This window comes from Candidatus Nanosynbacter sp. HMT-352, from assembly GCF_022819365.1.
GTDB lineage: Bacteria > Patescibacteriota > Saccharimonadia > Saccharimonadales > Saccharimonadaceae > Nanosynbacter.
Map to the genome: position 1 here is coordinate 172,433 of NZ_CP089289.1, position 227,588 is coordinate 400,020.

General features: G+C 44.4%; 239 protein-coding genes, 14 tRNA genes, 1 pseudogene and 1 other annotated feature (2 of these 255 running past the window's edge). Of the genes and pseudogenes, 202 read left to right on the forward strand and 52 right to left on the reverse strand.

Annotation, left to right across the window (positions count from 1 at the left end; translation table 11 throughout):
* Positions 1 to 359, reverse strand: the beginning of a protein-coding gene (locus LRM49_RS00925) for an N-acetylmuramoyl-L-alanine amidase family protein (protein WP_243778004.1). Its footprint begins 1,102 nt before the window's first position; the window shows 359 of its 1,461 coding nt (coding positions 1-359); its start codon is at positions 357 to 359; its stop codon lies beyond the left edge, outside the window.
* 99 nt (positions 360 to 458) lie between these two features.
* Between LRM49_RS00925 and metG the strand changes: the two genes are divergently transcribed.
* From metG to LRM49_RS01020, 19 genes are all read left to right on the forward strand, one after another.
* A complete protein-coding gene (metG, locus tag LRM49_RS00930; protein ID WP_243778005.1) occupies positions 459 to 1,970 on the forward strand; it encodes a methionine--tRNA ligase in 1,512 nt (503 codons plus the stop codon).
* Between the two features lie 15 nt (positions 1,971 to 1,985).
* Entirely contained in the window at positions 1,986 to 2,792 is an 807-nt protein-coding gene (locus tag LRM49_RS00935) for a TatD family hydrolase (protein ID WP_243778006.1), read from the forward strand.
* An 11-nt stretch (positions 2,793 to 2,803) separates the two neighbouring features.
* Positions 2,804 to 3,109: a hypothetical protein gene (locus tag LRM49_RS00940; protein WP_243778007.1), complete on the forward strand. Its 306-nt coding sequence runs from the start codon at positions 2,804 to 2,806 to the stop codon at positions 3,107 to 3,109.
* Positions 3,110 to 3,547: a hypothetical protein gene (locus tag LRM49_RS00945; RefSeq protein WP_129631416.1), complete on the forward strand. Its 438-nt coding sequence runs from the start codon at positions 3,110 to 3,112 to the stop codon at positions 3,545 to 3,547.
* Positions 3,548 to 3,559: 12 nt separating this feature from the next.
* Positions 3,560 to 4,717 (forward strand): cysteine desulfurase family protein, encoded by a 1,158-nt coding sequence (locus tag LRM49_RS00950; RefSeq protein WP_243778008.1) that lies wholly within the window; start codon positions 3,560 to 3,562, stop codon positions 4,715 to 4,717.
* Positions 4,714 to 5,310: a YdcF family protein gene (locus LRM49_RS00955; protein ID WP_243778009.1), complete on the forward strand. Its 597-nt coding sequence runs from the start codon at positions 4,714 to 4,716 to the stop codon at positions 5,308 to 5,310. The genes LRM49_RS00950 and LRM49_RS00955 overlap by 4 nt, the downstream gene beginning before the upstream one ends.
* Entirely contained in the window at positions 5,307 to 6,359 is a 1,053-nt protein-coding gene (gene mnmA, locus LRM49_RS00960) for a tRNA 2-thiouridine(34) synthase MnmA (protein ID WP_243778010.1), read from the forward strand. Before LRM49_RS00955 ends, mnmA begins: the two co-directional genes overlap by 4 nt.
* Before the next feature lie 76 nt (positions 6,360 to 6,435).
* On the forward strand, positions 6,436 to 6,783 hold the full coding sequence (gene rpsP, locus LRM49_RS00965; RefSeq protein WP_129634821.1) for a 30S ribosomal protein S16: 348 nt from the start codon (positions 6,436 to 6,438) through the stop codon (positions 6,781 to 6,783).
* A gap of 73 nt (positions 6,784 to 6,856) precedes the next feature.
* A complete protein-coding gene (locus LRM49_RS00970) occupies positions 6,857 to 8,740 on the forward strand; it encodes an alanine--tRNA ligase (RefSeq protein ID WP_243778011.1) in 1,884 nt (627 codons plus the stop codon).
* Positions 8,741 to 8,789: 49 nt separating this feature from the next.
* Positions 8,790 to 10,052 carry a cell division FtsA domain-containing protein gene (locus LRM49_RS00975; protein WP_129636425.1) on the forward strand — a complete coding sequence of 421 codons (1,263 nt, stop codon included), beginning with the start codon at positions 8,790 to 8,792 and terminating at the stop codon, positions 10,050 to 10,052.
* 1 nt (position 10,053) lies between these two features.
* Complete coding sequence (locus LRM49_RS00980) at positions 10,054 to 11,685, forward strand: hypothetical protein (RefSeq protein ID WP_243778012.1); 1,632 nt, start codon at positions 10,054 to 10,056, stop codon at positions 11,683 to 11,685.
* Positions 11,675 to 12,088: a Holliday junction resolvase RuvX gene (gene ruvX / locus LRM49_RS00985; RefSeq protein ID WP_129631399.1), complete on the forward strand. Its 414-nt coding sequence runs from the start codon at positions 11,675 to 11,677 to the stop codon at positions 12,086 to 12,088. Before LRM49_RS00980 ends, ruvX begins: the two co-directional genes overlap by 11 nt.
* Entirely contained in the window at positions 12,075 to 13,151 is a 1,077-nt protein-coding gene (gene mltG, locus LRM49_RS00990; RefSeq protein WP_243778013.1) for an endolytic transglycosylase MltG, read from the forward strand. Before ruvX ends, mltG begins: the two co-directional genes overlap by 14 nt.
* A 191-nt stretch (positions 13,152 to 13,342) precedes the next feature.
* A complete protein-coding gene (locus LRM49_RS00995) occupies positions 13,343 to 14,539 on the forward strand; it encodes a LysM peptidoglycan-binding domain-containing protein (protein WP_243778014.1) in 1,197 nt (398 codons plus the stop codon).
* A gap of 65 nt (positions 14,540 to 14,604) precedes the next feature.
* Entirely contained in the window at positions 14,605 to 15,927 is a 1,323-nt protein-coding gene (gene obgE / locus LRM49_RS01000; protein WP_243778015.1) for a GTPase ObgE, read from the forward strand.
* A 46-nt stretch (positions 15,928 to 15,973) separates the two neighbouring features.
* Positions 15,974 to 17,392 (forward strand): exodeoxyribonuclease I, encoded by a 1,419-nt coding sequence (gene sbcB / locus LRM49_RS01005; protein WP_243778016.1) that lies wholly within the window; start codon positions 15,974 to 15,976, stop codon positions 17,390 to 17,392.
* A gap of 82 nt (positions 17,393 to 17,474) precedes the next feature.
* Entirely contained in the window at positions 17,475 to 18,740 is a 1,266-nt protein-coding gene (locus LRM49_RS01010) for a WD40/YVTN/BNR-like repeat-containing protein (protein WP_243778017.1), read from the forward strand.
* Between the two features lie 154 nt (positions 18,741 to 18,894).
* The gene (locus LRM49_RS01015; protein WP_243778018.1) at positions 18,895 to 20,541 is read left to right on the forward strand and encodes a WD40/YVTN/BNR-like repeat-containing protein; all 1,647 of its coding nucleotides are present in this window, start codon (positions 18,895 to 18,897) and stop codon (positions 20,539 to 20,541) included.
* 313 nt (positions 20,542 to 20,854) lie between these two features.
* Positions 20,855 to 21,931: a WD40/YVTN/BNR-like repeat-containing protein gene (locus tag LRM49_RS01020; RefSeq protein ID WP_243778019.1), complete on the forward strand. Its 1,077-nt coding sequence runs from the start codon at positions 20,855 to 20,857 to the stop codon at positions 21,929 to 21,931.
* Between the two features lie 2 nt (positions 21,932 to 21,933).
* Here LRM49_RS01020 and LRM49_RS01025 read toward each other — a convergent pair whose 3' ends face one another.
* Positions 21,934 to 22,320, reverse strand: a complete 387-nt coding sequence (locus LRM49_RS01025; protein ID WP_243778020.1) for a hypothetical protein — start codon at positions 22,318 to 22,320, stop codon at positions 21,934 to 21,936.
* Between the two features lie 121 nt (positions 22,321 to 22,441).
* On the opposite strand from LRM49_RS01025, the gene uvrA reads away from it, so the two are divergent.
* Positions 22,442 to 25,255, forward strand: a complete 2,814-nt coding sequence (gene uvrA, locus LRM49_RS01030; protein WP_243778021.1) for an excinuclease ABC subunit UvrA — start codon at positions 22,442 to 22,444, stop codon at positions 25,253 to 25,255.
* Between the two features lie 2 nt (positions 25,256 to 25,257).
* Here uvrA and LRM49_RS01035 read toward each other — a convergent pair whose 3' ends face one another.
* Both LRM49_RS01035 and LRM49_RS01040 read right to left on the reverse strand, forming a co-directional pair.
* The gene (locus tag LRM49_RS01035) at positions 25,258 to 25,908 is read right to left on the reverse strand and encodes a DedA family protein (RefSeq protein WP_243778022.1); all 651 of its coding nucleotides are present in this window, start codon (positions 25,906 to 25,908) and stop codon (positions 25,258 to 25,260) included.
* A 37-nt stretch (positions 25,909 to 25,945) separates the two neighbouring features.
* A complete protein-coding gene (locus tag LRM49_RS01040; RefSeq protein ID WP_243778023.1) occupies positions 25,946 to 27,718 on the reverse strand; it encodes an ABC transporter ATP-binding protein in 1,773 nt (590 codons plus the stop codon).
* A gap of 199 nt (positions 27,719 to 27,917) precedes the next feature.
* Between LRM49_RS01040 and LRM49_RS01045 the strand changes: the two genes are divergently transcribed.
* The 21 genes from LRM49_RS01045 (at position 27,918) to leuS (ending at position 45,788) form a co-directional block, all read left to right on the forward strand.
* A complete protein-coding gene (locus tag LRM49_RS01045; RefSeq protein ID WP_243778024.1) occupies positions 27,918 to 28,310 on the forward strand; it encodes a transcriptional repressor in 393 nt (130 codons plus the stop codon).
* Positions 28,310 to 28,639 (forward strand): thioredoxin family protein, encoded by a 330-nt coding sequence (locus LRM49_RS01050; protein WP_129637096.1) that lies wholly within the window; start codon positions 28,310 to 28,312, stop codon positions 28,637 to 28,639. Before LRM49_RS01045 ends, LRM49_RS01050 begins: the two co-directional genes overlap by 1 nt.
* A 19-nt stretch (positions 28,640 to 28,658) precedes the next feature.
* The gene (locus tag LRM49_RS01055) at positions 28,659 to 29,054 is read left to right on the forward strand and encodes a cupin domain-containing protein (protein WP_243778025.1); all 396 of its coding nucleotides are present in this window, start codon (positions 28,659 to 28,661) and stop codon (positions 29,052 to 29,054) included.
* Between the two features lie 128 nt (positions 29,055 to 29,182).
* Positions 29,183 to 29,551, forward strand: a complete 369-nt coding sequence (locus tag LRM49_RS01060) for an NUDIX hydrolase (protein WP_338140685.1) — start codon at positions 29,183 to 29,185, stop codon at positions 29,549 to 29,551.
* A gap of 28 nt (positions 29,552 to 29,579) precedes the next feature.
* Positions 29,580 to 30,299: an HD domain-containing protein gene (locus LRM49_RS01065; protein WP_243778027.1), complete on the forward strand. Its 720-nt coding sequence runs from the start codon at positions 29,580 to 29,582 to the stop codon at positions 30,297 to 30,299.
* Positions 30,300 to 30,365: 66 nt separating this feature from the next.
* The gene (locus tag LRM49_RS01070; protein ID WP_243778028.1) at positions 30,366 to 30,713 is read left to right on the forward strand and encodes a DUF488 domain-containing protein; all 348 of its coding nucleotides are present in this window, start codon (positions 30,366 to 30,368) and stop codon (positions 30,711 to 30,713) included.
* Positions 30,714 to 30,769: 56 nt separating this feature from the next.
* Positions 30,770 to 32,347, forward strand: a complete 1,578-nt coding sequence (locus tag LRM49_RS01075) for a helix-hairpin-helix domain-containing protein (RefSeq protein ID WP_243778029.1) — start codon at positions 30,770 to 30,772, stop codon at positions 32,345 to 32,347.
* 51 nt (positions 32,348 to 32,398) lie between these two features.
* Positions 32,399 to 32,773 carry a phage holin family protein gene (locus LRM49_RS01080; protein ID WP_129634579.1) on the forward strand — a complete coding sequence of 125 codons (375 nt, stop codon included), beginning with the start codon at positions 32,399 to 32,401 and terminating at the stop codon, positions 32,771 to 32,773.
* 1 nt (position 32,774) lies between these two features.
* Positions 32,775 to 33,011, forward strand: a complete 237-nt coding sequence (secG, locus tag LRM49_RS01085; protein ID WP_129631344.1) for a preprotein translocase subunit SecG — start codon at positions 32,775 to 32,777, stop codon at positions 33,009 to 33,011.
* 10 nt (positions 33,012 to 33,021) lie between these two features.
* A complete protein-coding gene (locus LRM49_RS01090; RefSeq protein ID WP_243778030.1) occupies positions 33,022 to 34,812 on the forward strand; it encodes a peptide ABC transporter substrate-binding protein in 1,791 nt (596 codons plus the stop codon).
* A gap of 24 nt (positions 34,813 to 34,836) precedes the next feature.
* Positions 34,837 to 34,924, forward strand: a tRNA-Leu gene (locus tag LRM49_RS01095).
* 68 nt (positions 34,925 to 34,992) lie between these two features.
* Positions 34,993 to 35,066 (forward strand) — tRNA-Cys (locus LRM49_RS01100).
* A gap of 125 nt (positions 35,067 to 35,191) precedes the next feature.
* Positions 35,192 to 35,277, forward strand: a tRNA-Leu gene (locus tag LRM49_RS01105).
* Positions 35,278 to 35,324: 47 nt separating this feature from the next.
* Entirely contained in the window at positions 35,325 to 35,894 is a 570-nt protein-coding gene (locus tag LRM49_RS01110) for a LemA family protein (RefSeq protein ID WP_129634583.1), read from the forward strand.
* Between the two features lie 63 nt (positions 35,895 to 35,957).
* Positions 35,958 to 36,833 carry a M48 family metallopeptidase gene (locus LRM49_RS01115; protein ID WP_243778031.1) on the forward strand — a complete coding sequence of 292 codons (876 nt, stop codon included), beginning with the start codon at positions 35,958 to 35,960 and terminating at the stop codon, positions 36,831 to 36,833.
* Positions 36,834 to 36,835: 2 nt separating this feature from the next.
* Positions 36,836 to 37,933: a hypothetical protein gene (locus LRM49_RS01120; protein WP_243778032.1), complete on the forward strand. Its 1,098-nt coding sequence runs from the start codon at positions 36,836 to 36,838 to the stop codon at positions 37,931 to 37,933.
* Positions 37,908 to 39,926 (forward strand): NAD-dependent DNA ligase LigA, encoded by a 2,019-nt coding sequence (gene ligA, locus LRM49_RS01125; protein ID WP_243778033.1) that lies wholly within the window; start codon positions 37,908 to 37,910, stop codon positions 39,924 to 39,926. The genes LRM49_RS01120 and ligA overlap by 26 nt, the downstream gene beginning before the upstream one ends.
* A 19-nt stretch (positions 39,927 to 39,945) precedes the next feature.
* Entirely contained in the window at positions 39,946 to 40,644 is a 699-nt protein-coding gene (locus tag LRM49_RS01130) for a histidine kinase N-terminal 7TM domain-containing protein (RefSeq protein WP_243778034.1), read from the forward strand.
* 159 nt (positions 40,645 to 40,803) lie between these two features.
* The gene (locus LRM49_RS01135) at positions 40,804 to 42,093 is read left to right on the forward strand and encodes a Mur ligase family protein (protein WP_243778035.1); all 1,290 of its coding nucleotides are present in this window, start codon (positions 40,804 to 40,806) and stop codon (positions 42,091 to 42,093) included.
* 42 nt (positions 42,094 to 42,135) lie between these two features.
* Positions 42,136 to 43,221 carry a hypothetical protein gene (locus LRM49_RS01140; protein WP_243778036.1) on the forward strand — a complete coding sequence of 362 codons (1,086 nt, stop codon included), beginning with the start codon at positions 42,136 to 42,138 and terminating at the stop codon, positions 43,219 to 43,221.
* Between the two features lie 65 nt (positions 43,222 to 43,286).
* Positions 43,287 to 45,788, forward strand: coding sequence for a leucine--tRNA ligase (gene leuS, locus LRM49_RS01145; RefSeq protein ID WP_243778037.1), 2,502 nt, complete (start codon positions 43,287 to 43,289; stop codon positions 45,786 to 45,788).
* Positions 45,789 to 45,796: 8 nt separating this feature from the next.
* On the opposite strand, the gene LRM49_RS01150 is transcribed toward leuS, so the two are convergent.
* On the reverse strand, positions 45,797 to 46,330 hold the full coding sequence (locus LRM49_RS01150) for a hypothetical protein (RefSeq protein WP_243778038.1): 534 nt from the start codon (positions 46,328 to 46,330) through the stop codon (positions 45,797 to 45,799).
* Between the two features lie 135 nt (positions 46,331 to 46,465).
* Between LRM49_RS01150 and LRM49_RS01155 the strand changes: the two genes are divergently transcribed.
* The 5 genes from LRM49_RS01155 to LRM49_RS01175 all read left to right on the forward strand — a co-directional run bounded on the left by LRM49_RS01155 (position 46,466) and on the right by LRM49_RS01175 (position 48,750).
* A complete protein-coding gene (locus LRM49_RS01155) occupies positions 46,466 to 46,612 on the forward strand; it encodes a hypothetical protein (protein ID WP_164999843.1) in 147 nt (48 codons plus the stop codon).
* 24 nt (positions 46,613 to 46,636) lie between these two features.
* Positions 46,637 to 47,095 (forward strand): transcription antitermination factor NusB, encoded by a 459-nt coding sequence (gene nusB, locus LRM49_RS01160; RefSeq protein ID WP_243778039.1) that lies wholly within the window; start codon positions 46,637 to 46,639, stop codon positions 47,093 to 47,095.
* Positions 47,076 to 47,573, forward strand: coding sequence for an NUDIX hydrolase (locus tag LRM49_RS01165; RefSeq protein ID WP_164999994.1), 498 nt, complete (start codon positions 47,076 to 47,078; stop codon positions 47,571 to 47,573). Before nusB ends, LRM49_RS01165 begins: the two co-directional genes overlap by 20 nt.
* Entirely contained in the window at positions 47,574 to 48,290 is a 717-nt protein-coding gene (gene rnc / locus LRM49_RS01170; protein ID WP_243778040.1) for a ribonuclease III, read from the forward strand. It abuts the gene before it with no gap.
* Between the two features lie 70 nt (positions 48,291 to 48,360).
* Positions 48,361 to 48,750, forward strand: coding sequence for a KH domain-containing protein (locus tag LRM49_RS01175; protein WP_243778041.1), 390 nt, complete (start codon positions 48,361 to 48,363; stop codon positions 48,748 to 48,750).
* Between the two features lie 212 nt (positions 48,751 to 48,962).
* On the opposite strand, the gene LRM49_RS01180 is transcribed toward LRM49_RS01175, so the two are convergent.
* Positions 48,963 to 49,577 carry a hypothetical protein gene (locus LRM49_RS01180; protein ID WP_243778042.1) on the reverse strand — a complete coding sequence of 205 codons (615 nt, stop codon included), beginning with the start codon at positions 49,575 to 49,577 and terminating at the stop codon, positions 48,963 to 48,965.
* A gap of 104 nt (positions 49,578 to 49,681) precedes the next feature.
* On the opposite strand from LRM49_RS01180, the gene trmD reads away from it, so the two are divergent.
* Positions 49,682 to 50,350 carry a tRNA (guanosine(37)-N1)-methyltransferase TrmD gene (gene trmD / locus LRM49_RS01185; RefSeq protein ID WP_243778043.1) on the forward strand — a complete coding sequence of 223 codons (669 nt, stop codon included), beginning with the start codon at positions 49,682 to 49,684 and terminating at the stop codon, positions 50,348 to 50,350.
* Between the two features lie 178 nt (positions 50,351 to 50,528).
* Positions 50,529 to 50,948 carry a hypothetical protein gene (locus LRM49_RS01190; RefSeq protein WP_243778044.1) on the forward strand — a complete coding sequence of 140 codons (420 nt, stop codon included), beginning with the start codon at positions 50,529 to 50,531 and terminating at the stop codon, positions 50,946 to 50,948.
* A gap of 21 nt (positions 50,949 to 50,969) precedes the next feature.
* Here the strand turns inward: LRM49_RS01190 and LRM49_RS01195 are convergent.
* Positions 50,970 to 51,044: transfer RNA gene (locus tag LRM49_RS01195), tRNA-Gln, on the reverse strand.
* Positions 51,045 to 51,123: 79 nt separating this feature from the next.
* On the opposite strand from LRM49_RS01195, the gene LRM49_RS01200 reads away from it, so the two are divergent.
* Genes LRM49_RS01200 through LRM49_RS01210 form a run of 3 tightly spaced genes read left to right on the forward strand, consistent with a single transcriptional unit; the run spans position 51,124 to position 53,235 of the window.
* Positions 51,124 to 51,606, forward strand: a complete 483-nt coding sequence (locus tag LRM49_RS01200) for a phosphatase PAP2 family protein (RefSeq protein WP_243778045.1) — start codon at positions 51,124 to 51,126, stop codon at positions 51,604 to 51,606.
* A gap of 45 nt (positions 51,607 to 51,651) precedes the next feature.
* Positions 51,652 to 52,146: a hypothetical protein gene (locus tag LRM49_RS01205; RefSeq protein ID WP_129637143.1), complete on the forward strand. Its 495-nt coding sequence runs from the start codon at positions 51,652 to 51,654 to the stop codon at positions 52,144 to 52,146.
* Between the two features lie 18 nt (positions 52,147 to 52,164).
* The gene (locus LRM49_RS01210; protein ID WP_243778046.1) at positions 52,165 to 53,235 is read left to right on the forward strand and encodes a DNA recombination protein RmuC; all 1,071 of its coding nucleotides are present in this window, start codon (positions 52,165 to 52,167) and stop codon (positions 53,233 to 53,235) included.
* A 52-nt stretch (positions 53,236 to 53,287) separates the two neighbouring features.
* On the opposite strand, the gene LRM49_RS01215 is transcribed toward LRM49_RS01210, so the two are convergent.
* Positions 53,288 to 54,223 carry an MIP/aquaporin family protein gene (locus LRM49_RS01215; RefSeq protein WP_243778047.1) on the reverse strand — a complete coding sequence of 312 codons (936 nt, stop codon included), beginning with the start codon at positions 54,221 to 54,223 and terminating at the stop codon, positions 53,288 to 53,290.
* A gap of 57 nt (positions 54,224 to 54,280) precedes the next feature.
* Between LRM49_RS01215 and LRM49_RS01220 the strand changes: the two genes are divergently transcribed.
* Genes LRM49_RS01220 through LRM49_RS01245 form a run of 6 tightly spaced genes read left to right on the forward strand, consistent with a single transcriptional unit; the run spans position 54,281 to position 58,400 of the window.
* Positions 54,281 to 54,517 (forward strand): hypothetical protein, encoded by a 237-nt coding sequence (locus LRM49_RS01220; protein WP_232272729.1) that lies wholly within the window; start codon positions 54,281 to 54,283, stop codon positions 54,515 to 54,517.
* A 1-nt stretch (position 54,518) separates the two neighbouring features.
* Positions 54,519 to 55,562: a phenylalanine--tRNA ligase subunit alpha gene (pheS, locus tag LRM49_RS01225; protein WP_243778048.1), complete on the forward strand. Its 1,044-nt coding sequence runs from the start codon at positions 54,519 to 54,521 to the stop codon at positions 55,560 to 55,562.
* Positions 55,501 to 56,199 carry a DUF998 domain-containing protein gene (locus LRM49_RS01230; protein WP_243778049.1) on the forward strand — a complete coding sequence of 233 codons (699 nt, stop codon included), beginning with the start codon at positions 55,501 to 55,503 and terminating at the stop codon, positions 56,197 to 56,199. The genes pheS and LRM49_RS01230 overlap by 62 nt, the downstream gene beginning before the upstream one ends.
* Positions 56,200 to 56,229: 30 nt before the next feature.
* Positions 56,230 to 56,604 carry an HIT family protein gene (locus tag LRM49_RS01235; RefSeq protein ID WP_243778050.1) on the forward strand — a complete coding sequence of 125 codons (375 nt, stop codon included), beginning with the start codon at positions 56,230 to 56,232 and terminating at the stop codon, positions 56,602 to 56,604.
* A gap of 1 nt (position 56,605) precedes the next feature.
* A complete protein-coding gene (locus LRM49_RS01240) occupies positions 56,606 to 57,928 on the forward strand; it encodes an FAD-dependent oxidoreductase (RefSeq protein WP_243778051.1) in 1,323 nt (440 codons plus the stop codon).
* Between the two features lie 10 nt (positions 57,929 to 57,938).
* Positions 57,939 to 58,400, forward strand: coding sequence for an HIT family protein (locus LRM49_RS01245; protein ID WP_243778052.1), 462 nt, complete (start codon positions 57,939 to 57,941; stop codon positions 58,398 to 58,400).
* Between the two features lie 5 nt (positions 58,401 to 58,405).
* Here LRM49_RS01245 and LRM49_RS01250 read toward each other — a convergent pair whose 3' ends face one another.
* The gene (locus LRM49_RS01250) at positions 58,406 to 59,401 is read right to left on the reverse strand and encodes a serine aminopeptidase domain-containing protein (protein ID WP_243778053.1); all 996 of its coding nucleotides are present in this window, start codon (positions 59,399 to 59,401) and stop codon (positions 58,406 to 58,408) included.
* 52 nt (positions 59,402 to 59,453) lie between these two features.
* Positions 59,454 to 60,020, reverse strand: a complete 567-nt coding sequence (gene cyaB, locus LRM49_RS01255) for a class IV adenylate cyclase (RefSeq protein WP_243778054.1) — start codon at positions 60,018 to 60,020, stop codon at positions 59,454 to 59,456.
* 85 nt (positions 60,021 to 60,105) lie between these two features.
* Here cyaB (LRM49_RS01255) and LRM49_RS01260 point away from each other — a divergent pair, with 85 nt between their 5' ends.
* The 3 genes from LRM49_RS01260 to LRM49_RS01270 all read left to right on the forward strand — a co-directional run bounded on the left by LRM49_RS01260 (position 60,106) and on the right by LRM49_RS01270 (position 62,698).
* Complete coding sequence (locus LRM49_RS01260) at positions 60,106 to 60,444, forward strand: ASCH domain-containing protein (protein ID WP_243778055.1); 339 nt, start codon at positions 60,106 to 60,108, stop codon at positions 60,442 to 60,444.
* Positions 60,445 to 60,514: 70 nt separating this feature from the next.
* Complete coding sequence (locus tag LRM49_RS01265; protein ID WP_243778056.1) at positions 60,515 to 61,852, forward strand: GNAT family N-acetyltransferase; 1,338 nt, start codon at positions 60,515 to 60,517, stop codon at positions 61,850 to 61,852.
* Between the two features lie 345 nt (positions 61,853 to 62,197).
* Positions 62,198 to 62,698, forward strand: a complete 501-nt coding sequence (locus LRM49_RS01270) for an NUDIX domain-containing protein (RefSeq protein WP_243778057.1) — start codon at positions 62,198 to 62,200, stop codon at positions 62,696 to 62,698.
* Between the two features lie 181 nt (positions 62,699 to 62,879).
* On the opposite strand, the gene LRM49_RS01275 is transcribed toward LRM49_RS01270, so the two are convergent.
* The 4 genes from LRM49_RS01275 to LRM49_RS01290 all read right to left on the reverse strand — a co-directional run bounded on the left by LRM49_RS01275 (position 62,880) and on the right by LRM49_RS01290 (position 65,386).
* Positions 62,880 to 63,299: an NUDIX domain-containing protein gene (locus LRM49_RS01275; RefSeq protein WP_243778058.1), complete on the reverse strand. Its 420-nt coding sequence runs from the start codon at positions 63,297 to 63,299 to the stop codon at positions 62,880 to 62,882.
* Positions 63,300 to 63,557: 258 nt separating this feature from the next.
* Positions 63,558 to 64,457 carry a hypothetical protein gene (locus LRM49_RS01280; protein WP_243778059.1) on the reverse strand — a complete coding sequence of 300 codons (900 nt, stop codon included), beginning with the start codon at positions 64,455 to 64,457 and terminating at the stop codon, positions 63,558 to 63,560.
* A gap of 94 nt (positions 64,458 to 64,551) precedes the next feature.
* Positions 64,552 to 64,935, reverse strand: coding sequence for a hypothetical protein (locus LRM49_RS01285; protein WP_243778060.1), 384 nt, complete (start codon positions 64,933 to 64,935; stop codon positions 64,552 to 64,554).
* Between the two features lie 175 nt (positions 64,936 to 65,110).
* Positions 65,111 to 65,386: a hypothetical protein gene (locus tag LRM49_RS01290; RefSeq protein ID WP_243778061.1), complete on the reverse strand. Its 276-nt coding sequence runs from the start codon at positions 65,384 to 65,386 to the stop codon at positions 65,111 to 65,113.
* 178 nt (positions 65,387 to 65,564) lie between these two features.
* Here LRM49_RS01290 and pheT point away from each other — a divergent pair, with 178 nt between their 5' ends.
* The 4 genes from pheT to LRM49_RS01310 are packed head-to-tail and all read left to right on the forward strand — an operon-like array spanning position 65,565 to position 70,272.
* Positions 65,565 to 68,078 (forward strand): phenylalanine--tRNA ligase subunit beta, encoded by a 2,514-nt coding sequence (gene pheT, locus LRM49_RS01295; protein ID WP_243778062.1) that lies wholly within the window; start codon positions 65,565 to 65,567, stop codon positions 68,076 to 68,078.
* 57 nt (positions 68,079 to 68,135) lie between these two features.
* Positions 68,136 to 68,813: an FKBP-type peptidyl-prolyl cis-trans isomerase gene (locus LRM49_RS01300; protein ID WP_243778063.1), complete on the forward strand. Its 678-nt coding sequence runs from the start codon at positions 68,136 to 68,138 to the stop codon at positions 68,811 to 68,813.
* On the forward strand, positions 68,806 to 69,738 hold the full coding sequence (locus LRM49_RS01305) for an NAD(P)/FAD-dependent oxidoreductase (protein WP_243778064.1): 933 nt from the start codon (positions 68,806 to 68,808) through the stop codon (positions 69,736 to 69,738). The genes LRM49_RS01300 and LRM49_RS01305 overlap by 8 nt, the downstream gene beginning before the upstream one ends.
* Before the next feature lie 3 nt (positions 69,739 to 69,741).
* Entirely contained in the window at positions 69,742 to 70,272 is a 531-nt protein-coding gene (locus LRM49_RS01310) for an inorganic diphosphatase (protein WP_129744642.1), read from the forward strand.
* Between the two features lie 42 nt (positions 70,273 to 70,314).
* On the opposite strand, the gene LRM49_RS01315 is transcribed toward LRM49_RS01310, so the two are convergent.
* Positions 70,315 to 71,832, reverse strand: coding sequence for a RelA/SpoT family protein (locus tag LRM49_RS01315; RefSeq protein WP_243778065.1), 1,518 nt, complete (start codon positions 71,830 to 71,832; stop codon positions 70,315 to 70,317).
* A 70-nt stretch (positions 71,833 to 71,902) separates the two neighbouring features.
* Between LRM49_RS01315 and gap the strand changes: the two genes are divergently transcribed.
* Positions 71,903 to 72,925 (forward strand): type I glyceraldehyde-3-phosphate dehydrogenase, encoded by a 1,023-nt coding sequence (gap, locus tag LRM49_RS01320; RefSeq protein WP_243778066.1) that lies wholly within the window; start codon positions 71,903 to 71,905, stop codon positions 72,923 to 72,925.
* A 120-nt stretch (positions 72,926 to 73,045) separates the two neighbouring features.
* On the opposite strand, the gene LRM49_RS01325 is transcribed toward gap, so the two are convergent.
* The gene (locus LRM49_RS01325; RefSeq protein ID WP_243778067.1) at positions 73,046 to 73,468 is read right to left on the reverse strand and encodes a hypothetical protein; all 423 of its coding nucleotides are present in this window, start codon (positions 73,466 to 73,468) and stop codon (positions 73,046 to 73,048) included.
* A 228-nt stretch (positions 73,469 to 73,696) separates the two neighbouring features.
* Here LRM49_RS01325 and LRM49_RS01330 point away from each other — a divergent pair, with 228 nt between their 5' ends.
* From LRM49_RS01330 to LRM49_RS01345, 4 genes are read left to right on the forward strand one after another with little or no spacing between them, the layout of a single operon-like run.
* Entirely contained in the window at positions 73,697 to 74,149 is a 453-nt protein-coding gene (locus tag LRM49_RS01330; RefSeq protein ID WP_243778068.1) for an RpiB/LacA/LacB family sugar-phosphate isomerase, read from the forward strand.
* Positions 74,146 to 74,796 carry a ribulose-phosphate 3-epimerase gene (locus tag LRM49_RS01335; protein ID WP_243778069.1) on the forward strand — a complete coding sequence of 217 codons (651 nt, stop codon included), beginning with the start codon at positions 74,146 to 74,148 and terminating at the stop codon, positions 74,794 to 74,796. The genes LRM49_RS01330 and LRM49_RS01335 overlap by 4 nt, the downstream gene beginning before the upstream one ends.
* Positions 74,796 to 75,632 (forward strand): transketolase, encoded by an 837-nt coding sequence (locus tag LRM49_RS01340; protein ID WP_243778070.1) that lies wholly within the window; start codon positions 74,796 to 74,798, stop codon positions 75,630 to 75,632. The genes LRM49_RS01335 and LRM49_RS01340 overlap by 1 nt, the downstream gene beginning before the upstream one ends.
* Positions 75,629 to 76,591, forward strand: a complete 963-nt coding sequence (locus tag LRM49_RS01345) for a transketolase family protein (protein WP_243778071.1) — start codon at positions 75,629 to 75,631, stop codon at positions 76,589 to 76,591. The genes LRM49_RS01340 and LRM49_RS01345 overlap by 4 nt, the downstream gene beginning before the upstream one ends.
* A gap of 72 nt (positions 76,592 to 76,663) precedes the next feature.
* On the opposite strand, the gene LRM49_RS01350 is transcribed toward LRM49_RS01345, so the two are convergent.
* Entirely contained in the window at positions 76,664 to 76,909 is a 246-nt protein-coding gene (locus LRM49_RS01350) for a hypothetical protein (protein ID WP_243778072.1), read from the reverse strand.
* A 162-nt stretch (positions 76,910 to 77,071) separates the two neighbouring features.
* Here LRM49_RS01350 and LRM49_RS01355 point away from each other — a divergent pair, with 162 nt between their 5' ends.
* From LRM49_RS01355 to LRM49_RS01365, 3 genes are read left to right on the forward strand one after another with little or no spacing between them, the layout of a single operon-like run.
* Positions 77,072 to 77,983: a class II fructose-bisphosphate aldolase gene (locus LRM49_RS01355; RefSeq protein WP_243778073.1), complete on the forward strand. Its 912-nt coding sequence runs from the start codon at positions 77,072 to 77,074 to the stop codon at positions 77,981 to 77,983.
* Positions 77,983 to 78,945 (forward strand): carbohydrate kinase family protein, encoded by a 963-nt coding sequence (locus LRM49_RS01360; protein WP_243778074.1) that lies wholly within the window; start codon positions 77,983 to 77,985, stop codon positions 78,943 to 78,945. The genes LRM49_RS01355 and LRM49_RS01360 overlap by 1 nt, the downstream gene beginning before the upstream one ends.
* Entirely contained in the window at positions 78,945 to 79,424 is a 480-nt protein-coding gene (locus LRM49_RS01365) for a hypothetical protein (protein ID WP_243778075.1), read from the forward strand. Before LRM49_RS01360 ends, LRM49_RS01365 begins: the two co-directional genes overlap by 1 nt.
* On the opposite strand, the gene LRM49_RS01370 is transcribed toward LRM49_RS01365, so the two are convergent.
* Positions 79,425 to 80,096 (reverse strand): LOG family protein, encoded by a 672-nt coding sequence (locus LRM49_RS01370; RefSeq protein ID WP_243778076.1) that lies wholly within the window; start codon positions 80,094 to 80,096, stop codon positions 79,425 to 79,427.
* Positions 80,097 to 80,216: 120 nt separating this feature from the next.
* On the opposite strand from LRM49_RS01370, the gene LRM49_RS01375 reads away from it, so the two are divergent.
* The 11 genes from LRM49_RS01375 (at position 80,217) to dnaE (ending at position 92,483) form a co-directional block, all read left to right on the forward strand.
* Positions 80,217 to 80,816, forward strand: a complete 600-nt coding sequence (locus LRM49_RS01375; protein ID WP_243778077.1) for a hypothetical protein — start codon at positions 80,217 to 80,219, stop codon at positions 80,814 to 80,816.
* Positions 80,817 to 80,843: 27 nt separating this feature from the next.
* Positions 80,844 to 82,814 (forward strand): excinuclease ABC subunit UvrB, encoded by a 1,971-nt coding sequence (gene uvrB / locus LRM49_RS01380; protein WP_243778078.1) that lies wholly within the window; start codon positions 80,844 to 80,846, stop codon positions 82,812 to 82,814.
* Between the two features lie 30 nt (positions 82,815 to 82,844).
* Positions 82,845 to 83,636, forward strand: coding sequence for a hypothetical protein (locus tag LRM49_RS01385; RefSeq protein WP_243778079.1), 792 nt, complete (start codon positions 82,845 to 82,847; stop codon positions 83,634 to 83,636).
* A gap of 65 nt (positions 83,637 to 83,701) precedes the next feature.
* Positions 83,702 to 83,989, forward strand: a complete 288-nt coding sequence (gene gatC, locus LRM49_RS01390) for an Asp-tRNA(Asn)/Glu-tRNA(Gln) amidotransferase subunit GatC (RefSeq protein WP_243778080.1) — start codon at positions 83,702 to 83,704, stop codon at positions 83,987 to 83,989.
* Complete coding sequence (gatA, locus tag LRM49_RS01395; RefSeq protein WP_243778081.1) at positions 83,989 to 85,359, forward strand: Asp-tRNA(Asn)/Glu-tRNA(Gln) amidotransferase subunit GatA; 1,371 nt, start codon at positions 83,989 to 83,991, stop codon at positions 85,357 to 85,359. The genes gatC and gatA overlap by 1 nt, the downstream gene beginning before the upstream one ends.
* Positions 85,359 to 85,778 (forward strand): hypothetical protein, encoded by a 420-nt coding sequence (locus tag LRM49_RS01400; RefSeq protein WP_129637596.1) that lies wholly within the window; start codon positions 85,359 to 85,361, stop codon positions 85,776 to 85,778. The genes gatA and LRM49_RS01400 overlap by 1 nt, the downstream gene beginning before the upstream one ends.
* Positions 85,778 to 87,226: an Asp-tRNA(Asn)/Glu-tRNA(Gln) amidotransferase subunit GatB gene (gene gatB, locus LRM49_RS01405; RefSeq protein ID WP_243778082.1), complete on the forward strand. Its 1,449-nt coding sequence runs from the start codon at positions 85,778 to 85,780 to the stop codon at positions 87,224 to 87,226. Before LRM49_RS01400 ends, gatB begins: the two co-directional genes overlap by 1 nt.
* A gap of 35 nt (positions 87,227 to 87,261) precedes the next feature.
* Positions 87,262 to 88,155, forward strand: coding sequence for a UTP--glucose-1-phosphate uridylyltransferase (locus tag LRM49_RS01410; protein WP_243778083.1), 894 nt, complete (start codon positions 87,262 to 87,264; stop codon positions 88,153 to 88,155).
* A 15-nt stretch (positions 88,156 to 88,170) separates the two neighbouring features.
* Positions 88,171 to 88,458, forward strand: coding sequence for a hypothetical protein (locus tag LRM49_RS01415; RefSeq protein ID WP_243778084.1), 288 nt, complete (start codon positions 88,171 to 88,173; stop codon positions 88,456 to 88,458).
* On the forward strand, positions 88,427 to 88,723 hold the full coding sequence (locus tag LRM49_RS01420; RefSeq protein ID WP_129631163.1) for a DUF5665 domain-containing protein: 297 nt from the start codon (positions 88,427 to 88,429) through the stop codon (positions 88,721 to 88,723). Before LRM49_RS01415 ends, LRM49_RS01420 begins: the two co-directional genes overlap by 32 nt.
* A gap of 19 nt (positions 88,724 to 88,742) precedes the next feature.
* Positions 88,743 to 92,483 (forward strand): DNA polymerase III subunit alpha, encoded by a 3,741-nt coding sequence (gene dnaE, locus LRM49_RS01425; protein ID WP_243778085.1) that lies wholly within the window; start codon positions 88,743 to 88,745, stop codon positions 92,481 to 92,483.
* 486 nt (positions 92,484 to 92,969) lie between these two features.
* Here dnaE and LRM49_RS01430 read toward each other — a convergent pair whose 3' ends face one another.
* Complete coding sequence (locus LRM49_RS01430; protein WP_243778086.1) at positions 92,970 to 93,530, reverse strand: TrmH family RNA methyltransferase; 561 nt, start codon at positions 93,528 to 93,530, stop codon at positions 92,970 to 92,972.
* A gap of 51 nt (positions 93,531 to 93,581) precedes the next feature.
* Here LRM49_RS01430 and LRM49_RS01435 point away from each other — a divergent pair, with 51 nt between their 5' ends.
* Both LRM49_RS01435 and LRM49_RS01440 read left to right on the forward strand, forming a co-directional pair.
* A complete protein-coding gene (locus LRM49_RS01435; RefSeq protein WP_243778087.1) occupies positions 93,582 to 95,204 on the forward strand; it encodes a GspE/PulE family protein in 1,623 nt (540 codons plus the stop codon).
* A 37-nt stretch (positions 95,205 to 95,241) separates the two neighbouring features.
* A complete protein-coding gene (locus LRM49_RS01440) occupies positions 95,242 to 96,810 on the forward strand; it encodes a hypothetical protein (protein ID WP_243778088.1) in 1,569 nt (522 codons plus the stop codon).
* 2 nt (positions 96,811 to 96,812) lie between these two features.
* On the opposite strand, the gene LRM49_RS01445 is transcribed toward LRM49_RS01440, so the two are convergent.
* The gene (locus LRM49_RS01445) at positions 96,813 to 97,946 is read right to left on the reverse strand and encodes an NAD(P)-dependent malic enzyme (protein WP_243778089.1); all 1,134 of its coding nucleotides are present in this window, start codon (positions 97,944 to 97,946) and stop codon (positions 96,813 to 96,815) included.
* Positions 97,947 to 98,109: 163 nt separating this feature from the next.
* Here LRM49_RS01445 and rplS point away from each other — a divergent pair, with 163 nt between their 5' ends.
* The 3 genes from rplS (at position 98,110) to rnhB (ending at position 100,170) form a co-directional block, all read left to right on the forward strand.
* Positions 98,110 to 98,631, forward strand: coding sequence for a 50S ribosomal protein L19 (gene rplS, locus LRM49_RS03905; protein WP_445082939.1), 522 nt, complete (start codon positions 98,110 to 98,112; stop codon positions 98,629 to 98,631).
* A gap of 68 nt (positions 98,632 to 98,699) precedes the next feature.
* Positions 98,700 to 99,197, forward strand: a complete 498-nt coding sequence (locus tag LRM49_RS01455; RefSeq protein WP_243778090.1) for a hypothetical protein — start codon at positions 98,700 to 98,702, stop codon at positions 99,195 to 99,197.
* Positions 99,181 to 100,170, forward strand: a complete 990-nt coding sequence (gene rnhB, locus LRM49_RS01460) for a ribonuclease HII (protein WP_243778091.1) — start codon at positions 99,181 to 99,183, stop codon at positions 100,168 to 100,170. Before LRM49_RS01455 ends, rnhB begins: the two co-directional genes overlap by 17 nt.
* Before the next feature lie 125 nt (positions 100,171 to 100,295).
* On the opposite strand, the gene LRM49_RS01465 is transcribed toward rnhB, so the two are convergent.
* Positions 100,296 to 100,709, reverse strand: a complete 414-nt coding sequence (locus tag LRM49_RS01465; protein ID WP_243778092.1) for a hypothetical protein — start codon at positions 100,707 to 100,709, stop codon at positions 100,296 to 100,298.
* Between the two features lie 484 nt (positions 100,710 to 101,193).
* Here LRM49_RS01465 and LRM49_RS01470 point away from each other — a divergent pair, with 484 nt between their 5' ends.
* The gene (locus LRM49_RS01470; protein ID WP_243778093.1) at positions 101,194 to 101,889 is read left to right on the forward strand and encodes a hypothetical protein; all 696 of its coding nucleotides are present in this window, start codon (positions 101,194 to 101,196) and stop codon (positions 101,887 to 101,889) included.
* Between the two features lie 17 nt (positions 101,890 to 101,906).
* Here the strand turns inward: LRM49_RS01470 and LRM49_RS01475 are convergent, their stop codons facing one another.
* Positions 101,907 to 104,408: a M1 family metallopeptidase gene (locus LRM49_RS01475; protein ID WP_243778094.1), complete on the reverse strand. Its 2,502-nt coding sequence runs from the start codon at positions 104,406 to 104,408 to the stop codon at positions 101,907 to 101,909.
* Between the two features lie 20 nt (positions 104,409 to 104,428).
* Between LRM49_RS01475 and LRM49_RS01480 the strand changes: the two genes are divergently transcribed.
* The 7 genes from LRM49_RS01480 to LRM49_RS01510 all read left to right on the forward strand — a co-directional run bounded on the left by LRM49_RS01480 (position 104,429) and on the right by LRM49_RS01510 (position 112,479).
* Entirely contained in the window at positions 104,429 to 105,118 is a 690-nt protein-coding gene (locus LRM49_RS01480) for an HNH endonuclease family protein (RefSeq protein ID WP_243778095.1), read from the forward strand.
* Between the two features lie 36 nt (positions 105,119 to 105,154).
* Complete coding sequence (locus LRM49_RS01485; protein ID WP_243778096.1) at positions 105,155 to 105,613, forward strand: GNAT family N-acetyltransferase; 459 nt, start codon at positions 105,155 to 105,157, stop codon at positions 105,611 to 105,613.
* Between the two features lie 116 nt (positions 105,614 to 105,729).
* Positions 105,730 to 106,851 carry a transcription termination factor NusA gene (gene nusA, locus LRM49_RS01490; protein WP_243778097.1) on the forward strand — a complete coding sequence of 374 codons (1,122 nt, stop codon included), beginning with the start codon at positions 105,730 to 105,732 and terminating at the stop codon, positions 106,849 to 106,851.
* A gap of 40 nt (positions 106,852 to 106,891) precedes the next feature.
* Positions 106,892 to 109,348 carry an ATP-dependent Clp protease ATP-binding subunit gene (locus tag LRM49_RS01495; protein WP_243778098.1) on the forward strand — a complete coding sequence of 819 codons (2,457 nt, stop codon included), beginning with the start codon at positions 106,892 to 106,894 and terminating at the stop codon, positions 109,346 to 109,348.
* Complete coding sequence (locus LRM49_RS01500; protein WP_243778099.1) at positions 109,332 to 110,312, forward strand: hypothetical protein; 981 nt, start codon at positions 109,332 to 109,334, stop codon at positions 110,310 to 110,312. The genes LRM49_RS01495 and LRM49_RS01500 overlap by 17 nt, the downstream gene beginning before the upstream one ends.
* The gene (gene radA, locus LRM49_RS01505) at positions 110,312 to 111,661 is read left to right on the forward strand and encodes a DNA repair protein RadA (protein ID WP_243778100.1); all 1,350 of its coding nucleotides are present in this window, start codon (positions 110,312 to 110,314) and stop codon (positions 111,659 to 111,661) included. Before LRM49_RS01500 ends, radA begins: the two co-directional genes overlap by 1 nt.
* A gap of 11 nt (positions 111,662 to 111,672) precedes the next feature.
* Positions 111,673 to 112,479 carry a PIN/TRAM domain-containing protein gene (locus tag LRM49_RS01510; RefSeq protein ID WP_243778101.1) on the forward strand — a complete coding sequence of 269 codons (807 nt, stop codon included), beginning with the start codon at positions 111,673 to 111,675 and terminating at the stop codon, positions 112,477 to 112,479.
* Between the two features lie 5 nt (positions 112,480 to 112,484).
* Here LRM49_RS01510 and LRM49_RS01515 read toward each other — a convergent pair whose 3' ends face one another.
* Positions 112,485 to 115,145, reverse strand: coding sequence for a transglycosylase domain-containing protein (locus LRM49_RS01515; protein WP_243778102.1), 2,661 nt, complete (start codon positions 115,143 to 115,145; stop codon positions 112,485 to 112,487).
* Positions 115,146 to 115,218: 73 nt separating this feature from the next.
* Here LRM49_RS01515 and tyrS point away from each other — a divergent pair, with 73 nt between their 5' ends.
* From tyrS to LRM49_RS01550, 7 genes are all read left to right on the forward strand, one after another.
* Complete coding sequence (gene tyrS / locus LRM49_RS01520) at positions 115,219 to 116,439, forward strand: tyrosine--tRNA ligase (RefSeq protein ID WP_243778103.1); 1,221 nt, start codon at positions 115,219 to 115,221, stop codon at positions 116,437 to 116,439.
* Positions 116,439 to 117,194 carry an HAD-IIB family hydrolase gene (locus LRM49_RS01525; protein WP_146424137.1) on the forward strand — a complete coding sequence of 252 codons (756 nt, stop codon included), beginning with the start codon at positions 116,439 to 116,441 and terminating at the stop codon, positions 117,192 to 117,194. The genes tyrS and LRM49_RS01525 overlap by 1 nt, the downstream gene beginning before the upstream one ends.
* Positions 117,195 to 119,237, forward strand: coding sequence for an ATP-dependent DNA helicase RecG (gene recG, locus LRM49_RS01530; RefSeq protein ID WP_243778104.1), 2,043 nt, complete (start codon positions 117,195 to 117,197; stop codon positions 119,235 to 119,237).
* 1 nt (position 119,238) lies between these two features.
* Complete coding sequence (locus LRM49_RS01535) at positions 119,239 to 120,063, forward strand: phospholipase C/P1 nuclease family protein (protein ID WP_243778105.1); 825 nt, start codon at positions 119,239 to 119,241, stop codon at positions 120,061 to 120,063.
* The gene (rsmD, locus tag LRM49_RS01540; RefSeq protein WP_243778106.1) at positions 120,053 to 120,598 is read left to right on the forward strand and encodes a 16S rRNA (guanine(966)-N(2))-methyltransferase RsmD; all 546 of its coding nucleotides are present in this window, start codon (positions 120,053 to 120,055) and stop codon (positions 120,596 to 120,598) included. The genes LRM49_RS01535 and rsmD overlap by 11 nt, the downstream gene beginning before the upstream one ends.
* 59 nt (positions 120,599 to 120,657) lie before the next feature.
* The gene (locus LRM49_RS01545; protein ID WP_129637248.1) at positions 120,658 to 121,290 is read left to right on the forward strand and encodes a DUF421 domain-containing protein; all 633 of its coding nucleotides are present in this window, start codon (positions 120,658 to 120,660) and stop codon (positions 121,288 to 121,290) included.
* Between the two features lie 128 nt (positions 121,291 to 121,418).
* Positions 121,419 to 121,748, forward strand: a complete 330-nt coding sequence (locus LRM49_RS01550; RefSeq protein WP_243778107.1) for a hypothetical protein — start codon at positions 121,419 to 121,421, stop codon at positions 121,746 to 121,748.
* 16 nt (positions 121,749 to 121,764) lie between these two features.
* On the opposite strand, the gene LRM49_RS01555 is transcribed toward LRM49_RS01550, so the two are convergent.
* The 5 genes from LRM49_RS01555 to LRM49_RS01575 all read right to left on the reverse strand — a co-directional run bounded on the left by LRM49_RS01555 (position 121,765) and on the right by LRM49_RS01575 (position 124,460).
* Positions 121,765 to 123,348 (reverse strand): alpha-amylase family glycosyl hydrolase, encoded by a 1,584-nt coding sequence (locus LRM49_RS01555; RefSeq protein WP_243778108.1) that lies wholly within the window; start codon positions 123,346 to 123,348, stop codon positions 121,765 to 121,767.
* Between the two features lie 45 nt (positions 123,349 to 123,393).
* Positions 123,394 to 123,819: a DUF4396 domain-containing protein gene (locus tag LRM49_RS01560; protein ID WP_243778109.1), complete on the reverse strand. Its 426-nt coding sequence runs from the start codon at positions 123,817 to 123,819 to the stop codon at positions 123,394 to 123,396.
* Positions 123,820 to 123,869: 50 nt separating this feature from the next.
* On the reverse strand, positions 123,870 to 124,157 hold the full coding sequence (locus LRM49_RS01565; RefSeq protein ID WP_243778110.1) for a metal-sensitive transcriptional regulator: 288 nt from the start codon (positions 124,155 to 124,157) through the stop codon (positions 123,870 to 123,872).
* 102 nt (positions 124,158 to 124,259) lie between these two features.
* A tRNA-Gly gene (locus LRM49_RS01570) sits at positions 124,260 to 124,335 on the reverse strand.
* 49 nt (positions 124,336 to 124,384) lie between these two features.
* Positions 124,385 to 124,460 (reverse strand) — tRNA-Phe (locus tag LRM49_RS01575).
* A gap of 67 nt (positions 124,461 to 124,527) precedes the next feature.
* Between LRM49_RS01575 and LRM49_RS01580 the strand changes: the two genes are divergently transcribed.
* Positions 124,528 to 124,602, forward strand: a tRNA-Gly gene (locus LRM49_RS01580).
* 55 nt (positions 124,603 to 124,657) lie between these two features.
* Here LRM49_RS01580 and LRM49_RS01585 read toward each other — a convergent pair.
* Positions 124,658 to 125,404, reverse strand: coding sequence for a slipin family protein (locus LRM49_RS01585; RefSeq protein WP_243778111.1), 747 nt, complete (start codon positions 125,402 to 125,404; stop codon positions 124,658 to 124,660).
* Positions 125,405 to 125,506: 102 nt separating this feature from the next.
* Here LRM49_RS01585 and LRM49_RS01590 point away from each other — a divergent pair, with 102 nt between their 5' ends.
* The gene (locus LRM49_RS01590) at positions 125,507 to 126,679 is read left to right on the forward strand and encodes a replication-associated recombination protein A (protein ID WP_243778112.1); all 1,173 of its coding nucleotides are present in this window, start codon (positions 125,507 to 125,509) and stop codon (positions 126,677 to 126,679) included.
* 35 nt (positions 126,680 to 126,714) lie between these two features.
* Complete coding sequence (locus LRM49_RS01595) at positions 126,715 to 127,284, forward strand: hypothetical protein (RefSeq protein WP_243778113.1); 570 nt, start codon at positions 126,715 to 126,717, stop codon at positions 127,282 to 127,284.
* A gap of 62 nt (positions 127,285 to 127,346) precedes the next feature.
* On the opposite strand, the gene typA is transcribed toward LRM49_RS01595, so the two are convergent.
* A complete protein-coding gene (typA, locus tag LRM49_RS01600; RefSeq protein ID WP_445082943.1) occupies positions 127,347 to 129,170 on the reverse strand; it encodes a translational GTPase TypA in 1,824 nt (607 codons plus the stop codon).
* A gap of 375 nt (positions 129,171 to 129,545) precedes the next feature.
* Here typA and LRM49_RS01605 point away from each other — a divergent pair, with 375 nt between their 5' ends.
* Positions 129,546 to 129,722, forward strand: a complete 177-nt coding sequence (locus LRM49_RS01605; protein WP_243778115.1) for a hypothetical protein — start codon at positions 129,546 to 129,548, stop codon at positions 129,720 to 129,722.
* Between the two features lie 99 nt (positions 129,723 to 129,821).
* Here LRM49_RS01605 and LRM49_RS01610 read toward each other — a convergent pair.
* A tRNA-Val gene (locus LRM49_RS01610) sits at positions 129,822 to 129,898 on the reverse strand.
* 318 nt (positions 129,899 to 130,216) lie between these two features.
* Between LRM49_RS01610 and LRM49_RS01615 the strand changes: the two genes are divergently transcribed.
* On the forward strand, positions 130,217 to 130,678 hold the full coding sequence (locus LRM49_RS01615) for a hypothetical protein (protein ID WP_243778116.1): 462 nt from the start codon (positions 130,217 to 130,219) through the stop codon (positions 130,676 to 130,678).
* Between the two features lie 128 nt (positions 130,679 to 130,806).
* Here the strand turns inward: LRM49_RS01615 and LRM49_RS01620 are convergent.
* Positions 130,807 to 130,891, reverse strand: a tRNA-Leu gene (locus tag LRM49_RS01620).
* Between the two features lie 84 nt (positions 130,892 to 130,975).
* Here LRM49_RS01620 and LRM49_RS01625 point away from each other — a divergent pair.
* Both LRM49_RS01625 and LRM49_RS01630 read left to right on the forward strand, forming a co-directional pair.
* Positions 130,976 to 132,586, forward strand: coding sequence for an FAD-binding oxidoreductase (locus LRM49_RS01625; protein WP_243778117.1), 1,611 nt, complete (start codon positions 130,976 to 130,978; stop codon positions 132,584 to 132,586).
* 40 nt (positions 132,587 to 132,626) lie between these two features.
* Positions 132,627 to 132,713, forward strand: a tRNA-Leu gene (locus LRM49_RS01630).
* Between the two features lie 154 nt (positions 132,714 to 132,867).
* On the opposite strand, the gene LRM49_RS01635 is transcribed toward LRM49_RS01630, so the two are convergent.
* The gene (locus tag LRM49_RS01635; protein WP_243778118.1) at positions 132,868 to 133,074 is read right to left on the reverse strand and encodes a hypothetical protein; all 207 of its coding nucleotides are present in this window, start codon (positions 133,072 to 133,074) and stop codon (positions 132,868 to 132,870) included.
* Positions 133,075 to 133,348: 274 nt separating this feature from the next.
* Between LRM49_RS01635 and LRM49_RS01640 the strand changes: the two genes are divergently transcribed.
* On the forward strand, positions 133,349 to 133,885 hold the full coding sequence (locus tag LRM49_RS01640; protein WP_243778119.1) for a TrmH family RNA methyltransferase: 537 nt from the start codon (positions 133,349 to 133,351) through the stop codon (positions 133,883 to 133,885).
* Here the strand turns inward: LRM49_RS01640 and LRM49_RS01645 are convergent.
* Positions 133,882 to 134,313, reverse strand: a complete 432-nt coding sequence (locus tag LRM49_RS01645; protein ID WP_243778120.1) for a hypothetical protein — start codon at positions 134,311 to 134,313, stop codon at positions 133,882 to 133,884. The two genes, LRM49_RS01640 and LRM49_RS01645, sit on opposite strands and share 4 nt — an antisense overlap.
* A gap of 216 nt (positions 134,314 to 134,529) precedes the next feature.
* Here LRM49_RS01645 and hisS point away from each other — a divergent pair, with 216 nt between their 5' ends.
* The 4 genes from hisS to LRM49_RS01665 all read left to right on the forward strand — a co-directional run bounded on the left by hisS (position 134,530) and on the right by LRM49_RS01665 (position 138,811).
* The gene (hisS, locus tag LRM49_RS01650) at positions 134,530 to 135,864 is read left to right on the forward strand and encodes a histidine--tRNA ligase (protein WP_243778121.1); all 1,335 of its coding nucleotides are present in this window, start codon (positions 134,530 to 134,532) and stop codon (positions 135,862 to 135,864) included.
* A gap of 26 nt (positions 135,865 to 135,890) precedes the next feature.
* Complete coding sequence (gene tig / locus LRM49_RS01655) at positions 135,891 to 137,180, forward strand: trigger factor (RefSeq protein WP_243778122.1); 1,290 nt, start codon at positions 135,891 to 135,893, stop codon at positions 137,178 to 137,180.
* 7 nt (positions 137,181 to 137,187) lie between these two features.
* On the forward strand, positions 137,188 to 137,781 hold the full coding sequence (locus LRM49_RS01660) for an ATP-dependent Clp protease proteolytic subunit (RefSeq protein ID WP_243778123.1): 594 nt from the start codon (positions 137,188 to 137,190) through the stop codon (positions 137,779 to 137,781).
* 91 nt (positions 137,782 to 137,872) lie between these two features.
* Positions 137,873 to 138,811 carry a thymidylate synthase gene (locus tag LRM49_RS01665; protein ID WP_243778124.1) on the forward strand — a complete coding sequence of 313 codons (939 nt, stop codon included), beginning with the start codon at positions 137,873 to 137,875 and terminating at the stop codon, positions 138,809 to 138,811.
* 51 nt (positions 138,812 to 138,862) lie between these two features.
* Here LRM49_RS01665 and LRM49_RS01670 read toward each other — a convergent pair whose 3' ends face one another.
* Together LRM49_RS01670 and LRM49_RS01675 are read right to left on the reverse strand one after the other, a co-directional pair.
* Positions 138,863 to 139,207: a hypothetical protein gene (locus tag LRM49_RS01670; protein ID WP_243778125.1), complete on the reverse strand. Its 345-nt coding sequence runs from the start codon at positions 139,205 to 139,207 to the stop codon at positions 138,863 to 138,865.
* Positions 139,208 to 139,253: 46 nt separating this feature from the next.
* Positions 139,254 to 139,748, reverse strand: coding sequence for a dihydrofolate reductase (locus LRM49_RS01675; RefSeq protein ID WP_243778126.1), 495 nt, complete (start codon positions 139,746 to 139,748; stop codon positions 139,254 to 139,256).
* Between the two features lie 110 nt (positions 139,749 to 139,858).
* Between LRM49_RS01675 and LRM49_RS01680 the strand changes: the two genes are divergently transcribed.
* The 12 genes from LRM49_RS01680 to fusA all read left to right on the forward strand — a co-directional run bounded on the left by LRM49_RS01680 (position 139,859) and on the right by fusA (position 157,049).
* Positions 139,859 to 140,572 (forward strand): dCTP deaminase, encoded by a 714-nt coding sequence (locus tag LRM49_RS01680; protein WP_243778127.1) that lies wholly within the window; start codon positions 139,859 to 139,861, stop codon positions 140,570 to 140,572.
* A complete protein-coding gene (locus LRM49_RS01685) occupies positions 140,572 to 141,015 on the forward strand; it encodes an HIT family protein (protein ID WP_243778128.1) in 444 nt (147 codons plus the stop codon). Before LRM49_RS01680 ends, LRM49_RS01685 begins: the two co-directional genes overlap by 1 nt.
* A gap of 2 nt (positions 141,016 to 141,017) precedes the next feature.
* Positions 141,018 to 141,662 (forward strand): dTMP kinase, encoded by a 645-nt coding sequence (gene tmk / locus LRM49_RS01690; protein WP_243778129.1) that lies wholly within the window; start codon positions 141,018 to 141,020, stop codon positions 141,660 to 141,662.
* A gap of 169 nt (positions 141,663 to 141,831) precedes the next feature.
* Complete coding sequence (gene rpoB, locus LRM49_RS01695; protein WP_243778130.1) at positions 141,832 to 145,173, forward strand: DNA-directed RNA polymerase subunit beta; 3,342 nt, start codon at positions 141,832 to 141,834, stop codon at positions 145,171 to 145,173.
* 1 nt (position 145,174) lies between these two features.
* Positions 145,175 to 149,008, forward strand: coding sequence for a DNA-directed RNA polymerase subunit beta' (gene rpoC, locus LRM49_RS01700; protein ID WP_243778131.1), 3,834 nt, complete (start codon positions 145,175 to 145,177; stop codon positions 149,006 to 149,008).
* A 142-nt stretch (positions 149,009 to 149,150) separates the two neighbouring features.
* Entirely contained in the window at positions 149,151 to 150,113 is a 963-nt protein-coding gene (locus tag LRM49_RS01705) for a hypothetical protein (RefSeq protein ID WP_243778132.1), read from the forward strand.
* Between the two features lie 179 nt (positions 150,114 to 150,292).
* Positions 150,293 to 150,604, forward strand: a complete 312-nt coding sequence (locus LRM49_RS01710) for a nucleoside triphosphate pyrophosphohydrolase (protein ID WP_243778133.1) — start codon at positions 150,293 to 150,295, stop codon at positions 150,602 to 150,604.
* Between the two features lie 290 nt (positions 150,605 to 150,894).
* The gene (gene rpsL / locus LRM49_RS01715; RefSeq protein ID WP_129631024.1) at positions 150,895 to 151,308 is read left to right on the forward strand and encodes a 30S ribosomal protein S12; all 414 of its coding nucleotides are present in this window, start codon (positions 150,895 to 150,897) and stop codon (positions 151,306 to 151,308) included.
* 2 nt (positions 151,309 to 151,310) lie between these two features.
* Positions 151,311 to 151,790, forward strand: coding sequence for a 30S ribosomal protein S7 (gene rpsG, locus LRM49_RS01720; protein ID WP_129631022.1), 480 nt, complete (start codon positions 151,311 to 151,313; stop codon positions 151,788 to 151,790).
* Positions 151,791 to 151,869: 79 nt separating this feature from the next.
* On the forward strand, positions 151,870 to 152,364 hold the full coding sequence (locus LRM49_RS01725) for a YajQ family cyclic di-GMP-binding protein (protein ID WP_243778134.1): 495 nt from the start codon (positions 151,870 to 151,872) through the stop codon (positions 152,362 to 152,364).
* A 12-nt stretch (positions 152,365 to 152,376) separates the two neighbouring features.
* The gene (locus LRM49_RS01730) at positions 152,377 to 154,854 is read left to right on the forward strand and encodes a S1 family peptidase (protein WP_243778135.1); all 2,478 of its coding nucleotides are present in this window, start codon (positions 152,377 to 152,379) and stop codon (positions 154,852 to 154,854) included.
* Between the two features lie 104 nt (positions 154,855 to 154,958).
* Positions 154,959 to 157,049 (forward strand): elongation factor G, encoded by a 2,091-nt coding sequence (gene fusA, locus LRM49_RS01735; protein WP_243778136.1) that lies wholly within the window; start codon positions 154,959 to 154,961, stop codon positions 157,047 to 157,049.
* A 63-nt stretch (positions 157,050 to 157,112) separates the two neighbouring features.
* Here fusA and LRM49_RS01740 read toward each other — a convergent pair whose 3' ends face one another.
* The 4 genes from LRM49_RS01740 to LRM49_RS01755 all read right to left on the reverse strand — a co-directional run bounded on the left by LRM49_RS01740 (position 157,113) and on the right by LRM49_RS01755 (position 161,559).
* Positions 157,113 to 157,589: a hypothetical protein gene (locus LRM49_RS01740; RefSeq protein WP_243778137.1), complete on the reverse strand. Its 477-nt coding sequence runs from the start codon at positions 157,587 to 157,589 to the stop codon at positions 157,113 to 157,115.
* Positions 157,586 to 158,977 carry a threonine/serine exporter family protein gene (locus LRM49_RS01745; protein WP_243778138.1) on the reverse strand — a complete coding sequence of 464 codons (1,392 nt, stop codon included), beginning with the start codon at positions 158,975 to 158,977 and terminating at the stop codon, positions 157,586 to 157,588. The genes LRM49_RS01740 and LRM49_RS01745 overlap by 4 nt, the downstream gene beginning before the upstream one ends.
* Before the next feature lie 100 nt (positions 158,978 to 159,077).
* Positions 159,078 to 159,401: a hypothetical protein gene (locus tag LRM49_RS01750; RefSeq protein WP_243778139.1), complete on the reverse strand. Its 324-nt coding sequence runs from the start codon at positions 159,399 to 159,401 to the stop codon at positions 159,078 to 159,080.
* 190 nt (positions 159,402 to 159,591) lie between these two features.
* Complete coding sequence (locus LRM49_RS01755) at positions 159,592 to 161,559, reverse strand: alpha amylase C-terminal domain-containing protein (protein WP_243778140.1); 1,968 nt, start codon at positions 161,557 to 161,559, stop codon at positions 159,592 to 159,594.
* A 72-nt stretch (positions 161,560 to 161,631) separates the two neighbouring features.
* On the opposite strand from LRM49_RS01755, the gene LRM49_RS01760 reads away from it, so the two are divergent.
* The 6 genes from LRM49_RS01760 (at position 161,632) to LRM49_RS01785 (ending at position 167,738) form a co-directional block, all read left to right on the forward strand.
* Positions 161,632 to 163,314 carry a hypothetical protein gene (locus LRM49_RS01760; protein WP_243778141.1) on the forward strand — a complete coding sequence of 561 codons (1,683 nt, stop codon included), beginning with the start codon at positions 161,632 to 161,634 and terminating at the stop codon, positions 163,312 to 163,314.
* A 16-nt stretch (positions 163,315 to 163,330) separates the two neighbouring features.
* Positions 163,331 to 164,542, forward strand: coding sequence for a tRNA guanosine(34) transglycosylase Tgt (gene tgt, locus LRM49_RS01765; RefSeq protein WP_243778142.1), 1,212 nt, complete (start codon positions 163,331 to 163,333; stop codon positions 164,540 to 164,542).
* A 114-nt stretch (positions 164,543 to 164,656) separates the two neighbouring features.
* Positions 164,657 to 165,841, forward strand: coding sequence for an elongation factor Tu (gene tuf, locus LRM49_RS01770; protein ID WP_129630995.1), 1,185 nt, complete (start codon positions 164,657 to 164,659; stop codon positions 165,839 to 165,841).
* A 139-nt stretch (positions 165,842 to 165,980) separates the two neighbouring features.
* Entirely contained in the window at positions 165,981 to 166,922 is a 942-nt protein-coding gene (locus tag LRM49_RS01775) for an L-lactate dehydrogenase (protein ID WP_146423284.1), read from the forward strand.
* Positions 166,923 to 167,018: 96 nt separating this feature from the next.
* Positions 167,019 to 167,336: a 30S ribosomal protein S10 gene (rpsJ, locus tag LRM49_RS01780; RefSeq protein WP_243778143.1), complete on the forward strand. Its 318-nt coding sequence runs from the start codon at positions 167,019 to 167,021 to the stop codon at positions 167,334 to 167,336.
* 69 nt (positions 167,337 to 167,405) lie between these two features.
* A complete protein-coding gene (locus tag LRM49_RS01785; protein WP_129744310.1) occupies positions 167,406 to 167,738 on the forward strand; it encodes a hypothetical protein in 333 nt (110 codons plus the stop codon).
* Between the two features lie 78 nt (positions 167,739 to 167,816).
* Here the strand turns inward: LRM49_RS01785 and LRM49_RS01790 are convergent, their stop codons facing one another.
* Complete coding sequence (locus LRM49_RS01790; protein ID WP_243778144.1) at positions 167,817 to 168,116, reverse strand: hypothetical protein; 300 nt, start codon at positions 168,114 to 168,116, stop codon at positions 167,817 to 167,819.
* Between the two features lie 264 nt (positions 168,117 to 168,380).
* Between LRM49_RS01790 and rplC the strand changes: the two genes are divergently transcribed.
* From rplC to LRM49_RS03915, 18 genes and pseudogenes are all read left to right on the forward strand, one after another.
* Positions 168,381 to 168,995, forward strand: coding sequence for a 50S ribosomal protein L3 (rplC, locus tag LRM49_RS01795; RefSeq protein ID WP_129630980.1), 615 nt, complete (start codon positions 168,381 to 168,383; stop codon positions 168,993 to 168,995).
* Positions 168,995 to 169,594, forward strand: coding sequence for a 50S ribosomal protein L4 (gene rplD, locus LRM49_RS01800; RefSeq protein ID WP_243778145.1), 600 nt, complete (start codon positions 168,995 to 168,997; stop codon positions 169,592 to 169,594). Before rplC ends, rplD begins: the two co-directional genes overlap by 1 nt.
* A gap of 1 nt (position 169,595) precedes the next feature.
* Complete coding sequence (locus LRM49_RS01805) at positions 169,596 to 169,916, forward strand: 50S ribosomal protein L23 (RefSeq protein ID WP_129630974.1); 321 nt, start codon at positions 169,596 to 169,598, stop codon at positions 169,914 to 169,916.
* Positions 169,916 to 170,755: a 50S ribosomal protein L2 gene (gene rplB, locus LRM49_RS01810; protein WP_129630971.1), complete on the forward strand. Its 840-nt coding sequence runs from the start codon at positions 169,916 to 169,918 to the stop codon at positions 170,753 to 170,755. The genes LRM49_RS01805 and rplB overlap by 1 nt, the downstream gene beginning before the upstream one ends.
* A 6-nt stretch (positions 170,756 to 170,761) precedes the next feature.
* Positions 170,762 to 171,028: a 30S ribosomal protein S19 gene (gene rpsS, locus LRM49_RS01815; RefSeq protein WP_129630968.1), complete on the forward strand. Its 267-nt coding sequence runs from the start codon at positions 170,762 to 170,764 to the stop codon at positions 171,026 to 171,028.
* Positions 171,029 to 171,030: 2 nt separating this feature from the next.
* The gene (gene rplV, locus LRM49_RS01820) at positions 171,031 to 171,489 is read left to right on the forward strand and encodes a 50S ribosomal protein L22 (RefSeq protein ID WP_243778146.1); all 459 of its coding nucleotides are present in this window, start codon (positions 171,031 to 171,033) and stop codon (positions 171,487 to 171,489) included.
* A complete protein-coding gene (rpsC, locus tag LRM49_RS01825) occupies positions 171,490 to 172,125 on the forward strand; it encodes a 30S ribosomal protein S3 (RefSeq protein ID WP_129630962.1) in 636 nt (211 codons plus the stop codon).
* The gene (gene rplP, locus LRM49_RS01830; RefSeq protein ID WP_243778147.1) at positions 172,126 to 172,539 is read left to right on the forward strand and encodes a 50S ribosomal protein L16; all 414 of its coding nucleotides are present in this window, start codon (positions 172,126 to 172,128) and stop codon (positions 172,537 to 172,539) included.
* Positions 172,539 to 172,748, forward strand: a complete 210-nt coding sequence (gene rpmC / locus LRM49_RS01835) for a 50S ribosomal protein L29 (protein ID WP_129635100.1) — start codon at positions 172,539 to 172,541, stop codon at positions 172,746 to 172,748. The genes rplP and rpmC overlap by 1 nt, the downstream gene beginning before the upstream one ends.
* Positions 172,748 to 173,059: a 30S ribosomal protein S17 gene (gene rpsQ, locus LRM49_RS01840; RefSeq protein ID WP_129630953.1), complete on the forward strand. Its 312-nt coding sequence runs from the start codon at positions 172,748 to 172,750 to the stop codon at positions 173,057 to 173,059. Before rpmC ends, rpsQ begins: the two co-directional genes overlap by 1 nt.
* Complete coding sequence (gene rplN, locus LRM49_RS01845; RefSeq protein WP_129630950.1) at positions 173,056 to 173,424, forward strand: 50S ribosomal protein L14; 369 nt, start codon at positions 173,056 to 173,058, stop codon at positions 173,422 to 173,424. Before rpsQ ends, rplN begins: the two co-directional genes overlap by 4 nt.
* Positions 173,424 to 173,744 carry a 50S ribosomal protein L24 gene (gene rplX, locus LRM49_RS01850; protein ID WP_243778148.1) on the forward strand — a complete coding sequence of 107 codons (321 nt, stop codon included), beginning with the start codon at positions 173,424 to 173,426 and terminating at the stop codon, positions 173,742 to 173,744. Before rplN ends, rplX begins: the two co-directional genes overlap by 1 nt.
* A complete protein-coding gene (gene rplE / locus LRM49_RS01855) occupies positions 173,744 to 174,328 on the forward strand; it encodes a 50S ribosomal protein L5 (RefSeq protein WP_129743752.1) in 585 nt (194 codons plus the stop codon). The genes rplX and rplE overlap by 1 nt, the downstream gene beginning before the upstream one ends.
* Positions 174,328 to 174,597: a 30S ribosomal protein S14 gene (gene rpsN / locus LRM49_RS01860; RefSeq protein ID WP_129630942.1), complete on the forward strand. Its 270-nt coding sequence runs from the start codon at positions 174,328 to 174,330 to the stop codon at positions 174,595 to 174,597. The genes rplE and rpsN overlap by 1 nt, the downstream gene beginning before the upstream one ends.
* 20 nt (positions 174,598 to 174,617) lie before the next feature.
* Entirely contained in the window at positions 174,618 to 175,019 is a 402-nt protein-coding gene (rpsH, locus tag LRM49_RS01865) for a 30S ribosomal protein S8 (RefSeq protein ID WP_129744304.1), read from the forward strand.
* Positions 175,020 to 175,102: 83 nt separating this feature from the next.
* Positions 175,103 to 176,713 carry a ribosomal protection-like ABC-F family protein gene (abc-f, locus tag LRM49_RS01870; protein ID WP_243778149.1) on the forward strand — a complete coding sequence of 537 codons (1,611 nt, stop codon included), beginning with the start codon at positions 175,103 to 175,105 and terminating at the stop codon, positions 176,711 to 176,713.
* Positions 176,714 to 176,825: 112 nt separating this feature from the next.
* A pseudogene (locus tag LRM49_RS03910) lies at positions 176,826 to 177,527 on the forward strand (uracil-DNA glycosylase family protein); the annotation flags it as partial.
* Between the two features lie 21 nt (positions 177,528 to 177,548).
* Complete coding sequence (locus LRM49_RS03915) at positions 177,549 to 178,088, forward strand: NUDIX hydrolase (protein ID WP_445082944.1); 540 nt, start codon at positions 177,549 to 177,551, stop codon at positions 178,086 to 178,088.
* Here LRM49_RS03915 and LRM49_RS01880 read toward each other — a convergent pair.
* Positions 178,051 to 178,698, reverse strand: a complete 648-nt coding sequence (locus tag LRM49_RS01880) for a non-canonical purine NTP pyrophosphatase (RefSeq protein WP_243778151.1) — start codon at positions 178,696 to 178,698, stop codon at positions 178,051 to 178,053. The two genes, LRM49_RS03915 and LRM49_RS01880, sit on opposite strands and share 38 nt — an antisense overlap.
* A 78-nt stretch (positions 178,699 to 178,776) precedes the next feature.
* Between LRM49_RS01880 and LRM49_RS01885 the strand changes: the two genes are divergently transcribed.
* The 5 genes from LRM49_RS01885 to rplO all read left to right on the forward strand — a co-directional run bounded on the left by LRM49_RS01885 (position 178,777) and on the right by rplO (position 181,755).
* Positions 178,777 to 179,721, forward strand: coding sequence for a hypothetical protein (locus tag LRM49_RS01885; RefSeq protein ID WP_243778152.1), 945 nt, complete (start codon positions 178,777 to 178,779; stop codon positions 179,719 to 179,721).
* A gap of 82 nt (positions 179,722 to 179,803) precedes the next feature.
* The gene (gene rplF / locus LRM49_RS01890) at positions 179,804 to 180,337 is read left to right on the forward strand and encodes a 50S ribosomal protein L6 (RefSeq protein ID WP_445082945.1); all 534 of its coding nucleotides are present in this window, start codon (positions 179,804 to 179,806) and stop codon (positions 180,335 to 180,337) included.
* Positions 180,338 to 180,339: 2 nt separating this feature from the next.
* Positions 180,340 to 180,690: a 50S ribosomal protein L18 gene (gene rplR / locus LRM49_RS01895; protein ID WP_232273222.1), complete on the forward strand. Its 351-nt coding sequence runs from the start codon at positions 180,340 to 180,342 to the stop codon at positions 180,688 to 180,690.
* Between the two features lies 1 nt (position 180,691).
* Positions 180,692 to 181,282, forward strand: a complete 591-nt coding sequence (gene rpsE / locus LRM49_RS01900; protein WP_129632920.1) for a 30S ribosomal protein S5 — start codon at positions 180,692 to 180,694, stop codon at positions 181,280 to 181,282.
* On the forward strand, positions 181,282 to 181,755 hold the full coding sequence (rplO, locus tag LRM49_RS01905; RefSeq protein ID WP_129632917.1) for a 50S ribosomal protein L15: 474 nt from the start codon (positions 181,282 to 181,284) through the stop codon (positions 181,753 to 181,755). Before rpsE ends, rplO begins: the two co-directional genes overlap by 1 nt.
* 67 nt (positions 181,756 to 181,822) lie before the next feature.
* Here the strand turns inward: rplO and LRM49_RS01910 are convergent, their stop codons facing one another.
* Positions 181,823 to 182,536 carry an OmpA family protein gene (locus LRM49_RS01910; RefSeq protein ID WP_243778154.1) on the reverse strand — a complete coding sequence of 238 codons (714 nt, stop codon included), beginning with the start codon at positions 182,534 to 182,536 and terminating at the stop codon, positions 181,823 to 181,825.
* Between the two features lie 136 nt (positions 182,537 to 182,672).
* On the opposite strand from LRM49_RS01910, the gene secY reads away from it, so the two are divergent.
* Positions 182,673 to 184,148 (forward strand): preprotein translocase subunit SecY, encoded by a 1,476-nt coding sequence (secY, locus tag LRM49_RS01915; protein ID WP_232736553.1) that lies wholly within the window; start codon positions 182,673 to 182,675, stop codon positions 184,146 to 184,148.
* Positions 184,149 to 184,199: 51 nt separating this feature from the next.
* On the opposite strand, the gene LRM49_RS01920 is transcribed toward secY, so the two are convergent.
* A complete protein-coding gene (locus LRM49_RS01920; RefSeq protein WP_243778155.1) occupies positions 184,200 to 184,775 on the reverse strand; it encodes a hypothetical protein in 576 nt (191 codons plus the stop codon).
* Positions 184,776 to 184,880: 105 nt separating this feature from the next.
* On the opposite strand from LRM49_RS01920, the gene infA reads away from it, so the two are divergent.
* The 21 genes from infA to LRM49_RS02025 all read left to right on the forward strand — a co-directional run bounded on the left by infA (position 184,881) and on the right by LRM49_RS02025 (position 195,756).
* The gene (gene infA / locus LRM49_RS01925) at positions 184,881 to 185,123 is read left to right on the forward strand and encodes a translation initiation factor IF-1 (protein WP_129635133.1); all 243 of its coding nucleotides are present in this window, start codon (positions 184,881 to 184,883) and stop codon (positions 185,121 to 185,123) included.
* Positions 185,124 to 185,178: 55 nt separating this feature from the next.
* A complete protein-coding gene (gene rpmJ / locus LRM49_RS01930) occupies positions 185,179 to 185,307 on the forward strand; it encodes a 50S ribosomal protein L36 (RefSeq protein ID WP_129632905.1) in 129 nt (42 codons plus the stop codon).
* A 2-nt stretch (positions 185,308 to 185,309) separates the two neighbouring features.
* Complete coding sequence (gene rpsM, locus LRM49_RS01935) at positions 185,310 to 185,696, forward strand: 30S ribosomal protein S13 (protein ID WP_129632902.1); 387 nt, start codon at positions 185,310 to 185,312, stop codon at positions 185,694 to 185,696.
* A 15-nt stretch (positions 185,697 to 185,711) separates the two neighbouring features.
* Complete coding sequence (rpsK, locus tag LRM49_RS01940) at positions 185,712 to 186,101, forward strand: 30S ribosomal protein S11 (RefSeq protein WP_129632899.1); 390 nt, start codon at positions 185,712 to 185,714, stop codon at positions 186,099 to 186,101.
* A gap of 2 nt (positions 186,102 to 186,103) precedes the next feature.
* Complete coding sequence (gene rpsD, locus LRM49_RS01945; RefSeq protein ID WP_243778156.1) at positions 186,104 to 186,724, forward strand: 30S ribosomal protein S4; 621 nt, start codon at positions 186,104 to 186,106, stop codon at positions 186,722 to 186,724.
* 21 nt (positions 186,725 to 186,745) lie between these two features.
* Complete coding sequence (locus LRM49_RS01950; RefSeq protein ID WP_146423081.1) at positions 186,746 to 187,669, forward strand: DNA-directed RNA polymerase subunit alpha; 924 nt, start codon at positions 186,746 to 186,748, stop codon at positions 187,667 to 187,669.
* 2 nt (positions 187,670 to 187,671) lie between these two features.
* Entirely contained in the window at positions 187,672 to 188,058 is a 387-nt protein-coding gene (rplQ, locus tag LRM49_RS01955) for a 50S ribosomal protein L17 (RefSeq protein ID WP_129636875.1), read from the forward strand.
* 1 nt (position 188,059) lies between these two features.
* Positions 188,060 to 188,491, forward strand: a complete 432-nt coding sequence (gene rplM / locus LRM49_RS01960; RefSeq protein ID WP_129632888.1) for a 50S ribosomal protein L13 — start codon at positions 188,060 to 188,062, stop codon at positions 188,489 to 188,491.
* 1 nt (position 188,492) lies between these two features.
* On the forward strand, positions 188,493 to 188,888 hold the full coding sequence (gene rpsI, locus LRM49_RS01965) for a 30S ribosomal protein S9 (protein ID WP_129636874.1): 396 nt from the start codon (positions 188,493 to 188,495) through the stop codon (positions 188,886 to 188,888).
* Positions 188,889 to 188,958: 70 nt separating this feature from the next.
* Positions 188,959 to 189,822 carry an alpha/beta fold hydrolase gene (locus LRM49_RS01970; RefSeq protein WP_243778157.1) on the forward strand — a complete coding sequence of 288 codons (864 nt, stop codon included), beginning with the start codon at positions 188,959 to 188,961 and terminating at the stop codon, positions 189,820 to 189,822.
* Positions 189,819 to 190,394 carry a class IV adenylate cyclase gene (cyaB, locus tag LRM49_RS01975; protein ID WP_243778158.1) on the forward strand — a complete coding sequence of 192 codons (576 nt, stop codon included), beginning with the start codon at positions 189,819 to 189,821 and terminating at the stop codon, positions 190,392 to 190,394. The genes LRM49_RS01970 and cyaB (LRM49_RS01975) overlap by 4 nt, the downstream gene beginning before the upstream one ends.
* A gap of 15 nt (positions 190,395 to 190,409) precedes the next feature.
* Entirely contained in the window at positions 190,410 to 191,000 is a 591-nt protein-coding gene (locus LRM49_RS01980) for a non-canonical purine NTP pyrophosphatase (protein WP_243778159.1), read from the forward strand.
* Positions 190,997 to 191,320, forward strand: coding sequence for a hypothetical protein (locus LRM49_RS01985; protein WP_243778160.1), 324 nt, complete (start codon positions 190,997 to 190,999; stop codon positions 191,318 to 191,320). Before LRM49_RS01980 ends, LRM49_RS01985 begins: the two co-directional genes overlap by 4 nt.
* A gap of 16 nt (positions 191,321 to 191,336) precedes the next feature.
* Positions 191,337 to 192,380 (forward strand): tryptophan--tRNA ligase, encoded by a 1,044-nt coding sequence (gene trpS, locus LRM49_RS01990; protein WP_243778161.1) that lies wholly within the window; start codon positions 191,337 to 191,339, stop codon positions 192,378 to 192,380.
* 12 nt (positions 192,381 to 192,392) lie between these two features.
* Positions 192,393 to 193,538, forward strand: coding sequence for an RluA family pseudouridine synthase (locus tag LRM49_RS01995; RefSeq protein WP_243778162.1), 1,146 nt, complete (start codon positions 192,393 to 192,395; stop codon positions 193,536 to 193,538).
* Positions 193,539 to 194,348, forward strand: a complete 810-nt coding sequence (locus LRM49_RS02000) for an AAA family ATPase (protein ID WP_243778163.1) — start codon at positions 193,539 to 193,541, stop codon at positions 194,346 to 194,348.
* Between the two features lie 10 nt (positions 194,349 to 194,358).
* Complete coding sequence (locus LRM49_RS02005; protein WP_243777578.1) at positions 194,359 to 195,042, forward strand: tetratricopeptide repeat protein; 684 nt, start codon at positions 194,359 to 194,361, stop codon at positions 195,040 to 195,042.
* A gap of 43 nt (positions 195,043 to 195,085) precedes the next feature.
* Positions 195,086 to 195,162: transfer RNA gene (locus LRM49_RS02010), tRNA-Thr, on the forward strand.
* A gap of 6 nt (positions 195,163 to 195,168) precedes the next feature.
* Positions 195,169 to 195,253 (forward strand) — tRNA-Tyr (locus LRM49_RS02015).
* 92 nt (positions 195,254 to 195,345) lie between these two features.
* Complete coding sequence (locus tag LRM49_RS02020; protein ID WP_243777579.1) at positions 195,346 to 195,633, forward strand: hypothetical protein; 288 nt, start codon at positions 195,346 to 195,348, stop codon at positions 195,631 to 195,633.
* 47 nt (positions 195,634 to 195,680) lie between these two features.
* A tRNA-Thr gene (locus LRM49_RS02025) sits at positions 195,681 to 195,756 on the forward strand.
* A 35-nt stretch (positions 195,757 to 195,791) separates the two neighbouring features.
* Here LRM49_RS02025 and LRM49_RS02030 read toward each other — a convergent pair.
* Together LRM49_RS02030 and LRM49_RS02035 are read right to left on the reverse strand one after the other, a co-directional pair.
* Complete coding sequence (locus LRM49_RS02030; RefSeq protein WP_243777580.1) at positions 195,792 to 196,757, reverse strand: hypothetical protein; 966 nt, start codon at positions 196,755 to 196,757, stop codon at positions 195,792 to 195,794.
* A gap of 6 nt (positions 196,758 to 196,763) precedes the next feature.
* Entirely contained in the window at positions 196,764 to 200,996 is a 4,233-nt protein-coding gene (locus tag LRM49_RS02035; RefSeq protein ID WP_243777581.1) for an Eco57I restriction-modification methylase domain-containing protein, read from the reverse strand.
* Between the two features lie 178 nt (positions 200,997 to 201,174).
* On the opposite strand from LRM49_RS02035, the gene rpmG reads away from it, so the two are divergent.
* On the forward strand, positions 201,175 to 201,393 hold the full coding sequence (rpmG, locus tag LRM49_RS02040; RefSeq protein WP_129632843.1) for a 50S ribosomal protein L33: 219 nt from the start codon (positions 201,175 to 201,177) through the stop codon (positions 201,391 to 201,393).
* A gap of 66 nt (positions 201,394 to 201,459) precedes the next feature.
* On the opposite strand, the gene LRM49_RS02045 is transcribed toward rpmG, so the two are convergent.
* Together LRM49_RS02045 and LRM49_RS02050 are read right to left on the reverse strand one after the other, a co-directional pair.
* Positions 201,460 to 202,662 (reverse strand): glycoside hydrolase family 57 protein, encoded by a 1,203-nt coding sequence (locus LRM49_RS02045; RefSeq protein WP_243777582.1) that lies wholly within the window; start codon positions 202,660 to 202,662, stop codon positions 201,460 to 201,462.
* A complete protein-coding gene (locus LRM49_RS02050; protein ID WP_243777583.1) occupies positions 202,659 to 203,861 on the reverse strand; it encodes a glycosyltransferase family 4 protein in 1,203 nt (400 codons plus the stop codon). Before LRM49_RS02050 ends, LRM49_RS02045 begins: the two co-directional genes overlap by 4 nt.
* Before the next feature lie 126 nt (positions 203,862 to 203,987).
* Here LRM49_RS02050 and LRM49_RS02055 point away from each other — a divergent pair.
* From LRM49_RS02055 to LRM49_RS02090, 8 genes are all read left to right on the forward strand, one after another.
* Positions 203,988 to 204,064 (forward strand) — tRNA-Trp (locus LRM49_RS02055).
* A gap of 60 nt (positions 204,065 to 204,124) precedes the next feature.
* The gene (locus tag LRM49_RS02060) at positions 204,125 to 204,667 is read left to right on the forward strand and encodes a P-loop nucleotide/nucleoside kinase family protein (protein ID WP_243777584.1); all 543 of its coding nucleotides are present in this window, start codon (positions 204,125 to 204,127) and stop codon (positions 204,665 to 204,667) included.
* A 2-nt stretch (positions 204,668 to 204,669) separates the two neighbouring features.
* Complete coding sequence (locus LRM49_RS02065) at positions 204,670 to 205,362, forward strand: YgjP family zinc-dependent metalloprotease (RefSeq protein WP_243777585.1); 693 nt, start codon at positions 204,670 to 204,672, stop codon at positions 205,360 to 205,362.
* Between the two features lie 30 nt (positions 205,363 to 205,392).
* A complete protein-coding gene (locus LRM49_RS02070; protein WP_243777586.1) occupies positions 205,393 to 206,586 on the forward strand; it encodes a sensor histidine kinase in 1,194 nt (397 codons plus the stop codon).
* Between the two features lie 89 nt (positions 206,587 to 206,675).
* Positions 206,676 to 207,005: a preprotein translocase subunit SecE gene (secE, locus tag LRM49_RS02075; protein ID WP_243777587.1), complete on the forward strand. Its 330-nt coding sequence runs from the start codon at positions 206,676 to 206,678 to the stop codon at positions 207,003 to 207,005.
* 10 nt (positions 207,006 to 207,015) lie between these two features.
* Entirely contained in the window at positions 207,016 to 207,561 is a 546-nt protein-coding gene (nusG, locus tag LRM49_RS02080; protein ID WP_129632621.1) for a transcription termination/antitermination protein NusG, read from the forward strand.
* Between the two features lie 66 nt (positions 207,562 to 207,627).
* Positions 207,628 to 208,053, forward strand: coding sequence for a 50S ribosomal protein L11 (rplK, locus tag LRM49_RS02085; RefSeq protein WP_129632624.1), 426 nt, complete (start codon positions 207,628 to 207,630; stop codon positions 208,051 to 208,053).
* Positions 208,054 to 208,118: 65 nt separating this feature from the next.
* Positions 208,119 to 208,670 (forward strand): L-threonylcarbamoyladenylate synthase, encoded by a 552-nt coding sequence (locus LRM49_RS02090; protein WP_243777588.1) that lies wholly within the window; start codon positions 208,119 to 208,121, stop codon positions 208,668 to 208,670.
* A gap of 65 nt (positions 208,671 to 208,735) precedes the next feature.
* Here the strand turns inward: LRM49_RS02090 and eno are convergent, their stop codons facing one another.
* Positions 208,736 to 210,016 (reverse strand): phosphopyruvate hydratase, encoded by a 1,281-nt coding sequence (gene eno / locus LRM49_RS02095; protein ID WP_243777589.1) that lies wholly within the window; start codon positions 210,014 to 210,016, stop codon positions 208,736 to 208,738.
* Between the two features lie 33 nt (positions 210,017 to 210,049).
* Positions 210,050 to 210,553, reverse strand: a complete 504-nt coding sequence (locus tag LRM49_RS02100) for a hypothetical protein (RefSeq protein ID WP_243777590.1) — start codon at positions 210,551 to 210,553, stop codon at positions 210,050 to 210,052.
* A 470-nt stretch (positions 210,554 to 211,023) separates the two neighbouring features.
* Between LRM49_RS02100 and rplA the strand changes: the two genes are divergently transcribed.
* From rplA to recR, 12 genes are all read left to right on the forward strand, one after another.
* Positions 211,024 to 211,710, forward strand: coding sequence for a 50S ribosomal protein L1 (gene rplA / locus LRM49_RS02105; protein WP_129632827.1), 687 nt, complete (start codon positions 211,024 to 211,026; stop codon positions 211,708 to 211,710).
* 233 nt (positions 211,711 to 211,943) lie between these two features.
* On the forward strand, positions 211,944 to 213,332 hold the full coding sequence (locus tag LRM49_RS02110; RefSeq protein WP_243777591.1) for a hypothetical protein: 1,389 nt from the start codon (positions 211,944 to 211,946) through the stop codon (positions 213,330 to 213,332).
* Between the two features lie 223 nt (positions 213,333 to 213,555).
* Positions 213,556 to 213,692, forward strand: a sequence feature (ribosomal protein L10 leader region).
* A gap of 59 nt (positions 213,693 to 213,751) precedes the next feature.
* Positions 213,752 to 214,276, forward strand: a complete 525-nt coding sequence (rplJ, locus tag LRM49_RS02115; RefSeq protein WP_243777592.1) for a 50S ribosomal protein L10 — start codon at positions 213,752 to 213,754, stop codon at positions 214,274 to 214,276.
* Between the two features lie 65 nt (positions 214,277 to 214,341).
* Positions 214,342 to 214,719 carry a 50S ribosomal protein L7/L12 gene (gene rplL, locus LRM49_RS02120; protein WP_129632638.1) on the forward strand — a complete coding sequence of 126 codons (378 nt, stop codon included), beginning with the start codon at positions 214,342 to 214,344 and terminating at the stop codon, positions 214,717 to 214,719.
* 250 nt (positions 214,720 to 214,969) lie between these two features.
* Positions 214,970 to 215,485, forward strand: a complete 516-nt coding sequence (locus tag LRM49_RS02125; protein WP_243777593.1) for a hypothetical protein — start codon at positions 214,970 to 214,972, stop codon at positions 215,483 to 215,485.
* A gap of 5 nt (positions 215,486 to 215,490) precedes the next feature.
* Positions 215,491 to 216,366: a DUF2797 domain-containing protein gene (locus tag LRM49_RS02130; RefSeq protein ID WP_243777594.1), complete on the forward strand. Its 876-nt coding sequence runs from the start codon at positions 215,491 to 215,493 to the stop codon at positions 216,364 to 216,366.
* Positions 216,367 to 216,943: 577 nt separating this feature from the next.
* Positions 216,944 to 217,336, forward strand: a complete 393-nt coding sequence (locus tag LRM49_RS02135) for a hypothetical protein (RefSeq protein WP_243777595.1) — start codon at positions 216,944 to 216,946, stop codon at positions 217,334 to 217,336.
* Between the two features lie 46 nt (positions 217,337 to 217,382).
* Entirely contained in the window at positions 217,383 to 218,831 is a 1,449-nt protein-coding gene (gene dnaX / locus LRM49_RS02140) for a DNA polymerase III subunit gamma/tau (protein ID WP_243777596.1), read from the forward strand.
* Positions 218,831 to 220,183, forward strand: a complete 1,353-nt coding sequence (gene dnaB, locus LRM49_RS02145) for a replicative DNA helicase (RefSeq protein WP_243777597.1) — start codon at positions 218,831 to 218,833, stop codon at positions 220,181 to 220,183. The genes dnaX and dnaB overlap by 1 nt, the downstream gene beginning before the upstream one ends.
* Positions 220,184 to 220,204: 21 nt before the next feature.
* Positions 220,205 to 221,665, forward strand: a complete 1,461-nt coding sequence (locus tag LRM49_RS02150; protein ID WP_243777598.1) for a glycosyltransferase family 39 protein — start codon at positions 220,205 to 220,207, stop codon at positions 221,663 to 221,665.
* A gap of 32 nt (positions 221,666 to 221,697) precedes the next feature.
* The gene (locus LRM49_RS02155; RefSeq protein WP_129635271.1) at positions 221,698 to 221,988 is read left to right on the forward strand and encodes a YbaB/EbfC family nucleoid-associated protein; all 291 of its coding nucleotides are present in this window, start codon (positions 221,698 to 221,700) and stop codon (positions 221,986 to 221,988) included.
* 4 nt (positions 221,989 to 221,992) lie between these two features.
* The gene (gene recR, locus LRM49_RS02160; protein WP_232736512.1) at positions 221,993 to 222,610 is read left to right on the forward strand and encodes a recombination mediator RecR; all 618 of its coding nucleotides are present in this window, start codon (positions 221,993 to 221,995) and stop codon (positions 222,608 to 222,610) included.
* A gap of 69 nt (positions 222,611 to 222,679) precedes the next feature.
* Here the strand turns inward: recR and LRM49_RS02165 are convergent, their stop codons facing one another.
* Complete coding sequence (locus LRM49_RS02165; protein WP_243777599.1) at positions 222,680 to 223,855, reverse strand: PKD domain-containing protein; 1,176 nt, start codon at positions 223,853 to 223,855, stop codon at positions 222,680 to 222,682.
* A gap of 207 nt (positions 223,856 to 224,062) precedes the next feature.
* Here LRM49_RS02165 and LRM49_RS02170 point away from each other — a divergent pair, with 207 nt between their 5' ends.
* From LRM49_RS02170 to cysS, 3 genes are all read left to right on the forward strand, one after another.
* Positions 224,063 to 225,043 (forward strand): DHH family phosphoesterase, encoded by a 981-nt coding sequence (locus LRM49_RS02170; RefSeq protein ID WP_243777600.1) that lies wholly within the window; start codon positions 224,063 to 224,065, stop codon positions 225,041 to 225,043.
* A 215-nt stretch (positions 225,044 to 225,258) separates the two neighbouring features.
* Positions 225,259 to 225,810, forward strand: a complete 552-nt coding sequence (locus tag LRM49_RS02175) for a hypothetical protein (protein WP_243777601.1) — start codon at positions 225,259 to 225,261, stop codon at positions 225,808 to 225,810.
* 144 nt (positions 225,811 to 225,954) lie between these two features.
* Positions 225,955 to 227,388: a cysteine--tRNA ligase gene (gene cysS, locus LRM49_RS02180; protein ID WP_243777602.1), complete on the forward strand. Its 1,434-nt coding sequence runs from the start codon at positions 225,955 to 225,957 to the stop codon at positions 227,386 to 227,388.
* A 40-nt stretch (positions 227,389 to 227,428) separates the two neighbouring features.
* On the opposite strand, the gene LRM49_RS02185 is transcribed toward cysS, so the two are convergent.
* Positions 227,429 to 227,588 carry the 3' portion of an AI-2E family transporter gene (locus tag LRM49_RS02185; protein WP_243777603.1) on the reverse strand. Its footprint extends 974 nt past the window's final position, so 160 of the gene's 1,134 nt are visible here — the last part of the coding sequence; the start codon falls outside the window, past its right edge — the gene reads right to left on this strand; it ends in the stop codon at positions 227,429 to 227,431.

Here is a 227,588-nt window from a genome sequence, read left to right on the forward strand (position 1 = left end):
CCAACCCACTGGTCGTGCAGCATGTGACCTTTAGTGTCGAAGTAGTACCATTTGTCGCCAATCATTTTCCAGGTGTTTTCGGTCATGTGTCCGCTGGTATTAAAGTAGTACCAATGTCCGTTTATATATTCCCATTTACTGTGAATGATATATCCGCGCCCATCAAAGTAGTACCATTTATCGCCAATCCTCTCCCATTTGCTCTTTGGGTAACTGCCATCCGAATTTCTATACCACCATCCGATTGAGTCTTTGCGCCAATCTCCGCTTGCCGCATAGGTTGTTGTAGGTGTGCTTGCTGTGACTATGGTGACACTTACGATCATTGCTGCCACTAAGCTTTTTAAAATTTTCTTCACAATCTCCTCCTATTATATAGTGTACCTTAGTTATTATATCATATCGATTAGCGTTCTTCATCATTGGTCATGATCTGTTGAATTTGCTATAATTTACCTATGACTAAGAAACACGCTTACATAACCACTGCCATTCCTTACGTAAACGGCTTGCCGCATATTGGGCATGCCATGGACTATATGTTGGCGGATGTGTGGGCGCGTTATTCCAGGCAAAACGGTCGTGAAGTTCGTTTTCAGGCGGGTGTAGATGAACATGGTAATAAGATTGCCGCCAAAGCCGCCAGTCAAAATCAAACCCCTCAAGAATACGTCGATCAAACGCACGTCAATTTTAAGAAGATGATTGCTGAGCTGAATATTTCAGTGACTGATTTTATTCGAACAACTGACGCGCATCACGTTGCTGCGGTGCAATATATTTGGCAAAAACTCGTTGAGACTGGTTACATTTACAAAGGCTCGTATGAAGGCTGGTATTGTCAGGGGTGCGAAGCTTTCGTTACGGATAAAGAAGCTGCCGATAATAATGGGGTTTGTCCAGATCACCAAACTCCGTATCAGCGCTTGAGTGAGGAAAATTATTATTTTAAAACCAGTGCTTTTTCGGACAATATTCGTCAGGCGATTGAGTCAAATAAAATGAGAATCGTGCCTGAATTCCGTAAAAAAGAGTTTTTGGAATTGATGAAAGATGGCTTGAAAGATGTGTCGGTTTCCCGTCCACGTAAAAATCTTAGCTGGGGCGTGCCAGTTCCCGGTGATGATAATCAAGTCATGTACGTTTGGTTAGATGCTCTGAGCAATTACATTACGGTTATTGGCTATCCTGATCGTCCAGAAGAGTGGCAATCCTTTTGGCCGGCTGACGTGCAGGTTATCGGCAAGGACATTCTCCGTTTCCACGCTGGTATTTGGCCAGCAATGCTCATGGCGTTAGATTTGCCGCTTCCGAAGGTTCTGCTTGTTCATGGGTTTATTAATTCTGGCGGAATGAAAATGTCAAAGAGTCTCGGAAATGGTGTTGGTCCAGTCGATATTATTCCAGATTACGGTGCCGAGGCGTTTCGATATTATTTCTTGCGCCACGTACCGACGCAAGATGACGGCGACTTTACTTGGGAAAAGTTTGAGGCTGCGTATAATGGTGAGCTTGGCAATGATTTGGGCAATTTGGTTCAGCGAGTCGCTAAAATGGTGCAGAGTTATCAAGCTGGCGTTATTGGTGACGCTCCACAATCAGAGCATGACATGGGACCATATCGTCAGGCAATGGAAAGCTATATGTTCGATCAAGCTATGGATGAAATTTGGCTAATTGTTCGCTCTTTGAATCAATATATTGAGCGAGTTCAACCATGGCAAGTTGCTAAAAATCGCGATAAAGATCCAGAGGCGGAGTCGCATTTGAGCGAGATCTTGGCGCATGCTTGCGGTACGTTGTTGCAAGTGTCCGACATGTTGCGCCCATTTATGCCGCAAACCGCCGAGAAAATTCACAATATGTTCGCTAGTGGTGTCGTGCCGTCAGAATTGACGCCTTTGTTCCCGCGCAAATATATTCACACGCCAGATCCACGTGCTCCGAAAACAGAATCTCAGGTTAAATAGCTATGGGTGAAGTCGATGAGTAATAGTGCGACTGAAAATTTACGCTTGATAGATTCACATTGTCATTTGCATGATACGGAATTTTTTACGGACAATCGCGAGCAATTTTACAAAGAGACGGTCGAGGCGAATATTGGCATGATTTGTGTCGGTACTGACCAGCGAAGTAGCCGCCAAGCCGTAGAATTTGCCGTGAATCATGAGTTTACTTGGGCGGCAATTGGTGTTCATCCACACGATACGAAAGATGGCTGGGAAGATGTCAAAACTTTGCTGGAGAATAAGACGGAAAATTCTTCGATTGTGGCAATTGGTGAGATTGGACTTGATTATTATTACAATAACAGTCCGCGGGAAACGCAAATTGAGGGCTTAGAAGCGCAACTTCAAATGGCGGTTGATTACAATTTGCCAGTAAGTTTTCATGTTCGCGATGGTGCCGCAGGTCAACCGTCGGTTTGGGATGATTTTTGGCCAATCTTCGATAATTTTCCTGGGCTTCGCGGCGTGTTGCATAGTTTTACCGATACGCGTGATAATTTGGAAAAGGGTTTTTCGCGAAATTTGTACGTTGGACTTAATGGAATTAGCACATTCACAAAGGATCAATTGCAGAAAGAATTGTTCGCTTCAATCCCGCTGGAGCGATTATTGCTAGAAACTGACGCGCCGTTCTTGACACCAGCGCCGTTTCGTGGTAATATAAACAAGCCAGAATATGTGAGATTGGTGGCTGAATATTGGGCGAAGCAGCGAAATATTGATTTTGATGTTTTAAGCCAAGCTACTCTTCACAACACAAAAGAACTTTTTGGCATTTGAAAGTGGAGAAAATGAATAGTATGTCGGAATGTGTTACAAATACAAAAACACCTGAAATTGAAGCTCGCAAAAAAGAAGCTCGCAAAAAACTTGACACTATTTTTTCTGATGCCGAGCGACGCGATAACTCTAAGGTGAATCCTGAATTGGGAAAGACTGCGTTTGACGTAGCGAATATCCCTAATAACGAGGCGGTTGATTTTTGTAAACAGGTGCTTGGTGAAAAAAAGAAGCCTACTGATCCTGTTGGGTCTGTGAAAGAAATTGGCAATATATTAGCAGATCTTCGAAAAACTAAAGCTAACGAGGTACAATAAGTGACTAAGTTTTTGAAAAAAGTACGAAGTTTGGTTTTTGCTGATGATAGCGACGCGGTGTCTTTATTGAAATTCCGTAAAAAAGATCGTCCATTAAAGAAATTTACCGAGCGCGAGCTAATCCAATTGGAAAGTGAAATTGGCGCAACAATTTTTGGCGAGAAGCCGGCGTATGTTGCGCGACGAGAATTTTTTAATTTAGATAAAGATACCTGGATTTGGTATGAAGAAGTTGCTGATGGTAAGGGTGGTCGGCAAGAATTGACGACGCGTTATGAAGTGCAACCAAAGGGAATTTTGAAGATTCAGCCGAATTATCGCTACAGTTACTTGGAGGGCGACGAGCTTCAGAATTTTGTCTTGGCAACTAAGGAATATTACGAGCGAGTTTCTCGGCAATTATATAAGAAAGATCCGCAAACCGGTCGGCCGCTTTGATATAATAAAAAAGTGAATAAAGACTATATCTATCTTGATCATGCCGCCGCCACGCCAATGGACCCGTTGGTGGTCGAGGTGATGTTGCCATATTTTTCTGAAAAGTTTTTCAATCCGTCTAGTCCGTACGCTCCAGCGATATTTACAAAGCGTGAATATCAAGACGCGAAGGCTCGGCTGGCGCGCTGCTTGGGTGTGATGGCTGATGAATTGATAATGACAGCTGGAGCAACTGAGTCTGTCAATTTGGCGTTTAATGCGGCAAATGGCGTAAGTTTAATTTCGGCAATTGAACATGACTCGGTTATTAATTCCGCAAAAGCGCGTTCGGAAGTGAAGCTAATTCCGCCAATGAAAAATGGACGAATAGACCCGAACACGGTTAAAAAAATGTTAACGCCAGACGTTGGATTTGTTAGTGTTGCGTTGGTGAATCATGAACTGGGCTACATCCAGCCAATTGAAGAAATTGCGGAAATTGTAAAGGCTGAGCGACTCAGGCGCCAAGAAAATGGTGAATCTTTACCGTTGATTTTTCATACAGACGCTTCGCAGGCGGCGGCTTTAATTGATGTGAAAATTAAAAGGCTGGGCGTTGATTTATTGACATTGTCTGCGGCGAAAGTTTACGGCCCAAAGCAGGTTGGTTTGCTGTGGGTGCGACCTGGCGTTACACTGAAAGCTAATATTTTTGGTGGCGGTCAAGAGTTGGGGTTGCGCAGCGGAACTGAAAATGTTGCTGGCGTAGTTGGGTTTGCGACGGCTTTGGAATTGGCACAAAAACGACGCTCTGCCGAAGTGAAGCGACTGCGAAAACTACGAGAAAATTTGGTAAAAGATTTGAGGCAGGCTTTTCCTGATATGTTGACATCATCAGATATGAAAAAAAGTTTGGTGAGTTTTTTGAATATATCATTTCCTGGAGTTGATGCTGAAAGATTGGTGTTTTTATTAGAATCTCGTGGGGTTTTAGTGGCTACGGGGAGTGCTTGCGCGGCTAATTCTGGAACACGTTCTCATGTACTAGCGAGTGTTGGTCTGAGCGAATCAGAGATTGACGGAAGTCTAAGGCTTACCTTAGGCAAGTTGAACAATGATGAGAATATAAAGCGAGCTGGCAAATTTATCATCGAAGCTGTGCGAGCGGAAATGGAGAGGACTCGTCGATGATTCATAAACTAGTTGGCTTGATGATTTTTGCTGCTTTGGTGATTTTTGGGCTTAGCGCGTATTTATCGCCGAATGATTTGGGAAAATGCCAAAGCGTGGGCGGGGGCGATTGCCGTAAGGCTGATGCAATAGTTGTTGTCAGCGGTGGCGATACGAATGCGCGAACTGACGAGGCTATTAAATTGTACAAAGAAGGCTGGGCGCCGTTGATTGTTGTGTCGGGCGCGGCGGCCGATAAAACCGGCCCGTCCAACGCTAAGGCTATGTACCAGCGAGCGATTAACAGCGGCGTTCCTGAGAAGGCCATTGTTATGGATGAATCTTCCGAGACGACCAGACAAAACGCCACCGAGGTGAAGAAAATTGTCGATTCGCGAAAAATTGAAGATGTGATTTTGGTGACAAGCGGATATCATATGCGTCGGGCGCAACTCGAATTTTCAGCACAATTTAACGACGTGAAGATTCGAAGCCATCCTGTCGCTTCTGATAAAAACTGGAGCTCGTGGTGGTGGTTAACGCCGTGGGGTTGGTGGCTGGCAATGGGTGAATTAATGAGAATTGGGCTATTTGCTCTGGGGTTGTCCAGATGAGTAAGAAAGTTTTTGTTGGAATGTCGGGCGGTGTGGATTCCTCCGTGGCCGCGGCACTTTTGGTTGAGCAGGGTTACGATGTAACGGGTGTTTATATGAAAAACTGGTCGGAAGATCTGCCTGGAATGCATTGTCCGTGGGCGGAAGATGTTGCTGACGCCAAGCGTGTGGCGGTTGGCTTGGGCATTGATTTTCGAGTTTTTGATTTCCAGAAAGAATATAAGCAAAACGTTGTCGATTACATGATCCGCGAATATCAAGCGGGTCGCACGCCAAACCCAGATATTATGTGTAATCAAGAAGTGAAGTTTAAGATATTTTTGGAGGCCTCGTTGGCGGCTGGAGCGGATTATATCGCGACAGGGCATTATGCGCGTGTTGCTCATGAATCGTCTTCGTCGGCTAAATTGTTACGCGCTCGTGATGACAATAAAGACCAAACCTACTTCTTATATCGAGTGACTTCGGAAGCTTTGTCAAAAACCATATTTCCGCTGGGCGATTTCACTAAGGCGGAAGTTCGCGAAATGGCGAAAGAGCGTGGTTTGTGGACGGCTAGTAAAAAGGAATCGATGGGAATTTGTTTTGTCGGGCAAGTTGGAATTCGCGAGTTTTTGTCGGAATATGTTAAAACTGCGCCAGGAAATATTATTGATCAGCAGACGGGATCTGTTGTCGGTAAACATGACGGCGCAATTTTCTATACGCTTGGTCAGCGTCATGGTTTGAATGTAGGTGGCGGACTGCCTTATTATGTTGTGGGCAAGGATATGGAGAAAAATGAGGTTTACGTGTCACGCTCGATTGACAATGAAAGTTTGTGGCGAAAAGAACTTAGGCTGGCGGATATTCGTTGGATTAATCAAGCGCCGTATAAAGATAAGAATGTGCAAGTCCGGTTGCGTCATCGAGGCGCTTTATTCGACGCAAAAATTGACGGAGATATTGTGCATCTTTCTGCTTCGGAGCGTGCCGTAGCTGCGGGTCAATCTGCGGTAATATATGACGGCGATGAATGTTTGGGTGGCGGAATCGTGAAAACAGATTGACGTTATAGGAAAAATAGTGTAAACTGTTCTAAAGTAAGGAATAATAAAACGTAGAGTTAAAGGAAGAATTAATTTTATGCTAGCAATTCGTTTGCAACGTTTGGGTCGCAAAGGTTATCCAGTATATCGCTTGGCGGTACAAGAAGCACATCGTCATCCATCAAGCGGTCGTGTAGTCGCTTATGTCGGTAGCTACAACCCGCACACTAAAGAATCAAATATCCAAGTTGAATTGGCTCAGAAATATTTGGACAATGGCGCACAGCCAACACCACGCGTAGTTAAGTTATTGAAAGAAGCTGGCGTTAAGTTGCCAAAGTGGGTTAAGGAAGTCTCAGCTGACAAGCACAAAGCCATCCGCAATCCAGAAAAACTTCGCAAGAATCAACCGAAAGAAGAACCAGCTGAAGAAGTAGCTGAATAATCTGTTGAGATTGGCGATTTGACCTATAAACCCCATCTGTAAGGTGGGGTTATTTTATGGTATAATTACACTCATGAATGCCCAAAAAATACGTAGCAAATATCTTGAATTTTATAAAAAACAAGGTCACGCCGTCGTTGAGCGTGCGCCGTTGATTTTAACTAATGACCCGACGACTTTATTTACGGGCGCCGGAATGCAGCCGATGATTCCGTACTTGCTTGGTGAGACGCATCCTGAAGGTAAGAGAATTGCTGATTCTCAAACGTGTTTGCGAGCGCAGGACATCGACGACATTGGCGACAATCGTCATACGACATTTTTTGAGATGCTTGGAAACTGGAGTTTGGGCGACTATTTTAAGGAAGAGCAAATTGGCTGGATGTGGACGTTTTTGACTGAGGAAATTGGTCTTGACCCGCAGAGATTGTACGTAACGTGTTTTATTGGCGCACCGGAATATAATATCGAGAAAGATGTTGAAGCGGCTAAACTGTGGCAGAAAAAGTTTGCAGAAAAGGGCATCGATGCGAAGATGGCAGACATCGGCAGTGAAGAGCAGGGCGCAGCGCGTGGTGTAAATCCAGGTGAAAGAATTTTCTTTTATGACGGCAGTAAAAACTGGTGGAGTCGCAATGGCGGTCCAGAAACTACTCCGGTGGGCGACCCGTGTGGTCCGGATAGTGAGATGTTTTATGAGTTTGATTTCATTGAGCATGATCCAAAATTTGGTGAAAATTGTCATCCGAACTGTGATTGTGGTCGATTTATGGAGATTGGCAATAACGTATTTATGGCATATAAAAAAGTTGCTGAGGGGCAATTTGAGCCGCTCGATAAGCCAAATATTGACCATGGATCTGGACTTGAGCGAATCGCGGCTGCAGTAAATAATGATCCTGACGTCTTTAAGATTAGCTTGCTTTGGCCGATTATTGAAAAGCTACAAGATCTGAGCGGCAAAGATTATGCTTCACATACCGAAAGTATGCGAGTGATTGCCGATCATTTGAGGGCTGCGACGTTTATGGCGGTTGATGGGTGCGTGCCAAGTAATAAAGAGCAGGGCTATGTGATGCGTCGTTTGCTCCGTCGAGCAATTCGCTATAGTTTTGATTTGGGAATCGAGCAGAATTTCCTGCAAGAAGTTGTGCCGACGATTGCTGATTTGTACGAAGCTGATTTTCCAGAGGTGAAGAATAATCGCGACAATATCATCGCCGTGCTAGTCAAGGAAGAAAAAGCTTTTCGCCAGACTCTAAGAAAAGGCTTGCGACAAATGCAGCGCTACATTGACGATGGCTTGACTGGTGAAGAATTGTTCACTTTGTACGACACTTTCGGCTTCCCAGTGGAACTCAGTACGGAAGAGGCATATAAACAAGGAATTAAGCTTTCGGACAATTGGCGCGAGGAATTTACCGCGAAAATGAATGAGCAGCGACAGCGCTCTAAGACGGCTCGCAAGGGGCAGTTTAGTGGCGGCCTGGAGGGCCGCGATCCGATCCATCTCAAATATCACACAGCAACACATTTATTGGGCGCGGCGTTACGTAAGGTTTTGAATGCCCCAGATTTACAGCAGCACGGAAGCAATATTACTGCTGATCGATTGCGTTTTGATTTTAATCACGATAAATTGACGCCAGAAGAAAAGCAGGCGGTCGAAGATCAGGTTAATGCTTGGATTGATGAAGATTTGCCAGTTAGTTTTGCTGTATATCCGACCGATGAGGCATTGAGTATGGGCGCAATTGGCGCGTTCGGCGAGCGTTACGGCGACGAAGTTAAGGTTTATTCCATTGGCAAGGATGGTAACATTGTTAGCTTTGAAGTTTGCGGTGGCCCACACGTCGAACACACTGGAGTTTTGTCTGAAGATGGCAAGCGATTCAAAATCACCAAAGAAGAATCTAGTTCGGCTGGAATTCGTCGAATCAAGGCTGTTTTAAGATAGATAATTAACTGTTGCTCTAAAATCACAAGCGTTATATAATATTTCTTATATGGCATTGAAAGACATGTTGAAGAAGTCTGATAAAGATAGTCGCGAACTATTGGTTAGCTTAGATATTGGTACGGAGGTGGTTAAGGCTTTAATCGCTGAAGTTAAAGATGACGAACTGAAGATTATTGGTGTTGGTCGAAAACAGCAGGAAATGGGCGATATGCACAGCGGTGCAATTGCTGATATTGCTGGGGTTGTGGCGAATTGCGAAGAGGCTCTGTCTGAGGCTGAGGATCAAGCTGGCGTTCAGGGTAAGCGGGTTGTTATTGGCATCGCGGGCGAATTAGTTAAGGGTGTTACGAACACTATTCGCTATCGCAGGCCGCAGCCAAATAAGCCATTAGACATTGCTGAGATGGAATTTATTATTGAGAAAGTCCAGGAGCGAGCCCAGGGAAAAGCTCAGGCTCAAATTGCGCTGGAAACTGGCAATGAGGATGTTGAAGTTAAGCTAGTTAACTCGGCGCTGGTGAGTATTCATATTGATGGCTATAAAGTTTCGAATCCGATTAGTTTTCAGGGGCGAGATGTAGCGGTGCAGATTTACACGGCGTTTGCTCCGATGGTTCATATCGGCGCGTTAGAGAAGGTTGCGGACGAGCTCGCGCTGGATTTAGTGGCTGTGGCTGCTGAGCCATTTGCGGTGAGTAGGAGCGTTTTGGGATCGGATACGGATAGCAATTTCACGGCGATTCTAGCAGACATTGGTGGTGGCACGACGGATATTGCAGTTGTTAATGACGGCGGAGTCGAAGGTACGAAGATGTTTGGCATTGGTGGACGAAGTTTCACTAGGACTATTGCGGCTGACCTGGATTTAAGCTTCAAAGATGCAGAAAAGTTGAAGCTGAATATTGATAATGAGAATTTGAAGCCTAGTGTAAAGAAAAAAGTTGACGCGGCGATCGACAAGACTTTGGAAGTTTGGCTATCAGGTGTTGAATTGGCGCTGAGCGATTTTGATAATGTCGATTATTTGCCGAATAGGATTTTACTGTGTGGCGGCGGATCGAGCTTGCAAAAAATTACCGAAGCTCTAAAAACTCGACGCTGGCCAGAAGACCTACCTTTTACTAAGAAACCAGTAGTTCAATATATCAATCCAAGTGATATTACAGGAATAGTTGACGAAACTGGAGATATTAGCGATCACACATTTGTAACTGCAATGGGCTTGTTGCGAGTTGGATATGATACAATTATCGGTAGTCAAGACGGTAATAGTTTAGTTGAAAAAGTAAATAGGTTATTAAAGATTTAAAATGAATAAAGACGTTATTTATATCGATGTAGAAGACGACATTACGACGATAATTAGTAAGATTAAGGCGTCGAAAGAGAGAATTATTGCGTTAGTGCCGCCTCGAAGAATTGGCGTTTTACAGAGTGCGGTCAATATTCGATTACTAGCTCGGGCGGCAACTTCGGCGGATAAGAGAATTGTATTAATCACGAATGATTCGGTTTTGGCTGGATTGGCGGCAACCGCGAAAATTCCTATTGCAAAAACGCTTCAGAGCAAGCCAGAAATTGCGGAGATTCCAGTTCTGAAAGTTGATGACGACAATGATGTGATTGATGGCGGCAAACTGGCAGTTGGAGATATGGCGGATTCCGCGAAAAGATCAAAGAAATCCGATGAAGACTCTGCCGTAGATAATGTTATAGCTGACGAAAACAAGAAGGAGTCTAAGGGGTTGGACTCTCTGAAAAAGATGGTTAAAAAACCGAAAGTCCCTGATTTTAATACATTTCGTAAGAAGTTCTTATTGATAGGCGGTGGTACCTTACTTTTGATTGTATTTTTGGTTTGGGCAATTTGGTTTGCTCCACATGCCACGGTTGTTATTTCAGCAAAGACTACTAGCATGACAGTCAGTGATACCGTCAGCTTGAATGAAACAGCCACTACAAGCGCAAGATCTAATGTCATTAAGTCTGTAAAGAAAGAATTAGCAAAGGAAGTTAGTGTTGAATTTTCTGCTACGGGCAAGAAGAATGTCGGAGAAAAAGCTACTGGAGTAGTTGTCTTCAGTAACTCGTCGTCAAGTAGTGTGACTATTTCAGCTGGCACAATCTTGAAAAATAGTGGACTATCTTATACTTTGAATTCTTCTGTGGCTGTCCCAGGAGCTACGTTGGGTTGGAGTTGTCCAGGATATAAATGTCCGGGATCTGCTTCTGGGTCTATTACCGCAAGTGAGGGCGGAGCTCAGTATAATGCGGCAACTGGTAGTATGAGTATTTCGGTTGATGACATTTCTGCGTCGCTACGGTCTGCTACTAGTGGCGGTACCGATAAAACTGCAACGGTTGTGACGGCTAGTGATATAGAATCGGCAAAAAGCAAGCTGAGCGAAAAGAAGATTGATGGATTAAAGGAGCAATTGTTGTCATCATTCGGCGATTCGGCAACGGTTATAACGGAAAGCTACGTTGAAAATCGATCAGATCCTAACTCAAGTGTAGCGGTAGACGGCGAAGCGACTGGAGCTGTAACTCTGAAATCGACAATTACCGCCAGCGCATTAGCTATTGATAAGAGTGAGCTAAAAAACTTTGTGGAAGCAAAGCTTAAAGAGGAGATTTCTGGTAAGAAGTCGCAGAGAATTTATGACAATGGAGTAAACAAGGTTGCGTTCTCGCAATTTTCTAAGGCGCATAATGTACAGACTGTGCGTTTAACTACGAATGGCAAGGTTGGCCCAGATATTAAAGAAGCGAACGTAAAGGATCAAGCCAAAGGTAAGAGTTACGGAGAGGTTCAGTCTGCTATTGAATCTATCGAAGGTGTTGAAGACGTCGATGTTAAATTCTCGCCATTCTGGGTTAAATCTGTTCCAAAAGATGTCAATAAGATTAATGTCGAGTTTAAGATAAAAGATGTCAAGTAAAAACTTCTTAGCGCTGGATGTTGGATCTCGGCGAATTGGTTTGGCTATGGCGGATTCGCAAGTGAAGATCGCTGTGCCGTTTGGTTGGTTGGAGAATAATGAAAATATCGTCCAGGAAATAACAGAGCTAGTATTGAGGCACGATATTGATACGATCGTAGTGGGCTATCCACGAAATCAATCTGGCGAACCAACAAAGCAGACGGAATTTGTAGAAGAATTTGTTAAGCAATTTGAAGACATTGAGCTTGATACGGAGATTGTTTTTCAAGATGAATCTTTAACGAGCGTGCAGGCTGAGCAGAGATTGGGGAATAAAATTAAAGATAAGGGCGAGATTGATGCGGAGGCTGCTAGCATAATTTTGCAGGACTTTTTGGAGGAGAATTATGAAAATTCGTAAACAACGTATTTGGCTATTAGTGTTGTCAATAGTTGTGGCTATCGCTGGAATCGGCACTCTTGGGGCAACAGTGTGGTACAAGCAGATGCTTTCTCCTGTTGATGTAAATAGTCGGCAAGCTTTCAGGATTAATATTAAAGAAGGTATGGGGTCTAGTGATATTGCCAAAACTTTAGAGGATAATAAAATTATCAAAAACTCTTTAGCATTTTCTATTTACACAAGGCTTCATAACTCAGCGAGTAAGTTCAAGGCTGGCGTTTATTCTGTAAAATCTTCGCAATCTGTCGATGAGATAATTAATCATTTGACCAGCGGTAAAACTGATGAGATTGCTATAACATTTTATCCTGGATCGACTTTGAATAAAAAAATGAAGAATTCTGACGGCAGAGAAGTTGAATCCGTGTTGCTTAAGGCGGGATTCTCGGACGATCAGATAAAAAAGGCATTTGCCGCTAAGTATGACAGTCCAGTTTTTGCGGGTAGACCGGAAAATGCTGGGCTTGAGGGGTATATTTATGGTGAAACATTCTATATTTCCCCGGATGAAACCGCAGAACAGGTTTTACAACGCTCAATTGATCATTTGGAGAAAATTGTTAAGAAATATAATTTAGAGGGTAAATTTAAGGCTCGAGGACTAACTTTGTATCAAGGGATAACTCTAGCATCGATTATCCAGCGCGAGTCGATCGGCTGTGGGTCTGGTGTGGAAACTTGCGAGGATCAGCGTAAGATTGCTAGCGTATTTTACAATCGCCTGAAAGCCAATATGCCGCTTGGCTCTGATGTAACATATCAATATATTGCTGACAAAACAGGGGTAGAGCGCTCGCCAAACCTTAAATCGCCATATAATACACGCATTCAAAAAGGCTTAACTCCTGGACCAATTGCTTCGCCCAGTTTGAGCGCGTTGAATGCCGCTGCTGACCCGATAAACTCTGATTATCTATATTTCCTGAGCGGCGACGATGATACTACGTATTTTGCGAAAACCAACGAAGAGCATGAGTCTAATATCAAGACTCATTGTCAAAAGAAGTGTCAGATTTCTTGACAAAAACGCATTTTATAAAATTTATTGACTTTATTGTCAATGTTGTGTAAAATAGATGTTAGATCATTTGTCTAATTTATCAATAGGGGGGTGAATTACGATAAATGACCTGCCAAAATTGTCGCTACGGATATAGCAAAACTAATGTAGAATAATAATAATCAATTAGGTCGACAACATATCCTGTTCTATTGCGAGAAGAAAGACAATTTGGTAGAGGTGCTAGTGGTAACATTGGCGCAAGGAGAACGATTATTCGTAACCATTTTACATCTCTTCGGAGTAAAAAACGTAAACTGCAATCATTTGCAATCTACGGTGGAATATTTTTATTGACTATATCATTTTTGGTCTACGGCAATAGCGGTAGTAATGTATCTGCTGAAAGATCAAAAACTTTAGCATCATCTGAAACTACTGGTGTCTCGTCGGTGTCTAAGTCTGCTAAGTCTAAAACAACTTCAGTAGATGAATTAACGGCAGCTAATGCTGTGACTAACTTGGCAGAAACGGCAGAATTGCCTTCGGCTGGTGACTTGCGCGAGTCCGAAACTTCACTAACAATTAAGAAGAATCTTTCTCAGAATGATGCAGAAGTTATAACAAAACCTGACATTGTTAAGCCAGACACTTCGGCGGCTCGTGGTATTTCATCTTACATAACCAAAGAGGGTGACACGATGGAGTCTATTGCTAAGAAGTTTAAGATTTCATCTCAGACGCTTCGTTGGGCTAATAATACAACTTCGGACGCTGTAGAGCCGAATAAGACTCTAGTTGTGCCTCTTGTTGACGGTGTTGTTTATACTGTTAAAGACGGCGATACTGCCCAATCTCTAGCAGAAAAGTATAAGACGAGTGCTGAGCGCGTCGTTCTATACAATGACATCGATGACGGCGTTAAGTTGTCTGCTGGCTCTAGGATTGTGTTGCCTGGAGGTGAGCTTCCAGAAAATGAGCGACCTGGTTATGTCGCTCCGCGAAGTAGGTCATATGGCAATCGATATTCTTCGTCGTCGACTACTACGAGCGCGAGTCGAAGCTGGTTGACTGCTTCTGTCGGCAACCGCTATGCAGCGGGTAACTGTACATGGTATGCATACGAGCGTCGTTTGCAGCTTGGTCGTCCAATTGGTAGTTTTTGGGGTCATGCTAAGGCTTGGAGTGCTAGTGCTCGTGCTGCTGGGCTCGTGGTTAACAATGTTCCAGCGCCGGGTGCTATTATACAGAATACTTGGGGCGGCTATGGCTATGGGCACGTCGGTATCGTGGAGCGAGTAGATGGTCAGAATATCTATGTTTCAGATATGAATTATGCGGGCTATAATATTATCTCTTCTCGTACCGTACCGCTTGCTGAGGCTGGTCGCTATAACTTCATTCACTAAAATTTAAAATGACACCAGTGTAACACCCCGTCGACCGATGGGGTGCTTTTTGGTATACTAAAGATATGTTTGTAGATATTGCAAAAGTTTTAGTGCGCGCCGGTAGAGGCGGTAATGGTGTAGTCAGTTTTCGTCATGAGAAATACGTCGATAAGGGTGGTCCCGATGGCGGTGATGGCGGTCGTGGTGGTGATATTGTTTTTTTGGCGACGAAAGATCTTAACACGCTTTTGAATTTTAGATATAAACCGGAACTTAAGGCTGAAAAAGGCGGCGATGGCGGAAAACGTAATAAACGAGGAAAAAGTGGTGCGCCGCTAATTGTTAAGGTACCAATGGGTACTCTAGTGAAGCGCGACGGCATGGTAATTGCGGATTTGACCGAAGATCAGCAGCAGGCAGTGGTGGCTCGTGGTGGAGACGGTGGATTTGGAAATGCACACTTTACGTCTAGTACACGCCAAACGCCTAAAATTGCTGAACTTGGTGAGGCTGGCGAGGAATTTGAAGCAGAGTTGGAATTGAAATTATTGGCTGATGTTGGTTTAGTTGGTTTTCCGAACGCTGGTAAGTCGACGTTCCTGAGCGTGGTTTCTAATGCGCGTCCAGAGATTGCTAATTACGAATTTACTACTTTGACGCCGAATTTGGGGGTTGCCGATGTTGACGATGGGTCGATTTTGATCGCTGATATTCCGGGGTTGATTGAAGGTGCATCAGAAGGTAAAGGCTTGGGCGATCAATTTTTGCGTCATGTCGAGCGAACGGCCGTGCTGCTTCATATGATTGATGTGTATAGTGATGATCCGGCAGAGAAATATCAGGCAATTCGTCGCGAGCTGGAAAAATATTCTGAATCATTGGCAGAGCGTCCAGAAATAATAGCACTGACCAAATGCGAAGGCTTGGATGATGAGATTATTGCTATGCAGTCGACTGCCCTTCAAAAAGTAGCTAATGGCGCGCCGGTTGTGGCGATTTCTTCCCAGACGCACGACGGAGTGACTGAGATTTTACGAATGTTGCGTGATGAAGTTACTAAATATCGAGAGCGTGAAGCTGAGATTGTTGATGAAAAAGAGGAAGATTTGCCGACAATTTCGTTGGATGATCAGGTTGTTTCTGACGCTTGGTCTGTAAGGCGAGTTTCTGATGCTGAATCTAATGAGATTGACGATGAAGATGAGAAGATTGAGTTTATTGTTACGGGCGCTAAGATTGAAAAATTTGCTCGTCGCACTAACTTTGACCAATTCGAATCCGTTAATCGCTTGCGAGATATTATGCGAAAAATGGGAATTACTCACGAATTGTTGCGTCAAGGGGCGATTGGTGAAAGCTTGATTCAGATTGGCGAATCTATGCCGTTTACATTGGTCGAGCAATAGATTCTGTTGGTGTAAATTAGCGTGAGCTTGATGGTATAATGTAAATATGGCGCAAACATTTTTCTTCTACGATCTTGAAACTAGCGGTCTTAATCCCAGGCAAGATCGAATTATGCAATTTGCCGGTCAGCGAACCGATATGGATTTGCAGCCGATTGGTGAACCATACAATATTCTCGTGACACTAAATGACGATACGCTGCCGAGTCCTGATGCGTTGATAGTGACGGGTATAACGCCGCAAAAAACTGTCGAAGAAGGCTATACTGAGGCTCAATTTGCGCGTATGTTAAGCGAGGAAATATTTACGCCTGATACGATTGCTGTTGGATTTAATAATATCCGTTTTGACGACGAGTTTATTCGTCATTTGTTTTGGCGGAATTTTTACGATCCATATGAGTGGACTTGGAAAGACGGTCGATCCAGGTGGGATTTGTTGGACGTGGTGCGCTTAACCAGGGCGCTTCGACCTGAGGGAATTGAGTGGCCAATTGACGATAAAGGCGAGCCGAGCAACCGCTTGGAGCTCATTACGAAAGCTAACGGAATAGAGCATGAAAACGCCCATGACGCGCTGGCGGATGTGACGGCGTTGATTGCTGTGACTAAATTGATTAAGCAGAATCAGCCGCAAATGTACGACTATTTGTTGAAGATGCGCGATAAGAAATTGGTGCAGAAATTGGTGAACGTCGATGATAAGAAACCTTTTGTTTATGCGAGCGGTCGATATGACAAGGAATTCGCCAAAACGACCGTGGCTTTTCCGCTAACCACGAGTCGAAATGGTGGCGTGATTGTTTATGATTTGCGATATGATCCGACGCCATTTGTTGATCTGGGCGTTGAGGAATTGTCGGCGAAGATATTTGCAACGTGGGAAGAAAGGCAAGCTGAGGATTTCGTTAAATTGCCAGTTAAGGAATTGCAATATAATCGTTGCCCGACAGTTTCGCCGCTTGGTGTGTTGACTCAGGGCGATGGCTGGAAGAAGATTTCTCTGGATGCGGAAACTGTACAGAAGCACCAAGATATTTTACTTTCTCATCCAGATTTTGCCGAAAGGTTGCGTAGTATATTTGAGAATAGGCCAGAGTTTAAGAAAATGACCGATCCAGAAGCGCAACTGTATGACGGGTTTTTGGACAATAGTGATCGAGTTCGCGTTGAAGCCGTACGTAATGCTGGCGAGCGCGAATTGGCTGATTTTCATCCGGATTTTCAGGATGAACGATTGTCGCCACTATTGCTGCATTATAAAGCGCGAAGTTTTCCTAATTTGCTGAGCGAAGATGAGTTGCGACAATGGGAAGAATGGCGCGCTGAGCATTTACAGGCGCAACTGCCGCAATTTATGAAATCTCTGCAACGATTAGCGCCTAGCGCGACTGATGAACAGCAGTTTATTTTGCAAGAATTGCAGCTATGGTTGGAATCGGTCTTACCTTCTGTTGACGCCTGAAATGCGGTTATGCTAAAATTGAAGCAATTAGATAAAAAGTGGAATATTAATTAGGCAATTTAATTTAAGGAGGGTGGCTCTGATGTCATTTAAGAGTAGGGGTCATAAATTATATGTAAGTGTGATGGTATTTATTTCCATGTTCGCACTTTCTTTGTCCGTAGTATTAGCACCGTTCGCCAAGGCGGAAAATGCGCCGCTGTATACTTGGAGGGATATAACTATACCTGGACAGGGGGATATTTCGGAATCGCGTGTTAGTCCGGACGGATCAAAGCTTTTTGTCTTGCGTAGTGATTTAGTTAGCGGTAGTGTTAATCTTCTGGTCTCTGCGAATGATGGTGCAAGCTGGAGCACTTTCGCTGCACCAGAGGGTGCAAATGGACTACTAGTTAGCTCCGATGGCTCTAAATTGGTCGTAAAGGGGAAGTATGGTGAAAATGCCATCTATGTTTCTACCGATGGTGGTCGAACTTGGGTTAAGCGTAATTCGTTTGTTCCTGATACTGCGCGTGTATTGATGAGTCCAGACGGCTCCACGCTGGTCACATACTGGGAACATAGTCTCTATAATGATCCTATGGCAGTATCTACTGATGACGGCAATACTTGGGTCCCAAAGGGAGATGAATATCCCGACTATGTCTTTAACGGTGGAAAGATGGCTCGCCGGAGTAATGACGGTACATTACGACAATCTACCGACTATGGCATGACTTGGTCTGCAATTGGGGGTTCTGCTGGTCGTACTAGCTTCAGTTCTGACGGCAAAAGTGTGTTCGACGGCTTTCATACGTCTATAGATGGCGGCGCTAACTGGGTTCAGTTGCCCGAGTATCCTATAGACGACATACGTAATGTCGTGTTGAGCGGCATTAGTAACGACGGTAAAAAACTATTTGCTACATTTGATGGCACCCCAACTGTACCGGTTTTTGTATCTTCAGATGGAGGTAAAACTTGGCAGAAATGGGGTGACGAGAGGGTTTCTTTCTCATCAGTTTCTATGTCTGCTGATGGCTCTAGAGTATTCGCAACATCACAATTTACGGATCCAGATTATAAGTCCGTCTATCGCCTAGCAATTCTACCGACACCTACACCTGCAACTCCCGGCGGCACCGGTACAGGTGCAGGTGGAACTATCACTCCAACAGCTCCATCCACAGGCTCTTCCTCGACTTCAGAATCCTCATCTACTACATCCACTATCTCTATCTCCTCAGGTAAGAAGTCAGAAAAATCATCATCCAACCTTGCGGAAACAGGATCCTCTGTTTGGCTAGTTGGCGGATTAGCTATTGTGGTTATCGCAGCTGGTGGATTAGTCCTAAGAAAACGGCCGTAGAAAAACGACATCATTTCGCCCAGAGTGTGGCTAGCGGATTGTCGTTGACCGGTAGGTGTTCATATGGTAATATCTAGAAAAGCTATTTCAATACACCAAAGAAAGGCACCCCATGTTATCTGCGAGAAAAAAACATAGGGTATATAGAAATGCGTTGGCTTTCGTCCTTATTTCTGTATTCTCTCTGTCTACAATATTCTCACCCTTAGTCAAGGCTGAGACGTTACTTAGCTATGCCTGGAAAGATATAGTGATACCGAATGGATATTTTAGTGAGTCTAAAATCAGTCCGGACGGTTCGAAATTGTTTATCCTACAGGCGGTTCCGGGGTCATCTAGTAAAAGGCAGCTTATTGTCTCTGAAGATGATGGTGTAAGCTGGAGTACTTTTATAGCTCCAGATAGAGCTTATGGTCTAATGGTTAGTGCGGACGGCTCTAAGTTGATAATAAGGGGGAAATATGGAGAAAATTCTATTTATGTATCAACTGATGGTGGTCGCAACTGGATTAAGGCCGCCTCTCCGGTGTCTAATAGTGACAATTTGTTCATGAGTCCTGACGGAGCTATTTTGGCTAAATATGTATATGCAACCGAGGATCTTTTTGTTTCTAATGATGATGGGCAAACTTGGATTCAAAAGGGTAAAGAAGAACCTAGCGCTATATTCAATGGCGGAAAGATGATTCGCATGGATCAAGATGTCAATTTGGTGAAAAAATCTGTTGATTATGGCGCAACCTGGATTACTGTTAGTTCTGGTGTCGCCGACGAGGCATCATTTAGTACTAATGGAAGCAGTATATTTAATGGCAATAAGGTATCGCTGGACGGTGGGTCTAGCTGGACTTCGACGTCGGTAATTCCGGGTAAGCAATCTGATAATATTGTTTCGGAATTAGGTATTAGTAATGATGGTAAAAAACTATTTGCTGTCTTTGAGCCGAACAGCTACTCTCCTTCGTGGTCTCCAGTGGCTCATTCTGTGGATGGCGGCAAGACATGGCAGCAATGGGGCGGTGAATCTTTTGAAGGGCGCAATATCTCAATGTCGTCTGACGGCTCTAAGATTTTTGCAATGTCAACAACAGGGGTTTATCGATTAGCAACGGTGCCCGTTCCTCAATCTAGGTCGTTTGATGTAAGTGTAAAGCCTACTCCTGCGAATACTGACGACTCTGTCGCTAAGTCCATCATATCAACTAACTCGCTATATTGTTACAATATAGACTCTTCATCTGTAGATCCTCTGTCGTCTGACGGCATTACAGTGGCTGATTCGCAGGTTAAAATTTTGGGAGGGCTGCGTTTTAAGGTTAATTGTCAGAACATTACTACTGGGCTAGGGTCTTCGAATATCACGATAACCCTTGCTAATAAGTATGATCCATTAAAGTTGAAGGTATATAGAAGGAGTCCTGTTGGGGATTTGCAGGACGCTACTGGTGAGTTCACGATTAAGAGTGGGGTTGTCGCAGGCAAGGCGCTGACCACAGTTTTGTATAATGCAGTCGATGCAGATGATAATGATAGTGACAGCTCTATAAACGATGCTATTAACGGAGTATTTTATTTTGGCGTTGTTGACGAACCTATCTCTGTCGCCCCAAATACTCCCGCCACCCCATCCGCAGACTCTTCGTCTTCAGGTACTTCAGTCACCACATCATCATCCACTTCCAATAAGAAACCAGAAAAAACATCATCAAACCTTGCCGAAACAGGAGTCTCTGTTTGGCTAATCGGCGGACTTGCAGTTGCTGTAGTTGCTGGCGGATTAGTATTGAGAAAGCAACTGTAGATATTATCAAGCTCGCTCTTTTTGGTGTTATTTAAGCATGGTCGCAATAGTTTTATTATTGAATGAAGAAAATGACTCTAAATACTGGTTATGCTAAAATACTGGTAATAGCTTTGTGTAGTGAAAAAAACAAATTGGAGGGGTAATGTTAACTAAGAGTAAAAAATACATAATGCACAGGGGGATGTTATCCTTAATATTTGCATTTGCACTATCAGTGTCGGCGATCCTGTCGCCTTTGGTTAGGGCGGAGGAGCCTCCTAAGTATACGTGGAAGGATATAGTTATACCGGGAGATGATCGTCTGCGAGACGTGAGTATTAGTAGGGATGGGTCAAAAATATTTGCCCTACGTGTAAATTACGGAACTAATAAAGCCAAGCTTTTTGTGTCTTCGGATGATGGGGCGAGTTGGGGCAACTTCAACGCCCCGGATGGTTCATATTACCTTACGGCAGTGAACGTAAACGGCTCTAAGATAATTGTAAGTGATGGCTCTACAAATAACATATCAATTGACGGTGGACGTAATTGGACGGTCCTGAGTAATAATTCAGATACTGTATATATGAGTCCTGATGGTTCTATTTTGGCTAGGTGTGGTCGGTGGGGTGCTCCACCTCTTTATATTTCTACTGATAACGGGCAGACGTGGGTCCAGAAGGGTAATAAGTGTCCTAGTAGAATATTTAATGGCGGGAAAATGGTATACAGAGATTATACCAGATCTTTTTTGGAATGGTCGACTGATTATGGCGTGACCTGGTCGGTCATAAAAGAGGAGGCGGTTCGAGATGTGGTGTTTAGTGATGACGCTAAGAGCATGACTGATGGCTGGAATATGTCTTTGGATGGGGGTGTTAGCTGGTCTTTAATCCCAGAGTACCCTCAGGTGGGTAGTGACTATGCTAATGAGATAGAGTATATCAGTAATGATGGTAAAAAAATAATAGCTACACTACAGCCTGCTTCTCCGGACGATTGGCCTGGACCAATGCTTACGTCGACTGACGGCGGTAAAACTTGGCAGAAATGGGGCAATGAAGCTTTTCAGACTCGTACTGGCGATAAGGTTGCTATGTCAGCTGACGGTCGCAAACTGTTGGCCGTGTCGCCAGATCATAATATCTATCGCCTAGCAACCCTACCAACACCCCCGCCTGTAACTCCTGGTGGTGCCGGCTCAGGTACGAGCGGAGCTGTCGCTCCATCCGTAGGCTCTTCATCTTCGGGTACTTCAACTACTGCGGCATCGTCATCCACTTCCAGTAAAAAACCAGGAAAATCTTCAAGCACTCTTGCGGAAACAGGAAACTCTATTTGGCTAGTTAGTGGGTTAGCTGTTATCGCCGTTGTAGCTAGCGGATTAGCGCTAAGAAAACGACTGTAAAATTAACTCATAGATGGAGCGAGCTTTTGTGCTTCGACTTCATGATCAGGCTTGCTCTTTTTCGTACTGGAAAGTAGATAAATTGACAATAAAATAAGTTCGCTTTTTTGGTTTGGTGTAAAATAGCGGATTTTTCTGTTGATTCGTCGTTGCGCGATTTCGCTGGCAATATCAATGAACTTCCAAAACAGGACAGAAAGTGATTCTCTGAGGATGATTGCCAACGGTACGATAATTGCCCAGAAAATAACCATTAAAATTGCGGGCAGGCTGATGTTCGTGAAGGGGATTTTTCCTAGGAAAAAGAAGAAAAAAAGTTGGTCGATCACAAAAGGCGCGAGTAGTATCGCTCCGAGTGTTATAACTAAGTAAATGCCCAGCTTTCTCATAGATCTAACTGTAGCAAATAAGATATTGACTTGCAATCATAAGCGTAATGTGTTTTAACTCTGATTTGCGTCGACGGTTGGACTGGAAAAAATAGTTAAAAACCTGTATAATATAGCGGTTATGACAGAGGTAATTCGTGTTAAAGGTGCTCGTGAGCACAATCTGAAAAATGTAGATATTGAGATTCCGCGAGATCAGCTGGTGGTGATTACGGGGCTTAGTGGGTCTGGGAAATCTAGTTTGGCATTTGACACGATTTATGCCGAGGGTCAGCGCCGTTATATGGAGAGTCTTAATTCTTATGCGCGTCAGTTTTTGGGGACGATGGATAAGCCTGATGTTGATTCGATTGAAGGGCTTAGTCCAGCGATTTCAATTGACCAGAAGTCGACCAGCCGCAATCCGCGATCTACCGTGGCTACAGTTACCGAAATATATGATTATCTGAGACTTTTGTTTGCGCGAATTGGCGTGCCCCATTGTCCGATTTGTGGCAATGAAGTGACGCGTCGCACGACCGAGGTGATTATTGACGAGATTCTGCGGCAATTTGTTGATAAGCGAATTCTGCTATTGGCGCCAATTGTTAAGAATAAAAAAGGTGAGTTTGCGCATATTCCGGAGCAATATCAGCGGCTTGGTTATGCCAGGGTTCGCGTGGACGGCGTGGTGTACGCGCTGGATGAATTTCCGGAGTTGCAAAAAAGTTACAAGCATAACATCGAGTTGGTGGTTGATAGGTTGGCGTTGACGGCGGAAATGCGATCTCGACTAAGCCAGAGCGTTGAGCAAGCGCTGGACTTAGGTCAGGGGGTTATCGAGGTTTTGGATGCGGATAGTGATGAAGTGAAGACGTTTTCGCAGAGATACGCTTGTGTTGATCATCCTGATGTCGATATTCCAGAGCTGGAGCCGCGATTGTTTAGTTTTAACGCGCCGCAGGGAGCTTGTCCTGTGTGTACGGGTTTGGGATCGAGGTTGGAGGTCGATCCAGAATTGGTCTTTAATAACAATTTGACGATTTCCGAAGGCGCGATTCGACCGTATAATCGAATGAATTCTGACGCTTGGAATATGAAACGATTGGCGTCTGTTGCTGAAGCTCACGGATTTAGCTTGAAAGTTCCCGTAGGCAAGCTTTCTGATGATATTAAACATAAAATATTATACGGAACTGGCGACCAAAAATATCGCGTTGATTTGGGTGGCGGTCGACATTATGATACGACTTACGAGGGCGTTATTCCTAATCTGGAGCGACGCTGGAAAGAAACTGATAGCGATTTTATGCGACGAGATATTGAGCGATTTATGCGCGAGAGGGATTGTTATGCCTGTAAAGGTGCGCGCCTGAAACCTGTAGTTTTGGCGGTGACGGTTCATGAATTGAATATTGTTGACGTGTGCGATTTAAGTGTCGATGATGCATTGGATTTGTTTGACAATAAGCTTCAATTGACTGAGCAAGAAATAACGATTGCTCGCTTGATTGTGAAGGAAATTAAATCTCGTTTGGCGTTTATGAGTAATGTTGGGCTGAACTATTTGGAACTAAGTCGAGCGGCTAACACGCTTAGTGGTGGCGAGGCGCAGCGAATTCGCTTGGCGACGCAAATTGGCGCTGGACTTCAGGGCGTACTTTATGTGCTAGACGAGCCGTCAATTGGGCTTCATCAACGTGACAACGATAAGCTGATTGATATGTTGAAGCGTCTTCGAGATTTGGGAAATTCTGTGCTGGTGGTCGAGCATGACGAGGACACGATTCGCCAGAGTGATTTTCTGGTTGATATGGGGCCAGGTGCTGGTGTGAATGGCGGTCAAGTAGTGGCAATGGGGACGCCTGAAATTGTTGCGAAAAATGAGAACAGCATAACGGGGCGCTATTTATCTGGGGCGGAAAAAATTGTCGTTCCGAAAAAGCGTCGCAAAGTTGTGAAAGATAGAAAGCTGATTGTTCGTGGCGCTCGCGAAAATAATCTTAAGAACATTGATGTGGAATTTCCTTTGGGGTTGATGACTGTAGTGTCTGGTGTTTCTGGTAGCGGAAAGTCGACTCTTGTGAATGACATTGTGGCGCGGGAATTAGCGGCGGAACTTAATCGCGCAACGACAGCGCCAGGATTGCACGATGCCATAGAAGGTGTTAATTTGCTTGATAAGACGATTGTCATAGATCAGTCGCCAATTGGTCGAACGCCGCGCTCTAATCCAGCAACTTACACTGGGATTTTTACGCCGATTCGCGAACTTTTTGCCAGCACACCCGAGGCTAATGTTCGAGGTTATAAATCTGGACGATTTAGTTTTAACGTTAAAGGCGGTCGCTGCGAAAATTGTCAGGGCGATGGTGTGATAAAAATTGAAATGCACTTTTTGCCGGACGTTTACGTTCAATGTGATGAATGTCACGGCAAGCGTTACAATCGCGAGGCGTTGGAAATTAAGTATAAAGACAAGACGATTGCTGATGTTTTGGATATGACAATTGATCAAGCGGCGGAGTTTTTTGACAGCGTGCCGAATATTGCACGTAAACTTCAGACGTTGGTTGAGGTTGGGCTTGGCTATATTAAACTTGGTCAGCCAGCAACTACTTTTTCAGGCGGTGAGGCGCAGCGAATTAAATTGGCAACGGAACTCTCCAAGCGTTCTACTGGAAAAACTATGTACATTCTGGACGAGCCTACCACTGGGCTTCATTCTGCTGACGTAAAACGACTGTTGGGGATTTTACAGCAATTGGTTGAAGGCGGCAATAGCATGATTATTATTGAGCATAATTTGGACGTCATAAAGTCAGCCGACTGGATAATTGATATGGGTCCAGAGGGCGGAATTGGTGGCGGTACGGTTGTGGCTTGCGGTACGCCTGAAGATATCGCCAAAGTGCCAAATTCGTTCACTGGCAAATATCTGAAAAAGATGCTTTAAGACTACTTTTTACGCTTGGTTTTTGAGAGGAGAACTGACAATTGTTTTCTTAGCAAAGCGCGAGTATTTGGCTGTTTCAAAGCGTGAATAGCCATTGGTGAGACAGACAGGAAAATAATGAGGATTGCTGCAACTTCAATATTTACGCCTGCTTTGGTCAAAAACTCGCCAGCGTAGAAACCCAGATAAACGAATGCTGACGACCAAAGAAATCCACCGATAAGATTGAAAGTTAAGAATGTTTTATAGTGCATTTTACTAGCGCCGGCAACGATTGGGGCGAAGGTTCTTACAATTGGTACAAATCGAGCCAGGACGATTGTCGCCGAGCCGTGTTTGTCATAAAACTTTTCTGTTTGCTCCAAATATTTTTTCTTGAAGAATCGGGAATTTTCTTTTTCAAACAGCTTGCGTCCAACTTTGTGGCCAAAACTATAACCAACACTGTCGCCCAGCACTGCCGCTGCAAAAACCAAAAGTGCAAAAATGTGGATGTCAATGTGTAGAATGTTTTGCTGAACCATATATCCAGCGGTGAAAAGCAGGCTGTCGCCGGGTAAGACGAAGCCGATTAGTAGACCGGATTCTGCGAAAATTACTGATAAAATTGCCAATACACCAAAGCTAGTTATCAAGTGAATAAAGGATTCCATATCCTAATTATATCACAATTAGCATGTGCGATTTTAATTATTCTTCGATGAATCCGCCAGATTGTCGCGCCCATAATTTTGCGTAAACACCGCGTTTTTTATTGATGAGCTCATCATGCGATCCGTCCTCGACAATTTTCCCATTTTTCAGGACAATTATACGGTCCAACTTAGCAATTGTAGATAAGCGATGGGCAATGACAATTGAGGTTCGATTCTCCATCAACGTTTCCAAGGATTTTTGGATCAACGCTTCTGACTCAGAATCTAGCGCTGAAGTCGCCTCGTCGAGGACTAGAATTGGCGCATCTTTCAAGATTGCCCTAGCAATTGCAACTCGTTGTCGCTGTCCGCCGGATAATTTGGTTCCGCGTTCGCCAACCATTGTGTCAAAACCGTCTTTAAGTCCAATGATAAAATCGTAAGCGCCAGCTTTTTTGGCGGCTTCTTCAATTTCTGCGTCCGTTGCATCAGGTCGACCGTAAGCGATGTTTTCGCGCACGGAGCGGTGGAATAGCAATGGCTCTTGCGGTACGTAAGCGATTTTGGCGCGCAAACTTGCTTGGGTGACTTCGGAAATATCTTGTCCGTCGATGGTAATTTTTCCCGAGTCAATATCAGCGAAGCGTAATAGCAATTTAGTGAGCGTCGTTTTTCCAGAACCGCTCGCTCCGACCAAACCTATTTTTTCGCCCGGTTTAATATCCAGAGAGAAGTCGCGGAATAGAGTGTCGCCTTGACCCTCGTCGTGTGTGAAAATTATTTTATCCATGGAAATTTCGCCGTTTGTAACTTTTAGCTTCAAATCGCTTTTATCAATCAATGTCGTTGGCGTTTGTAAGACTTCTACCATGTCATTTGCGTTACCGATAATTCGGTTGTAATTGCGCATAATTCCGTTCATGTTCCACAACTCATGTGCGACGCTTCCAGTGTAGGTGATAATAAGATAAACGGACGCCACGGACACCAAATTATTCTGAGCTGCATACACTGCGAAGGCGATTGCTCCAATTTTAATAACCATGTTGATTGACGAATACACGGTGCTGACTTTTAAGAATCCGCGCATTACGTCGAGGCTTGAGTTTCGCCAAGAGTTGACGGTTTTTGTGAAAAATTTCTGTTCCGTAGCTTCGGCGCCGGACGACTTGACTGCTAGAACGTTTGAGATTACGTCGGCTAATTGTCCGTTCAATTTATTGCTGGATTTGGCTTCTTTTTTTGTCAATTTCGCCATTGGCTTGGACCCGTAATAAACGACGATACTGAAAACAATTGAGAAGATTAGTAAGAATAACGCGTATTGCCAAAGAAGGGTCGATAAGACGATTATTGAACCGACTAGCGAAACAACTAGCGGCAAAACTGACCAAATTATCGTGTCCCAAAAACTTTCTACCGCGCCGACTAATTTATTTGTTTGGCTAACGAGCGATCCGCCGAATTTATTTGAATGGAAGAATAATGTTTGATTGGTCAGTTTGCTAAAGCATCGAGCGTACAAATCTCGTTGCATGGCGGTTTCAAATGTCCAGGCGAGATATAAGACTAATCGCCAGCCGATGACGCTCGACCATAATCCATTGACGCCATATAAAGCAATTAGTGTCCATAGATTTTTTGCGTTGTGCAGTTGATTGTGTTGGATAATGCTAAGGAGCTGAGCAATTATGAGCGGACCGACAAAAATAGTAACCACAAGAGTCAGCATCGCAAAAAATATTGCCAAGTTTCGACGGTGTTTGTACGGCGCTGACGTTTTCCAAAATAGACGAAATATTTCTTTGCTGTTTGGTTTGTTTTTCAAATCAATTCCTTTCGATAATAAATTAATATTTATAAGCTGCACAGAAAACTGAGCGTTCTTAATTATTCAAAATTATGCATTAGAGGAACTCGCCGTCGGGAGTTCATAGACTTTGACTATTATATGGAATATATAGATATAAGTCAATTTGTGGAGTAAAGCCCTTGTTTATTTATTGTAAATACTTTACAATAGGAATATGACGCAAATTGTTAGGCGATCAACGAAATACACGAATGATGTGATGGCGATTTTAAAGAGCAAGCATCACGCGACGAATGCGGAAATTGCTCAGGAATTGCGGAACATTCATCCTGAAGTTAGTGACACGACGGTGCATCGAATAACTCAGCGCCTGTGTGGCGATGGGGTGATTGGTTTGGCGCCATCGACCAAAAAGGGCTGCTTGCGATATGATATTCGTAAGGACGATCACGATCATTTTGTGTGTAGCGATTGCGATGGTTTGATGGATATTAAAATTGCCGATGAAATGAGAAAACAGATTGCACATGAAATTAGCGATTGTTATATTGACGGCCCGTTGGTTGTGGCGGGAGTTTGTAAAAAATGCCAGAAAAGGAGGAAATAATGGCTTTATATGAAATTACAACGAAGCAAGAATTCGAAGATAAGGTGCTAAAAAGCGACGGTCCTGTACTAGTTGATTTTTGGGCGCCGTGGTGTCCACCATGTCGCGCAATGGCGCCGCTTTTGCATCAAATTGCTGAAGAAACAGAGTTTGACATTGTTAAAGTTGACACTGAAGCGAGTCAGGAAAATGCGCAATTAGCTATGGAATATCGCGTGCAGGGAATTCCAAACATGAAGATTTTTGTTGGCGGCGAGGAAGTTGCTGAAATGATTGGCATGAAGCCGAAGCAGACGTTGATTGACGCTTTGGAAAAAGCTGCTAAATAAAAAAATAGAAGGGGGATTTATGAAGGGTTTTAGTGGAAATATCGAAGAGCTCACATTGGCAAATGATAATTTTCGTCAGGTTTTATATACTGCGAAGCATTGCCAATTGGTGTTGATGAGTCTGCCTGTTGGCGGGGAAATTGGTTCGGAGATTCACGAGGAAAATGATCAGTTTTTCAGATTTGAGTCTGGCGAAGGTAAGGTTTTGATTGACGGCAATGAATATGCTGTTTCTGACGGTAGTGCTATTATTGTGCCGGCGGGAGCTGAGCATAATGTGATAAATATCGGCGAAGAGCCGCTTAAGCTCTATACGATATATAGTCCAGCACATCATAAAGATGGAATTGTTCGGGCAACGCGTGAAGAAGCGGAGGCTAACGAAGAAAATTTTGACGGCGTAACTACCGAATAAGCTGTCGCCAAAGGAGAAAGTTTTTACTAATTATGTCTCACAAAGGATCAATAGTTGGCGAGATGTTCAGCTCATTCTAGCGGGCAATTTTTCGTGGAATTGCATGTGTCATATCGCTAATTTTTAGGATTGTACCGCAGAAGGACCGCGTACGGGTGATTGTTTATCGTGATGATGGTGATATTTTGCTGGTCAAAAATCGTTTTAGCCGCCAAAAGTGGGCTCTACCGGGAGGCGGGGTGAAACATAATGAGAGTTATGAACAGGCTGCCGCTAGAGAAACCTTGGAAGAAATTGGATTAAAGATACATAATCTGCGATATCTCGGAAAAGTTAATTCTCATGAATCATATGCCAAATTTTCAGTTCGAGTTTTTGCGGCGCACGCGTCTGATTATGACATAAAATGCAACTTTGAAATAATGGAAGCCCGGTGGCTTAATATGGACTATCTTCCGAAAGAATATTACGCTTTGTATGCCAACAAGCGTCAGTAGGCGATGCTGTTTTATGTATAATATGAGTATGAATGATCGACAAATTTCCCAGCTTGAAATAGTAAAGACTAAAGTTCGGCAGTTACTGGGCGGCGACACTTCGGGACATGCTGATGATCATGTCGAGCGAGTGGCGTTGCTGGCAGAGCGTTTTGCTAATGAATGCAGTGAATCGGTTAATCTACAAGAGGTGCTATTGACGGCTTGGCTGCATGATGTTGATGATTATAAATTAGTCGGTAAAACGCAGGCGGAAAAATTGACGAATGCAGTAAATATTATGGCGCAGGCAGAGATAGCTGATGATTTAAGTCAGGTTGTGCTGGAAAATATTGCGGCGATTGGTTATAGCAAACGACTGAATGGTAAGCAGCCGCAGCGGCTGGCGGGGAAATTGGCGTCTGACGCTGATATGTGTGACGCTATTGGTGCAGTTGGCATTGAGCGGGCGTTGGTCTATGCTTGTCATCATGGCGGGCGGATTTTTGATCCTAAAGTTTGGCCGAATGTCAATCTGGCGGCGCACGAATATAACGCTGACGGCAATACGCATGACACTGACGGATTTATCAATCACTTCTTTGAGAAGCTGCTGAAATTGAAGGGTTTGATGTTGACCGAGCCAGGACGAGTAGAAGCAGAAGATCGTCATCAAATTATGGTTGATTTTCTTCGCGCCTATTTCCGCGAGAAGAATGCGTCCGACTGGAGCGAGTTTTTGGAAGAATATTTACGTAGCGTCGAATAAGTATTGAAGAATGGTTAGCTTTCGCTTTTTATTGATCTGATCAATGCTTTGTAGTTATATGAAATTATGACAAAGTATAAAATTGAACGGATTTATGAGTCGACCGCGTCAGACGATAGTTATCGCGTGTTGGTCGATCGATTGTGGCCGCGCGGAATTAGCAAAGAACGAGCTGTATTGGACGAGTGGAATAAAGAAATTGCCCCAACTGATGAATTGCGTAAATGGTTTAATCACGATCCAGAAAAATTCCCGGAATTTTCTCGCCGTTATATGAAGGAGCTAGATAACAATCCTGCGGCTGCCGAAGCAAAGAATAATTGGAACGAACAATCTGCTGTTACGCTGTTATACGGCGCCAAAGATGCGGAACATAATCAGGCGATAGTTCTCAAAAAGTGGCTGGAAGATTAGGTCAATCGCTAGAAGAACGCTTGCATAATTGTCGTATTTAGATTGTAATATATTTAATGAATCAAGCATTGCAAGCCAAGCTAAAAACTTTGCCGCGAACGCCCGGCGTTTATTTTCATAAGTCGGCGAGTGGCGAGGTAATTTATGTTGGCAAGGCGGCGGTTCTTAAAAATCGCGTACGTCAGTATTTTCAAGATTCGCGCGGGCGAGATAATAAAACTATGGCACTGGTGGCGGAGATTTTTGATACTGATTGGATTGAAACTGAAAGTGAGGTTGATGCGCTGTTTTTGGAAAGCGAGATGATCAAGCGATATATGCCGCGATACAACGTTCTGCTGCGCGACGACAAATCTCAGATGTACGTTCGGATTGATATGAAAAGCGATTGGCCGACGGTCAGTTTTACGCGGAATCCTGCCGATGATGGTGCGGATTATTTTGGTCCATTTTACAATGGTTTTGCGTTGAAAAAAGCGTTGCGTTATTTGAGGCGAATTTTTCCGTATCTCACTCACCAAAGACGCCCCGGTCAATCAAAGTTGGATGAGGATTTGGGTTTAAGTCCGAAAATAAGTGATGGTTCGGACGCGTATAAAGCTAGTCTGCGTAAATTGATAAGTTATATCAAGGGAAATCGCAAGGCTATTGCTGTGGAGTTGGAGCGTGATATGAAAACGGCTGCGGGACTTCACGATTTTGAGCGGGCGGCAAGTCTGAGGAATAAGTTGCGCGCCATGCAAGAACTTCAGCGACGCGTTATGTTTGGCGACAAGGAATTTTTGGATATTTCAAAAGACAAGGCGCTGGCTGATTTAGCAAAACTACTTGGCCTTAAAAATATTCCAGTGCGAATTGAGGGCTATGATATATCGCACATGAGCGGACGTCAAGTCGTGGCGAGTATGGTAGTTTTTACGAATGGTGCGAGCGATCGTGCGGAATATCGCAAATTTAAGGTGAGCGAAAAAAACGACGACACTGGAAATATATATGAGGTGATTTTTAGGCGGCTTGGCGAGCGAAATATCAAAAGCTGGGGTTGTCCGGATTTGTTGTTGATTGACGGCGGAAAGGGTCAACTTTTGGCGGCGATTAAGGCAAGGGATGAGCGCGGAATAAAATTGCCGATTATTAGCATCGCTAAGCGCGAGGAAGAAATTATTATTCATAAAACTGGCTCGCAAATTGACGTAACGCGCATTGAAGAATTGCAAAAATCTATTCATCAGGACATCGCTATTCACGAAGACAATGATGTGTATGTGGTAAATCTGCATCCTGCTCAGCGCAACGCCGGCTCGCATTCAAAGAATCTACGAGGCTCTGTTATTGATGACGATTCCAGTCGGGATAATTTTACAAAAAGTTCTATTGCGACGACAGATATTGTCAAGCTTTTCCAGCGGATTCGTGACGAATCACACCGATTTGCTGTGAGCTATCATACGGCGCTGAAGCGTCAAAATCAGACGAAAAACCAACTGGAAGAAATTCCGGGAATTGGCCCAAAGACACGCGCGAAATTGTTGAGGAAGTTTGGTAGTGTGAAAAAAATTATCGAGGCGGATTATACGGAATTGCAGGCAGAAATTGGTGCGAAAAAGGCAGATTTGATTAAGCGCTTGTCTTAAGTTTTGGGCGACCAATCGACAATAAAGCATAAATTATATATAATAAGACTAATGAAAAGACAATTTGCAACGTTTTTGATTCGGCTAATTCTTAACTCGGTAGGCATTTGGGTTGCGGTGCGGCTGCTTGGAAATGAAACTCCGGGCGCAACTTCTGCGTGGACGTTTATGATGGCTGGGCTGATATTTTCGGTAGTGAATAGCGTATTGAAGCCAATTGTTACAATTTTAGCTCTGCCAGCAATTCTATTGACATTAGGACTGTTTACTTTAATTGTGAACGGCTTTATGGTTTACATTTCGTTAGCTTTGGCGCCAGGAATTTCTATGACTTTTGCGCATTCAATTATTGCCGGGATTATATTGAGTTTGGTAAACTATATTATAAGTAGCGCGCTGGTTTTGCAGCGGGAAGAAAAGGAGTAATATGTCAATTGATACAATTTTACCGTACGTGACGCTTGGATCTGCCGTACTGATGATTATCGCAATTTTGTTGCAGCAAAGAGGCGCAAGTTTGGGTGCGGGATTCGGTTCGTCTGGGGAATTATTCACTACTCGTCGCGGATTTGATAAAAACTTGTTTGACGTAACTATTGTTTTTGCGGTGATTTTTGTGCTATCGATTTTGGCAAGTATGATTTTGCCGGGATTGCAAAAATAGGAGAATAGATTTGAGCTCGGATAATTCGTCATGGAATCGTTTTGCGCGGCTAAAAGTTTCCAGTAAAGATGTCAATAAGCGTCTGCGCAAGATTGAAAAGGGAAGCTTGCGCCATGCGCATAAATTCGTGACATCCAGATTGGATCGTTTGTCTAATGTGCGACGTCGAGTTTCTGTTTGGATTATCTTAGTATTGGTGATGATTGGCGCCAGTGCGGTGCAGTGGCATATTTCTCGCAATTCTTTCACGACAATGGCGTATACTTCTGGCGGATCATATTCTGAGGGCGTGCTGGGTCCTTTGGAAAACCTAAATCCGATTTTCGCAAAAACCAATGCTGAAAAATCCGCCGCGAAATTGCTATTTTCAAGTTTGTATCGATATGACTCAACGGGCAATATAAAGGCCGACATGGCGGATAGTGTCAGCGTGAACGATAAAGAAACTGAATATACAGTTAAGCTGAAAAAGGGCTTGAAGTGGTCGGACGGGCAAGATCTAACGGCGGACGACGTAATCTTTACGTTAAAGTTATTGGCGAATCCAGAAGTTGGAGCTGAAATATCAGGCTGGAAATCCATAAAATTCGAGAAAGTGTCTGACGATTCGGTGAAGTTCATCTTGCCGTCGTCATATTCACCGTTTGTCCACGCTTTGACATTCCCGATTATCCCTAAGCATATATTAAAAGACGTTAAGCCGTCGAATTTACGTGAACATGATTTTAATAAGTCGCCTATATCCAGCGGTCCGTTCGCCTTTAGGTTGCTGCAGAACGTAACGAGCGATGGCAGCAAAAAAGTGCTATATTTGCAATCGAATAGCAATTATTATGGCGGCACGCCTAAGTTAGAGCGATTCCAGTTGTACGCATATCCGACGCAGGATGATATCGCGAAAAGTTTGCGTACGCGAGAAATTACAGGAACTCCAGAATTGATTTATAACGATCAATCCGCCGAGGTAAAATCTATGTATGTCGCAGAAGCGCATTCTTTGAATAACGGAGTTTACGCGCTGTTTAATAACAACAGTCAGTTCTTGCGATCAAAAGCTGTTCGTCAAGCTTTGTCGCTCAGTGTCGACACATCCAAGCTGCGCCAATCTTTGTCATTGTCTACAGAGGAATTATCTGGTCCAACGCTTAACAAATTCCTGGGAAAGAGCTCGAACTCGTCTAGTTATGACGTCAAGAAAGCGAAATCTCTACTTGACGCTGAGGGCTGGAAGAATGTAAATAATGTTCGCCAGAAGGGAAATGATAAATTAAAGCTCAACGTGGTCGTTCTGAAGAATAGCAATTACGAAAAGGTCGCTAGGTACTTGGCTCAAGTTTGGTATGACGAACTGAACATAGAATCGGATATTAAAGTTGTCGATCCAAACGACGCCACTCAAAATATTCTTCAGACAGTTTTGCAGCCGCGCAATTTTGATGTGTTGGTTTATGAGCTCTCCTTGGGCGGCGACCCCGATGTTTACGCCTATTGGCATTCTTCGCAGGCAACCAACAATGGTTTGAATTTCTCCAATTACAATAATGCAATAGCGGACGATGCTTTGGAGAGCGGTAGATCTAAAATATCGGCGAAGCAGCGCGCTGATCGTTACGCGAAGTTCACTGCTATTTGGCAAGCGGACGCCCCAGCAATTGCCTTGTATCAGCCGAAGTTTGACTATATTCATATTCGGAACGTTAAAGCTCTCGACGCAAGCACCGAAGTTATCAATCCCGTCGATCGCTATGTCGATGTTCAATATTGGGCGACAGAGAAAAAGTCCGTTTACAAAACCCCGTAATCGGGTATAATGGTAAGTGGTTATGCGGGCGTGGCGGAATTGGTAGACGCGCTAGCTTGAGGGGCTAGTGAGCATTGCGCTCGTGGAAGTTCAAGTCTTCTCGCTCGCACCAAACATATTGCAATTATTAGACTAATTGTTTGTGATATGTTTTATAAAATCTGATATAATAAAGGCGGTGGCGCGTTGGCGGAGCGGTTACGCAGAGGTCTGCAAAACCTTTTAGACGAGTTCGACTCTCGTACGTGCCTCCAATTTTTTGATAAATAGTCCTGAGTACTGGGCTATTTTTTATTTTGCGAAATTGTACAATTTACTTAGCGAATATAGTATAATATAAGTAGTCTGGCGCGCGGGCGTCTGGATTGTATATAAATAAGCGCGAGTGGCGGAATTGGTAGACGCGAGGGACTTAAAATCCCTTGACCAAAAGTCGTGCGGGTTCGATTCCCGCCTTGCGCACCAAAGTTATAAAGAAAGTAATATTGAATAGGAAAGAGACAAGGTAAGAAATGAGTCCATTGGTAATTGTACTTATTGTTACAGTGGTAGTTTTATTAGTACTCGTAGGAGTTGTAATCGGTGCGTATAATGGTTTAGTTGTGTTGCGCAACCGCGTAGAAGAAGCATGGAGCGACATTACTGTTCAGCTAAAGCGCCGAACTGATTTAATTCCAAATTTGGTCAATTCAGTAAAAGGCTACGCTACACATGAAAAAGAAGTGTTTGAGAAGGTCGCAGAAGCTCGTTCAGCAATTATGAATGCTGGCAGCGTGGCTGAGACCGCTAAGGCTGAAAACGCTTTGGAGGGCGCTTTGAAGAGCTTGTTTGCTGTATCTGAGGCTTACCCAGAATTGAAAGCAAATCAAAACTTCTTGCAATTACAACAAGAATTGGTTGATACTGAGGACAAAATCCAAGCAGCTCGCCGATTCTACAACGGTGGTGTTCGTGACCTGAATACGAAGATTCAGACTTTCCCAACAAACATCATCGCGGGAATGTTTGGCTTCCAGGCTAAGGAATTCTTCGACGTCGAGGACCGTGCAAGCGTCGAAAATCCAGTTGAAGTAAAGTTCTAATCGAACCCTGAAATGAAAATCGCTCGTCTATTTTTGGCGGGCGATTTTTGATATAATTAACATATGTACAATGCAGTTTCTCAAAACAAACGCAACACAATATTAATTATGTCTGTGTTTGTGATAATTATTGGAATTATTGGTCTGTTTATTGGAGCGGCAACTGATAGCTATTCACTAGCGCTCATCATTTTTATATGTGCGATATTATATGCTTGGTTGCAATATTTTATAGCTGGTAAGTTGGCTATGATGATGACTGGCGCTCAGGAAATTAGTAAAAATGACGCTCCTGAACTTTGGCGAGTGGTGGAAAATTTGTCTATCACTTCTGGTATGCCGATGCCGAAAGTTTATATCATCGACGATCCAGCTCCAAATGCTTTTGCGACTGGTCGCGACCCAAATCACGCTATTGTTGGTGCGACTACTGGACTTTTGGATATTATGGACAAGCGTGAGCTGGAGGCGGTTATGGCGCATGAAATGAGTCACGTGCGAAATTACGACATCCGTGTGAGTATGATTGCTTTTGGTTTGGTTAGCGCAATTGGGTTGTTTGCGGATTTGGCACTTAGAATGATGTTTTATAGCGACGACCGCGACAGAGATGTTAATCCTATCATCTACGCTTTCGGGTTGATTGTGGGTATATTGGCGCCGCTTTTGGCAACGATAACTCAATTGGCAGTCAGTAGACAGCGTGAATATCTGGCGGATGCTTCGGGAGTATTATTGACACGAGACACTGAAGGGCTAGCAAGCGCGCTGGAAAAATTGCGCCAATACGGCAGACCAATGCAAAAACAAAGTTCTTCCACTGCCAATTTGTTCATGAATAATCCTTTGAAACCCGGATTTTTCTCGAAACTATTTAGTACTCATCCACCTCTAGAAGATAGAATTGCAAGGTTGAGGAATAACGCAACAAAGATGTAATTATGGCAACGAAAACCTCCAAAAAACGAGTAGTCAAGAACCCTAAGAAGTCAAATATTGATCATAAAAAAGGTGTATGGCCTGGTATTAAGCGTGACTTTAGTAAATTAAATCAGCAGCGGCGTAATTTTCTGCAGCGTCGCCCTCATCGTAGTTTTCGGTTAACTAAGCGGCGAGATTACCAACGAGATCTTAAAATTCCAGGATATTGGTCGCTGACCAGTGAGGCTTGTCGTCTGGTATGGCGAAATAAGAAGACTTTTCTGGCGTTAATCATCATTATGTCGATATTGACGTTTGCCTTAGCCAGCGTTATGTCGCAAGACACATATCAACAACTTAAGGATGTGATGAATCAGGCTGAGTCAAATGGATTCGGCGGAATTTATACAACAATTAGCCTATTCTCTGGCGTTGCGGTTAGTTATATTTCTGGTAGCGGAACGGCTGGTGGAAATATGCAGCAAGCGGCGGGAATTTTTCTGGGACTATTAACTTGGTTGTCGTCCGTTTGGCTGACGCGAGCTATTTTAATTGGTAAAAAACCGAAAATGCGCGATGGCTTATATAGTTCTGGATCGCCTATAATTGCGCTGATAATTGTCGTCGGAGTTTTCCTAATTCAAATGGTGCCGGCGGCAGTGGCGGTGATTATTTATAGCGCGCTTAATGCTTCGGGAGTGTTAAATCAAACGCCGATTCTGATGGCGGCTGGCGGTGCGGCGATTCTAATAGTGGCGATGTCCGTCTATTGGGCGACTTCTACGGTTTTTGCGATGATCATCGTAACATTGCCGGGAATGTATCCGTTTCACGCGTTGCGTTTGTCGGGTGATATTGTGACGGGTCGAAGACTAAGGATTTTGCTGAGATTTGCGTGGGCTGTTGTTATGTCCGTGCTTTTGTGGGCGGTTGTTCTGATTCCGGTAATTCTGCTTGACGGCGCGCTGAAGGGATGGATTAGTGGTATCGACTGGCTGCCAATTGTCCCAACAACTGGCTTGATTTTACTTTACGTAACGATAATTATGATTTCTGTGTATGTCTATTTGTTCTACAGAAAGGTGGTTGAAAGTGACACCAAAAAAACCAAGAATTGACGAAATTAAAGACCTATTAAATCGTTATAGCTACGAATATTACACCTTAGATAAGCCGAGTGTGAGCGATGCGGTTTATGACAGTCTGATGGATGAGCTGAAGAAAATTGAATCGGATCATCCGGAACTGATTACTATTGATAGCCCTACGCAGCGAGTTGGAAATAAGCTGCTCGACGGTTTTCAAAAAGTAGGGCACGCGCGCCGAATGGTCAGTTTGAATGATGTTTTTGATAAGAGTGAAGTTAGGGCGTGGATTGAGCGAACTGATAAATTGATACCGGGTCAGCGACATGAATTTTTTACGGATATAAAAATGGACGGCTTGGCGTGCGCGTTGATTTATGTCGACGGTGTGCTATTCCAAGCTGTGACACGCGGCGATAGTTTTGTTGGCGAAGATGTAACGAATAATGTTCGGACTATTAAAAACGTACCGCTTCGTTTGCGTAAAGCGGCAGGTTTTGAAAATTTTTTGCGTGGTCGGACAGAGATTCGCGGCGAAATTGTTATGCTGAAACGGGATTTTGAAGAGCTTAATGAAAAGCAGAAATCTTTAGGATTGCCTACATTTGCTAATCCGCGCAATTTGGCTGCGGGGACAATTCGTCAATTAGATCCTGCGCTGGTAGCGGCGCGTCCGTTGCATTTTCGTGGATATGATGTAATTCGCGATGATGGTTCGGAAGTTCCGACGAATAGTTTTGCTTACGAGGCTTTGACGGCACTGGGGATTTCTCGCAATCAGCAAGCCAGTGTTTTTGATAATTTGTCTGACGTGATGAAATTTGTTGACGAATGGAGTGACAAGCGTCATGATTTGCCGTTTAATACGGACGGGCTGGTTATTAAGATTAATGATCGAGAGATATATGATAATCTCGGGATGGTGGGCAAAAATCCGCGTGGGGCGGTGGCTTATAAGTATGCGGCTGAAGAGGCTACGACGATTGTTAGAGATATAGTAATCTCTATCGGGCGAACTGGCGCGGCGACTCCGGTGGCTGTGTTTGATCCAGTAGTAGTGGCGGGAACTACGGTGCAGCACGCCAGTTTGCATAACGCCGATGAAATTGAGCGTTTGGATATTCGGCGAGGCGACACTGTGGTGATTTTTAAGGCTGGCGATATTATTCCGCAAGTTGAGAGTGTTTTGAAGGAGTTGCGACCCGCAGACTCTGAGCCAATTGATTATGAAGCAGAGCTAAAACGGCAATATCCGGAGTTGGAATTTGTGCGACCGAAAGGTGAAGCTGTTTATCGAGTTAAGGGCTCTAACGGTCCGCTGATTTTGAAGCGAGCTCTGGCACACTTCGCGTCTAAGGGCGCGCTTGACATTGATACGCTTGGCGAAAAGAACGTGGAAGTTTTGATTGACAATGGTTTGGTCGGCGATTTGGCGGATATTTTTACGCTTACTAAAGACGATTTGTTGGAACTGGATCGGTTTGCTGATATTTCTGCACAAAAGTTAATCTCGGCAATTGCTGATAAAAAAAGTCCAGAATTAGAGCGATTTTTGTACGGTTTGGGAATCCGTCATATTGGCGCGCAAACGGCGATTGATTTGACGAATCATTTTGAGAGCATGGAAAATTTGGCGAAAGCGACGATTGATGATTTGCGACAAGTTGATGGCGTGGGTGAAATTGTTGCCGAATCTGTGGTGGCGTGGTTTGCTGATGAGGATAACGTAAAATTGCTCAATAAATTCACCGAACTAGGTGTTGTTCCTCAGTTTAATAAAAAATCTGGCGGTTTGAGTGGAAAAAGTTTTGTCATCACGGGCACCCTGAAATCTATGGGGCGCGACGCTGCTGCGGATAAAATTCGTAATCTCGGTGGAGTTTTTCAAACCGCAGTTTCTAAAGACACGACATATTTGGTGGCTGGTGGTAAGGTTGGTGCTAGCAAATTGAAAAAGGCTGAGCAATACGGCACGAAAATCATTGACGAAGAAGAGTTGTTGAGAATGATAGAAAACGCGGGATGAATTAATGTATAATTTACGCATGGATAAGATTAAAAAACCGAGACTCTATTGTTTTTCTCCAGCGGTAATGTTGGCGACGTTGACAATTGAAATTATTCTGGCGATATATACTTTTTGGAAATATAAATTGAATGCCGTGACAAAGATTGTGATCATGCTGTTGATTTGTTTGGCGCTGTTTCAATGGGCTGAATATAACGTTTGTGAAGGTGCGATTTTTCTGGATAATCTCGGCTGGGCTAAACTTGGCTATATTGCAATCACTATGCTTCCGCCTCTGGGTATTCATTTGATATATGAAATTTCTGGCGATAAGAGGCGATGGATTCCTGTACTTGGCTACACTTTTGCCGCAATGTTTATTAGTTATTTTCTATTGGAGGCTAACGGAATTAAGTCTGGGGCTTGCCTGGGTAATTATGTGATTTTTGAGAACCAGCCGGGCGTCGGAATGTGGTATGGTCTGTATTATTACGGCCTATTATTTGCGGCAATTGCTTATGCGTATGTTAGGAGTAAAACCTCCAGCAAACATATTCGGCGTTCTCTAGGTTCGTTGATTGTGGGATATGTTCTATTTATGGCGCCTACGACGTTTGTCAATATCATCGATCCATCGACTATTATCGGAATTCCGTCAATTATGTGTGGATTTGCAGTTTTGATGGCGGTAGTTTTAGCTGGGAAAGTTTTGCCAGAATACGTAAATGAGAAATGATGCTTGTGTTTTTTTGGGCGATAATGCATAATTAAGCATGAGCTGGTACGCATAGGGGCATTCTCCTATGCTTGCCAATTGAAAGACAAACACATATTCAAATATGCCCCGGGTGGGCGCGTAGCAGCTCTTCTATAATGCTTATGGTATGATATAGTTATGGTTACTGTTTCAAAAAAGAGGGAAGAAAAACTAGCAAAATTAGTGCGAGAATTTTTTGCTGTTCATCCAGATGTGAAGCTTGTGGCGATAACTGGTAGTGCCGGAAAGGCTAGTGCGAAAATAGCTATCGGTACGGTTTTGGCGCAACAATTTGATATTCAACTTCGCAATGAAGAGCCGAAGACGAAAGCAGATGTTTTTCTTCAGATGATGGGCGTGAAAATGCCTGAAAAAGGCTTGTTCAAATGGTGGAAAGTGATGCGCGCCGTAAAGAAGAGAGTTAAGGCTGAAAAACCGGAAGTCCAAGTGATTGTTCAGGAATTTAATCCAAAGGAGCTTGGCTATAACGACTGGTTTAAGGCTTACGTCGTGCCAGATATTACGGTTGTAACTTCTGTGACGAATGGTCGAATGCAGGTTGAATATTCCTTGGAGGAGGTGGCGAACGAGATGATTTCGCTGGCGAATTTCTCGCGAATGGCGATGATAAATCGTGATGACATTGATGGGCGTTTTGCTAGCTTTTTGACGAATCCTAATATCACTACTTACGGAAGTGATCCGGTGGCAGAGTATAATTTTGACGATCGTAATTTTTCTCTGAAAGACGGGCATCACGGCTTTATTGTGTCGCCAGAAAATCCTAACGGATTAGAGGTCAATGTTAAGCTAATTGGCGAGCATAATATTCGTCCAGCAATTGTGGCGGCGGCTATTGGGTATGCGTTTGGTGAAACTGAGGAGAATATAAAAAAAGGTATAGAGAATTTGCGTCCACTACCTGGCAGGATGAATTTGCTGAAGGGTGCGGACAATACTTGGTTGATTGATGATAGTTATAGTTCGACGCCGTTGACTGCCTTGGCGGCTTTACAGTCTTTGTATCGAATTGAGACTCCGCAGCGAATTGCTGTACTTGGCAATATGAATGGCTTAAAGGGGATTTTCGAGCAAGCTCACGCTGAACTTGGTTCTCATTGTAGCCCGGATTTGTTGGATTGGGTTGTGACGGTTGGTGAGAAAGCTAATCAATATTTGGCGCCGACCGCTCGTCAAAAAGGTTGCCAGGTGAAGGAATGTAAGAATGCTATCGAGGCTGGGTCTTTCGTGCGCGACAAATTGAAATCTGAAGGCGTTGCTCTGTTTAAGGGCTCAAGTGGCGGCGTATGGCTAGAGGAATCTATAAAAATCAACCTTCATAGCACTGAGGACGATAAATACTTAGTCAGGCAAACACCGGAGTGGATTGCTAGGAAAAACCAATTTTTCTCACAATTTAAAGATTAATGTGATATATTAAATTCAAGGCATATAAAACAAGGGGGAATGATGGATCAAGGTAATCAACCTGCACCGCAGCCGCAATATAATGGCGTGCCGATGCAACCAAAAAAGAAGAAAACGGGATTGATAATTGGCATAGTGCTGGGAGTTATAGCTCTTATTGCTATTATCTCTGCTGTGCTAGTTTATTTCTTGTGGTGGCAGAATCCAGAAAAGATGGTTACAGACGCTGTGTCTAATGCTATCATGGCAAAGAAGATGACTGCCGACGGTAAGGTAGTTGTTGACATGCGCGACCAAGGAAAAATAGAGCTAAACGTAAAGACTGCTACTGATTCGGGAAAATCAAAGGCGAATATTGACGCTAAGCTTAATATTAAGGGAGTTGAGAAAAATATCCCTCTTAAGGGTGATGCGGTTCTTGATAGTGACGGAACGATATATGTGAAGATAAATAACTTTAAGGATTTGTATGGTACTTTGATTGAGATAGTTATGGAGTCTTCCTCTGGCGGAAACCTATCAAGATCTCAAATAGAAACTTACCGTGATCAGACATTGGAGAAGATGGGTTCTGAGATAGATAAAATGAGCGACACGTGGATGAAGATTTCTCCAGATGAAATCGGTAGCGAATACAAGTGTGGAATTAACGCTCTGAAGAAAATCCAAAGTGACGAAAGTGCGCGTAAGGAATTGGCTCAGATTTATCAAAAGAATAGCTTCTTCACTATAAAAGACTCAAAGATCAGCGATCGTAATGGTGGACGTGGTTTTGAATTACAGGGCGATAACGGTAAATTGTCGAAATTTAATGATGAGTTTAAAAATTCATCAGCAGGCAAGGCACTCGGTAAGTGCGGAAAATCGAATGGCTACGATAGTAATGACGAATCGACATCTATTGACGAATCTTCATTGAAGGTGTGGGTTGATAGGTCATCTCATGAACTGAAGGCTGTAGAGCTTAAGGGTAATGATAAGAAGGCTTCTGTAGAAATTTCATTTGACATTAATATGAACAAGTCTGAGGAAATCAAGGTTCCTTCGAGTGCTGAGAGCTTGAAAGAGTTTGTAGAAGGTTTTATGGAAGGGTATTCGAGCGGATTATCATCAACCTCGACTAGGTAAATAGCTTAATTGTCTAATAATAATCCCGTTCGTAATGAGCGGGATTATTTGCTATAATTACAGATATGAGACGCTATAATCCGACAGAAATTGAACAAAAATGGCAAAACAAATGGGAAGCTGACGGTACTTACGCGGTTGATTTTAATGACACGACCCGACCGAAATATTACAGTTTGAGTATGCTTCCGGGGATTACAGGAGCTGGAATTCACATTGGCCACGGTCGCACTTTTCAATTTGCCGATATCAAGGCGCGATTCAAGCGTCAGCAGGGCTATAATGTCTATCATCCAATAGGCTGGGACAGCTTTGGTTTGCCGGTTGAAAATTACGCTATTAAAGTCGGAAAAACGCCACGTGTAGCGCACGATGAGGCGAAAGTTCACTTTAAGGAGCAATTGAAGCGACTTGGGTTTAGTTATGATTGGACAAAAGAAATTTCTACAGCCGATCCAGAATATTACAAATGGACTCAGTGGATTTTTACGCAATTATACAAGCACGATTTGGCATATCAAAAAGAGCAGCCACAATGGTGGTGTGAAACTGATAACACGGTGCTTGCTAACGAACAGGTTGAAGGTGGCAAATGTTGGCGCTGCGGTAATCCTGTAACCAAGCGAAATCTCAAGCAGTGGTTTTTCCGAATTACGGCGTATGCAGATGAAATTTTAGAGGCAACCGATGCGCTTGATTGGACGGAAATGGTTAAAACCATGCAGAAGAATTGGATTGGTCGATCAGTTGGTGCGGAAGTTGAGTTTGCGGTTAGTGGTCAAGATTCCAAGATTATAGTTTTTACAACTCGTCCTGACACGTTATTTGGCGCGACGTATGTAGCTTTGGCGCCGGAGCATCCTCTGATTTCTCAGTTGGTCAATTCTGATACGCGCGAAAAGGTTGAAGCGTATATCCAAGCTTCGCAACAAAAATCTGATGTTGAACGTCAAGAGAATAAAGAGAAAACAGGCGTATTTACTGGCAGCTATGTCATAAACCCAGTCAATGGTCAAAAATTGCCGATTTGGGTGGCGGATTATGTTTTGGGCGGCTATGGAACCGGCGCAGTCATGGCTGTACCAGCACACGACGAGCGCGATTTTGCGTTTGCCGAGAAGTTTGACTTGCCGATTGTCCAAGTTATTGATAAGCCTGAGCATTCAGCCGATGTTGGCTGTTATTCTGGTGAAGGTGAGTTGATAAATTCCGGACAATTTAATGGAACTAGGAGTGAGGATGCTCGCGAGCAAATTGTTGCGTGGCTGGAGCAACAGAATTCTGGGCGAAGTAAAACCACGTATAAAATGCGCGATTGGCTAATTTCTCGTCAGCGCTATTGGGGTGCTCCGATTCCAATTGTCCATGTTGATGGTCGTGCGCCAATTGCCGTGGCTGACGAATGCCTGCCGGTGATTTTGCCAGAGGTGGAGAACTTTAAGCCAACGGGCGGTAATACTTCCGTTTTGGCCCAGGTTGATGATTGGGTACGAGTCTGGGTGGATGTTGAAACTGGAAAAACTGTGCCAATTACAGAAAATAAACCTGACGGCGATAATTGGGTAGAAGGTCGACGTGAGACTGACACTTTGGATGGCTATGCCTGTTCTAGTTGGTATTTCTTACGATATCTCGACCCGCACAATGATAATGAAGCGTGGAATCCTGAGAGAATTAACCATTGGATGCCGGTTGATTATTACAATGGCGCCGATCACGCCGTGGCTCACTTGCTATACAGTCGTTTTTGGATGCGATTTTTCTATAAGCTCGGTCTCGTTCCAACTCCCGAACCTTTCAAGAGAATGATGTACAATGCATACATTATGGCCCCAGACGGTCAGAAAATGTCCAAGTCTAAGGGAAATGTCATTGATCCAATGGAGATTATGGACAGCGGATACGGCGCTGATGCGTTGCGAGTTTACGAAATGTTCATCGCGCCTTATGATATGGACGCACCATGGGATCCTCGTGGCGTTCCGGGAACTTATCGATTCTTAAATCGAGCATGGAACTTGGTTCAGGAGTTTGTTGATAAGAATCCAAACGACTCTCTTGACGCGAATGAAAAAACAGCTCAAGAATTATTGCGATTAACTCATTTGACGATTAAAAAAGTTACTCGCGATATTGAAGATGAGAAGTTTAATACAGCCGTGGCTTCGATGATGGAAATGGTCAATGGCTTGTATAAGATAAAAGAATCGCACGGAATTGACATGTCATATGAATGGCGATTTGCATTAGAAAGTTTGACTCAGATTTTGGCGCCTTTTGCTCCGCATATCACAGAGGAATTGTGGCGTGAAATGGGTCATGACGATACGGTTCACGTTGGTCACTGGCCGAAGTGGGATGAAAAATATCTAAATAGTAGCGTGATGATTATTATAGTTCAAGTGAACGGTAAGCTTCGTGCGAAACTTGAACTGCCGAGTGATATGGACAAGCAGAGTGTTGAAGAAGCGGCTCTGGCTGATGAGAATGTCAGGAAATTCACAAACAATAAACCACCTAAAAAGATGGTTTATGTTCCGGGTAAACTGGTGAATATTGTGGTTTAGAAAACGGTCTATTTAGATTTGTCTTCTATTTTCGTTATAGCTATGCTTGGCTTTCCGTCACCGTCTATGTCACCTATGACAATGTCGACGGTGGTAGTTCCTGGTTGGGTCTCTGAGTTGCCAGTCTCGCTTTTGTAGCGATCTTTCATGTAGACAGCAGTTTCATATATGGAGCTTCTTGCCTCATTAGGGTCTATTTTATTTTCAGGATTTTCTTCGTTGTATTCTTTCATGGCTGTTTCGGCTACCGAAGTCGGATTTTCTCCTTCTTCAAGCGTGACAGTGCGAATTTCTGTATCTTCTGGTAGCTCCGTGATGATTCCATTGCTATAATCCTCTACAACTTGAGCTACTCGGTGGGCAGGGCTTGGTCCTTTTTCTGGTGATTTAGGGCTATAGAATAAGCCCAGGACACTCGCAGCTCCAGCTAATCCTAACGCGGCTAATGTTACTGCACCGATTTTAACTGCAGATTTCGGTATTTCTATTACAGGTCTGTCGTCTTCATTGTTACTCTGTAGTGTAAATTGTTCTTTACTCATGTTTCATATATTAACATAACCAATACAAAAAGTCAATACTATCGTCTAATTTTCAGATAAGCTATTGAGATTATCTGATAAAAAAGGTATAATGGTACGTAAGTTTTATGACAACCTAAAAGAGGAGAATAAATTATGGCACAACCTAAGAAACAGAGTAGCCCACGTAAAACTGGTCTTCGTCGCAGTCACTTGGTATTAAAATTGGCACGTCGTGTTAACGCAACTTCACCAGTTAAGGTGAAAACAACCAAGCGTGAAACTGGTAAAACAACAAAATAATAATTACGAACAGGACGCTTAATAATGGCATCAAACCGTCATTTGGGACGAATTGTCGCACTGCAAACACTTTATGAACATGAATTTCGCAAAGAGGTTGGTGATAGCGGTGTTGATTATAAGACTATTTTAAAGCGTAATTTGGCTGAATATAAATCATCGGTTGACGATATTGAATTTATCGATAATTTGATCAGCGGCGTACTTTCGACGCAGAGTCAATTGGATGAGAAATTGCAGCCATTGGCGCCAGAATGGCCTATCAGTCAGTTGCCGCGAATTGATCGGGCGGTACTTAGAATTGGTTTATATGAATTGCTATATTGTGCAGATACCGTTCCGCCAAAAGTGGTGATTAACGAAGCGGTAGAGCTAGCAAAAGCGTTCGGTTCGGATAACTCGGGTAAGTTTGTGAATGGCGTGCTTGGCACGGCACTCCGTACTCTCGTGGAGGAGTCCGACAGTGAGAACAAGCAACTTTGATAAGATAAAAAAATATTTTGGTGGCAGCAAGAAGCCATTGATTCAGGAAATTGTACGCGAACCAACTGCTGGTGGCGTGATTTTTCGTCGTAATAAAAAGGGCGAGGCGGAGTTTTTGCTATATCAGGACGCTCGCGATCGCTGGACAATTCCCAAAGGACACATTGAACCAGGTGAAACAGCTCAAGTGACGGCTCGTAGGGAAATCGGCGAGGAAACTGGATTGAAGAAAATTGAACTGCACGGCTGGCTGGGCAAGGTGAATTTTCGTTATCGTCGAATTGATAAATTGGTATTGATGACAACGCAAGTTTATCTAGTTAAGGCGCTGGATCCTAACGAGAAACTCCAAAAGGAAGAGTGGATGAATGGACTTAAATGGTTTAGTTTTCATGAGGCGCTGGATGAAGTTGAATATGAAGATATTGGCAAGCTGATTCTTCTAGCGATGAAACGAATTAGACAGGAGAACTTATAAATGAACGGAATGAACACTGCGCCATATCAAGATTTTGCGCGCGAAAAATTAGGTTTTGAATTTACGAATTTGGATTTGCTGATTACAGCTTTGACTCACCGTAGCTATGTGAATGAGCATCGAAAATCTGTTCATCATCACAATGAGCGCTTGGAATTTTTAGGTGATGCGGTTTTGGAATTGGCGGTAACGGAATATTTGTTTACGCATTTTTCCGAGCCAGAGGGAATTTTGACTGCTTGGCGGGCAGCTTTGGTGCGAACGGAAAGTATTGGTGATGCTGGCGATAAGTTGGGTTATGGTCCGCTGATTCGTATGTCAAAGGGCGAGAAGAACGGCTCGGAGCGAGCGCATTTACAGATTTTAGCTAATGCATTTGAGGCGGTAATCGGCGCGATTTATTTGGAGCGTGGCTTTGACGATGCTCGCGATTTTATTCACAAGCATATAATTGCTAAGTTGGATGGAATTTTGGAGTCGGGCAGTTGGCGTGATCCGAAGTCATATTTGCAGGAAATTTCTCAACGAGTTGACAATCAAACGCCGGTATATAAAGTCCTGAGTGAAGAAGGCCCAGATCATGATAAGGTCTTTACTCTTGGGGTTTTTGTTGGCGATAATATGATGGGACGAGGCATTGGTCCGTCTAAGCAAGTTGCCCAACAGCAAGCTGCTCGTGCTGCAATTGCTAAATATAAAGAATCTGGCGGGAAATAATTAAAGTTTGCACGGCGTAAACTGCTCGTGTATAATGAAAATACAGTTTAATTCCAGGAGGAGGGGCAGAATGTCAACAATAGATCAGCAGTTTGTAGAATATACTGTAAAGGCGTTGGTTGGACATCCAGAAGACGTCGTAGTAGACCGAACAATTGACGAAAAAGGCGTTTTACTAACATTGACAGTTAATCCAGCAGATTTGGGTCGAGTTATTGGTAAGCGTGGTAGTACGGCACAGAGCTTGCGCACACTTCTGCGAGCTTTGGGTGCAAAGAATGACGCTCGATATAACTTGAAGATTGTTAACAATGACGGTTTTTCTGGCGCGCGTGAAGAAAATGATTATAACGGTAGTGCTTCTGTGGATAACTCAACAGATGAAGCTGTGGAAAATGAATCATCTTACGCAGAAAACACCAGAAAAGAGCTTGCAGAACTCGACGATCTTGATATATAATTAAAACCAGTTCAAGCACAGACATTATGCGAGAACAGCTCTATGCGAGACAATGGGTAACCATTGAGAGCCTTATTTGTGCTAAAAAACCGTCCTTATTGGGACGGTTTTTTGGTGGGGAATAATTTCTATAAAAAGACATGAAAATAGCCCGCCAAGAGCTTCGGCCGAGGCTTAAGCCTCAAGGCGAGCTATTCTCATTGGCGGGCGGGTTAGCCCTCACGTCCGGTATGGCGCGCCATCAGCGCCCACGCCGGATTCGCGTTATCCCAGAGCTCGTAATCGCTGTTCTCCCTCCGCTGTGGGAGGAGTTTGCGACATTCCTCGGGCTCGTAGATACGCTGCAAGTACACTTCCGAGGTGCCCGACAGGAGCAGGGTGTTAGCCAGGCTACTACCGGCAGTATCGGCAGCCTCCTTGATGAGGCTGAAGAGGTGGATTAGGGGCTCGCCCCAACCCCAATCAATTTCCCCGAACTCGCCATCAAGTCGGGCGGACTCCTTGTTCGGCTCGAAGGCGTCATACAATTCAGGGTCTTGGAACTGGATGACGCACTTGTCGTACAAAGACACAAATGTAGCACCTGTTCCAATGTACTCACCCCCTCCATCGAAGTGATGGTCGATATAGACCTCACTCACTTCGACTCCAGAGAAGATCTCCATAGCGAGATCTTCTGAACTCTCGTCGGAGTCGTCCGGAGTTGTAGAGGTTGAGGCGATGATAGTGACGTAAACGTAACCATTGTCACTTTCCTCTACGGTAGAACGTTGGAGAATCCCGCATTCCGCGAGCGTCATTTCCCATGATTCAGCGTCCTTGTGCATGGCTTTCCTTCCTATGTAAGGGCTACTTCTGTTCGGTTGAACAAAAGCTGATACATATATATCATACCTGGACAAAAAAGTCAACACTTGCTACACTGTAACAGATGAGAAAGTTTCAAGTAATTACGCTTTTCCCAGAAATGACGACGGGAGTTTTTAATAATTCCATGATGTGGAAGGCTCAGAAAGACGGTATTGTAGAGCTTACGACAGTGAATTTGCGGGAGTTTGGTTTGGGTCCTCGTCGTCAAGTTGATGATACTCCTTATGGCGGCGGCGACGGGATGCTTCTTATGATCGAGCCGTTATGGAAAGCGGTGGAATTTGCGAAATATCAGGATGAAACAGCGAAGGTGGTACTAATGAGTCCGCGAGGGCAACGTTGGAGGCAGGCTAAAGCTCAGGAAGAAGCCGATGATGATAGGGGTGTGATATTTATTTGCGGGCGATACGAGGGTGTTGATGAGCGAATTTTGGAGTTGGTTGACGAACAGTGGAGTATCGGCGATTTTGTGCTGACAGGCGGAGAGTTGGCGGCAATGATGATGATTGATTCTATTGTTAGGTTGATTCCTGGAGTTTTGGGCGGCGAAAAGTCTGCGGAAATTGAAAGTTTTTCAGATGGAGAAACGTTGGAATTCCCACAATATACACGACCTGAGGAGTTTAAAGGTTTACGTGTGCCAGATGTTTTACTGAGTGGACATCACGGAAAAATTGCCGAGTGGCGCGCCGAACAATCGCGAATATTGACCAATAAAAATACCCCATAGAGACGGGGTATTTTAAGTTGTGGTGGATTTGTCGTAGAGCGAAAGATACTGTTTTATGGTGTTTATTTTTGTAACGTTCGCTGGTTTAACTTTATGACGTTTTTATAAAAAGTGCAAGTGCTTTCGTAAAAAATACAACAAGCTTGAGCTTTTTTGACGTGCAAGCTATACTGAAATTATGTCTATAAAAGTGAATAAAATTGTTAAATTGATTACAGGACTATTAATAATGGTGCCATTATTATGTCAATTATTTACGTTTGAGAAGTTTTCTGCAGTCCTTACTTCTACAGGGATTATGCCATATTTGAGTCTTCCGATTGCGATAATATTGGTGGTTGTTGAGCTGGTGTCGTTGCCGTTTTTAATTGATATGGATATGCCAAAAAGAATTACTCTGACGAGCAGAATGGCTGGTTTTTTGAGTTTGGGGATTATGACGGCAATTGGTTTTTTGGCGTTTGCGAATGGTCATGCGGCGGTGATATTTGGTGCAACGATAAAGAATGTGAATAATGTGGCTGCGATTTTTCTGGTATTCGTGATGTGGGCTTTGCTGATCTGTGCAAATTTACCAACGAAAAAAACAGCCAAATAACTGGCTGCTAAATTTCAAACTTGGCTGGGATGGAGGGATTCGAACCCCCGAATGGCGGGACCAGAACCCGCTGCCTTACCACTTGGCGACATCCCAACGGCAAACATAATTGTACTATAGAAAAATGATTTCCGCAAGCGTTTACTGGCCAGCCTCGACGCGATATACTTATAGTATGGATTTGCAATGGATTGTGAAGCTAATTGCTGATGGACTAGTGGTGCCGGTTGTGCTAATTGGTGCGTACGCGCTGATAAAATTGGTTCCAAATAAAGAGAAGTATCAAGTTTATAGCCAGGTGCTGATGGCTGGCTTGACTGCTTACGTGGCGGCAAAAATTATCGGGTCAATTTATCAACCAGATCAGATGCGCCCGTTCGAGATTCTGGGTGTATCTGCCGGCGCGTCATTCCTTAATAATCCGGGTTTTCCGTCTGACCATGCGCTATTTACAATGGCGATTACTTTGGCGGTATTTTTCGGAGCAAAGAGTTGGCGGCTGGCTGTTATTTGTCTGGTTATGACGATCTTAATATGTGTAGGTCGGGTTATTGCTCTGGTGCATACGCCGCTTGACGTTATTGGCGGATTATTGATTGCTTGTGTAGGGATTATTTGGTATAAACCGATGAATCTCTTGAAAAAACATAATATTTAAGCATATACATTTGCAATATTGACAAGTTTACGTTACAATTTACGTATGAAATTATTGTCAGCTATTTTCCGTGAAGAAATATCAGATTACACATATCCATTTTCAAGGCGAGTTTTCTTGAGGATTTTGGCGATTTTAGTTGCTAGCGGCGTGGCTATCTGGTTGCTGGCGCTTGCGTTTGATAAATTTATGATTACACCCGTATTTTGTGCGAACGCTGAGCATATTTCTATTTGCGCAAACAGCACAAGTATTGCATCTTACGTTGCGTTAGTTTTGGCGGGGATTATGCTAGTTCCAGTGTTGGCGGTATTCGGCATTAAGCGACCTCTATTAGTGGTAATCGCGGCAACTGTGTCATTGTGGGGAGCTACACTATGGGCTGGCGGATCTTGGATTTTGTCATTGCTATGGGTAGTTTTGGCGACAGTTTTGGTATACTTGTCGTTAATTTGGCTGAATAGAATTCGTGGCAATGGTGCAGCAATTTTATTTATGACTTTATTCGCAATCTTAGCACGAGTTGTCTTAGCGTTATAATCACTGTACACTAAGTGTATGGAAATCATTATCATTATTCTCTTAATTGTTATTACTATTGGTTTGGGTGCGACTTTATTTGTCTTACAATCAAAAATCAGCGAGCTAAAAAATCAATCATCCGTCGAGCTAATTAAAACCGATGTCGTGGAATTGGGGCGAACTATTGCGAAACTGAATGAATCCGTTAGCGATAAATTGGAGCGAAGCAATGCGCAAGTTCAAACTTCCGTGCAGAAACAATTGTCAGAAAGCGCGAAGTTGGTGACTGATGTGACGCAGAGATTGGCGAAATTGGATGAGACCAATAAGCGCGTGGTTGATGTGGCGACCGATCTGAAAACCTTGCAAAACGTGTTGCAAAACCCAAAGCAGCGTGGCGTTTTTGGGGAGTTTTATCTGGAGAGTGTGTTGGATAACGTTTTGCCAGCCAAGCAATATCAAATGCAATATCGCTTCAAGGACGGTGAAATTGTTGACGCGGTTATTTTTCTGGACAAGGGGCAGGTATTGCCGGTGGACAGTAAGTTTTCTTTGGAGAATTACAATCGCATGATTAACGCTGAGACAAAATCTGAGCGTGAAATGTGGCTAAATAAGGTGAAGGCTGACCTTAAGGGGCGAATTGACGAGACTAGCAAATACATTCGTCCGCGCGAAAACACCATGGACTTTGCCTTTATGTTTATCCCTAGCGAATCTTTGTATTACGATCTTCTGATTAATAATGTAGGTCAGGGCGGTTCGAGTCGCGATCTGATTGAATATGCGTTTCGGGACAAGCGGGTTATTATTGTTAGTCCGACTAGTTTTTTGGCGTACCTTCAGACCGTTCTTCAGGGGCTTCGTAGTCTGCAGATTGAAGAGCAGGCCAAAGACATTCAAGTTCGAGTTGGTCAATTGGGCGTTCATATTAAAAAGTTTGATGAGTTGATGACGAAAATGGGCAAGAGTTTAAGTACAACCGTTGGTCATTATAACAATACTTATAAGGAGCTAGGGAAGATTGATAAGGATGTCGTGCGAATTTCTGGTGGCAATAACCAAGCGCAGCCGGAGCTGATTGATCGGCCGACTCAAGAAGATTGACATAAAAAATACCCCGCCGATTAAGCGGGATATTTTATTATGAAGTTATAATCTATTCTTCATCTTTGTTTCGGTAATTGACGAGTAGAAATAGGTTGCCGCCTAATGCTGCACCGATTAGGGTAGCGGCAATTACTTCCAGGCTAAAACGTGAATAGCTTTTTTCGCCTTCAGCTGGCAATACTCCATTGCTGCGTAGTTGAGAGTCGGTTTTCTCTGTAACAGCCAAAGAAACTGCTGGGTTCAAAGTTGCGCCTGAGATGTAGATTTCGCGTGGGTAAGTGCGGCCGTTTTTCTCAGTTTGAGCAGTACTTTGCTCTTTTTGGATTTTTGCAATAGCAGTACTTTTAATGTACGAAGAGATTGAGCCAGATACGACAAGACCAATCATCAACGCTAAGCCAATTCCAAAAGCTTGACCAGCTGCTTTGATTTCTTTGCGCTGCAAAACTGCGGCGATGCCAAATACAAATACAGCGGTACCGACTAATTCCATCGCGAAGATGTTCCAAGAGAACGCAGTGAATTGGTCGAAGCTTAGGGCAAATCCGCCGTTTGTTAATGAGCCAACAAGCACGATAGCTGCCATTGCACCGAGGAATTGAGCTCCCCAGTAAAATGGAACAAGTACGGTCTTTAGCTTACGCATTGTCCATAGACCAAACGTGACAGCTGGGTTTACGTGTGCGCCAGAAATGTTGCCAATGATTGCAACGATGAACATCAATGCAAAACCGACATACATCGATGACAAAATGTCTGATGCGAATAATGCGGCAAGTGTCAAAATGAACGTGCCGATAACTTCCGCAATGACGATGTTAATTAAGTTGTTTGGTAATTTAGAATCTAGTTCGACACGCTTGCTTTTAGCGGTAGATTCAGTAACGACGTACTTGACGGTCGTTTTGGTTTCAGTTTTAGCGGCAGCGGTTTTCTTTTCTGCGGCTTTAACTGGGGCTTTCTTTGAAGTTTTCTTCGTAGCCATATTCCCTCCTTAAAGTAATATCACGACTATTATAACATAATTTGCTATACTGTAGTTATGGGATTATTTGTAAATCAGCAGGATCAGCGCAGTGAATTGCAAGAGCGAATTGCGGCGGAATTAAGAGAGAAAGCGAAGGCTTCGAGTTTGCAAGAAAAGGCAACTATGGACGGCGTCGACGACATAAGATATTTGGAAGGCACGAAACAGACGACGACTTTGGCGTGGGCGTGGATTTTAATTGCCATTATGGCTGGTGTAGTGATTGTAATGTTTTTAATGCAAGGACGATAAAATGGTTGACTTAGACGAATTGAGAAGAGAAATAGTTTTGGCGGTTTCGCAATCCAAGTCTCCGCGTGAGTTTTTGCGCGATCGACGACTTAGGGAATTGTACGAGCAAATCAAGTCATTGCCGCCAGTTGAGCGTGGTCCGTTTGGTAAGCGAATTAACGAGTTGAAGCAGGCGATTGAACAGGCTATTGATGTGCGACTGGAAGAGCTGGAAAAAGTTGACTTGAAACCGATTGACGTTACGGCGCCGATGGATGTGAATTCACCAAAGCCCGAACTTTTGCCGAGCGAACAAGGCACGATTCATCCGCTGAGCACTGAAATTGAGCGCATTTCTGAGATTTTTAATCGCATGGGATTTGTCACGGAAGAGTCCAGAGAGATTGACGATCAATTCCATATGTTCGAGAGTCTGAATTTTCCAAAAGGTCATCCAGCGCGTGACGATTACGATACGTTTATGACCGAGGAAACTGATTCTAATGGCGATCGTTTGATTGCGCCGGCGCATACGTCGACTATGCAAAATCGCGTGTTGATGAAATATCGCGACAATTTGGAAAAAGGTGAGGCTATTGCCGCTATCGTTCCTGATCGCGTTTTTCGCAACGAAGATTTGGACGCGCGCCACGAGCATACGTTTTATCAAGTCGAAGGCGTGTACGTTTCACGCCGAGTTAATGTTGGCAATTTGATTGCTACGCTGCAAGAATTTTTGCAGGAATATTATGGCAAGAAACTTGACGTTCGCGTTAATCCATTTTACTTTCCGTTCACCGAGCCGAGCTTCGAGTTTGCGCTAAGTTGTCCGTTTTGTGAAGGAAAAAATCCTGAATGTAAAATTTGCTCTGGTGAAGGTTGGATTGAGCTATTGGGCTGCGGAATGATTCATCCGAATGTTCTTCGCGCGGCACAAATTGACCCGAATGAATATACAGGATTTGCTTTTGGTTGCGGAATCGACCGCTTGGTTATGATGAAATATGGAATCGAAGATGTCCGTCATTTTGAAAGCGGCAAGTTGGACTTTTTGGAACAATTTTAGCAATATGAAACTTCGACAGATTAAGGATTTTTTATGCAAGAATCGCCTTCAGGCACTCTGTATTCTTAATGGTGTCGTTTTGGCTGTGGGCTTGGTTGTGGCGATATTGCTTTCTGATGATACTCGGTGGACGAACTGGAGTTTGAGTAGATTGGGCGAAACCACCTCGAATCGTTTGTCTGCATTTTCGTTCAATTCGGGAGTGTTTTTATCTGGTCTGATTATGGCGACGATTGGGTTTTTTATGAATCGTGGTTATCTTAAGCTTGGTCAAATTCGCTCTGCTCGAATATCTGGCTGGATACTTTCACTGTTTGCGATTTGTATGATAGGGGTGGCGCTTTGTCCGAATGATACAATGCACGCGGCGCATTTTGTTTTCTCGCGTGGCATCGTGATATTGATGGTGCTTTTGATGTTTCTTTTGCCATCGAGTTTGAGCTATTTAACTCATCGCGAGCGAATCTCATCTTTCAGTTTTCCGATTTTTGCGGCAATTATAGCGGCGCAAGGTTATGCAATGGGCAAGTTTTGGTTTGTGATAGTAGAAGTTTTATTGGGGATTTTTGCGACGATGTGGCTGGCTCTGGTTTGTCGTCGAATGGAACTTAAATTGTCCGACCTGAAAACTTCATAAAATGCTATAATTACTTCAAAAGGAGTAATTATGAATCACACAATTTTTGACGACATCGTATCTGGAAAAATGAAATCTTGGAAGATTTGGGAAGATGAGAAATTCCTAGCATTTTTAACACCGTTTCCGAACACGCCAGGTTTTACCGTGGTGATTCCGAAGCAGAATCCGGGCGATTACGTATTTTCTTTGGACGATAATTTATATTCCGAAATGATGCTGACAGTGAAAAAGGTTGCTGGTATTTTGGAAGCGGTAAGTTGGACTTTTTGGAACAGTTTTAAGGAGCTATTACACACGATAATAGTAGTAGCTCAAAAACTTGTAATAAAAGAGGCAGTTCTGTGTGCCGATAGAGAATTTGTTGCAGCGAGAGAGATCGCTAAAAAAGATAGGAGGAGGTAAAATGGATACACAACAATTTGACGCACTCATCATTGGTTTTGGCAAAGCTGGCAAAACATTGGCGGTAGCGCTGGCAAATGCGGAAAAAAAGGTAGCGCTAGTGGAGCGGTCGCCAAAGATGTATGGCGGCACCTGTATTAATATTGCTTGTATTCCTACTAAGGTGCTAGTCAATGCAGCCGAACATCATCAAAGTTTTGATGAGGCGATGGCACATAAGACAACAGTGGTAGCGCGGTTGAATGAGAAGAACTATCATATGCTTGCGGATCGTGAAACAGTGAGCGTCATTGAGGGTGAGGCATCGTTCGTAGATGATCGTACTGTGAAGGTTGTGGCGGGTAGCGACGAGCTAGTAGTTAGTGCACCGCAGATTTTTATTAACACCGGTGCGGAATCAATCATCCCAGATATTCCAGGTGTTGATAAGCCGTTTGTGTATACCAGTACTGAATTGCTGGATAGAATGACGCAGCCAAAACAGCTAGCTATCATTGGTGGCGGTTATATTGGGTTAGAATTTGCCTCAACTTATGCCAAACTTGGTACAAAAGTAACAGTATTTGAGAGGGGCGATGCTCTGCTTGCACGTGAAGATCCAGCAATTGCTCGGGCTGCTACTGAAGCATTGCAGGCACAGGGTATTGAGATTGTGTTTAGTGTGGATGTGACAGCGATTGAGGGTGAGTCTACTGCGACGATTCGCACAGTAAATCATGATGATTACGCTGGTTATGATGCGGTTTTGATGGCTACGGGCCGTCGCCCGGCAACGATGAGCTTGAATTTACCAGCTGCTGGTGTAGCGACGGATGAGCGCGGGGCAATTGTGGTTGATGAAACACTTCGTACTAGTCGGTCGCATATTTGGGCAATGGGCGATGTAACGGGCGGGCCACAATTTACCTATGCGTCGCTGGACGATTTTCGGATTGTGAGAAGCCAGTTGCTGGGCGATGGTCTGTATACTCGCGCCAAACAAAAAACTTTGCCGTACGCGGTCTTTATGCAAACGCCGCTAGGTCGGGTGGGTATGACAGAGGCTGAGGCGCGTGCGACGGGGCGCGAAATTATCGTAAAAGAGCTGCCTGCTATGGCGATTCCACGCCTGCATGTTGATAATGCTACAACAGGCTTGCTGCGTGCGGTGATTGATGCAAACACTGAACAAATTTTGGGTGCTAGTTTATTGTGTCGTAACTCACCAGAAGTCATTAATATTATCAAAACTGTAATGGATAATGGCCTGCCATATACTGTGCTGCGTGACCAAATATTCACTCATCCAACGGTGAGTGAGGCATTAAACGATTTATTTGCATAAAGGAGTAATTATGAATCACACATTTTTCGATGATGTCGTAACAGGTAAAATGAAATCATGGAAGGTTTGGGAGGATGAGAAGTTTTTGGCGTTTTTGACGCCGTTTCCAAATACACCGGGCTTTACCGTGGTGATACCAAAGCATAATCCGGGCGATTACGTATTTTCTTTGGACGATAATTTATATTCCGAAATGATGCTGGCAGTGAAAAAAGTTGCTGGTATTTTGGAAAAAGCATTTGACACTCCACGAGTAGCGCTAATTTTTGAAGGCACGGGCGTAGCACATGTACACGCCAAGTTGATGCCGCTTCATGGTGATTTGGCAAAGGGAATTGGCTCGCCAGTGTCACACGAGCAAGCGTTTTATGAGGAATATCCTGGCTGGTTAACCACGGCTGACGGTCCGAAAATGGACGACGCTCAATTGGATGAAATTCAGGCGCGAATCTTAGCTGTGCAAGGTAAATAGGATAGCTAGTTCGCTTCTAATTTTACGTCTTTTCCCTCGTACATATCCAAATAGAACGGATATAGTTTGTCGGCGTGCTTTTTAACCTCGTCTTGGTTTAAAGCTGCAATATCGTGACCGATGCCAAATGAGGCCGGAATTGAATAATATTGGAATTTGGCGCCAGAATCTGCAGCCATTTGCTTGGGTATGTTGACTGCGAGATTTTTATCAATTGCGGTGTCGTTTTCGCTTGTTACGACCCCGACATATTTTAGCCCTGGAGCTTTTAGGTCGGATTTATAGTTCTTGGCGATTATTATATATTTCCCAAGAGCACGATATGACAAATTGCTACCCGTGAACGAATCTGGAAGAATATTGCGTCCGTAAAGATTTCGTAAAAGCGGAATTTTCCAGGAGGGAGTTTCCGACGCTGAAGGCTGATAAAAAGGCGATAGAAGTAGCGCTCGTGATATGGTTTGGCTGTTGTACTGAGTAATCCAGGTCGCCATATTTGCGCCGCCAGAAAGTCCGACAATTCCCGTTTCATCACCCAAACCGCTAATTATGCTGGTGCTGGAATTCATAAATTGTGCCATTGCTGGAATGGTGATTTCTCCGTGTCGTTTATTGTCCGTCAGACCGTGGCTGGGAACGCGGGGAATATAGACGTTATAGCCGGCGTTGAAAAAGGTGTCGCCTAAGTCTGCAAATTGCTGTGGGCATGCGCTTACGCCGTGAATCATCATGACGGCTTTGGCAGTTTTTTTGCCGTGGGTTTTAATGATTGATCGGCACTCTGGTCTAATGTCGGCATTTGAGGCGTCTTCACTAACAGTACGATTTGCAGCGGCGATGGCGTCGTTGTAACTCAATTTTTCAGAGCTTGAAGATTGCAATTGCTTGGATATTGCTGGCCAAAAGAAAGCTGCGGCGACCAGTAAGGCGGCTGTAACGACAATTGAGCAGACTACCCAAATAGTAATTTTTACGATGCGATTTTTCCGTGAAGTATTCATGGATGTATTATATTGGTTGCGAGTGGAGTTGTGAAGTTTTGTGGCGATCTTCTTAATAGTCCATACAAATATCCCTATAAGGTTGCGTCACAATTTTCATTGAATCCAGACCGAGTTTGGCCTCAATTTCACTAATCGTCATCAGCGCACTAGTCTCATCATCTGACAAAACCTCAACTTCCACGAAAGTTCCGGCGCCTTTGATTTCGTCGATGGCTACCGTTGCTTGCGGAAAATCAGAGGACTGAAACGAGCGACGATATTTGTTGACCTCGACCAGTTGCATCATACCGAGGTTTGCCAGTAGCTGCTTGGCGGTTGCCGCGTCTTTGGGCTGAATTGGCAGGTTCGTTTCGGGCTTAATGATTACATTATTTTCCGTATGCGTTGCAGTGGTCGTTGCTGGCTTATATGTTACCTCAGCAAAACTATCGCGCTGGCGAATCCGCAAACATTCAACCGTCTGCATAAAATCGACATCAGGACGGGAATAATACGTATCAATTTCACGTAGATTACTCTTTAACTCAAAACCGATGTTTTGCAACCGTCCGATTAGCTCTTCAAGATTGCCCGTTAGCTGGCGCTTGCGTTCGATTTCTAGTAGTTTTTTGGTCATTTGATAGCCTTTCTTATGGAAGTGTAGATATTTGAATATTTATTTATATGATGGTTTAATTATAGCAAGAAAGGCAAATAATTTTATGACCACACACCAATTAAGATTGGCGACTGAGCCGTTTAACGCTATTATTTCTGGCAATAAGACTATCGAGTCGCGATTATATGACGCCAAACGACAGAAAATCCAAATCGGGGATCGGATTATTTTTACAAATAGAGATAATTCTGAGCAAACTGTTACCGCTGAGGTTGTTGGTTTGCTGAGATACGCGACATTTCGTGACTTATTTTCTCACAATAATCCTGCAAAATTTGGCGGTGAGAGCGTCGAGTGGCTCGAAAAGCAGATTGGTGAATTCTATTCTCTCAGCGACCAGCTGGAAAATGGCGTGATAGGTATTAAATTTGAAATATTTTAATGGATATAATAAACGACCGTCCTATCCAAGTTACGTCAAAAATCGTAGCTATCGCAGGAAGGTGTACATCATGACTGAGTCGTCAGTCGACAACATCATCGTGCGCCCCGCAAGGGCGGACGATTTCGATTTCGTCGCGGATCTTATGATACGGGCTCTCACACCGTTTTATGACGGTGACCACTATGCACACGCACGGCGTATCTTTGATGCGCACATGGCAGGCGGTGTTGACTACGTCGGCCAGTTCTCGGCCGGACAGCACATGTTCATCGCCGAGAGTGATGGACAACCCGCGGGTGTCATTCATGTTGTCAACAAGAAACAGGGGACTGTCAAGATCAGCCCTCTCATTGTTGACACGGCGTACCGAGGAAAGATGGGCGTCGGAAGCATGCTGCTTGAGTATGCCGAAGATTTCGCCCGAAGCCATGGTGCTCGGCAGATCTACTGCACTGTGGCAGAACCGAACAAAAAGGCGCTGGAATTCTTCATCCGGAAGGGCTTCCGCGTCACTGGCACAGCGAAGGACCACTACAAGATTGGCGTCGATGAGCACATGCTGTACAAACAGCTCGTTGACGAGGCGGGGTTCGACTCGCCGAACATCTCTGTGGTTCCGTTTAACGAGAGCCAGCACGCTGACGGTGCGCGAGCTCTCATCCTGTCGCAGACGAGTGACGACTTCGAAGGAGTGGACGACAGTTGGGTTGACGCCCTCTTCGCTGGCTACCGTCGTATGGAATCTGGCGACGTGAACGTCAAGTTCAAGATCATCTTTGTCGCTGAGTGCAACGGTCAGGTTGTCGGTGTCGCTGGTGCGACCCCGAAGAAGGGTCAGCCTATCAAGCTGATGCCTTTGGTGGCCTCATCGGAGGCTGCGTTCGAGGCGCTTGTCACTGATTTGCAGGGACTGCTGGAGGACTATGGTCGCAAGCTGTACGTCCACCTGGTCCCTGAGCCGTGGCAGGTCGTCTGTCTCCAGCGTCACGGCTGGAGTCTGGAGGGCGTGTTCCCGGGAGGGTATGCGCCTACCAGCGTCGTTCAGCAGTGGGGAATCAGTCTCAACAAGGAAGGAGTGCCTATGCGTAAGATGCGCATCAAGCGTCCATACTACGACGCAATCATGTCCGGCAAGAAGACTCTCGAGGTGAGGGTCGGATATAACAGTATCAAGCGGCTGAAGGCTGGCGAGCTGCTACAGCTCGAGACCGGTCACACATCGGGCGTGGTACGGATCAAGTCGATCCGTATTTACCGTAGCTTCGCCGACATGCTGGCGGCTGAGCCGTGGCAGCAGATCGTGCCGCAGGCAGAGAGCGAGAGGGAGGCTCTGCGCCTCCTTCGTAAGATCTACCCTGACCACAAGGAGAACCTTGGTGTTCACGTCATCGAGGTTCAAAAGTAGGACGACGAGAGAGGTGTGCATCCTCTAGGTTGGAGAAATCCATCTGAACAAATGCGAGTGACTTGGGCTAGTGTAACTGGTATCTGACTTAAGATACCGAACAGACTATACTGTCTTTAATGAAAACACTAAAGATGAATTATTTGAAGAAATCGGTCGAGTTTGGGTTGATATTGTTGAGAATAATACACAGGATATCGCGTAATAAATCAAATAACACAATCGTCCTAGTGTTATCGGCATATCACATGCCTAGACCCGCATCTATTGTGTATGCTAAAATAAAACTACAAACAACATCCGCGCGCCGTTTCGCAGCAAGAGGATGTTTATAATCTGAAAGAGGTGACTTTTATTAAATCCATCATCTGCAAAGACGTCTTCGGTAATCAATACACCGTTCCTGTTGATGAACTAAATATTCGCGTCGGCGTGTATGCAGTTATTATTGAGGATAATAAGATTCTTTTAACTAGGCAATGGGATGGTTATAGTCTAATTGGCGGCGGCGTCGAGAAGGGCGAAACGATTGAGGAATCAATTGTCCGTGAAGTTAAGGAGGAAACTGGACTGACTATCACACCAGATAGAATCATTCACCAAGCAACTACTTTCTTCAAGCGTAACGCTGAGTCGCAAGCTAACCAGTCAATTCAACTGTACTTCACCCACAGCCAGCTGCACGGGCAAATCAATAATGACAACATAACCGACAGTGAGAAGACTTATACTAACGGCACGCCAGAATGGGTCGATCTGGGTGAGATTGATAACATAAATTTCCGTCACAGCGTGGATCTAAAAACAATTATACAGGCGTATATTTCGCAATCTCGCACCCGCTAATAGACGAATAATAATGAAACTATCCAAACCCGTCATCCTCACTGGCGGATAATTATATTCAAGGAGTCTACTATGGCGAGGGTAATTATGCTATAGCCCAGATATATCCAGAAATTAGAGGAGATCAAGAGGATGTCATAAGGCTTGTTATAGGGGTAGTAAGAATGTTGGGAAGGACAGATCAAGTCTCGGATAAATGCTTTAAATAATCAATAACATCTATATAATAAGGATCTGCGTTCTCTGGAATATTAGCATCTAATAATTCCGATAACGTCATCCAACGGTATTTTTTATGTTCCCAGCTCAATTTAACAGAAATGTCAGACTCAGTCTTATCTATGACTATCTCAAAAAGTACATGTTTTGTGTTTTTGTACTGCTTAACAAATAGCTTTTTTAAGTCATTTGGATATATACATATGCCAGTTTCTTCCTGTACTTCTCGTGCAGTCGCCGTCTTAGAAGTCTCTTTCGATTCTACTTCTCCTCCAGGAAGGTCAAGATGCTCAGGGAAATTAGGGTGAGTATCTCCCCTATAAAGCAGTAGATATTTACCATTTTTATTCTTAATAAGCGCTTTTGATACTGCTTTAATCACATTTCAATTGTAATGGAGAGGTAATATTTGGTCAATGTGACATACTGTGAATAATGAAAAGCGCCAAAAAATTCAACTTGGAGACGAAGTCACTTTTACGAATCGAGAAAACACCAGTCAGACAGTCGCTGTAAAAGTGGTTGGTTTATTGCGTTACTAAACCCTTCATGACCTTTTCATTCATAATAATCCTGCAAAATTTGGCAGCGTTAATATTTCCTTTTCAGAATCTTTTCTCTGCTAGAAAATCAGCTAGAGCTAATAATCCAGGATTATCGTCGCCTTTATTTGTTTTAGGATTGCGTTCATATTTGCGACGTTTATAGTTTTCGCTAGGTCATTTCTGGATAGTGGCGTAGCGGTTTGTTGATAAAAATATATGGGCACTGAAATATAAAATGGGTCAGACGTGAAAGCTTCGGCAAGATTTCTTAGGTCGGTTGCGTGCGAGGATATGTTAAAGCTTTGTAAATATGTCTGTATAGTTTCACTTGAGCTCAGTCGAGCAAGGTCTGTATTTTTTACGGTGTAGGTTTGGCTGGTGTAATTGCCGTCATAGTACGCTATAAACTGTCCGGGGCTGGATGGGTAGGATGAGATTTTATCTAAACAAATGTCGCGTACCAGGTCCAAAAGTATTGGATATGTGCAGAAAAATGCGGCAGTCAATTCATCGCTGGCGTCAGCAATTTCTACAGCAATCTTAACGTCTGTAAAATCCTTCGGACTATGGCTGATTTTAAGAGGAGAAATCTTAGATTTTGGGTGTGAATTGCTGGGAGCGGTTTTTTGACTATCGATAAAATATTTTTGACAAAGAGCGAGCTGTTCTTGTAGCAGCGTCATGTCTGCTATATCAATGTTGGATTGCATCTCGGCTTCTATGTGCGAGATGGACTGTTGAATAAGAGACGCCTCAAAAGGCGTAATATCGTTGATGATTTTTTCAAATAATGTATTAGACTCGCTTGTGAATAGTGCGGACGTAAAAAATACGCTTGATTCGCTAGTCGTGCCATCTAACTCTCCAGTAAAAGCTCGGTTGCCGCCAACTTTTTCCGTTTCCTTTAAGAATCGCCTAATGATCAGATGCTCAAACAGGTGGCACGTGTCGTGACTAGCTGGTAAATCGTAGGCAGAGTATAGCTTATGAATCATAGGTTTATTATAACAAGGTAGTAACCCACCCAGGCAGCTTTATGATATCAGGACAGGGTCCTCCCGAATTTAGAAGTGTTCAGCCAACATAAACCTACCAACTCCGCTTTTGTTTGATTGCTGCCAGATAATAGTGACAACGACCATTTGGGTCTGAGACGAAAAATAATTCTTCTACTTCATCATTTGGACAGATTCTGAGGTGTTGGTCATTGGCATATGGCTTGATAAGATATGTGAATTCAAACTCAAAACCGCCAGATATTTTCTTTACTTGTTGGCTCTCGTCTGTTGGGTCGGGATAGTCAATTGCTACAAGTATGAGCGACTGGCCAGCTGTTGTTTGAAATAGATAATAGACCGCATCTGGATATAGTGTGATGAAAGAAGCAAATTCACGAACATATGTTGCTTCATTAAGTAAGGGAAAGGCTTGAGTGATAAAATCTGGTGTTGTGATGCCGATGCTATTTTTCATGTCTTTATAATTGTACTATTTTGAGTGTGAAAAATTGACAGTTTTATGACGTGTATCGTGGTCTGCTGGTAAAGAATATGCTGAATGCAAGTTGTGGATCATGAGTTTATTATATCAGTATGGAAGTTAGCCTAAATCTTATAAGCTTGGTGGCGTGTTCGTACGAAGAGAAGCTTTATTTATTATAATCAAACAAGCTTCCAGCCCCCGCCACTTTATATAAAGCATCTACCGCTAAGAGCATATCGTTCTGAAGTGTTGGCTGATTGTCGATATTCTTATCATAAAAATCCCGCAATGGCGCCGGATAGCTTTCGTCGGGCATATCGTACAGGAATGTATTCTGTAGTAGTTCCTTCTGTTCGGGCGAAATATCATTAAAAAACTCTGGATGAAAATCATAAAACCATTCTAGGCGAGTCTGTAATTCTAGATATTTATCATAGTCCATAACTATATTATAATTCAGGGAATGACCCCTCTCCAAGTCTGAAGAGAGGGGAGTCCTTGAGGATTATCTCCTGCCTGCTCAAGGATGGCTGTATTTTACTCTAGAGTAATTTTGCCTTTGTTATTTGTAGTTTTCTAAGGTCGATTACTTGCCGGTAAGATGGTATAATTATATCAGTATGAAAGTTAGCTTAAATCTTATAAAACAATTGATTAATTTTGAGTTGCCGCCAGTTGATGAGCTGGTGTCGCGTGTCAATCAGCAACTTGGTGGTGTTGAGGAAGTGATTGACCTGAAAGCCAAATATGGTGGCGCGCGCATTGTGCGGGTTGTTGAGTGTGAAAAGCATCCGAATGCGGATCGTCTGAGCGTGACTAAAATTGACGATGGCGGCGTAGAAGACGTTCCAAGGGATGACAATGGTTACGTGCAAGTGGTTTGCGGTGCGCCGAATGTTCATGCTGATATGTGGGCAATTTGGTTGCCGCCAAAAAGTACCGTCCCAGCAAGTTTTGATGACGCCGAGCCGTTCGTGCTGGATGCGCGACCGCTGCGTGGAATCTTAAGCCAGGGTATGCTGGCGGCGGCTGACGAGCTGGCAATTGGTACAGATCACGAGGGAATTATTGAGATTAATGAGCGTGATATTCCGGCGGGCGTCACGCTTCAGGCTGGCGCGAGTTTTGCGGAAGTGTTTGGGCTGGATGATTACGTGCTGGAAATTGAGAATAAGATGTTTACGCACAGGCCGGATTGTTTTGGGCAGCTCGGTGTGGCACGCGAAATTGCTGGCATTTTTCATCAGCAGTTTAATAGTCCTGATTGGTATAATGCTATTCAAGAATTCGCAGATAGCGATGGCTTAGAGCTTGAAGTGTTTAATGAAGCCAATGAGCTTGCGCCCGCATTCTCTGTGATTGCTATAAAAAATGTAGATATTCATCCAAGCCCGTTGTGGTTGCAATGTCAATTAGTCGCAATGGGCGGCAAACCTATCAATAACATCGTTGACGCGACAAACTACGTGATGTTTATGACGGCGCAGCCGACTCACGCTTATGATTACGACAAGTTGCGTGGACATAAACTTGGCGTGCGAATGGCGCGCAGTGGCGAGAAGGTTGGTTTGCTTAACGGCAAGGAATATGAATTGACGTCTGGCGATATTGTTATCGCTGATGGCGAAGGTGTGATTGGGCTAGCGGGAATTATGGGCGGAGTTGATACTGAGGTTTCGGCTGAAACGAAGAATATTGTCCTTGAATGTGCCAATTTTGATATGTACGCACTACGTCGCACGGCTATGCGTCACGGAATTTTCACCGATGCTCTGACCAGGTTTAATAAGGGGCAATCGCCAGCACAAATTGACCCTGTCTTAAAATGGTTAATTGGTATGGTTGGTGGTGAGCAAGCTAGTCCTATGCTATTTAAGAATCATTCTTCATTGCGACAAGTGTTGGTCGATGGTAAGCACTGGCACGGTGGATTGTTGATTCCTAAAAGGTTTGTCGAAGAACGTCTGGGTGTTGACTTTGCCGAGAATGAGATTGAGACACTACTAAAGAATGTTGAATTTATCGTTGACGATGGTAATAAATATGGCGAAGCTGGCGTGATGGTTTACAGTCCATTTTGGCGAACAGATATTGAGCTTCCTGAGGATGTCGTTGAGGAGGTTGGGCGATTATATGGCTTTGATAAATTACCGCGTCATTTGCCAGAGCGAAGCATTAAGCCTGCGCCGAAGAATGAGCGTCGTGAATTGAAGCAGAGAATTCGTCAAAGTTTGTCGCGAGCTGGAGCGAACGAAGTTTTGACGTATAGTTTCGTTCATGAGCGCGTTTTGAAAAATTCCGAGCAAGATCCGAGCCGTGCGTATCGCTTGAGTAATGCGCTTAGTCCAGACTTGCAATATTACCGAATTAGCATTTTGCCGAGTTTGCTGGATAAAGTTCACGCCAATATAAAATCTGGACATGACGAATTTGTGCTGTTTGAAATTGGCAAAATTCACGATAAGAAATTAGGGTTTAACGATGAAAATTTGCCGATTGAAAAGACTTTCATTGACGGAGTTTATGCGAATAAAAAACCTCAAGTTGGCGCGCCGTTTTACAAGGTGAGAAAAATTACTGAAAGGCTGATGAAAGATTTGAGTGTTGAGGTTGGTTTTGTGAAGATTGCGGAATCTGACAGCGACGTTCCAGCGCCATTTGATGCGAAACGCAGCGCTTGGATTGTGGCGAAGAACGGCGACAATTTGGGGATTGTTGGCGAGCTGGTTCCGTCTGCTCGACGTAATTTCAAATTGCCAGATTATACGGCAGCGTTTTCTATTGACATTAAAAAATTGCAGGAAAATCTGAGTAAAAATCAGGGCTACAATTACCAACCATTAAGTCGTTTTCCATCGACTGCCAGAGATATTTCATTGAAAATGGATTCAGATGTTGATTACGCGAAGGTTTATGCTTGCGCCGAAGAAGTTGCGAAAAAACACGGTGAGCTACAAATTGACATAACGCCAATTGCGATATATCAGCCAAAAAATGACGATTCGACAAAAACTGTAACTTTGAATGTAAAGTTTACGAGCGCTGAGCGGACGCTGGAAGATAGAGATATTGCGCCGATTATTGAGGAGATTGCCGCGATGGCTGCGGAAGAATTCGACGCCGCTCAGGTTTAATGTGATTGTTGCGCTTGATAAAAATTGCTATAATTGGAAGGTAAATAAAGGAGGAATATGGCAACTACAAAAGGCCAGAGAATAGGTATTTGGGTTATTGCCGGCATGATGTTTTTGGGGACCGTTGGCGGATTTGTCGCTATGATGGTGGCGCCTGGAAATGAAGCCAAAGACCAAGCCGCGTTTAAGAAGGCTCAGGATGAATACACCAAGGCTACTGACGAACGGAAAAAGAAAGTAGAGGCTCAGGCTAATGAATTGAGTCAAAAATACTATGGCAAGTTTTCTGAGTTTAGCTCGCGAGTTGGCGCGTTTGAAGCCGGTGATGTGAAAGAGCTTATTAAGGAAGATTTGGTTGAGGGCGAAGGCGCTGAAGTTAAGGACGATACTAAATTGGCTGTTTATTACATTGGCTGGAACGCTAAGGGTGAGATTTTCGATCAATCAATCGCTGACGGCAAACTGAAAGCTCCGCTCAATATGGACGGCCCGGCAAATACTGCGGTTATTCAGGGCTGGAAAGAGGGTTTGATTGGTATGAAAATTGGCGGCGTGCGTGAACTAACAATTCCAGCCAATAAGGCCTATGGCGACAAGGCTCAGGGTGATAAAATTCCTGCAAATTCTCCACTTAAGTTCGTAGTGATGGCTATTGAAAAGCCAGCCGATATTCCAGAGCCGGAAATGCCAGAAGTGATGAAGCAATATTATCGATCGCGAGGTTTTAATGTCTAAAGATGTTGTTATTGTTGGCGCTGGTCCAAGCGCGTTAACGGCGGCAATTTACTTGTCGCGCGAAGATGTCGACACGACGCTATATGAGCGTGGCGTGGTCGGCGGAATGGCGGCGATTACTGATCAAATTGACAATTATCCTGGATTTGCTGAAGGTGTTACTGGAATGAAATTGGCGTCTGAATTGCAACAACAGGCGGAGCGATTTGGTGCGAAGATTGAGTATGGCGACGTGACGGAATTGAAGCAAGTTGATGGCGAGTTGGAGCTGACAATTGACGGTCAATCTGTCCGCGCGAAGTCGGTTTTGCTAGCGACTGGTTCGAATCACCGCAAATTAGGCGTTCCGGGCGAAGACGAATTATATGGTCGAGGCGTGCATTACTGTGCGACTTGCGACGGCGCGTTTTATCGCGATAAGAATCTAATCGTTGTCGGTGGCGGAAACTCAGCGGTGCAAGAAGCGATATTTTTGACGCGATATGCTAGCCATATTGACCTGTTAGTTCGCAGTAAATTGCGCGCCAGTGACATTTTGCAAAAAGATTTGCAGAAGTATGTCGATGATGGAAAAATTACCGTTCACGTCGGTGCAACGACTGATGAAATTATTGTCAAGGACGATAAGTTTTACGGCGTTAAATCGACCCAAAACGGCGAGCAGAAAGAGTGTACTGCCGATGGGTTATTCGTATTTATCGGGCTAATTCCGAACACGCAATTCCTGGCAAACTCGGACGTTGAGTTGGACTTAGGCGGACACATCATTACTGACGAGCATCTGCATACTAATATTCCTGGCGTTTTTGCTTCTGGCGATGTGCGCTCGGGAGCAACTATGCAAATCGCTTCGGCGGTTGGTGAAGGTGCGGTGGCAGCGCTGCAGATTCGTGAATATTTACAAGAAAAAGCCAGAGAGGAGTAGAAAATGGCAGATTTTAATCAAATTTTAACACCTGGTGATGTCGAAAACGGCATCGTAAATGTAGTTGTTGAGATTCCACAGGGATCAAGTCATAAAATTGAGTGGAACCGCGAGCTTGCAGTGATGCAGTTGGATCGTGTTGAGCCAGCTATTTTTGCAAAGCCAACAAACTACGGTTTCATTCCGCAGACTTTGGATGAAGACGGCGACGAATTGGACGCGCTAATTATCACTGACGAACCGTTGACGACCGGTATTTTTATGGAAGCAAAGGTTATCGGCGTGCTGGAATTTGTTGACGATAATGAAGTTGACGACAAGGTTATTGTTGTACCAGCCGACGACCGAAACACTGGCAACGCAATCAATTCACTAGAAGACCTACCTCCACAATTGTTGAAGCAAATTGAGCACCATTTCAATCACTACAAGGATTTGAAGAAGCCTGGCTCAACAGTAGTCAAGGGATTCGGCGACGTAGAAAGAGCAAAGCAAATCATCCGCGAGTCAATTACTCGTTGGAATGAAAAATAAATCGCGTTTGATTATTGATTAAAACCGAGAGACTGGCGAGCGTTACTTGTGTCGGAAGAACGAGGAAACGCCGCCAGTTAATTGTTGTAAGATGCCGTTTGAGTGGGATAATTGTAAGCGTAATTTATCTTTGGCGTGTGGCGTAATTATGACGTCTCGCCAATCTGGTTTTGGACGAGCGGATTTGCTTGTTAAGACTTCAATTGTGTCGCCGTGTTGCAATTTGTAATTGAACGGTTTCATCACTCCATTGATCTTAAATCCACTTGCGCGCGCCGCGATGTCGGAGTGAATTCGATAGGCATAATCCAAGGGAAACGCTCCGCGAGGCAAATCATAAATGTCGCCCTTTGGTGAGTACACGAAAATCCTATCAGAAAACAGCTTCATTCGGAATTTGTTGGAGTCGAACCGCTTTCCTTCGCTAATTAAAGCGGCGGCTTCTTGAAGCTCGCGAATCCACGATAAATCGGCTGGCATAGTTCCGATTTTTCCTTTTTTATAGGCGTCGGTCAATTTTTGCTCATTATAATGGAAACTAGCCGCTAATCCACGCTCGGCGTATTCGTGCATTTCTTTGGTTCGAATCTGGAACTCGACAATTTGTCCGCTCGGAGTTTGTACGGTTGTGTGCAGGCTTTGATAGCCATTTGGCTTTGGATTGGCAACGTAATCTTTTATCCTTTCATACATGGGCTGGTACATATCATGTAAAATTCCCAAGACCAGATAGCCGGTCGATAAATCATCAACAATTATTCTTAGGGCAATCAAATCATAAATCTTATCAATATCGCCAACTTTGTCCAATTTCTTAAACAGACTATAAACGCTCTTAACGCGCCCGTCCATCTGAAAAACTAGCTTTTCCGCCTTCAGTCGCGCTTCAACTTCGCGGCGAACGTGATCCAATTTTCGTTGCGATTTTTTCAGTCGACTGTCCATCAAATTTTTGGTTTCTTGAAAAGCTTTCGGCATCAAATATCTAAAACTCAACTCCTCCAATTGAACACGAACTCGTCCCATATTTAAGCGGTCAGCCAGCGGCGCAAAAACTTCAATTGTTTCTCTGGCAATTTTTTTCTGCTTTTCTGGTGTCATAAATTGTAGCGTTCGCATATTGTGCAGGCGGTCGGCTAGCTTGATAATTATCACGCGCACATCTTCGCCCACGGCAATCATCAACTTGGTCAAATTGTCCTTCGTGTGTGGCAAATAACTATCCAGGTTTCGCATCCCGGCGCGAGCTTGTGAAACTTTAGTCACGCCATCCACCAGAAACGCCACATCGCGTCCAAACAAACTTTCCAAATCGTCTAAAGTCGCGTCGGTATCTTCAACGGTGTCGTGCAGAACTCCTGCCACAACCGTATCGATGTCCATGCCCCATTCAATTAGAATTCCCGCCACCGCCAATGGGTGATTTATGTAGGGTTCGCCACTTTTGCGCTTTTGCCCAGCGTGCTTTTCCGTGGCGTAATCGATTGCGCTCGCTAAAACTAATACTGGCACTTCGTCGTATTTTTGTTCAGCAATTGACAATAACTCTTCGCGCGTCATATTTATATTATACAACTTTGTAGTATAATTAAAAAAAGCTAAAGCGAAAATATCTAACAGGGAGGGCGATATGGCTGTAACGAGAATAGCAATTAACGGCTTCGGGCGAATCGGACGCAATGCGTTTAAGATTGCTAACGAGCGAAGCGACTTGGAAATTGTTGCGATCAATGATTTGACTGACACGAAAACTTTGGCGTATTTGTTGAAGCATGATAGCAATTACGGCGAGTACGGACGTCAAGTTGATTTTACGGAAAAAGAGCTGATTATTGAGGGTAAGCCGGTTAAGGTGCTGGCTGAGAAAGATCCAGAAAATCTGCCGTGGCGAGATTTGAATATTGATGTGGTGATTGAATCGACGGGATTTTTTACCGATAAAGATGGTGCGGGCAAGCACTTAACGGCTGGCGCAAAGCGTGTGGTTATCAGTGGTCCAACGAAGTCTGAGGGAGTCGATACGATTGTTTTGGGAACTAACGACGACAAGGTAAAAAACGCGACGCCAATCGTGTCTAACGCTAGCTGTACGACCAATTCTTTGGGTGCGGTTATGGCGATTTTGGACGCGGAGTTTGGCGTTGAAAAGTCAATGCTAACGACGGTGCATAGTTATACTGCTAGTCAAAAGCTTCAGGATGCGCCATCCAAGGATCTTAGGGAAGGTCGTAACGCCGCCGAAAACATTGTCCCGACTACGACTGGTGCCGCAATTGCTGTAACTAAAACCTTGCCGCAGTTAACCGGAAAATTTGACGGACTTAGCGTGCGCGTACCGACTCCAGTGGTGTCGCTTAGTGATGTGACGGCGCTTCTCAGGAAAGATGTGACTGTCGAGCAGGTAAATGACGCGTTCAAAAAAGCCGCCCAGAGTAATTTCTATCAAGGCATTTTGGGTGTTTCCGAGGAACCTTTAGTCAGCCGCGACTTCATTGGCAATTCATATTCTGGAATTGTCGATCTTCCGTTGACGAAGGTAGTTGGTGGTAATTTGATTAAGGTTATGGTCTGGTACGATAATGAATGGGGCTATTCGAACCGGCTGGTTGAACTGGTGGCGGATGTGGCGTATTATCTGAAAAAGAGTGAATAAGGACATCTTCCAAAAAGGAAATAACCCCGCACTATGACAGTGCGGGGACGCCGGGATTTCCGGCGGTTTCACAGAATACTTATTGTCTCGCGCCTTCTGCTGGCGCGGAGCATCTCAATCTCAGTCCTCCTCGGACTTCTCAGGCTTAGTGTCCTCATTGCCCCCAAAGAGGTACTTCAAGAAGGCCGCCATCTCCCTTTCGGCGGCTCTCCTACGCTTCCATTCAATGGCTCCGAGCACGACGCTCATCATGAAAGAAATGATGGCCGCCCAGGCAGGAGCGTCGTATATCATCGTCGACAAAGACGAGATTGGCGGCCACGCCACCTCCCACCGTTGCACCGTCAGAGGTGCGTCCAGGTACGCGATCGCCAGCTCCGACCAAGCCAGGGCGACGAACGTGATATGGATCGTTGCGAACAGCCCCGCCGCCGACAGGGCCGCCGTCGACAGTCGGTGTCTGTACAGTGACACGATGGTGAAAGCAAGCAGTCCAGCAATGAGCGTGACGCTAATGGCCACGGTCAGAACGGCAGTGGACATAACTTTCTCCTTCCAGAGAAATTTTTGAGGTGCGGCCTTTCAGAACCGCGACCTCAACCGGGGTGAACTCCCCGGTTAGTTGCTTTTCACGGTTTGAAAAGCTGATATATATATATATCATACCAGCCACAAAATGTCAATACTTTTTGTCAAATATCTACACCCTACCTCTGATAAAATACCTAACTTTTCCTTGCAAAAATCACCGAAAACGCTTATACTAAAATTATGAAAATCTACCTCGGATCTGATCATCGCGGCTTTATGTTGAAAGAAAAAGTTTTTGCCTATTTGGTTAAAAATGGCTACGACGTGCAAGATGTCGGTGGTATAGAATTAAATCCTGACGATGATTTTCCGCAATTCGCACAGGCGGCGGCGTTGAAGGTTATTGGTGATGATAGCAAAGATCCGCGTGCGATATTAATTTGCGGCGGCGGTCAAGGAATGTGTATGGCGGCGAACCGCTTTAAGGGAATTCGTGCCAGCGTGATTTGGGATGCGTTTGAGGCAAAGATGACACGCCAAGATAACGACTCAAATGTTTTATGTTTGCCGGCGCGAGTTCTGGAAGATAATGAATCGGCGTGGAAAGGAATTGTGGAAACGTGGCTGAACACCCCTTATGCAAATGCCCCACGATTTAATAGGCGTAATGCGCAATTGGATGAATTGTCATGAGTAATTCTGTAATCGCACCAGCAATTTTGGCAGAAAATGCCGAACAATACAAAGAGCAAGTTAATAAAATAACTGGGCTTGTTGAGCGTGTACATATTGACATTTCTGACGGTGAATTTGCTCCGACGTTGACTGTCGGAATTCCAGAATTATGGGCGCCAGAGGGTTGGATGATTGATATTCACGCAATGGTTAATGATGTTGCTGAGTATGTTCCGAAGTTGATTGCCTTAAGACCTCATATGATTATTATTCACGCAGAGGCGACGGGGGATGTGAAGACCGCGCTTATGCAGATTCGCCAGGCTGGAATTATGGCGGGACTAGCACTACTTAAGCCGACGGTTCCGCGAACGGTTGAGGAATTGATAAAAATAGCAGATCATGTGATGATTTTTAGCGGTGAGCTGGGACGATTTGGTGGAACTGCTAGTTTGATGCAACTAGAAAAAATACGACTTATTAAGGCTATTAATCCAAATGTTGAAATTGGCTGGGACGGTGGAGTGGCGGTAGATAATGCGTATAGTTTGGTTCAGGGCGGCGTTAACGTTTTGAACGTTGGCGGCGTTATTCAGAAATCGTCAGATCCGCGCACCATTTTCTCCAGATTGCAACAGGAGATTAATAAAACGAGCGTGCTTTAATGGATATCGACCAAATAGTGAAATTGAAGAGAATATCACAACAATTGCGAAAGTCTGTTATTAGCGAATTATCGGCGGCTGGCTCGGGTCATTCGGCTGGCTGTTTGGGGTTTGCTGATGTTATGGCGGTTTTGTATTTTCATGCCATGCAACTAGACCCTGAGAATCCTGATTGGGAAGACCGGGATATTTTCGTGATGAGCAATGGTCATTATGCGCCACTTTTGTATGCCACGCTGGCGGAGCGGGGATTTTTTGACAAAAAAGAGTTGGCTAATTTGCGAAAATTTGGCTCCAAGCTTCAAGGTCATCCAGAACGTGGCAGTTTACCGGGAATTGAAACAACTAGCGGTCCTCTGGGGTGCGGTCTAAGTCAGGCGGCCGGCATGGCGTATTCATTGCAATATTTGGGTGGCAATTCTGAGCGATTCGTTTACTGCAGTTTGGGTGATGGCGAGCTTGACGAAGGGAATATTTGGGAAGCGGCGATGTTTGCGAAAAAATATAATCTGGCAAATTTAATTGCGATTGTTGATAGAAATAATATTCAGATTGGTGGCGATACGGAAAAGGTGATGCCGCTAGGGGATTTGGCGGACAAATGGCGAAGTTTTGGCTGGGATGCGCAGGAAATTGACGGATATAATCATTTGGCGATAATTCAGGCGATTGATAAGGCAAAGAATTCTCGGCAGCCTAGCGTGATAATTGCGCATACAATTCCTGGCTGTGGCGTTGATTTTATGGAATACGATTACCGTTGGCATGGAAAATCTCCAAACGCCGAGGAGGCGGAGCGGGCGCTTGCTCAATTGAGTGAAGGAGGCGGCGAATGAGTTTCTTAATGGAGAATTGGCAGAATTTGGAACTTGCGGCAATTCGCGTTGGCTTTGGCGAAGGCTTGGTAGATATTGCGAAGAAAAATAATTTGGTGGTGGCGTTGAGCGCGGATTTGATGGAGAGCGTTGGCTTTGGCAAGTTTTATGAGGAAATCGGGAAGCCGCGGGCAATTGAAGTTGGCGTGGCGGAACAGAATTTGGTTACCGTGGCGTCTGGATTGGCGGCTATGGGAAATATTCCGTTTGCGGCCAGTTATGCGGCGTTTAGTCCGGGTCGTAACTGGGAGCAGATTCGCACGACTATTTGCCTTAATAATCAACCGGTCAAGTTGGTAGGTTCTCATGCTGGGCTAAATGTTGGTCCGGACGGCGCAACGCATCAAATGTTGGAAGATATTGCGCTGATGCGAAGTTTGCCAAATATGGTGGTGTTGGTGCCCGGTGATGCCAATGAGGCTAAGCTAATGGCGGCGGCAATGGCTGGAGATAAACGCCCGAATTACGTAAGATTGCCAAGAGAAAAAACACCGCTATTCCTGAATCAATCTACTTTTGAGATTGGAAAAAGTTATACGTTAAGGCGTGGCAAAGATGTTGCCTTGTTTGGAACTGGCGTGATGACTTATCAATTACTGTTGGCGGCGGAAAAGCTCGCGAATGAATATGACATTCAGGCGGAAGTGATTCATTTTCCGACGATTAAGCCATTGGACGAGGATGCTGTACTTGATGCGGCTCAAAAATGCCAAGCTGTCATTACGGCGGAAGAGGGGCAGATTGTTGGTGGATTTGGCTCAAGCGTGGCAGAAGTTCTTAGTGAGAATTTGCCGGTGAAGATGAAGCGAATTGGCGTCAATGATACATTTGGCGAGTCGGGTAAAATGTCTGAATTGTGGAAAAAGCACGGTTTGGATGTCGATTCAATTGTTCGTAGTGTTGTCAATTTTCTCCAATGAAAAGCCCGCCAGGAGCTACTGCCAAGATCTAATTAAAGACCTCAAAGCGGTAGTCCTGGCGGGTTGTGTGTGTCACCTACGGCCACACCTGGAGTTGCACCCCTCGTGGTGGTCGTACCCGTCGTGGTGGTCGTGATGTTTCATGCCGATGGCCGCGGCGGGGAGTATGGTGCTCCCCATCGCGAACGCCAGCGCCGCCGGTAGTCCGTAGGCTACGTAGAGATGGGCGACAATCACCCACCACACTGCGGATAGCAGTGCAACAATAATCAAAAACGAGTTCCCCATGAAATAAACTGCTCGTACTACGGGGTTCATGTCCTCTCCTCTCCTGACGCTCAAGACCAAAGGGCTCTTTTGCCCCTAGGAAAGCCCCGAGCAAAAGTTATTTTATGTTATCACCAAAACAACATAATGTCAATTCTCTTGGCATAGCGGGCGGTAATTGATATAATTACCATAAGTATTTTAGGGGGCAGTATGGGATTATCGATTTCAGAGATTCGGAAAAACACGACGCGGGCGCGTCATTTAATGCAGCGGACACGGGCGCAGCGTTTTGCGGTTGGGGCGTTTAATATTGACAATCAAGAGACGTTGATTGCAGTGGCGCGGGCGGCACAAAAGCTTCAATCACCAGTGTTGGTTGAGGTTTCTGACGCCGAAGTGAAGGCTATGGGTCTAGAGAACGTTCGCGATTTGGTGGACAATTATAAGGCTGAGTACGGGATTGAAATGTACTTGAATTTGGACCACGGTCCGACGGTTGAGGGCTGTAAGCGAGCGATTGACGCTGGATATGAGTTTATCCATATTGATATTTCTCAGGCAAATCATAATGCTTCCGACGAGGAAATTATTGCGAAGACTCGTGAAGTTGTTGAATATGCCAAGTTTACTGGTGCGCTAGTGGAGTCTGAGCCGCATTATTTTGGCGGAAGTTCAAATGTTCATACGGAAGATATAAATTATGAGGAGATAAAAAAGACCTTCTCTACGCCAGAAGGTGCGCGTGCGTTTGTTGAGGCGACTGGAATTGATACTTTTGCGGCGGCGATTGGCAATTTGCATGGCAAATATCCAGTTCCGAAAGTGTTGGATTTGGATTTGTTGGTTGACATTCGCGAGGCGATTCATTGTCAGATTTCGTTGCACGGTGGGTCTGGCACGCCACTGCATTATTTTGAGGATGCTGCGAAAATTGGCGTTTCTAAAATCAATATCAATTCTGATATGCGTTACGCCTTCCGAACAACCCTGGAGAAAACCTTGCGAGAAAATCCAAATGAGTACGCTATCGTTAAATTGATGCCGCCAGTTTATGCTGCCGTACAGGAAGTGGTGGAGTCGAAGATTAAGGCGTTTAATTCCGCGCGAAAGGCAGTGGTTTAATGGCGAAAATCATTACGGTTGGCGCGGCGATTCAAGACGTATTTTTAAGTCAATCAGACGCACTGACGCCAGTTTGCGAAAGTCCGGAACATTGTTTTGCGCGACTAGATTTGGGTGCGAAAGCCGACGTAAACCAGATTCATTTTTCAACTGGTGGTGGCGCTACAAACGCCGCGGTAACGTTTTCCAGGCAAGGTCATTATGCTAGTTTTATGGGAGCAATCGGTCATGATCCAGCGGGGCAAGCGGTAATTGCAGATTTAGATAAGGAAAATATTGATACGCATTTGGTGCGATATTCGCCAAAATACAGTACGGGATATTCGGTGTTACTATTAGCTTCAAATGGCGAGCGAACGATTTTAACGTATCGCGGAGCTTCGACGCATTATCATGAGGCGGATTTTGATTTGTCTGAAGAGGACGCGGATTGGCTATACGTTTCAACTTTGGCGGGAAATATGCCGATGCTTCATAAATTATTCCAGCAAGCCAAACGTCGCGATATGAAAATCTGTTTTAATCCTGGAAAGAAAGAATTGGCACAAAAGGATAAATTGCTGGGATTATTGTCTGATGTCGATGTTTTAACTTTGAACAAAGAAGAAATGCAACAGTTGGTGTCTGGCGAGGATTTAGAAGCCTTGGTTAGAAGAGGCTTGAGATTAGTTCCGGTCGTTTTGGTGACGGATGGCGTAAATGGCTCAATTGCAAGCGACGGAAAAACCATCGTGCGAGCGCTGATGTACGATGACAGGCCGTCAATTGACAGAACTGGCGCTGGAGATGCGTTTGCGTCGGGATTTTTGAGTGAATGGGCGCGAAGTGGCAATTTGAAAAACTCTGTGATTATGGGCAGCGCGAACGCTAGTTCGGTGGTTATGAAAATTGGAGCAAAGGCTGGAATTTTATATGCTGGCACAGTGCTTCATGTTATGCCAATTCAAGAAAGGGAAATATAATGGCGCAAAATTTGGGAAAATTGTTGGGCGGTGACGTGAAAAAGCGTCGAGCATTAACCGAGCTCAGGCAGATGACTAGAGATGATAGCGATGTGCGATTGATTGCGGAAATATTGGCTAGAGCGCACTCGATTATTCGATCTCTAGGTCTGGATCCGTCAAACGCTACGGCGGAAGAAATTTATCAATCGCTAATGGCTATTGCGCCGAAAGTGGACAAATGGGCGCCGTTCAAGGCCTCTGAATGGGTGCTTTTGGACGTTGATGGGCAAGTGATTTCTTTTAATCCAATGGATGTTATAAATAACTATCACTGCCAGTTACCTCTGGGAAAGCAGCAAACAACGTATGGCAAGCGAGGTCTGGGATTTGAGATTACGCGCCGATATAAAAACCACCCGCGCACGTACAATCCAGCCGTAGAGCGAGTGGTTTGCCAGGGTGGAATTTGTTGGATTGAGCCGAAACCTAAGAAATAACTATCGGTCGCAACAAGTTCGCTGATTTTTAATTAATTTAACCACCTCTGGAATATCTTCGGTAATTGTGTAGATTTTTTCATCGCCGTCAGAGATTAGCTTATTTGGAAGCATATTTTCGCGCACAAAATCATCCCATTTGCCCCAGAATTTTTTATCAAACAGAACAATTGGCACGGGCGCCATTTTCTTGGTTTGCGTCAATGTGATAATCTCACAAATTTCATCCATTGTACCGAATCCGCCAGGGAAACAAACGTACGCATCAGCTAGAAGCGTCATAACGATTTTTCGTGGCGCGAAGTGGGTGAATGCGAACGAATCTGTCGTGTAGTTGTTTAATGATTGCTCGTGTGGCAAGCGAATGTTGAATCCGACTGATTCTCCGCCAGCTTCCATAGCGCCGCGGTTTGCCGCTTCCATAATTCCGCCGCCGCCGCCGGTGATAATTGTATAGCCTTCTTTGGCTAGCTGAAACGCTAAATCTTTGGCTTTTTGATAATATTCATTATCTTCAGTTATCCTGGCTGATCCAAAAAAAGTTACGGTTTTATGATATTTTTGGAGAATTTCATAGCCAGCATGAATTTCGTCATCGACTTTTCCTAATCTGAACATTGCAGCCTGAAGTTGCAATTCGCGCGGAATACAAACATTTTTCGGTGTCATCATTATCCTTTTTATTTTATGATTTTAACTTTATTACTATATCATAAAATGTCTATGGTTACAATACATTGACGGCAAATAATCCATCATATACAATCAAAACACAATCTAAATGGAGGTTTTATGGAAAATAAATCAACGGCTAATAAATGGCTGATCGCGGCGGTGGTTATTATGGGTATAATCATTGTTGCTATGGCTACTTGGATAATTGCTGGTGCTGTGTATAAAGATAAGGATTCTAGCGCTTCGGTAAAAAGTAGCCAGACAAAGAAGGATTCATCTGATTCACTGGAAAAAACTCGCGGTGAAGGCGAGGAGCCGTCAAATGAGGCAAAGAAAGAGTATAAAGATTTCCGAACCAAAGGCGACGGTACGGGCATTCGTTTAACTTCAGCAAGTGATGTTGATAAATTGGATATTGATAGCTCTTTGAAGAAGTTTTTGAAGTCTAAAGTTGGTCAGCCAATTCCAGAGCGTGAAGGTTCTGTGTATGAGCCAATCATCGACCGTGCATATGGAAAATATGCGGCAGTATATGGCTTGACGAATGCTTATACTATTATCGGACCAAAGAACGGCACTGGTGAAATTGCAATTGTTGCGGGCACGCAGCAAGGCGGTATGTCATGTTCAGACTTGAAGTCGGCGTCGGTTCCAAGTCGTTTGGTTGACGGCAAATGTGAAGTTTCTGGCTCGTCTCAAACTTATAGTCAAGACTAGTTTTCATAAATATAGTAAAATAGAGAGGTGAATAAATTTCGCCTCTCTTCTTCATATCAGCCCACGGGCGATCAGCCGCGAGCAATTGCTCAGTTAGTCGATGATTTGGAAAAAGGTCAGCGCGAGCAAACTTTGCTGGGTGTGACTGGTTCAGGGAAGACGTTTACGATGGCGAATATTATTGCCGAGCGCAATGTGCCGACGCTGGTTTTGGCTCACAATAAGACTTTGGCGGCGCAGCTTTTTTCTGAGTTTAAGGAATTTTTTCCGGACAATGAAGTCCACTATTTTGTTAGCTATTTTGATTACTACCAGCCAGAGGCGTACATCGCTTCGAGCGACACTTATATAGAGAAAGATTCGAAAATCAACGACGAGATTGACCGGCTTAGGCACGCGGCAACTTCTGCGCTGCTTACGCGCCGCGATGTGATTATCGTAGCAAGTGTGAGTTGTATTTACGGCATTGGTTCGCCAGAAACTTACGCTGATATGGCTATTAAATTGACCGTTGGTGAGCGCCGAGTTCAGGACAAGTTTATTCGCCTATTGACCGACATTCAGTATAAGCGCAATGACGTCGATTTTGCGCGCGGAACTTTTCGGGTGCGCGGCGATGTCGTGGATATTTTTCCAGCGGGTCAAGATACTGCGGTTCGCGTGGAATTCTTTGGCGATGAAATTGAGCGGCTGACGAAGATTGACCCTTTGACTGGCGAGATTTTAGATCGGCCGGACCAATTGACAATTTTCCCGTCCAGCCACTATTCGACGCCACGTGAACGAATTGAAAAGGCGATTGTTGGGATTGAAAATGAGTTTAATCAACGGCTGAAATGGTTTGAGGATAATGGCAAGTTTTTAGAGGCGCAAAGGCTGAGTCAGCGCACCAAATATGATTTGGAAATGCTGAAGGAAACTGGTTTTGTGAAAGGGATTGAGAATTATTCGCGCTATTTGACCGACCGAGAACCTGGCGAGCAGCCTGCGACTTTGATTGATTATTTTCCGGACGATTGGTTGCTTTTGGTTGACGAATCGCACATGACGTTGCCGCAAGTTCGGGGAATGTACAACGGTGATCGCGCCCGTAAGGAAGTTTTGGTTGAGCATGGTTTTCGCCTTCCGAGCGCATTGGACAATCGCCCACTTCGATTTGACGAGTTCAATCAGCATATTCATCAGGCAATTTACGTTTCTGCCACGCCGGGAGATTATGAGCTTTCTCATTCGCCAAAGCCAGCTGAGCAGCTTATTCGACCGACTGGACTGCTTGATCCGCCGATTGAAGTTCGACCAACTGATGGGCAAGTCGATGATTTGATGGAGGAAATTCGCCAGACGATTGCGAAAGGTCATCGCGTGTTGGTGACGACGCTAACCAAGCGAATGGCGGAGGACTTGAGCGCTTATTTGACGGAAAACGGCGTGAAGACGGCATATTTGCATAGCGAAATTGATACGCTGGAACGTGGTGATATTCTGAAAGATTTGCGGCTTGGAACGTATGACGTGCTGGTTGGAATTAATCTATTGCGTGAAGGTCTGGATCTTCCGGAAGTCAGTTTGGTGGCAATTATGGACGCCGATAAGGAAGGTTTCTTGCGTAGTGAACAGGCGCTAATTCAGACGATTGGGCGGGCGGCGCGGCACGTTGATGGGCGAGTTATTATGTATGGCGACAATGTTACGGATAGTATGCGTCGAGCAATTGACGAAACGAATCGACGTCGAGCGATCCAGCAGAAATATAACGAAGAGCATAATATTACGCCACAAACTATTCAGAAGAAAATTGACGATGGTTTGCGCTCGATTATTCCGCAAAAAGAATCTGATAAAAAGCCAAAACTTAACCTGAAGAAAATTCCAAAAGACGAATATCCGGCTTTGATTAAAGATCTGACGGCTCAAATGGAATTGCATAGCGCTAATTTGGAATTTGAAAAAGCGGCAGAACTGCGTGATTTAATTGCAGAAATTCGTCATACGATGTAGAATAAAAATATTATTAGATTAGGAGGGATTATGGCAACAAAAGAACAACCACAGCCAACAAACGTCGCGCAACCAGAAATGCCGATGCAACCAAATGCTTACCAAGCATATCCACAATACGCATATGAAGACCCAAATAAGGGTAAGGCAAAGATGCTGACCTTGGAATACGCTTTAGCAATGGGTTCGGCAATTGTTTCAATCATGTTGCTGATTGATATCATCACTAAGGTGTTTGGTTTGTGGACGAATTCAACGTCAATGTTATTAAGAAGTGTTGGCGGATTTTTCGCCCCATCAATGGTAACTCAGGGAACGGGAATTATTGCGGCGTCAGTGTTTGCTGTGCTTTTGGCTGTATTGTCACTAGTTCTATTCTCGCGCGTATCAAAAGCCGTTCCAGAGCGTGAAGGTTACACAAAGCGAACAGCTTACAAATTAGTGACTTACGGCGGTTTGGCTGTTTTGATCATTCCGGCTGTCGACTTGGTTGCTCGATTAGTGAGTATTTTGATCAACTCATTGCTATTCATCGGCGTTGGTGACGGCGGCGAATTCTATAAGAGTTTGTACTTGGGTGAATTCTTGCCATACGCATTAGCTCTTGCAATTGTTGCTACTAGCGCTTACTTCATTTGCCAAATTGTCAAAGGACGCAACATGTCAAAGGCTTTGTCTTTGATGCTGATTGTGGCTTCTTCTGTCGTATTATTGACTGGCGCTATCACAATTGCTGTTAAGGCGCATGACACGGGCAGCTCAGCAAAGACTATTCCGTCAGACTACAGTCGCTACAAGAACTACCAAGATTACTCAATGTAATAAAACTTGGAAAAATAAAGTCGCTCACTTTGATGGGCGGCTTTTTTTAGTGGTATAATATTGATATGATAACTATTTCTACCAGCGATATTCAGTACTTGGCGAGTTTGAGTAGTCTGGCATTGACTGATGACGAAACCGACGGACTGCGCCAAGATTTGGAAAATATAATTGGCTATATTGAGCAGTTGGGCGAGCTTGACGTGTCGGGTGTTGAGCCGACTTATCAAGTTACGGGATTGAGCAATGTCTGGCGTGAGGATGAAGTTCAGGCGGGGATTCCTGTTGAGAAGTTGCTTGATTTGGCGCCAGAAAAACAGAATAACCAAGTGAAAGTTCCGCAGGTATTGTAATGAGTAAGATTAGTGATTTTATCGGCAAGAGCGCGGTCGAGAACGTAAAAGAAGCGTTGCGACGAGCGCGTGAAATTGAGGAATATAATGCGCTGCTTAGCTTAACGGAAGAGCGTGCGCTGGAGCGAGCAGAAAAAGTTGACGCTGGCGAGATTTCTGGACGATTGGTGGGCGTGCCATTTGTTGTGAAGGACAATTTTTTGGCGTTTGGTGCGCCAACAACTGCCGCTTCAAAAATGCTAGAAAACTTTAATGCGCCACTACAGGCGACGGCTGTTGAGAAATTGGAAGCGGAAGGTGCGATTTGCATTGGTAAGGCGAATTTGGATGCTTTTGCGCACGGCGGTTCGACGGAAAACTCGGCATTTGGCCCAACTAAGAACGCTGCAGATGAAACGCGAGTTGCTGGTGGATCATCTGGCGGATCGGCGGTAGTTACGGCGCTTGACGTGGTTCCGTTTGCACTTGGTACGGACACTGGTGGTTCGATTCGTCAGCCAGCCAGCTTTAACGGGGTTGTTGGAATTAAGCCGACTTATGGAGCTGTTAGTCGTTATGGCGTGGTTGCTATGGCGTCAAGTACGGACACGATCGGTTGTTTTGCTACGAACGCAGAAGACACTGATTTGGTGATGGAAATTATGGCTGGTCGCGATGATAAGGATATGACGACTTTGCCTGATTTTTGGAATAATCAGCCAGGATTTGCAAAGAAAAAGATAGGTCTGGTCAAGCAATGTATGACCGATGACGTGGACGCGGAAGTTCGCCAAAAAACGCTTGATTATGCGGAGAAATTGAAGCAGCTTGGCTACGAAATTGAAGAAGTGGATTTGAGCATGATGCAACATTCTCTGGCGATGTATTACATAATTGTGCCAGCGGAATTATCCTCGAATTTGGCGCGATATGACGGCGTGCGATATGGTCATCGAGCGGCGGAAGTAAAAACTTTGGCGGAACTTTACGGTCGCAGTCGAAATGAAGGATTTATGACTGAGAATAAGCGACGAATCATGATAGGGAGCTTTGTGTTGTCAAGTGGATTCTTTGACGCTTACTACATGCAGGCTCAAAAAGCCAGGACGTTGTTGATTGACGAATTTAAGAAGTTATTTACCGAATATGACGCGCTATTGATGCCGGTTGCACCGACTCCTGCGTTTAAGATTGGGGAGAATGCTAGTGATCCGATAAAGATGTATTTGGCGGACATTATGACTGTGCCGGCAAGTTTGGCTGGACTTCCTGCGGTTGCCGCGCCAGCTGGAAATAGTGACGAAGGTTTGCCAATTGGCGTGCAGCTTATCGGCGATTACAAGTCGGACAAGAACTTGCTGAAGCTAGTTTCGGAAGTGGAGAAGATTTGATGGACGGATTAATAGTCGCGATAGTTGTTGCGGCGTTGATTATCGGCGCCTTGCTGATGATTTTCATTCAATTGACTTCTCGTGGTCGCGGTCAAATTGACAAGGAAATGTACCAGAGGGTTTGGCGGCAAATTTTGCGCAATGTCGAAACCAGAAAATCGGAAAGTATGCAGATGGCGATAATGAAGGCGGATAAGTTGCTGGACAAAGCTATGCGCGACTGCGGCGTGGCTGGCGAAACGATGGGCGAGCGTATGAAATCTCGCAAGGGATATTGGAGCGATGAAAATGGGCTTTGGGCGGCACATAAATTGCGTAATCAAATTGCCCACGAGACTAACGTAACGGTAACGGCGCAGAGTTTTCGTCGAGCTATGGCAAGTTTTGAACAGGCATTAAAAGATTTGGGAGCATTATAATGAGTGTATATGACGATTATGAAATGACAATTGGTATCGAATGTCACGTTCAGCTAGCGACGAAAACCAAGCTATTTAGTCCGGCTGATAATGACGCTCGTGACGCTGAGCCGAATACTAAGACGCATCAGATTGACTTTGGTTTGCCGGGGATGTTGCCAGTTTTGAACAAGCGCGCCGTTGAGTTGGCAGTTCGTGCTGGAAAAGCCTTGAATTCGCCGATTGCGCACGTTAGCCGATTTGATCGAAAGCATTATTTTTATCCAGATTTACCAAAGGGCTATCAGACTTCACAGATGTATAATCCGATTATTTTGGCTGGATATGTCGACGCGCCGCTGGAAGATGGTTCTTTGAAACGCGTGCGAATTGATCATGCTCACATGGAGGAAGATGCTGGTAAATTGACGCATCATGACGGCTATTCGTTGGTCGACCTTAACCGCGCTGGCACGCCGCTGATTGAGATTGTTTCTGAGCCAGATATGCATTCGGCCGAGGAAGCTAAAGCTTACGTTTCGGAACTTCATAAATTGATGGTTTACGCGGGTGTGACTTACGGCAATTTGTATCACGGAAATATGCGATTTGACGTCAATATTTCAGTAGCAAAGAAGGGTGCGGCAGAGCTTGGAAAGCGCGCAGAAATTAAAAATCTCAATTCCTTCCGCAGTGTTGAAAGGGCTGCTGAGTACGAGTTCAAGCGTCAAGTCGATATTTTGGAACGTGGCGAAGAAGTTGTTCAGGAGACCAGGGGTTGGAATGATGACAAGCAGATAACTATTTCTCAGAGGTCAAAGGAGGACGCACAGGATTATCGTTATATGCCAGACCCAGATATTCCGCCAGTTGTGTTGACTGACGAGGTGATTGCTGAAATTCAGTCCAAGGTGCCGATGCTTCCGGGCGAATATAGGGAAAAATGGAGTGTACTGAACTTGGATAAATCTGTTATCAATTCGCTTTTGTCTAATCAGGATTACGCCCAGATTACATTGGAAGTTCAGGAAAAGTCGGGCGAGGCGTCCGCTAAGCGAGTCGCGCATTGGTTTGCGAGTGCATTGACAGCTTCTGACGAAAGTGACGCGCAAACAGACAATGAATCTACACGCGTGGCGGTTGACGATTTGATAGAATTGGCTGAAATGACAGAGAAGTCTGAAGTTTCCAGCACGAATGCGAAGGAGTTATTCAATGAGCTTCTGGTTGGCGCGAAAAATCCGCGTAAGCTTGCCGAAGAGAAGAATTTGTTGCAAGTTTCTGATGAATCGGCGATTGCTGCAATCGTTGACGAAGTTCTGAGTGATCCAGCTTCGGCGGCGTCAATTGCAGACATCAAGGCTGGAAAAGATAAGGCTATTGGTTATTTAGTTGGGCAAGTCATGAAGAAGTCTAAGGGTCAAGCCAACCCAAGCCTTGCGCAAAAACTGATTCGCGAAAGACTTTAGAATTGCTGAAGATAATAGAGAATAGGAGCTGAAACATGAGAAAACCAACTAAAGCTATCATCGCCGCTGCCGGTTTTGGTACGCGATTTTTGCCGCAAACCAAAGCCATGCCAAAGGAGATGTTGCCGCTGATTGATAAGCCAATTATTCAATACGTCGTTGAGGAATTGGTTGAGGCCGGCATTAAAGATATCATTATTATCGGTAGCGCGAATAAGCGAGCAATCGAGGATCATTTTGACGAGCCGAATGAAGAACTTTTGGCCAATTTGCGCGCTGGCGGTCCTAAAAAACAGCCGTTCATTGACGCGGTGCAGAATTTGGCTGATATGGCGAACTTTATTTATATTCGCCAGAAAGGTCCGTACGGCAACGCAACGCCTTTGGCGTGTGCTTCGCATTTGATTCATCATGACGAGCCTGTGATTTACACATTTGCAGACGACTTTATTGCGGCTAGTCCAAGTCGTTTCAAGCAGATGATTGAGGCGTCAGAAAACCTAGACGGAGCGGTTTTGTCGTGTAAGAAAATCACCGATGATGCGGAGTTTGATCGCTATGGAGTCGTCAACGGTCAAGTAGTGAAAGACGGCGTTATAAAAATGACGAATATCGTTGAAAAGCCGGGCAAGGAGAATGCGCCTTCTGATTTGGCTAGCGTCAGTAGCTATTTACTTCCAGGCGAAATTTTCGGCTATCTAGACAAAGCCAAGGAAGAGTTTGATGACAACGGCGAGTTTACGATTCAGCCAATTATGCAGCAAATGATTGACGACGGATTTGATTTCTATGGCGTAGAGATTACGAACGGCACTTATTATGACACTGGTGACAAATTGGAATATCTAAAAACGGTGATCGATTTTGGGCTGCGTGACCCTAACTTTGGCGATAAATTACGCGCTCATCTGACGGATCGCCTAAAATAATGTATAATAAATAGCATGAACGGATTGCTTATTATTCTAGTGGTTTTGATGGCGATTTTTGTCATCATGATGATCGCTATGACAATTTCTATCATCAAATTAACGCGCCAAATTCACCAAACTCAGCAAAACGTGGAGGCGATAAGCCAGCGAATTGCTAACTTAAACGGAATCGTAAGTACGGTTTCAATTGGTGTGGAACTAGCCAAAAGCTTCGCTTCAAAGAGTGGATTTTTCTCGAAATTTTTCTCAAAGAAGAAGGTAAAAAAGAGTGAAAAAGTCAGCCAAAGAACAGCCAAATAAGTTGGCGAAGAAAATTGTTCGTGATAATGAAAACGACGCTCGTCGGGCGATTCTGGAGGATTTGTTCTTTGATTTTCATAAATCTCGCCACCAGGTTTACTGGGTGAATTTTGTTCGCGGAATTTTCTTTGGTCTGGGAAGTGCTTTGGGTGCGACGTTATTGATTGCGATATTGATTTGGATTTTGGGGCAATTTGCCGACATCTTCCCGCCGTTGGCTGATTTTATCAACCACTTAATTGAGACAATGCAACGCCGTCAATAGCGTGCTATAATTGTTATTAATGACTGAGGGGAAAAGCGAACAATCATCGTCGGCGGCTTTGAAGCCGTCAGATTTCGTGCATCTTCATAATCACACTTTTCATTCGGTGCTGGACGGATTGACTAAGATTCATGACTTGGTCGATAAGGTTAAGGAGCTCGGAATGGAGGCTGCTGCCGTAACTGATCACGGCACGATGAGCGGCATTCTGGACTATTACAAGACCGCCAAAAAAGCGGGAATTAAGCCGATTATCGGAATTGAAACTTACGTGGCGACTCGTTCACGATTTGACCGCGATCCAGGCAAGGACAAGCAGCGTTTTCACTTGACCGTGCTGGCGATGAACAATACGGGTTTTCACAATCTGATGAAGTTGTCGACGCGCGCTAATCTGGAGGGAATGTATTATAAGCCGCGAATTGATCATGATTTGCTGGAGGAGTTGAATGAGGGGCTGATTGTTCTGAGTGGCTGTGCGAGTGGTGAAATTGGTGTGGCGCTGAAAGAAGATGATTATGATCGCGCTCGTGATATTGCCAAGTGGTACAAGTCGATTTTTGACGATCGTTATTATCTGGAGCTACAGGATCATGGACATCCGAAGTCGAATACTCACTGGGACGTGCAGGAAAAAATTAATGAAGGCTTGATTAAGCTTTCAAAAGAGCTTGGTATTGAAATGGTAGTAACTTGTGATGGTCACTATTTGACGCACGAATATCAAGACGCACACGAGATTCTGCTTTGTGTTGGGACGGGCTCGTATCTCAGTGATGAAAAGCGAATGAGCTTGAAGGATTTTGAGCTTCATTTGACAGATCCGCGCGATATTATCGATCACTGGGGTGAGGAATTTCCTGAAGTTATTCGCAACACGAAAAAAATAGCTGATCGCTGCGACGTTGAGATTGAGCTTGGGCGAATTCTTATTCCAAAATATCCATTGCCAGATGGCGAGAATGAACATTCATATCTGCTTAGATTGACATATCAAGGTTTATTGCAGCGTTACAATGGAGCTTCGAAGGAGGAGGCTGAGAAATTAGACCCTGACGAAATTATTCCGAAGTTGTCTGATGAGGTTCGTGAGCGCGCTAAGATGGAGCTTGGCGTGATGGGAAATATGGGCTATGAAGGTTATTTCTTGATCGTCCAGGATTTTATCAACTGGGGAAAATCGCAGGGAATTGTTTTTGGGCCTGGGCGCGGTAGTGCGGCTGGTTCAATTATTGCGTATGCACTGAACATTACAGATCTTGATCCTCTAAAATACGGTTTGCTGTTTGAGCGATTCCTGAATCCTGATCGTATTTCTATGCCCGACATCGACGTCGATATTCAGGATACGCGTCGCGATGAAGTGATTGAATATTGTGCGAAAAAATATGGCGAAGATCATGTCAGTAATATCGCAACGTTCGGTAAGATGTTTGGTCGTATGGCAGTGCGTGACGTAGCTAGGGTTTTGGAAGTTCCGTACGCTGAGAGCGACCGCTTGGCGAAGTTAGTTCCGCCGCCAAACCAGGGGCGTCATATTCCGCTATCTGTGAGTATTAAAGAGGATGCGGATCTTCGGAATGAATATGAAAATAATCCGACCGCAAAGGAAGTTTTGGACTATGCAATTCAGCTGGAAGGGACGATTCGTAGCCACGGCGTTCATGCTTGTGGCGTGGTGATTGCGCCAGATACGTTGGTCAATTATATCCCACTTGAAATGGCGCAAAAGGGCGTGGTGGCAACTCAGTTCCCGATGGGTGAGGTTGAAGAGTTGGGTCTATTGAAGATGGACTTCTTGGGGCTTTCGAACCTTACGATTATTAATAACGCCATGAGGATTATCCGAAAAGCTTACAAGAAAGAGATTAATCTTTCGGAGCTGCCTCTTGATGATAAAAAGACCTATGAGCTGTTTCAGCGCGGCGACACGACTGGTGTATTCCAGTTGGAATCGGCGGGAATGAAACGGTATTTGCGCGGGCTAAAGCCGACTACGTTTGAAGACATTATTGCTATGGTGGCTCTTTATCGTCCGGGCCCAATGCAGTTTATTGACAGTTTTATTAGGCGTAAACACGGCGAGGAAGAGATAACTTATTTGCATGCTGGAATGAAAAACTCGCTGAAAAATACTTACGGAATTTTGGTCTATCAGGAGCAGTTTATGCAGATTTCTAAGGAATGGTGCGGATTTACTGGTGGTCAGGCTGACACGTTGCGAAAGGCTGTTGGTAAGAAAAAAATTGACTTGATGAAAAAGGTCAAGCCTGAATTCGTCGAGGGTGCGGTTAAAGTTGGTGGTGCAACTAAGGAAATTGCGGAAACTTTCTGGACTCAGCTGGAAGAGTTCGCTAATTATTGTTTCAATAAGTCGCACGCCGCTTGTTATGGTTTGATTGCTTATTGGACGGCTTATTTGAAAGCGCATTATCCTGACGCGTTTATGGCGGCGCTTATGACTAGCGACCACGACGACACTGATCGTCTGGCAATTGAAATCACTGAGTGTAAGCACATGGGAATTAGTGTACTGAGTCCTGATGTAAATGAATCATTCGTTGAGTTTGCTGTGGTGCCGAATGAGAATAAAATTCGTTTCGGAATGTCGGCGGTGAAGGGCGTTGGTGTTGGTGCGGTCGAGGAAGTTCTGCGAGCGCGCGAGGAGGGTGTGTTCTTGTCGGTGGAAGATTTTGCCAAGCGTGTTTCGACCAGTAAATTTAATCGCAAGGCTTGGGAGTCGCTTATTAAATCTGGTGCATTTGATGATATGGGCGATCGATCTGATTTGCTTTTCAATCTGGATTCTATTACGTCATTTGCGTCCAAGCTCCAAAAAGAAGCCGCCAGTGGGCAGACAAATTTGTTTGGAATGCTGGGTGGCGATGATGCGGCGAGCGTCCAATCAACTCTCCATCTCCAGAAGGCTCCTGTGAAACACGACGATAAAGAGCGCTTGATGTGGGAGCGAGAATTGTTGGGGTTGTATATCTCGGCGCATCCGCTTGATAGATATGAAACGTATTTGAGCGAACAAACTCAACCATTAACGCAGTTGGTTCCTGAGTACGACAGTCGAATGATGACGGTTGGGGGAATTATTAGTACCGTTCGTACAATTGTCACAAAAAGCGGTTCAAAAATGGCGTTCGTGGGAATTGAGGACAAGTTTGGTGAGGGCGAGATAATTGTCTTTCCAAATCTGTATGAGAAAGTTGGAGCCAAGTTGGTTCAGGACGCGGTGATTCGAGTTTCTGGTAAAAATTCAGCGCGAGATCGTGACGGAAATTTGGGCAATGAAAGTAAGCTAATTGCCGATGATATTATTGCGATTACGGACAACGATATCAATGGCTATGAGTCGACTGGACGTAAAATGGAAGCGCCAAAAATTAGCTCTGCCGTAAAAAAAGAGCGCCGTGAAGCTTATCGTAATCAGAAAAATGGAGTTTCTCCGAAGTCTGCCGTAAAGAATGACGCCGCCAAACCACAACCAAAAACTCATTCGGCGCCTGTTAATGTTGCGCCAGAAATTCCCGCCTCAAAGTTATTTGTGTATATTAAAGATCCGAATGACCATTCGCGGTTAGTGAAAATGAAGTCTGTGTGCGGCGAGAATGCTGGCACGACTGACGTGGTTTTGGTGCTGGGCGAGAAAGAAAAATCAGCCATGCGCCTGCCGTTTAAGGTGGATGCTAATGACAATCTATTAAGCCAATTAAAAAACACTCTGGGTGAAGAGTGTGTAGTTCTAAAGTGATAGTTAGCCCGCTGACAGAGGTCTCAGCCGAGACCAAAAGTCTCAAGGCGAGCTAACTATCTGTCAGCGGGACTTGTCCCGCAGTTTGTTGTGCTCTTCGGCGCAGCCTCTATAGTAAAGGGCTGCGTAGGTCAAGGCTACCGCACAGTACCACACGAGTATCAGTACCGTGTGGTATGTTGGGCGATGAGGCGATTCCTCCACCATGTAATAGGTGAAGAAAAGTAACAGCCATGCTGCCGACGCAGCGGCGAGTGTATGCACCTTCCGGCCAACGCCCGAAGGGGATGTATAGGCATACCACACGGTATACATAGCAGCGAAGATCGTGGAGATGAAGAAGGTGTCAAAGGTCATCTTCCTATTCCTTTCATGTAGGGGACTACTTTCTCTGGGGGATTCCAGAGAAAGTTCATATAAATATAACACATATGCTTAATAAAGTCAATAAGTAGACTTGAGGGATTTATTTATTCGTTGTTGAGATTATTTTATCCTCGGGAAAATCAGTCCGAACAGCGCAATTCCTGTTGCGACCGACACGTTGAATGATTCTTTTTGGCCGAACATCGGGATTTCTACGGTGAAGTCGCAACTACCCAAAAGCTCCGGCGTGATTCCGTGGACTTCTTCTCCAAGTAGCAGCGCAAATTTTTCAGGCGGCTGAAATTCTGGTAGCATCACACTGTCTTTTGATTGCTCCAGCGCGATGATTGGCAAGTTTTCTGTTCGCTGATTTTCTTTAATCCAATCATTGATATCCTCGTAAAACTCAAATGACACCAAACTTTCCGCGCCTAAGGCTGTTTTATGAATTTGGCTGGTGATTTTCTCGCGAATGTGTGGCAGGCGGGGATCCTCAGAGCGAATTTCTCCATCGACAAGCGCACAAGCAGGCGCTCTGCTGCATAAACTCAATTCTGGATACGGCGTGTAACCACTGAGAATAATCTTTTTTACGCCAAATCCTTCGGCTGTGCGAAAAATCGCCCCAACATTATGCGTTGAGCGAATATTGTGAACTAACAGAGTAATTTCTGGATTCATATCACTATTATATCACTCGTCAAACCGTAAGCTTTTTGGTATAATTTTCATATGGACGAAGATAAAATTCAGGCGCGACGCCGCGAGCAAGATGAGGAAGCGACTCGTCGTCGAGCGTCAATTTTAGGACTTCAATATCTTGATGGGCGGGAATTTGAAGAAACTTTACCTTTGCTTAAGGGTGTTTTGACGATAGAAGAAATGTATAAGGGTCGGCTGGTTCCGCTAGCCTTTAATGAGGAAGACCAATCTTATCGATTTGGTGTTACGTCACAAACTTCTGAATCGTTGATGAAGCGGATGCGAGATCAGTATGTTGAAAATGGCAAGCGAATCTTCTTCTTCTTAATTTCTGGTTCGGCGTTTCGGTCAATTATGCTTAGGTTTGATCCGCCGAAAAAAGTGATTTACGATAACATCGAAATTGCTAAGGAAGGTGATAGTGATACTCTGGCGCAGGTTACTCAGACTTTGGCTTCTGTGGGTACAAATGACGTGTTTAATTATTTGATTGACCAAGCGGATTTGTTGGGTGCGTCGGATATTCACATCGAAAATCAGCGTGAATCGATTCGAATTCGTATGCGTGTTGACGGAGCTTTGCACACAGTGGCAGAACTTAGCAGAGATAGATATCGAGTGATTATGGCGACTTTGGCGTCGCGCGCGAATATTTCTACTGCTTCCAGAGAGCCTCAGTCTGGACATATGCAGCAGGAAATTCATAGAGATGGTGTGTCGCATGTACTGAATTTGCGCGTGGAAGCCGTGATGACGGTGTACGGCTTGGACTTGGTGCTTCGATTGTTCAATTTCGATGAGTCAATGTTGAACTTGGATCTCTTGAGTATTTCAAATAAAGAGCGCGAGCAAATTGATGAAGTTATTTCTCATCCGCGCGGGATGTTGTTGATGGTTGGTCCGACTGGCTCGGGAAAATCTACGACGTTATATAGCATTTTGAACGCTCTTAATACTCAGGATCGAAAGATTATCACACTGGAAGATCCTGTAGAAAATACGATTCCTGGGATTGCTCAGATTCCAATTGATACGACAAATGGACAGAGGTTTGCTGACGGTTTGCGTAGTGTTTTGCGCCTTGACCCAGACGTGGTGATGGTTGGTGAGATTCGCGATAATGAAACTGCAAAGACTGCGATTCAGGCGTCAATTACGGGACATTTGGTGTTGTCTAGCTTCCACGCCAATTCGACTGCGGCGGCGTTTAGTCGGATGATTGACATGATTGGGCAAAACCCGATTTTTAGCTCGGCGGTTCGGCTGGTGATTGCTCAGAGACTAGTGAGGCGATTATGGGATGATAGCAAGGAAGAGTATGAGCCAGATGAGGCGACTCGCAAATGGGTGAAAGAAGTCTTGAAGGATTTGCCGGAGAATGTTGATTGCCCAGATCTTGATACGTTTAAGCTTTGGCGTGCGGTGCCGACGGATGACGTTCCGTTTGGCTACAAGGGGCGAATTCCGGTAATGGAACAGTTGGCTGTAAGCGAGAATATTCAGAAATTCTTGCGTGGCGATGTTGAGGATGTTCATACGGAAGCGATTGAAAAGGCTGCAAAAGAAGATGGCATGGTGACGTTACTTCAGGCTGGCGTGTTGGCAGCTCTTCGTGGCGAAACAACATTAGAAGAAGTCAATAGAGTAATATAATTGACTTTATATCCATAAACTGATAAAATATTAGTTTATGAGCGAAGTTTCGGAACACTCTTATCACGATAGCGAATCCTCAGAGTCTGAGAAAGACTCTGTCTGTGAAATTTTTGATACTGTTATCAATTTCCTTGAATATATATATGAAGATGTGCCCAAAGATTCATCCATATTTAAGGACTTGGTTGAGAAATATAAGCCTGTAATTGATAGTCTTAAGCAGGCTAAGGATACATACGACCAGTCTCCTGAGTATTTGGAGGTCTGCTATGATTTTGACGAAGTGAGTTCTCGGTTGAAAGAGGAATTTAATAAGGAATATGAAGCCTCGCTAAATGCTTTTATGTCGTCATTGGATAAGATTTTTCCTGATAATATAGCGGAAGTTAATATTCCGAAATACTGCAATCTTGAGGGGTGTAAAATTCCTAAAGTAAAGAAATTTCAGAGGAATAATAATCTTAACCCAGATATTGCTGACTCTGAATATATGCAACTAGCGCTAGAGACTAAGGAGGCTGTGATTGATGGCATTCGTAAGGAAGACGACACTTCTTCATTTATAGAATTTGAAGTAAGTCAGCCTGAATATGATCCAGTTTGTAAAAATACGGACAGATTGGTTAAGCTGTTGGCGGATTTTTCGGGAATTAAATATGACGAATTTAATGCAATGCTCGAGAGCAATGTTGATGTGCGTATGGAACGCATTGAAGCCTTCTTTAATTATGAAAGAGACCTGAATTGGGCGAAAGTCATACTTGACTGTGTAAACGAGATGAAATGTCTGGATGAGGGGTTATTGGCTCGTGAATATACAGGGATTGTATTCGAGGAAAATTGTCCGAATGTGCGAACTCTTGCTAGATCTATAGTGAAAGAAAAAGCGAAGTTAATTTTAGAGGGAGAGCTGAGGGTTCTTTCTGAAAAATTCACAACTTACAAGGTGGCGCCTGAAATTGCGGGTGAATCTTTGAGAAAAGCCACCAAGAAGAAAAGGTCAAATAAACCGAAGTCGAGAGCTGAAGAAGATTCTCGGCCGGTAGAGATTGGATTGAAAGCGGGAGATGCTGTGATACTTGATAGCGAGACGTTTCCGTGGCTTAAAGAAGATTCTGCTGTGAATGTACTGCATGTTGAGTGTGGTGGTGACGGTACTGCGGTTGCAGTAGTTGACACGCGCACTGAAGAGGCTAAAAAGGTCGAGCATAAAATGACTGGATACGAAAACGACGAGAAGAAGCGGGACATTCTACCTATTATTAAGGATAAATTAGCTATGGCTGCTAAATGCGTGGCAACTTCAGAAGATAAGTCTGTCGGTTTGCCAGTTGGCTTAAATAATAGATTAAAAGAGCTTTATCCGTTTATAATTTACGCCTGGAAAGAACAGACACATAACGCTAAGAGGGTTTATGTATCAAAAGTCAGCGTTGAAGACATGTCTGATGAAAGTGAGACTAAAAAATCTCTTCAGGAAGCTGGAGTGACTGAAATGGTGCTATTTTTGGGGGCTTGTGACAAACAGAACCAGGAGTCGTTAGTGGCTCTGTTTATAGATGGAGACTCTCGTGATGCGGCTAAGCACGGTGCTGGCGCTTAGGCTTATCTAATGACATTCGCGACAGCTTCAACAACGCCTTCATCAAATGCGGTTGGAACGACTTTATCGACGGTTGGATTTTCGACCAGGTTAGCTAGCGCTTCAGCAGCCGCCAATTTGTGCTGATCGGTGATTTTCTTAACTCCGTGGTCTAATGCACCGCGGAAAATTCCAGGGAAGGCCAGGGAGTTGTTGACTTGGTTTGGAAAGTCGCTACGACCCGTGCCGATGATTGCGACGCCGGCTTGCTTGGCGACATCTGGCATAATTTCTGGAACCGGATTTGCTAGCGCAAATACGATTGGATCTTTCGCCATTTTCTTAACTAATTCTGGAGTGAGAAGTCCTGCGCGCGATACGCCGATGAATACGTCTGCGTCGGTGATGGCGTCTTCAATTGAGCCAGATTGCGATGTGTCAACATATTCTAATAGCGCGGTTTTTTCAGCGTTCAAATCTGTGCGTGATTTTCCGACAATTCCTCGGCTATCCACCGCTACGATGTTTTTTGCTCCGTAAAGATTTAACAATTTGATGATTGCCGTACCGGCTGCGCCTGCGCCGACAACTACGAATTTGCAATCCGCCAGGTTTCGTCCTGTCAATTTAGCGGCGTTAATTAAGCCCGCTAATACAACGACAGCCGTGCCATGTTGATCGTCGTGGAAGACTGGAATATCTAATTCTGCCTTCAATCGCTCTTCAATTTCAAAGCATTTTGGTGCGGCAATGTCTTCGAGGTTGATGGCGCCGAAGCTTGGCGCGATGGCTTTAACTGTGGCAATAATTTCTTCTGGCTCGTGAACGTCTAACACAATTGGCACGGCGTCGACATCGGCAAAATGCTTAAATAGCAAAGCTTTTCCTTCCATGACTGGCATGGCGGCTTTTGGTCCCAAATTGCCCAGACCCAAAATTGCTGAGCCGTCTGAGATTACGGCAACTAGATTATTTGTCCAAGTGTACTTTGGCAAATCGGCTGGATTTTCGGCAATTGCTTGGCTGACTGCGCCGACGCCAGGGCTGTAATAGGCGCTAAGTTTGTCGCGATTAAGCTCCTCTTTATCTCTGAGGCTAGTCGTAATTTTACCTTTGTATTTTTCGTGTAGTTCGAGTGCTAATTTATTGTAATCCATAACTATATTATACTCCAATTTTATCTAATTGATATTTCTTTAGATTTGTGTTATTATCTTATGTAATTGTACGAGAGTTAAATATTCGAGCCTTGTTTGACGTGGAGCCGCAGAGGTACAACTGCGTGGCCAGTCGGAGCGAGTTCGGAAGATAGGAAAAATTATGAGTTTTCAATTGATTGACAAAATCAACCAAGCACAAAAAAAGCAAGCAGTTGTCGATGCTCGCAGTGGTGACACAGTTCGCGTTTACCAGAAAATTAAGGAAGGCAACAAAGAGCGTATTCAGATGTTCGAGGGTGTTGTTATCCGTACCGACAATAAAAAATCGCACACATCACGCATTACGGTTCGAAAGATTGCTTCAGGCGTTGGCGTTGAAAAGTCATTCTTGATACACAGTCCGCTAATTGAGAAGATTGAAATTGTTCGTCGTGCTAAGGTTCGCCGCAAGTTCTTAAGCTTCCTTCGCCAGCGTAGCGGTAAATCAGCTCGCTTGACGGCTAAGAATTTCGATCGCGCTGCTGTTAATGACATTCATGACGCTAAGGCAGAAGCGGAAGCTGAACGCTTGAAGGAAGAGGCTGCTCAGGCTGCTGCTGCAAAACAAGCTGAAAAAGATGCCGCTCAGGCTGAACTTGACGCTAAGGCTGCTGAAGTTGCAGCTCGCCATAAAGACGCGTAATTGTCAATTGGTCTATTGTTAAAACCGTCTCTTAATCTGAGGCGGTTTTCTCATGTTATAATCTCAATATGGCAATATTTCATTATATATCCGTCCTTGTTCCGACGACTTTAGCCGTGGCGACACCTTACGTTTTGAGAAGAAACGGCTTTGATAATGAGCAAAAATATCGCTGGCTACTTTACGTAGCGTGCTTGTTGTTTTTCATATCTTGGTATTTGCCGTCGCCGTTAATTGACGGGCAGGACACTAGTTTTACGACGCACTTTGTGGGCGGTGGGCTATTCACGGGGCTATTTTGGGCGTATTTGGTTTCGTCGATGAAATGGCGGGCGCATTGGCTGGTGACGGCGTTTTCAGTATTTGCTTTAGTTTCGACGTTGGGCTGCATTAACGAATTGGCGGAATTATTTATGGTCAAGGCAGGTTTGGCGAGCATAAAATTGGACGACACGAATTGGGATATTTTGGCGAATACATTAGGCGCGGCAACAGTTTGGATTAGCTGGATTATTGCGGATTTTATGATGAAAAAGGGAAGATTGTCGGGTGATTCTGGGGATTGATGAAGTCGGGCGCGGCGCGTGGGCTGGACCGTTGGTGATTGGCGCGGTGGTTTTGGGTGGCGCTGAAATTGAAGGGCTTGATGATAGTAAAAAATTGACCAAAAAACGGCGTGAATTGCTCGATGAGGAAATTCGCGAGCAAGCGTCGGCTTGGGCGTTGGGTTGGGTTTCTGCTGAGGAACTGGATGAAATAGGGATGAGTGATGTGCTTAAACTGGCTACGCGGCGCGCAGTCAAAGAAATTCAAGCGAAATGTCAGAAAAGCGGCTCGAAGTTTGATGAGATTATTATCGATGGGACGGTCAATTTTTTGGCGGGTACACCGCTAGAAAAGTACGTAACAATTATAGCGAAAGCCGACGGTCTGATTCCGAGCGTTTCGGCGGCGTCGATTATTGCCAAAGTGGCTCGCGATAAATTTATGGCAGAGCAGGATAATGTTTATCCGGGATATGATTTTTCTTCGCATGTTGGTTATGGCGTAGCGAAGCACCGAGCGGCTATTGATAATCTGGGTGTGACTCCGCTACATCGGCTGAGTTTTGCGCCGTTGGCTAAATATGCTAATACTGGGGCGAATTCGCAAAATGCGTCTGACGATAGAAAATCTAAAAACCAGCAAAAAGACACAACGCGTCAAATTGGTGATAAAGGTGAGCAAGCGGCAGCGGATTGGTTGATGGCTGATGGTCATGAGATTATAGAGCGGAATTGGCGAACGCGATATTGTGAAATTGATATTGTTAGTAAAAAAGATAATGTTTTATATTTTACAGAGGTCAAATATCGGAAAAATGACAATTTCGGCGATGGCTTGGCGGCAATTACAAATAAAAAACAGCAACAAATGCGTTTTGCTGCTGAAATATTCATTGCCAAAAATGCGCAGTATGAAAGCTGTGATATGCAAATGCTGGCAATTTCTGTTGATGGAAATCCGCCCGTAGTTAAAGAGTGTGTGGTGTTGGAATAAATTGTTCGCTTTCGTCGTTTCCGACTCATCAGCATAGATACGCATCTATGGAGCGAACTGACAAGCAGGAGAATATGTACGACGGAGAGAGACCGCCAAATTCGGCGGCTGTCAGTTCGGTGGCATTAGCCGCAGGTGCCGATGGGCTCCTGATCTGTGGGCGTAACGCTTTCGATGTTCCAGAAAGCTGAGATCAACGGAATGCGATAACCGTAAGACTTGATTGTGTAAGTCCTACCTGTCTCAATGCGGCCGTAGACGTCCGCGCTATTGAGGCGGATTCCGCCAAAACCGTAGTAGTCTTCTACTACGTAAGTGGATCCCGATGTGTAAACCCGATACTCATGAGAGCGGTTGTCGCCGCTCCCCGTCTGGACGGACTCTTTGCTACACACGGTAGCGATTTCCGTGTGAGTGTTTAGCTGCGCCACCGAAGTGGCGCAGCCGTCGAAACCGAAGACGACAACGATAGCCAGAATGAACAGGACGATGAGTCCCATGGTGCTGCTCTTGTTACGACGCATGGATGAACGACGCATGACGGACCTCTCTCCTCACCCGGACGGAATGTCCGTGTTTTACAAAAAACACTGCCCTGGCGCCCGGATGGCGTGTGAGCAAGGCGAGGTTTCACGACACTATTTTGCTTCCGCTAAAATAACGCCATAAAATCTCACCTTGCTTTATTCTCAACTGCTTGTCAAAGTGCGCTTTCGGACGAGGATTTGCTCGTCAACAAAAGCTGTATCTATTTATATCACAAATAAAATAAAATGTCAATAGATTTTGTCAAAAATGCGCAGTATGAAAGCTGTGATATGCAAATGCTGGCAATTTCTGTTGATGGAAATCCGCCCGTAGTTGAAGAGTGCGTGGTGTTGGAATAGGCTGTTTGCTGTCAACCTATACTTTCTGTATCACTAATTTTATGACGGCAAGTCTTATTTTGTAATATTAAACTTGACAAATAATCAATTTAGGTGTACTATAGTAAACATAGTTATAAAAAGGAGTTTTGATATTATGAATAGTGAATCGAATCATTCAGATAAGTTAGTGTCGCTGGTCGGCCCTAATTGTGAGAGGTGTCCTTTGTTTGACAGATGTCGCGCAATGTTAGCTGCTCGGGTAGTTGCTGATATGGTTGTAATTGTCGATGACGAAAATCATCCTTATAAACCCTGGGCTAAAAAAGAGTCAGAAAAACTCGGCATTATCTCTGATGGAACAAAGCTAGAAGAAGGGTCTGTTGCTGATGTGGCAAAGAAGATTATAGAAGACTGTGATGGGCCGATAAAGAAGGAAATTCCAGAGAGTTCAGTCCCGCTATGTTCCTTTAATCGTGTTTATCCTGGCGATGATATTCGTCGTCGACCTATAGGTGGTCCTAAAGATGCTGATTTTACGGTAAGAATTAAAGTTGATAAAACTGCTCAAATTAAAGAACTTGACAAGTCTAGGGGTGCCGAGAGGCTTACTGAGTTTGGTGATTATAGGAGATTTTTTCCGCCACGCACAGTAGAAGTCGCTCCGTTCGGCTATTATGATAATGGTATAATGAGCATCCCTAGCTCTAGTCTAGACCAGAGTTCTATTGATGAAATTATCAAGACAGAGTGCCCTACTAATGCGCGCTCTTTAAGGGATCGTGCTAAAAGGTTAATTGATATTGCGGAGTATATGGAAAAAAAGCAAAACGAACAAAGCACTTGGCATTAGTTTGAATCGGTCATTGTCTACAAAGAGAGAATAACCGCCTCTTTGTCTCGTTTAATCAGCTCAGCGCGCGCGGATATCTCGGTAATTCCTAATTTTATCGTTCTGGCGAGGGCTGGAATATTTTCCATCGGTTCAAAGAATTGTCGGAAATCGTCAAGTTCATTAGGCGTTAGTAGCGCTGTGGCGGCATAGCGAATGAAATCGTCGTAACTTTTATCCTCACCAAACGTATCTTCGACCCACGCCCAGTTTTCTTTCAGCCAATTCCACGCAATTTGGCGGCTTTCTCTGGTGCGAATCAAATACACAAACCAACGGCTGGCGTCTTGCGGGCGGATGATGTTGGAATTTTTAATGTTGGCAAGAATTTTTTCTGCTGTTTCAGGATTTTTGGTGGAAGTTAGTCCAATTGCAATATCATTCTGCAGGTCATTTGACGGCGTGTTTTTATATGCGGCAAAGAGATTTTCAATCATCTCTGGCGTCTCGAAATGTCTTACGTTTGCGCTGATAATTAAAGCTCGAATTTCTGTCGGTAAGTCTTCCAATTTATTATTGTCAAAACGCGTTTTTGCCTCGTTCAAAACTTCTTTATCTTCGCTATACATCATCAAACTCAAAGCCGTGGTGCGCCGCTCGCGGTCGTCGTCCGATTCTCCGTCTTTTTCATCCCAGCCAAGCTCTTCGAATGTGGCGCGCGCAAATTCTCCAGAAATTCGCTTTAATGAATCTCTGGCGGCGTCATTATCATCGACGAATTTTCGCAGTTCTGTCAAAGAACCAGCCGCCATACCGAATACTTTTTCGTTGGTTTCGGTTTTTAAGGATAACGCCAATGGAAGTAGTGACGCCGAATTTTCAAATCCAGCGCGGGCGAGTATTGTCGCGTCCTGTAAGATACAAATCTTATCCAAAGTTGGCAACTCTGTAATGTTCTTCAATAAATATTCGCGAGTGGATTCGTCATATTTGGTGATGAAGTGGGCGCTTAAGCCGCAGTTTAATTGTAATGGCTTTTCAATGGAAGCGGTGGTTTCTTTTTGATTCAAGATTTTTACGTCAAGCGGTTGATTTGCGAATAATGGAATCGGCCATAATGCGTCAGATGGTTGGTGTTCGCCGATGAAGAATCGTTCCTGACTTAAAATCGCCGCGTCGTGACTGTTTGAAACTGATACGACAGGAAGGCCAGGTTGGGAAATCCAAGCATTCATTAGATTGACAATTGGCTGACCGCTCGCCGACTCTAATTCTTGCCATAGGTCATTTCCGACAGTGTTTTTATACGCGAATTTTTCAAAATATGATTTAAGTCCAGCGCGAAATGCCTCTTCGCCGATAAGCTTTCTGACCATAACTAGCAGCCGTCCGCCCTTGGCATAAACAATTGCTGGGTCGAACAAAGTGCTGATTTCGTCTGGGTGATTAACGTCGGCTTGAACTGATTGAACGCCGTCCAAGCTGTCACGCCTTAGTGCGGCCGTTACTTCATTCGTGGCAAAATCTTCCCACATACGCCATTCGGGGTGTAATGCATCAATCGCCACGTATTCCATCATATTGGCAAAGCTTTCGTTGAGCCATAAATCATTCCACCAGTTCATGGTAACCAAATTGCCAAACCATTGATGACTAAGTTCGTGCGCGATAACCGTGGCAATGAAGCGTCTGGATGATTCCGGCGTCAACTCAGGGTCCGTCAGTAAGCAACTTTCGCGGTAAGTAATCAATCCCCAGTTTTCCATAGCGCCAGAGGAAAAGTCGGGAAGAGCGACGTGGTCGGATTTTGGCAATGGATATTTGACGCCGAAATATTCATCATAAAAATCAATTGAACGAGTGGCGATGTCTAGTGCGAAATCTAATGTATTTTCATTCTGAGCTGGCGTTGCCCAGACGTTAACCTCGACGCCAGATTTGGTGCGGGCGGATTTTTTGTGTAATTCACCGATGACAAAAGCCAGAAGATAGCTGCTCATTCGTGGTGTTTTCTCGAAAGTTGTTGTGAGTGAATCGCCATTTTCTTCTTCGCTTTTTACGGGCATATTTCCCAGAACTGTTATTCCTGTTCGGGTGATCAGCGTCAAATCGTATTCAGTTTTGGCGGCTGGTTCATCAACGCAAGGGAAAACTTCGCGGGCGTGATGTGATTCAAATTGAGTTGCGAAAAGTTGTTTTTTAACGCCGTCGTGAGTGAAGTAGCAAGGATATAATCCGTGCATTGCGTCGGTAATATTTCCAGAAAAATTGATGCAAATCGTGTGGTTTCCGTTTTTAAGGTTCGGCTGGAATAATCTCAATTCGTCAAACTCGCCGAATGAGACACCGGCGGGCTGATTGTCGATTGTGGCTGATTGAATTGTTAAACCCTTGGAATGTAGCGAAATTGATTCGCTGGTGGACTCGCCAAAAATGATAACTGTGCCAGAAAATTCTTTTTCCTCGGCGCGCGTTAGATCGAGAGTTAGGTTGTAATGATTTGGTGTGAATGTGTCAAGTAAGCGTGGAACTTTAGTCATAGTTTAATTATAATACAGTCATGAGGGTGAATAAAATACGACGTCGGCAAGTGGTGATTGCGCTGGTAATTTTGATAGTCGGCGTGGCGGTTTGGGCTTCGCGAATTTCACAACCCGAACCTCAGACAATTCAAACTTCAACGCAACGAGAATTATTTGGTAATTCGAACGCCAAAGCAGAATTGGAAAAGATAGAAGTTAAAGGACGTGCGCCAAAGACTGGTTATTCCAGAAAGCAATTCGGCAATGGCTGGGGTAAAATTAACGGCTGCTCTGTGCGGGAAGTGATTCTGGCGCGAGATTTGACGGATGAGAAAATTGACGAAAAATGTCGAGTTTTGTCGGGTTTACTGAATGATCCGTACACCGGTCAAGTAATCCAATTTCAGCGCGGCGAAAAAACTAGCTCTAAGGTTCAGATTGATCATGTTGTGGCTTTGAGCGATGCTTGGCAAAAGGGTGCACAACAAATATCTCCAGAAGAGCGAGAGAAATTGGCGAACGATCCGTTAAATCTGTTGGCGGTTGATGGTCCAGCAAACCAGGCCAAAGGTGACGGCGATGCGGCAACTTGGCTACCGAGCAATAAATCTTTTAGGTGCCAATATATCGCGCGACAAGTGGCTGTGAAACGAAAATATCGCTTGTGGGTGACGGAAGCTGAAAAAAGCGCGATGTCGGGAATTCTGGAAAAGTGTGTAGAAGTGTAATATTGACAAAATACATTTTTATGATAAAATGTTAGAATGAATCCTGAGATATATCTTACCAAATTGTCGGTGAATGATGATGAGGCTTTGGAACGGGCGGCTGTAGCTCACTCGGAGTCTGTTTTGGGCTGCGAGTTCACGGATGGCGCGAAAAAGGATTTAATAGAATACATAGAAGGTATGAATAATTACTACGGTAGCGATGTTTTTGCTATCGATACTTCTGGTGAAGAATTGTCATCTGGGCTTATGACTGTATGCTCTAATGGCGACGGCGAGATTACTATAGAAGATCTTTTTGTTAGGGAAATTGCACGCAAGCGAGGAATTGGGCGGGCGGCTATTGAAGCTTTAGCTAGTGAATATCCAGATGCGCGTGCTGTCAAATTGTATTCCTTGAAATCCGCTGAAGAATTTTACCAAAGAATTGGATTTGACCAAATATCGCCGGCTGATAATAAATGTTTATCTCTTTGGCGAAAAGAATTGGATTGACAGAATAAAATCTTTCCGCTACAATAAAAGAGTACTAATCCGGCCGGCAGGTCGGAGTTTTTCGTTTATGGAAGTTTGAGACGGAAAAAGATATAATTAATAAGAAGGAGAATGTAATGGAAGATTTGAATATCAAGCAGTTGACGTTGGCAGTGCGTACGATTGCTGAGGAAAAAAACTTGCCAGAAGAAACAGTTTTGAGCGTGATTGAGCAGGCGATTGCGGCGGCTTGGCGTCGTGATAACGGTACGCGTGACCAATTGGTTCGCGCAAGCTTGAATATCAACAACGGTACGGCTGTCGTGTCGGTTGTTAAAACTGTTGTTGAAGAAGTTGAGAATGATGCCAATCAAATCGATCTAGAGGAAGCTAAGGAGATAGATCCTGCGGCTGAACTTGGCGGTGAAGTTGTGATGGAAACTCATAACGTGACGACTTTTGGTCGAGTTGCCGCTCAGACTGCTAAGCAAGTTATCTTGCAGCGTTTGCGTGAAGCTGAGCGTGAAGTTGTTTTGGCGGAATTTGAGGATAAAATCGGTACGGTTGTTATCGGTACAGTTCAGCGAGTTGAGCCGCGCGTTGTGCGAATTGAGCTGGGCAAGGCTATTGGAATTATGCCTCAGAGCGAGCAAATTCCTGGTGAATATTATGGCGTTGGCCGTCGAATTAAGGTTTATATTAAGGATATTGAGCGCGAAGGTCGCGGTCCGCAATTGATTCTTAGTCGCGGCAATGAAGAGTTTGTGCGATTCTTGTTCAATCAAGAAGTTCCAGAGATGGAAACTGGTGCAGTTGAGATTAAGGCAATCGCTCGCGAAGCTGGTCGCCGAACTAAATTGGCGGTTTCTTCAGCGCTACCTGGTGTTGATCCAGTTGGTACGTTTGTTGGTGGTCACGGCGCCCGCGTTCAGGCTGTGATGAATGAAATTGGCGAGCAGGAAAAAATTGACATTATTCCATACGAGGAAGACGCGGCTGGATTTATTGCTAATGCGATGAGCCCGGCAGAGGTTTTGAGTGTGACTGTCAATGAAGACGAGAAGCGTGCGACGGTTTATGTTAGCGAAGATCAGCAGTCGATAGCAATTGGTCGTGCTGGACAGAATGTTCGCTTGGCAAGTCGATTGACTGGCTATGAATTAGACATCGAAGCAAAAGCTCCTGTTAAGACAGAGTCAAAACCTCGAAAGAATATTGAGGATAGCTTGATGAGCGTAGTTGAGGAGGTGGCGGAATAAGCTGCCTTCTGCGAATCGCCGAAAACGAAAGGAGGGCGATATGTCAGAAGATTTTTCTGAATTAGAACCTCGGCTGACGGAAACGGCTCGGGCCAGTTTGGGGCGAGCTGGTTTTCTGGCGCATAATGAGGGGAGTGAATATGTTGGCACGGAGCATATTTTGCTTGGTGTGTTGGCACAAAATTCGTCGCTAGGCGCGAAGATTTTGGCTGAAAACGGCGTAACTTTGGATCGTGCGGAAATGGCGTTGAACCTGACCGCAAAGCCGCTGGTGATTACAATTGTAAGTAAGGGTCTGAGCGCTGAAGTTGTTGAATTGATAAGGATTGCTTGGCAATTAGCGGTTGAATTTGGGCAGGAAAAAATTGGCACGGAACACATCGTTTATGGAATGTTGCAGCAGCACGAGGCGCGAGCGACTAAATTGCTGCGGGATATGAACGTTGATATTGACAATCTGCGTGGAAGTTTGGAAGATGTGTTTGATAAACAGCAGTTTGAATCTCTGCAGAGTGAACGCGGTGTAGCGAGTAAAAATTCTGGCGATTTGCGAGTTCTGGAGAAATTCGGTGTCGATTTGACGCGGCGTGCCAGCGAAGGATTTTTGGATCCGGTGATTGGTCGAGCGTCGGAAATTCAGCGAATGATCACGATTTTGGGTCGGCGGAGTAAGAACAATCCAGCGCTGATTGGCGAACCTGGCGTCGGTAAAACTGCGGTAGTTGAGGGCTTGGCGCAAAGGATTGCTGATAATAAAGTCCCTGAATTTTTGAAGGGCAAGCGACTTTTTCAACTGGATTTGACGGCGATGATTGCGGGGACGAAATATCGCGGGCAATTCGAGGAGCGATTGCAAAAAGTTCTGGCGGTCGCTAAAAAACATCAAGAAGTTATTTTGTTTATTGACGAGTTGCATCTGTTGGTCGGCGCTGGTTCGGCCGAAGGCTCGATGGATGCGGCGAATGTATTGAAGCCGGCATTGTCGCGAGGCGAGGTGCGACTAATTGGTGCGACGACGTTTGATGAATATCGAAAACATATCGAAAAAGATGCTGCGTTGTCACGGCGCTTCCAATCTGTGACGGTCAATGAACCATCGCCAGAAGAGGCGGTGGAGATGATGCGAGGATTGAGAGGAAAATTAGCTAAGCATCATCAAGTTCAAATTCCTGACGAAATGCTGACTGAGGCGGTGGATTTGAGTCAGCGTTACGTGACGGAGCGATTTTTGCCAGATAAAGCGATCGACGTGATTGACGAGGCGGCGAGTTTATTAAAGTCTAGTTCGCCAATAAAATTGTCGCGCAAGGACAAGTTGGCTCGCCAAATTAAGCGATTGGCTGGGAAAATTGACGCCGCGGTCGAGGCCGAAAATTACGAAAAAGCCGCAGAATTTAAGATGCAAATGAGGCAATTGGAATTGCAAGCCGGAGCACTGAAAGATGAAGCCAGTGATGAACCGGTATTGACCGATGAATATTTGCGTCGAGCGGTTTCGGCAATGACGAATATTCCGATTGACAGATTATCGTTAAATCAGATGAAGGATTTGATTCGCCTGGAAAAACGGCTGAGTCAGAGCGTTCTTGGTCAGAATGAAGCGATTGAGCAGCTGGCGCGCGCGATTCGTCGCAATAAAGCTGGGCTAAATCGTCAGAACGGGCCGCTTGGGTCGTTTATCTTTCTGGGTCCGACTGGAGTTGGTAAGACGGAATTGGCACGAGTTCTGGCGCGGGAAGTTTTTGGCGGCGAGGATAGCTTGATTAAAATTGACATGAGCGAATTTTCCGAGCGTCACACGGCTAGTCAGCTGGTTGGTGCGCCGGCTGGTTATGTTGGCTATGAGGACGGCGGGAAATTAACGGATAAAGTTCGTCGTCGACCATATAGCGTGGTGTTGTTTGATGAAATTGAAAAGGCGCATCCTGACGTTCTGAATTTGCTTTTGCAGATTTTGGAGGACGGCAAGTTGAGCGATTCTCACGGACGAACGGTGAGTTTTCGGCAGACGATTATTATCTTGACGAGCAACGTCGGTGCCGAGCAAATGATTCAGGATTCGGAGCTGGGATTTGGTGCGTCTGGGCAGAAAAAGTCGGCTAGCGAAAATCGTCACGAGAAAAATTCGCGTGCCGCTCTGCGTGAGCTTGAGGAGTTTTTGCGTCCAGAATTGATTGGAAGATTTGATAACGTGATTACATTTAAGCCGCTGTCTCGTTCGGTCGTGCGAAAGATTTTTGACAATCTCACGTCTGATTTGGTCAAGGCTGTTGGTCAACATGGAATGAAGCTTGATATTACTTCTTCGGCGAAGCGTTGGTTGATTGATCGAGGATTTGACGAGCAGCGCGGCGTGCGAGTTTTAAGACGAACAATTCAGTCAGAGCTGGCGGATCCGCTGAGCGATGTTTTATTGTCCAATAAAGCAAAACCTGGCGACACGCTGGAGGCTAAAATTGATAATGATAAGGTGGTGATTAATGTCAATCGTGCGTAAAATATTCAGCGTCCTCACGCCGATAATTGTACTTTCTGCCGCGGTTTTTGTGATGATGAATCGTCAGCAAATTATTGATGAAATTGCGCTGTGGCAATATAAGCCGAGTGCGGAAATTGTCGCTATCGCTGACCGCGTGAAAATGTCAGACACTGGCAGAAAAATGTTCTATGTTTCTAATCCGCAAATCAAATCGGCGAACGAATTTAACGAAGATTGTCGTCGCGTGGAAAAGGGAAACGCAATTTTGGGTTGTTACAATCCGTCGTCTAGGGATATTTATATTTATAACGTGACCAATTCTGAGCTTGATGGCGTGAAAGAAGTGACGGCGGCGCATGAGATGTTGCACGCTGCTTGGGAAAGGTTGAGTACGTCGGAAAAATCTCATTTGAGTGAGCTTTTGGAGCAGATTTATAATAATGTGAAAAATAAGAAATTATCCGAGCGAATGGAGTATTACGATCGTGCGCAACCTGGAACGAGAGCTAACGAGCTACACTCAATTTTAGGGACGGAATTTGCCGATTTGGGCGATGAGTTGGAAGAATATTATCGACGATATTTTACTGATAGATCCGAAGTCGTGAAATTGCACGCGCAATATCAAGAAAAATTTGAATCCAGAGAAAATGAAGCGCAGAAGCTGAGCGAGTCGTTGAAGGTTCGAAAGGAAAAATTGAACAGAGAATTATCGCAATATTCAACTGATTTGGCGGATTATAATAGTCGCGTGGCGGACTTTAATCGGCGAGCGGGCGTTAGTGGCGGATTTTTGTCGCAGAGTGATTTTTATAGTCAACGCCAAGCCTTGAAGGCGGAACTCTCGGAGTTGAACGAAAGGCGTGCCAATTTGAATTCTGATATCAATTCTTATAATTCTGATGTTTTGCGGCTTAGAGAACTAGGCGTGCAGATTGATGAATTGAATAAAAGTTTGGATAGTTTGGAGGGGGCGAAATAATGGCGAAAGCTCGAAGTCAATTTATTTGTCAGCAGTGTGGGGCTAGCTTTTCAAAGTGGGCTGGCAGGTGTGAAAATTGCGGGGAATGGAATTCGCTAGTCGAGCAGGTCGTTTCTTCTGGCGGGTCGTCCGTTGTTGATAAATCGGCTGGGCGCGGCAAAGCCTTGAAAACGTCTAGTATTCGTGAAGCTGCTTCTGAGTCTGGACTAGAAAGATTAAGCACTGGAATTGACGATTTGGACGCTGTTTTGGGCGGCGGTTTTCTGGTTGGCGGCGTGGTGCTGGTGGCGGGTCAGCCGGGAATCGGGAAAAGTACGCTGTTGGCGCAAGTTGCGGCACATATCGCCAAGACAAAATCGGTGTTATATGTAAGTGGTGAGGAATCGGTTTCTCAAGTGAAGCTTCGTGCGGAGCGTTTGGGTGCGGCTGATTCGGAAAAAATGCAGCTGGCGTCCGGTAATAGCGCGGAAGATATTGCGGCGTCAATTCAGCAAGGCGGATATGATCTGGCAATTGTCGATTCGGTTCAGACAATTTCTCTCAGTGAGATTTCTTCGGCTCCGGGGTCGGTTAGTCAGATCACCAACTCGTCAAATGTAATTATTCGTGCTGCCAAAGCTTCGGGCACGGCGGTGATTTTGGTTGGTCACGTAACCAAAGAGGGTTCGATTGCTGGTCCGAAAATATTAGAGCATTTGGTGGACGTTGTGCTGAATTTTGAGGGCGATCGATATGGTGGTTTTCGAGTTGTTCGGGCGCAGAAGAATCGATATGGTTCGACTAACGAAGCGGCAATTTTTGAGATGGATGAGCAGGGGCTAAGAATCGTGAAGAATCCGTCGGCGGAACTTCTGGCGGAGCGTCAGAATCTGGATGGGTCAATTGTGCTGGCGACCATGGAAGGCGCACGTCCGCTCTTGGTGGAAATTCAGGCGCTAGTTAATCCGACGAATTTTGGCTATCCTAAGCGCACGGCGAGCGGTTTTGATCTGAATCGATTGAATTTGTTGGTGGCAGTTTTAGAGAAGCGAACGAAGTTGAAATTGGCGGACAAAGACATTTATGTCAATGTGGTTGGCGGATTAAAGTTGAATGATCCAGCTGCTGATTTAGCTGTAGCGATGGCGATTGCTAGCGCTAGTGCTGGGCGAAGTCTGGACGAAGGCGCCGTGGTGTTTGGCGAGATTGGTTTGGGTGGCGAGGTTCGTTCGGCGACGAATTGGCAAGCTCGAATTAAAGAGGCGAAAAAGATGGGCTTCACTTATGCGATTGCACCGAAAGTTCATAAAGATAAATTTATAAAAGGCGTCAGCGATATGCGACAGGCGCTGATTGACTATTTACAATAGAAAGGTAAAAAATGAAAGATTTTTACGGATTGATAATAATTACGATGTTGCTTGGCTTGGCGGCCGAAGTTTATTTCTTGGCAAAACCGCGACGAAATTCATCGGTGGGTGCGGCGCCGATTTTGGTCGACACGTCAGTGCTTATGGATGGGCGAGTGACTGAGCTAGCGAAGACTGGATTTTTGCTGGGCAAAATTATTGTGCCTAGGAGTGTATTGACGGAATTGCAATTATTAGCCGACGGCGCAGACCACGATAAGCGTGAAAGGGCGCGATTTGGTATGGATGTCGTGAAGGAGCTCAAGGATATTTTGAAGTCTTCATTCGAGCTTTATGATGATAATATTCGCGTGCCGGAAGGTGTGGATTCTCGCTTATTGAAATTGGCGAAGGAAATGGATGCGGCAGTGTTGACGCTTGATTACAATTTGAATAAGGTGGCACAAGTTGACGGTGTTAAGGTTTTGAATATCAATGAGCTGGCGAAAAGTTTGAGGATGAGTTATTTGCCTGGCGACGAGCTGGATTTGGAACTGTCGCAGAAGGGGCAAGATTCTCATCAAGCGGTTGGCTATTTGAAAGATGGAACGATGGTGGTTGTTGAGAACGCCAAGCGCTACATTGGGCAAACGAAGAAAATTGAGATTATCCGAAGCTTGCAGACCGACGCTGGAAAAATGATGTTTGCGAAGCTTGTGATTGAACAGAAAAAACCTGTAAAGCAGAAGACTAGTGTTCCTAAAAAGCGCACAAATGGTCGCTCAAAAACATCAGCTCAACACGAGGCTGAGCTGATTAATTTGGTAAATAAACAATAGTTTATTTAGTTAACTTGAATACTGCCAGTTGAAGTGGCGGTGTAATATGCAGAGTCTCTTACGGTTACAGAAACTGTATGTGCTCCTGTCGTATCAAGTTCTACCGTGGCGGTCTGCTTGCCGCTTGAAGTAATTTCTGAACTCTTAATACTCTTTCCGTCCACGGTAATTTCGATTGCTGATAAGCCCCAAGTTCCTGCTGTAATATCAACACTTATCGTATATTTCTTACCGCTGTTGGTGTATGATATTGCTCCAATTTGCGGCTTAGTGTCGTCACACTTGTGAACGTCATCTTCTGCGTTCGCGTCGTATCCTGAAGGAACGGTAATTGATTCTTTCTTAGTCAAAGGATCAATAATCTTTGTCACTTCAATTTCTTCCTTTGCGCCGTCCGGAGTACAGTTTGTTGCCTTTTTCTTAGAGACTTTATCGAAGGTGATTTTCTCTGTAGATTGACTTTGTCTCTTATTCCACCATGACGGGTAGAGTTCACCGTTGACAGTCTGGATTCCGCTTGGTCGCTCGTACCATTGACCCGACTTCCATTTGCCTTCTTTGGCGTAAACTTGGGTGTGGGCGAACTCCATAACACTTCTAATTACCGGCATGCCGTAGTTGGAGGCTGATGTACCAATTACACTGGTGTCGGAGTTTCCGAGCCACATTCCCATAACCAGAGCTGGGCTGTAATTAACAATCCAGAGGTCTTTTGGCTGCGAGCCTTTGTCGGATGTACCAGTCTTTGCAGAGGTTCGAACGCCATTGACGCCCATCCAGCCGTGAAGTCCAGGAGTTCGGTCGGACAAGATGTCGTTCACAATGTACGCTGATTGCGAGTCGACAACTTGCTTGCCTTCATCTTTCCATTTTTTCAGAGTTTCACCTTGGCTGTTCTTTACCTCGATAACACTTGAAATGTCTTTTTGGACTCCCATTCGCGCCAGTGTTGAGTAGGCATTCACCAATTCTGTCTGCTTGGTTCCACATGCGCCGATTGCTGCACCGAGTCCGTAACCACCGGCATTTTCTTCCTGACGGCAATAATTAGGATCGCCCATCCTGCGGATTCCCTCGACGACAGGCTTAGCGGATCCGTCACCAACGATGTAAGCGGCTTTAATAGCTGGGACGTTTCGAGATAGAGCCAGCGCTCTTCGGATATTGATGGCGCCCATAAACTTATTGTCCCAGTTTCTTAGGGTTGCGCCGTACAGTTTATCGATATTTTCATCGGCTAAGACGGTGCCGCTACCGTATGCTTGCTTGCTGTCGTGTTTGTCGAACAATTGAGCAAAGACAAGCGACTTAATTGTGGAACCTGGCTGGATATAGGAAACTGCGGCGTTGTCCTGACCAAAGCCGGTGTAGTTAAAGTCACGGCTACCAACAAGCGCTACGATTTGTCCAGTCTGAACGTCTTCGACTGTTGCGGCGCCGTTACTAATTCGCACAGAATCTGGTCGACCCGTTGCAAAGAATGATTTCATCTCATTTTCAAGTTTCTCCTGAATTCGCCAGTCGAGGGTGGTTTTAATCGTCAATCCACCGCGTCCAACGACTGATTCGCCGAGTTCTTTGCTCAACTGATTGCGAACCATCAACAGGAAGTGAGGAGCCTTAATATTCTCCAAATGCTCGGTCTGTGGCTTAAGCGTGCTTAAAATATCAATCTTTTTAGCTTTTTCAGCCTCATCTTTGGTAATGACGCCTTGCTCAGCCATATAGTCCAGAACTGTATGTTGTCGGGCAATCAAAGCCTTATTTCCAGCGGTGTTGTATGGATTATAGTAAGTTGGATTCTGTGGAATACCAGCAATTAGCGCCGCTTCCGCCAGCGTCAGATCTTTAGCGTGCTTACCAAAGTATGTCTGAGCTGCAGACTCTGCGCCGTTACGACGACCGCCGTATGGAGACTCATTCAGATATAATGACAGGATTTGGTCTTTACTATACATGCGCTCAACTTCGATTGCGAGAATGATTTCCTTGATCTTTCGAGGAATACCGCTAATTGATCGGTCGCCAGCCTCATCTGCGAAGAAGACTTGCTTGACTAGCTGCTGCGTCAGAGTCGATCCACCCTGGACTTGGCGTCGTGAAGCAGTCGAGAGCATTGCGCGCAACATACCGCTAATACTGATGCCGTGGTGATTATAGAAGTTTCGGTCCTCAATTGCGACAGTGGCTTTTTTCAAATAGTCGCTAATCTGGTCGGACTCGACAACCAATTGATAATTGCCCGTGCCTTTATCTTCCCAAAGCAAATTGTCATTGCGGTCGTAATATTTAGTGACGGTCGTTTGAACGCGCTTAGCAAGCTCGCCAGGGCGAATTTTATCGAGGTCTTTACGGAAGTAAGCGAACATTCCGCCGATAAGTAGCAACATCAACAAGATACTGACGCCAAGAATTTTCAGAGCCATCAGTCCGCCGCGCTTGGAGAACCAATATTTCGCCAATCGCTTCGGATGCAATCGATAAAAGAATCGCTTTACGGGATGTTTCGGCAAAGTTGCCAAATATTCCGCTCGTTCGCGCGCGTCCTTATCTTTTTTAGTCTTATGTTTCTGCGCCAAATTGGCATATAAGTTCATCCGTTTCGACGGAGATTTCTTATCGCTTGAGCCGTGTCCGGCGGTGCTTATCGTAGTCTTTTTCTTCACAATTCTATTATATCACGCATATGTTTCGCTTCAATTGTAAAATTGCTATACTAATATATAGAAAAGGAGTGATATGAAATTATCAGAAGAATTACAATGGCGTGGATTCTGGAATCAGACCACATTTACTGACGACAAACTTATTGATTCGGAGAATTTCACGCTCTATCTGGGGACGGATCCTTCGGCGGACAGTTTGCATGTTGGGCATTTGGCAGTTTATATGATGGTTCGACATTTTCTGGAGCGCGGGCATAAAGTGTTTTTGCTTGTTGGCGGCGGTACGGGAATGATTGGCGATATGCGCGACACGGAAGAGCGAAACTTGCTTCCGTACGAGGAAATTGAGCATAATAAACAAGCCTTAAAATCCCAAGTTTCGCGAATCTTTGCTGGACGAGATTTTACTTTGGTTGATAATGCTGACTGGCTGGCTGATCTGGAATTACTGCCGTTTCTTCGCGATATCGGTAAAAATTTCAATATGGCGGATTTGGTGAGCCGCGAATTTTTCAAGGCGCGCATTAACAACGGCAAAGGTTTGAGTTTTGCGGAGTTCACTTACACTTTACTTCAGGGCTATGATTTTTGGCATCTATTTAATCAATATGGCGTGAATATGCAAATTGGTGGATCGGATCAATGGGGCAATTTATTATCTGGCGTGGATTTGATTCGTAAAAAAGAAAACACCGAAGTCTACGCAATGACTGCACCTTTGCTTATCAATAAGTCGACTGGTCGTAAATTCGGTAAATCTGAAGGTGGCGCGGTTTGGCTTGACGAAAATAAAACCAGCGTCTATAAATTCTACCAATTCTGGCTGAATGTTGATGACGAGAGTGCGATTGAATATATGAAGATATTTACGATGTTGGATCGCGATACGATTGAGGCTATTGCTGAAAATCATGCTGTTAATCCAGGTGCGCGCTCGGCACAGAAGGTTTTGGCTCGTGAAGTTACTGACATTGTCCACGGTAGCGCGCGCCGTGAATCCGTTGAGCGCGTAACTGAAGTTTTGTTTGGCGGCGGCGATTTTAAGAAATTGTCGGACGATGATTTAGGCGCTTTGGCTGAAGAAATTCCTTGCGTTGATGCTGGAATTGATGTGATTGAAGCGCTGGTAGAATCCGGGGCGGTTGGCTCTAACGGTGAAGCAAAGCGATTGTTAAAATCTGGCGCCATTAGCCTAAACGGCGAAAAACTTGCCGAAAATAAAGTCGTCAATGACACGTCGCTACTGAAGAAGGGTAAAAACACATTTGTATTAATTACGGGGGAGAATGAATAATGAAGAAAATTATCGGGTTTGATTTGGACGATACGCTAGCAATTACAAAGTCGCCAATTAGCGACCGTATGGCGGGAATTCTTAGTCGATTGCTTGAGAATTATGACGTTTGTGTGATTACGGGCGGCACGTTTCAACAGATAAAGAAGCAGGTGATTGATAGGTTGAACGTTGCTCCAGAGTTGCTTCAGAAATTCCACGCGATGCCGACTTGCGGAACTCGATATTATCGATTTGACGCCGCCGATGATGAATGGAAAATTCAGTATGCGAACGATTTGTCTGATGAGCAAAAAACTCAGATAACCGCGGCGTTGGAAGAAGTTGCGAAGGAAATGGGCATTTGGTGTGAGAATCCTGCGGGTGAAATAATTGAAGATCGACATAGCCAAATTACTATGTCGGCTTTGGGTCAGCAAGCTACGCCTGAAGATAAATATGCGTGGGCTGAAAAATATAAGGATGTCCGTCCGATATATCGCGACAAGGTGGCGGAAAAGCTACCTGGACTTGAAGTGCGAATTGGTGGTACGACCAGCACTGACATCACGCTTCCGGGAATTGATAAGGCTTATGGAATTGGCAGGCTACTTGAACTGAATGGCTGGTCGAAAGAAGAAACATTGTTCTTTGGTGACAAAATTGAAGAAGGCGGCAATGATTTTCCAGTGAAGCAAATGGGCGTGGATTCAATTGGCGTGAGAGGCTGGGAAGATACGGCTTACGCCCTGGAAGGCATCAACGCCGTTTCGTAGATGAAGCTAACAACTCCTCTTGAGCAAATTAAAGGCGTCGGGCCGAAAACTGCTCAGGCTCTGGCGGCGGCTGGTCTTAAAACGATTTCTGACGCTTTGGATTTTTTGCCGCGAGCATATGACGACTATTCAACCGCGGTTAATATCGCAGATCTTCGGCCGGGAAAAGTTACGGTTAAGGCGCGCTGCGAGTCGGTTTCGACGCGTATTGTTCGGCGCGGACTTAGAATCACGACTGCGGTTTTGGCGGATAAATCGGGCAAAGTTAAGGCGGTTTGGTTCAATCAGCCGTACCGCGAAACGCAATTAAAATCTGATGCAGAATTTATTTTTTCTGGTCAATTTGGTATGCAATATAATCGCTATCAAATCAACAATCCGTCTGTTGAGCTGGCAAAAGAAATTGCTAAAACAGTTGTAGAAAATGTGTCTGGAATTCAGCCGGTTTATAAATCGATCAAAAATCTCCGCCCAAAAACTGTGCAAGATTTGATGAAAAATATTCATCCAATTATGGATTTTTTGCCCGAGACTTTGCCGGAAAACATTATTCGGCGCCAAAAATTGGTTAGTCGTTCTGAGGCGGTTAAATTTCTTCACGCGCCAAAAACTCACGAGGAAATTTCCCGCGGTCGTGAGCGCCTGGCGTTTGAGGAGCTGTTCGAAATGATATTGGCGGCACAATTTAACAAGCAAGAACAGACCAGATTAACAGGCTGGAAAATTCCGTTTAATAAGTCGGTCGTGAAGAGTTTTGTTGATCAATTGCCGTTTCCTTTGACGAACGCTCAGCGCCGAGCTGCGTGGCAAATTCTGCAAGATTTGGAGTCTGATCATCCGATGAATCGGTTATTACAAGGAGATGTTGGCTCGGGAAAAACTGTCGTAGCGGGATTGGTGGCTGCGGAAGTGGCTAAGGCTGGTTTTCAGACGGCAATTATGGCGCCGACGGAGATTTTGGCGCAGCAACATGCGAAAACGCTTGACGAGTTATTGTCGCCATTTGGTGTGTCTGTTGCGCTTCTGACAGGCCACGTGAAAGGTGCGGCGCGTAGTCAATTGTTGGACAATTTGGCTAGCGGTAACATTGATGTTGTGGTTGGCACACACGCGCTAATTCAGGAGAAAGTTGCGTATCATAAATTGGGATTTGCGGTGATTGACGAACAGCATCGATTTGGCGTGAAGCAAAGACAAGCTTTATTGGAAAAGTCTGATTTTATGCCGCATCTTTTAAGTATGACCGCCACGCCGATTCCACGCAGTCTGGCGCTGACATTGTATGGAGAATTGGATATTTCTATTCTGGACGAGTTGCCCTCTGGCCGTCAGCCGATTCAGACTAAGATTTGGTCGCCAGCATCAGCTCCGAAGCTTTACGAATCGATTGAAAATGAGCTAGCCAAAGGTCGCCAAGCTTACGCTATTTGTCCGTTGATTGATGATAATCCAGATAATGATAAAAAATCGGTGGAGGCGGAATATAATAAATTGTCTAAGACTATTTTCAGTCATCGTCGAGTTGGGCTGTTGCACGGAAAGCTTCCTGCTGAAGAAAAAGCTGAAGTGATGCAGAAATTTGCGGACGGCGAGCTGGATATGCTAGTCAGTACGACTGTGGTGGAGGTTGGTGTGAATGTGCCGAATGCGACAGTGATGTTGATTGAGAATGCGGACAATTTTGGGTTGAGCCAGTTGCATCAATTGCGCGGGCGAGTTGGGCGCGGGAAACATCAGAGTTTTTGTCATTTGATGATGAGTGGTCACGATAAGCCGAGCCAACGACTTCGGGAGATTGAGAAATCGCAAGATGGGTTTTATTTAGCGGAGGTTGATTTGAAATTGCGTGGACCTGGCGAGATTTACGGAAAAATGCAACACGGGGATTTGAACTTGAAAATTGCCTCGTTGGCGGATACGGCGCTAATTTCTCGCGCTCAAACCGAAGCCGAACGTTTTGTCAAAGAGGGGCAAGATTTGCTACAATATAATCATCTGGCGCACGCCGTCAGTCGCTATCAGCGATTAACTGTTTTAAATTAATATGTACGCAGGAACAACAATTAGGGATAGCTCTGGTCGATTTATTGGCGTCCACCAAAAAATAGATCGAGTCGCAAGGAGAAATATAGAACCAATTCTTCCGGATTGGTGTGATTTTCCTGACATTAAAAACATTCTTCATTTTGAGGGCAAGAATGGTCCTGATGGTGTTAAGCGAAAGAGTCCAGCCGTGGATGAGCCTTGGCACTTTATAAATCCGGACGATCCGAATGACACTGCACTTTTGGAGATGATTGACGGACATATTGGTAATTTAGCCCGAGCACTGCGAACAAATAATTCCGAGCGAGAAGCGTTTGAGGCGGCTTGGATGGCGCACGCGATTACCGACGGTTTGACTCCAGCTCATCATTTTCCTCTGGAACAAGCTATGGCGGAACTTCGCGGCGGTGAAGGGTTGGAGACGCGAACCTCAATTTTGAAGAAAAATCTCATGAAGGGCGATAACGGAATTGAACTGATTAAAAACAACTGGAAATTCTGGGGCGCCAAAGGTATGATGACGACACACGTGGCGTTTGAGGCTGGCGTAGCTAGCGTGGTGGCATATCCACGTTTTAAGGATGCAATTCCGAGTGACGATGAGATATTGCAAGTGAAAAATCACGGCTATCGTGAGTATTATTTGGACCAAGTTCACGCCGTGGCATCGATGAAAATGTATGACAATTTTAGCAAGAGCGGCTGGACGACGGACCTTGCTTGGCAGACAAATCACGAGCTAATGCCGATTATTATAAAGTCGGTGATGTTGGGTTGGCTGGCGTCTATTTGGAAACTTGAGGCAGAAAAAAGTGAGAGTTAGGATTGTCTCTGGCGAATTCGGCGGGCGATTCATAAAAACTCCGCCTGGCTCAACGACACATCCTATGGGTGAGCGAGTGCGTTCAGCTATGTTCAATTCTTTGGGCGAATCGATACGCGGCGCGCGGGTTTTGGATGCTTTTGCGGGGTCTGGTGCTGTTGGACTAGAGGCGTTAAGTCGCGGTGCAGAGTCGGCGGTTTTCGTGGAGCGAGATCGAATCGCTCAGCGAGTAATTGCTGAAAACATAAGCATTTTGGGTGTCGAAGAAAAATCTATTGTAATAAAAACAACGATAGTAAATTGGCTAGAAAGTGCGAGTTCAACAGGGGAGTTCGATATTATTTTTGCTGATCCGCCATACCATAATCCACAGTTTTCCACAGTTTCTAAGTTAATGAGACTACTCAAACCGGGTGGATTTATGATATTATCACATCCAGGAATAGGTGAGGTGCCAGTTCAAGACAAAACTGTTGTGGTGGACAGTCGTAGTTATGGGGAGGCGCACCTCACCAAGTTCCTACGATTGGAATAAGTTTGATGATCGTTCTGATAAATATCAGAGCGTTTTTAATAGAAAAAAGTAGGTAAATTATGAATGAATTTATTTTAGTAGCAATAAAATTATTGATCGGATTTTTTGCGCTGACGATAATAATTAACGTTACAGGAAAAGGTAATTTGGCGCCATCTTCCGCTAGTGATCAAGTTCAGAATTACGTACTTGGTGGTATTATCGGCGGCGTTATTTATAACAATGATATTAAGATTTTGGACTATGTTGGGATTTTGTGCATATGGTGCGTGCTGGTGTTAACACTGAAGTGGATAAAGAAACATAGCGTTAAGGCTAAACAGCTGATTGACGGGAAGGCTTTGATAATTATAGACAACGGGAAGATAAATATCGAAAATTGCGAGAAGGTCGGCTTAAGTGCTCATGATGTTTCTTTCAAGCTTCGAACCCATAATATCTACTCGACGAAAGACGTGAAAAGAGCTGTTGTTGAACAGGATGGCGAGCTCATTATTTCACACAAAGGCGAGGAAAATCCGAAATTCCCGTTAATAACGGACGGTCAATTGCAAGCTGATATCTTGGATGTAATCGGAAAAGACGAAAAGTGGCTACTTGGTCAGCTTAAAAAACGAGGCTTAGAATCTTACGGAGATGTATTTTTGGGCGAGTATGTCGACGGTGATTTGATTCTGACTGCTTATAATTAAAGATGAATTAACTGGACGGGATGAAAAACGTCGTTATTTGATAGTGTTGTGAAGTTAACTCTACCACTACATCTGGTGGTGTCGTATAATGGTTTATAGACAAAGTAAAAAGAGGAGGAATGTAGAAAATGCTGTACGATGGTCATATTAATTGTGGGGCAGATATTCTGAGTGAAGATACTTCTGATAAACGGGATAAATATAAAGATTATGAGGAAATTGCAAATGATGAAGATTTGCAAAGAAGCGTCGGCAGCGAGGAGTTAGAAAACTATACGACAGAATCTAGCCAAAATAGCGATCCAGATGTTCTTGATGATTACTGTCTAGAATTGAAAGCCCTCACCGAGGCTGCTAATGACAGGAAAATTAACGAGAATATGGCTAGGTTGGCGACTGAATGCGCGGGTCGCTATCCCATAGAGGAGTGCGATACTGAAGATGGAACCTTATTCTAGTTGAGTGTTTTTGTTGCTAGGCAATAAGTAAAACTCCGCAATATCCTGGAATTGTCATTTGAAGATTTTCTACGGTAATTAAATTGACAGAGTGAGTCGAGTCAATGATCTTGGCGTTTTCTGGAATGAAGAAGCTTTGTTTCTCGTCTGCGAAATTGATGAAAATGTAAGCACGTTGACCAACCAGTTCTCTTTTTAATCCGAGAATGAATCCGTTGCCGGTGTTTTCTACAATACTCAAATCGCCATTTTTAAGAATTGGGAGAGTTTGGCGCAATTTTAGCAGCTTTCGGTGCATATTAAGCAGGGAATTGTTTGCGGTTTTTTCGTTATCAACGTTAATCTTCGTGTGATTATCATTAACAGGAAGCCAAGGTTTTACGCTTGAAAAGCCTGCAAATTGCGAATCATTCCATTGCATTGGCGTGCGCTCCAAGTCTCGGCTATCAACAATAGAATTGGCGGGACTAAAATTATCTTGAATGTCATCAGCGGTCAATTCTCCATTCATCATGCCGATTTCGTCACCGTAATACACTACACTGATTCCTGGTGTGAGGAGGTTTAAGAAGCTGAGGGCGCGGGCGCGTTCTTCGCCCAATCTGGAGGCAATTCGCGGCTGATCGTGATTTCCAATGCAGAAAAATGGCATGGTTGAGCTTGCTGATTGTAGGTAATTATTGATTTTTTTCTCAATATTTTTAGCGTGCCATTCGTTATCGCGATATTCCATAAAAAACGCCGAGGCTTTTGGGTGGACTGCCAGGATCTGGTTGTATTGATGATAAATATCACCCAGCTTATCGTCGGGATAAAATTCAAACACCATTTGCTTGTCGTTATATTCATCACAAACTGACGCTAATTCTCGTAAATATTCCTGAAAATGCGGTCCCATTTTACATTGATCGTGGATAAACGCTCCGTAATTGTTTGGATTGCCATAAAAATCAGGATTTGGAGAGTCGTCTTTGAGATCAGGATCTTTGGAAATTCCCCAAATTGCATCGACGCGCATTCCATCAACGCCCACATTAAACCAAAATCGCACTATGTTTTTTATTTCAGCACGTACTTCAGGATTGTCCCAATTCAAATCTGGCTGCGTTTTCAGGAACGAATGTAGGTAAAATTGCCCAGTGCGCTCGTCAAATTCCCACGAACTGCCGCCAGACAAACTTCGCCAATTGTTAGGCTCGCTATTGTCTTTTCCGTCGCGCCAAACATAGTAATCCCGCTTGGGGTTATCACGCGAAGATCTGGATTCTTGAAACCACGGATGTTGGTCTGAAGTGTGGCAGGGAACGAGGTCGATCATAACTTTAATGTCTAGATCATGAGCTTTTTTAAGCAGCGCTTGGAAATCGTGCATTTTTCCGAAAGTCGGATCAATAGCTCGATAATCTGCGATATCATAGCCAAAGTCGGTCAGCGGCGATACGAAGAATGGGGAAATCCAAATCGAATCGACGCCCAACCATGATAAATAATCCAGCTTCTCGGTAATGCCGTTCAAATCGCCAATTCCATCGCCATTTGTATCCAGAAAGCTGCGCGGATAAATTTGATAAAGAGAGGCGACATCTTGCCAAGTTTTCATGATTTAAGTATAAGCGAGATAACAGGGAAAATCAAAACAAATAAATTACATGTGATGATAATGATGAGTCAATGCGTGACCTTTACCTCGGCGTAACAAATATAGATTGACGGGATATGATACAGCAAACGCGGCGAACATACAAATTAGCCGGCTAACCCAATAAATCGGATGAGCTAAGTTCTTATCCATGGCGCCCGGAATGATCAGCATGATTATATTGTCTACGACGGTCATTAACAATATGGATAGTGTGTCAGCGGCGAAAACTAACTTTAAGGATTTTATGAGCGATAATTTGGCACGTACTAACGGTATGATTGACGCGGTGTAGCCGGAGATGAAAGCTAAGACCGATGCCAGAATGACTGTAGTATGTGGCGCAAATCCAGCGTGTGTGCCGATGGTAACGCCTATCATCTCACCAATCATACATCCCGCCAGACAGTGCAAACTCGCTGCTAGTGCCATGTGTTTGATTGAATTTTTTGTATTGCAATGATTATGAGATTCGTGATTCATTATTTTGTCCTTATGTTATTTAATTCATATAGATTGAGTAATTCTTCTATCGCTTTACTTTGTTGAGCTTCGTCATCGGACGTCATTTTATCAGCAATGTGCGTGCGGAGATGTCGCTCCAGAATAAGTTTATTAAGCGATGCCAATGACTTTTGTATTGCTAGGCTTTGGGTTAAAACATCCATGCAATATGCGTCGTCGGTAATTTGTTTCTCGAGCCCGCGCATTTGTCCTAATATGATCTTTGTGCGATGCAGGGCTCGTCGTTTGATGTCTGCTGTATCCATAAAATAATCATATACCCCCTGGGGGTATTATGTCAAATGTAATTAGCTATCTAAGAATTAACATACGAAAAAACCACCCATTTGGATGGCTAAATATCGAATTGGTGCGGGTAAGGAGACTCTAACTCCTGGCCTCTTCCATGGCAAGGAAGCGCTCTAACAACTGAGCTATACCCGCATGTTGTTCACGATTCATTGTAGCAAAGTCGTGAATAAAATGCAATATTTGGTGGCTCCTCCCAGACTTGAACTGGGGACACAAGGCTCTTCAGGCCTCTGCTCTACCAACTGAGCTAAAGAGCCACAAACTTGCTATTTAATTGTACTAAAGTTGTCGCTATCTGGCAAGAGTGTTATAATTTTATCGAGCGCGGGTGTCGTATAGCGGCTATTATGTGACCTTCCCAAGGTTGAGATGGGAGTTCGACTCTCCCCATCCGCACCAGAGATTATAAAGCACCCTGTAAAATTACAGAGTGCTTATTTTATTGATAAATGTTCTATTTTTTACCGCCACGAATCGCGTCGATGAGTTCGATAGGGAATAGCATCATCGTCTTTTGGCTTGGCTCTGTGGAGATTCGCTCTAAGGTGTTCAATGTTCGCAGATTGATAGCGCCTTGAGTTTTTGCTAGGATTTCTGCGGCTTGGGCCAACGTCTCAGCTGCAGCCTTTTCGCCGTCAGCGTTGATGATGTTGGCGCGGCGCTCGCGCTCTGCCTCGGCTTGTTTGGCCATGGCACGCTTCATGTCGCTAGGAAGTTCGATGTTCTGAATCTTAACGTTCTCGACATCGATACCCCATTTGTCAGTTTCGGCATCAACAATTTCCTTGATCTGCTGGGAAATCTCTTCGCGCTTGGCGAGCAAATCGTCCATATCAACATTTCCGGTGACGTCGCGCAGTGCTGCTTGGGCAAATTGGCTAGTTGCGTAAATATAGTTCGTGGTTTCCAACACGGCTTTTGGTGCGTTGATGACTCGGAAATAAACCACCGCATCAACGCCGACCGTGACGTTGTCTTTGGTGATGACTTCTTGTTTTGGAACGTCAATTGGAGTTGAACGAATATCGACCAACATCATTGTCTGCAATCCTGGAATGACGACTCTTAATCCTGGTTCGCGAACGCCAGTAAATTTACCGAGCGTCAATACTACACCGCGCTGATATTGATTGACAATTTTAATGCCACTAAGTACGTAAAGTCCCGTGAATACTAAAATTATTATTACAAATGCTCCCATTTTTCCTCCTATTTATATAGATCTATTGTAGCATTTTGTGTGAGGAAAGTGTAAACGGCGGACGACTTTTTGGCTTTATGGATTTCACGATATAATGGAAGTATGAGTGATAGTAGGCAGCCACTGGCTGAACGGATGAGACCGCAGACGCTGGACGAGGTGATAGGGCAGAGTCATTTGCTTGGTGAGGGCGAGTTATTGAGGCGAATCGTTAAGAATGGCGAGCCGGTTAGTTTGATACTGTGGGGTCCGCCGGGAACTGGAAAAACGACATTGGCGCGGATTATTGCGCGTGAGGTGAAGGCGGAGTTTATTGAGCTGTCGGCAGTTACAAGCGGAAAAAAAGACGTTGAACAAGTGATTGAACACGCCCGCCAAAACTGGAATTTGGAACTCAGGACAATTCTATTCGTTGACGAAATCCACCGATTTAATAAAGCTCAACAAGACGCGTTTTTGCCGCACGTTGAGAGTGGGCTAATTACATTAATCGGTGCGACGACCGAGAATCCGAGCTTTGAAGTCATCACGCCGCTGCTGTCGCGTTCACGGGTCTTGGTTCTTCAGCGATTGGCAAAAGACGAAATTATATTGGTATTAAAAAGAGCATTGAAAGTCCTGAAAAAGTCCAAGCAAGTTTCGCCTAAAGCTCTGGATTATTTAGCGGAATTATCGGACGGCGACGCAAGGGTGGCGCTGGGCAATTTGGAATTGGCGCTGAGTTTTAACGAAAAAGTAACGCCGGAAGTGGTTAAGGCGGCGGCTCAGAAGCGACTTCCGGGCTATGATAAAAAAGGCGATTCACATTACGACATAATTTCCGCTTTTATCAAGTCGCTAAGAGGCAGTGACGCGACGGCTGCGACGTATTATTTGGCGCGAATGATTGACGCGGGCGAGGATCCGAAGTTTATTGCTCGGCGAATGGTGATTTTTGCGTCAGAAGATATCGGGCTGGCGGGCAATGGCGCGCTGAGCTTGGCAATTGCGACGTTTGAGGCTGTCGAGAGTGTCGGTCTTCCGGAGGCGAAGTATAATTTATTCCATTGTGCTATTGCGTTGGCTCGTAGTCAGAAGTCGCGTGAAATTACCGATTTAATGCACGGCGCTTTTGAATTGGCGCGTAAATATCCGAATTCTCCCGTGCCATTGCATCTCAGAAACGCTCCGACCAAATTGATGAAAGATTTGGGCTATAACAAGGGCTACAAGTGGCGAGCTGGCTTTGAGCACGACAAAGGATTTCTACCAGAGGAAATTAAGGATGTGGTATAATTAGCACATCAATATTCTTAAAAGGAGAAGTTAACATGCCAAAACAAGAACCTCAGCAGCCGCAATATGCACCGCAGCCTGATCCAAGCGCACAATACGGTCCTGCACCACAACCGCAGAATACCCCGTATGAGCAGCAGCCGGTCAGCCAGCAATATTTTGCACAACCTCAAGCAGCGCCAGTGCAATATGTCGTGATGGCAGAATCTCTGAAGGGTGTTAAGGGTTGGTTAATGTTCTTTGTGGTTTGTTTCGTTATCGGTAGCCTTGTCAATACAGCAGTGTTTTTTCAGGCGATAATGAATCTTAGCCAGCCAGAGAACGTCATTTCTTTGATATTTTCACCTATACTGGTAGTCTTAGCTATTTGTGCAGTTGTGTTTATAACGATGCAGAAGCGTCTTGGTAAGTGGTTAGCTGTTGCTACGATCGCCACAGCTGGATTGGGCAATGTTGCAAATGCGGTAGTTATATATGCATCTGGAAGATCGGGAGTAGAGGTTTCGGCATTTATCACCGGAATCGTTACAATGCTAATAGTAGAAGGATTGGTAATCTTGTACTTCTTTGCTTCTCGCCGAGTCAAAGAAACTCTTGTCAATTAGTCGATTCTCACATTAAAAATAGCCGCCTCATTACGGGGCGGTTATTTTTATGGTTTACATAGCTATTGTTTCGCGGCGCGCTTTCGCTCGTTTGCATCCAGATATCGCTTTCGAAGCCGTAATGACTTTGGTGTAACCTCCAAAAGCTCGTCGTCTTCAATAAAATCGATACATTGCTCCAAGCTAAATTGCGTAAATGGCGTCAATTGTACAGTTCCATCCGACGATTTGGAGCGCATATTAGTCAAGTGTTTGGCTTTACAAACGTTGATTTCGATGTCTTCTTGGCGATTGTAAATTCCCACAATCATTCCGGCGTAAACTTCCGTTCCTGGCCCGACCAGTAATTCGCCGCGCGCTTCCGCCGCTTGCAAAGCGTAAGGTGTTGTCGTGCCAGCCTCAAACGCAATTAAAACTCCATTGCGGGTTTTTGGCAATTTTCCGCCAAGCGGTTGATATCCGTGAGGCAGGGAATTCATAATCACCGTACCTCTGGTGGCGGTCAACAAAATGTTGCGCAGACCAATCAGCGCCCTCGTCGGCAGAATGTAAGTCAGGCGAGCAGCGCCAGCGGTGGTCGTTTCCTGAGATTTCATTTCAGCATGTCGCGCGCCAAGCTCTTGGCTAATCGCGCCGATGAATTCGCTTCCAACTTCAATTTGCAATTCTTCAATCGGTTCTTTTTCGACGCCGTCCTCGGTAATTGTAACAACTTGCGGTCGTCCAACCTCAAACTCGAAGCCCTCGCGTCGCATGGTTTCAATCAAAACACTCAAGTGTAACTCGCCGCGCCCAGAAATTGTAAAGCCAATTCCGTTTTCCTCAACGCGTAGCGCCACGTTGGTTTCAAGCTCTCGCTTCAATCGGTCGCCAATTTGCCTGGATGTCGTAAACTCGCCCTCGCGACCTTTCATTGGGCTGGTGTTCGGTCCGAGGTACATACTCAGAGTTGGCGCTTCAATGTCAATTGTCGGCAGCGCTTCAGGCTGTTCTTTGTCGGCAATCGTATCGCCAATATGCGCGTCAGCCACGCCAACCAGCGCCACAATGTCGCCAGCAAAAGCTTCGTCAAGTTCCTCACGATTTAATCCGCGATAGCCAAAAACTTTCTCAATTCGTGCAGAACCCGCGACTTCGCCATTTTTCATCAAACTGACTTGCAGGCCACGCTTAACGGATCCGCGAGCAATTCGCCCAATCGCGTATTTTCCTTGGAATGTGTCATATTGTAAGCTGGTAACAAGCAGTTGAAACGCGCCGTTTTCCGTCACGTCTGGCGCTGGAATATCGTTGATGATCGCATTAAAAATTGGCGTCAAATCCGCGTCTTCGTCGGTGTTAGCGGGAATTTCTTTCCATGATTTTCCGTCGCGTCCGATTGCGTAATAAATTGGATATTGCAATTGAGAATCATCGGTCGCTAGCTCCAAAAACAGATCGCTCAACTCATCTTCAACTTCGGCAATTCGCCTGGCTGGCTTGTCAATCTTATTGATAATCACGACAGGCTTCAGCCCCAGCTCAAGCGCCTTCGCTAATACGAATTTGGTCTGAGGCATCGGACCTTCCTGCGCGTCCACGATCAGCAAAACGCCGTCAGCCATATTCAAGGTTCGCTCAACTTCGCCAGAGAAATCGGCGTGTCCTGGCGTATCAATGATGTTTATTTTGTAGTCGCTGTAAAAAATTGACGTTTGTTTGGCGGTGATGGTGATGCCGCGCTCGTGCTCTTGATCGCCGGAATCCATAATCAATTCCTGGCTCATCTCGGCTTGGTTGTCGCGGAATGTTCGCGACTGCTTTAATAGCCCGTCAACCATGGTCGTTTTGCCGTGGTCGACGTGGGCAATAATGGCAATGTTTCGAATCTTGCTAGCGTCCTTCATAAAAATATGGTCTGATATTAGCACAGACCTTCCTTTAAGGTAATTATATCACGAAATAATAGAGGTGAAAAGTTTTTAGAAGATGGTACTAAGAAGTGTATCTAATTATAGTTTGTGTTATTTTTTCGGTTGACATTAAATAAATAAAAAGTCAATCTGGCGGCGGCTGTGTTGATTTTTTATGTCCATGTGATATAAATAATAAACTAGTTTCATCAATGAACTTATCGATATAAGAGATGACTATTAAGGAGAGGATAATTTATGTCTGGCGAGCTACAGCCTTTGGATACTGAAAAATATTTTGAAAGACTGAGTTGTATAATTGGGGAGCTTGGAGGCATCGCAACTAGAGGGTCAGGGTTAGGTACCGAAGTGAAAAAGCTTACATTGGAGGCTGAAGGTATTCTTGGAATATTGTGGTGCGCTACTTGTCCTGACCGCGAAGAAGCGTTATCTGATGAGGATGCAGCGAGCGAACAGGCAATGCAGGACCGTGCTGAGGACTGTGCTGAGGAAATAGAATTTTTGCCAGAAAATAGAGAATATTAGTTCGTTTGTCAATTTATAGCACAAGTTTCATGCTTGTTCCAATTATTAAAAATCACCCTGAGTATGGGTGATTTTTTTATGGTGAAAAATTGTCAAAAATGGTGGGAAATACAGGTCTCGAACCTGTGACCTCACGAATGTGAATCGTGCGCTCTAGCCAACTGAGCTAATTTCCCGTAATTACATCTGTCGTTTTATCTAACGAACTCGTGATGTGAGCTAATTATAGTTCAGGCTTCAAGTCCTGACAAGCTACGCCGAGCGTATCCTATTGACTTTTTTACACAAGTGTGGTATAAATAAAGGTAGCTTTCGTTGATAAGTTGAGTAAATCCTTATCCGAAAGTGAACTTTGACAGGCAATCGAATACAAGATGAGTTTTTATTTCTTTTTTGAATGCCAAGAGAACTAAGATCTCATCTTGTGTTGTTAAGAGAACAACACTTCGCTGCACACCCGCAGAGATGAGAACACCAGAAGAAAGGTGAAAACCATGTCCACGCGATTCGAGACCTACGTATTCCACCTTAATATGTCAACCAAATTGCTCAGGCTATTTTGGAAGGATATTCGTCGCACTGTCCTCGATGATATCCTCAATGATTTCCGTTTTGAAGATCCCGTCAAGGAGCTCTGCTTCAGAAAGTCTATTGAATCAGTACAGGATCATACGGAGAGTCTAGGAAATCTCGTATACTACTACTTCCTTGGGGAGTGTGACAAAGAGGGGGTGGACTCTGATGGGCTTGACGCAAAAGACACCGTAGAAGGTGTCTTCGACGAGGCTCTATCAGCCAGACTATCATTCGCAATCATTAAGGAGGTCTTGGGGAGCATCCCCAGCATCCCCATGGAAAACGAAGAAGAGGCAAATTCAGTGGCTGATCTTCAGGTCACAATCTATGACACCCTTCTCCATATCATGAAGATTTCCAGTGATTACCTGCAATCCTAGCGATTCTCTACTCTGCATGGCAGGTGATTGTTCTTTTACGATTGCCTGTCATGTAGACTCTGAACTTATGACATTAAAAATCACCCTGAGCATGGGTGATTTTCTTTATAGTGAAAAATCTCAGTTCTTGGTGCGGATGAAAGGACTTGAACCTTCACGCCGTGAGGCACATGCTCCTAAGGCATGCGTGTCTACCAATTCCACCACATCCGCATAACCCGATTATATCAAAACAAATTCTACTTATCAACTGTCCGCGCTTATGTTAAAATTGAAGTAACATGCTAAGGAGGATTGATGAATAAAGTTGCGAAATATTTGAATGAGCATCTTAGCGGCGAAGTCGCGTCGCAGGATTTTGCATTGAGTCAAGTTGAAGTTGACAATGGACTTTTGGTGCGCCGACCAGAAATGATTGTTCGTGCGGCTAATATGAACGACATCAGAAAAGTGATGCGATTTTGTTCTCAATTGGCAGAGAAAGGTCATGTTTTACCTGTGTTTGTTCGTGGTTGTGGCAATGATGAAACTGGCGCAGCGACGAATAAAGGCATTGCAATTGATGAAAAAACGTATATGAATCGTGTGTTTGGTATTGATCCTCGCCAGCAACTGATTCATGTTCAAGCGGGAATTTCTCTTTCGGCAATCAACGCAACTTTGTCTACTCATAAGGGCTTGGGCTTGCCGCGAACTTCATATGTGGCGGAAGAAGGCACGATTGGTGGCGCAATTAACACAGCTCCGTCTGGAATGTTATCTGGCGCGCATGGCCGTTTTGCTGATGCCATTCAGCAGCTTGAAATTGTCCTAAGTAATGGCGACGTGATCCAGACTGGTCGCATATCTCGACGCGAATTGAGTAAGAAAAAAGGCTTATCGACGTTTGAGGGCGAGATTTATCGAGAGATTGACAATTTAATCTCAGATAACGCCGAGCTGATTTCGCAAATGGATCCAGCTTTGCCAGATACGGTTGGCTACAGTGGGATTTCTCGGGTGAAGCAAAAAGACGGGTCGTTTGACTTGACGCCGTTGTTTATTGGTAGTCAGGGAAGTCTGGGTGTGATTTGCGAAGTTATTATGAAGGCGCAATTTATCCGTCCAGAATATTCAGTTGTTGCCGCATCATATAAAAAGTTGTCTGACGCGCAATCAGCCGTGGAATTAGCGATGAAAAATAAGGCGTCGGCGGTGGAAATAATCGACGGGCGATTCTTCCGTCAGGCTGCGGTCGTCGGTAAGGTAGTTGAGTGGGCACCGAAAGAGTGTTTTAAGGGTGCGGTAGTCTTGGCTATCTTTGACGACTTTTCTGACAGAGCGCGTAATAAAGCCGCGAAGAAATTGACTAGAAAATTGGAATCATCAGAAGCAATTGGCATAAAAACTCTACATTTGGAAGAGCAGGATTTGTTCAGCTTGCATTCTGTTTTGGCTTTGGCGGAAACTCCAAGCGAGCCGCATATGATTACGCCACGCGTTTTCTCTGGGATTTTAATGGCGCCAGAAAAGATTGATAGTTTTCTTAGCGAGTTGAAGTCTCTGGAGTCTAAGTACGGCGTGGATTTGCCAGTTTTTGTTGACTTTTCAAGCGATTATATTTCTCTACATCCGACGTTTGATAGTAAAAAGGTGAGTGAACGCCAGAAGATTCTTCAGTTGTTGGCGGAAATTTCTCAGATTGTTGATAAGTATGAAGGCTCGTTTGCAGGATTTGGTGGTGACGGAAGGTTGAAAGCTAACTTTATCTATAAAAATCTGCCAGATGATGAAAAACAATTATACGCGAAGGTGAAAAAAATCTTTGATCCAGCTGGAATTTTTAATCCAGGAATTAAAGCGGAGGCTCAACCAAAGGAGTTGGCGGCGGAATTAAACGCGTGGTGTAAGCTTCGTAATCAAGCTTGATACTGGTTGAGAATTGGGCTATAATTGACGCGTAGCCCATGCGGATGTGGCGGAATTGGTAGACGCGCTAGCTTCAGGTGCTAGTGTACGCAAGTACGTGAAGGTTCAAGTCCTTTCATCCGCACCAATATTTGACAATTTTTCACCATAAGAAAATCACCCGTAGTTAGGGTGATTTTTAATGTCATAAGTTCAGAGTCTACATGACAGGCAATCGCAAAAGAACAACTGCCTGCCATGTAGATCTATCGAATCGCTGGTGTCCCTAGAGGTGTCAAACTCTAGGACTCAGACGAGTCGTCCTCGGAGAGCATCTCGGCATCCTGCCGAAGGACGTCCAGGATGTTGTCCAAGCGTTCCACTTGGTTATCCCAACGACGAGCCCCGTTGAGAGTCATTCGCGCCTCCTCTCCCGCAATGCGGTAGAGAGACTTAAGCTCGGTCTCAAGATCGTCCAAGTCTCCTGTAAAATCTCGAAGGTCTTTCATTGCCTTTACCTTTCTGGTGTTCTCATCTCTGCGGGTGTGCAGCGAAGTATTGTTCTCTTAACAATACAAGACGAGATCTTATTTCTCTTGGCATTCAAAAAAGAAATAAAACCTCACCTTGTATTCGATTGCCTGTCAAAGTACGCTTTCGGACAAGGATTTACTCAACTCATCAACGAAAGCTACTTTCACTTATATCACACTTGTGTAAAAAAGTCAATAGAAGGCTCTCAACTTTTGTTATTTGTTCAGGAACTTTGATAAAATAACAGAGATGGAAGATAAAAGAAACGTCATTGATAAGTTTAAGGGTCGGAGCGAATCGGAGATTATAAATGAGTTGGATTCTGAAGATCACGGTTTGGTGATTGCGCTGGAAAATACCGAGCGAGATTTTAATATGGGGACAATTGTCAGGAGTGCTAATGCGTTTGGTGTGCGGCAGATTTATGTGATTGGGCGCAGGCAATGGAATAAGCGCGGTGCGATGATGACGGATAAATATCTTCACATTACATATTTGGCGACGACGGAAGAGTTTGTTGAAAAAATGCGTGATGAGGGCAGGGAAATTATTGCTATTGATAATATCCCAGGAAGTGTTAATATGTCGCAGACGAGTTTACCGAAGCGTGCGGTTTTGGTATTTGGACAAGAAGGGCCTGGGATTTCTGCGGAATTAGCGAACGCTGCGGATCAGATTGTGGCGATTGAGCAGTTTGGCTCGACTCGCTCCATAAACGTCGGTGCGGCGGCTACCGTGGCGATGTATTGTTGGCTGCAGCAAAATGTGCTGGCGGAAAACAATTAGTTGATTTCTACGCCTTGTTGGCTCAAAAAATCACGAGTCTTATTATCTAATTTGCAATTTATGAAACGCGATCGTGCCGCCAATTTCCCGCTGCCATAGACAAATTGTGTTTCCTCATCATATTTGATGCCGCGGAAGTCACAGTCCTCCGCTTCAATAATAGCTTTTACGCCACGAAAATCCACATTCCGAACCGACGAATTGGTAAAATAAATTGGTTGCCCGTAGATGTGCTTTGCGTCGTCCAGATTACAATTCTGAAACACGAAAAAGCCCATGACAAACTGGTCGAAATCAACGTCATGAAAATCCTCATCAACAAATCGAACAACCTCTCCCTCTTGGACAGTGGGGTAGCGCTCGTGTTGGTAGGCGGAAAAATCGTTAGCGCGAATAGATTCGGCGATGCGATGTGTGATGTTGTCCATAAATTAATGATACACCATTATTTCTCGCAATAACTCCGCCAGTTCCTACTTTACAAAAAGCATAAAATTTACTATAATAGACGTATGATTTTACCTAAATTCCATCATTCACACGTGTTGCCGAGGTAGGACTCTGATTTTTGATTGTACGCGCCGAGTCCTGCCTCGGCGTTTTTGATTGCTATAAATAAGAAATAATGACATAATGGAGCTAACATGAGCAGTTTATCTACACAAAGTTACAAAGGTTCGCGAGACTATTTTCCAGAGGAAAAGCGTCTGCAGAATTACATTTTTAATGTTTGGCACAAGACGGTTGAGAGTTTTGGCTATGAAGAATACGGTGCGCCGCTGTTGGAGCCGCTAGATATTTATCTGGCGAAGTCGGGTCAGGAATTGGCGGGCGAGCAAACATACGCTTTTGAGGATCGTGGCGGTCGAATGGTGGCAATTCGCCCTGAGATGACGCCGTCGATTTCTCGAATGGTGGCGGCTAAGCGTCAGGAACTGGCGATGCCTGCGCGGCTGTATTCAATTGCTAATTTTATGCGCTATGAACGACCGCAACGTGGGCGTGAGCGTGAGTTTTGGCAATTGAACGCGGATTTGTTTGGCGTGGACGGCGCGGCGGCGGACGCGGAGATTATTGAGCTGAGTCACGCTAGCGTGATGAATTTTGGCGCCAAGCAAGAAATGTTTACGGTCAGGGTTAATAATCGCCAATTGATAAATCGTCTGATGAGCCAATTTTTGAAGCTTGATATTGTTGGTTCGACGATGATGATGAAGCTGCTTGATAGGAAAAATAAGATTCCTGCCGAAGAATTTAAGCGTCAGGCGATTGAGATTTTTGGTAGTCAAGCTTCGGAAGGTTTGCCGAAGTTAGCAAAAATGATCAGTATGAAGTCTGTTGATGATTTGCCGAGCGAATTGATGGAAGATGAAAGCGTCAAGCAACTTCGCGAAGTGATGAAATTGCTTAGCCAAAAAGGCATCACGAATGCAGTGTTTGATGTTACTTTGATGCGCGGACTGGACTATTACACGGGCATGGTTTTTGAGCTTTTTGATAATTCGCCAGAGAATAACCGAGCGTTGTTTGGCGGCGGACGATATGACGGATTGGTCGGGCTATTTGGCGTTGAACCGATTGCTACGGTAGGCGTTGGCATGGGTGCAACAACGATGGAACAATTTTTGGAAGTGCACAATTTGTTGCCTAAATTGGCGTCTAAAACAGATGTGTACATAATTCCGGTGTCGAAAGAATCTATGGCTGGCGCGGACGATTTGGCACGAAAATTGCGCAGCGAAGGCGTGCGAGCGGAGTTGGATATCACTGGTAGAAAGATTGACAAGCAGATAAAAGCGGCAATTAAAAAGCAAATTCCGTTTGCGGTGTTCGTGGGTGAGGATGAAATTGCTAGCGGTGCATACACGGTTCGAAACTTGGTGGAATCTGATGAGCAAAAGGTTGGTGCTGAACGAATTGTGACAATTGTCAAAGATCGCCGATATGATGGCGATGAAGACGCTCTGTTTGAGGTATAGCCTGATATCTGTTATAATTAGTCTTTATGAAGACTACTGTAAAAAAACTATCAGATACTAAAGTTCAATTGACGATTTCTTTGGGCGCTAGCGAATTGGCTGACGCAGAGCAGGTTTCCTTGACAAAGTTGGCGCGCGACATCAAAGTTCCAGGTTTCCGCAAAGGAAAAGTTCCCGCAAGCATAGCCGCTAAGCACGTTGATCCGAATGCACTTCAGGAGCAGATTTTAGAGAATGCTTTGTCAAAGGCAGTAGCTGAGGCATTTCTACAGGAAAAATTGCAAGCTTTGGATCGACCAAGTGTTGAGGTGAAGAAGTTTGTGCCGGGCGCTGAGTTGGAATTTACGGCTGAAGTTGAAGTTATTCCGCCGGTAAAATTGGGCGATTATAAAAAATTGACAGCGAAAAAAGAAGTAGCCAAGGTCGAGGATAAAGATGTCGACGAGGTTATTGAGCGAATCCGTAAAAACTATTCTGAAAAATCAGAGGTCAAGCGTGCCGCTAAGCTCGGCGACGAGGCTGTGATTGACTTTACGGGAAAGAAAGACGGCGTGGCGTTTGACGGCGGTTCGGCTAAGGAATATGGCTTGAAGCTTGGTGAAGGTCAATTCATTCCTGGATTTGAAGAAGGTGTGATTGGTCATAAGGCTGGTGAAGAGTTCGATTTGAAATTGAAATTCCCAGAGGATTATCACGCTGACAATCTGGCGGGTCAAGACGTTGTATTTACTGTGAAGCTTCACAAGGTTAATGAATTGAAATTGCCAGAACTAAATGATGAATTTGCTGCAAAATGTGGTCCATTTACAGAGATGAAAGAAGTAAAAGCGGACATCAAGCGTGAACTTACCGCGCAAAAAGAGCGTGAAGCTGATGAGAAATTTAAGGACGCGCTAGTTGGTGAGTTGACGGAAAAGAGTAAAGCTGCGCTGCCAGAACTTTTGGTTGAGGATCAATTGCGATCAATCGAGCGTGATTTGACTCAGAATTTGATGTATAGCGGACTGAGTTTGGATAGTTATTTGAAAACTCAGGGCTTCAAGGATAAAGAAGAGTGGACGAAGAAAGAGGCTCGTCCAGCGGCTGAAAAGCGCGTTAAGGCTGGCTTGGTGTTGGCTGAATTATCGAAGGAATTGAAGATTGACGCTTCTCGTGATGAAATCCAGAAACAAATTGACTTCTTCAAGCAACAATACGGCAAAGATAAGAAAATATTAGAGCAATTTGACAATCCAAACGTCCATCGCGACATTGCCAACCGAATGATTACAGATAAGACCGTTGCTAAATTGGTCGAATTAAACACGAAGAAATAGGGTAAATATGCCAAAATCATATCTCATTCCAACTGTCGTTGAAAAGTCGGCCGACGGCGAGCGTGCTTTTGATATCTATTCGAGATTGTTGAATGAGAGGATTATTTTCCTTGGTGAAGACGTTAACGAACATACCGCGAACAGTGTAGTGGCGCAATTACTGCATTTGGCATATGTTGACCCGCAGGCTGATATATCGCTATATATCAATAGTCCAGGCGGTAGTGTTTATGACGGCATGGCAATTTATGACACGATGAATTTTATTAAGCCCGATGTGGCGACGTATGGAATTGGTTTGCAGGCAAGCATGGGGGCGTTTTTACTTAGCTCTGGTGCTAAGGGTAAGAGGTTTTGCTTGCCACATGCCAAGATTATGATTCATCAGCCGTCTTCTGGAACGCACGGAAAAGTGACCGACATGGAAATTGATATGAAGGAAACTTTGGAAGTTAAGGAGATGCTAGCGAAGATTATGGCGAAAAACACCGGTCAGAAGTTGGCTAAGGTCAAGTCTGACATGGAGCGTGACTATTGGATGACGCCAGATGAAGCTGTAAAGTACGGACTGATTGATAAAGTCTTGACTAAATTGTCGTAAAAATTTGCGTGCTTGTTGTTAAAACTACTGGCAATTCTGCTTGTGGTTTTTGGTGGATATTGTCATAATTTGAAGTAAGCGAGGAGGGTTTATGAGGCAATATTTAGACGCATTGAAATACGTTCGTGATAACGGTATGCAAAAAGGTGATCGTACGGGAACGGGGACGATGGAAATTTTTGGTATACAGACGCGATATAATTTGGCGGACGGATTTCCGGCTATGACCACGAAGAAGCTATATTTCAAAAGCGTTGCTCATGAGCTTTTATGGTTTCTTAAGGGTACGGGCAATATTGAATATTTGGCGCAAAACGGCATTCATATTTGGGACGAGTGGCCATATAAAAATTACCTAGAAAAAACCGGTCAGGAAATACCAGAAATTAACGGCGACGAGTGGCGCGCTGGAATGAAGGAATTTATTGATAAGATTGCGAACGATCACGCGTTTGCTGAAGAATGGGGAAATTTGGGGCCAGTTTATGGTGTCCAATGGCGAAAATGGCCGGACGGGAAGGACGGAACTATTGACCAGATTCAGAACGCCATTGACATGATAAAGACAAATCCAGAGTCGCGTCGGAATGTCGTGAGTGCGTGGAATGTGGCGGAAATTGATGACATCGTTCAATCTGGCGGGCTGCCTCCGTGCCATACGATGTTTCAATTTAACGTAAGACCTGGCAAGAACGGCGAGAAGGACAAGCTGGATTTGGCGCTGACTCAGCGCTCGGCGGATATGTTCCTTGGGGTGCCGTTTAATATTGCCAGTTACGCGCTGCTTTTGTCGATTGTCGCTCAAGTTACCGACAAACAACCCGGCGAGTTTATCCATACCTTAAATAGCGCACATATTTACAATAATCATCGCGCGCAAGTTGACGAGCAATTATCGAGGAACCCACTAACGCCGCCTAAGTTATGGCTCAACCCAGACATTAAGAATATTGACGATTTCACTATTGATGATATCCGTTTGGAGAATTATGAGTGTTATCCAGCGATAAAAGCGCCGATTGCTGTGTAGTGTGATTCTTGCGGTCAGTGATTTGCGCCCGTCGGTTGAGGTGATCGATGTCTATTCCTCATCAGATTCTTTAGTTGTAAGAATCATATAATTGTCGTTTTCAATACCAGACTGTCGTAGGCCAGTAATCTCTTGATCGGGTAGAATAACACTAAACTCTCGAGTAGCGGTATCATATAGTATAGTTGCATACTTTCCCACTGTTCTAGCTACTGTTCTACCTTTTTCGTCTTTTTCTGTCCATTTTTCTACAACAGGGGCTTTATCTTTGAATATCGCGCCTTCTGCGGTAGGCTTGCCAGATAGTATTATTGTTCTACCCTCTGGTAGGTCCGCAATCGTAGTGCCTTTTATACGTTCAATGGCTGTAGCTCGTATTGTAAATCGTTCGTCCATACCCTATACTATACCACGAATACCAAATACTGTCAACTTAAGAAGGCTATTTTCTTTTATACGTCGCAAAATCAAAATCGTAACTATTTTCATTATCTGCCGAATGATGTACGCGACCTACTTCCTCCCATATGTTCATATTTATCTCTGGGAAAAAAGTGTCAGCATCGGGAAACTCGGCGTCAATTTCTGTGGCGTAAATAGTGTCAATTTCTGGAATGTCTAGCGCGTCTTTATAAACTTGTGAGCCGCCAATAATAAAAGTCGGATATCGCGATAAAGCCAGGGCGCTTCGTAAATTCATAGCCGTAAGAACTTTTTTAACACCAGTCGGCTTGGATGAAATGACAATATTTTCTCTGTCTGGAAGTGGTCGCGAACCAATTGACTCAAACGTTTTTCTGCCCATAATGACATTGCTATTTCTCGTCAAACGCTTAAAATTCACCAAGTCGGCCGGCAAACTTCGCCCCCACGGCATATCGCCATTTTGTCCGATGGCGCGGTTTTTATCGTAAGCTACAATAATGGCTTTTTCCATAATTTCAGTTTAACATGCTGTAAAATTTACTGAAAGCTTGATAGGAATGCATAAACTTGTCATAATAAGATTTGGTAGAAAAATCACGCAATGGGAGGTGTTTAGTGAGCGTGTACTCAAATAAAGATATATTAGCGGCGATTGAAGACGGGACAATTGTCTGTACGCCGTTCAACCCAAAAAACGTATCGGAAGCCAGCTTAGATTTTACGCTAGGCTTTAATTTTTATAAACAAGAATATGACGATATTTCGCGAGTTTATAATCCGTTTGACGAGTCTGATGTCAATCGATACTTCAAGGGTCCGCTTAAGGCAATTCCGCATGCCGAATGGTGTGAGCGGCACGGTTTTCGGGAATTTAAGAATATTCCGCCAGATCATCCGATTATCGTTTTGAAGCCTGGTGAGCGAATTTTGGCGCATACGCACGAATTTGTTGGGATTCGGACGCATGGCGGCGCGGCTGAGGTGAAAAGTCGTAGCTCTTGGGGGCGAAACGGCGTGGCGGTGTGTTTTGACGCTGGCTGGGTTGATCCGGGATATATCAATCGGATTACGCTTGAGATTTACAATTTGAATAAACACGAGAGCGTAGTTTTGCCTGTCGGTGAGAGAATTGGGCAATTGATTTTTCATCACACTGGTCAGGTTGACGGCGGATATGCTAGTGGGCGCGGCGGAATGAGCGGTAAATATCAGCACACTGACGATTTGGATGAATTGATAAGAACTTGGCGTCCAGAAATGATGTTGCCGCGGGCGTTTAAGGACCGTCGGCATAAACCGATGGAAATCGCGGGACTTGGCGAGGGGATTTTGTGATGATGGCAGGTTCAATGTTTCGCTCACGGACGAAAGAGAAAGAATATATTAATCACAGGAAAAAGCACGAGTCTGACGGCTGCGATTTTTGTCAATTGGTAAGACATCACACAGATCAGGTCGTTGGTGAAACGGCGCATTGTCTGATCATTAAGAATAGGTTTGGTTATAATTTTTGGGATGGCTGCGGCGTGGACGACCATTTGATGGTAATACCGAAACGACACGTGGACTCGCTGGCGAATTTGAGCGACGAGGAAAAGATTGACTATATGAATCAGATTGCGAAATTTGAGAATGACGGCTATTCGATTTACGCCCGAGCGCAAGGAAGTAAAACCAGGTCAATGGCGCACCAACATACGCATTTTATAAAAGTTGACGGCAAGGCGAAAAAGATGATGCTTTATCTGAATAAGCCGCATACTGTGATTACGAGGTGATGATGAACGACGCGGGAAAATATATAGTTATCGAGGGCAATGACGGGACGGGCAAGTCGACGCAGGTCGCGAAATTGGCGGAATATTTTCGGTCAATCGGGCGAACGGTTTGCGTGATTGAAGAGCCGGGAAGTGACGATCCAGAAAAATCAACTCCAATAGCAAATGAACTTCGAAAAGTGATTAAAAATGGCGATCTGGCTCGCTCTGCGGCGGTGAATGTGGCACTATTTTCTGCAGCTCGGCGTGAATTGTGGCGGGAAAAAATTCAGCCTGCGTTGGAGCGTGGGGAAATTGTTTTGAGTGCGAGAAATTATATTTCAACGCTGGTTTATCAGGGACGAGGCGAAGGTTATGACGAGTCAGAGATCCTGCGATTGACAGAACTGTTCACCGATGAAAGATATCTGAAGCCGGACGTTATGGTTATTTTAAGTTTGAGTCGTGATAAGCGGGAAGAGCGAATTTCTATGCGCGGTGAGCTGGAAAATCCCGACACTTTTGAGTCGCGCGGACAAGATTTTCAGAAAAAAGTCGACGATGGATATTTGGAGATTGCCGAGGCATACGGAATTCCGGTAATTTCTGCTGACGGGACAATTGACGAAGTTCATGATATGTTGATTGATAATATTGAAAAACACTAGTAAAACCCCTTGATTTTATTGACACTTTTCGTCATAATGAGTAGTTATAGAAGTAGTGTATTCATGGCGGGTGAAAATTGCGAGTGGCAAATCGTGATTTTGGGCTATGAATTAGAGATCTTCACGGCCGTCTATTAACCACTAATTAAAGCGAGGAGTGTTTACGCCTGTGGCAAAAAAACCAACCACAAGTAGCGAGCGCGTCTATTTCACCTCTGGTGATAATGCCCTGCCGCTACCAAACTTAATCGCTCACCAAAAAGATTCTTGGCGCTGGTTCGTCGAAGAAGGTTTGAGTGAGATATTTTCAGAAATTAACCCAATTGACGACTACACTGGTCAGAAGTTGTCATTAAAGTTCGGCAAATATTATTTTGGCGAGCCAAAAAACACTGACCAATTTGCCAAAGAAAACAACTTGACATTTGAAGCTCCGCTACACGCAACAGTTGAATTGACAAATAAAACAACTGGCGTAGTTGAAGAGCAGGAAATTTACCTCGGTGAATATCCATGGATGACCGAGCGCGGTACGTTCATTATCAACGGTACGGAGCGCGTGGTTGTTAGCCAGTTGATTCGCTCTGCTGGTGTTTTCTTCACTGCTGAAACAATAGCGGGACGTAATTACTACGGCGCAAAAATCATTCCAGGACGTGGAGCTTGGATGGAATTTGAGACGGCTTCTAATGGCGCGATTTACGTAAAAATTGACCGCCGCCGCAAGATGCCAGCAACGACTTTATTGCGCGCTTTGGGTTATCCAAAGACTGGTGAAATTAAGGAATTGTTCGCTGATATCGATACTGGCGACGTAAAATACATTGACGAAACTTTGGACAAGGATACTTCTCGTGGTGCAAATGAGGCATTGATTGAGGTTTATCGTCGATTGCGTCCAGGTGATTTGGCGACAGTTGATAACGCTCGTCAGATGATTGAGCGAATGTTCTTTGACTTCAAGCGGTTCGATTATTCGCGGGTTGGTCGTTATAAATTGAACCAACGCTTGGGTCTGGATGTTGCAAATACAGCAGAAAATCGTACGTTGCAGATGAGCGATTTGGTGGCGATTTTGCGTGAAGTTATTCGTTTGAACAATACGCAAGAGCCAGCCGACGACATTGACGCATTGAGCAACCGCCGAGTTCGCTTGGTTGGTGAATTGATTGCTCGACAATTCCGCGTTGGTATGCTTCGAATGCAGCGCAACGCGATGGATCGTATGAGCGTGGCTGATTTGGAAAGTGTTAGCCCAAGCCAATTGATCAACGCTCGTCCGATTGTTGCGGCTGTTCGTGAATTCTTTACTTCAAGCCAGTTATCACAGCTGCTTGACGAAGTTAACCCATTGTCAGAATTGAGCCATAAGCGACGCTTGAGCTCGACTGGTCCTGGCGGTTTGACTCGTGAGCGCGCTGGATTTGAGGTTCGTGATGCCCACCCAACTCACTATGGTCGTATTTGTTCAGTGGAAACGCCAGAAGGTGCGAATATCGGTTTGGTGTTGAACTTAGCGGCTTACGCACGTGTTAACGAATACGGATTTATTGAGACTCCGTATCTTCGCGTAAAAGATGGCAAAGTGACCGACGAACTTGTTTACTTGGATGCTTCACAGGAAATTGGTGAGGTTATTGCCGATGCTGGTGAGGCTCTTAACGAAGATGGGACTTTCCGCGACGAGCGTGTCAACGCCCGCAGTAATATGCAGCCATCTCAAGTTGATGCTAGCCAGGTTACTTACATGGATGCAGCTCACCGTCAGATTCTAGGTTCGACTGCGGCGTTGGTTCCGTTTATTGAAAAGACGCGCGTTGACCGTGCTTTGACTGGTTCAAACATGCAACGCCAGGCGGTTCCTCTATTGTGTCCAGAATCCGCAACTGTTGGTACTGGAATTGAAAAGGCCGTGGCCGAGAATAGTGGTCACTTGATTCAGGCTAGTGGTGACGGCGAAGTTGTTCGCGCTGATGCCGACGAAGTCCATGTTAAATATGCTGACGGCGTAAAGATTTACACGTTGAAGCATTTCGTGAAGAACAATGACGATCGTTGTTACAACCAAAAAGTCCGCGTTGAGCGTGGCGATAAGGTGAAGAAGGGCGACATTCTGATTGAAGGCGCTTCAATTGCCGGCGGTGAAATTGCCCTAGGTAAAAACCTTCTGGTTGCCTTCATGCCATGGGGTGGCTACAACATGGAAGACGCGATTATTATGAGTCGTCGTTTGGTTGAAGATGATCGATTGACAAGTATCAACATTAAGGATTACACCGTTGAGGTTCGCGAGACGAAGCTTGGTCCAGAGATTGTGACGCGCGATATTCCAAACGTTTCCGAGGAAAGTTTGCGCCACTTGGACGAGAACGGAATTGTTCAAATTGGTTCCGAGGTTAAGGCTGGCGATGTTTTGGTTGGTAAGATTACACCAAAGGGCGAGCAGGAATTGAGCTCTGAAGAGCGTTTGCTTCGCGCAATCTTCGGCGAGAAAGCTAAGGACGTTCGTGATACATCGCAGCGAATGAACAACGCGGGCGGCGGTAAAGTTGTTGGCGTTAAGATCTTTAGTCGTGAAAATGGTCACGAATTGAAGGCTGGCGTTTTGATGCAAATCCAGATCTTCGTTGCGCAATTGCGAAAGATTGGCGTTGGTGATAAGATGGCTGGACGATTCGGTAACAAGGGTGTTGTGGCGAAAGTTCTTCCTGTTGAGGATATGCCATTCCTAGAGGACGGTACGCCAGTTGACGTGGTTTTGAACCCACTTGGTGTGCCAAGCCGCATGAACCTTGGTCAGATTTTTGAAACTCACCTTGGTATGGCGGCGCGAGCATTGGGTTACCGTGTAGCAACTCCGTCATTTAACGGTGTTCCGAGTGAGAAGATTTCTGATGAGCTAGAAAAAGCTGGTTTGGCGCGTGACGGTAAGAGTCAATTGTTTGACGGTCGTACCGGTGAACCGTTTGAGGAACGAACGACAGTTGGTGTGATGCATATGATTAAGTTGCACCACATGGTTTCTGACAAGATTCACGCCCGCTCAACTGGTCCATACACGATGGTTACTCAGCAGCCGCTTGGTGGTAAAGCGCAAAACGGTGGTCAGCGCTTTGGTGAAATGGAGGTTTGGGCATTGGAAGCTTACGGCGCCGCTGCAACCTTGCAGGAAATGTTGACAATTAAGTCCGACGACGTTTACGGTCGCGCAAAGGCTTACGAGTCAATCATTAAGGACGAACCAATTGTTGGTCCAAAACTTCCAGAGTCCTTCAACGTGTTGGTTAAGGAGCTTCAAGGTTTGGGTCTTCGAGTTGACTTGGTTGACGACGAGGCAACAGTTGATGCTGAACACGTTATTGCTTCAAGTGGTCCGGAAGACAAGACCGTTGCCGCTGACAATGAGGAAGAAGAAACATACTTGGACGAATCAGATGACATCGGTGAAATTGACGATGGCATGAGCGTGCAAGATATTGATGAAGTAGAAGAAATAAAGGAGGACGCGTAAGATGGCAAATTCTGCATTTAACGCAACGGGCATCAGCGATTTTGACGCGGTTCGTTTGGCGGTAGCTAGCCCAGAAGACATTCTGAAATGGAGCTACGGCGAAGTTTTGAAGCCAGAAACAATTAACTATCGCACACAAAAGCCAGAGCGCGACGGATTGTTCTGTGAGCGAATCTTTGGTCCAGTTAAGGATATCAATCCACACGACTCAAAGCTTAAGGGCGTACGTTCACGCGAAGCTGCTGTCGATAAGAATGGCGAATTAGTCACTAAGTCAATCGTTCGTCGTGAGCGAATGGGCCACATTCAATTGGCAGTGCCTGTAGCGCACATTTGGTTTATGCGCGGCACTCCAAGCGCAATGAGCCAGTTGCTTGGCATGACGGTTCGTAATATTGAGAAAATCGTTTACTTTGCAACTTACGTTATCTTAAGTGTTGACGAAGCAACTCGTGATCAATATTTGGCAGATTTGGAGGCGGAAACTGATTTAGCTCGTAAGGCTATCAAAATCCGCTACGAAAAAATGGCTGAAGAAGATGGCGCTGACGTTAAGCAACTAGCGAAAGAGCAGAGCCGTGAAGTCGAGGAATTGGAAGAATCTTACGTTGGTAAGAAATCTCAATTGGAGAGCTTAAACAGGGGCGCTTTGATCTCAGAGAGCGAATATCGCAACTTGCCAGAAGAATATGACGAATTGATCGAAGTTGGCATGGGTGCCAGTGCGGTCAAGGAACTTTTGGACAAGATTGAGTTGCCAAAGCTTATCGCTGAATTGACGGAGGAGGCTGAAACTGCGAAAGGTCAGCGACAGAAGAAGTTGCTAAAGCGCTTGAAGATGCTTGAAAGTATGGAATCTGCTGGCATTAAGCCATCAAGCCTATGTATGACCGTTCTGCCAGTTATTCCTCCGGATCTTCGCCCAATGGTGGCGTTGTCTGGTGGTCGATTTGCGACATCTGACTTGAACGATTTGTATCGCCGAATTATCAACCGAAACAATCGCCTAAAGAAGTTGATTGAGCTTAACGCGCCAGAAGTTATTCAGCGCAATGAAAAGCGCATGCTTCAGGAAGCTGTTGACGCTTTGATTGACAATTCAGCATCACGCGGTCGCGCAGTTAGCTCGACTGGTGGTCGTCGCAGCTTGAAGAGCTTGAGTGATATGCTAAAGGGTAAGCAGGGTCGCTTCCGCCAGAACCTTCTTGGTAAGCGCGTTGACTATTCTGGTCGTTCGGTTATCGTGGTTGGTCCAAAATTGAAGATTAACCAATGTGGTTTGCCAAAGCAAATGGCGCTGGAATTGTTCAAGCCATTCGTGATTAGCTGGTTGATTAAGAATGAATTTGCGCACAATATTCGCTCGGCTTCACGTCTAATTGAAGCTGGTGAAGCGGTAGTTTGGGACGCGCTGGATTCAGCAATTGAAGGTAAGTACGTTCTACTTAACCGCGCACCAAGTTTGCACCGTTTGTCAATTCAAGCCTTCCAGCCAGTTTTGGTTGAAGGAAAAGCTATTCAGTTGCACCCGCTAGTTTGTGCCGGATTTAACGCCGACTTCGACGGTGACCAGATGGCTGTTCACTTGCCGCTATCGAAAGAGGCTCAGGCTGAAGCTCGTGAATTGATGAGTGCGACTGCCAACTTATTGAAGCCTGCCGATGGTGCGCCAGTGCTGCACATTTCGCAGGACATCGTGCTTGGTAACTATTACTTGACTTACGACAAGCCGCAAGCTCAGACTGACAAGGTTAAAACTTACAGCTCTGTTTACGAAGCAGAAATGGCTTACGACAATGGCGTGATTCACTTGCAAACCCCAATTCGCATCTTTGCGAAAGGTAAAATGCGTGAAACAACTTTGGGTCGCGTCTTCTTCAATGAGATTCTGCCTGAAGATTTCCCGTATGACAATAATGTCCAGACCAAGAAGCAGCTTAAGAAGGTGTTGGCGCAAATATTCAACAAGTATGGCGCCGAGGAAACTGCTAAGATTGCAGATCGTATGAAGGGTCAGGCTTTCCGCTTTGCTACGGTTGCGGCTGTGTCGACTGGTATGGCCGACTACGTCCACTTCGAGGAAATCCCTCAGTTTGTGGCTGAAGGTGATGCTAAGGCAGCTTTGATTTCTGAGCAATTCGACCAAGGTTTGATTACTGAGGAAGAGCGATACAACTTGACGGTTAGCGCATGGCGAAACGTTGACAATAAGATTACAGCATTCCTGAAAGACCAATTGGCACACATGGATACCAGTATCTCTATGATGGTCAACTCTGGTGCTCGTGGTGATATTTCCAACGTGAAGTTGGCGAGCGCGATGATTGGTGTTCAGATGGACGCAACCAACCATGAGATTGAGCTTCCAATCCGCAGCTCTTACACCGGCGGTTTGTCTAGCCTTGAAGCCTTTATCGCAACCCGTGGTGCACGTAAGGGTCTTATTGACACGGCTCTTAAGACTGCCGACTCGGGTTACTTGACTCGTCGTTTGGTAGACGTTGCACAAGATGTCTTTACTGTTGAAGATGCTGATGGTGACGATGAAGGTTACGCAATTTACCGATCAGAAACCGAAGAGACGATGATTGACTTCTCAAACCGTTTGGCTGGTCGTTATGCTGCTGAAACAATCCCAGGTCACGTCAATAAGAACGAATTGATCACGCGTGAAATCGCAGATTCAATTGACGACGACGAAAGCATTGAAAGCGTTAAGATTCAATCTGTATTATCAACGAACAATCTTAACGGTATTCCGCAGCGAAGTTACGGTATTGATATGTCGACTGGTAAATTGGTTGGCAATCATCAGCCAGTCGGTGTTATCGCCGCTCAGTCAGTCGGTGAGCCGGGTACCCAGTTGACGCTTCGTACCTTCCACAACTCTGGTGTTGCTGGTGGTGACATTACCCAAGGTCTTCCTCGTGTTGAAGAATTGTTTGAAGCGCGCACACCAAAGGGTCAAGCATTCATTACGGAAGTTGCTGGTTTGGTTGACGTTTGGGAAGATGGCAAGAAATATATCGTTCAAATTACACCAGAATCTGGTAAGGTTGAGCGATTGCCATTGGAAGGCCGAACTGTTGTAGTTAAGGCTGGCTCAAGCGTTAAGGCTGGCGACGTCTTGGCAACTGGCGAGAGCGACACTCGACCTTTGATCGCGCCATTTGACGGTGTGATTGAGTCGGCTGAAGATACTTTGGTGATAGCGGCAGAGGCTGCTTCACCAACTCGCTACGAAATTCCAGGCAATATGCAGTTGGTCGTTAAGGCAAACGATGTTGTCGAAGCTGGTGATCGATTGACGGCTGGATCATTGAACTTGCACGATTTGATGCGACTTAAGGGTGTTGAGGCAACTCAGCGCTACATCATTAACGAAGTTCTGCGAATTTACGCTGCTCAGGGTCAGGACGTGGCTGACAAGCACTTGGAGATTATTGTTCGCCAAATGTTTAGCCGCGTGCAAATCGAAGATGCTGGTGATAGCGAATTCGTGACTGGCGACATCGTTTCTAAGGCTGCTGTGGTCAATGCGAATAAGCAATTGGCTGCTGAAGGTAAGAACTTGATTAGCTACACGCAATTGCTACTCGGTATCACGAAGGTGTCAATCTGGAGCGACTCATGGCTATCAGCTGCGTCCTTCCAGGATACTACTCGCGTCTTGATTAACGCCGCCGTATCTGGTCGAGCCGACCACTTGCACGGTTTGAAGGAAAACGTCATCATCGGACGCAAGATTCCAGTAGGAACTGGTGCTGTCGAAGAAGGCAAAGAACTCGAAACACCGAGCGAAGACGAATTCGTCGAAGAAGAAGTTGCTGCTTAATAAGTAGGCTTCGTAACTACAGAAACCGCCTCAATTCCGGGGCGGTTTTCTATTGATTATTTACAAGAAAGGTTGTATAATACGCATACACTAAATGAAGATGAAATGTTCAGATTGATTGTTAAGAAATGGAGATTCGATTGTGAGCGAATTATTTATAGCCAAGACTATGCCTGAAGAGGATTGGAGCCAGGTGTCAAAGCCAAATGGCTGGGACGATGTTGCTTACGGGCGAATCATAACGGATAACAATCTGGGTGTTTATGTAGCCGATGCTCGTCAAGGAGATACTAACGGGAAAGCTACGATAATCTTACCTCAGTGGTCTGATGGCACGCTACATAATCCATTGTCTCAGGAGCGGGCAAAAGCCACCGCAGCTATAGAGGGTGGTGTGGTGCTATATGTAGATAACCCAGGTGTTGAATTTGATTTACCGAAGATGCCTGGGTATATTAAGCAGGCACTTCTGTCGGGGGATTTTAAGCCTGGCGCCATAAAACAGTGGGATGCTATTGCTCAAGGGTTGGACTATGTCGGTCTGGACTTTGACTCAATTAGTCGAGTTGTGGGGGCGTCGCTTGGAGCTCACGTTGCGTCGGCTATTGTGTGTACCGCACCGGAAGAAGTTCATCTGGAGCGGATGGACTTATGGGAAACGGCTGGTCTTGGTGAAGAGAATAATTTTTTACAGTTTGCTGCCAATTTTATGATGCACGGCGGTGACGGGTACGCGGATATATTGAAGAATAATCCCGAATGGGTTGCTTTAAGAGGTATTAATGGAGCGAAGAGTCTGGCTAAGCTTGCGATTCGTCGAACGGCTGGACTGTTTTATTATCCGTGGGCTATTAATCGTCATGATATCGGAAATACGATTATCGAGGCTAAGAATAGAAAAAACCCAGCAATTGACGGAGATACTGCTTTAACTATCTTAAACGGCACAGAAAGTAAAGTCAGTCCAAGAGAATTAAATAATCGCTTAGCAACGCAACTGGTGCTGAACGGATTTAGTCGGGTTATCAGACTGGAATCTGAAGGCGGCGTGCATGCATCGCAGGATAATATCGGATGGTGGACTGAGGCGGAACTTTTACTTTAAATTGATTTTTTATAGGGAAAAAGTTATATAATAATTGATGACTTAGTTCAATATGGAGAACTTGACACTTCGCCTAAATGGTGCGGTAAGGATAAGTTTGGGATATGATAATACGTATGACGAATGCACGCCGCTCATAAATGCCGTAAGCAACGTAATAAACAATTAAAGGGGGTTTTATGCCAGTATATAACAAACTTGTCCGCGATAAAATTTTGGAAATCATTAAGGCCAACGGTCAAAAATCAACTCACAAAATACTTACAGCAGAAGAATATGACGTGGAGCTTACAAAAAAGCTAGTCGAAGAAGTTGAGGAATATAAAAAAGATAAAAATACTGATGAGCTTGCCGATATCATGGAAGTAGTCTATGCTCTCGCAAGCCTGCATGGTTGTACCGCAGAAGAATTAGAAAAAATTCGCGCAGAAAAAGCAGAAAAACGCGGCGGCTTTGAAAAGAAAATATTCCTAGTGGAGGTGATGGATTAGGGTAAGTATGTGTGATAAGTTATGTCTATTCTATGCAAGGAATTCATCTCTGACAATGAGTACTCTGTTCTTAAGTCTGATCCTTTAGATTCTGAGTCTGGGCGGCGATTTTACTTTTACGAAATCTGTGCTAGAATAGACATAGAGTTTCCTCTTTTCGGAGTGCGCGGTGGTTTGAATGTGTACAGACTGCAATCTCGGCGGAAAAGGTATAGACACGGGGCGGAGTTGCTGAATCCAAACCGTAAGGCAAATTGCCATAATTAGTAAATCAACCAAGGAGAAATTGGATGCCAACAATCAACCAATTGGTGCGCAAACCGCGCCAAACGGCTAAGAAAAAGTCCAAGTCGCCAGCACTAGGTCGTATTCATAACGCCCTAAAAACACGTTATTACGACCAGAACGCACCGCTTAAGCGCGGTGTTTGTGTGCGTGTGACGACTAAGACACCAAAGAAGCCAAACTCAGCTTTGCGTAAAGTTGCTCGTGTTAAATTGAATAACGGCTATGAAGTTTGGGCGTACATCGGTGGTGAAGGTCACAACTTGCAGGAGCACGCTGTGGTCTTGATCCGCGGTGGTCGTGTGCCTGACCTTCCTGGTGTGCGCTATCACATCGTACGTGGTGCGCTCGACCTTCAAGGCGTCAACAACCGTAAGAAGGGTCGCTCTAAGTACGGTACAAAGAAAGGGGATAAATAATCATGCCTCGTAAAGTTACCAAGAAATTGCAGCGTGAACTTAAGCCTGATCGTCGATACCAAAGCGTACTAGTTCAGCGTTTGATCAATAAGTCAATGCTAGACGGTAAGAAATTGGCGGCTGAGCGCGCTGTTTACACAGCCCTAGAAACTGCCGCTAAGAAATTGGATTCTGAAGATCCATTGGCAGTGTTTGAAAAAGCATTGAAGAACGTTAGCCCAAGCTTTGAGGTTAAATCTCGTCGCGTTGGTGGTGCTAACTACCAGATTCCATTCCCAGTTCAGGGACATCGACAATTGCACTATGCGTTTAGCTGGCTAGTCCAAGCAGCTCGCGCTCGTAGCGGAATGCCATATTCACAGCGATTGGCGTTGGAAATCGTTGACGCTTACAATGAAGCTGGTGCTGCCTTTAAGAAGAAGGAAGACACCCATAAGATGGCTGAAGCTAACCGCGCCTTTGCGCACTTTGCTCGCGGCTAATTATTGCCTGAAAGCAAAATCAGAAAATCGCTCTAAACGGGGCGATTTTTTGGTATAATAGAAAAAATTAGGAGGGAAGATGGCGAGTTTTTCGTTTGATATTGTGTCAGAAATTGACAAGGCTGAGATGAATAATGTTTTCATGCAGGCTGAAAAAGAAATACAAGGGCGTTATGATTTTAAGGGGACGAGCGCGGCAATTGATTGGCTGGACGATAAAAAGGGTCTGAAGATTACCGGCGACAATGATTGGCAAGTTGACGCTGTTCTGGATATAGTGCGCAAGAAGTTGGCAGGGCGTGGTCAATCAAGTAAAGTTCTGGATTTATCAAAAGAGAAAGTTGTTTCGAACTTGAAGACGACTTGGGAAATTCCGTTCAAGCAAGGTCTTGATCAGCCGACGGCGAAGCAAATTGCTGCTGATATTCGTGCTAATGCGCCGAAAGCTAAGCCGCAAATTCAGGGCGACCTCGTTCGTGTTGCTTCTACGTCGAAGGATGAACTGCAAAAAGTCATTAGTTTATTACGAGAAAGTGATTATGACACGCCTCTGCAATTTGTAAATTATCGTTAGGATCGTAGTGGCATGAATCAGAAGTCAATGAAGAAATTAAAAATTGCAGCCATCGTTCTGGGTGTAGTTTTCTTGATCTCTGTTATAGTTGGGCTGATTGTCGTTAATAATAACCGCTCTTCCGGAGTTAGTAAAACCGCAAAAAAGAAGATCCAGAAGATTTTTGCCGAAGAAGATGTTAAGAGCTTGCAAAAAGTCGTTTCCAAATATGGCTATTCAATTCGATACGACAAGAGTATTTTTACTGGCGAAGGTCACGTCTTAAATAAAGACTCTAATGAGAAACAGTATAGCGCCACCACTTATGCTGATGATGAGCTGAAAGAAAGTCGCGCTTATGCGATTTTGCGATTACATTTCAGAAAAGGTTCAGAAAAGCCGAAGGAGGAAGAAGAGAAGTTCTCGTTTAGGAAGATTATGCCAGACTTCTCAATTATAACTTCGCGCAAAAAAGCTTATTTTGATCGCTCAACGATGCCCGAGGAATACAAGGACACGAAGAAATATTCAGATTTGGATTTAATGCTTCAGGGTGATATCAACAAGCAGAAAAAGGATAATCCTAACTTAAAATATCACACCAGCGATGCGACGATTTCTGGACGTAAGTTTAAGAAGATGGTCGTTGATTACGGAAGCACTATTGACGGCAAGTGGCAGAAAACTGGCGAAAAAATAACTTATTTGACGATTCAGAATGGCAGGCCGTACTGGATGACGATTTTTGCATTGAGCAAGAATTCGTACACACAGCCATACATTGACCAGCTGGAGGCGCTGGTTGCTAAGGTTACTTTCCAGAATCCAGACAGTAGCTATTTAGTCAGGGCTGATGGCAATAATGAGGCGCAAGTGGCTTCCGCTACGATAGCTAAGACCGAAACTAAGGCGGAAAATTTCTCAGAAGATAAAGACACTACAAATACTTTGGATGAACTGGACGAAGATTCTGTTATTAAAGTGGTGGCAAGGAACCAAATTGCTACGGTCCGTGTGGGAACATATCGTTGTGCTGATATGATTTATACGGCACAGAATGGCGCGAGTATGCAGCTGAATGGCTTATGTACGGGTGGAATTGGTAGTGGATCGATTGTTTCTGACGACGGCTACATCGCTACAAATGGGCATGTTACTGAGGTTTCAAACCAAAGTATGATCATGGGTATCAATACTCAAGAGAACATGAATAAATATATAAAGTTTGTGGTAGATGCGGGCTATGTTACTCGAGAAACGCTTCGGGATTTGGCAAATAAGGCTGATGGCGGCGATCAGAGTGCACAAGCAGCAATTCTCGGTCTTATCAATCAGGTTCCTGCCGACAGTATACGTTCACAAAATGATCGATACGATTATGTCATTCAGACCTCAAGTGAACCTATTGCGCGCGAAGATGATGGCTCGGGCAATCTTAAGTGGAAAAAGACAAAGACCAATATTCCAGCCAAGAAAATTGACGCGGAAGTTGATTTGAAGGGTCGTGGTATGGACCTGAATAGCGACAAAAGTGATGTGGCGATTCTGAAGGTTGAAGGGCGATTTCCAGCGGTAGAGTTAGGTGATAGCTCTAGGATTTCTAGAGGTGATCGGGTGACGGCGATTGGTTATCCAGCGATTGTCGACGACGGTGTAAATACGAAGAAGAGTAAGACTGTGCCAACCGTTACTCAGGGTAATGTTTCTGGTTCGGGCAGTGATGCGGGCGGTCATAAGTTGTTTTCAATGAGCGCGCAAATTGCGGCAGGCAACAGTGGCGGTCCAGCGTTTGATGACGATGGTAAGCAGATTGGACTGAACACTTACGGCGGCTCGTCTTGTGCGGATAGGAGCGAGCGCAACAATTCTTGCTTTGGAGAGGGAATATTCCGTGATATCGCCGATCTGAAAACTATGGCGAAGAAAAATAATGTTGCGTTATCGGCGAATGGCGAATTGACTAAGCTCTGGAAAGATGGTTTGGAAAGTTTTTCTCAAGGTAAATACTCTCAGGCAAAAGCTAAATTTGAGCAATTGGATAAAAAATACCCCGACAATTATTTAGTAGCAAAGATGATCGAAGTTTCATCCAATACTCCAGATGATTCTACGGAAAGCGAGGCATCTAGCGCAGAAGCTGGAACGAGCGAATCAGAAAATAACACTACAGTTATAATCGTGGTTGTGGTGATTCTTTCAACGGGAGCATTATTCGTAACAGTGTCAATTATCGCAATTGCTGTTTCTGTCAGTAATCGACGTAAGATGAATACTTATCCATATCCTGTCGCTGGACAATTCCCGCAACAACCTCAATATCCACAGCAGCCATATCAACAGCCAATTCCGCCGCAACAACAGTATCCGCAACAAAATTACTATCAACATCAACCTGGTCAGTATCCACCAACATACGCGCAGCCGCCTATGCAACAGCCTCCAGCTAACTATCCGCCTGCAGCGCCAGCTCAGAGCAACAACGAGCCTAAAAATCCTCCGACTCAGAGCTAGTCAAAAACATAGATAACTGATATAATAAAACGCAAGAGTAGTTTTTTGGTGCCAAAAAATTGACCAAAAATCTCGGCAAATTAACGTAATATAAAGGAAAATTTATGGCAGAGACGCATGTTCCGCTAAAGAATTTTAGAAATATTGGTATTATTGCCCATATTGACGCCGGTAAAACGACGACAACTGAGGGTATTTTGTACCGCACTGGTTTGACACATAAGATCGGTGTGGTTCGTGGTGAAGGTGACGGTGCTACCACCGACTGGATGGCACAGGAGAAAGAACGTGGTATTACTATTACGTCAGCTGCTGTGACTTGTTTCTGGAAAGATCACAAGATTAACATCATCGACACCCCAGGGCACATCGACTTTACCGCTGAGGTTGAGCGTAGTTTGCGCGTGCTTGACGGTGCGGTTACAGTCTTTGACGGTAAGATGGGTGTTGAGGCTCAGTCTGAAACCGTTTGGCGCCAGGCCAATAAGTACGGCGTGCCTCGTATTTGTTTCGTTAACAAGATTAACCAGACGGGTGGCGACTTCTACAAATCTCTAGAGTCAATTCACAACCGCTTGAGTAAGCAGGCTTTCCCGGTTCATTTGCCAATTGGTTTTGAAAAGACTATCCACGGTGTTGTCGACTTGATTGACATGAAAGCTTACACCTACGACGATTACACAGACCACGAGCTTAAGGTTGGCGAAATTCCAGCTGATATGCTTGAAAAAGCTAAGAATGCACGTTCTCTGTTGGTTGAAAACGCCGTTGAGGCTGACGACGAACTTACTATGAAGTTCTTGGAGCAGGGTGAAGAAGCTATTACCGTTGACGAGCTAAAGATGGCTCTACGTAAGCGCGTTTTGGCTGGTGACTTTTATCTAGTTACCGGTGGTGACGGTCGCGGCGTGATCGTTGAGAAGCTGCTTGACTTGATGGTTGACTTTTTGCCAAGTCCACTAGACGTTGATGAAATTTGGGGTAAGAATCCAAAGACTGGCGACGAAGTTAGCCGCAAGCCATCAGACAAGGAGCCTTTGTCTGCTTTGGCGTTTAAGATTGCTGCCGATCCATTTGTTGGTAAATTGATCTTCGTTCGTGTCTATTCTGGCGTTTTGAACTCAGGAAGCTACGTGCTTAATACGACAACTGGCGAGAAAGAGCGAATTGGACGAATCGTTCGTATGTTTGCTGACAAGCGTGAAGAAATTAGCAAGGTTGAAGCTGGTGACATCGCCGCTGTGGTTGGTCTGAAATCTACCGCAACTGGTAACACGTTGTCTGACGTAGCTCATCCGATTGCTCTTGAGTCAATTGAATTCCCAGAGCCACCTGTGTCAATCGCGGTTGAGCCAAAGTCAAAGGCTGACCAAGAGAAGATGGCGTTGGCATTGCAGCGCTTGGCTGAAGAAGATCCAACCTTCCGAATTCACACCGACGAGGAAACAGGCCAGACAATTATGTCAGGAATGGGTGAATTGCACCTAGACATTCTTATTGACCGTATGAAGCGCGAATTTAAGGTTGAAGCCAACATTGGTGAACCTCAGGTTGCCTTCCGCGAAAGTATCAAGGGTCGTTCTGAAGTTCAAGGTAAGCACGCTAAGCAGTCTGGTGGTCGCGGTCAATATGGTGACGTTTGGGTTCGCTTTGAGCCAAATGAGACTGGTAAGGGCTTTGAATTCGTTGATGAAATTAAGGGTGGTGTGGTTCCTCAGGAATATCGCCCAGCCGTAATGAAGGGTATTCGCGAAACGTTGGAAGGCGGCGTTATTGCTGGCTATCCAGTTGTTGACGTTAAGGCTACACTTTACGATGGCTCATACCACGATGTCGACTCCTCAGAATTGGCGTTCTCATTGGCAGGTTCGATAGCTGCTCGTGAAGGTATTAAACAAGCTAGCCCAATCTTGCTTGAGCCAGTCATGAAGGTTGAAGTTACTACACCAGAAGACTTCATGGGTGACATCATCGGCGACCTTAACTCACGTCGCGGACGTATCGACGCTATGGAAGACTTGATGGGTGGCGCTAAGTTGATTAAGGCATTTGTGCCATTAGCAAATATGTTCGGCTACACATCAGACATTCGTTCAATGTCTCAAGGTCGCGCCGCTTCAACGATGGAATTAGCTCAATACGAGGAAGTTCCACCAAACGTTGCGCAAGAGATTATCGAAAAGCGAAATAAATAATCTCTACCTCATAAAAAATCCTCGGAGCGAATCCGGGGATTTTTGTTCGGCTAAATTTCAGGCTTATAAGTTTGGGATTGTTAGGTTTCGTTTGGCGAGTTCTTCTTTGATTCGTTTGGCTAATTTGCGCGCTTTTGTCGCCTGAATGCTATCTGTGCCATATCTATTTTCGATATCTTCCAGTCGTTGGTTTGTAGTTATCGGCTTGCCGTCTGGACTAGTTGTCATGTCTGCCAAGTTTAGGATAAGCAATTCGTCCGTCCAATCGTCCACGTCAGGATCTCCGTGATCAAACACAGTCTCGGCCCAATCAAAGCCAGATAATTTTAGAATCCTGCCGCCTTCATGTTCGTGATCCGTCTGATTCTCAACGAAGGCATAAGCAAAGTCGTGTGTCAGTCCCATTGTAAATAAACTACGTGCCTTGTCCTCTTCCATCTTAAAAACGTTGCGAGCTAGTTCATATGACTTATAAGCAACTCCGCGCATATGAAATAATCGCGAGTCTGACAAACCAATGAATTTTGGGCTATTTTTCATAATATCTGCGTGTTTCGTCGGAATAAATTGATGAATTGTCGGCGAATTGGGCGACCGACGATGTTGCCGAATGATGCGCCAATTGCTACTGCCACGCCGATGAGGATTGCTCGCGCTAAGATGGCCAGGGCCGGTAGAAAATTTGCGCTGTTTGGTGGATATAGGACGACGCCCATTAATCCGTTGTAGAGCGACAACCCTGGGACTAGCGGCACAATTCCCGCCGCAATAATCGCCAGGGAAGGGAATTTCCATAATCTGGAAGTCATAACTGCGACCAGCCCAATTACCGCCGCTGCGATGCCACTCGCTGTTACGATATCAAAGCCAAAACTCATAGCTAATCTTGAAATCCACCAGCCGAAAATTGCAATTAATGCCGAAATAATCATGCCTAAAAATCGAGAATGATTTCTCAGAACGAACGCCGCCGCGATAATTCCAGCACCCAAATATTGCGTGTGTCCGTCCGCCAATGTCAATCGATCTGGTGTCGCAGGGAATGTTACGCCAAATTTTGTCGCAATGTATAATCCGATCATCACGCCAGCAATTACGCCACCCGTCGCCATTACGACTTTTAACAATCTGGCGTTGGCGGTCATATAATATTCGTCGATTGCATCCTGGAATGCGCCGACAAACATTAGTCCCGCGACTAATAAGACGATGCCGCTGATGACTAACAATGTCGCATTGACGCTCAGCTCCAGATAATTGCTACACCAAGCTGCGCCCGCCGCCACCAATGTTACGAAAATCGCCACGAGGGCTTGCGAATAAAACAACGGCGCGCCAATACGCCCCAGCCACCTCAGTAGTCCAGTCGCTGAGAATCCGAGCAGAAACGCTATCGATGCCATGAGCAAACTGCCGCCGTACAGAATGACAGAACCCGCGCTCACTAATCCGCCCGCCGCGTAAACGACTAGTCGGGAATGTTCGGTGGGTTTTTTGAGTATTTGTTGCAATCGCTCTTCGGCTTCTTCCAGGGAAAGTTGCTTGCGACGAATGTCGAGGGCTAATAATTGCAATGCTTGAATCAATTGATAATTAGGGTCGTCAGGAACGATAACTCGCGCCATCGTCAAAGGCTCATGGCTAACTCCGCGGTCTTGAGAAATTGTCACCAAAGTGTAGCTCACGTCCACATGAACGGGTCTGCGGCAATATGTCCGCGTAATTCCTTGCGCCATACGAACCACATCGCGCGCCACCACGCCCATGCTCAGAAGCTGCTCGGCAATCGTCATAGCCAGGCGCAAAGCTCGCATATTCGGTGTCAAACTTTCATCAATTTTCTCCAGATGATGCTCCGGCTCAAAGCTGTAAAGATTAGCGACTCGGGCTAATGATTGCTCAATGAATTTTGGTACTTTTTTCTTCACAATATCTAGTGTAACAAATTTTATGCCAATAGAAATAGCCCGCCAAGAGAGCTCAAGCTCAAGGCTTAAGCCTTAAGCGAACTATTTCTCTTGACGGGCGTTAGCCCTTGTCGCTATCACCGTCATCATCGTCGCACTTGGGCGACGACGGCTTAATTAAGGTGATGAGCAACAGTGGTACACATGTCACTGCCATGAATGGCAGTGTGCTATTCCATCTACCCGGATCGGGTAGTGTGGATAGAGTGTTCCACCAATAGATTGCGACGTTAATATCCTTAATTAACATCCAAATCTCTGCCCCAAAAACGGCTGTCACTATTATCGCAGCAACTGGCAGTGGCCCAATCCTGCCGTCGTCTTTGTAGGTGAGCCAGGCGACGGCAATAGCCGCAATGTATGCGGCTACGAACAGGACATCCATGGCAAGGGCCCCCTTGATGGTGTCGTCTAGCGTGAACGTAAAGAACACGCAGCCGATAAGGACGAGAATCGTGGCCTTTAGACCGGTAGTAACGGCGTTCATGACTTCCTTTCGCAAGAGCTACCTTTGTTGACGGGATTGTCAACAAAGACTGTATTCATTTTACAACATCTACATCAAAAAGTCAACACTAGTCAACTTTCTGTAAAATAATGCCCGTTCTGGCTGGCAAGTAAACTTTAAGATTGTGATTATTGTGAGCTGGGGAAGTGAAAAATCGGGAATTATGGTCTATTCGCTCCTGTCCGCCGAAGTTCTTGTCGTCGCTACTTAATGCCAATTTATAAGAGCCAGCTTCTGCGGGTACTGAGTAATCTGAGTGGGATTTGTCGGGCGAAAAATTGATAACAAATAAAAAGTCGCCATGCATAAAACTGACCATATGATCAGATTGGCGAACTGTCAGATGTTGAATATCAGAATTGTCAATTTGTCGAATAATTTTCATTAGCGCCGCATCAAAATCGCCCAGCCATTGATATTTTAAGAAGCCGTTGTCGCGCAAAATCCATTGCCGACGAGCGTGCTTAAACGACCAATTATTACCTTCACGCGGAAAATCAATCCATTCCGGATGCCCGAATTCATTGCCCATAAAATTCAAATAACCGCCGCCGTGCAGTCCCGCGGTCATCAAGCGAATTAGTTTATGCAGGGCTATTCCGCGTTCGGTCTTAAGATCTGGATCAATTTTATCCATATGCCAATACATATTTTTATCAATCAGCCGGAAAATCAGCGTTTTATCGCCGACAAGCGCTTGGTCATGGCTTTCGGCATAATTAATGACTTTTTCCTCTGGCCGGTGCGAACCCAAAGTGTAAGCTAATTGCCCCAAATCCCAATCTTCATCATTTTTCTCTTTCAGGGTTTTTATCCATAAATCTGGCGCGCCCATTTGCAAGCGATAATCAAATCCCAGCCCGCCATCCTTCGCCGATGCGCCCAGTCCAGGAAAGCCGCTCATTTCCTCTGCAATTGTCGTGGCGTCGGGGCGAACGGTGTGAATGGTTTCATTCGCCAATCGTAAATAAGTGAGCGCGTCTTTGTCGACGTTGTCGCGGAAATAATCATCATAACTAGTGAAACTTTTTCCGAGTCCGTGATCATGGTAAATCATACTAGTTACACCATCAAACCTAAATCCGTCAATGTGATATTCGTCCAACCACCAACGGCAATTACTTGCCAAAAAATGCAAAACTTCTGGTTTGCCGTAATCGAATAATCGCGAATCCCATTCTGGATGATTTGTTGGCTTGAAATATTGTGTCGGATCGCCAGCGAAATTGCCCAGACCTTCGACTTCGTTTTTGGCGGCGTGAGCGTGAACGAGGTCAATGATGACGCGCAGTCCCATTCCGTGCGCTGTGTCAACCAATTTCTTAAAATCGTCGGGAGTGCCAAATCTTGACGAAACCGCGAAAAAGTTGCTGACGTGATATCCGAAACTGCCGTAATATGGGTGCTCGGCGATTGCCATAAGTTGAATGGTGTTGTACCCAGATTTCTTAATTCGTGGCAAAACCTCTGTGGTGAATTCGCTGAAGCTGGCTACTTTTTCCTGTTGGCTGCTCATACCAACGTGCGCTTCGTAAATCAGGGGAACTTTTGGCTTGGGCGGGGTTTTATATTGCCAATCATAAGGAGTTTTTGGCGACCACACGACCGCGGAAAAATCGACAGAATTTTCGTCCTGAACGACGTAATTTGCGTATGAAGGCAGTCGCCAACCATCGCTGCCAGACCAATAGACGCGTAATTTATATTTTTGTCCGTGGCGGAGTGAATCTTCAGGAAGATTTATGCTCCATTCGCCGTTTTCATCACGACTTAAGGCGAATTCCTCACGCTCTTTCCAATCTGAAAAATCGCCAACTAAGAACATCTGAGTCGCATTCGGCGCCCATTCTCTAAACGTCCAGCCTGCATCTGTTTTATGGAGTCCGAAATGTAAAAAACCCATCGCGAATTCGGCTGGTGTCTTGCCGCTTAAAACCTTTTTCAGTTTCGAAGAAATATACTTCTCGCGCGCCTGAATTGTGGATTTGTGTGGGGCTAGCCACTGGTCCAAATCAACGAGGGTTTTATTGCTCATGTTTCTAGTATACAGCATACGGAAGGGTCTATACTTGTAAATATCGATTAAAGTTGTATAATATATAGCAATATGGAGCGCTCAAAGCCTAATACGGAGTCTAATTCTCCCGAACTGTTCTCTGAAGAGGACTGGAGGCGAATTGCTGGTGCAAATTTATTGCTTGGTGGGAAAAACGACGAGATTGCAATTGCTGAGATAGAACAAGCTGCACACGCTGGCGATATTGAGGGCGAGAGAGTTAGAGTTGTTGGGTATAGTCAATCCGAAGAGGACGATTCGTATTATTTGCAGTCGGTTGAGGGCGTGGCGGATTTGATATCTCCCATGGAAATTGATCCTGAGATTTCAGCGCCGTTTGCGATTTACACCAAAGAGATGGCTGCTTTGTGTGTGAGAACTTCGCAGAAGGACTATTATTTTCCGCTTGATAAGCAGGCGATTATATCAATAGAGTTATTGCCAGATGATAGCGGTATTCCTCGATGTGTGCGTAAATTACGCCACTATGCTGATAAAATCGAAGAAGTTGCTGGTGTTGGCGACATTCAAGATGCGGAATCGAGGCGGCTTTTGATAGATGAGATAAATGACGTTTTGAATGAGATCCCGTATGATGGCGGAATTCAAGTTAAATGCCAGGCGTATAAGGTTAAAATTGACGGCAGAGAAAATAATATAGAAGACGCTAATCCTGCGGTTTTGTCTGGATGGCTACCGAGTTTTACGTGGCGCGACGATCGTCCTGTGCTGGAAATGTTTGATATTAAAAATCGATTTGCGACTTTTTGCGTAGATATGAAAGATGTGCTTGATATGACGCCAATTGATAAAGAGGAGATCGGAGCCTCTATTGATTTATTTGAAACGGTTTTTAATGATTATTTTCAGGAGACCGCTTGGCAACTAGCGACGGATCTTTCTTATGTTGACGAGTCGGAGTTTGACGAAGTGTCAAGAGAATATGCCCAAACATTAAATGATCAGTTGTCTGAGTTTTCTGAGGTTGGTGATGTTAGTTTTACTGGTTTTGCGTTGGCTCCTGATGCTACGAAAAATAATGAATTACAGTATGAATTTATGGATATTTCTGGGGCGTGTATTAATGGGATGTGTTTTATTAGATATCATGATAAATTTTACGCGGCGCTTGAAGTGACGATAGATGATGAGTCTGGAGACTTTTCGAAGAAGGTTTATGTGATACCCGACAGAGATAAGATTATTCGTTTGGAAGGATTTGATGGTGAAGTTGAAGAGCTTAAAATGGCGGTAAATGAACTTCATAAAATTGCAAATTTTGCAAGTGAAGCAGTTAATGATGAGTGCTTCTATAAATTGCCTCTTGATGAGCAGCTTGATGTATTGAGTCAGTATGAATGCGCCGCTCGTAATGTAATCCAGGATATTGGCAGAGCTCGGGAATTTAAGGGCGAATGTGTAGTTTCGGCATACCGATGTTTGCCTGGTGACTTGCTGAATGCTGTTTCGTGGAATGATGTTCCGTTAGAAGAAGTGAATAGCCATGAATATGTTGAAAAATTTGCGCTGCGTGCGGATAGTTTGGTGGTCTGGAATCCAGAAATTAACGATAGGCCAGATATTGACGGTCGAATATTAAGCGTGTCGGAATTGCCGCTTAGTCGTGGTGAGCCTATGCTAATAGTTAATAATGCGGAAGAGAATAAATATTACTTGGTGCGATGTAGCGATGTGATTAGCTTGTCGCGAAACGATCCGTCGACCATTTCGTGATATAATCAAACAGATTATGCAGGAAAAACCTTTTTCTTTTGAAATAACTTCACGATTTAATGACACTCTGGCGCGAACGGGAATTATTCACACGCCACACGGTGATATTGAAACGCCGGCGTTTATTGTGGTTGGAACTAAGGCTAATGTTAAGGCGATGGTTCCAGAGATGGTAGCGGATGTTGGTGCGCAGGCGGTGCTGGCGAATGCTTATCATTTATATCTGCAGCCGGGGCATGAGTTGATTGAAAAGGCTGGATATCTTGGTAAATTTATGCACTGGGATGGTCCGACTTTTACGGATAGCGGTGGGTTTCAGGTCTTGAGTTTAGGTTCTGGCTTTAAGAAAGTTTTGGCAATGAGCACTGATGTCGATGAAGAAATTGCGATTGCTAAAAAATCGTCGCGTCATGCTTGGGTGGACGAAAACGGCGTAATGTTCAAGTCACATTTGGACGGCTCTTATCATAAATTCACGCCAGAATTGTCCATGCAAATTCAGGCTGGAATTGGCGCTGACATTACTTTTGCGTTTGACGAATTGACCTCTTTGATTGATCCGTACGAATATCAAGTTGAGGCGCTGGCCAGGACGCATGCTTGGGCGGAGCGAAGTTTGGCGGAAGTCAAGCGCCTAAGGGAGGCTCGTCCAGATAAGCCATATCAAGCTTTGTTTGGCGTTTTGCAAGGCGCGAATTACGAGGATTTGCGAAAACAAACTGCCGAGTTTTTGGGCGCGATGGATTTTGATGGCTATGGAATCGGTGGCGCGTTGGAAAAGGAAACTATGGCGCAAACGATTCAGTGGGTCAATCAAATTCTGCCTGAAAATAAACCGCGTCATTTGTTGGGAATTTCCGAGCCTGATGATATTTTTGCGGCAATTGAGCAGGGAATTGACACCTTTGACTGCGTGAGCCCGACGCGAGTTGCTAGGAACGGCGCCGCGTATATGCCGTTTGGTCGAGTCAATGTGCGCGGCCGAAAATACCGCGAGATGTTTGCGCCGATTATGGACGATTGCGATTGCTATACTTGCAAGAACTACACGGCGGCTTATCTTTGTCATCTTCTGCACGCCCGCGAGTCGTTGGCTGGAACGTTGTTGTCAATCCACAACGAGCGATTTATCGTTAAGTTGGTTGATGATATTCGAGCCAGCTTGGAGGATGGAACTTTTTACGAGTTTCGTGATTCGTTCTTGGCGAAGTATTATAGTAAGAAATAGGCTATTTACAACTGATTGGAAAATCGTTATAATTAAACTCATACGCCGTGAGGTCTTTTTTATGGACTGTACCCGCGTGAAAAATAATAATTAAATTAAGGAGAACTTCTACAAATGGCAGATGCATTTGACCGAAGCAAACCGCACGTTAACGTTGGTACAATGGGCCACGTTGACCACGGTAAGACTACGCTGACTGCTGCGATTACTGCAGTGTTGGCAAAGCGCCTACCAAGCGCAGTTAACAAACCTGTTGCGTACGACCAGATCGACAACGCACCAGAAGAGAAGCAACGTGGTATTACTATCGCGTCTTCACACCAAGAGTATGAATCAAAGAATCGTCACTATGCACACGTTGACATGCCAGGACACGCTGACTACGTCAAGAACATGATCACCGGTGCTGCTCAGGTTGACGGTGCGGTATTAGTTATCGCTGCAACTGACGGCCCAATGCCTCAGACTCGTGAGCACGTTTTGCTTGCAAAGCAGGTTGGTGTGCCAAAGATCGTTGTCTTCTTGAACAAGATGGACATGGCTGACGAAGAAATGGTTGAGCTGATCGAAGAAGAAGTTCGCGAACTTCTTGAAAAGAACGGCTTCGACAAAGATGCTCCAATCATCAAGGGTTCTGCTCTTAAGGCTCTTGAAGGTGACGAGAAATACGAAGACGCTATTATGGAATTGGTTGACGCAATGGACAGCTACATTCCAGAGCCAGCACGTGACATGGACAAACCGTTCATTATGCCAATTGAGGACGTCTTCTCAATTAAGGGTCGTGGTACAGTAGCAACTGGTCGTATCGAGCAAGGTGTTGTTAAATTGAACGACGAAGTTGAAATCGTTGGTTTGAAGCCAACTCAGAAGTCAGTTGTAACTGGTATTGAGGCCTTCAAGAAATCTCTTGACCAAGGTCAAGCAGGTGACAACGCAGGTGTCTTGCTACGTGGTATTGAGCGCAGCGACATTGAGCGCGGTCAAGTTTTGGCAAAGCCAGGCACAATTACTCCACATACTGAGTTTGAAGCTGAAGTTTACATCTTGAAGAAGGAAGAAGGCGGTCGCCACACTCCATTCTCAAAGGGCTACAAGCCACAGTTCTACTTCCGCACAACTGACGTTACTGGTGAAGTTGAATTGCCAGCTGACAAAGAAATGGTTATGCCAGGCGACACTGTAACCTTCAAGGTTAAGTTGCTTGCACCAATCGCTATGGAGCAAGGTTTGAACTTTGCTATCCGCGAAGGTGGCCGTACAGTTGGCGCTGGTGTTGTTACAAAGATTAACAAATAATCTTGATAACACAAGCCTAATTAAATCCCCCGAAAGTTCGGGGGATTTTTGATTGCCATAAGAAGGGGTTAATTGACAGAGCGGTAACGTTTATGGCAGAATAAAGACATCTAATATAAAACAGAAAAAGGAGATTTTGGTGAATAAACAGAAATTGCTAATTGTTGGCGGCGGTGGAATGGTCGGTGCAACGGCGGCTTATGCGTGCGCATTGCGTAGTGTTATTGAAGAAATTGTGTTGATTGACCGTAATGAGGATTTAGCTTGGGGTCAAGCGGCTGACATCAATGACGCGATGGGAATTGACAGAAATGTCGTGGTTCATACGGGGAATTATTCTGATATCAATGACGACGACATCGTTGTGATTACCGCGGGTGCGCCGCAACTTCCTGGTCAGACTCGGTTGGAGCTGATTGACGTTAACGCAAAAATTATGCGTGATATTGTGAAAAATATTATGGCGAATGGCGCGAAGCCGTATTTGGTAATTGTCAGTAATCCGGTTGATGTTCTGACTTACGTGGCGCTTAAGGAATCTGGTTTGCCGAAAAATCGCGTGTTCGGGACGGGTACGACGCTTGATACTTCGCGAATGAAGTCGTATTTGGCAGATGCATTCAATGTCGATAGTAAAGCGGTTGATGCTTATATTTTGGGCGAGCATGGCGATTCGTCGTTTTCGACAATTGAAACGGCGCAAATTGGTGAAGTGCCGATTAGGGAATATCCTGGATTTACAGAGGAAATGATTGACGGAATTGAGCAGAAGGTTCGCGACCGAGCGTATCGGGTGATTGAAACAAAGAAATCGACATATTTTGCAATTGGGTTTGTTGTGTCTAAGATTGTTTCAGCGCTCCGAAAATCGACGCACACGGTTTATCCCGTTTGCTCTTTGGCTGAGGGTGAATATGGCTTGAATAATGTTGTACTTGGATTGCCATCAACAATCAGTAGCGACGGCGTGAAGATTTTGGCGGGCTATCCACTTACCGAGCGAGAAAAAGAGTCGCTGAATAAATCCGCTGGAATTATCGCGGAAATGATTTCTCATCTTGATAAAGCAGAAAATTGCTGATATAATCGCATAGTTAATAATAATTTATCTCGAGAACTCGATTGACTATAAATAGGGCAATTAGAGGTTACGAGATTGCACATAAGAGGAGGAGCTATGGCTCAAGATACAGGAATTAAAATCCGTATTCGTCTGAAGGCTTATGACCACAAAGTCATCGACCAATCAGCAAAACAAATTATCGACACCGCAATTCGCACAGGTGCTAACGTTGCTGGTCCAGTGCCTTTGCCAACTCGACGCAGCACTTACACCGTCGTAAAGAGTCCGCACGTTTACAAGACTGGTGGTGAATCTTACGAGTGCCGCGTTCATAAGCGTCTGATTGACATTACAAATGCTACACCAAAGACGATTGACAGCTTGCAGAACTTGAATTTGCCAGCTGGCGTTGATGCTGAAATTCGTATGTAATTTAACTATATATAAAATTTCCGCCTCTTGAATGGGGCGGATTTTTTATGCTATAATTCCATTTAGCTTATGACAAAACAAAAAACTCGTACTTATGCTCGCAATCGCTCGAAGTCTAGCGAGCTATTTAGTCGCAAAGGGCGCGAACGCATTTATGATAATGACGGCTCATTTTTCTTAAAATTGGTGGTTTTTGTGATATTAAGTGCGCTGTGGCTTCGTCTAAAAAATCCAATTGAAGTTGGCGGCTTGGTTGTTCAGGCTATTCCTGTCGGGCTATTTATTGCGTTGCTGCTGGTATTAAAGATTGAGAAATATCAATTCAACCGGAAAATTTGGTACGTCACGATAATTTTCATGGCAATTCTGACCTCGTTTACGCCAGTTGGCGTGATGATTTAATCGCTATGGATTCGTTATAAAATAATACCGCCCAATTAGGACGATATTATTTGCTTGAAGTTGTTAGCTCTTAAGCTTCTAGAATGGACGACCGCCGCCTAATTTGCTAATAGCGTATCCAGCGTCTTGAATAATATCAATTAGCGCCTCGGCTCGTGTAGCTGCGTCTGGGATATTTTTAGCCGCCTCGTAAGCTAAGCGGAACATCTTACTGCTGTTGGTTATTCTTGCGGCTGACATGTATATACGAATTTTTCGTTCTCCATCAACGCCTTCCATTCTATCTATATTTGGTGCTAGTGCATTAATAGCCTCATCTCTGATAGTGCGTAAATTATTCAGTTCTTCGTTAGTATTTTCGATTTGAGAATCGTTCATGATTGCCCCCTAATTAATAAAATTTCTTTTCGAATATGATTATAACATATGCGGAATTGTAGATAAAACAGAACGTGTGGTCATGGGTTGACTTTTTAGGCTCAATTGTGCTACAATTTACGAGTAATTTCTATTACGCGTAATATCAACTGTTCTCCTTGGTGAATGAGCAGGTCTGGTTATGAGCGGATGTTTACATTTAACGTTCTCCCAGAACCCAGAAACCGCACGTCATCAGGAGTATTTAAGTGGGAGTGAGGAAAAGTGAAAACACTTCTCGGTACCAAACTTGGTATGACCCAGCTCTTGGCTGAAGACGGCAAAGCCATTCCGGTAACGCTGATCCAAGCCGGCCCTGTCACCGTTACTCAGGTGAAGACTGTCGAAACCGACGGTTACAATGCGGTACAGGTAGCTTTTGGAGAGGGTAAGAACCTGAGCAAGGCCGTGGCTGGACACGTTAAGCCAGCCCAAGTGACCCCGAAACATATTCGGGAATTCCGTGTCGACCAGATTCCAGAGGATCTGAAAGTTGGCAGTGAAATTAATGTTTCCGCGTTTGAAGTCGGCGATTTTGTCGATGCGACCGGAACCAGCAAAGGTAAAGGTTTCGCTGGAACCATTAAACGCCACAACTTTAAGCGTCATCGTAAGACGCACGGTGGTAAAGGTAATACTCGTAAGCCAGGTTCAATTGGCTCGATGTATCCACAAAAAGTTTTCAAGGGTAAGACGATGGCTGGCCACATGGGTCACGAGCGTGTTACTGTTAAGAACTTGGAAGTGGCATATGTTGATCCAGAGACCAATCTAATCGGGGTTAAGGGCGCTGTTCCTGGACCACGAAAGGGGCTGATTATTTTAGGAGGTAACAAGTAATGGCAGATTCAACCAAACTTCCTAAAGACATTTTTGCTGTGGAAGTGCCAAATCACGAATTGTTGAAATTGGCATATGACAGCTACTTGGCAAACGCACGCCTAGCTAGCGCTACAACCAAGCAGCGCGGCGAAGTTTCTGGTGGTGGTAAAAAACCATGGAAGCAAAAGGGAACTGGTCGAGCACGTTTCGGCTCAAGCCGTAACCCAATCTGGCGCGGCGGTGGTGTGGTATTTGGTCCACGCGGTAACGAAAACTACACTAAAAAATTGTCAAAGACTGCTAAGAAAGTGGCAGTTCGCCAAGCTTTGACTGTAGCTAACGAAGCTAAGAAAATTGTCATCAAAGACATTAAGACTACTGGCAAGACCAAGGAAGTCGCAACATTCTTAGCTGACAACAAGTTCGAGCGCCGTGTTCTGATCGTTGTAGACGAGAAGACGCCAGAACTTATGCGCGCTACAAACAATATTCAGAACGTTTTGGTGGTTCGCGCTAATTATCTAAGCGTTTATCACATTCTGAATGCGGATACAATCGTTATAACACCGAAAGCTCTACCTGTAATTACTGCATGGTTGGGTAAGGAGGAAGCGTAATATGAAACAGACGATTATTATCCCACGCGTTAGTGAAAAGGCTTACGCACAGAGCGCCAATGGTGTATATGTGCTACGCGTTCCACTTAACTTGAATAAGAACGAAATCAAATCAGCTGTAGAAGCACAATTTGGCGTTACTGTAGTTAAGGTTAAAACCTTAGTACAAGACGGCAAGGCTGTACGCTTCTCACGAGGCAAGAATCGTTATCCTGGCACAACAACGCGCAAGGATTGGAAGAAGGCTTACGTGACGCTGAAAGAAGGCGATAAGCTCGATGTGTTTGACGCAGTAGAGCAGCAGATGGAGGAGACCAAGTAATGCCAGTGAAAGCTTACAATCCAACCACTCCTGCTCGTCGCGGCATGACGAGTCAGGATTTGTCAGACATTACAACAAGAAAACCTCTTAAAAGTCTGATTAAAGCTAAAAAGCAAAATGCCGGTCGCAACAACCAAGGTCGAATTACCGTTCGTCATCGCGGAGGCGGCGTTCGTCGTCACTACCGCTTGGTGAACCACAATTTGCCAGCAGGCTTGACCTTGACGATTGAAGAAATCGAATACGATCCAAACCGCTCAGCTCGTATTGCTCGAGTTAAGGATCAGTACAATTTGTACCACTACATCTTAGCTGACACCTCAATGGTTAAGGGTAAAACTATCCGAACTGGTGAAGAAGCTCCAATTGAGGCTTCGAACCGCTTGCCATTGTCAGTTATTCCTGTTGGTACGATGATTTACGCTATTGAGTTGACCGCTGGTAAGGGTGCACAAATGGTGCGCGCTGCTGGTGCTAAAGCTCAGTTGATGGCAAAAGAAGGCAACTACGCAACTATCAAATTGCCATCTGGCGAAGTTCGCAAAGTTCGCTTGGAAGCTACCGCTGCTATCGGTGTAGTCGGTAACGTTCAGCACCAAAATGTTAAGATCGGTTCAGCTGGTCGCAAACGCCGCAAGGGCATTCGCCCAACTGTTCGTGGTGTCGTTATGAACGCCGCAGATCACCCACATGGTGGTGGTGACGGTGGTCGCCACGGTACTGGTAAAGCGCCACGTACTCCTTGGGGTCAATTGACATTAGGTTATCGAACTCGTCGCCGTAAAGGCTCGAATAAATTAATCGTACGCACGCGTCACGACGCGAAGAGGAAGAGGTAAATCACGATGAGTCGTTCATTAAAGAAAGGTCCATTCGTCGATGTAAAGCTAGCAAAGAAAATTGCTGCTCTTAGCCTTGACGATCGAACCGTTATCAAAACGTGGGCGCGCGCTTCGACTATTACACCAGAGATGGTTGGTCGAACGATTGCTGTTCACAACGGTAGAGTGCACGTACCAGTGCTGATTACCGAAAATATGGTTGGTCATAAGCTCGGTGAGTTTAGTCCAACTCGTAAATTCCGTAAACACGGTGGAAAGGATAAGAAGTAATCATGGCTGATACAACTTATACTGTCCGTGCTTACGCTAAAGGTGTTGATCAGGCACCACGTAAGGTAAGCCTAGTTGCAGCCTTGGTGCGAGGTCGTACTGTAGCTGATGCGCTAGTTATCTTAGAGCACGTTCCAAAGCGCGCTGCTAGCCCAGTCAAAAAGGCTATCGAAAGCGCTAAGGCAAACGCTATCAACAACCACGGCTTGGACGCGAAAAGCTTAGTAATTACTACTTTGAGCGTTACTACTGGTACACGTTTGCGTCGCTTTAAGCCTGCATCACGTGGCCGTGCTTTGCCATTCCAGAAAAAGACTTCAAATATTTTGGTTGAAGTAACTGGCGCGGAAAAGCCAAAGAAAGCGCCTGCAAAAAAGGCCGAAGCTAAGGCAGAAGCAAAAACTGCTAAGCCTGTAGCTAAAAAAGCCGCTAAACCGGCAGCAAAAAAGGAGGAGAAGTAAATGGGTCAAAAAGTGAATCCAATCAACTTCCGCCTACAGGTCAATAAGAACTGGAGCTCTCGTTGGTTTACGGCCAATAAAAAAGAGTTTGCAGAGGCGATTCGTCAGGATCACGAAATCCGCGAGTTGATTGAAAAGAAATTTGCCTCACGCCCAACTATCAATCGCATTGAGATTGAGCGTAGCGCCAACTTGATCACGATTACAATTCACACGGCAAAAGCTGGTGTTGTTATCGGTCGCGGTGGTGCTGGCGTGAATGAATTGAAGAAGCAAGTTGAGAAGATTGCTGGTCAGCCAGTTCGTATCAACATTGAAGAAGTTCGCCGTCCAGAATTGGCAGCCAAATTGGTAGCTGAGAATATCGCTCGCCAATTGGAGCGCCGAATCAACTTCCGCCGTGCAACTAAAATGACCGCACAAAACACCATGAATGCTGGTGCTAAAGGTATTCGTATTGAGGTGGCTGGTCGTTTGAACGGCGCTGAAATGGCACGTCGCGAAAAGGTAATTGAAGGCTCAGTGCCTCTACACACCTTGCGCGCTGATATTGACTTCCACTGTGCTCGCGCTCAGACACCAGCTGGTATCATTGGCGTGAAAGTGTGGATTTATAAGGGAGAAAGGAGTCGCTAAATGCTGTTACCAAAGAAAACTAAGCACCGCAAAGTGCGTATTGGAAAAAACCGCGGTCAAGCAACTCGTGGCAATTACATCGCGTTCGGCGACTTTGCATTGCAATCACAATCAAATGAGCGCATCAACTCCCGCCAAATCGAGTCTGCTCGTCAGGCGATGACTCGTTACATCAAGCGTGGTGGTAAGATTTGGATTCGAATCTTCCCTCACACTCCAGTTACCCGAAAGCCACTTGGCTTGAAGATGGGTCAGGGTAAGGGTAATCCAGAGTTCTTCGTTGCTAAGGTAAAAGCTGGTACTGTTCTGTTTGAGATGCAGGGCGTTTCAGAGGAAGTTGCTCGCGAGGCAATGCGTCTGGCTAGCCACAAATTGCCAGTCAAATGTAAGTTCATCAAGCGGGAGGACGCATAATGGCTGAAACGAAGAAATCTGTTAAAGCGGCAGTTGTTAAGACGATTGACGATTTGAAGAAGGAATTGGCTGAAAAGCGAAACGACCTACTTCAAGCAAAACGTTCTCACGCTGCTGGCGAGTTAGTTAATCCAAAAGCGTTGCGTTCACTCCGAAAGGAAATTGCACGCCTGCTGACACAAATTAATAATACAAAGGAGAGCAAGTAATGGCCCGACGAACATTGATTGGCGTCGTAACGAGTGCCAAGCGCGACAAGACCATCACTGTGACGGTCACTAGCCGCGAAACGCATCCGCTATACGGCAAGCAGTACACCGTGACTCGCAAATACACTGCTCACGATGAAACCAACGAAGCAGGTGAAGGCGACAAGGTGCAAATCGAAGAGACTCGCCCAATTTCCAAGACTAAGAGCTTTACTCTAGTTAAGGTGATTGAAAAGTCTCGCGGTTCTATCAAACTAAAGGACGAAGTTTCTGGCGAAACTAAGGAAGAGGCTAAGGAGGACGACAAATGATCCAACAAGAATCTCGCCTTAAGGTAGCCGATAACTCAGGCGCTAGGGAAGTTTTGTGTATTCGCGTTCTTGGCGGTACACGACGCCGTTACGCTCGCGTTGGCGACGTAATCGTCTGCTCGGTAAAAGACGCTAGCCCAACCGGTAACGTTAAGAAAAAATCTGTTGTTAAGGCTGTAGTTGTTCGTACTCGCGATCAAATTCATCGCAAAGACGGCTCAACAATCTGTTTTGACGACAATGCCGTAGTGATTATCAACGATGACAAGCAGCCAAAAGCTACTCGTGTCTTCGGTCCAGTTCCACGCGAACTTCGCGATATGGGCTACATGAAGATCGTCAGCTTAGCTCCGGAGGTACTCTAATGGCTCGAATTCATAAAGACGATACCGTAAAAATTATTGCTGGTAAAAATAAAGGCACAACTGGTAAAGTTCTAAAAGTTAACACAAAAGACCAAACTGTTTTGGTCGAAGGTGTTGGTGTCGGACATCGCCACGTTAAGCCAAGCCAGTACAATCCAAAAGGTGGCAAGAAAGATATTCACGTACCAATGGATATCAGCAAAGTCGCTTTGGTTATTGATGAGAAATCAGGCAAAACCAGTCGGGTTGGTTTAGTAAAGAATGCTGACGGCGGCAAAACTCGTGTTGCTCGTCAAGCAAAAAATAAGGAGATTAAATAATGGCAGAAAAGAAAACTGTCGTGCCAGCTCCTCGCTTGAAAGCCTTATATCAAGGAACTTACCTTAAGGAACTACAAGCCGAATTGAATCTAAAGAACGTGCATGAAGTGCCAGCTTTGGAAAAGATCGTCGTGAGCGTTGGTACCGGCAAGAAGAAAGATGACAAGCGTCATTTTGAAATTGTCAAAAACACCGTCGAGAAAATTACAGGTCAAGCACCAGTGGCTCGACGAGCCAAAAAATCAATCGCGACATTTAGCATTCGTAAAGGTATGGGCGCGCCAATTGGTGTTAGCGTAACTTTGCGCGGCGCTCGTATGTACGAGTTCATGGATCGTTTGATTAACGTTGCTTTACCTCGCGTTCGTGACTTCCACGGCGTTGGCTTGAAGTTTGATAAAGGTGGCAATTACAATCTCGGCATCACCGAGCAATCGATTTTCCCAGAATTGACATTTGAGGAAACTCAGGTTTTGCACGGTTTGCAGGTTACATTTGTTATCAAGAACGGCAACAAGGAAGCTTCTAAGGCGTTGCTAGAAAAATTTGGCATGCCGTTTGAGAAGAAAGGAGGCGTCAAGTAATGGCTAAGAAATCAATGGTCGCTCGTGATAAGAAGCGCATGAAGATGATTGCCAAGTTTGCAGCCAAGCGTGCTGAGTTGAAAGAACTTGGCGACCTCGATGGTTTGCAAAAATTGCCTCGCAATTCTAGCCCAACCAGGCACAAGAACCGTGATAGCATCTCTGGTCGCCCGCGCGGCTACATGCGTCAATTCGGCTTGAGCCGTATCAATTTCCGCGAAAAAGCAGCCAAGGGTGAAATCCCAGGCATAACAAAGAGTAGTTGGTAAGAAGGAAAGGAGATTAGAATATGTCTATGCAAACTACAGACCCAATCGCCGACCTTCTGACTCGCATCCGCAATGCGAAATTGGTTGGCAAAACGGAAGTTCGTGTTCCGTCCAGCAAGATGAAGAAAGTCATCGCTGAACAATTAGTCAAAAACGGCTACTTGGCAGACGTCAAGCTGGAAGATGCTAAGCCTCGTGGCGTGTTGGTAGTTACTATCAATGAAAAAGGAACTAACAGTACTATCAACGAAATTACCCGCATCTCAAAACCTGGTCGTCGCGTTTACGTCGGCGCTAGCGAGATTCCAAAGGTAAAGAGTGGTCGCGGTTTGGTACTTATCTCAACATCAAAAGGTGTCATGACTGGTGTCGAAGCAGCTAAGGCCAAACTTGGTGGCGAATTGTTGTTGAAGGTTTACTAAGCCTCACGCAAATCAAATAAACGTCCTCATTGCAGGGCGTTTATTTTTTATATCCATCTACACAGAGATAGTATAATAGTGATATGATCGACCTTAAAAATGTGTCTTATGAAACTAATAGTCGAGAATTGTTTAGCGACGTAAGCTTTGCTATTAACGCCGGAGATAAGATTGGACTAGTTGGTTCAAATGGTGCTGGAAAAACTACTTTATTAAAAATAATAAACGGAGATATCCAGCCTACATCAGGTGATATTATTTCGAGTGGTGAAGAGATAGGTATTTTACCACAAAACCTGAATAAATGGCTCGATAAGACAGTTTATGATTTTATAGAAGAAGTGACTGGCGTTAAGTCGGCTAGAGAAGAATTTGATTATCAATGTGAGAGGTTAACTCAAGAGGCTAGTGAAAAGACGCTATTAATTTATGGCGAAGCCCTGGAGAGGTATGAAAAATTCGAAGTAGCAAATTTTGACACGACGATTAAAAAGGCTTTATCGCGGGCAGATCTGGGTGACATTGATCCGGATAGATGTCTGAATACATTTTCTGGGGGACAACGTACACGGATAGCTTTGGCGGCAGTTTTTGCGTCTCGTTATGATCTAATTTTGCTTGATGAGCCAACTAATAATCTTGATGACAGCGGAGTAATTTTGCTTGAAGATTTTATTAACAATTCGCCAGCTTCATTTTTGATCGTGTCTCATGATCGGCATTTCTTACGTAACACTGCAGAACGGATTATAGAATTGACTGGCAGCAAGGGCGTGAACAAGTATAATCTTGGTTACGATGAATATATTGAAGCAAGACGTGAAGCTCGTCAAGCAATGACCGACCGCTATGAGCAATATGAAAAGGAGAAAAAGCGACTATACCGCGTTGCGCGGGACGCTAGAATTCGTGCGAATTCGGCCAAAGCTAGCCACAAAAAATCGGATAGCGATAAGTTAAATGATAATTTTCGTAAAGAGCGCGCATCTTCAAATATTGCAGGGGCGGCTGGAGGTGTGGAGTCTCGCCTGCGACAATTGGACGAACCTGAGAGGGTGGAGGATGAAATTTCTATTAAGTTTGCTTTCGATGAAGTATCTTCTAAGAAGTATAGCCTTATTTCTGTGCAATCGCTGAGTATTTCACATGATGGAGAGAAGATGATAGGACCCGTTACTTTTAATGTACGTCCTGACGATAAAATATTGATCCAAGGAGAGAACGGCTCGGGAAAATCTTCGCTCCTCAATTTTATTATGGGAAATAATACACCTGAGTATCATCGCGGAGAGATAAAAAAAGGCGAAAATGCAAAAATAATATACATGAATCAGTCGCAGTCATTGCCGCTTAAAGATAACTCGCCTTTGGACAATTTGCGGTATTTATCGCCAAAACTTGAATTACACGACGCGATCAATATATTAATTCGTTTTGGTCTAGATAAACGAACAATCTCGTCGACAAAAGCTATAGATCTCAGCGGTGGCGAACGGGCTAAAGTTTTGCTTGCTGCTATGTCAACGAACTCTCCTGATCTTATCATCCTGGATGAGCCGACGAATAACCTTGATATTCCTACGATTGAAGCTTTGGAACTGGCGCTAGGTCAGTATAAAGGAGGTGTTGTGATAGCGTCTCATGATCAAGACTTTATCGAAAATATAGGGATAACGGAGAAAATTAAAATATAAAAAAGACTTGATGGAATAGCTAAGAAAAGCTGCCAATCTTTCACAAGAACAGCTTGCTGAAAAATGGGAGTAACAAGACAAACAATAAGTAACTGGGAGAAGGAGATACTAAATGATTGAACAAAAAACATTCGGCCAGAAAGTAATAGAATTTAATAAAAAATTATCGAAAATATCAATGGAATTACCGGATGGTTTTAAAATTGTAAATCCGTTTAATGGAAGTCAAAAAGAAATAGTAAATGAAATTTCAACAACGTTCTACAAAAGGTTTTACAATGATTGTAATAAACGTCGTATAATATTAGGAAGTTCACCAGCACGTCGAGGAACAGCTGTTACGGGGGTGCCATTTGAGGATGCGAAACATCTTCAAAAAGAAACTGGTATTTTGATTGATAAGTTTTATATTAACAAATCATCTTCAGGTTTTTTATATGATGTAATTGAAAAATATGGTGGATGCAAAAAGTTTTATTCGGATTTTTATATGAATTTTGTCTGCCCTGTTGGTATAGTTAGAACCAATTCAAAGGGAAATGAGGTTAACTGTAATTATTATGATAGTAAAAAATTGCAAGAAACATTGTATTCTTTGATTGTTAGTTCAATACAGGCACAAATTGATTTTGGGATCGATACTTCTGCGTGTTATTGTATAGGAAGTGGAGATAATTATACATTTTTATCTAAAATAAACAAAAAATATAATTTTTTTGATGAAATCATACCTTTGGAACATCCGAGATTTATAATGCAGTATAATTCTAAACATAAATATGAATATTTTGAAAAGTATTTGACAGCTTTAAGGCAAAGTCATAACAAAGATATCATGGACACCATAAGAAAAACTATTAAGGCACGCATCTGGAAGGACGGTAAAGAAATCCGCCCAGAAGATCAGTCTCTTCCGGTAAATCAGGTATACGCTTGGCTTTTTACTCACGATAATAAAATAGCCATCGTCTCTAAGGATGGTCGAAAGTGGCAGCTGCCCGGTGGAAAGCCAAATAAGCACGAGACTTACTTGCAAACCATCGTACGTGAAGTAGCGGAGGAGACGGGAATTAATACAGACAGTGTGTCTAGTCAGTATAAGTTTTTTGGCTATTACGATATCTTGGAAACAGATAACTTAAAAAATGATGACGAGTACTTGCAGCTTCGGGTTAGCCTGAAACTTAATAAGAATGCCGATGAGTATATCTTACATCAACAGAACGAGGACGAAGAGCAAATACAGGAAGAGCAGATACGGTATGCTAAATTTGTGACAGTTGATGAACTCACACAACACATTCCATGGGCAAGTGAGAGCGCGGAGTTGAAAGCCGCTATACAAAGTCAAATAAATTTTCCCGTATCACATTAGCGCATTTTTCGATTGCAACCTCATGACCGAGTGAATATCCATTGCGCTTCAGCTTCGGCAGTTCGCGCACTTCGTGAAACATCATATTAAGTTCGGGCACGAAAAATAATTCCCGAAACGGCATTCCTTTAAGTCGGGATTCCTCTCGTGGCTCAGTTAAGATGACGCCAGAATTTTTTCCAAAAATCACTTTCTCGCGACCATTGGAAAAATTTATTACAAGACATGTCGTGTATTGCGCTCGTCTGTTTGCCTTATTTTCAAGCTTCTTCAGGCAATAATCTACGATTTCTTGATCACTCATCTCGCGACCATCCCAGCGTCTTGTAAATACGCCAGGCTCGCCATTTAGGGCGTCAATTTCCATGCCGGAATCATCGGCGATAATTATCAGGTTTTTATCATTTTCGTGTAAATGATGCCTTGTGTGTCGCGCCTTCAATAGGGCATTTTGTTCAAATGTCGTGCCTGTTTCTATGTAGTCAGGAATTTGATAGTCCAAATCTGCCAACGAAATAATTGACGTCTGTGGGGCGAATTTATGAAACGCGGCAACGAATTCTGCGTATTTGCCTGGGTTTTTGGTGGCGAAAAGTATAGTTGCTGTCATTGAGTATGATTATATCAATTATCATAAATATCGAAAAATTGCTAATTTGACGACATTATAATATCATCAAACCAAGCAATGATAATTTCATCCATATACAAAACAGTCGATAACGACGGGCTAATCGCTCATATTTATGAACATTTATTAGCTCAGTATGTTTTGAAGCGTCTTCAAGACAATGAGTTCTTTGTTCTGAGCGATATCATACTGTCTGCAAAAACATATGGCGACACTTGTTTTATGGACGCCGAATTATATAGTCCAGAAGCGAAAAAGACATATGACGAGGCATTGCGAGAGTTTGATAAATTAGTCATTCCAGAAGATGATATTTTGAGGGCTGCTGGCGAGTGTGGAATAGAAATGAATCGAAATATAGTAGAAGTCGACCGAAGTGAACTGAGTAAAAAGCTACGCGAAGTTCAGATTTCTTCGTGGCGTAAGCAAATTGATATGGCGTATCGTAAGGCTCACGATGAGAGCTCTGTTAATACGCTTTTTCGTACTTCGTATATAAAATATAGTAAAGAGTCTGACGATCTTTTTCGTGAATGCGTTCTGGAGTATTCAATTGATGAAAGTCATATACAAACGCCGGTTGATCAAGCTCTGGCGGCAATTGTTATGCAGATTGTGGCTCTCAATTTCTTGACGGTCGTGCGAGAAAAATATACAGTGTATGATCGTGGCGATCAGTGGTCGGAGGCGTCAATTTCAGTTGGATACAGAATGTTTCTTGGACTATTGAAGAAAGATGACAAAATAATTAATCAATTGAGATATGATTTCTTAGAGTATATAAAAAGTCTATCGTCGTCTGCCTTTTGTGATAATTTACGAAAAGCTCTTGTTCGATGTTCGGACAATCATAAACAGGTTATATTAAACAGGAGTACGCTAAATGCGATCCTTGGAGGGTGTATTATTGGCGGCAAAGGTTGGTTGGAGATGGCGGATAGTGCTCGAATAGGGCAAATGATCAATTCAATCGAGCTAGACATATATGAGGTTAATTCATAGCTTGAAAACCTTGCATTTTACCTCTAATCTGTGTTAAAATACTGAAGTTAATATCAAATCACACGAAAGGTGAGTAATGAGTCTGAGTCGAATCGGAAAACTGCCGGTGATTATTCCGGCCGGTGTGACAATCACGGTTGACTCTGGTGATGTGGTCGTTAAAGGACCAAAGGGTGAATTAAAGCAATTCATCACACCAGCAGTTGAGGTGAAAGTCGAAGATGGACAAGTCACGGTGCATCCTAAGGACGAGTCCAAAGTAGCCCGCAGTCAGCATGGTCTGATGCGCGCGCTAATCAACAACATGGTAATCGGTGTAACCAAAGGCTATGAAAAGCGCCTAGAGGTTAACGGTGTCGGTTTCCGTGTTAACTCAAGCAACAACGAGCTAGAAATGGCACTTGGATTTTCACATCCAGTCAAATACAAAGCCCCAGAAGGCGTAACTGTTGCCAACGAAAAAATGATTATCGTTGTTAGCGGTATCAATAAACAACAAGTCGGCCAAGTTGCAGCGGAAATCCGCGCATTGAAGAAGCCTGAACCATACAAGGGCAAGGGTATCAAGTATGTCGACGAGCAGATTTTGCGTAAAGCAGGAAAGACAGGTAAGTAATCATGGCTGAAAATAAGAAGCTACTCAACCGCGCTCTTCGCAAAAACCGCGTTCGCGCTAAGGTTTCAGGCACGGCAGAGCGCCCACGCTTGACGGTTACTATTAGCAATTTGCACGTTAGCGCGCAATTGATTGACGATGTGGCTGGTAAAACATTGGCTGCAGCAACTACAGTTGGAACAAAAGCGACTGGCACGATGACTGAAAAAAGTGCCGCTATTGGTGCTGAAATTGCTAAAAAAGCAAAGAAAATTAAGATTAGCGCAGTGGTGTTTGATCGAAATGGTCGTCAATACGCTGGCCGCCTAAAGGCTTTGGCTGATGCTGCGCGCCAAGAAGGATTGGAGTTTTAGTATGGCAGAGCAAGCTGCAAATACTACCCCACGTGCAGAAGGTCGTCGACCTCGAAATCCACGTGGTGGTCGCCGCGATGACCGGCGAAATGTGCGCGATGACGCACCAAAAGAGTTTGAAGAATTGGTAATCAACATTGACCGCGTTTCTCGCGTGGTTAAAGGTGGTCGCCGTTTCCGATTTAAGGCTTTGGTGGTTGTTGGTAACCGCAAAGATAAAGTTGGTGTCGGTGTTGCTAAGGGCGCAGACGTTCAAGCTGCAGTCGCTAAGGCTACGTCAGTCGCTAAAAAGCACTTGATTACATTACCATTAAACGGCGAAACAATCCCACACGACAGCGAAGTTAAATTCTCTGGCGCACGCGTATTGATCAAGCCAGCCGCTCCTGGTACTGGTATTATCGCTGGTGGTGTAGTTCGTCAGATTATCGGTGTAACAGGCGTTCGTAACCTATTGACCAAATCTCTTGGCTCAACTAACAAGGTTAACATTGCTTATGCGACTATCGAAGCTCTAAAGTCATTAGTTCCACGCGATCAATGGCTAAGTGCTCAGCCTGTAAAAAAGGTTGCTAAAAAGGAGGCTAAATAATGAAGTACAATGATCTCCAAGTTTCAGCAAACAAGAATAAAAAGCGCGTTGGTCGCGGTATTGCTGCTGGTCAAGGTAAGACTGCTGGTCGCGGTACTAAAGGTCAGAACGCCCGAACAGGTAAGAAGCTTCGCGTAATGTTCCAAGGTGGTCAGCGTCCACTAGCTCAAGCTGTGCCAAAGGCTCGCGGATTCAAGAGTTTGCGAACCCCAGCTCAAGTTGTGTACATGGATCACTTGAACGCATTTGACGGCAAAACCGTTGACAATGCTTTGTTGTTCACTGAAGGCTACATTGCAACTCCTTTCCACACGGTTAAGGTGATTGCTCGTGGTGAATTGAAGGCTAAGGTTGACTTGAAAGTACAAGCTGCCTCAGCTTCAGTTGTTGCCGCTATCGAAAAAGCCGGTGGCTCATTCGAGAAAGTAGCTACACCTCTACGCCAAAGTGCGAAAGAAGCTGAAGAGAAATAATTTTTCTCAGTAACAATAAATCCCCTTCGAAAGAGAAGGGGATTTTCTTTTGCTTTGATATCTTAGACTATTTTTCGCTACATTCTTGTGGCACGACTAGATAAATAGTCACGTTTCTGTCGGCTGTGTCATCGCTACTGTCGTGATTGGCGATTTTTGGCTCAGAGATAATAATCTTATTCTCAGGAAAACCTTGCGAAACTAGACCTTGTTTGACTTTATCGGCGCGCTCCATGGCTAATTTTGTGCCAGCACTTGTCTTTGAACTCTCGTATGTTTGACCGACCAGCTCAATTGAAAATTCCTTTTGACTATTTGATTTGTATAGTGAACCCAGTTTAGCTAGTTCGTCAACGGCAATTCCTTCATATGTATATTGCGTCGAATCCGCATTGAAGAAAACATTTTTAAAATTATATTTACCATTGTTAAGTACAAAAGAGCCATCTTTCATATGGCCATAACCGGCTTTTCGAAAATCAGCAGACGTCAAACATTTTGAATCTGATTTAGCTAAGTTCTGCTTTTTGTCTTCGTTTTTCTTCTCGTCCTTAGGTTTGGCCGTCTCTTTGCGCGAAATATTAGCGTCTTTTGAAGGAGTGATTTTATTTGACACAAGAACAATTGCCACCACTATTCCGATTACCGCCAGCACTCCCAGGATTGCCAGTGTAACCCATAGCCACAATTTACTTTTCTTTGGTGGATAATTTTGGGGCAATTCTGGGTTTGGTGGTGGCGTAATTGGTGGAGTTGATGGGATTTCAGGTTGCTGTTGCATATAATACCTCGTTTACATTATATTATTGACTCAATTATAACGCATACGCTTTTATGTTTTTAGTATGGAAATATCCGCTAAGGTAATGTATAATTAACAGAGTTAAGAATTGTTAGTGACTATGAGGGGCTAAAACATGAATTGGAGAATAATTTTTCGCTCACTGAAAAATAAAGATATGCAAAAACGACTATTTATCGTCGTGGGAATAATCGTTGTTTATCGATTATTGGCGCACATTCCAGTGCCATTGGCGGAACCAACACAACTACGTAACGCGATTTCGTCGGTGCTTGGACAATCTGACCTCGGTGGTATCTTGAACTTACTATCCGGCGGCGCATTGTCGAGCTTCTCTCTGGTGTTGGTTGGACTTAGTCCATTTATTACCGCCAGTATTATCATTCAGCTTCTGACCAAAGCCATTCCAAGACTTGAGGAGCTACACAAAGACGGCGAATCTGGACGTCGAAAAATTCAGCAATGGACGCGTGTTATTACTGTGCCACTTGCTATTGTCCAGTCAATCGCTTTCATCTTCATCTTAAGGCAAACAGTTCTTCAAGGCGGCAGTACAACATTGGCCGACCCTACTATGATGGAATGGATCGTTTCAATCACTTCAATGACAGCAGGATCTGTTCTTCTGATGTGGCTCGGCGAGTTGATCACTGAGCAGGGGATCGGCAACGGTATTTCTATCGTAATCTTCGCTGGTATCATTAGCCAATTGCCACAAATGCTCGCGTCATTAATCTCATCATTGTTCAACACCTCATCTGGCAGCTTAAACGTCTTCAACTGGTTCACTCTCCCTGTAAACCCAGTTATGTTCTGGACGATATTAATCATGTCAATCGCTGGACTCATCGTCCTTTATTTCCTGGTTAAAATCAACGAAGCTCAGCGCGTCATTACAATTAACTACGCAAAGCGCGTTCACGGAAACAGTAATTACGGCGATGTAAAAAGCATTTTGCCAGTTAAGCTGATTGCGGCGGGAGTTATTCCGGTCATCTTCGCGGTCGCGTTCCTAAGCTTGCCGCAATTTGTTGGTCAAGTTATGAAAGCGTCTGGTAACGCCAATCTCCTACCGACCGCCAACAAATTGATCACTTGGTTCCAAGCTCCAAACGCCGGCTCGTTCACCGGCAGTACCGCAGAGGCATTTATCTACCCAACGCTGTATTTTATCTTGGTTATCGCCTTTACGTATTTCTACACTGGAATTGTCTTTAATGCTAACGAAATTGCCGAAAATTTGCAGAAGCAAGGTGGATTTATTGAAGGCGTGCGTCCGGGCGCTCAGACTGAAAAGTATCTTATGAGAACCGTCAATCGCTTGATTTTGTTCGGTTCAATCGTCCTGGGAATCGTGGCTATTCTGCCATTCGTCGCGGAATATCTCACGTACAATTTGACAGGCTTGCAAGGTTTGCGCTTATCAATCGGCGGTACTGGAATCTTGATTGTCGTATCAGTTGCCCTTGAAACTCTGCGACAAGTCAACTCTCGTGCACTGATGGTTACGTATGACGACTTTGACCCAGACGAGCTGCTTGATAGTGACAAAAAGAAGAGTAAGAAGCGTCGTTTGTTTAAGAAAAAATAATTGACATTAAAAATCCCCGCCGAAAAGCGGGGAATTCTTTTTGCGAATGGATTATCGTATTTTGTAATCGTAAGATAAATTGTCGCCAACTTTTTTCTCATTTTGGCAGACTGGCGCAATTTCATTACTAATGTTATTTTCATCAACCATCTTACAACTCGGAATGTTGAACAAATTAAATTGGTTGGTTGGGGAAATCGTTTTCCATCCGCCATCTTTCTTGACTGCAAACATTCGTGCCTCAGAATTGCCGCAACCATAGCCCAGCAACAACTGTTTCTCATCTTGGGAATGGGCAATTACCGTAGTTACGCTGTTGTTATCCTTACAGCCTGATTTTTTAGTTTCTGTCTTCAGGAAATAGCGAATCTCTTGTGTGACTGAATCGTTGCGAATAACTAATTTATCTCCTTCAATTCGGAAGCCTAGAGAACCCAAGTTCACGGATCCACCGTCAACATTTTCGACTGTTTGAAACGTCTTGTCGGAAGTTTGGTTGGCGTGTAATAAAATTACGCCAATAACTATCACGATCAAAGCCGTCACCAGACCGATTAGCACCGCGGTCATTATCTCATTCTTCGATTTTGTAACCTTAAAGTTTGCTGGTTTTTTCTTGCTTGCCATAAAAATCCTTATGTTAAATTTGATAGCTCAATTATAGCACGTAAATTTACAGCGAAACCTCTTGTCAAACCCTGTTTAGTACTGTATAATTGACAACTGTAACTTATGGCGAGTCAAAAGGAAGTCATCAAAATGGTAGGAAAGGTAGTGGAAGCACTGCCTAATACTCAATTTAAGGTGGAACTGGAGAATGGCCATAGTATCATCGCGCATATTTCAGGACGAATGCGTAAGCATTATATTCGTCTGGTGCCTGGTGATAAGGTTGAGGTTGAGATGACCCCTTACGATCTTACAAAGGGACGAATCAGCTTCCGCCTACGTGACGATCGACCTCAGGGTCGGTAGTTATAATATCAACGATAATCTCGGGTTTACTCGGGAAGGGAGATTTAAGCACTTTATGAAAGTTCGTGCAAGTGTGAAAAAAATCGACAAAGATCCCAAAAAAGGTGATAAGGTAGTTCGCCGCAAAGGCCGACTATATATCATCAACAAGAAAAAACCTAAGAATAAGCAAAGGCAGGGTTAAGCATGGCTCGAATTGCTGGGGTAGTTATCCCAACAGAGAAGCAGGTGCAAATTGCGCTCACCTATATTTACGGTATTGGGCCAAAGCACGCTTCGAGCATCCTTGCGGCGGCTAAAATTGAGCCGACCACTCGGGTGAAAGATCTCACCGAGGCTGAAGAAAACAAGATTCGCGAAATTATTGACAGCGAATACACCGTCGAAGGTGATCTCCAGCGCTTGGTGGCAAATAATATTAAGCGCTTGAAGGATATCAACGCCTATCGCGGTCTTCGCCACAAAGCAGGACTGCCAACACGCGGACAGCGGACTCGTACGAATGCACGAACTCGCAAGGGTCGCGCCATCGCCGTGGGCGGTACACAACCAAAAGCAGCAAGTAAGACCTAAAGAAAGGACTAAGAAATGGCAGACGCAAAATCTACCAAGAAGAAGCAGCGCCGATCAGTCCCAGCTGGTCAGCTGCACATTCAGGCAACATTTAACAATACTATCGTTACTTTTTCCGACAAGAAAGGTAACGTACTAACCGCTTCATCAGCTGGTGCATGTGGTTTCCGTGGAAGCAAAAAAGGTACAGCCTATGCTTCACAGGTTGCTGCTGAAAAAGCTGCTGAAGCTGCGAAAACTCAATACGGCTTGAAATCTGTTGACGTTTTCGTGAAAGGTGTCGGCTTGGGTCGTGACGCCGCTATTCGTGCGGTCAGCGCATTCGACATCTCAGTAGAAAGCATTAAGGACGTAACTGGCGTGCCTCACGGTGGTGTTCGTCCACGAAAGGCACGGAGGGCATAATTATGGCACGAGATAATTCACCAATTGTCAAGCAAAGCCGCCGCGAAGGTTATGCGCTTCATCCAAAAGCACATAAAATTTTGGCGAAAAAATCTGGCATTCCAGGTCAACACGCGCATGGTCGTCAGAATAAGCCAAGTCTATACGCTACACAGCTTCGTGAAAAGCAGAAGGTTCGTCGCTTGTACGGTCTAGTTGAGAAGCAGTTTGCTCGCTTGATGAAAGAAGCAACACGCGCTCAAGAAGGCTTGGCGGGCGAAAACTTGTTGAAGCTATTAGAGCGCCGTTTGGATAACGTTGTTTACCGTTCTGGATTTGCCGTATCACGTCGCGCAGCTCGTCAACTAGTTAGCCACGGACATTTTGAATTGAACGGCCGACGCGTCGATATTCCATCGATTCGTGTTAAAGCTGGCGATGTCATCACGGTTCGTCCAAAGAGTACCAAGTCAGAGTACTTTACGCGAATTGACGATGTAATCAACAATTCAGTCCAAGGTCCACTAAGCTGGCTAAAAGCTGATAGCAAGAAGCTGAAGATTGAAGTAACTGGTTTGCCAAAGCGCGAGGAAGCAGAAGCTGACATCAACGAGCAATTAATTGTTGAGTATTACTCACGATAAAAGAAGGGTTAGGGAAGAATTATGGCAAAAGCAATTTACAATCCAGCACTCGCGAGCGTTGATGACATTTCAGCAACCAGCGCTACTTTTCTAATCGAGCCACTTCACCCAGGCTACGGTAATACTCTTGGTAACTCATTGCGACGCGTTCTATTGTCAAGCGTTCGCGGTGGCGCGGTTGTAGCTTTCAGAATTGAGGGCGCAACTCACGAGTTTACTACTGTTGAAGGCATCAAAGAAGATGTTGTCGACATTATGTTGAACTTGAAAAACGTTCACCTACGCGTATTTACCGACGATCCAGTTGAACTGCGCATTGAGAAATCTGGCGCTGGCGAAGTAACTGCCGCTGATATTAAAACTAATGCTGATGTTGAAGTTGTTAACCCAGAGCAAGTAATTGCTACAATCGACGACCCAAACAAGCATTTGGTTATGGATTTGGTAGTTGAGGCAGGTTGCGGTTATCAGACAATTGAAGAGTCAAGCGAAAAGCGTTTGCACAGCGACATGATTGCTATTGATGCAATGTACTCACCAGTTCTACGCGTTCGCTACAAAGTCGACTCAACTCGTGTTGGCCAGGAGACAAACTTGGACAAATTGGCAATCACTGTTGAAACTAACGGCACAATCACACCTCGTGAGGCGTTCGAAGAAGCAGCAGCGATTCTTGTTAACCAATACACAGCTTTGGCTGGCAACACGATGGTAACTGGCGCACCAGCACTTGGCGCAGCTAAGGAAGACGAAGAGTCAGAGCTAGCAATGCCAATTGAAGAATTAAACTTAAGCGCCCGCACGACGAACGCGCTAATTAACAATGAAATCCGCACTATTCGCGATTTGGTAACTTTGACTGAGCAAGATTTGCGAGAATTGAAAGGTTTCGGTTCAAAGGCACTAGACGAAGTACGTGACAAGATGGCGGAGTTGGAGTTTTAACTATGCATAGACACGGATATCAAGGGCGCAAGTTCGGCCGCGAGCGTGATCAGCGACGAGCCCTACTCAAAGGTCTGGCTACCAGCTTGGTTGAGTACGGAAAAATCGAGACCACCTTGCCAAAGGCTAAGGAACTAAAGCGTCACATTGAAAAAATCATCACCAAGGCTAAAAAGGGCGACCTGGCTAGCCGACGTCAGGTGATTGCAGCATTAAGCACACGCGCTGCTGCTTACAAACTAGTTGATGAAATCGCGCCACAGCTAAGTGGTCGAACCAGCGGACACGTTCGCGTTGAGCGAACACGTTTGCGAGTCGGCGACGGCGCTCAAATGGCGATCATCGAGTTTGTTGACGATATTAAACCAATGCCAAAGGAAGGAAAATAAGATGAAAACTTATTCACAAAAACCATCTGAAGTTTCTCGCCGTTGGGTATTGTTTGACGCTAGCGAATTACCACTTGGACGTTTGGCTACAGAAATTGCCAAGCATTTGACTGGTAAATACAAGCCAACTTACACTCCTCACATTGACGGTGGCGACTATGTAGTTGTTATCAATGCTGCGCAGACAGTTGTTACTGGATACAAGGAAACTGATAAGTATTACTATCGCCACAGTGGTTTTCCAGGTGGAATTAAGGAAACGCAATTCAAAGAAATGCGCGAACGCCACCCAGAGCGAATTATTGAAGAAGCTGTTAAAGGTATGTTGCCAAAGAACAAATTGCAAGCAGAGCGCCTAAAGCGCCTACGCATTTTTGCCGGCAGCGACCACGCTCACACAGCACAAACACCAGAGAAAGTTGAGGTAAAGTAATATGGCTGATACTTATTTCTACGGCTTAGGTCGACGCAAAAGCGCTTCAGCAAGCGTTCGCCTACTTCCTGGCAAAGGCACCATTACAATCAATGGCAAGCCTGCTGCTGAGTACCTGGACGGCAACAAAACCTTACTAGCAGAAGTAACCGACCCACTTGCAATTGTCAGCAAGCAAAAAGAATTCGACGTTACTATCCTAGTTAAAGGTGGTGGTCTGGCTGGTCAAGTTGACGCTATCAAGCTTGGTATCGCAAAAGCTTTGACAGCTGCTCACGCTGACCTGCGTCCAGTTCTGAAGAAGGCTGAGCTATTGAAACGTGACCCACGCGAGAAAGAGCGCAAGAAGTACGGTCTTCGTTCTGCTCGTAAACGCGAACAATTCTCTAAGCGTTAGTACAGAAAAGGCTATCACAAAATACTCCGTTTCATATGCAGGCGGAGTATTTTCATAGTATACTAAAAATATGTTGGACAAGATTATCCATCGCTGGTTGCGGATTCCATATGCATTGAACGTGCATTATTTTTCTCGTCCAGAAAAACCGAAAGCGACGATTTTACTTATTCATGGATTAGGCGCATCCTGGAAAACATGGATGCCGCTGGAGCCATATTTGCCGAAGGACACGCGAGTTATAGCAATTGACATGCTGGGATTTGGCAATTCGCCCAAGCCTGATTGGAAGTCCTGCAACGCCCACGACCAAGCCGCAAGCATCGTCGCTACTTTGCGTAGGGAATTCATAAATCACGTCGATATCGTCATCGGCCATTCTATGGGCTCGCTGGCTGCCGTAGAACTCGCCAAGCAATATCCGAAGTTAAGCAAGTCGCTGATTTTGTGTAGTCCGCCGATATATTATCCGAGGGTTGACGAAAAAATTCATCATCCAGAGAAAATTTTGCGTGCGCTTTATGAGTTTTTCAATAGTCATCCGCGCAGTTCGAAACGCTTTTTGCAATTCGCTGATCGGCACAATATTTGGCCTGACGCTGGATTTAAGGCTGATGAGGTTACCTCCGAGTCGTTTTTAATCGCCCTTAACACTGCGATTATCAATCAGACGACAATGAATGACATCACTAAGCTCACTCTTCCGATTGCTATTTTGTCTGGAAAACTTGACCCACTGATTGTTGAGAGAAACCTGAAGAAATTAGCAAAAGATCATAACAATATCACTCATACGTCAATGACAACTCAGCGGCACGAAATAACTGATAAATATGCGAAGAAGCTGTCGGAAATTATGAAAGATTATTTGGCGGGAAAATATTCGCCAAAAGCGAGTCGTCTCATAGCAAAGTCCAAACGAGGAAGTTTATGATTGAAATCGAGTCCAAATTTAAGATATCGGGCGACATGACACGCGACGAACTTATCGCCATCCTTAAAGGTCAATTCATCACGTCAATATCAAGCAAGCGCCAAATTGACACGGTGTTTTTATTACCCGAGCAAGTTGACGTGCCAATTACGCCTGGCTCAAAAATTATGCGAGTACGCGATGTTCTTAATCCGGAAACTGGTGAGTTGCGACGAAGCCTGATGACGCTGAAGGTCGAGGGGCAGGCAAAGCTAGCGTCTGATGAATATGAATTTGCAGTTGACGACGAAAATGCAGCGCGCCAAATGCTCACGGCATTAGGCTGGCAAGAAGTTGTCACGGTTGATAAAGTCCGCCTTGAGTCAAAGACTGAAGACTATACGATTTGTATCGACGAAGTTGCTGGATTGGGGTTATTTATTGAACTGGAGATTTTGACCGAAGACAGTACTGACGTAAAAAACATTCAGCAGCAAATGCGCAATTTTCTGAAAAACCTGGATATCGACGGCAAATTATGGAAAATTCCGTACGACACAAGCATTAGAAATCTGCAAAATAGCGTTAGTTAGCGTATACTTATCAATATGAAACAAGAAAATAGCCCAATTTATTTTATCACTTCCAATCACAGCAAATTCACCAGTCTTCAAGAACTCCTTCAGCCGCTTGGTGTTGATTTAAGGCAGCTCGATTATGATTTTGACGAGGGGCGCGGACTAGATATTCAAACGATTGCCAAAAGCAAATTATCTCAAGCCAAGAAAGCGTTTCCGAACAAGCGCCTGGTCGTTGATGACCGCGGTTTTTTCATTCCGGCACTGAAAGGTTTTCCGGGGCCGTTTGTTAAATTGCTACTGAATAGCTTTAGTTATCCCGGTATTATCAAGTTGATGAAAGACGAGGCTGATCGTCGAGCTATTTTTTCTTTTGCGGTTGGCTATTTTGACGGCGAAAAAGACCATATTTTCGTAGCCAACGAAGAGGGATTTATCACCGACGAGCCACGCGGTAATAATCTCCATGGCTGGACGGAATTACTGTATATTTATGGACATCCGAGCTTTCCTGACCGTAGTTTGGCAGAACTGAACGACGAAGAATGGCAGGAATATCTGACGATAATTGAGAAAGTTGACGGGCTCGCGATGTTGAGGGATTATTTAATAGATGCATGAAAGCTGATAATAACCATGTCCAACAGGCTATCATTGCTCGTGAAATCATTGATCTCTACCAAGATTCGCAAGACAAAATCGGGACGGCTGTGTCGCTTGATACATTGTGCTTTGCAATGGCGAGATTGACTGACTGTGATAAAGTTGACTATCCAGCAATTGACTGGGATGATTTAGCAAGTAACTTTGATGGCATAGCAACATCCCAAAGTGATGTATCAGCTATACGAAAGATAGAAAATGATATAGCGTCTACATATAAAAAATCTTTAAAGATTATAAAGCAACAACTATCATCCCATTACTTAACGATCGAATAATGTTATAATATATCTAATGAAACCATCAAAACCCGTCATCCTCACTGGCGTGCGCGCCAACAACAACATCCACATAGGTAATTACTTTGGGGCTATTTTGCCAATTATCAACATGGCGAAGCGCCGCTCGGACGAATATGACATCAATCTATTCATCCCAGACCTTCACAGTTTTACGACGCCAATTGACCACAGCAAATTGTATGGCAGCATCCTGAACAACGCGCGAGTTTATACCGCCGCTGGATTGCCGCTGGACAATTCTTCTATTCATCTTTACCGCCAAAGTCGTATTTCGGCGCACAGCGAATTGGCGTGGATTCTGGACTGCTTCACTGGATTCGGCGAGATGAGCCGAATGACACAGTTTAAGGACAAAGGAAGTAAAGGCGACGCTTCCGTTGGGCTATTCAACTATCCCGTTCTGATGGCTGCCGACATTCTACTTTACGGCGCGACTTACGTGCCAGTTGGCGACGATCAGACCCAGCATTTGGAGTTCACTCGTGATATTGCCGAGCGAATGAATCGTAAATTTGGTGATCTATTTATCGTGCCGAAGCCCGTAATTCAGCAACATCAATTCTTCGGAAAAGATCAAGGATTGAGGATTAAAGACCTCGTGAATCCAGCGAAGAAAATGAGCAAATCTGACGAGAGCAGCAAGGGAATTATTTTCCTTTCTGATGATCCAAAATCGGCGCATAAGAAAATAATGAGCGCAACAACAGATTCAATTGGCAAAGTTCAATACGACAAGGAAAATCAGCCAGGAATTTCTAATTTGCTGGAGATTTTGACTTTGGTTCGGCAAGACGCTGGCAGGGAAGTTACTCTGGAACAGACCGCCAACGAGTACTTCGGTATGGATCGTTATGGCGATTTCAAGCGAATTGTGGCTGACGAGGTCGCGGATTTTTTGGAGAATTTCCAGAATCGGCTTGCGGCGGTTGATGAGCAAGCAATTGAAGAGAAGCTGGCTTCCAGTGAAAAAGACATGAATGTCGTCGCCAATGAAACTCTGTATCGCGTTCAAAAAGCTGTAGGGCTTCGAAAATAGGGAGCAAATCGCGTGAAAATATTACCTCGAACAGTGCTGAAAATAGCTAGATTATACAAACTGGCGGACGACAATACGCCCGTCAAGGCGCTGCGTCGGCTGGAAATTCAAACGGACGAGTCGCACGTTTTTGCGGAATTTATTTTGAATAAGCAGCATTTTGTGCTGCTTTACGGCTCGATTATTGACGAAGAATCTATTGACGATCTATGGATGGAAAAACCAGATAATGCCGAGATTTTGCCGAATCCACTAGACCCAGAATTTATCGAAACGCCGTTCCAGGGAAAATATGTCATGATGTTCAAAATTTCGCCAACCAAAGTGCGCTTGGATATTTATTTATCGACCAAATTCGACACGACAATTTCTCGAAGTCTTTGGCAAAAATATATAAAAGCTGGATACGTTTCGGTCAATAATAAGGTTGTGACGACGCCAAAATTTGAGGTTGATGAAACTGATGAGATTGCGCTTAATTTGCCAGAAAAAGAGCAGGCGGACGTTGATTTGCCGATTTTATACGAAGATGATGATGTGATTGTCGTTAATAAACCAAGCGGGTTGCTGACACACGCAAAGGGCGGACTTTCTGACGAGCCGACGGTTGCGGAAATAATTCGCCCGAAGACTTCGTTTGCGACGGACACGGATCGTCCGGGAATTGTTCATAGGCTTGACCGCGACACTTCGGGGCTGTTGATTATCGCCAAAAACCCAGAATCTGCCGTGCACCTACAGAGGCAATTTGCCGAGCGAATTGCTAAGAAAACTTACATAGCGATAACCGACGGCAAGCCAAAGTTGAATGCCGCAAAGATTGATCTACCAATTGGTCGCAATCCTTCGGCGCCGAGCACGTTCCGCATAGATCCGAACGGGAAACCAGCTCAGACGACTTACCATGTTTTGGCGGAAAATGACACTCAGTCACTTGTGGAATTGAAGCCGACCACTGGTCGAACTCATCAATTACGCGTCCATTTGGCGCATCTGAATGCACCGATTCTTGGCGATCGAGTTTACGGAAAGTCTTCAGATTGTCGTATGATGTTGCATGCTCAAAAATTAGAGATAATTTTGCCGTCTGGCGAGAGAAAAGTTTTTGAAGCCGCAGTTCCTGACGAATTCAAGAAATTCTTCCCAGAGGATTTATAGATGTCTGAAGTGATTATATCCGCTCGAGACGCTCAAAAAATCAGCCAGATTTCATCGCAATTGCCTCACGCGCTTTTGGTGATTGCGGATTACGGGCTTGATGGACTAGGCGTGGCTCAAATTCTAGCAAAAAATAGTGATACTTTTCATCTGAAACCGCTTCCAGAAAAGCAGACCATATCTGTTGATCAAATTCGCGAACTCATCTCTACGCTCCGAACTTACACCATAAATCGTCGAGTTATTATCATTGACGAAGCTGATTTAATGACCGAGCCGTCGCAAAATGCATTCCTAAAAGCGCTGGAAGAACCGAATAAAAATACCAATTTTATCCTTGTCGCAAAAAACCCGAAGTTGATGCTCGACACTGTTAGATCTCGTTGTCAGACGTTGGCACTTCATAAAACGACATCCGCTCAGGATAAAGAACTGCTTGAAAAGTACAATTTAGACCCCGCCTCTAGCCAGCAAATTCTTTTCTTAGCTGCAGGGCGACCATTGTTGATTAAAGAATTGGCGGAAAATCCAGAAAAATTCGCCGAATATAGACAATTAGCCATCGATGCAAAGCAAATTTTAGCCACAAATCGAGAATACGACACGTTTAAGAATCTCGCCAAATACTTTTCTGACCGCCAAAAAGCGATATTACTTACGGACATTATAGTAAATATGATTCGCTTTCAATCTTTATCGCGCGGAATAAATCCGTCGCTTGAAGATCAACTTGAAAAAACCACCTCTGTTGCGAGCGCGTTAAAATCTAACGCCAACGTCAGGCTGGCGCTGACGCAACTTGTGATATAATAGTATAGATATGTTTGGATTACTCCTCATTCTGATTTTAATGATTTGGGCGATTTTTTATCATCCGTCAATCAAAGAAACTGGCGATTTGCCAACAAAGATTACTAATAAACTTGATCAGTTATGGGAAATTGCCCAGGAATCAATTCGTGAGAATAAATATTTGCGAGCGGAAAAAGCTCTGCTGACAATTTTACGAGTCGACGAGAAAAACGCCACGGCGTACAACCGCTTGGGGATTTTATATGCCAAGCAGCGCGCATACAAAGACGCCATCGAGTGTTTTGAGATTGCCCAGAGTTTGGAGCCAAGCGCTTCCAGCCTTCATAACGTCGGCTTAATTTACTACGAAACAGAGAATTATGAAAAGGCGTCGCTAGCATTCGAGCAAGCACTGGAGATGGAAGATGATTTGGCAGCACGCTACATCGCTTACGCTAAGGTTCAGGAAAAAATAGGGAACACGAAGAAGGTTATTAATGCATTGGAAAAGGCTGTCGAGTTAGAGCCGATTCCTCAGACGTTGAAGATTTTAGCGGAAGCATATGACAATGCCGGACAGGCTGAATTAGCTGAAGAATTACGCAAGAAAGCTACAAAAATGCTAACTCCGACGGCACCGTCAAAGAAAGCCGACGCGTCACGTCCACGCCAACAGCGCAAAATCCATCAACCACGAAAAATAGTTATGTAAACTCTTGTCACAGAGAGAAAAAATTGATAAAATAAATTCAGTTGCCGCTTTAGCTCAGTTGGCTAGAGCAACGGTTTTGTAAACCGTAGGTCCTCGGTTCGAGCCCGAGAAGCGGCTCCACATCACGCTGGAATCGTGTAGTGGCAATCACAGGAGACTGTAAATCTCCCGCCGTAAGGCTTCGTAGGTTCGAGTCCTACTTCCAGCACCAAGATTGAATCATCGTCGCCTTTTGAGGCGACTTTTTTGATAGCGTAAAGTAGCAATATTGACTTTTATAAGCATATGTGCTATTATATGGGTATGTTTGAATTTACAAAATCTATTCTGACATTATGGAATAGCGAAAAAAATCAACGATTGAAATTACAATACGCTTATATTATGTTAGCCATAATCGGGCTGGCCGTGGCGGGATTATTGACATTATTTAACGCTTCATCAGCGCACTTGGCGGCGTCAGCTTCAGGAATATTGTTTGTTACATTCTTAGTCAATAGCGTAGTGTGGGGAATAATAGAGGCATTTGTCACGCCGAAGCTACCAAAAGAAGCCGGTACGCCAGCCAAAAAATCCACTCGTAAAAAATAGCCCAGTTGATTAAACACGGCTTAATGTGCTAAAATTAAGCCTGTTACGCCGCGATAGCTCAGTTGGTAGAGCGCATCCATGGTAAGGATGAGGTCTCGGGTTCAAGCCCCGATCGTGGCTCCACATGAAACACGGATTCGCAGAAATGCGGATCTTTTTTATTCCGCCTTCATTAAGTTTATAAATTTAACTGGTTTTCCCTTTTCCCAATCCATAATAAAGACATACTTGCCATTATGCTTAAAATGGTTATTATTTTTGCACCCAGCACACTCACTCTTAATAATCTTTGGAGATTCGCCCCATAATTTGACCATAGGGGGGATTTCTTTTTCTATCACTTCATGGCGGCAACTCATCGGTATCACGTTTTTAATTCCATCCATCTGAAAAATGTTCCAAGAAATAATTTCCGCAACCCGTAATAACATTTCCATTTTTTCTTTTGATATTTTCCTGTCAAGATTTATCTTATCGTCAGGGAATTTGTCATTCCAGTAGTCGATGAAGGTATATAAAAGGTTCTCTCTGGCCAGCAGAAGATTATCACCTTGCCATTCATATCCGTAAGAGCATTGAAAAGCAACAACCGCCCATTCCAGCCATTCTTTCTTATCATTACAATACGAACCGACAACTTGAAGTTTACGGTCTAAAAATCCCACTCTGTCAGACAGTTTCAATACTTTTTTTCCGCTGGCGGCATTGTATCGGCCGACTATAAACGGCGCCTCACCACAGGTTATCTCCAGACGAAGTTCTTTGACGTAATCCTTCCAATTATTCTCATCCGCCGGCCAGTTTCCTGAGCTCCAGTCTATCTGCCTGTTCATTTGACTGACAATATTCTTTGGCGTAAAAACCTCAGCCTTATCCTTTGTGCGGCTTTTTTGCTCTTCCTTTGATTTAGCAATTCTGGGCTGTATTAAATACGTATTTGACCCAGTGATGTCTAAAATCGATATTTCTTGCTTTGGATTATGACCGACATAAGAGTCGGTAGCCCACAAAATATTATGCGATTTTCGCTTCGTCGTCCGCGTCCTATCCAACAAAAGAACATCCAACAAGTCGCCGTGGCGGCGAATGGTGTTCTCAAGGATATCAATAGCAGAGTCTGGCATGTAATTTTATTCCATTGGGCGAACTTTTTCTTCTATGAAGGCAATTTCTTTATCGCTTAGATCATATTTTTTATACAACTGCTTATCAACCTCTTCAATAGATTTCGACCAGTCGATATCTGAATTATTCGTAAAGTCCTGGAGTGGAACACATCTCCAGGTATCGGCGTTTACATTTTGAGTAACCTTTAGAACACTTAGTAGTGCCCTTGCAAACTTAGTTTTTACGTAGACCAAAACATTCTTTGCATGCTCTTCATTTTCAAATGCGCCAATTCCATAAAATGTATGTGTGTATCCACATTGAGGAGCAATAACAGTAGGATTTGTGACGATTTCGCCAAATTTACCGCTACCTTCCGCTTTTGGAAGTATTACCTTGTATTTAGTAATATTTTTAGCAGTACAATCTACATATTCGCTTTTAATATATTTTATTGTTCTTTTATTATTTATTACTCCATAAATTGTAATATCGCTAATATTTTGTCTATCATCATTGAACATTTTTAACTTTAGTACATTAGACGACATTCTTCTTTCCCTGTTTTGATATTCCGGATAGTCTGAAGTAAGCGCACCAAGATTAAATTTTGAACAAACATAAATAATATCACCTACATTTTTCTTAACTGAGTAAGATGATACTTTTTTTAAGATACTATTCAGTTCAGGGAATATAGTAAAATGTTTAATAGTACCAAATTTTTTACTAGTATCTCTATACGTTATTGACACTCCCCCCTTGATGTCTGTATTAGGAAATATATCTTTACCGTCATTATAGTATTCAAGCACACTAAGATGCTCGTCATTTAACATTTTTTCGTTCCATTCCTTTGGTGTTTGTCCGGCATTAAACAAGAATCGAGCTGGCGTGATTAGAATAGCTTTATCCGCTATGGCATAGGCGGCACTCATGAAGTTATGATATACCGGAAGTGCATAATGACTGGCTCCCTGTTGGCCTCCTTGATACGGCGGATTTCCAACTACTGCTGTAAATTTCATATTTAACGTCTCTCCCTTTTTAAACGCGTCAGTTAAATCTAATTGCTTAAGATTACTATCATCAATGCCTGAAAATGTCCCGTAAATATATTTACGTGCGATATTGTAGATAATATTCGTTGGCGCAAACCCATAAAGCTGTTTCTCAAGGATGTGTTTTACTCTTTCCGACTTATCTGGTATTTTACTCTCAAGTCCTCTGTTTAACCTCTTTGCTATTTCTGTAAGGTATAGACCACTCTTTACATATAAATCCGCAAATGTCGCATTTGGATCTTCAAATATGCCAGGATTATTTTCTTCCAACAAATCAAGCATTTTATTTACAACTATCCTTGGTGTAAAAATCTGATTTGTTTTTAATGGGCGAATGTAAGAGAAAATGTCTTCTTTGGCGCCAGGGGAAAGGTAATCCGCAATTTCCTGTCGCTTCTCCTCAAACTCTCGAATGGCGGCGTTAAATGTATAGCGATCAAAAAATCCTTCAAATGTTTCGCCGGTTTCTGGATTTGTCCATGGGCCGCGAATTTTACGGAAATCGTCTTTTGTAAATGGTTCGCTGTCTTTTTCTGTAAATAATTCCTCAAAATCCTTGTCAGAAACGGTATCCTCGATGTTATCTAACGTGATTTTATCTACATCTGTGCTGGCAGCCATAATGAATGAAGGAATAGCGCGAGTAAATGTGCGCAATTTCCTCCTAATTTGGTCCATTTCAGACTTTTCTTCTTTTTCGTAATTATCCTCTTCTTTATGAATGACGGTATCGTTAGGGAGATCTTTCTCAATGATATTCGCCAGGCTATCCGCTAACTTATCCTGAGCTATTCTGTCTGCTATATCGCCAGACACAAACTCTTCTGCCGCTTCTTTGACCTTTTCACGGAGCCCATTTTTAATACTGTCAAGCTCTGCCTTTGAAGGAGAATAGAAATCTTTATATTTCCCAAGGATTTCAGATATTTCAGGCATGCAGTCAGCGGTAATTTTTTCAACAATCTCGTCCGCCTCCATATCCGAATCAACCGCAGACAACACAATATCCTGCATTCTTGAAGTGTAAACCTTATTACCGAGCAGCTTATCCTTATTTACAGATATTCTGTGATCTCGATTCTTTTTACGATCTGGATCGTGCTGAACTTCTTCACTTTTAGTCTGCTTATCAGTATCGCTAGTTGAAGGAGCCTTATTTAATGCTGCAATCACCTCAGAAGGGATGTTAAAGACATTGTTAATGTTTACAAATAACAAATTAGTAACAAAACCGCGGTTAACGACCTCCTTCGCGACGATGGCTTTAGGGAAAGTCAAAACTTGCTCTGCATCCAATTCGATCATCTTACCAGATTCATCTTCCGCCAAGACAGGGAAGTAGTTCAGTAATTCTGCTACGTTCTGCTCTCTGATTTTTTCTGTAGCTTCACCTCTGGCTACGTCCGCCAATAGACTGTTGGCGAACTTGTCATAAACTTTAAGCACGCGATTCGGCGAGAAATCAAAGACGTAAGCCGACTTTTTACGACAGAGATTGCCATTATTATCTATAAATTCATACGGATTCTGAGAACGGAATATTGCCTGCATATACAGCGACTCAGATTTAATATCAGACAACATAAGCACAGCAGACCACTCTTTAATGGTAACTCCAGTTGTCAATTGTCCGACAGATAAAGTTATGGTGCGATCATTCTCCTTGATAGCCTTCTTAACCCTGCTCAAGGCTTTCTCGTTAGCTGCAGTATCCTTCATTTCATCTTCAGATGAATTATTGTCAGACCGAGAAGACCTTCCATTGCCCGCGGCAAGCACTATTTTATATTCACTAAATACTGGGTGATGGCGCAACATTTTCTCCATAGCCTTCGCTGAAGCAACACGGTTTCCTACCAACCAAAACGTGTGCTTTAACTGGTCTCTTAATTCAGGAGTCGAGAATGGATATTTTTCATTTGAAGTTAATTGATTTAAGAATGTTGAAATATCATTCTCATGAACGAACTTGCCACTTGTGTCTGTTGCAAACATCTCATTCAGCTCAAAAGCATAATCGATATTTTCATCATCCATCTCCATGCCTTTTTCAAGCCGATCAGAGATAATATCGGACATCTTGTAGGTAAATAACCTCATATCTGGCAAATTGACATGATCACCCGAATCGTCCAGATTTTTCAATTCTTCCTGCTTAGCTTTTTGCTCATCAATATAAGTCCAGTTGAATATCTGATTATCCTTAAAATGTCCATCCGCTATCGCCTTAAAAGGCGTTCCAGATAAGTGCAGCGTGAACCTGCGTTTAATTTTTCCAAAAGCTTCATTAGTCCTATCTGTATCAACACCTTCATGAGCCTCATCTATAATTAACAAATCCCAATTAAGATCCGCCACCCATTTTAATTTATTGTGTGGTCCACCAAAAACTTTACCACCCTTTAAGTCCTGTAGACTTAAGAAAGTTATCTGTTTATCCTCACTTGATGAATTGGCTTTATTGAGAAAATCATACCTAGACAAAGTTTCACGCTCTTTCAATGAATCCGCAGTCGAAATAAAATAATATCCGTCAATAAATTTATCGAAATCATCAAACCACGAATTAGCGATTGCTGGACGATTAGTAACTATCAAAACATTCTTAGCATCGAATTTTTTTGCAAAATCGTAAGAAGAGAGAGTTTTACCAAAACGCGGTTTTGCGTTCCATAAAAATTCCGCTTCTTTATTTGGCGAAGAAAAATCTGTAGTCTGGTGAGATTCTGCATAAGCAAGGGTTTGAGAAACGGCACGTTCTTGCTCCTTTCTCAACTTATACGGACTTTTCTCGGAAGATCGACTGAATAAATTGCCATTAGCGTAATCATCAAACAATTCTTTAGATTTTTCTGGCGTACCATTGAAGTAAAACCACTCTTCACCTAATCCGCCATCGTCCTGTTTTTTACTCTTCTTGATTCCATTCTTTATGTAATATTTGTGAAGATCTTTGTCCTTGAAGAATTCGTGAGTTGCGTTAGAAAAAGAACTAGCACTCCACAATTTCTCATATCGCAATTTTACAGCCGCAGTCTTAGTCTGTTCTAATATTCGCGAATCAACGTCTTTACGTTCTGTATATCCGACTTTTTGCCAACCTTTATTTGCTGGAATATCTGGCAGAGTATAAGAGTATATTTGAGGATAAATCCTCTTTGTGGTTTTTATTATTTTCTTATCATCATTCATAAATATCCTCCGCAGTCACTAAGTGAGTAACCTTTCTGATAATTATACTATAAAACAGTCGCCAAAAACTTAGCTGAACGACATAATCTTAATAAAAAATCTGATATGAGTCTAGCATTTTCACTTCACCCATGCTATAATTAGTCAAGACGTTTTATAAAATCTAACGAGTAAAGAGATGGCAAAGAAGAATACGAAACGAAAGCTGATTGGTTTGGTGAGTAACTTGAGCAACCACCGAACTTACTATACTACTGTTAACACCCAGAACCGCACCACAAAAGGTCAGGGTAAATTGACACTACGTAAGTACGACCCAATTGCAAAGCAGCACGCTACTTACACCGAGACTAAGAAAAACCTTGGTCGTAACGAAGTTAAAGCTCGTAAAAGCTAATTTAACAGGATTATGCAGAAACTCCCTCGCGTTCAGAGGGAGTTTTTATTTGGCAATAATGTCTGACTATTTCCTCAATCGAGACTTCATATCACGAATGGTATTCATATAGTAAAGAAAAGCGTCGTATGGCGAATCATACGGACTAAAATAAGCGTGGACATCGCCGTCGGTAAAATTCTTCGTTCCCATGTAATAGAAGTGGTCTGAAGTTTGCAATTTTCGCCAATCGCTAATTAAACCTTCGTCTTTGCTATTCAAGACCTCATCTTCAAGCTCATAAACATATCGCAAAGCTTCTTTCTGTAGGCTGTTTCCGTTCCAAGCCGTCAAATCCCGCTCGGCGTCCGCCCACGTTACCGGCGACGGCATACTTATTTCACCGGCAGGCGCATTCGCGTCCAGTGCTTCGCTAACGGTATAGAAAGTATTGCCATCAGCACTCAGCCATTTATCAACAAAGTTCTCAAAGAAGCCGAAAATCCCAGATTCCGCCCATTGATGTTCACCGAAAGTTTCATAGTCCATGAACAAGTTAAGTAGTGGCGCGTAACGGACAGAATCTTCCACCCACGTATTAAACTTGTCCGCAGTCAACGGCCATTCATTCCATTTTCGATCGCTAAACCTAAACGCCAAATCATCACTCAATCGATAATTCTTAAGTAGTAATCCAATCTTCTTCGTGCCTCTCGGGCGATATACATAATTCGGACTGCGCCAATTCAGAATCGGATCCCAGCCTTCAGCCAGCACACCCTTAAAACCATCCTGCTCAGCCCATTTTGCCAAGTCATCGCTATATGCCAATTCTGTATTTGCTAAAACTCGAGTTTCCGCACCAAAAATCTCGCGAATCTTCCAGCGATGAAGCTCAACTTGACGCTCGAATTCCTTGCGCGAATAGAAAAACGCCAGACTGTGATGATATGGACTTGATAAGATTTCTACTTGACCAGTTTTTACTAAGCGCTTGAAACTTTCCAAAACTTCAGGATTAAACCTTTCGGCTTGCTCTAAAAACGTTCCACTAAAACTCAGTGAAATCTTAAAATCAGGATATTTTTTCAATAATTTTTCAAGTAAAGCATTCATCGGCAAATACGACTTTTCTGCAACTTTTTGGAATATTTTTTGATTGTCCTGATCTGGATTTTGACCGCCAGAGAAATAATTATGCTTCCAAGCCACGTCAAATATACTATACTCGCGTATTCGCCACGGTTGGTGCACGTGTAGATATAAAACTATTCCTTTATTTTTATTCATGCCAGCGCTCCTTTATACAGTTTCAGACATTTTCTAGCGGCATCCTGCCAGGAAATTCTCGCGTATTCATTCTTAACGTTTTTCTTCAGAGATTTCTGTAAGGCAGGCGATTCAGCGACATTAACAATTTCATCCGCCAATTTATTCACATCCCAATAATCAAACCGCATAATATTATTCAGAACCTCACCAACGCCGGATTGACGACTAATAAGTAACGCGGTATCATGGTGTGCCGCCTCCAAAGCAGTTAAACCAAATGGCTCAGAAACCGAACTCATCACAAAAACATCAATCAAACAGTAAATATCTCGCCACTGTTTTCCGCGCACAAATCCCGTAAAAATCATCTTATCGCTAATCCCTAAATCTGCCGCCAGCTCAATCAGTTCATCTCTCTGCTCGCCATTTCCGGATAAAACAAAAACAATTTTCTCATATTTCTCAAGCGCCTTCGCTGCGGCTCGCACAAAATACGTCAAACCTTTCTGAACCGTAAGTCGCGTCAACGCGCCAACAACCGTATAGCCATCCTTTTTCAACTCCTCCAAATATCTGTAAGTGCCGGCGTCGTACTCGTGTGGCGGCAAATCAGCCAAATCAATCGCGTTATAAACCACCTCAATTTTCTCTGACGGAATGTGATAATTCTTAACAATTATTTCCTTCGTGATTTCACTAACGGCGATTATCCGATCAGCCATCAACAAGCCTTGTTGCTCAATTTCGTGAACCAGAGGATTCCCGGACTGCTCGCCAGAACGGTCAAATTCCGTCGCGTGAACGTGCACAATTAGCGGTGCGCCCGTCATTTCCTTAGCAATTATTCCAGCTTCCATCGTCAACCAATCATGCGCGTGAATCGCGTCAGGCTGATGATTTTTCACAAACTTCCGAACATATTTACCGTAACGCCTCTGTACAGCGCGCATCGGCGAAAGACCATATTCGTCCTTAGCGTTTTCACGGTCTTCCTCCGAACCGTTATTATACGCACCCAAATCGTGATAATTCGGCGGCAAAGGAGTGGCTGAATATATATTCATATAGTCGATTCCGGGATGCTCGGCGGTGTAGGGGATGATAAAGTCGATATCAACACCCTCCGAAGCAAGCGCTTTCGACATCTGATAGCAAGCAACGCCAAGTCCGCCACTATTGTGCGGAGGAAGTTCCCACCCAAGCATTAAAATTTTCATCTCTGAGTTAATTGTAGAACTACGCTTATGTTTTTTCAAGGGATTTTGGGATCTTTTTCACGAGTTTTTATTTTTCACAATTTTAACATTTGCAACAAAGCTAATTCGTGATAAAATGATTACTATAGGAGTGTAGCTCAGGTGGCTAGAGCACTGGTCTCCAAAACCAGGTGTCGGGGGTTCGAGTCCCTCCACTCCTGCCAAGATTCTCGCTTGAAAGAGAATCTTTTTTATTAGTCAAAAATCTGCTATAATTTCTCAATATGAAACCTCTATCACCTTCATCTCCGCACATCATCGCCATGGTTGGTGCGCCAGGTTCAGGGAAGACGCAATTCGCTGTAGAGTTTGCGAAGATTTTCAATTCTCCAGTAGTAAGCTCTCGACAATTTGAAGTTTTTACGGACAATACAAAAACCATTTCTGACGCAACATTGTCACTTTTGGAAGAATTTTTGAAGACTAAACAAACTGTCATTTTGGACGGATCAACGGATCAGCGCACGAATCGTATGCGTATCAATCGCCTCGCCAGGGAATATGGATATAAAGTCCTATTTGTTTGGGTGCAAACCGATCCCGCCACAGCCAAACATCGCTGGATAAAGACTTACGGCGGAAATGACGAATCTTTTGAACGACGATTGAAGCAGTTTTCAGCGCCGCACAGCAGTGAGTCTTATATCGTGATCAGTGGTCGACACACCTTAAGTAGCCAGGCTCGCACCGTTCTTAAGCAAATTGGCGCCAGTCGCCCAGAAGCTCCACGCCGCCCAATTGCCGGAAATCGCATTAACATAGGTTAACCATGACAATTATTACCGACGAAGAATTCGGAGAAATTGTCGTTAAAAAACGTAGCTTAGCGAAGACTGTTAGTTTGAAAATTGCGCCAGACGGACGAATACAAGTTACAATGCCGCCATATGCGCCACTGTTGGCTGCAAAGGCATTGATTAAAACCTCTCGAAAGCAAATCCACGAATTAGTTTCTCAATACCGAGAAAAACTTTCTTATACGGAGAATCAGCAGATCGGCAAAAGCCATCATTTATTGATACAAACGACTACGAAACCTTCAAGCGTGAAAATCGTCGGAACACAGATATTAGCAGAAATAAATGAAGCAGAATCCGTCGAATCGGCCGCAAACCAACAACTTATTCGCAGTAAAATTCTGATCGCACTTAGAAAAGAAGCCAAGTCATATCTGCCGAGGCGATTGTCGTTTTTAGCGGAAGAACACGGCTTTTCTTTTGCTCGGAGTAAAATCACACACTCATCAAGTCGCTGGGGAAGCTGCTCTTCATCTGGAACGATTAGCTTGAACATCGGGATGATGAACTTGCCATTTGAGCTAATTGATTACGTAATTATTCATGAGTTATGCCACACCAGGCATATGAATCACTCGACGAAATTCTGGGACGAAGTTGCCAAATTTGACCCGCATTATAAAATGCACCGAAATGAATTGAAAAAATATTCGCCATACATATAGAAACGCATATGCTTATGTTATACTTTAGCTATGTGGGCGCTAATTTTTCTATTGATTACTCTGAGTGTTGTTTTAGGTGTTATAGCTATTGTTTTACATAAAATATTGTCGGAAATTAGCGATAAATCTGATTATAAAAATGATAAAAAAAGCCTTAGTGAACATCAAAGAATGATCACGCTTATCAATAACATCACCGACGCGATTCTCAGTACGGACGAACACGGAATTATCAATACGTACAATTCTGCAGCGCTTAATTTGATTGATACGAACAGCGGAATTAACGGCGAACATATCAGTCAAGTGCTGAACCTTGAAACGACAGATAGAAAGCCGATTGACATTTTTAAGGAACTCACCAAGTCTTCCGCAATTCGCCAGCGCGACGACATTCTGATGAAAATCGAAGATGGCGATTATATTCGCCTGGAAGTTACACTTGCGCCAGTTCAAGGCGGCGACAAGATGACGCCGGACGGATATGTGCTTATTTTGCGCGACATCACGAAGACGAAGAGTCTCGAAGAGGAGCGCGATGAATTTATTAGTGTAGTTAGTCACGAATTACGCACACCAATTGCTATTGCTGAAGGTTCGCTGAGCAACGCCAAATTGCTGGTCGAACGTAAAATGACTAGCAAAATTCCCGAAGCCATTGACGAATCCCATAAGCAAATTTTATTCTTAGCGCGAATGATCAACGACCTCAGTACGTTATCACGCGCCGAGCGAGGTGTGGCTGATGAAACAGAAATAATCGACGTGACAGAGTTGGCGGCTCAGATAAATTCAGAATATTCACCTCAGGCGAGCGAAAAAGGTTTGGCTTTCAATTTGGATATCGGCGGACGGCTTGGCGTAGTTAAAGTTTCTCGTCTATATCTGGAGGAAATTCTCCAAAACTTCATTACCAACGCCATTCGATATACACAAAAAGGCTCCATCACTTTATCCATCAAGAAAAATAAATCTGGCGAAATCACCTTCAAGGTTATTGACACGGGAATTGGCGTTAGCAAAGCTGACATAGCAAAAATTTTCGACAAGTTTTACCGCGCAGAAGATTATAGAACCCGCGAGACGAAAGGCACGGGATTAGGTCTATACGTTTCCGCTAAGTTGGCGAAGAAATTGGGCTGCAAAATTGAGGTAGAAAGCCGGTTAAACCACGGATCGACGTTCGGATTCAAGCTGAAAGAGTTCAAAAATAATGACAAATAATATTCGGTCAACTTGTTTTTTTGACTCGGATGAATTACAATGACTATTGACAGTCTGTGAAAAACAGACTTTTTAAATTGGGAGAAAATATGGCACAGAAAGGCAAGGCAAGCAGCAAAACTACGGTTCGTCGAATCAAGGCTACTGACGACGCGCCAAAAAAAGAAAAAGCTGTAGCGAAAAAAATCAATAAACCAACAAAAATCACCACAAAAACACCTAAAAAATCTGGCGAAAAAGGTGGATTGATTGGATATTTCAAGGGAGCTTGGGAAGAGTTGAAGCTAGTTCGCTGGCCAACCCGCTCAGCAACTTGGGCAATGACAGCGGCGGTGCTTATATTCACCTTTGTTTTTGTCGTTCTGATTTTATTACTTGACGCCGCATTCAACTGGGGCTTTAACCAAATTTTGAAATAGAGGAGAGATTATGAGTTCAAAACGATATGACGACAGTAAGCAATGGTATGCAATTCATACCTATTCTGGCTACGAAGAAAAAGTTGCTGAATCAATTCGCCAACGAATCAACGGCGTTGATATGGCTGATAAGATTTTTGACGTTATCGTGCCAAAGGAGAAGCAAATTCAAATTCGTAACGGTAAGCGTAAAATTGTTGAAGCTAAGATCTTCCAGGGCTATGTCTTGGTTGAGATGAAATTGACCGACGAAACTTGGTACATCATCCGCAACACGCCAGGCGTTACAGGATTTGTGGGCGCCGACACCACACCAACTCCAGTTTCTGAAAAAGAGATTGCGAAGATTAAGAAGCGAATGGGCGTTGAAGAGCCAAAGCACCAGATTGACTTCTCAGAGGGCGAAGTTGTTTCAATTATCGACGGTCCGTTCAAGGGCTTTGATGGCGCCGTGAGCGAAATTGACGCATCTAAGGGAACTTTGAAGGTTATGGTCAGTATGTTTGGTCGTGACACTCCAGTCGAGTTGGACGCTCTGCAGGTTAAAAAAGTTTAGCTTGCAATTTTAAGCATTTTTCGATATAATATTCGAGTTACGCACTACAAACTATAAGGAAGAACTATGGCAAAGAAAATCATTGGTAATTTGAAATTACGCATTCCAGCCGGTCGAGCAACAGCAGGTCCTCCAGTGGGATCAACGCTTGGTCAGTGGGGACTAAACATGATGGACTTTATCAATCCATTTAATGACGCTACAAAAGACATGATGGGTAAGGACGTAATTGTTCACATTCAAGTTTACGAAGACCGAACATTTACTTGGAACTCACTTGGTCAACCAGTTGACGATATGATTCGTGAGAAAGCTGGCATCCAAAAGGGTAGCGGCAAGCCACACTCAGACAAGGTCGGTAAGATTACTCGCGCACAATTGCAAGAAATCGCTGAGGCGAAAAAAGACCAATTGAACGCAATCGACATTGAAGGCGCAATGAAAGTTATCGCCGGATCAGCACGCTCAATGGGAGTTGAAGTCGTCGACTAATCTACAGAACTTTTAGCAAATAGCCCCGGACTTCTCGGGGTTATTTTATGGTAAAATAAATGATTGTGAAGAATATTTTAGACGACAGTGTAATTTCCGCGCTCCAGAATGAGCAATTGATAATTGCTAAAACTGACACGATTTACGGAATATTAGCCGCTGCCAATTCAGAAAAAGCCGTCGAGAGATTATACGAAGTTAAGCGGCGCCCCTTGGATGAACCCGTTATTATTTTGGTTGCGGATATTGATGACATTCCCAATCTCACGCCGTCGATCAAATGCAAATATCAAGAAATCTCCAAAAATAGACCAACAACAATCGTCACCAAAGTGAGTCCTAATTTTCTGCCACATCTTCCGAGGAACGGCGAAACATTAGCATTCAGAGTCGTGCCAGAATCTCCGTTGGCGGAGTTAATTCGAATCGTTGGTCTTTTGGTCGCGCCCAGTGCAAATCCATCAGGAGAAGAACCGGCAAAGAACGTCACCGAAGCGATAAATTATTTCCACGAATTAGTGCCGATTTATGTCGATTCTGGAGAAGTCGCCGACGCTCAACCATCACAAATTGTCCGAATCAACGAGGGTGGGGAAATTGAGTTTTTAAGAAGATAATCCTCAAAAAATCGCCAAATAAAAAAAGACTTCCTCTGAGCTACAAGGAAGTCTTTTTGCGTGAGTTACTTCACAAACGGATGCGCAATTTCCAAATCTGGACGCTTTTCCGCAATTCTCAGCAGCTCGTTATACTTAGCAATTCGCTCTGAACGCGACATCGAGCCAGTCTTAATTTGACCCGTGCCCAGACCAACCGCCAAATGAGAAATCGTTACGTCCTCCGTCTCGCCAGATCGGTGGCTCATCACTGTATTCCAACCAGCATTCTTAGCCATCAAAACAGCCTGAATTGTCTCAGTCAATGTGCCAATTTGGTTCGGCTTGATTAAGATCGCATTGCCAGCCTTTTCTTCGATTCCGCGCTTCAATCGCTCGACATTCGTCACCAAAAGATCATCGCCAACCAATTGCGCAAAATTGCCCAAATCAGCCGTCATTTTCTCCCAATCTTCCCAAGCTTCTTCGTTCAATCCATCTTCAATCGAGAGAACAGGGACGCGTTCCAACAGGGCTTTATACGTGCGAATCATTTCGTCAGCCGACAGAATTCGATGTTCGGTCGCCAAGTTATATTTGCCGTCCTTATAAAGCTCGCTCGCTGCAACGTCCAGCGCAAAACCAAAGTCCACGCCTAATTTATAGCCAGCCTGCTCGATGGCGCGAGATAGCAACAAAATAGGCTCCATATTGCCATTCCTGACATGAGGAGCGTAACCGCCTTCATCGCCAACCGTTGTAGGATAACCTTCGTCTTTCAGGATTTTTGCCAACGCGTGAAAAACTTCCGCACTCATTCGAACCGCGTCCGCAAAAGTTGCCGCGCTAGTCGGGATAATCATATATTCCTGAAAATCAGTCGCGCCCAACGCATGTTGACCACCGTTCATTACGTTGATCATCGGCATCGGCAGGCACATTGCAGGATTTCCAGCCAAGCTATTGACATATTGATACAACTCCACGCCACGCGACTTAGCAGCGGCTTTCGCTGCAGCCAGCGACACCGCCAAAATCGCATTAGCACCCAAACGCGCCTTATTCGGCGTACCGTCCAGACTCTTCATTTTTTCATCAATTGCAGCCTGATCAAATGGATTAGAGCCTTTCAAAGCCTGTGCAATCTCACCGTTGACATTTTCGGCCGCACGAAGCACGCCTTTACCACCGAACGCCAACTCGCCGTCCCGAAGCTCAACAGCCTCGAAAGAGCCAGTGCTTGCGCCAGACGGAACAGCCGCACGACCGAACGAACCGTCACTCAAAGTCACGTCCGCCTCAACCGTCGGATTTCCACGCGAATCTAAAATTTGCCTTGCTTGTATGTTTGTAATTGTTATATCCATAATTACTATTTTATCAAAAACAGCAATTATATGTTAATCTTTATTTCCCTCCAGATCGCGCTGTATTATCACCGGCTCACCAATTTGAGTTTCACCCAATCCTGAATAAAACACCTTCGGACTATCACACATAGCGACGTTCACAAACCGATAACCATCAGACGCCCTAAGAGCTAAAGGTCCTCTGCATTCTTTGGTTATAGTAGAAATATGTCTCTGTGTTTCTGCTATTTTTTCGCTTAATCCGCCCAATTTACCGCCAGCTATTTTACAAGCGTAGTCAATAACTCCTTCAGACACTCTTTCGCCAGTAAGTACGTCAACTACTACAATTTCCTCCTCTTTCGCCGACGCCATTCTCAGGAGTTCGCCTACCGCTTTCTTATATTCAGCCAATTCAAGTAGTGCCGCCATTACTCTCGGGCAAGATTCACATTGTGGCGGAATGATTATAGCGTCTTCCTTTTCCCAAGACGAAGTAATTCCACTTACTATTTCCTCAAAATTATCATCTGGACTACTTAAAACTTCACTCATAGTATAAATATTGTACAATTCTTCTCCATAAAATCAAACATTTGCCTCATTCTCTGAAAATATGGTATAATTTCAACATTATCAATCAATGTTGGGAGGCTGATTTGTTAAGATGACAAATTGCCGTTCGTACCACAGAAAGGATTTTTATGGCAAAGAAAGCCGAGTTGCTAGAAAAAGCAGCAGAACTAAAATTAGAAGTCAGTGAGAAAAACACAATCGCTGAAATCGAAGCAGCAATTGCAGAAGCTACAGACGCAAGCAAATCTCACGACAACAAAGACAAAGACGTTGTTGCTGAGCGCGAAGCTACTGTCGCTAAGTCTGGCAAACGTAGCCAAAAAGCTCTTGACGAAGCTGCTGAAAAAGCAGAGAAGGAAGCTCGCAAGGAAGCTGGCGACACTACTCCACAATCAGACGACGCCGAAGCTCACGTAAAGAAAGGTCCAAAGCCAGTTACTCGTCCACGCTTGGAGCGCCGCGGTAAAAAATATCAAGACGCTGCAAAAAACGTTGAAAAGAACAAATTGTACAGCTTAGACGAGGCTTTGAAATTGGCTACTGAAACCAGCCCAGTCAAGTTCGACGCTAGCGTTGAAATCCACATCCGCCTAGGTGTTGACCCACGCCAAGCCGACCAAAACATTCGCTCAACCGTAGCATTGCCACACGGTACAGGTAAGGATGTTCGCGTTGCTGTTTTCGCACCAGAATCAGAACACGCTGCCGCTAAAAAAGCTGGCGCCGATATCATCGGTGATGAAGAATTCCTAAGCCAATTAGACAAGGAAGAATTGAACTTCGACATTTTGGTCGCAACTCCACAGTACATGCCAAAGCTTGGTAAATACGCACGTTTGCTTGGCCCGCGCGGTTTGATGCCAAATCCAAAGTCTGGCACCGTTGCTACCGACGTCGCTAAAGCCGTTTCTGAAGCAAAAGCCGGAAAAGTTGAATACCGCGTTGATAAGCAAGCCATTGTTCACTTGTCAATCGGTAAGGTGTCATTCGGCGCTGAAAAATTGTCAGAAAACGCACGCGCATTCTTAACCAGTTTGAACTCCCAGAAGCCATCCAGCTTAAAGGGCGTTTACGTTAAGAGCGTTGCAATTGCCACAACTATGGGCCCTGGCATTAAAGTAGAGAACTCTCTGTAATCTTTATATTTCAGGCAATTAAATCCCGTCGATTCTGGCGGGATTTTTGCGTTACTATTGCATTTTTCATTTTTTATGATAAAATAGTAAAGTCCACCTAGATGGCTGATGTTCAGAGCTTCTGATTTCCAGCCTAGCGCTGGATAAGAACCTTAACATCTGCTATCTAAAGTTTTCACGAGAGAAAGGATGGCGCGATGAGCCGTCACACCAAGACTCCACTGAGAGTCTCAATGCTGGCAATTCTTGTCGGCATTATCGGAATGCTCCTCTTCGGAGGAGCATCGTACGCCACCAACGAGGCACAGTCCTCGTCTGGTATCGAAGTGGCGTCTACCGCCACTACCGGTCACCAGATGACCGCCGAAATCACCCGGGTAACCTCTTCCGGCACTCACGTCACGTCTTCCGTCCGCGTGGACGGTACGTGGGCGACGGAAAAACTTGAGATCGGACAGAGTTTCTCTGTCCATGCTAACGTAGATCTCAAATGGGCCACCAATTTCCCGTTTGTCCTCGACGGAGGAGAACGGATTGGTGACTGCACGGTTGATAATACCGCCCTCACCTGCACCGTTGACACGGTGCCCGACACCATGGTCAACAAGACAAATGTCACAGGACATTGGTGGTCGGCAGCCCGAATTCAGGAAAGTGCGGTCGGTAAGACCACCGCAGAGTTTATCCTGGAGGGCAAGACGTCGACAGTCACGTTCGGTGATAGCAACGGCGATGGTACATGCGATAGGGACTGCGGTCCTGTGCATTACCCCTACGCAAGTATCGACAACTTCAAGGCGGGATGGGTCAATCCTGACAACACCGTCTCTTGGATGATCAGCTGGGTCACCACGCCTGGCACTGAGTACACAATTCACGACGAGAGCACCCGTCTCTCGAATGTTGTCTCGTGCTCTACGGATGAGACGTGGAACCCGAAGACCGTTATCAAGGTCACGGCTACTCAGGTTAACAACGAGACCATCAAGATGATGGCTCCCGAGGGATCGAAGGTCTGTGTGACCTACACCCCCGATCCGGTGAACCCTGATGGCGCAAAGGCGGTCACGAATGTGGCTACCGTCAATGGCGTCCGCTATGAGAAGACGGTCGAGATCAAGGCTGATGGAGGGACCGACGGAGACGGCACGACGCCTGCTCCTCAGCCTACACCCACTCCCTCTGTGACCCCGACCCCGGCACCGAGTCCGACTCCAACCGCGACTCCGACCCCGGAGCCGACACCGTCGACACCTAGTGTGACACCGGAACCGACTCCGAGTCCGAGCCCATCGACGACTCCTGAACCGAGTCCGTCGGCACCAAGCCCGGCACCGAGCCCGACCCCGTCGGCACCCACGCCGAGCACGACCCCGTCGGTGACTCCGACTCCGAGTCCGAGCACAACGCCTACTCGTAGGCCTGTACCGCTCCCCACTCCCGTTATTGAACGGTATAAGGAGCCTACGCCCTCGGCTATCCCCACACCAGCACCCCAGCACAAGAAGCTGGCGGTCACTGGTGCTACCGGGAGCGCGATCGCCGGCGCGGTCGCGCTAGCGGCCCTCGGGGGTCTCGCTCTTTGGGCGCGTCGCCGCCAGGCAGCGCGCTCGAAGGACTAGTCCTTCTCGTCGAGGGGTGTTAGTTTAATCGACTAGCACCCCTCGACAGAGAACTCAGATACAGAAAGATACAGAGAGGAGGTTCGCCCGCCCGCTCCACCACGGAGCGGGCTTTCTCTTTGATTAGATATAGACGCCTATTGATTTTATTACGTTATTATTGTAAAATAATCGGCTGGAAAATAATTGCCATAACTCTTGTTTTTCGTTGTCATTTCTGCTACAATAGTCTGGAACATTACCAAAGACAGTGGCGACTTGACGTAAAACAAGTGTAAAAATGCCACCGAGGGATGAAACTAACAGTTTTATTTGACGTCTTTGGTAGTGCGAGAATCAAAGACGTTTTTTGATTCTCCATTACCGCACGTTAACAAATTGGCACATAACAAATTAACTCAATCAAAGAAAGGATTTTTATGGCAATTTCACGCGATAAAAAACAAACTTTGGTTGCTGAACTGACAGAGCTATTAAAAGACGCTAAGGGTACAGCTTTTGCTCGATATCAAACCCTTACCGTTGCCGACCTACAAGAACTACGCAAGGCAGCTCGCGAAGCGGGCGTTACTATCAAGGTTGTTAAAAACCGATTGGTACGCGTAGCTCTTCAGGAAATCGACACTTACAAAGAAACCGACACCAGCTTATTGGTTGGTCAATTGGTTTACGCCGTAAGTAGCGAAGATGAAGTTATGCCAGCAAAGGTATTGGACACGTTTGCAAAAACGCATCCAGCACTACAACTTGCAGGTGGCTTCTCAGGCGAAGGCTTGGCAATTAGCGAAGCTGACGTTAAAGCATTGGCAGGCCTACCAAGCAAAGACCAACTCGTTGCTCAAGTGGTATCACAATTGCTATCACCAGTACACGACACAGTCAACGCGCTTGGCGGCAATTTGCACGGACTTTTGGACGGCATCGAAGCCAAAGCTACTGCTTAAGTTTAGCAATCAACACTAGTAACGTTGCAATCATCGCAACAATATAATAATAAAGGAGAATATCAATGGCTGATATTAAGAAATTGGCTGAAGAACTTGTAAAATTGACAGTTCTAGAAGTTAACGAATTGAAAAATCATCTTAAAGAAGAATACGGCATCGAGCCAGCTGCTGCAGCTGTCGCTGTTGCTGGTCCAGCTGCTGGTGGTGACGCCGCTGCTGCTGACGAAAAAACTGAGTTCACAGTTACTTTGAAAGACGCTGGTTCTCAGAAGGTTGCAGTCATCAAGGCTGTTAAGGAAATCACTGGCCTAGGTCTAGGTGAAGCAAAAGCTATCGTTGACGGCGCTCCAGCACCAGTCAAGGAAAAAGTTTCTAAAGACGAAGCTGAAGCTGCAAAGAAAACTTTGGAAGACGCTGGCGCTACTGTCGAGCTTTCATAATTTGTTATATAACGCCAATTTGTTTCGTTTAATCACCGTCCGCTCTGGGCGGTGATTTTTATGTCGCCAATCTTAATATCACGAACCGCACATCATTTTCAAGAGTAAAATTTGCAACACTTTTTTATTCATATCTTATAGTGCTGTGGAAAATTGGATAAAAATAGATAACGCGACTTGATATAAATGTAAGGATATGCTATATATTAGTTAAGTATTATAAAAAATAGACAAAGGAATTGCGAGAACCATGTCTGAATTACCAGAAAAGCAAATTAAGCGTCTGAGGACACTTATTCAAGAGGCGGAGACCAATTTAGCTGCCGCAAAAGAATTATTGATTAGTATTATCGGCGACGATGGACAAGTTGTCACACCAAAAACTTCGTCAGATGATGTAACAGGAAAGATTATCGAAGGCGTATTTGACGGCCAGATGATGCTTAGCCCAGACGGCAAAAATTACCCAATCCCAGCCAACTACGCTTCAAAGTCGAAGCTGGTTGAAGGTGACCTGATGAAATTGACAATCGCTGAAGACGGCAGCTTTATCTATAAGCAAATCGGTCCTGTACCACGAAAGCAAGTTATCGGAACACTTGTCCAGCACGACGGAATTTACTATGTCGAGGCTTCCGGCCGCGAATATCGTATTTTGCTTGCTAGCGTAACTTACTTCCGAATTAACGTCGGCGACCAAGTTACAATCATCATCCCTGAAGACAACCCTGACGCAACTTGGGCTGCTGTCGAAGCTGCATTGTAAATATTATGCTATCGAGCGAATTTCTGCTCAGTTACGCCAGTTTTAATACTGACAATAAGCCATTCGTCGAATGTCAAGTTGACGGTAAAATTGAGCGTTATGAATTATTTGGACAAGATTTATCTCTTGAGTTCGATTTTTCTGTTAAATATTGCGCGGGTTGGGTGGACTTTGAGAATCACTGCAGCCAAATTTGTCCAGATCAAGCCGCAGTTGATGAAAAGTATGAAAATTGCTTAAAATGCCGCGACAGAACTGGCTTTAACCCAGCATTTTACAACGCCAGTTCGGTTTCCGTCCAACAAGAAAAAATCAATCAAAATCCGCACTTTGTTTACTTGGCATACTTCGCACCGAACGTCATAAAAGTTGGAATCTCGCAAGAAGAGCGCGGAATTCGGAGATTATTAGAGCAGGGAGCGCGATTAGCCATAAAATTAGAAACATTTTCTTCGGCATTGATCGCCAGACAATACGAGGCGAAAATTTCTAAGCTGGACGGAATAATTGAAACTCTGCCAGTTCACAAAAAGATGGAATTGATAAAACAACCTTTTGACCGTGCAGCCGGCGAAAGGAAATTGCGACAAAAATTACTTGAAATTGAACAGAAAATTGGCGTGTCGTTTCCGAAATCCGAACTAATTCCTTGTGAAGATTATTTTCAAACCGCTGGCGTTGATTTGTCACGTGTCGTTTTAATGAAAGATTGCGGTCAATTGGTCGGGCATGTACGCAGCGTCATCGGCTCAATTGTCATCACTGATTACGACGGTCAGCTGCTGGCTTACAATATCAAAAAGCTTATTGGCTATCGGGCGCAAAAAGTTGACGGAGAAATTGAGCTAGATTTACCAACCGAGCAATTAACGTTATTTTAAGACCTTATTTTTACAATATATTTTTGATGAAATAGCTTGAAATTTTACTCTATTATTGATATATATATATAAATCAAACTTTCACAGTAAAGGAGACTACCAATGAGCTTAACTACAATATTATTAAATACTTCAATAGTACTAGCACGATACTTGCCATACATCTTGGGAACGGTGACTCTAATTACATCAATATTCATCCTTAAGAAAGAAAAAAATAGCAAGAAGTCTAAGGCTCTGCTGTTAACTTGCATAATTACTGCCATTATCACAATAATAATCGTATTTATGCGATCTCGAATACTCGGAAATCACATTTGTTAACGTCTACTACGGCGGCAGGTTTAGTAACATCCCCGGTGATAGTCATGGTCATGTCAGAGCCACTGGCGGTCCGCTCGGCGAGAATATCGTCTATTAGAGACTGCCTGAGAGCGAGGGTGGTCAGGTTATCGTCGACAACGCATGGGAAACCAACCATGAACGGCAACGACTTGCGCGATCACCTCACTGATTTCTAAGCCATAAGACCTGGATATGTCTGAAAACTGTCCATCTTACCTGATATAATTTCATTATGAACAATTACTCAAATTTTGTATTTCCGTCTGTAGTTTTTGAAGCATTTCCAATTCTGAAAAAATTGGGTTATGTTCGACAATTCGCACCACTGATACCGCTTAGTCCAGATACGACTTTTCATCTATTCGGCGGTAAGGGTGGATACTTTCTTATACTAGTTATGACCGACTATGCCGACCCAATAGATCAGAGTCGAGAACTAAAGAATATTTCTGGTGAATATGCGTTTGAATTTACTAAGCTTATCAAGCCGTATAGTAACGATGAATATATTGAGATAAAAGAAAACGACGAGATACTTGAAAATCCAACCGTGTCAGACCCTAATAGTTACTACCGTTTTTATGTCGCCGAAACAAAACACAAAATCGATCTGCGCTATCCATAAAAAATGCCGTTTTCTGATATAATTATCTCATGAGGAGCATGAGGGGATGAGTCAGGCGCTATATCGTAAATATCGCAGTCGCAGTTTGGATGAAGTTTTAGGTCAAGATAACGTGACTAGTATTTTACGCCGAGCGTTAGAGCAGGGAAAAATTGCTCATGCGTACTTGTTGACTGGACCGCGTGGCGTGGGAAAAACATCGGTGGCGCGAATTCTGGCACACGAGATTAACCATTTGCCATATGATGACGACGCTTCAAACTTGGATATTATTGAAATTGACGCAGCCAGCAATAACGGCGTTGACGACATTCGTGCTTTAAGGGAAAAAGCCCAAGTCGCACCTGTTTCTGCACCAAAAAAAGTTTATATCATCGACGAAGTTCATATGCTGTCAAAATCAGCATTTAACGCGCTATTAAAAACCTTGGAAGAACCGCCAGAGCACGTGGTGTTTATCTTAGCTACAACCGACGCCGACAAACTTCCAGCCACAATTCTTAGTCGTGTGCAGCAATTTTTCTTCCGCCCAATTCCGACGGAAATTATGACGCGCCAGTTAATGAATATAGCGAAGCAAGAGGGATTCGCAATTGAAGAGGACGCCGCCAGATTAATCGCTGAACGTTCCCGCGGCGGATTCCGTGACGGTATTAGTACGCTTGACCAATTGTCGATTTTAGCAACTCCAGACCAGCCGCTGACGGCGAATATGGTTACCGAATATTTGGGACTGAGCGACGCGACGATGCTCGGCAATTTGTTGGATTCATATCCATCCGACGACAACGAGAAAGTCTTAAATATCTTCCAGGAATTAGAAAATAGCGGTGCGAATTCAGTTATCGTGTCACATCAATTATTGTCGATTGCTCGCAATAGGTTACGAAAAAATCCGAATCTTATTGGGCTGGTTCAACAACTGATCGAGGTTGATCGACACCCACACCCAGACTTGAAATTATTGACGATATTCATGAATAGCAATTCTCAGCCAACAGAAAAGCCAGTCGCGACAAAGAAAGATACAACTCAAGCTGCGCCCCAAAAACCCGCCGAAAAACCAACGCCAATTAAGCCCACAGAGTCAGCAAAACCGACCGAAAAGCCGATTGAAAAAGAAGAAAAACCAGCCGAGCCAGCAAAAAAACCCACCGCAAAACCAAAGAAAACTGACGCGCCACTAGAGCTAAATTGGGAGAAAGTCATTGAGCGAGCAAAGGAAAAATCCCTCGGGCTGGTGTCATTATTGCAGAAAAGCCAGTGGTCGTTTGACGGTGAAAAATTGACAATTTACGCAGGTTCCGCGTTTTATAAGAAAAAGCTGGACGACGCAAAAAACAAACCATTGATCTCGGAAATTATCTCAGAAGAAACCGCGATGGATTTGGAGATTGATATAATTGGAGAGAAGAAGCCGCCAGAGGACGAAAAATTGGCGGAAATTGCAGAATTAATGGGTGGCGGCGAAGAAGTTAAACTGGAGGATATTTAATGGCAGATAAAAGTGAAGAAGTAAAAGGGAAGATACCGCCACAAAATTTGGACGCGGAAAAGAGTTTGCTTGGGGCAGTTTTAATTGACGAGGAAGTTTTGGCGGACGCCGCAGAAATTACTCACCCTAGCGATTTTTACGACAAGAATCACGGATTGATTTTTGCCGGAATGATGCGACTATTTGAAAAACATAAGCCTGTCGATCTATTGACCTTAACTGATGAGCTGAAACGTAAGGATGAGCTGGAATTGGTCGGCGGATCAGCGTATTTAACAGAACTAACAAACTACGTCCCAACGGCAGCGCACGCATCAGCTTACGCGGAAATGATTGCACAAGCGGCGGTTCGCAGGCGTCTAATAAAAGCGAGCGGCGATATTTCCGAACTTGGCTATGACGAATCGACGACCACGCAGGAATTATTAGAGAAGGCTGAAGCTGAACTTTTCAGCGTGTCAGACCAATCAACCAAGCAAGATTTGGTCAGCCTGGAAAGCATTCTGACGGATAGTTTTGACCGAATTGAAGAACTCAGTAAGAATAAAGGTTCTCTCAGAGGAGTCCGCACTGGCTATCGCGATCTGGACAATATGACCGCTGGCTTGCAAAAATCGGACTTGATTATTCTGGCTGCGCGTCCAGCCATGGGTAAAACGACGCTAGTGACAAATTTGGCTTATAATGTGGCGACAATTGAGAAAAATCCTGTCCTATTTTTCAGCCTAGAGATGAGTAAGGAACAGCTGGTCGACCGTATGCTGGCGGATGCGTCGGGTGTTGATAGCTGGAATATTCGCACCGGAAACTTGAGCGATGAAGATTTTGCGAAGTTGTCTGAAGCTATGGGAGAAATGGCTGAGGCGCCGATTTACATCGATGACACGCCAGGATTATCAGTTTTGGAAATGCGAACTAAAGCGCGTCGAATTGCCCATGAGAATCCATTAGGACTAATCATCGTCGACTATTTGCAGCTTATGCAGGCTAACGGAAACCACAACGGAAACCGCGTTCAGGAAGTTTCGGAAATTTCACGCGGACTGAAGCTTATTGCTCGCGAATTGAATGTGCCGCTAATTGCCCTGAGTCAGTTGAGTCGTTCTGTCGAATCTCGCACGCCGCCAATTCCACAACTAGCCGACCTGCGCGAATCCGGCTCCATTGAGCAGGACGCCGACATCGTGAGCTTTATTTATCGCCCTGGATATTACGAACCCGACAACCCAGAAGTTCAGAACATTACAGACTTAATCATCGCTAAGCATCGTAACGGCCCAGTTGGTAAAGTCCAATTGTACTTCCACCCAGAGCGCCTACGCTTTATGAGCTTCGATCCCAATCATAAATAGAATTGTGTTATAATCATACCAATGAAAAAGCAAAAAGTTACCGATATATTTCTTTACCGATGGCGCTACGTTTTCGGCTATACGTTGCTGGCGCTGTTGTATATAGGAGCTATTATAATTTCTGCGTTGCACGTGCCGGGAGGTTTGTCGCAAGCAGAAATCGACATGGTCAATACGACAAATCACTTGAACTTCAGTATCGAAGGAATAGCCGTCACAAATCTGCCATTTCACCTTCTTCAATTGCTATTCTTCAAGCTATTCGGCGTCAGTTTATTAACAATTAAAGCGCCCGCCGTAATCCTTTCAATCGCCAGCTCTGTCGCTATTTTCTTCCTCTTAAAGCGCTGGTTTAAGCCGTCCACAACGATTCTATCGCTATTAATCATGGCAACGACCGGACAATTCTTATTCATCGGTCAAAGCGCAACTGTTGGCATTTTATACATCTTTTACACCGCGCTAACTTTACTTTTTGCTACATTGATTCTCCAGAAAGCCCAGAACGCCTCCATTTGGCGAATCAGCTTAGCCATCACCACGGTGCTCAGCCTCTTCACTCCGTATTTTTGGTATATCAATCTGGGACTTCTGATCATCGCCTTTCTACATCCACACCCACGCTATTTTCTCATCTCCCGAAAACATCGTAAATCTTGGATCGTGCCGTCCGCTATTTTATTCACAATTGGTTGTGCGATTAGTTTTCTTTGCTATAAATCCCACGCGCTATTTTACAACCTCATCGGCATCAACGGCCTAAGTTTTGATATTGTTGCGAACCTCAGGACTTTATATTACACATACATCCGCATTTTCCCATCAGTCGTAGGAAATCAAATCACACCAATTATGGACATCAACGCAATGGTGCTAATCGGACTAGGGCTATTCCGCAGCTTCCAAAAAATCTCCAGCGCCCGCTCGTTTATGATTTGGTCGTGGCTAATCTTAGCATTGGCGCTACTCATCTTCCAGCCAAGCCTCACCCCGATAATCATCATCCCGCTATTCATTCTCTTGGCGGTCGGATTGGAATCCCTAATGAATATGTGGTACGGACTTTTCCCGCGCAACCCATACGCTCGCGGCACAGGACTGGTTCTCATATCAATGCTAATTATCGTTATGGTGGCAGGCGGCAGCTTCCGCTATATTGACGGTTATCGTTATTTCCCAGAAGCAGCTTCACGCTTTAATAAAGATTTATCGCTACTCCGTAAAAATACCGCACCGACCGATTCATTCTCGTTATTGGTCAGTAAAGAAGAATCACCGATTTACGAAGCGCTTAAAAAGCACAACTATCACCAGATATCAATTATCCACACAGCGCCAGCAAACGTCGGGCAAACATTATACGTTAGCCACAGCGTAAAGTCTCAAACTCCGCAGACTTACTCTGGACACCTATCGTCAGTAATTGTCAATGACCATAAAGACGGCGATCGATTCTATATATACACATCCGACCGCAAATAGGGTATAATTATAAGTGTTAAATAAGGAGGAATATGGCGTTTGATCAGGTAAAAATGCTGCAACAATTACGCAAAGCACAGAAACAATTAGGCAAAGAAATCATCGAAGTTGAGGCTGGCGATGGCGCTGTGATCGTACAAATCACTGGCGAGTTAAAGATTAAGTCTGTAAAGATCGACCCAGAAATGGTCGACTTGGAGAATATCGAAGAGTTGGAGCACTGGATCGAAATCGCAGTTCGCGACGGTATGACAAAGGCTCAGGAAGTCGCTGCTGAAACTATGAAACCATTGATGGGCGGCTTGGGCAACTTGCCGTTCTAAAGTCATGTCAATCGACATTTTGCCAAAAGCTCTAACTGCTTTAATTGATGATTTTGGTAATCTACCTGGAGTTGGACCGCGTACGGCTGAAAGATATGCCTACGCGGTTTTACGCCGCAACCCCAAATCCGCAAAGCAATTAGCGCATTCATTAGACCAATTGCACGACCGAGTAAAAACCTGCCCGAAGACATTTGCGTTGATCGACTCAGATGACGACGTATCGCCTTTATACGCAGATTCGAACAGGAATAAAAAAGTCGTTTGTGTAGTCGAGGAGCCGCTAGATATTGTTGCCATAGAAAGAACAGGGCAGTTCCTGGGTACGTACCACGTGCTGGGCGGCGTTATCTCACCGATTGACAATATTGGACCGGAGCAATTGCATATCCCAGAGCTAATTGAACGTATAAAAACCGACGATGTCCAAGAGATTATTATCGCCACGAACGCTTCAGTAGAAGGCGAGTCGACCGCGCTATTCTTACAGCGCTACATCCAAGAAGCTGGCTTGAATACGACTATCACACGCTTGGCTAGAGGTATTCCAGTCGGCGTTGACCTCGAGTATGCAGATCAAATTACACTAACTCACGCACTGGAAGGTCGAAAACAGCTATAGACTCAACGGTTTCGTCGCCAATAAAAATACCCGTCATCTCGGCGGGTATTTCGTTGCTAGCTTAGCTTATTACATTTGGCGGCGGCTAGCGATGTAAGCGATAGTAGCTGTAGTTAGTCCACCTAGGCCTAGTGCTGACATAATCGCGTCACTTGCACCAGTCTTTGGTAGTTCTGGGCTAGGTGTTGGTGTTGAAGGAGTGTTTGGTGTAGGAGTTTCCTTACATTCGTCCAAGTTAGTCTTGTGAATCTTTTCGTTAAACTCTTCCTTTTTAATCTCCTTAGTGTACTTCTTGCCACCTTCTTCAATTACACAGACTGTGATCTTAGCAGGTGCTTCTTTACAATCGTTTGGATCCTTTGAATGCTTGCTTTTATCGAACTCTGATTCCTTAATCTCTACTGGATATTTATTGGTCTCACGGTTGCAAACGATCATTTTTGGCTCTGGCTTAACCGTAACAGTTTTTTGACAATTAGGGTTTTGCCTCTTAACTTCACCAGTTTCTTTACCGTTTACAGTAATAGTAACCGTGTAGTTGCCTTCTTTTGCGTAAGTGTATTGAATTTCTGATGAGTTAGTTGTCTTGATGTTGTTATCACCAAAGTTGTATGTGTAGCTAGTGATAGATGCACCATCCTTAGCGGTTGCCTTAACGCTGAACTTGAAGGTGTTACGAGAAATTTCAGTTACTTGCAAAGCGTCACATGTTAGAACAGGCTTTGCTGGAGGTGTCGTTGGATTACCCCAAACTGGGTTACCACAGTCTTTAATCACACCAGTGATAAATGAGCCGTTATTGTCAAACCATGCGTAAATATTGTAGCTCTTAGGTCCGTCAACGAAGCTCTGACCAGTTGTGTATTGGTAGTAAGTATATCCGTTTGAGGTCTTGTAGCTACGTTGTGGCTGAGGCTGACGAGTACCAGCTTTAGATTGTACGGTTATAGCGTTTGTAGCTACAACACGGCCATCAACTGTAATGTTGCCGTTTGCGTCAACTACACCTTCGCGCATATTTGATCCGCCCTGAACCATAGTCTCAGTAACGTACCACTCTTTGTATAGTTCTTTAATTTCTGTACGGCTGTATGCTGTTTGCAATTCTGACATAGAATGTGTACCACAGTATACAACGTTAAATTTGTTACAGCCGGCAGCCTGTGAAGGTGATGCCAACCAGATTCCACCGAGCATAGCAAATCCCAAAGAGATAGCAATGCCGATTTTCTTAAATTTATTCATAAAAACTCCTCTTTTCCAGCCCTATCTTCAGGCTTTATGTCCTCATACTAGCACAATCTTTATATTTTGTCAATAATAATTTATAAAAATGTTTATGTTTTTTGATTGCGCAGTATTTTTAATAGTCCATCACATATTATACCACTTATGTAATTAAAAACAATGTATATTATATTAGAGTAAAAATCATTTGTTATAATAAATAATATGCTAGACACAGCTAAACAATTCATTCAATCCGCAAACAATATAGTTATTATTCAAGCCGAAAATCCCGACGGCGATAGCCTAGGTTCAAGCCTGGCGCTGGAAGAAGTCTTAAGCGACCTAGGGAAGACCGTTACTTTATATTGTCCAGTAGATATACCGAAATATCTTCATTATATTCGCGGTTGGGATCGAGTGCAGAACGACTTTCCGTTTCAAGCCGACGCCGCGATAATTGTCGATACAAGCGCGGACGTGCTTCTCAGCAAGGTATTAGAAACTCCTGGAGCGCGACATTTTCTGGAAACGCACCCAACTCTAGTTATTGACCATCACACAGCCGAATCGACGCTCAGTTTTGACCATATTATGCTGTCAGAAACCGTTGTGGCGACCGGGGAATTACTGTATAAGCTGTTCAAGCATTCCGACTGGAAGATAAATCCTCAGGCGGCCGAAGATTTATTGATAGCTATTATGAGCGATAGCCTGGGTCTTACTACGCAAAACACTACAGCTCAGACTTTTCATACGGCGGGAGAACTTACAGAACTGGGCGCTTCCAACGCGGAAATTGAAGAGCGACGACGTGAATTTATGAAAAAATCGCCAGAAATTTTGGCGTACAAGGGAAAATTGATCGAGCGAATCGAATATTTATTAGACGGACAATTGGCGCTAGTACACGTGCCATTTGAAGAGATTCAGCAATATAGCGACGCTTACAACCCCGGCGCGTTGATTGGTGATGAATTGAGGCTGGTTGAAGGCGTGGCGCTTAGTTGCGTTATTAAAACTTACCCTGACGGCAAATTAACTGCGCGCTTAAGAGGTAATTTACCAATCGCCGACACCGTAGCTGGATATTTCGGTGGCGGCGGCCATCCGTACGCGGCAGGATTCCGTGTATATGAAAGCTATGATGAAATCGTAAGGGAATTAGTCACAGCAACGGATCAGGCTCTACAAGAAGCAGATTAGTATTGACTTTTTAATATAAGTGTGGTATAAATGAATGCAGCTTTTGTTGACGAGTAAATTCTTGTCCGAAAGCGAACCTTGACAAGCAGCCTAGCACGGGATGAGGTTTTATTCCTTTTTTGAGGAGAAAATATAAAGAGGAATGGAATCTCATCCTGTGTTGAAAAGAACAACGCTTAACCACATTCAGTGGGGATGAGAAGAGAGGTAGAACGATGGAACTCATCGATTCTCGAACGGGTACATGCAAAGGGAACATCCTGATTCTAGACAACCCAGCCGAGAGCCCAAGCCGACGCCTGCTCACGATCCACGTAGATCAAGAGAATTGGGAAATGCTAGAGGCTATCACTAATTTCCGAAAGGAATTAGTCAAGGCCTTTAGGGACGATTATGGCTATGAATCTCAGAGACTACTAGATGTACTAAACTCTGTCGACGAATGCATAATCACCATTGCAGCCTATGGACGCACAGATCGGCAACTCTCGAAAGATAACGAGAGGGTTTCCACGAGAAACCTATCCGCTATTACAGATAGGCTCAGCAATATGATTGTTGGAGATTTTTCTCCGCTAATCGTACATGCCGAAGGTAAAAGGGTAAAAAAGGAACACTCCCTGAGTATGGTTCCACTCTACTCCTTTGCTTACGTCAACGCTGTATGGCACTATGCGCTGAATAGCACTAGCTGTGCACTGAGGGTGCAGGACTTCAGAAATACTCTCCTCGTGATGGCATACGGCTTAAGACCAGATGCCAACTGAGAGAGTCTGGCTCACAATAGCGACAAGTTGTTCTTTTTTATAAAGGCTGCTTGTCGCTATTCCTTGGAAATTATTAAGTCCCAACTGGGGCTGTTTTTTATATCAATTTTGAAAAACTGACCAGAGTAACGTACAATAGAACTAATGATAAAACTCTATAACACGCTCACCAGACGAAAAGATGAACTGACGCCACTTGACGGAGAAACGGTCAAATTTTACACCTGTGGTCTAACGGTCTATTCGCAACCGCACATCGGCAACTGGGTTGGCTATATTTACTGGGACGTGTTGGTGCGACTGCTACGCTGGCAAGATATTCCTGTTATTCGAACGCAAAACATCACCGATGTTGGTCATTTGACCAGCGACGACGATAATGGCGAAGACAAAATGGAAAAAGGTGCGCGCCGTGAAGGGAAGACTGCCTGGGATGTGGCGGAAAGATATATTTCCGTTGCAAATCATGAAGCCTACGACGTGCTGAAATTGATAAAACCAGATTACTTGGTGCGAGCAACAGACTATATTCAGCAGCAGATTGACTTCGCAAAAGGACTGGACGAAAAAGGATTTTTATATAAAATCGACGGCGACGGCATATATTTTGATACGTCGCTTTTGAAGGATTACGGGAAATTAGCGCGGCTAGACGTGGCGGGTCTGGAAGCTGGCGCCAGAGTGAGCGTTGAGGGAAAGCGCAATATTACTGACTTCGCCGTATGGAAGTTTTCGCCAAAAGACGCCAAGCGCGATATGGAATGGGACAGTCCGTGGGGAATCGGTTTTCCTGGCTGGCACCTGGAATGTTCGACAATTGCTCGTGAAACACTTGGGGATTCCATCGATATTCACGCGGGCGGAATTGACCATATTCCGGTTCATCACACGAATGAAATTGCCCAGAGCGAAAGTCTGACTGGAAAACAATTTTCTCAAATTTGGTTACATAATAATCACATAAAAGTCGACGGCCGAAAAATGAGTAAATCCCTGGGAAATATTATTACGCTGGAAGATATTATTTCGCGAGGGTTTAGTCCGATGGCATTTAAGCTGGCGATTCTCAGTAAGCATTATCAGACGGAGGGCAATTTTACCTGGGAAATCCTGGAAGCAGCACAGGCGCGATTAAATCATTGGCGGGATTACGCGGTTCTGAGACATCAGACTCACGACACGCTGGAGGATGACGATGATAAGAACGAGCAGGACGATTCGGTTTCGTTGCTAGCGGGACATCAGGCGTTGGTCGAGAAATTGAACGATGATTTGGATACTCCAGGCGCACTGGCATTGATTGATGAAGTATTTTCAAAGTTGGATCATACGCCGCTTGATAAAATTCATCGACAGAGTTTAGTGCAGTTTATTGATGAAATTGACGAGATTTTAGGGCTGGATTTGGCTGAGTCTACGCCTGATATTACTGACGATTTGAAGAGGTTGATTATCCAGCGACGTCAAGCACGCGCAGAGAAAAACTGGGAAGAATCCGACAGAATTCGCGATGAACTTCTTCAGGCTGGCGTTGCCGTTCGTGATACGCCAAGCGGCAGCATTTGGACATGGAAATAGCCCGCTGGATTCAACGGGCTATATTTTTATTTCGTGCTAATTAATCTTCGTTTTTCAATTTCTTAACTAATTTATTAAGCGGCTTTTCGTTCTCAACGCGCTTAGATTTGGCTTGCTCTAAGTAATTGTCCAGCAAAACCTTCACGACGCCAGCGGCTGGAATAGCAACCAAACCACCCAATAGACCGCCAACGTACAAA

Bases quoted from the DNA above. Each gene is read 5' to 3' on its own strand.
- rpsS (WP_129630968.1), top strand. From the start codon at position 170,762: ATGAGTCGTTCATTAAAGAAAGGTCCATTCGTCGATGTAAAGCTAGCA.
- gap (WP_243778066.1), top strand. From the start codon at position 71,903: ATGGCTGTAACGAGAATAGCAATTAACGGCTTCGGGCGAATCGGACGC.
- LRM49_RS01760 (WP_243778141.1), top strand. From the start codon at position 161,632: ATGGAGCGCTCAAAGCCTAATACGGAGTCTAATTCTCCCGAACTGTTC.
- ruvX (WP_129631399.1), top strand. From the start codon at position 11,675: ATGTCAAGTAAAAACTTCTTAGCGCTGGATGTTGGATCTCGGCGAATT.
- LRM49_RS01215 (WP_243778047.1), bottom strand. From the start codon at position 54,223: ATGGCTACGAAGAAAACTTCAAAGAAAGCCCCAGTTAAAGCCGCAGAA.
- LRM49_RS01645 (WP_243778120.1), bottom strand. From the start codon at position 134,313: ATGGACAACATCACACATCGCATCGCCGAATCTATTCGCGCTAACGAT.
- LRM49_RS01080 (WP_129634579.1), top strand. From the start codon at position 32,399: ATGAAAAGACAATTTGCAACGTTTTTGATTCGGCTAATTCTTAACTCG.
- LRM49_RS02165 (WP_243777599.1), bottom strand. From the start codon at position 223,855: ATGAATAAATTTAAGAAAATCGGCATTGCTATCTCTTTGGGATTTGCT.
- LRM49_RS00975 (WP_129636425.1), top strand. From the start codon at position 8,790: ATGGCATTGAAAGACATGTTGAAGAAGTCTGATAAAGATAGTCGCGAA.
- LRM49_RS01155 (WP_164999843.1), top strand. From the start codon at position 46,466: ATGGCACAACCTAAGAAACAGAGTAGCCCACGTAAAACTGGTCTTCGT.
- secG (WP_129631344.1), top strand. From the start codon at position 32,775: ATGTCAATTGATACAATTTTACCGTACGTGACGCTTGGATCTGCCGTA.
- rpoC (WP_243778131.1), top strand. From the start codon at position 145,175: ATGGCAAATTCTGCATTTAACGCAACGGGCATCAGCGATTTTGACGCG.
- sbcB (WP_243778016.1), top strand. From the start codon at position 15,974: ATGGCGCAAACATTTTTCTTCTACGATCTTGAAACTAGCGGTCTTAAT.
- LRM49_RS01370 (WP_243778076.1), bottom strand. From the start codon at position 80,096: ATGATGACACCGAAAAATGTTTGTATTCCGCGCGAATTGCAACTTCAG.
- LRM49_RS01970 (WP_243778157.1), top strand. From the start codon at position 188,959: ATGTTGGACAAGATTATCCATCGCTGGTTGCGGATTCCATATGCATTG.
- LRM49_RS01300 (WP_243778063.1), top strand. From the start codon at position 68,136: ATGGCAACTACAAAAGGCCAGAGAATAGGTATTTGGGTTATTGCCGGC.
- LRM49_RS01455 (WP_243778090.1), top strand. From the start codon at position 98,700: ATGGCAATATTTCATTATATATCCGTCCTTGTTCCGACGACTTTAGCC.
- LRM49_RS01555 (WP_243778108.1), bottom strand. From the start codon at position 123,348: ATGAAAACTTGGCAAGATGTCGCCTCTCTTTATCAAATTTATCCGCGC.
- rpmG (WP_129632843.1), top strand. From the start codon at position 201,175: ATGGCAAAGAAGAATACGAAACGAAAGCTGATTGGTTTGGTGAGTAAC.
- leuS (WP_243778037.1), top strand. From the start codon at position 43,287: ATGAGACGCTATAATCCGACAGAAATTGAACAAAAATGGCAAAACAAA.
- recR (WP_232736512.1), top strand. From the start codon at position 221,993: ATGTCAATCGACATTTTGCCAAAAGCTCTAACTGCTTTAATTGATGAT.
- LRM49_RS01670 (WP_243778125.1), bottom strand. From the start codon at position 139,207: ATGGACGAACGATTTACAATACGAGCTACAGCCATTGAACGTATAAAA.
- cyaB (WP_243778054.1), bottom strand. From the start codon at position 60,020: ATGACCAAAAAACTACTAGAAATCGAACGCAAGCGCCAGCTAACGGGC.
- LRM49_RS01565 (WP_243778110.1), bottom strand. From the start codon at position 124,157: ATGGATACAGCAGACATCAAACGACGAGCCCTGCATCGCACAAAGATC.
- rpsG (WP_129631022.1), top strand. From the start codon at position 151,311: ATGCCTCGTAAAGTTACCAAGAAATTGCAGCGTGAACTTAAGCCTGAT.
- LRM49_RS02110 (WP_243777591.1), top strand. From the start codon at position 211,944: ATGCTGGCAATTCTTGTCGGCATTATCGGAATGCTCCTCTTCGGAGGA.
- rpmJ (WP_129632905.1), top strand. From the start codon at position 185,179: ATGAAAGTTCGTGCAAGTGTGAAAAAAATCGACAAAGATCCCAAAAAA.
- LRM49_RS01475 (WP_243778094.1), bottom strand. From the start codon at position 104,408: ATGACTAAAGTTCCACGCTTACTTGACACATTCACACCAAATCATTAC.
- gatA (WP_243778081.1), top strand. From the start codon at position 83,989: ATGAGTAAGATTAGTGATTTTATCGGCAAGAGCGCGGTCGAGAACGTA.
- fusA (WP_243778136.1), top strand. From the start codon at position 154,959: ATGGCAGAGACGCATGTTCCGCTAAAGAATTTTAGAAATATTGGTATT.
- LRM49_RS01045 (WP_243778024.1), top strand. From the start codon at position 27,918: ATGACGCAAATTGTTAGGCGATCAACGAAATACACGAATGATGTGATG.
- LRM49_RS01025 (WP_243778020.1), bottom strand. From the start codon at position 22,320: ATGAGAAAGCTGGGCATTTACTTAGTTATAACACTCGGAGCGATACTA.
- rplX (WP_243778148.1), top strand. From the start codon at position 173,424: ATGGCTCGAATTCATAAAGACGATACCGTAAAAATTATTGCTGGTAAA.
- LRM49_RS02175 (WP_243777601.1), top strand. From the start codon at position 225,259: ATGGAACTCATCGATTCTCGAACGGGTACATGCAAAGGGAACATCCTG.
- LRM49_RS01010 (WP_243778017.1), top strand. From the start codon at position 17,475: ATGTCATTTAAGAGTAGGGGTCATAAATTATATGTAAGTGTGATGGTA.
- secY (WP_232736553.1), top strand. From the start codon at position 182,673: ATGAATTGGAGAATAATTTTTCGCTCACTGAAAAATAAAGATATGCAA.
- LRM49_RS01560 (WP_243778109.1), bottom strand. From the start codon at position 123,819: ATGGCACTAGCAGCGAGTTTGCACTGTCTGGCGGGATGTATGATTGGT.
- LRM49_RS01120 (WP_243778032.1), top strand. From the start codon at position 36,836: ATGGCAACGAAAACCTCCAAAAAACGAGTAGTCAAGAACCCTAAGAAG.
- LRM49_RS01640 (WP_243778119.1), top strand. From the start codon at position 133,349: ATGGAAGATAAAAGAAACGTCATTGATAAGTTTAAGGGTCGGAGCGAA.
- rpsI (WP_129636874.1), top strand. From the start codon at position 188,493: ATGGCTGATACTTATTTCTACGGCTTAGGTCGACGCAAAAGCGCTTCA.
- rpsH (WP_129744304.1), top strand. From the start codon at position 174,618: ATGTCTATGCAAACTACAGACCCAATCGCCGACCTTCTGACTCGCATC.
- LRM49_RS01065 (WP_243778027.1), top strand. From the start codon at position 29,580: ATGAATGATCGACAAATTTCCCAGCTTGAAATAGTAAAGACTAAAGTT.
- LRM49_RS01595 (WP_243778113.1), top strand. From the start codon at position 126,715: ATGCCAAAACAAGAACCTCAGCAGCCGCAATATGCACCGCAGCCTGAT.
- mnmA (WP_243778010.1), top strand. From the start codon at position 5,307: ATGAGTAAGAAAGTTTTTGTTGGAATGTCGGGCGGTGTGGATTCCTCC.
- LRM49_RS01495 (WP_243778098.1), top strand. From the start codon at position 106,892: ATGTCAGAAGATTTTTCTGAATTAGAACCTCGGCTGACGGAAACGGCT.
- gatC (WP_243778080.1), top strand. From the start codon at position 83,702: ATGATAACTATTTCTACCAGCGATATTCAGTACTTGGCGAGTTTGAGT.
- LRM49_RS01465 (WP_243778092.1), bottom strand. From the start codon at position 100,709: ATGCGTCGTTCATCCATGCGTCGTAACAAGAGCAGCACCATGGGACTC.
- LRM49_RS01365 (WP_243778075.1), top strand. From the start codon at position 78,945: ATGGCGCAAAATTTGGGAAAATTGTTGGGCGGTGACGTGAAAAAGCGT.
- LRM49_RS03915 (WP_445082944.1), top strand. From the start codon at position 177,549: ATGGACACCATAAGAAAAACTATTAAGGCACGCATCTGGAAGGACGGT.
- LRM49_RS00935 (WP_243778006.1), top strand. From the start codon at position 1,986: ATGAGTAATAGTGCGACTGAAAATTTACGCTTGATAGATTCACATTGT.
- LRM49_RS02000 (WP_243778163.1), top strand. From the start codon at position 193,539: ATGTCTGAAGTGATTATATCCGCTCGAGACGCTCAAAAAATCAGCCAG.
- LRM49_RS02065 (WP_243777585.1), top strand. From the start codon at position 204,670: ATGACAATTATTACCGACGAAGAATTCGGAGAAATTGTCGTTAAAAAA.
- rpsM (WP_129632902.1), top strand. From the start codon at position 185,310: ATGGCTCGAATTGCTGGGGTAGTTATCCCAACAGAGAAGCAGGTGCAA.
- nusG (WP_129632621.1), top strand. From the start codon at position 207,016: ATGAGTTCAAAACGATATGACGACAGTAAGCAATGGTATGCAATTCAT.
- abc-f (WP_243778149.1), top strand. From the start codon at position 175,103: ATGATCGACCTTAAAAATGTGTCTTATGAAACTAATAGTCGAGAATTG.
- rplJ (WP_243777592.1), top strand. From the start codon at position 213,752: ATGGCAATTTCACGCGATAAAAAACAAACTTTGGTTGCTGAACTGACA.
- LRM49_RS01510 (WP_243778101.1), top strand. From the start codon at position 111,673: ATGAAAGATTTTTACGGATTGATAATAATTACGATGTTGCTTGGCTTG.
- LRM49_RS02170 (WP_243777600.1), top strand. From the start codon at position 224,063: ATGCTAGACACAGCTAAACAATTCATTCAATCCGCAAACAATATAGTT.
- uvrA (WP_243778021.1), top strand. From the start codon at position 22,442: ATGACAGAGGTAATTCGTGTTAAAGGTGCTCGTGAGCACAATCTGAAA.
- nusB (WP_243778039.1), top strand. From the start codon at position 46,637: ATGGCATCAAACCGTCATTTGGGACGAATTGTCGCACTGCAAACACTT.
- LRM49_RS01350 (WP_243778072.1), bottom strand. From the start codon at position 76,909: ATGAACCCCGTAGTACGAGCAGTTTATTTCATGGGGAACTCGTTTTTG.
- rplB (WP_129630971.1), top strand. From the start codon at position 169,916: ATGCCAGTGAAAGCTTACAATCCAACCACTCCTGCTCGTCGCGGCATG.
- LRM49_RS02070 (WP_243777586.1), top strand. From the start codon at position 205,393: ATGTGGGCGCTAATTTTTCTATTGATTACTCTGAGTGTTGTTTTAGGT.
- LRM49_RS01710 (WP_243778133.1), top strand. From the start codon at position 150,293: ATGCCAGTATATAACAAACTTGTCCGCGATAAAATTTTGGAAATCATT.
- trpS (WP_243778161.1), top strand. From the start codon at position 191,337: ATGAAACCATCAAAACCCGTCATCCTCACTGGCGTGCGCGCCAACAAC.
- LRM49_RS02150 (WP_243777598.1), top strand. From the start codon at position 220,205: ATGAAAAAGCAAAAAGTTACCGATATATTTCTTTACCGATGGCGCTAC.
- rplL (WP_129632638.1), top strand. From the start codon at position 214,342: ATGGCTGATATTAAGAAATTGGCTGAAGAACTTGTAAAATTGACAGTT.
- LRM49_RS02035 (WP_243777581.1), bottom strand. From the start codon at position 200,996: ATGAATGATGATAAGAAAATAATAAAAACCACAAAGAGGATTTATCCT.
- rplN (WP_129630950.1), top strand. From the start codon at position 173,056: ATGATCCAACAAGAATCTCGCCTTAAGGTAGCCGATAACTCAGGCGCT.
- LRM49_RS01330 (WP_243778068.1), top strand. From the start codon at position 73,697: ATGAAAATCTACCTCGGATCTGATCATCGCGGCTTTATGTTGAAAGAA.
- rpsN (WP_129630942.1), top strand. From the start codon at position 174,328: ATGGCTAAGAAATCAATGGTCGCTCGTGATAAGAAGCGCATGAAGATG.
- rplK (WP_129632624.1), top strand. From the start codon at position 207,628: ATGGCAAAGAAAATCATTGGTAATTTGAAATTACGCATTCCAGCCGGT.
- LRM49_RS01805 (WP_129630974.1), top strand. From the start codon at position 169,596: ATGAAACAGACGATTATTATCCCACGCGTTAGTGAAAAGGCTTACGCA.
- LRM49_RS01310 (WP_129744642.1), top strand. From the start codon at position 69,742: ATGGCAGATTTTAATCAAATTTTAACACCTGGTGATGTCGAAAACGGC.
- dnaB (WP_243777597.1), top strand. From the start codon at position 218,831: ATGGCAGATAAAAGTGAAGAAGTAAAAGGGAAGATACCGCCACAAAAT.
- LRM49_RS01335 (WP_243778069.1), top strand. From the start codon at position 74,146: ATGAGTAATTCTGTAATCGCACCAGCAATTTTGGCAGAAAATGCCGAA.
- LRM49_RS01285 (WP_243778060.1), bottom strand. From the start codon at position 64,935: ATGAAAAATAGCATCGGCATCACAACACCAGATTTTATCACTCAAGCC.
- LRM49_RS01440 (WP_243778088.1), top strand. From the start codon at position 95,242: ATGAGCGAAGTTTCGGAACACTCTTATCACGATAGCGAATCCTCAGAG.
- LRM49_RS02155 (WP_129635271.1), top strand. From the start codon at position 221,698: ATGGCGTTTGATCAGGTAAAAATGCTGCAACAATTACGCAAAGCACAG.
- pheT (WP_243778062.1), top strand. From the start codon at position 65,565: ATGAAAGTTAGCTTAAATCTTATAAAACAATTGATTAATTTTGAGTTG.
- LRM49_RS01340 (WP_243778070.1), top strand. From the start codon at position 74,796: ATGGATATCGACCAAATAGTGAAATTGAAGAGAATATCACAACAATTG.
- LRM49_RS01235 (WP_243778050.1), top strand. From the start codon at position 56,230: ATGAATCACACAATTTTTGACGACATCGTATCTGGAAAAATGAAATCT.
- secE (WP_243777587.1), top strand. From the start codon at position 206,676: ATGGCACAGAAAGGCAAGGCAAGCAGCAAAACTACGGTTCGTCGAATC.
- LRM49_RS01355 (WP_243778073.1), top strand. From the start codon at position 77,072: ATGGGATTATCGATTTCAGAGATTCGGAAAAACACGACGCGGGCGCGT.
- LRM49_RS01200 (WP_243778045.1), top strand. From the start codon at position 51,124: ATGGATTTGCAATGGATTGTGAAGCTAATTGCTGATGGACTAGTGGTG.
- LRM49_RS01140 (WP_243778036.1), top strand. From the start codon at position 42,136: ATGGATCAAGGTAATCAACCTGCACCGCAGCCGCAATATAATGGCGTG.
- rplD (WP_243778145.1), top strand. From the start codon at position 168,995: ATGGCAGATTCAACCAAACTTCCTAAAGACATTTTTGCTGTGGAAGTG.
- rpsE (WP_129632920.1), top strand. From the start codon at position 180,692: ATGGCAGAGCAAGCTGCAAATACTACCCCACGTGCAGAAGGTCGTCGA.
- infA (WP_129635133.1), top strand. From the start codon at position 184,881: ATGGCGAGTCAAAAGGAAGTCATCAAAATGGTAGGAAAGGTAGTGGAA.
- LRM49_RS01385 (WP_243778079.1), top strand. From the start codon at position 82,845: ATGGCAACAAAAGAACAACCACAGCCAACAAACGTCGCGCAACCAGAA.
- LRM49_RS01725 (WP_243778134.1), top strand. From the start codon at position 151,870: ATGGCGAGTTTTTCGTTTGATATTGTGTCAGAAATTGACAAGGCTGAG.
- LRM49_RS01785 (WP_129744310.1), top strand. From the start codon at position 167,406: ATGACAAAACAAAAAACTCGTACTTATGCTCGCAATCGCTCGAAGTCT.
- LRM49_RS01790 (WP_243778144.1), bottom strand. From the start codon at position 168,116: ATGAACGATTCTCAAATCGAAAATACTAACGAAGAACTGAATAATTTA.
- LRM49_RS01755 (WP_243778140.1), bottom strand. From the start codon at position 161,559: ATGAGCAATAAAACCCTCGTTGATTTGGACCAGTGGCTAGCCCCACAC.
- LRM49_RS01205 (WP_129637143.1), top strand. From the start codon at position 51,652: ATGAAATTATTGTCAGCTATTTTCCGTGAAGAAATATCAGATTACACA.
- typA (WP_445082943.1), bottom strand. From the start codon at position 129,170: ATGAAGGACGCTAGCAAGATTCGAAACATTGCCATTATTGCCCACGTC.
- pheS (WP_243778048.1), top strand. From the start codon at position 54,519: ATGGTTGACTTAGACGAATTGAGAAGAGAAATAGTTTTGGCGGTTTCG.
- LRM49_RS01485 (WP_243778096.1), top strand. From the start codon at position 105,155: ATGAATCCTGAGATATATCTTACCAAATTGTCGGTGAATGATGATGAG.
- tuf (WP_129630995.1), top strand. From the start codon at position 164,657: ATGGCAGATGCATTTGACCGAAGCAAACCGCACGTTAACGTTGGTACA.
- LRM49_RS01325 (WP_243778067.1), bottom strand. From the start codon at position 73,468: ATGTCCACTGCCGTTCTGACCGTGGCCATTAGCGTCACGCTCATTGCT.
- LRM49_RS00980 (WP_243778012.1), top strand. From the start codon at position 10,054: ATGAATAAAGACGTTATTTATATCGATGTAGAAGACGACATTACGACG.
- LRM49_RS02100 (WP_243777590.1), bottom strand. From the start codon at position 210,553: ATGAGTGAAGTTTTAAGTAGTCCAGATGATAATTTTGAGGAAATAGTA.
- LRM49_RS01685 (WP_243778128.1), top strand. From the start codon at position 140,572: ATGATGGCAGGTTCAATGTTTCGCTCACGGACGAAAGAGAAAGAATAT.
- LRM49_RS01260 (WP_243778055.1), top strand. From the start codon at position 60,106: ATGACCACACACCAATTAAGATTGGCGACTGAGCCGTTTAACGCTATT.
- cysS (WP_243777602.1), top strand. From the start codon at position 225,955: ATGATAAAACTCTATAACACGCTCACCAGACGAAAAGATGAACTGACG.
- LRM49_RS01135 (WP_243778035.1), top strand. From the start codon at position 40,804: ATGGTTACTGTTTCAAAAAAGAGGGAAGAAAAACTAGCAAAATTAGTG.
- LRM49_RS01115 (WP_243778031.1), top strand. From the start codon at position 35,958: ATGTACAATGCAGTTTCTCAAAACAAACGCAACACAATATTAATTATG.
- gatB (WP_243778082.1), top strand. From the start codon at position 85,778: ATGAGTGTATATGACGATTATGAAATGACAATTGGTATCGAATGTCAC.
- LRM49_RS01360 (WP_243778074.1), top strand. From the start codon at position 77,983: ATGGCGAAAATCATTACGGTTGGCGCGGCGATTCAAGACGTATTTTTA.
- LRM49_RS02135 (WP_243777595.1), top strand. From the start codon at position 216,944: ATGAACAATTACTCAAATTTTGTATTTCCGTCTGTAGTTTTTGAAGCA.
- LRM49_RS01430 (WP_243778086.1), bottom strand. From the start codon at position 93,530: ATGAATCCAGAAATTACTCTGTTAGTTCACAATATTCGCTCAACGCAT.
- tmk (WP_243778129.1), top strand. From the start codon at position 141,018: ATGAACGACGCGGGAAAATATATAGTTATCGAGGGCAATGACGGGACG.
- rplR (WP_232273222.1), top strand. From the start codon at position 180,340: ATGGCTGAAAATAAGAAGCTACTCAACCGCGCTCTTCGCAAAAACCGC.
- recG (WP_243778104.1), top strand. From the start codon at position 117,195: ATGAAGCTAACAACTCCTCTTGAGCAAATTAAAGGCGTCGGGCCGAAA.
- rnc (WP_243778040.1), top strand. From the start codon at position 47,574: ATGAACGGAATGAACACTGCGCCATATCAAGATTTTGCGCGCGAAAAA.
- LRM49_RS01075 (WP_243778029.1), top strand. From the start codon at position 30,770: ATGAATCAAGCATTGCAAGCCAAGCTAAAAACTTTGCCGCGAACGCCC.
- LRM49_RS01250 (WP_243778053.1), bottom strand. From the start codon at position 59,401: ATGAATACTTCACGGAAAAATCGCATCGTAAAAATTACTATTTGGGTA.
- LRM49_RS01730 (WP_243778135.1), top strand. From the start codon at position 152,377: ATGAATCAGAAGTCAATGAAGAAATTAAAAATTGCAGCCATCGTTCTG.
- rpmC (WP_129635100.1), top strand. From the start codon at position 172,539: ATGGCTGAAACGAAGAAATCTGTTAAAGCGGCAGTTGTTAAGACGATT.
- tgt (WP_243778142.1), top strand. From the start codon at position 163,331: ATGCAGGAAAAACCTTTTTCTTTTGAAATAACTTCACGATTTAATGAC.
- LRM49_RS01180 (WP_243778042.1), bottom strand. From the start codon at position 49,577: ATGCACAAGGACGCTGAATCATGGGAAATGACGCTCGCGGAATGCGGG.
- LRM49_RS01245 (WP_243778052.1), top strand. From the start codon at position 57,939: ATGAATCACACATTTTTCGATGATGTCGTAACAGGTAAAATGAAATCA.
- LRM49_RS01750 (WP_243778139.1), bottom strand. From the start codon at position 159,401: ATGGATGTCCTGTTCGTAGCCGCATACATTGCGGCTATTGCCGTCGCC.
- LRM49_RS01585 (WP_243778111.1), bottom strand. From the start codon at position 125,404: ATGGGAGCATTTGTAATAATAATTTTAGTATTCACGGGACTTTACGTA.
- LRM49_RS01415 (WP_243778084.1), top strand. From the start codon at position 88,171: ATGAACGGATTGCTTATTATTCTAGTGGTTTTGATGGCGATTTTTGTC.
- LRM49_RS01400 (WP_129637596.1), top strand. From the start codon at position 85,359: ATGGACGGATTAATAGTCGCGATAGTTGTTGCGGCGTTGATTATCGGC.
- LRM49_RS01410 (WP_243778083.1), top strand. From the start codon at position 87,262: ATGAGAAAACCAACTAAAGCTATCATCGCCGCTGCCGGTTTTGGTACG.
- cyaB (WP_243778158.1), top strand. From the start codon at position 189,819: ATGATTGAAATCGAGTCCAAATTTAAGATATCGGGCGACATGACACGC.
- LRM49_RS01265 (WP_243778056.1), top strand. From the start codon at position 60,515: ATGACTGAGTCGTCAGTCGACAACATCATCGTGCGCCCCGCAAGGGCG.
- LRM49_RS01240 (WP_243778051.1), top strand. From the start codon at position 56,606: ATGGATACACAACAATTTGACGCACTCATCATTGGTTTTGGCAAAGCT.
- LRM49_RS01635 (WP_243778118.1), bottom strand. From the start codon at position 133,074: ATGAAAGACCTTCGAGATTTTACAGGAGACTTGGACGATCTTGAGACC.
- LRM49_RS01665 (WP_243778124.1), top strand. From the start codon at position 137,873: ATGAGGCAATATTTAGACGCATTGAAATACGTTCGTGATAACGGTATG.
- LRM49_RS01110 (WP_129634583.1), top strand. From the start codon at position 35,325: ATGAGTCCATTGGTAATTGTACTTATTGTTACAGTGGTAGTTTTATTA.
- rplV (WP_243778146.1), top strand. From the start codon at position 171,031: ATGGCTGATACAACTTATACTGTCCGTGCTTACGCTAAAGGTGTTGAT.
- dnaE (WP_243778085.1), top strand. From the start codon at position 88,743: ATGACTGAGGGGAAAAGCGAACAATCATCGTCGGCGGCTTTGAAGCCG.
- LRM49_RS01535 (WP_243778105.1), top strand. From the start codon at position 119,239: ATGTACGCAGGAACAACAATTAGGGATAGCTCTGGTCGATTTATTGGC.
- LRM49_RS01280 (WP_243778059.1), bottom strand. From the start codon at position 64,457: ATGATTCATAAGCTATACTCTGCCTACGATTTACCAGCTAGTCACGAC.
- LRM49_RS02125 (WP_243777593.1), top strand. From the start codon at position 214,970: ATGTCTGAATTACCAGAAAAGCAAATTAAGCGTCTGAGGACACTTATT.
- LRM49_RS01500 (WP_243778099.1), top strand. From the start codon at position 109,332: ATGTCAATCGTGCGTAAAATATTCAGCGTCCTCACGCCGATAATTGTA.
- tig (WP_243778122.1), top strand. From the start codon at position 135,891: ATGAAGACTACTGTAAAAAAACTATCAGATACTAAAGTTCAATTGACG.
- LRM49_RS01740 (WP_243778137.1), bottom strand. From the start codon at position 157,589: ATGAAAAATAGCCCAAAATTCATTGGTTTGTCAGACTCGCGATTATTT.
- rplE (WP_129743752.1), top strand. From the start codon at position 173,744: ATGGCAGAAAAGAAAACTGTCGTGCCAGCTCCTCGCTTGAAAGCCTTA.
- LRM49_RS01070 (WP_243778028.1), top strand. From the start codon at position 30,366: ATGACAAAGTATAAAATTGAACGGATTTATGAGTCGACCGCGTCAGAC.
- LRM49_RS01345 (WP_243778071.1), top strand. From the start codon at position 75,629: ATGAGTTTCTTAATGGAGAATTGGCAGAATTTGGAACTTGCGGCAATT.
- metG (WP_243778005.1), top strand. From the start codon at position 459: ATGACTAAGAAACACGCTTACATAACCACTGCCATTCCTTACGTAAAC.
- LRM49_RS01290 (WP_243778061.1), bottom strand. From the start codon at position 65,386: ATGGACTATGATAAATATCTAGAATTACAGACTCGCCTAGAATGGTTT.
- LRM49_RS01470 (WP_243778093.1), top strand. From the start codon at position 101,194: ATGAATAGTGAATCGAATCATTCAGATAAGTTAGTGTCGCTGGTCGGC.
- rpsC (WP_129630962.1), top strand. From the start codon at position 171,490: ATGGGTCAAAAAGTGAATCCAATCAACTTCCGCCTACAGGTCAATAAG.
- obgE (WP_243778015.1), top strand. From the start codon at position 14,605: ATGTTTGTAGATATTGCAAAAGTTTTAGTGCGCGCCGGTAGAGGCGGT.
- LRM49_RS01950 (WP_146423081.1), top strand. From the start codon at position 186,746: ATGGCAAAAGCAATTTACAATCCAGCACTCGCGAGCGTTGATGACATT.
- LRM49_RS00955 (WP_243778009.1), top strand. From the start codon at position 4,714: ATGATTCATAAACTAGTTGGCTTGATGATTTTTGCTGCTTTGGTGATT.
- LRM49_RS01910 (WP_243778154.1), bottom strand. From the start codon at position 182,536: ATGCAACAGCAACCTGAAATCCCATCAACTCCACCAATTACGCCACCA.
- LRM49_RS01480 (WP_243778095.1), top strand. From the start codon at position 104,429: ATGAGGGTGAATAAAATACGACGTCGGCAAGTGGTGATTGCGCTGGTA.
- LRM49_RS01050 (WP_129637096.1), top strand. From the start codon at position 28,310: ATGGCTTTATATGAAATTACAACGAAGCAAGAATTCGAAGATAAGGTG.
- LRM49_RS02020 (WP_243777579.1), top strand. From the start codon at position 195,346: ATGTTTGAATTTACAAAATCTATTCTGACATTATGGAATAGCGAAAAA.
- tyrS (WP_243778103.1), top strand. From the start codon at position 115,219: ATGAAATTATCAGAAGAATTACAATGGCGTGGATTCTGGAATCAGACC.
- LRM49_RS01375 (WP_243778077.1), top strand. From the start codon at position 80,217: ATGGAAAATAAATCAACGGCTAATAAATGGCTGATCGCGGCGGTGGTT.
- LRM49_RS00970 (WP_243778011.1), top strand. From the start codon at position 6,857: ATGAATGCCCAAAAAATACGTAGCAAATATCTTGAATTTTATAAAAAA.
- LRM49_RS01545 (WP_129637248.1), top strand. From the start codon at position 120,658: ATGAATGAATTTATTTTAGTAGCAATAAAATTATTGATCGGATTTTTT.
- rpsP (WP_129634821.1), top strand. From the start codon at position 6,436: ATGCTAGCAATTCGTTTGCAACGTTTGGGTCGCAAAGGTTATCCAGTA.
- LRM49_RS01550 (WP_243778107.1), top strand. From the start codon at position 121,419: ATGCTGTACGATGGTCATATTAATTGTGGGGCAGATATTCTGAGTGAA.
- LRM49_RS01315 (WP_243778065.1), bottom strand. From the start codon at position 71,832: ATGACGCGCGAAGAGTTATTGTCAATTGCTGAACAAAAATACGACGAA.
- LRM49_RS01190 (WP_243778044.1), top strand. From the start codon at position 50,529: ATGTCTATAAAAGTGAATAAAATTGTTAAATTGATTACAGGACTATTA.
- LRM49_RS01035 (WP_243778022.1), bottom strand. From the start codon at position 25,908: ATGGAATCCTTTATTCACTTGATAACTAGCTTTGGTGTATTGGCAATT.
- LRM49_RS02045 (WP_243777582.1), bottom strand. From the start codon at position 202,662: ATGAATAAAAATAAAGGAATAGTTTTATATCTACACGTGCACCAACCG.
- LRM49_RS01175 (WP_243778041.1), top strand. From the start codon at position 48,361: ATGTCAACAATAGATCAGCAGTTTGTAGAATATACTGTAAAGGCGTTG.
- LRM49_RS01615 (WP_243778116.1), top strand. From the start codon at position 130,217: ATGTCCACGCGATTCGAGACCTACGTATTCCACCTTAATATGTCAACC.
- trmD (WP_243778043.1), top strand. From the start codon at position 49,682: ATGAGAAAGTTTCAAGTAATTACGCTTTTCCCAGAAATGACGACGGGA.
- rplS (WP_445082939.1), top strand. From the start codon at position 98,110: ATGAGTTTTCAATTGATTGACAAAATCAACCAAGCACAAAAAAAGCAA.
- LRM49_RS01885 (WP_243778152.1), top strand. From the start codon at position 178,777: ATGATAATTTCATCCATATACAAAACAGTCGATAACGACGGGCTAATC.
- LRM49_RS01305 (WP_243778064.1), top strand. From the start codon at position 68,806: ATGTCTAAAGATGTTGTTATTGTTGGCGCTGGTCCAAGCGCGTTAACG.
- LRM49_RS01210 (WP_243778046.1), top strand. From the start codon at position 52,165: ATGGAAATCATTATCATTATTCTCTTAATTGTTATTACTATTGGTTTG.
- rpsQ (WP_129630953.1), top strand. From the start codon at position 172,748: ATGGCCCGACGAACATTGATTGGCGTCGTAACGAGTGCCAAGCGCGAC.
- LRM49_RS01230 (WP_243778049.1), top strand. From the start codon at position 55,501: ATGGAATCGAAGATGTCCGTCATTTTGAAAGCGGCAAGTTGGACTTTT.
- rplQ (WP_129636875.1), top strand. From the start codon at position 187,672: ATGCATAGACACGGATATCAAGGGCGCAAGTTCGGCCGCGAGCGTGAT.
- LRM49_RS02060 (WP_243777584.1), top strand. From the start codon at position 204,125: ATGAAACCTCTATCACCTTCATCTCCGCACATCATCGCCATGGTTGGT.
- rplP (WP_243778147.1), top strand. From the start codon at position 172,126: ATGCTGTTACCAAAGAAAACTAAGCACCGCAAAGTGCGTATTGGAAAA.
- LRM49_RS01130 (WP_243778034.1), top strand. From the start codon at position 39,946: ATGGATAAGATTAAAAAACCGAGACTCTATTGTTTTTCTCCAGCGGTA.
- LRM49_RS02030 (WP_243777580.1), bottom strand. From the start codon at position 196,757: ATGCCAGACTCTGCTATTGATATCCTTGAGAACACCATTCGCCGCCAC.
- LRM49_RS01525 (WP_146424137.1), top strand. From the start codon at position 116,439: ATGAAGAAAATTATCGGGTTTGATTTGGACGATACGCTAGCAATTACA.
- LRM49_RS02130 (WP_243777594.1), top strand. From the start codon at position 215,491: ATGCTATCGAGCGAATTTCTGCTCAGTTACGCCAGTTTTAATACTGAC.
- LRM49_RS01985 (WP_243778160.1), top strand. From the start codon at position 190,997: ATGAAAGCTGATAATAACCATGTCCAACAGGCTATCATTGCTCGTGAA.
- LRM49_RS01150 (WP_243778038.1), bottom strand. From the start codon at position 46,330: ATGAGTAAAGAACAATTTACACTACAGAGTAACAATGAAGACGACAGA.
- rpsJ (WP_243778143.1), top strand. From the start codon at position 167,019: ATGGCTCAAGATACAGGAATTAAAATCCGTATTCGTCTGAAGGCTTAT.
- LRM49_RS00940 (WP_243778007.1), top strand. From the start codon at position 2,804: ATGAATAGTATGTCGGAATGTGTTACAAATACAAAAACACCTGAAATT.
- LRM49_RS01880 (WP_243778151.1), bottom strand. From the start codon at position 178,698: ATGACAGCAACTATACTTTTCGCCACCAAAAACCCAGGCAAATACGCA.
- LRM49_RS02050 (WP_243777583.1), bottom strand. From the start codon at position 203,861: ATGAAAATTTTAATGCTTGGGTGGGAACTTCCTCCGCACAATAGTGGC.
- eno (WP_243777589.1), bottom strand. From the start codon at position 210,016: ATGGATATAACAATTACAAACATACAAGCAAGGCAAATTTTAGATTCG.
- nusA (WP_243778097.1), top strand. From the start codon at position 105,730: ATGGAAGATTTGAATATCAAGCAGTTGACGTTGGCAGTGCGTACGATT.
- LRM49_RS01660 (WP_243778123.1), top strand. From the start codon at position 137,188: ATGCCAAAATCATATCTCATTCCAACTGTCGTTGAAAAGTCGGCCGAC.
- hisS (WP_243778121.1), top strand. From the start codon at position 134,530: ATGAGCAGTTTATCTACACAAAGTTACAAAGGTTCGCGAGACTATTTT.
- LRM49_RS02005 (WP_243777578.1), top strand. From the start codon at position 194,359: ATGTTTGGATTACTCCTCATTCTGATTTTAATGATTTGGGCGATTTTT.
- mltG (WP_243778013.1), top strand. From the start codon at position 12,075: ATGAAAATTCGTAAACAACGTATTTGGCTATTAGTGTTGTCAATAGTT.
- radA (WP_243778100.1), top strand. From the start codon at position 110,312: ATGGCGAAAGCTCGAAGTCAATTTATTTGTCAGCAGTGTGGGGCTAGC.
- rpsL (WP_129631024.1), top strand. From the start codon at position 150,895: ATGCCAACAATCAACCAATTGGTGCGCAAACCGCGCCAAACGGCTAAG.
- rpsK (WP_129632899.1), top strand. From the start codon at position 185,712: ATGGCAGACGCAAAATCTACCAAGAAGAAGCAGCGCCGATCAGTCCCA.
- LRM49_RS01590 (WP_243778112.1), top strand. From the start codon at position 125,507: ATGAGTGATAGTAGGCAGCCACTGGCTGAACGGATGAGACCGCAGACG.
- LRM49_RS01675 (WP_243778126.1), bottom strand. From the start codon at position 139,748: ATGGAAAAAGCCATTATTGTAGCTTACGATAAAAACCGCGCCATCGGA.
- LRM49_RS01920 (WP_243778155.1), bottom strand. From the start codon at position 184,775: ATGGCAAGCAAGAAAAAACCAGCAAACTTTAAGGTTACAAAATCGAAG.
- rplO (WP_129632917.1), top strand. From the start codon at position 181,282: ATGAAGTACAATGATCTCCAAGTTTCAGCAAACAAGAATAAAAAGCGC.
- rplM (WP_129632888.1), top strand. From the start codon at position 188,060: ATGAAAACTTATTCACAAAAACCATCTGAAGTTTCTCGCCGTTGGGTA.
- LRM49_RS01625 (WP_243778117.1), top strand. From the start codon at position 130,976: ATGAATAAAGTTGCGAAATATTTGAATGAGCATCTTAGCGGCGAAGTC.
- LRM49_RS01435 (WP_243778087.1), top strand. From the start codon at position 93,582: ATGGACGAAGATAAAATTCAGGCGCGACGCCGCGAGCAAGATGAGGAA.
- rpsD (WP_243778156.1), top strand. From the start codon at position 186,104: ATGGCACGAGATAATTCACCAATTGTCAAGCAAAGCCGCCGCGAAGGT.
- LRM49_RS01445 (WP_243778089.1), bottom strand. From the start codon at position 97,946: ATGGATTACAATAAATTAGCACTCGAACTACACGAAAAATACAAAGGT.
- LRM49_RS01055 (WP_243778025.1), top strand. From the start codon at position 28,659: ATGAAGGGTTTTAGTGGAAATATCGAAGAGCTCACATTGGCAAATGAT.
- LRM49_RS01220 (WP_232272729.1), top strand. From the start codon at position 54,281: ATGGGATTATTTGTAAATCAGCAGGATCAGCGCAGTGAATTGCAAGAG.
- LRM49_RS01980 (WP_243778159.1), top strand. From the start codon at position 190,410: ATGAAACAAGAAAATAGCCCAATTTATTTTATCACTTCCAATCACAGC.
- dnaX (WP_243777596.1), top strand. From the start codon at position 217,383: ATGAGTCAGGCGCTATATCGTAAATATCGCAGTCGCAGTTTGGATGAA.